Origin of the sequence: Micromonospora lupini, assembly GCF_026342015.1 — a bacterium.
Classification (GTDB): Bacteria; Actinomycetota; Actinomycetes; order Mycobacteriales; family Micromonosporaceae; genus Micromonospora; species Micromonospora lupini_B.
Window position 1 is genome coordinate 287,673 of the sequence record NZ_JAPENL010000001.1, and the last position, 225,508, is coordinate 513,180.

A 225,508-nucleotide genomic window follows, 5' to 3' on the forward strand; every position below is an offset into this window, starting at 1 on the left:
GCCCGGCCTGTCGGCCCGGGCCGCGTACCGCTACTACGACCTCCGGACCAGACCGTGAGGAATTCGAGTGCCCAGAGGAGAACCCTTGTGATCCAGCGTAGGAGAGTCCTGACCGCAGCCGTGGTCGCCGCGGTCCTGGCAGCGGTCGCGGTGCCGGGCCCGTCCGCAGCCGCCCGGCCCGCCACCGCCACCGGTGTCGACGTCGGCATCGCGGCCGCCGCGGGCCCGGCGAGCCGGGCCGACGTCACCGGCGACGGGATTCCGGACATCGTTGTGGCGAGCGGCGCCCGCTCCGTCGGGTTCCCGGACCCCACCGCGCCGAACGAGGTGGGCGGGTCGGTCTACGTGATTCCCGGCGGCAGCACGGTCCCCGGGCAACCCGTGGCGCTCCTGCACCAGAACGACCCGTCGGTGCTCGACTCGCCGGAGACGACAGACAACTTCGGCGCGCAGGTCGTCACCGGCGACTTCAACGGTGACCGGCGCGCGGACGTGGCCATTGGCAACCCGAAGGAGTCCATCGGCACGGTCACCAACGCCGGCGCGGTGACAGTCCTGTACGGGCAGACGGCGCCGCCGTACCTCGGCCTGATCGCCAACGGCACCGCCTTCATCACCCAGAACAGCGGCACCGTCCCGGGTGACGCCGAGACCAACGACTACTTCGGCGCCGGCCTCACCACCGGCGACTTCAACGGCGACGGGTACGCCGATCTCGCCGTGGGCACCCCGGGCGAGGCGATCGGCTCCGTCGGCGCGGCCGGCGGCGTCTGGGTGCTCTACGGCGGCAGCAGTGGCCTCCGGGTCGACAACGCGGCCGCATTCGGTCAGGAGACCAGCGGCATCGGGGGGACCGCGGAGAAGAACGACCACTTCGGATCGTCGGTAGCGGCCGGCGACCTCACCGGCGACGGCCGGGACGACCTCGTGATCAACGTCGAGGGCGAGGACGTCAGCGGCACGACAGGCGCGCAGGGCTGCGTGTACGCCCTGAAGGGTTCCGCAGGCGGTGTGACGGTGTCCGGCAGCACGTCGGTGTGTGTGGACAAGACGAAGACCGGCGGGAGCTACAGCAGCGTCGCGATCGGTCGTTTCCACGGCGGCAGCAACGCCGACGTCGTGGTCTACGCCGACCAGTACAAGGGCGGTCCCAGCAGGTCCGGCGCCCTTGTCGTGCTGCGCGGCGGCACCGACCTGATCAGCAGCGCGCGCAGCCTGGTCATCTCGCAGAGCTCGCCGGGCGTGGGTGGGAGCGCCGAGGCGGGTGACCAGTTCGGCGCCGCGCTCGCGGTCGGCGACCTCGACAACGACGGCGCGGACGATCTCGCGGTCGGCGTCCCCGGGGAGGACTCCGGCGCGGGCAGCGGGCAGGGCATGGTCCACGTCTTCCTCGGCGGCGCGTCGGGGCTCCAGTCGGGGCTGGACTCCACGTTCCAGGAGGGTCATCCGATGATCAACGCCAACCCGCAGCCCAGTGAGGCGTTCGGCAGCGCGGTACGCATCCTCGACGTGACAAATGACGGGACGCCGGAGCTGCTGGTGACCGCGCCGTTCGAGGACTTCTCCTACAACACCGGGGCGATGTTCGTGCTCGGCCTGCAACGGACCAGTGACACCGTCGCGCTCACCGGCTGCACCGCGCTGACCAGGGCAACCCTCGGCGGCGTCTCCGCGTACGGGACGGGTCTGCCGATCGCCAACGGTGTGATCCCGCCGACCGACCTGCCGAACGTCACGTGATCGTCGCCTCGCCCTGGGCGGAGAGGACGGGGGGTGCCCAGGGCGAGGCGGCACCGTGAGGTTGCTCCTGCAGACTTGAGAGACTACTTTCGAAACATGTCTCTCAAGAATCCGTACGGGGATTTCGAGATCACCGAGCCGCAGGCGCTGCGGGCGCTGGCGCATCCCGTCCGGTTGGCCATCCTCGACCGGCTCCAGCGTCACGGCCCGGCCACGGCCACCGGACTGTCGACGCACGTCGGCGCCACGCCGTCGGTGGTCAGCTGGCACCTGCGCCACCTCGCGACGTTCGGTCTGGTCACCGACGCCGACGGCGCCACCAGCAAGCGGGAACGCTGGTGGCAGGCAGCCGCCCGGGGGTTCCGCTTCACGCTGCCCGACGACGCCGAGGGGCAGGCAGCGGGACGGCAGCTCCGCGGCGAGATGTTCGCCCGGACCGCGGAGACGCCACAGCAGTGGCTGCTGCACGACGAGCCCCGCCTGGACGCCGAGTGGCGCGGGCTCGCGGGGGTGGCCGACACCCGCTTCGTCGCGACGCCCGACGAGCTGCGACACCTCGAAGAGGCGATCGAGGAGCTGATCGCCCCGTACGTGCGCCGCAAGGACGACGACACCAAGCCGGCCGGCGCGCAGATCGTCCGGATGCTGCGTTACCTGCTGCCCGAGCCGGCCGACGACACGTCCGCGTCATGACCGCCGTCGACGCCCCGCCCGCACCGGCGCTGCACCGCGACAGGCGGTTCCGCACCTTCTGGACCGGTCAGACGATCTCGGCGTTCGGTGACCGGATCAGCGAGCTGGCCCTGCCGCTGATCGCCGTCTCCCTGCTCGCCGCGACGCCCGTGCAGGTAAGCGTCCTCACCGCGCTGATCTGGCTGCCCAACCTGCTGGGCCTGTTCCTCGGCGCGTGGGTGGACCAGCGCACCCACAAGCGACGACTCCTGATCCTCGCCGACCTGGCCCGCGCGGCCGTGCTGCTCAGCCTGCCCGTGGCCTACCTGTTCGGCGCGATCACCCTCACCCAGCTCTACCTGGTGGCGCTGCTCAGCGGCGCCGGAGCCGTCCTGTTCACCCTGGGACAGCAGGCGTTCTTCGTCGCCCTGGTGCCACGATCGGCGTACGTGGACGCGAACAGCAAACTCAGCCTGAGCCGGTCCCTCTCGTTCATCGCCGGTCCGGCCGTGGGCGGTGGACTCGTCCAGGCGCTCAGCGCGCCGGTGGCGATCCTCGTCGACGCGGTGTCCTTCCTCGCCTCCGCGCTGCTGCTGCGTCGCATCCCGGTCACCGAGTCGCCCCCGCCGCCCCGGCGGACGTCCACTGTCGGGCTGGTCCGCGAGGGCCTGGTGCTGGTGCTGCGCCATCCGGTGCTGCGCGCCGCCCTCGGCTGCACCACCACAGTCAACTTCTTCACCTTCATCGCGGCCGCGCTGCTGGTGCTGTACGCCAACCGTGAACTCCACCTCTCGCCGGGCGCCATCGGCGTCGCGTTCGGCGTCGGCGCGCTCGGCGGCCTGGTCGGCGCGGCAGTGGCGCCCCGCATGTCGCGGGCCATCGGGCTGGGCCGGACCGCGATGATCGGCGTGGTGGTCTTTCCCGCGCCGCTGGCGCTGACGGCGCTGATCGCCGGCCCGACCTGGGCGAAGGTGGCCATGCTGGCGGCCATCGAGATGGTGTCCAGCCTCGGTGTGATGCTGATGGACGTCAACCTCAACGCCCTGCTCATGGCAGTGACGCCAGACGACGCACGCGGTCGTCGGGCCGGCGCGTACAGCGCCGTCAACTACGGCATCCGGCCGCTCGGCGCGCTGGTCGGCGGCGCGCTCGGCACCACCCTCGGGCTGCGGCCGGCCCTCGTCGTCGCCGGGGTGGGCGGCGTGCTCGCCGTGCTGTGGCTGCTCGCGTCCCCGGTGCGCCACATCAGGACCCTCGACGCCACGGCGCCCTGAGAGGCGGTCAGCCGATCTCCGCCACCAGCAACCGGGCCAGCTCGGCGGGCTGGGAGAACATCGGCCAGTGACCCGTGGCCATCGTGACCAGCCGCCACTGCTCGCTGGCCAGCAACGCGGCCACTGTGTCGTTGGGCTCCGGCCCGTCGAGCAGGCATTTGACGTACGTCGTCGGCAGCTCGCCCAGCGGGCGTGCCAGCACGGCCGGCTCGGTGAGCGTGGCCCCCGGGTGCGGCGTGCAGCCCCTGACCAGCCGGGCGATCTGCTCGTCGGTGAGCCCCTGGCCGTCGAACTCGGCCGCGTCGAGCGGCTGCCAGTCGCCGCCGTCGTCGGCGAGCACCGACTCGAACGCCGCCTGACCCTGCCACCAGCCGGACGCGAACGACAGGCCGTCGACAGGCACCTCCGCGTCGACGTAGACCACCCGGGTCAACCGGTCGCCGATCCGCGCGGCGGCCTGACCCACCGGGATGCCCGAGTAGCTGTGCCCGACCAGCACCACGTCGCGCAGGTCGCGTCGCTCGATCTCGCCGACGATGTCCTGCACGTGGGTCTGCTGCCCGGCGGGCACGCCCTGCCGCTCGGCGAGACCGGAAAGGGTGAGGGGAGAGGCCCGGTGCCCGGCGGCCCGCAGCCCCGGCACCACCTCGTCCCACGCCCACGACCCCAGCCACGCACCCGCCACCAGCACCACATCAGCCATGGCCGAAGACTAGGGCCGACCCCCGACAGCCTCGCGCGTCACGGCCAGGTGCGGGCCTGGGCGTCGAACACCTCGGGCGGGCTCTCCACAGGCAGCAAGCAGAGCAGGTGGCCGCCGGGCGCCCGCAGGATCCGACACTCCAACCACTGCGACACCTCGGTGGCGCCCAGACCGACAAGCCGAGCGGTCTCGGCAGCCACGTCGTCGCTCTCGATGTCGAGGTGGTAGCGCGGCGCGTCGTCAACGGACTGAACGGCGGTGACCAGGCCCGGCAACGCCTCGTGCAGGCCGACGAACTGCGGTTCGGCCGGATCGGACCGGGTGCCGACGCCGAGCGCCGCCGACCAGAACTCCGCCGCCCGCGCGGCCTCCGCCTCGGGCGCGTCGATCAGCAACGCGTACACACGGCTTCGATGCATGCGAGGCAGGATATCGAGGACACCTGTCCGCCGCCCGTCGTGCCGAGCGCGGGCAGGATGGCGGTGCGCGGTATCCCCAGGCCGGGCACGGTGAAACCCGGCCTCGCCGGGTGCGGTCAGGCGGGCCTGTCGACCAGGGCGGCGAGCCGCTTGGGCGCCTGCACGCAGTAGCTCTCGGTGAGCAGCTCGCCGACCTCGGCCCAGTCGGTGGCCTCGTCCAGGATCATGCCCAGCACGTTCGGGCTCCAGTCCGGTTTGTAGAACGGATGCCCGACGCTCAGGAGACCGGCGATCTCGTCGAGCGGCGACCGGAAGACCAGCAGGCAGGCCGGCCGGTCGAGCGCGGCGGCGCGGGCGAGCACCGCCTGCCGGTCGGGGTCGACGGTGAGCACATGGGCGAAGGTGCGCCTGCGGACCCGCCAACGGATGCCCACCCAGGCCGGCTCCTCGTAGGTCTCCGGCAGCCCGCGACAGATCGGGCGCAGCCTGTCGAGAACCTCGGGGTCGACGTCTCCGGGTGCGGTCACGGGCAGGGACGCTAGCCGACGGGTACGACAATGACGCCCGCCGACGGGCGGCGGTGGTGTGCTCCCGATCCATCGGTCAGGATGGTCGGGGCGACGCCGGGCCGCCGCCCCGAACCGACACACCCCAGCCCCGCCGAGGAGTTCCGTGCCGTCCACCCTGCTCTCGCGCCGTGACCTCGACTTCCTGCTGCACGACTGGTTGCGGGTGTCGCAGCTCGTCGAGCGTCCCCGCTACGCCGAGCACTCCCGGGAGACCTTCGACGACGCCCTGGACCTCGCCGAGCGGGTGGCCACCGAGCAGTTCGCTCCGCACAACCGGCCCGCCGACCTTGCCGAACCCACGTTCGACGGGCAGCGGGTGCGGCTGATCCCGCAGGTACGAGCAGCGTTGGACAGCTTCGCCGAGACGGGACTGCTCACCGCCGGGCTGGACGAATCGGTAGGCGGTCTACAACTGCCGCAGGCCGTCGCCGCCGCCTGCTTCGCCTGGTTCCAGGCTGCCAACGTGGCCACCTCGGCGTACCCGATGCTGACCCTGGGCAACGCGAAGCTGTTGCTGGCGCACGGCAGCGCCGAGCAGGTCGACACGTACGTCCGGCCCATGCTGGAGGGTCGGTTCTTCGGCACCATGTGCCTGTCCGAGCCGCACGCGGGCAGCTCACTTGCCGACATCACCACCCGGGCCGAGCCGCAGCCGGACGGCACGTACCGCCTGTTCGGCACCAAGATGTGGATCTCCGGCGGTGACCACGAGCTGGCCGAGAACATCGTCCACCTGGTGTTGGCGCGGATTCCCGGCGGGCCGCCCGGGGTGAAGGGCATCTCCCTGTTCGTCGTGCCCAAGGTGCTCGTCGGGCCGGACGGTTCGCTCGGCGACCGCAACGACGTGGTGCTCGTCGGGCTCAACCACAAGATGGGCTTCCGGGGGACCACAAACACCCTGCTCAGCTTCGGCGACGGCGGGCACACCCCCGACGGTCGCCCCGGCGCGGTGGGCCACCTGGTCGGTGCGCCGCACCAGGGGCTCGCCCAGATGTTCCACATGATGAACGGAGCCCGGATCGGTGTGGGCGCCGGCGCCATGGCGCTGGGCTACACCGGCTATCTCAAGAGCCTGGCGTACGCCCGTGAGCGGCCGCAGGGCCGGCCGGTCGACGCGAAGGACCCCGCGGCGCCGCAGGTGCCGATCATCGACCATCCGGACGTACGGCGGATGCTGCTCGCGCAGAAGAGCTACGTGGAGGGTGCCCTGGCCCTGGTGCTCTACTGCGCCCGGCTGCTCGACGAGGAGCAGACCGCGCCGGAGCAGACCGACCGGGAGCGGGCTCACCTGCTGCTGGACGTACTCACCCCGATCACCAAGAGCTGGCCGTCGCAGTGGTGCCTGGCCGCCAACGACCTGGCGATCCAGGTCCTCGGCGGTGCCGGTTACACCCGCGACCACGACGTCGAGCAGCACTACCGGGACAACCGGCTCAACCCGATCCACGAGGGCACCCACGGCATCCAGGCGCTGGACCTGCTGGGGCGCAAGATGACCATGCGCGACGGCGCCGGTCTGCTCCTGCTAACCGAGACGATGGGCGACACCGTCGCCCGGGGCCGTAAGGCCGGCGGGGAGGCCGTCGGGCTGGCCGACCGGCTGGCCGACGCGGTGGACCGGATCGCCACTGTCACCCGCCGACTCTGGGCCGGGGGAGACCCGACGCTCGCCCTGGCCAACGCCAGCGTCTACCTGGAGGCGGTCGGGCACGTGGTGATCGCGTGGATGTGGTTGGAACAGGTGCTGGCGCTGCCGCCGCAGGAGGCCGGCGACGCCTTTCACGCGGGCAAGCGGCACGCCGCCCGCTATTTCTTCAGTGTCGAGCTGCCCCGCACCGGCCCGCAGTTCGACCTGCTGGAAAGCCTCGACCGGACCACGCTCGACATGCGCGCGGACTGGTTCTGAGGGGCGTCACCGTCGGCGGGTCTGGTGGCGCATGGCCTGCCGACCCTTGACCACGCCCAGGATGATCACGATCACCAGCGCGATCAGCCCGATGATGATCAGCCAGCGGACCGCCTCGAGGATCAGCCCGAGCAGAATCAGCACGCCGGCGACCACGCCGACGACCCAGAGCATGGCGCGCATCTCGACCTCCCAGGATGGGCCGCGTGCGAGTACGCGAACCCGGCCCTCCCCTTCCCGATCCCGCCAACCGCAAACAAGCCGTCCGGCTGTCTCCGCGAACCGGGACCAGCGCGGGGAGGGGCGGGGTCAGCGGCGGGCTACGTAGACGGTGTTGGCGGACTGGCCGCCGGTCAGGGGGTTGGCGAAGGGCACGACGTGTGCCCGGACCGTCGCGAAGACCTCGGTGAGCGCCGCGGTGAACTCGTCGTCCGGCGGGTCGTCCGACCAGAGCGCGAAGACGCCCTCCGGACGCAGCAGCGCGGCGAGCCGGCGCAGCCCGTCCGGCGCGTAGAAGGGGGCGTGGCTCGGGTGCAGGACGTTGCGCGGCGAGTGGTCGACGTCGAGCAGGACGGCGTCGAACCGCCGCCCGGGCGACTCGGCGTCAAAGCCGTCGTCGCCGGCCACCGCGGCGAAGAAGTCGGCCCGCGCGAACCGGGTCCGCGGATCCTCGGCGAGCCCGGCCGCGAACGGCAGCAGCCCTCGCCGGTGCCAGTCGATGACGTCCTCGATGGCCTCCACCACCAGCAGTGACCGCACCCGCGGGTCGGCCAACGCGGTGCACGCGGTGTAGCCCAGCCCGAGCCCGCCGACCACCACGTCGAGAACGTCACCTGTCAACTCGGCCAGACCCAGCCGGGCCAGCTCGATCTCCGCGACGGGAAAGAGGCTGGACATCAGGTACTCGTCGTCGAGCTTGACCTCGTACACCTCGACCTGGAGCGCCGGGTCGCGGCGCCGCCGCAGGCTGATCGCGCCGATCGGGGTCTCCCGCCAGGCCAGCTCCTCGAAACGCGCGCCCACGGATGCCCTCTCGCCGCCGGATTCGTCCCCGGATGGTACCGGTCAGGGCCGGGGCCGCCACGCAGGGTCCACGGGACATCGACGCAGCGCATATCCTGTGGCCCGGTCGAACCAGCGGAAGGGACCTCATGCCGTCGCGGCAGGATCAGCTGCACTCCTACCAGTTCAGCGTCCAGCGGGCGGTCGCCGCTCTGGTGATGCGCGAGACCGATCCGGCCCAGTCGCCGTTTCGGCGGCTGGCGGGCGCGGGCCTGGCCAGCGTCCTCGTCGCGGCGATCGGGCTCGGGGGTTTCGCGCTCTACGGCCTGTTCGCCGGCGGCGGCACGGGATGGCGCGATCCGGGCGCGGTCATCGTGGAGAAGGAGTCCGGCGCCCGCTTCGTCTACCGGGAACAGAAGCTGCACCCGGTGCTCAACTACGCGTCGGCGTTGCTGATCGTCGGCGCGGACCGGTCGAAGACCGTGCTGGTCTCCCGGCGGTCGATCGACGGCGTGCCGCGCGGCCTGCCGCTGGGTATCGCCGACGCGCCGGACTCGCTGCCCGCCCCCGGCCGGTTGGCGACGGCTGCCTGGACGGTCTGCTCGACGGCCGGCGGCGAGGACCCCCGCTCCGCGCTGCTCATCGGCACCGAGCCCGACGGCGGTCGGCCGCTGGGCGACGACGCCCTGCTGCTGCGCCACCCGGACGGCAGCCTGCACCTCGTGTGGCACCAGCACCGGTACCTGGTCCGCGATCCCAACCGGGTGCTGGCCGCGCTGGCCACCACCCGGGCCCGGTCGGTGCCTGTCGCGCCCGCCCTGCTCAACGCGCTCCCCGCAGGCGTCGACCTGGCCCCGCCGGCGCTGCCCGGCGAGGGCCGGCCCTCCACCCGGGTGTCCGGCGCCACGATCGGTCAGGTCTACGTGGTGCGTAACTCCGGCGGCGGTCGGCAGTACGCGGTGGCGCTCGACGGCGGGCTGGCCGCGATCACCGAGTTGCAGGCCGGGCTGCTGCTCGCCCGCACCGGGCAGGGGGAGTCGGAACCGATGACGCTGGGCCGGTTCGCCGCCCTGCCCACGATGTCCGACCTCGCCCCGAGTGGCCCGACCGCGCCGCCGCCCGTGCCGCCCCGGCTCGCCAGTCCCGACGACGCGGCGGTCTGCGCCCGGGTCGGGGACGACGGTGGCACGGGCGAGGTGCTGCGGGGCGTACGACTGCCGGACCTGGCGGCCGTCCCACGGACCGCGCCGAGCGGTGGCGCGGCACTGGCCGACCACGTGGTGGTGCAGCCGGGTGGCGGCGCGGTGGTCGAGGCCGCCGCAGCGCCCGGTGCGTCCGGGGGCGCGGTGTCCGTGGTCACCGACCTGGGCCGGCGGTACGTGCTGGCCGACCGGGAGGTGCTGGCGATGCTCGGCTACCGCGACGTGCGACCGGTGCGGCTGCCCGCCGGCCTGGTCAGCCTCGTGCCGGCCGGCGCCACCCTGGACCCGGCCGCCGCCCGAGCCGTCGCCGCCCCGTCCTGACGCCTGTCGGCCTGGCGGCGGTCGGCCGGGCTGGCGGCGACGGGCCGCACTGGCGGCGGTCGGCGGGGCTGGCGGCGGTCGGCCGGGCTTTTCGCGGATCGGGGGTCAGGTGGTCGGGCGGCGCAGGAGGGTTACCGCGAACGGGGCGTCGTCGCGCCACGGCCGCAGGTCCCAGGTGGCGAAGCGGTGTTCCAGGCGCAGCCCGGCGGCGACCGCGTCGGCGTCGAACGCGGTCAGCGGGTAGCCGCGTTCGGTGCCGAAGCCCACCGCCAGCACCCCGTCGGGGCGCAGGTGCACGGCGAGTCGACGCAGCACCTCGGGCTCGGTGCCGGCGGCGACGAAGGCGAGCACGTTGCCGGCGAGGACTGCCGCGTCGAACGGCTCCGCCTCGCCGAGCGTCGGCAGGTCCAGGTCGGCCAGGTCGGCGACCAGCCAGCGCGGGCCGGGGTGGTCGGCGCGGGCGGCCTCCACCAGCGCGGGGTCGGCGTCGACCCCGACCACTGTGTGCCCTCGCTGGGCCAGCGCCGCGCCCACCCGGCCGGTGCCGCTGCCGGCGTCGAGAATCCGCGACCCGGGCGCGACGAGCGTGTCGACCAGCCGGGCCTCGCCGGCCAGGTCCGCTCCCTCGGCGGCGAGCTTGCGGAACCTGTCGATGTACCACTGCGAGTGCTCCGGACCGGTGTCGGTCGCCCAGCGGGTCGGGTTGGCCATACGGCCACCGTAACCGGGCCGGCGGGGAGGTGGCGGGCCGGTGCACCGATCGGTGGCAGCTCAGCAGGGCGGCGCTCGGCGTGTCGAGTCGCTCAGCTGCCAAGGATCAAGGGGCGGGGGCGCTGAGCGGCGTCACGCCGTTCAGCGCCCCCTACGCCTCTACTCAGCCCTTCTCCGCGCCGCTTGTCAGGCCCTCGGTGAGCAGCCGCTCGCTGGCGAAGAAGAGGATCACGATGGGCAGGGTGAGGACGACCGACCCGGCCATCAGCACCGTCTTGGGCACCTCCACGCCGTCGGCGAGCAGCGACAACCCCAGCGACACCGTCCACCGGTCCGGCTTGTCGACAAGGAACAGCAGGGCGAAGAGGAACTCGTTCCAGGCGATCATGAAGTCGTAGAGCGCGACCGCCATGATCGACGGCATGGCGAGGGGCAGGCTCACGCGGCGGATGATGCCGAGCCGACCGGCGCCGTCGATGGCCGCCGACTCCTCCAGACTGACCGGGATGGTCTCGAAGTAGTTCTTCAGCATGTAGACCGACACCGGCAGCGTCTGCGAGATGTAGACAAGCACCAGGCCGAACAGCGAGCCGCGCAGCCCGGCGAGGCTGAAGACCACGAACAGCGGGATCGCGATGACGATCGACGGGAACAGGTAGACGGCCAGGAACAGGAAGTCGACCTGCCGCCGGCCGAAAAATCGCAGCCGGGCCACCGCGTACGCGCCGGGGATCGCGACGAGCAGCGTGAGCACTGTCGCCGCGACAGCGACGAGGCCGCTGTTGCGGATGAAGGTGAGGAAGCCCTGACCGCCGTCGTCGGTGGCCTTGAGCACCTCGGCGTACGTGGCCACTGTCAACTCGCCGAAGCCGACGACAAGCGAGCCCGGGTCGAGCAGCAGCCGCTCGATGGGCCGCACCGAGAGCACGAGCATGTAGTAGAAGGGGAAGACGGTGACGACCAGGAACGCGGCGATCACCAGGCGGCGCAGCCAGCGCAGGCTCACCGTCTCGACCATGTCCCGGTCCATCAGCCGACCCTCCGTCCGAAGAAGCGCAGATAGATCAACACGAACACGATGAGCACCACGGCCAGCACGACCGCCTGCGCGGCCGCCGCGCCGATGTCGGTACGGGCGGTGAGGAACTCGTACACCCGGACGCTTACCACCTCGGTGCCGGCGGCCCCGCCGGTGAGCAGGTAGACGTCGTCGAACTTGTTGAACGTCATGATGAAGCGCAGCACCCCCAGCAGGGCGATCACCGGGAGCAGTTGCGGCAGCAGGATGTGCCGGAACCGCTGGGTGGGCGTGGCGCCGTCGACGCGGGCGGCCTCCTCCAACTCCCCGGGCACCGCCTGGAGCCGGGCCAGCAGGAAGAGGAACGCGAACGGAAAGTAGCGCCACGCCTCGAACACGATGACGGTGGCCAGCGCTGTCGACTCCTGGGTGAGGAACGGCACCGGCGCGTCCCAGCCCAGCAGGCGCTGACCCCAGTGGTTGACGATGCCGAGCTGCGGGTCGAGCATCACCTGCCAGACGAAGGTGACCGCGACCACAGGCGCCACGTACGGCAGCAGCATGGAGGCCCGTACCAGCGTGCGACCCCGGAACGGCCGGCGCACCACCAGGGCGGCGACCAGACCGAGCGCGATCGACCCGACGGTGCCGCCGATGCTGTAGAGCAGGGTCACCCACAGCGTGTCGGCGAAGCCGGGGGTGTGCAGCACCCGGTCGATGTTGTCCATGGTGAACTCGCCGAACAGCCCGGTCTTGCGCAGGGTGGCGAGCCGGACCCGCTGGAAGGCGAGCACCACGGTCCACACGATCGGGATGCCGATGACCGCGATGGTGACGAGCAGGGTCGGCGCGACGAGCGCGAGCCCGGCGCGGGACTCACGGCGGCGCAGGGTCAGTGGTCGGCGGCCCGGCGGCGCCGGCCGCTCCTCGGTGGGGGAGCGGCCGGTGTCGGGGGCGGTGGTGGTCAATTGACGCCCGCCTTGATCGCTTCGACGTCCTTCTTGGCCCGGCCGGCGGCGGCCGCCGCGTCGGACTTGCCGGAGACGAGGTCGCCAAGCACCTTGGGCACCGGCAGCTCGCCGAGCATGGCGCCGACGAGCTTGCCCTGGCCCTGGCTGAGCCCCCACCGCTGGAAGGTGTCCGGGCTGCTGCGCAGGGTGGCCAGCACCTCGTCGCCGTACACGTCGGCGAGCGGCTTCTTGGCGTCCACGCCGGCCTGGCTGCCGTTCCAGGCGGTGAGGAACGCCTCGGGCTCGGCCGGGGTGCCCTTGCGCACCGGGAATCGGCCCTCGGGCGACATGCCGAACCAGCGCGGGTAGCCGTCGCCGAGCATGTACTCCACGAAGGACTTCGCCGGGTCGGCCGCCGCCCCGTCAAGCACGGCCCACGAGCTGATCTCGCCGTACTGCGCGGGTTCGGTGCCGTTGGGGCCCTTGATCGCGGTGACGAACCCGCTGTTCTTGGCCAGGAACGTCGGGTCCGCCTGGCACTGCGGGCAGGTCGGCTTGGCGTCGTTGCGCAGCCCGGCCAGCTCGTCGAGGATGAACGGCGACCAGACCACCATCGCGGCCTTGCCCGCGAAGTAGGTGGCCCGCGTGGTGTCCACGTCCTGCGCGCCCTTCACCGAGCTGGTGCGGATCAGGTCGCCGTAGAAGCGGAACGCCTCGACGCACTGCGGCGAGTCGAGCGTGACCCCGCCGGAGTCGTCGGTGAGCTGGCAGCCGTTGGCAAGTGCCAGGTGCTCGAAGGTCTGCTGGGTGAACACGTCGCTGGGGGAGGTCGCCGCGGTGATGCCCGCGACGCCGCCGGTGTTCAGCCTCGCCGCCGCGGTGGTGATCCGTTCGTACGTGTCGGGGGCGGGCAGGCCGGCGGCGGCGAACAGGTCCTTGCGGTAGACGAGCAGCTGCCCCCATCCGTCGCTGGGCACGGAGAGCTGTTTGCCGTCGTCGGAGGTCAGCTCCAAGGCTCGGGGGGAGAACGTCTGCCGGCCCAGCTTGTCGACGACCTCCGCGTTCGCCGAGGCGTGCAGCAGCTCGTTGCCGGCGAGCGTACGGATGCCGGCCAGGGAGACCGAGCCGACCACGTCGGGCAGGTCGCCGGCGGCGGCGTTGGCGGCGATCAGGGAGGGGAACTGGTCCTCGTTGACTGTCACGAGGTCGACCTGGATCCCGGTTTTCGCGGTGAAGTCCGCGATGATCGCCTTGGTGGCGGTGACGCGGTCGGCGACGTCTTCCAGGCTCCAAACGGTGATCTTTTTGCTGTTGCTGTCGGATCCGTCATCTCCGCAGGCCAGCAGGGTGGACGCGGTCAGTGCCATGATCAGGGTGGTGGCGAGTATCCGCCTCGGAGGTGCTGACATCGGTGGCACTCCTCTCGAAGGGTACATGCCGGATTCAACACCTTCGATAGATCAATAACAAGACATATTGCGATTTTGTGTCTATCCTGGAGCCCAGCGCTACCGGGATGTGACACATGGGCAACTGGGTGGTCTCTCTCGCCGGGCCTCGACGGATCAGCCTCGAGCCCTGCCCGCCGGATCCGCTCGGCCCGGGCCAGGTCCGGGTCCGCACCTGCTACTCGGGCATCTCCGCCGGCACGGAGCTGACCCTCTACCGGGGCAGCAACCCGCGACTCCGCAAGGACTGGGACGACGCCGCCCGGATGTTCGTCCCCCGCCAGACCCCGGTGCCGTACCCGCTGATCGGCTTCGGCTACGAGGAGGTCGGCGAGGTCGTCGAGGTGGCGCCGGAGGTCGTCGACAGGCACCCGGGGCAGCTCGTGTGGGGCATCTGGGGGCACCGGGCCGAGGCCGTCCTCGCCGCCGAGGCGGTCTGGCCGCTCCCCGCCGACCTGGACCCGCTCGCCGCGGTCTTCGCCCGGCCGGGCGCCATCGCGCTGACCGCCGTTCTCGCCGGTGACCTGCACCTGGGCGACTGGGTAGGCGTCTTCGGGCAGGGCGTCATCGGGCTGCTCGCCACCCGGCTCGCCGCGCTCTCCGGCGCCCGGGTGGTGGCCGTGGACCGGGTGCCCGGCCGGCTGGCCCACGCCACCCGCTACGGGGCACGGTCCACGGTTGACGTCGCGACGCAGTCCGCCGCCGCCGTGCTGCGTGACCTCACCGGCGGCCGAGGCGCGGACGTCTGCCTGGAGCTGTCCGGGGCGTACCCGGCGCTGCACGAGGCGATCCGCTCCACCGCACACGCCGGCCGGGTCGTGGCCGCCGGCTTCTACCAGGGCCAGGCCGACGCGCTCGGCCTCGGCGAAGAGTTCCACCACAACCGCATCCAGTTGGTGGCCGCCCAGGTCTCCGGCCCCACGCCCGCGCCGAGCATGGCCGGCCGGTGGACCGGAGACCGGATCGCGCAGACCTTCATGGAGCTGGTGGCCGAACACAGCGTCGACCCGTTGCCGCTGGTCAGCCACATCGTCGACGCCAGCGCGGTCGCCGACGCCCTCGCGCTGCTCGACCGTGGCGCCGGTGACGTCCTCCAAGTGGTGTTGAGGTTCTAGATGACCACCATCGCGCTGGCCTGCCAGGAACAACTCCTGCCGGGCACCAACCTGATCCAGAAGTACGCCCTCGCCACCGCGCTCGGCTACCAGGGCATCGAACTGCGCGGCCGTGGAAACCTCGCATTCGCCGACCGACTGCCCGAGCTGCGCCGGGCCCGCGCCGCCGGGGTGGTGATGCCCACCGTCTGCGTCGAGATGGACCACTTCATCGGCGACTTCGACCCCGCCCGGTCCGCCGACGCCGTCCGGAACCTGCGCTCCCAGCTCTCGGTCATCGCCGAGCTGGGCGGCGTCGGGGCGATGACCCCGGCCGCGTGGGGCATGTTCTCCCGACGGCTGCCGCCGTTCGAGCCGCCACGCCCGCCCGCCGGCGACCGGCAGGTGCTCCTCGACGCCCTCGGCGAGTTGGGCCAACACGCCCGCGCCGAGGGGGTCACCCTCTTCATCGAACCCCTCAACAGGTACGAGGACCACATGGTCAACCGACTCGACGAGGCTGTCGCCCTCTGCGCCGCGCTCGGGCTGCCCTCGGTGCGGGTGGTCGCCGACACCTTCCACATGAACATCGAGGAGGACGACGTGCACCGGGCGCTGCGCGCCGCCGCTCCGTACCTCGGGCACGTGCAGGTCAGCGACTCCAACCGGTACCAGCCGGGCACCGGCCACCTGGACTGGCCGGCGCTCGTACGGACCCTGCTGGAGTTGGACTACCGCGGCTGGCTGGCTCTGGAGTGCCGGCTGCGCGGCGACCCGGTCCGGGCCCTGCAACAGGCCGCGGCGGTGCTGCGGCACGCGCTGCCCCGGCGGGCCGCCGCGTGACCGCCGGCGCCGTCCCCACCCGCACCGGCGGGCCCACCGACCTGGCCGGGCTGCGTCGGCTCGCCGCCGCCACCCTCGACGCCAACTGGGAACACGACCACACCGTGCCGTCGCGCACGCTCTACCCGCACCAGTGGAGCTGGGACTCCGCGTTCATCGCGGTCGGGTGGGCCCACGTGCGTCCCGAGCGGGCCTGGCAGGAGCTGACGAGCCTGTTCCGGGCCCAGTGGGCCGACGGGCGGGTGCCGCACATCGTGTTCAACCCGACGATGCGCGTCGGCGCGTACTTCCCCGGCCCGGAGCTGTGGCGCTTCGCCGACGTCGAGGGCACGCCGACGATGGACACCTCCGGCCTGGTCCAGCCGCCGGTGCACGCGCTCGCCGCGCTGCTGGCGTACCGGCGGGCGCCCGATCCGGCCGGGCTGGCCTCCCTGCGCCGGCTCTACCCGGCTCTGGTCGCCCAGCAGCGGTACCTGGCGAAGCGGCGGGACGTCGCCGGCGACGGGCTGGTGTGCGTCGTACACCCGTGGGAGTCCGGTCTGGACAACAGCCCCGCCTGGGACGAGCCGATGGCAGCGGTCGACGCCGACGCGGCGGTCATGCGCGCGTACCGCCGGCACGACACCGCGCACGCCGACGCCGCGCACCGCCCCACGGACCTGGACTACGCGCGCTACCTGGCGATCGTCGCGGCCTACCGCGACCACGGCTACGCCGACCGCGACCTGGCCGACGACCATCCGTTCCTGGTGGAATGCCCGCTGTTCAACGCGGCGTTCGGGGCGGCCGAGCACGCGCTTGCCGAGATCGCCGCGCTGACCGGCGCCGACCCGGCCCCGCACCGGGCCCGCGCGGACCGCGTCACCGAGGCGTTGGTACGCCGACTGTACGACCCCGGCACCGGCACCTTCCAGCCCCGCGACCTGCGCACCGATCGACTCGTCGGTGCGCGTACCGTGCTCGGGCTCGCGCCCCTGATCCTGCCCGGCCTGCCCGCCCGGCAGGTCGACGCGCTTGTCGCCGAGGCCAGGTCGCCGCGCTTCGGGGTGGCCCGGTGGATGGACCGGCCGCTGCCCACCTACGACCGCACCGCGCCCGACTTCGAACCGCTGCGCTACTGGCGCGGGCCGAGCTGGCTGAACATCGGCTGGCTGGTGCGGCGCGGCCTGCTGACCCACGGCCGCCCGGAGCTGGCGGCCGGCCTGCGCCGCTCGATGATCGACCTGGTCGCCGGGGCGGGCTGCCACGAGTACTTCCACCCCGACACGGGCGCCGGGCTGGGCTCACAGGCGTTCGGCTGGACCGCCGCGCTGCTGCTCGACCTGCTGGCCGACTGAGCGTCCCAGGGCCGGCGCCAGGTGGTAGCGTGCCCGCTCTCAGCGGGGCGGGAGGCGGCGTGCGCGAGATCGACAAGGTGGCCTGGATCCTCATCGAGGACTGGCGGGTGCTGAGCACCCGTTCGCAGGGCAAGGACGTCTGGTACCTGCCCGGCGGCAAGCGCGAGCCGGGGGAGAGCGACCTGGAGACGCTGCGCCGGGAGGTCGACGAGGAGTTGAGCGTCGAGGTGGACGCGCGAAGCGCGGTGCGCCTGGGCACGTTCAGCGCGCAGGCGCACGGGCACGCGACCGGGATCACCGTGCGGATGACCTGCTACCGAGCCGGCTACCGGGGGCGGTTGCGGCCGGCCAGCGAGATCGCCGAGATGGCCTGGCTCGGGTACGCCGACAGGCACCGCACCTCCCCTGTCGACCAGCTCATCTTCGACCACCTGCGGGATGCCGACCTGCTGCGCTGACGGATGTGCCGTCAGCGGTGCCGGTGGCCGCTCTGGTGCCGGTGCCTGGTCTGGCGTGCCGGCGGCCGGGTCTGGTGCCGGTGGCGGGTCTGGCGTGCTGGTGGCTGCTTCGCGGTGCTCCCGGCGCCGTTTGGCGTCAGCGGCCCGGGGTAAGCGCGCGGCGTGACGGACAGCGCGGACGGCGACGGGTTTCCGCACTTCATCGACGCGGTGTCCCGACGGTCCGGCCTGCCGAGCGAGCAGGCCGCCGCGCTCGCCCGCGCGGTGCTGCAGACGATTGCCGAACGAGTCACCGGCGGCTCGCCGGACGATCTCACCGGACACCTTCCGGACGAGGTCGACGGCTACCTGGACGACGCGGCGCCGAGCCCGCCCCCGCCCGCGAATCTGTCGAGCCCGCCCGCGGGTATGGCGGGTCCGTCCGCGGGCCCGGCTGGCCTGCCCGCGGGCCCGGCTGGCTCGTCCTCGGATCCGGCTGGCCTTCCTGCGGAGCTGACTGGCTCGTCCTCGGACCCGGCTGGCCTTCCTGCGGAGCTGACTGGCTCGTCCTCGGACCGGGTTCCCGACGGGGTCACGGACCCGGCCGGCGTTGACGGGCTGGACACCGGTGTGGGCCTCGACGTCGGTGGGCCTGTCGCGACGCCGTCGATGGACGCCGGGCCGGCGGAGTTCCTGCGCCGGGTGGGCCAGCGCGCCGGGGTGGACCCGGCCACGGCACGGGCCGGCACCGGAGCGGTCTTCGCGACCCTGCGGGAGGCGGTGACCGTACGGGAGTTCCGGGAGATGGTCGGGCGACTGCCCCGCGACGACGATGGCGGCACAACGACCGGTACGCCCATGTTGCCCGACCCGTCCACACCCTGATCCGCGCCCACGCGCCCGTCCGACCACGATCCACTCGACTTCCTGGACATCGGGGCATCCCGGGACCGGGGGACAGCCCGATTTCCAGGAAACGGGGGTCGATCGTGGGCCCGGACGGCGCAGCGCACGCTACGGGGGTTGCGGGCGCTCTGTCGCATTTGGGCAGTCGGTCCGCGTCGCGCCAATCCACGCCAGTCCGCTATTGACGCCGCCTCAGCGCGGGCACCGCGGGCATCGCTGCGACTTACGATGCTGAGGCGTCACCGCCGTCATGCGGCGGCGGGCAGAGCATCGGTGACGCTCCCCGCGAAACGGAGCGACATGAACATCTGGGACAAGCTCAAGAGGCTCGTCACGCGTAGGAGCGAGTCGAGTTGGGGGCCCGAGATCACCGTCCACCACCCGCCACCCGAGCACCTCGAACCGGGCGGTGGGGGCGTCGGGGGGTTCGACGCGTCAGCCGTGGACGCCGGCGTGACAAGCGGGGGCGAGGAGGAGACCGGCACCTACACGCCGCCCCCGCCTGGTTCGCGCCTGGCCTCGGGGCAGAACGTCGACAGGTACCTGGCGCTGACGATCGCGCAACAGACCGCCCGCGAGGCATGTGGCGTGGACGCTGGAGCACCGACCATCCACACCACCGAATTCCAGCGGACGACTGTCGATGACGGTCACGGTCACCTGGTCCCGGGCTGGGAGGCTCGCGTGTACTTCACCTGCCCGAGCCCACCCATCGCCTAGTCTCGAACGTGTGACTAGACGTCGGCGTCGGGCAGGTCGTCCGGCTCGGTGACCCACGCGGAGAAGACCGGCACCCCGTGCCACGGCCCCGTGCCGCCGTCGGCTCTCGTGTCGGTCGCGACGGCCACCACGGCGTACGGGTGGCCGAAGCGCAACTCGGCCGTGCGGGCGACGCCCTCCGGCGGCAGGCTGACAGTCCCGAACATGCCGGTCACCGCCGCCGCCTCGAAGCCGTACCGGCCGTACCGGGCCATCGCCACCTGCCGAGCCTCGAAGCCCTGCACCGGTTGGGCGAGCGCCCCGGCCAGCGCCGCCGTGGCCGCCGGAAAGCCCAGCGACTCGGCGGTCAGGTCGTGCTCACTGCGCGCCGACCAGCAGGGGAGCACCACGCTGTGTCGTTCCTCGCGGCCGCCGCGCGCGCGGGTCCGGACGCGCTCCTCCCGCAGCGTCCACAGCGCCGTGTCGCCGAGCGGCAGGTCGAACAGGGAACGCCGTCCGGCCGGTTGCGCGCCGTCTGCCGCGCCGGCACCGAGGTCGTACGCGACGGCCAGCACGTCGGCCGGCGGCACGTGCGGTGCGGCGGCCACCGAGAGCACCACAAGCCCCGCGCCGCCGGTCGCCTGGGCCCGGGCGGCGTGCACGATCACGTCACCGGCCCGATCGGTGGTGACGATCGCACCCTGGTGGCCGTGGCCCGGGCTGCGCAGCGCTCGCCGTAGGTCGCGCCCCCAGGCGCTGGCCGGGCCGAGCGCGCGGGCGTCGGTGACCTCGAACGGCTGCGCCCAGGAGATCCGGGTGGCCAGCGCGCTGGCCAGGGCGAAAACGACGTCGGGGTGGACCTGCAGGGGGAACGTCTCGATCAGGCCATCGGTGTGCTCGCGTGCCCACGCGTCCAACCCGGCCTGGTCGGGGAGCGTCCCGACCTCGGTCGCCGTGGGCAGCGCGGTCCGCCACCCGGCCGGCTCGTCGCTGAGTCGGCCGGGTCGGAGCCAGAGCGCGGTGGCCGACTCAACAAGCGGATGCGGCGCGTCGAGCAGGGTGCGGGCAACCTTCGCGGCGCGGGCCAGGTCCGTGCCCAGGGCGTCCGCCAGCCGCCCGGTCTCCGATTCCGGCCCGGTCACCGGGGCGGCTTCGGTCGTCGCCGCGCTGAGGGCGAGCAGCAGCCAGGCTCCGAGCGGGGAGGCGACGTGGTGCCGGTCGCCGATCGTGGCGTGCAGCCGCTCGGCGTACGCGGCCAGCGGCCCGTGCAGGTCGGTCGTCATGCCCCCCACTCTGCCCGCCGCGCACCGCTTCGGCATCCTCGCCGACGTGGCTCAGGACCACAGCTCGAACGGCTCGTCGATCTCCTCGCCGGCCAGGAAGGGTGTGACCAGCCGGGGGAGTTGCCCGGGGTAGAACCGTTGCCGGCTGGTCACCACCTCCGCCAGCGGCCACCAGCGGAAGCCGAAGTAGTCCTCGCGCTCGTAGTCGAGCCGCTCCGCCTCGTCGACGTCCGGGCCGGGCCGGGCCAGCCGTACCGCCACGATCACCTCGTCCTGGACGTGCCGCAGTTGCCGGTGCAGGAAACTCGCTCGTCGCCGCCAGGTCGGCGTGCCCACCTGGTCGGCGGTGACCACGATGCCGGTCTCCTCGCGCAGCTCCCGTACGGCCGTGTCGCGGTACGTCTCACCGGGGTCCATGCCGCCGCCGGGCAGCTCCCACCACGTGCCCAGCCGGGGATGGTCCGGGTCACGGGTGTGGAACAGCAGTACCCGGTCGGTGTCGTCGAGGACCACCACGCGCACCGCGCGCCGCTGGAGGATCGGCAGGTCGTCGGGCAGTTCGTCCATCGGGCCAGTCTGCCGCAGTGCGCCGACTCCGGCGTCCCACGCCGGGGCCGGTAGGCTGCCCGCCGTGGCTGGTCTGTTGAGGAACGTGGCACAACGCATCTCCCGGGTGGGCGCGGTCATCCCGTCGTCCCGGCGTACCGGGCCGGCCCCCGCGCGGGTGGCCCGCCCCCGCCAGGTGAGCGCGTTGCAGCGTCGAGAGCTGACCTACGCGCCCGAGCGGGACGGCCAGGCCGACCCCGGCGAGATCGTCTGGACCTGGGTGCCGTACGAGGATGACCCCCGCCAGGGCAAGGACCGCCCGGTACTTGTGGTCGGCCGGCACAGCCGGACGTTGTTCGGGTTGATGCTGTCCAGCCAGAGCGAGCGGGACGGGCAGCGGCACTGGTTCGCGCTCGGCCCCGGCGAGTGGGACCGCGACAAGCGGCCCAGCTGGGTCCGACTGGACCGCGTGCTCACCATGCGCGAGGACAGCATCCGCCGCGAGGGCGCCGTGCTGGACCGGCCCCGGTTCGACCGGGTCGGGCAGGCGCTGCGCGCCAACTACGGCTGGCGCTGACCGTACGCCGGGGTGCCGCCGCAGTCCGGCGCCAGAGGCTGGCGTGTGGTCGACGGTCAGGCGGGCTCGCGGCTCGGGCCGACGGCGGCGCCGCTCGCGTCCGGCGGTGGGTACGGCTGCTCGGCGAGCAGCCGGGCGAGGTGCGCGCTGTTGAGTGCCAGGGCTTTCGTGGTGCGGCCGGTGGTGTCCGGCTTGGCGCCGACGTCGCGGTAGTCCACCGTGTGCAGCGCCTCACCGACCCAGTAGGTGGCGCCGGCGGCGGCGCAGGTGAAACCGACCTCGTTGAGGGCCTGCTGCACCTGGCCGATGGTGTGGTGTGCGCCGTCCTCGTTGCCGACGACCGCGACCCCGGCCACCTTGCCGTAGGTCAGGAGTCGGCCCTCGGCGTCGGTCTCGGAGAGTTCGGCGTCGAGGCGTTCGAGGACCATCTTGCAGACGCTCGCCGGCTGGCCGAGCCAGATCGGTGTGGCGATGATGAGCACCTGGGCCGCCAGCAGCTTGGCACGGATCGTCGGCCAACCGTCGCCGTGCCCCTCGTCTGTCGACACCCCGAAACGCACGTCGTGGTCGACGACCCGGACCAGCTCGCCGTCCACCCCCTGCGCGGCCAGCTCGGCCAGCACCTCCCGGCCGAGCTGCTCCGAACTGGACGGAGCGGGTGACGGCTTGAGGGTGCAGTTGAGCACGAGGGCACGGATGCTTGCCACGTCTGATCCTTCCGGCCGTCGGGCAGGGTGACTGACCGCCACCCCATACCCGGGCACCGGCCCGAATCACGTCCTCGCGGCGTTGCTTTCGCGGGAGGGCCGACCGCGAGGCGCAGTGCGTCGGGTCGACCCATCGGTTGACAACCCGTTTGGGGTGAAAGCGGCGTTAGGACAGCAGACCCGGTCACTTTCGTGTTCCCCGCGCTCGCCGACCCCACCCGCCGAGCCATCCTGCCCGACTGCCGGCCGGCGACTGATAATCCGTGGCTGTGCGGGGCGTCCGGTGGCACGGTGTCGGCATGGCGCGGGACGTGTCGCGGCAGGTGGCCGGCTGGGTCCGTGCGGACTTCGGTCTCCACCTGTCCGTGCTTGACGAGGTCACTCAGGGCGCCGACGAGCACGCACGCCTGTGGCGGGCCCGGACATCCGGGGGTGCGAGGTACGCGGTCAAGCTCAGCGGTGGCGGCACCCCGGCCGGTCTGATCGTGACCGCGCACCTGGCCGCACAGGGCGTGCCGGGGATCGCGGCGCCGCTGCGTACCCTCGACGGGCGTCGGTACGGCGACCGCGACGGGCGGCGGCTCTCAGTGGTGCCCTGGGTCAGCGATCAGCGGGCGCTCGACGGCCCGATGGCCGAGGCGCACTGGCACGCGTACGGCGAGGTGCTGGCCGCCGTGCACGCGGTGCCGGTGACCGACGAACTGGCGCGGGCGCTGCCGGCGGGCGGCGACGCGTACCCCTCGATCGTGGCCGCGACCCGCGACGTGGCCGGGCGGCTCCGCGACCGGAGCGACCCCGGCGATCAGTTGGTCGCCGAGCTGGCGGCCACCTGGGCCTCCGTCGCCGACCCGGTGTCCACCCTGATCAGGGGTGTCGAGCGGCTGGAAGCCTGCCGGTCGGGGCCGGCGGTGGTCTGCCACGGCGACCCCCACCTGGGCAATCTGCTGCTCGGCCCGGATGGCCAGGTTTGGTTGGTCGACTGGGATGACGCGGTCCTCGCCCCGCCCGAGTGTGACCTGATGTTCGTCGTGGGCGGCGTGCTCGCCTTCGCGCCGATCACCCCCGCGCAGGGGAGGGCCGTGCGCGCCGGGTACGGCGATGTCGACATCGACGCGGCGCGGCTGGCCTGGTTCCTCGCCGTTCGCGCGCTCGACGACCTCAGCGACTGGACCCGCCAGGCGCTGGACCGGGCCGGCAGCCCGGACGATCGCGCGACGGCGGCCCGGATCGTGCGGGGCCTCGTGTCGCCGGTCGGCCTGGTCACCCTCGCCGACGCCGCGCTACGAGACCTCGACGGGCGGCGCTGAGCGGAAAACCGGGAGAAGAAACAGCAAAGGCAGGGAGATCGAACTCCCTGCCACCTCTAACGTATATCGCACCAGGGGTCTTGCGGCAAGACCCCTGTGCTGCCGCAGAATCTGCACCCGAAGCCCAAACGTGGGAAAATCGGGGGATTTCATGATCGACGTGATCATTGCCGGCGGTGGGCCGACAGGTCTCATGCTGGCAGGCGAGTTGCGGCTGCACGGCGTGCGCGCGCTGGTGCTGGAGAAGGACACCGAGCCGACCCGCTTCGTCCGTTCGCTGGGCCTGCACGCGCGCAGCATCGAGGTGATGGACCAGCGTGGCCTGCTGGGGCGTTTCCTCGCTCTGGGCACGCAGCATCCGCTCGGCGGCTACTTCGCCGCGATCCCCAAGCCGCCGCCGGGCGGTCTCGACACCGCGCACGGCTACGTCCTCGGCATCCCGCAGACCGTCACCGACCGCCTGCTGGCCGAACACGCCGTCGAGGTCGGCGCCGAGATCCGGCGCGGCGACGAGCTGGTCGGACTCGGCCAGGACGACGACGGGGTGACGGCGGAGCTGGCCGACGGCACGCGGCTGCGCTCGCGTTACCTCGTCGGCTGCGACGGCGGCCGGAGCACGGTGCGTCGGCTGCTCGGCGTCGGCTTTCCCGGCGAACCCAGCCGGGTCGAGTCGCTGCTCGGCGAGATGGAGGTGGGCGTACCCCCGCAGTCGGTGGCCGAGGTGGTGGCCGAGGTGCGCAGGACCCACCTGCGGTTCGGCCTCGGACCGCTCGGGGACGGCGTCTACCGGGTCCTCGTTCCCGCCGAGGGGGTGGCCGAGGACCGTTCGGTCCCGCCGACCATCGAGGAGTTTCAACACCAGCTGCGGGCGTACGCGGGCACCGACTTCGGTGTGCACTCGCCTCGCTGGCTCTCCCGCTTCGGTGACGCCACCCGGTTGGCCGAGCGCTACCGGGTCGGTCGGGTGCTGCTGGCCGGCGACGCCGCGCACATCCACCCGCCGACCGGCGGTCAGGGGCTCAACCTCGGCATCCAGGACGCGGTCAATCTCGGCTGGAAACTGGCCGCCGAGGTCGCCGGCTGGGCGCCCGAGGGGCTGCTGGACAGCTACCACACCGAGCGCCACCCGGTGGCTGCCGACGTGCTGGTCAACACCCGCGCGCAGATGTTTCTGCTGTCGCCCGAGCCAGGGCCGCAGGCGGTACGTCACCTGCTGGCGGAGCTGCTGGACTTCGAGGACGTGAACCGGCACCTCATCGAGAAGGTCACCGCGATCGGGGTCCGCTACGACTTCGGCGTGGGCCACGAGCTGCTCGGCCGGCACCTGCGGGACGTGCGGCTCAAGCAGGGACGCCTCTACGGGTTGATGCACGCCGGTCGGGGGCTGCTGCTCGACCAGCGCGGCCGGCTCTCGGTGTCCGGGTGGGCCGACCGGGTCGACCACGTCGTCGACGTCGCTGACGAACTGGACGTACCCGCCGTGCTGCTGCGCCCGGACGGCCACGTGGCGTGGGCCGGTGACGATCAGGCCGGTCTGGACGACCACCTGCCCCGGTGGTTCGGCCTACCTGCCACCTGAGCGGTCACCGCTCGGCGAGTCGGGTGCTGTCGACGAGTTCGCGGGGGGCCCGCGGGCCGGAGAGGCTCTTCGCCTGGTACATGGCCGCGTCGGCGCGGCTGAGCGCGTCGGTGAGCTGGGCCGGGCCGGTCACCGGGGAGAGCCCGACCGAGGCGGTCACCCGGACGCTGCACCCACTGAGCCGGATGGGCGCGGCGACTGTCTCGCTGAGACGTCGGGTGGCGTGCTCGATCCAGCGCCTGTCGACGGTGGGGCTGGCGAGCAGGCCCGCGAACTCGTCGCCGCCGAGGCGGGCGACGAGGTTGTCCCCGGCGAAACCGGCCAGCCGTTCGGCCACGCTGATCAGCACCTGGTCGCCGGCGGCGTGCCCGTACCGGTCGTTGATCTGCTTGAAGTCGTCGAGGTCGAGCACGATGGCGATCAGCGGCCGGCCGTCGGCGTTGGTGAGCAGGGCGGCCGCGAGGCGGTAGAAGGCGCGTCGGTTGGGCAGCCCGGTGAGCGGGTCGTGGCTGGCGGCGTGCCGTTCGGCGGCCAGCTCGGCCTGGAGGTGCCCGATCTCGGCCTCGGCCTGTAGGGCCCGCCGGCGCATCTGCCAGGAGGAGAGGAGCGCTCCCGCGGCACAGAGGCCGGAGGCGACGCTCATCGGATCCGGCACGAGACCTCCCATCGCCGCGACCGCCTCCAACCGTCGGTCTGCGCGGCGCGGTGCCGCGTCGGGCCAGTTTTCCCTGGTGGTTGCCCCAGTCGGGGTAACGCAAAGTGAACGGATAAGCACCGATCACGTGCGTTATCATGCTCGCCGTCCGGTGCAGATGCAATAGCAGATGCACGTGCATAACCGTCCGATGTCGATACCGCACCCTCGCCGTCACCGCTCCTCCCACGGGCACCGGCGGGCTCGTGAGCAGAAAGACGCCTCTCATGCAACAGCCACCCAATGGCGTTCCGATTCCTCAGTTGCCCCCGCTGACCTGGCAGAAGAGCCGCCGCAGCAACCCGAGCGGCAACTGTGTCGAACTCGCCGAGCTGCCCGGGGGAGCCGGCATCGCCGTTCGCAACTCGCGCCATCCGGAAGGACCCGCGCTGATCTACACGGTGGATGAGATCGCCGCGTTCGTGCTCGGCGCGCGCGACGGCGACTTCGATCACCTGATCAACTGACCGGCCGCCGAAGGCCGTCCCGGCGACGGGACTGAATCGCCGGTCCGGAGGAGTTCACCTCACTGTCGGTCCATGGCATGCTTACACGTCGGCCGGGCTGGGTGCCCGACCGCGTGGTCGGTATCCGGAGGTCCGCACGTGACGATGGTTCCCGCCGAGGGCGGCCCGACAACCGGGCCAACCGTGCTGCGCATGCTGCTCGGCGCCCAACTGCGCCGCCTGCGGGAGTCCAGCGGGGTGACCCGGGAGGGCGCCGGGTGGGAGATCCGCTCCTCCGAGTCGAAGATCAGTCGGATGGAGCTGGGACGGGTCGGCTTCAAGGAGCGCGACGTGTCCGACCTGCTCACCCTCTACGGCGTCAGCGACGAGGGCGAGCGCGAGGCGCTGCTGAAGCTCGCCCGAGACGCCAACAGCCCCGGCTGGTGGCACCGCTACGGCGACGTGCTGCCCAGCTGGTTCCAGTCGTACCTGGGCCTGGAGGCGGCCGCCGCGCTGATCCGCAGCTACGAGGTGCAGTTCGTCCCCGGCCTGTTGCAGACCCGGGAGTACGCTCGCGCGGTCGTGCTGCTCGGGCACGGCGCGGCCGGCGCCGCCGAGATCGATCGCCGCGTGGCGTTGCGGATGCAGCGCCAGCAACTGCTCCACCGGGACAACCCGCCGCAGCTCTGGGCCGTGGTGGACGAGGCGGCGCTACGCCGTCCGATCGGTGGCGCCGAGGTGATGCGTGGCCAGCTCACCGCGCTCATCGAGGCGACCAAGTCGCCCACCATCCGGCTCCAGGTCATTCCGTTCGCCGCCGGTGGCCACGCGGCAGCCGGCGGCGCCTTCACCATCCTGCGCTTCGGCGACCAGGAGTTGCCCGACATCGTCTACATCGAACAGCTCACCAGCGCCATCTACCTCGACAAGCGCGACGACCTCGACTATTACGCCGTGGCCATGGAACGGTTGTGCGTCGAGGCCGAGCCGCCGGAGCGTACGCCGGAGATCCTTTCTCGGCTGCTGGACGAGCTGTACGCCCAGTGACCTCGCGGCCGGGGCGACGGGCACACCCCGTACGGACCTAGCATGGTCGGCGACCGGCCATAGTGGACCGACGCTGGGAGGCGGCCTTGACCACTGATGCTCGCGACACGACTGGCGACTCGTCGAGCGACCGGATCGACACGTCGGTGGCCCACCCCGCCCGCCGCTACAACTACTGGCTGGGCGGCAAGGACAACTTCCAGGCCGACCGCGACTCCGGGGACGCCATCGCGGCGGCCTTCCCGACCATCCGCACCGCCGCGCTGGAGAACCGCCGGTTCCTGCGGCGGGCCGTGGGCTATCTGGCCCGCGAGGAGGGCATCCGGCAGTTCCTCGACATCGGCACGGGCATCCCGACCGCCGACAACACGCACGAGGTCGCCCAGGCCGTCGCGCCCGAGTCCCGCGTGGTCTACGTGGACAACGACCCGATCGTGCTCGCGCACGCCCGCGCGTTGTTGAGCAGCACCACCGAGGGCGCCACCGCGTACATCGACGCCGACCTGCGCGATCCCGAGCGGATCCTGCGCCATCCGGAGCTGCTGCGCGCCATCGACCTGGCACAGCCCGTCGCGCTGATGCTGGTGGCGGTGCTGCACTTCGTGCCGGACGACGACGACCCGTACGCGCTGGTGCGGCGGCTGCTCGACGCGCTTCCGGCCGGCAGTTACCTGGCCGCTTCGCACGCCACCCACGAATACCTGCCGCCGGCGATCGCCGAGGAGGCCAGGGCGGCGGCCAAGGGTGGCGGCCCGCACGGGCTGATCAACCTGCGCACGCGGGCCGAGTTCGCGGGTTTCTTCACCGGGCTGGACGTGATCGAGCCGGGCATCGCGTCGGTCGCCGAGTGGCGGGCCGAGAGCGAGCCGCAGCCGCGCCCGTCGGTGGTCGAGGTGAGCATGTACGGCGGTGTCGCCCGCCTGCCCTGAGACAGCCGGGCCGGGTCAGGCGCCGGCGGCGTCGTCGTACCGCTCGCGGGCGGAGTGCACCTCGCCGATGTGCGTCTCGGCCCACGCCTTGATGGCGCGCTGCACCGGCAGCAGGCTCTCGCCCAGCGGCGTCAGCCGGTAGTCGACCCGGACCGGCACGCTCGCGGTCACCGACCTGTCGACCAGGCCGTCGCGTTCCAGCTTGCGCAGCGTCTGGGTGAGCATCTTCTGACTGGCCCCGGCAACGGTACGGGCCAGTTCGCTGTGCCGCAGCGGCCCGTCGGCAAGCGCGCTCACCACGAGCGTCAGCCACTTGTCGCTGAGTGTCGCCAACAGCTCGTGGCCCGGGCACTCGGCCAGGAAGGCGTTGTAGCGGCGGCGTTCCCGCTCGCGGCGCTCGTCGGCGGTCATGGTGGCCATCGTGAACCTCCCGGGTGCCCAGGGCACCCGAAGGTGCCTCCTTCCCGCCGCAGACTAGCGCTCCTAGCGTCGCCGGTATGAGAGCTGTGATCGTCCGCCGGTTCGGCGGCCCCGAGGTCCTGGAGATCGCCGACCTGCCCGTGCCGGAGCCGGGAGTCGGACAACTGCGGGTACGCGTCGCCGCCGCCGCCGTCAACCGGATCGACCTGTCCACCCGCAGCGGCGCGTTGAGCGCGGCGGGTCTGCTGCCACCGCTGCCCGTGGTGGCGCTGGGCTGGGACGTCGCGGGGGAGGTGGACGCGGTCGGGCCTGACGTACGGCGGTTCGCGGTGGGCGAGAAGGTGATCGGGCTGCGGGACCTGCTCTCCGCGCCGGGCGCCCAGGCCGAGTGGGTAGTGCTGGACGAGGACGCCGTCGCGCCGGCGCCGCGTACCGTCGCCCCGGAGTTGGCGGCGACGTTGCCGCTGATCGGTCTCACCGCGGCCCGGTCGCTGGCCCTCACCGGCCTGGACGTCGGACGGACGCTGCTTGTCACGGGCGCGGCCGGCGGGGTCGGCGGTCTGCTGCTCGAACTGGCGGCGGCGCGCGGCATCCGGACCGTCGCGGTGGCCGACGCCCGGGACGAGGAGCTGGTGCGGGGGTGCGGGGCGGACTGGTTCGTGGCGCGTACCGACCGGCTCGGCGCGGCCGTGCGCGCGGTGGTTCCGGGTGGGGTGGACGCGGTAATCGACGCGGCGGTCGTCGGGGTCGACGCGCACGAGGCGCTGCGGGGCGGGGGCACCTTCGTCGCGCTTGTGGCGCCGTTCGCCCCGCCGCCGTTGCGGGCCACCCGGGTCGTCGTGCAGGAGGTCCGCGCCGACGGCGCACGACTGGCCGAGCTGTCCGCGCTTGTCGACGGCGGCCGGCTCAGTCTGCGTCTGGCCGACCGGCTGCCGCTGGCCGAGGTGGCGGCGGCGCACGAACGGTTGGCCGCCGGGGGCCTGCGGGGTCGCCTGGTGCTGGTGCCCTGACGGGCTGCGTATTGACCGTCGCCAACTCGTCGGGTTAGTCTCTGTATCGATCCAGACTGAATCGATACAGAGAGGTGCCGGGTGAAGCCAACACTGCAAGCCGTGGCGGACGCCGTCGGCGTCTCCCGCAGCACCGTGTCCAACGCCTACAGCCGCCCCGACCAGCTGTCCACGGCACTGCGCGAGCGGGTCCTCGACGCCGCACGCCAACTCGGCTACCCGGGGCCCAACCCCACCGCCCGATCGCTGCGCCGCGGCTTCGTCGGCTCGATCGGGGTCCTGTTCACGTCGCAACTGTCGTACGCCTTCACCGACCCCTTCGCGGTCCGCTTCCTCACCGGGGTGAGCGCCGCCGCCGAGCGGCACGGCACCAGCATGCTGCTGGTGCCGCTGCCGCCGACGCAGACCGACGCGCGCCGGGCGGTGGAGAACGCCGCAGTCGACGGCTTCTGCGTCTACTGCGTGGCCGACGAGGAATGGGCGTTGGACGTGATCCGCGCGCGCGGACTGCCGTACGTCAGCACGGCTCCCCGCGACGACGCCGACGCGGACGAGCGGTACGTCGGCATCGACGAGCGGGCCGCCGCCCGCGGCATCGCCGCGCACGTCGCCGGTCTCGGCCACCGCCGGGTGGCCCTGCTCGCCGACGCCGTGCTGCCCGACGCGCCGGCCGGCCCCCTCACCCTCTCCGGGGTGCACGAAGCGTGGCACCCGACCACCCGCGGCCGGCTCAGCGGCTTCGCCGACGCGTTCCGCGAGGTCGGCGTCGGCTGGGCGGACCTGACTGTGGTCAACGCCCTCGGCAACAGCCGCCAGGCCGCGGCCGCCGCCGTCGCCGGACTGTTCGACGGGCCCGCACCGCCGACCGCAGTGCTGGCCGGCTCCGACGTGCTCGCCCTCGGCGTGCTCGACGCGCTGGCCAAGCGACCGGGCCGCACCAACCCGCCGGTCTCGGTGACCGGCTTCGACGACGTCCCCGAGGCCGCCGCGGCCGGCCTCACCACCGTCCGGCAACCGGCCGAGGACAAGGGCCGCATCGCCGCCGAACTGCTGCTCGACCCGCCCGCGGACGCCGCGGCCGGTCATGTGCTGCTACCCACCGCACTCGTCGTCCGGGCCTCCACCGGACCTGTCCCGAGGAGTTGACCATGGAATTCCCGACTGGCTACGTCACCGCTCTCGACGCGATGAACCGGCACGTCAACTCGGCCCGGCCGGACGCCCCGGTCCAGGTCGAACGCGCCCGCCGGCCACTACTGGCCCCCACCCGGCAGGTGACCGCCGTCGCCCTGCGCCGCCTCGCCGACCGGATCCAGCCCCGACCGCTGCCTCGCTGCTCCTGACCACCGCCCATTTCGGCACGCGCGGGACGAACGGTGCCGGTCCGGGCACGCAGAGTGGTCGACTGCGCACTCGCCAGGCAGACTGGTGAAGCCATGTCACCCTTCGCGCCCACCCTCCGCCTCCACGACCGCTACGTGCTGCACGAGCGGATCGGTCTCGGTGGCATGTCCGAGGTGTGGCGGGCCGACGACGAGGTGCTCGGCCGGCCGGTCGCGATCAAGGTTCTCGCCGGGCAGTTGGCCGCCGACCCGCAACTGCGGGCCACCATCCAGCGCGAGGCCCGCGCGGCCGCCCGGCTGACCCACCCCCACGTCACCCAGGTGTACGACTACGCCGAGGCGACCCTGGCCGGCGGCGTCGTCGTCCCGTACCTGGTGATGGAGCTGGTCGAGGGTCACAACCTGGCCGACCGGCTGCGCGGCGGCCCACTGCCCTGGCCGGAGGCGGTCCGCGTGGCCGGGCACATCGCCGCCGCGCTGGCCGCCGCGCACCGCATCGGCGTGGTGCACCGCGACGTCAAGCCGGGCAACGTCATGCTCACCGACACCGGCGCGAAGGTCCTCGACTTCGGCATCGCCGCGCTCGGCGGCCTCGACAGCCAGTCCGGCGAGCCGCTGATGGGCACTCCCGCGTACTTCGCGCCGGAGCGCCTCGCTGCCGGTCCGCCCGACCCGGCCAGCGACGTGTACGCCCTCGGCGCGCTGCTCTACCGCACGCTCACCGGCCAGGCGCCCCTGCCCGTGCAGAGCTGGGAGGACGCCCTGGAGGTGCACCGGCGGGGCACTCCGGTGCCGCCGCTGCGGGTGGACGGCCTGCCCGGCGACATCGCGGAGCTGACCCTCGCGTGCCTCGCCGCCGATCCGGCCCGCCGGCCGAGCGCCGCGCAGTTGGCCCGCCGGTTCGGGGCCGGTCAACCGGTCGAGCCGCCCACCGAGCTGCTGCGCATCCTGCCGCCGGCCGCGACGGCCCACCCGCCGACCCTGATCGACCGCTCGGCCGTCGCCCGCCCGACGCCTGTCGTGCCCGTGCCGGCCCGCCGCCGCTCGCGCCGACCCCTGGCACTCCTCGTGGCTGCCGGTCTCGCGGTGCTGGTCGGCGCCGGCGCGCTGCTCACCCAGGGGCACGGCACCCCCGACACCTCCGGCGCCGCGCCGACCGCCGCCCCGCCGTCGGCCTCCGCGCCGACACCCGCGCCCAGCACACGGTCACCGAAGCCGTCGGCGTCGGCCTCCACGTCGCCGCCCGCCGCCACCAGTGCCGCGCCCTCGACGGTCGGCCAGCAGGTGCCGGTCAGCTTCCGCCAGGTGAGCGACGAGTTCGGCGAGGTGCTCTCGGCGGCGGTGGCCCGCGGCGACGTCGACCGGAGGACCGCCGAGGACCTCCGCGACGACCTCGCCGACGTGAACCGACGGTCCAAGGACCGCGACCGCCGCATCGCCGACCTGCGGGACACCATCGCCGAGTTGGTGGACCGTGGCCGGCTGCCGCAGCAGACGGGCGCCCACCTCGACGCCCTGCTCAGCCGGGCCGGTGACCTGTCCACCGGCCGCGCCGACGACTGAGCGCATGGCGCGCTCGCCCACGGGCCGCCGCCGGTCGTAGTCTCAGCCGATGACGACACCGCAGACGCACGCCCTCGCCCTCCCCGGCGTCGATCTGGTCTACGACGTGCACGGTCCGCTGCCCCCGTCCGGCGGCCACCGTCTGCTGCTCATGATCGCCCAACCGATGACGGCGGACGGCTTCCGAGCCCTCACCACGCACGTCACGGACCGCACCGTCGTCACCTACGACCCGCGCGGCCTCGGGCGCAGCACCCGCACCGACGGCAGGTCCGACAACACGCCCCAGCAGCAGGCGGCCGACCTGCACCTGTTGATCGATGCGCTCGACGTCGGCCCGGTGGACATCTTCGCCAGCAGCGGCGGCGCGGTGACGGCCCTCGAACTCGTCGCCACCCACCCCGATGACGTCGCCACGCTCGTGGCCCACGAACCGCCGATCAACGCGGTGCTCCCCGACGCCGCGGCCGCCGAACGCGCGCGGGCCGGCTTCTACGAGGCGTACGTGGCCAAGGGTTTCGGGGCCGGGATGGCAACGTTCATCGCGATGACGTCGTGGCAGGGCGAGTTCACCGACGCCTACTTCGCCCAGCCCGCGCCCGACCCGGCCTCGGTCGGCATGCCGATTGAGGACGACGGCAGCCGCGACGACCCGCTGCTGTCGAAGAACTCGTGGGCGGTCACCGACTACCGGCCCGACGCGAGCCTGCTCACCGCGGCGTCGACCCGGATCGTGATCGCGGTCGGGGAGGAGTCGACGGGGACGTACACCGCGCGTACGGCCCTCGGCACGGCGGCGCTGCTCGGCCAGGAAGCCGTGGTGTTCCCGAGTCACCACGGCGGCTTCCTCGGTGGCGAGTTCGGCTACGCGGGCAAGCCCGAGGAGTTCGCGGCACGACTGCGCGACGTCCTGGACGCCGACTGACGACGATCTTCAACACCGGCCGTCCGGACGGCTGATCCATCCGCCCGCGTCGCTGGCATGATGGGCCGATGCGAACACGGCTGATCTTCGTGCGGCACGGCGAGTCGGTCCACCAGGTCGACGGGGTCGTGGGCGGCCCGCACGGCTGCCGCGGCCTGACCGCGCTCGGCCACGACCAGGCACAGCACCTGGCCCGGCGGCTCGCCGACGACTACGCCGTCGACCGTCCGGCGGCGGTGTACTCGTCCGTGCTGCGCCGCACCATCGAGACCGCGCAGCCGATCGCCGCGGCGTTCGGCATCCGCCCCCTCGCCGACTGCGGCCTGTGCACCTGGCACACCCCGCCGTACGCGGACGGGCTGCCGGTCATCCGCTTCCGGACGGAACACGCGGTGGCCGGTGGGGGCGTGTTCCGGCCGTTCGAGGACGGCAACGAGAGCTGGGCCGAACTGGTGGTACGCGTCAGCCGCGCCATCATGGAGATCGCGCACCGGCACCGGGGCGAAACAGTGGTCCTGGTCGGCCACAGCGAGACCGTCGAGGGCGCGTTCCACGCCCTCGCGGCGCAGCCGATCTTCCGGGCGTTCGACCTGGACGTGCCGCCCGCCTCGATCACCGAATGGGTCACCGACCACGACCCCGGCGGCTGGCCGCCGGCCCGCTGGACCCTGCGCCGCTTCGCTGACACCGCCGGGGTGGCAACGGCGTGATCCAGTAACGCCGCGTAGCCGATCTGGCCGGCCCTCAGTCGCTCAGGATCTGCTCGCGCAGGATCTCCGCGTGCCCGCAGTGCTGGGCCAACTCACGCAGCACGTGCAGGTAGACCCAGCGCAGCGGCAACGGGCCACGCCGGTTGCCGCGCAGCACGTCGTCCACGCCCAGCGACGCCGTGGTGCGGCGGGACGTCTCGCACGCCTCCCGATGGGCCGACCGGATGCTGTCGATCGTGTCGCCGTCATCGAGGATGAACGACTCGTCAGGCGTCGCCGGGATGCCGATCTCGGTGCGCGACCGACACGTCACGGCCTCGTCGAACCACACCTTCTCGACGAACGTCGCGTGCTTGACCAGACCCAGCAGGGTCGTCCGCGACGGCACCAGCGAGCGGCGTGCCTGCTCCTCGGTCAGCCCGTCCAGGCAGCCGTTGAGGGCTTCGCGGTGCTCGTCGATGAACGCCTCGAACTGTGCCTGGGCCGGCCGATCGACGACATCGGCGGCGAACGTCGGCGGGAAAACGGTCATGGACCGAAGCATGGCAAACGCCCTCGCTCGGAGGCAACCACGGCACGCTCAGCCGAAGGACACGAGAGCGCCGCGCTCGTCGAAGACCGCCGTGCCCGCCCAGGCGATCTCCCAGCGGTTGCCCTCGGGGTCGGCGATGTACCCCGAGCGCCCACCCCAGGGCCTGTCGGTCGGCTCGGCCACCACAGTCGCCCCCGCCGCGACGGCCGCGGCGAAGGCCGTGTCGACCTCCGCACGGCTGTCGACGTTGCAGGCCAGGGTCACACCGGACCAGCCACCGGTCGGCTCAGGAACGCCAGGCGCCGCCTCGGCGGCCAACTCCGGCAGCGGAAAGAGGGCGAGCAGAACGCCACCGAGCAGGAACGCCGACCACTCGTCGTCGCTCGTCGGCAGCTCGGGCCAGCCCAAGGTGCGGTAGAACGACCGCAGCAGGCCCACGTCGCGGACGCCCAGGGTGACCACCGACAGCCGGGAAGGGATCGCGCTCATGGCCCGATCCTGCCGCAGTGGTACGACAAACCGGTGCTCGTCGGGGCCGGCCGTCCGGAGCGGCGCGCTCAGTGGATGGTCGTCGCGGTCACCTCGCCCGGCGCCGTGCCCACCCGGGCGGCCACGTCACCCCGTGGCGTCCAGATGGCCGACCGGCCCGCCGCCTCGGTGTAGCCGCCGCCTGTCGACCCGGCGAAGCTCGCCACCGCCACCCAGACCCCGTGCGTCGTGGCGATCCGCCGGGCCCGCTCGTCCGGCACGGCGGCGTCGCACGCCAACTCAAGCACCCCCGCCGCGTACACGTCGATGCCGAGCGCGGCCGTGCGCTGCGCGTGTGCGGTGACGCCGGTGTCCTTGCAGACCGCCAGCCCGATCCGCCACCCGTCCACATCGAGCACACTCGGCGTGTCACCCGGCCGGAACCGCTCGGCCTCCGCGCCACCCAGCCACATCTTCCGGTACGCCACCGCCACCCCCTCTCCGGTGACCGCCAGCACTCCGATGTGGTCACCGACCACCGGCGCGCCAACCAGCGCCAGCGTGCCCTCCTCGGCGCACGCCCGCACCAGCGGCGTCAACCGGCTGTCGTCCACCGGCACGGCCGGGCCGTCCCACTCGTACCCCGTCAGTGACAGCTCCGGGAAGACCACCACCCGGGCGCGCGCCGCGCGGACCGCGTCGGCGTGCGCCCGCGCGTTCTGCGCGACATCCAGGGGTACGCACGGCGGCTGCGCCACGGCGAGCCGCAGCGGGGCGCGGTTCTCCGCACCTCCGTCGGTGTGGGCGACCCGCGCGGTCGGTTGGTCCGTCTCATGGTCGATTCTCAGGATCGGTTCGTAGCGTGGGGACATGATTCGAACGTCGCACGCCGTCCTCGCCACCGGAACCCCCGCCGCCGCGGCCGAACCGCCGGAGGGCGGAATCGTCGGCTACGTCAGCGATCTGGTGGAACGGCTCGGCGGGCCGGGCGCGGGTCTGGCGGTGGCGCTGGAGAACCTGTTCCCGCCGATCCCCAGCGAGGTCATCCTGCCGCTGGCCGGGTTCGTGGCCGCGCAGGGTCGGATGAGCCTGGTCGGCGCGATCTTCTGGACCACGCTGGGTTCGGTGCTGGGCGCGCTGGCGCTCTACCTGATCGGCGCGTCCCTGGGCCGGGAGCGGATGCGCGGCATCGTCGCCCGACTGCCGCTGGTGAAGCTCAGCGACGTGGACCGCACCGAGGCGTGGTTCCTGCGGCACGGCGTGAAGGCGGTGTTCTTCGGCCGGATGATCCCGATCTTCCGGAGCCTGATCTCCATTCCGGCCGGGGTGGAGCGGATGCCGGTGCGGACCTTCCTGCTCTACACGACGCTGGGCAGCCTGATCTGGAACACCACATTCGTGCTCGCCGGCTACCTTCTCGGCGACAACTGGCACCTCGTCGAGGGTTACGTCGGCACACTCCAGAACGTCGTGATCGTCGCCTGCGTCGCGGCCGTCGCCTGGTTCGTCGGGTCGCGGGTGCTGCAGGCCCGCCGCGCGGCGCGAAGCCCCGAGTCGACCGATCCCGCCGGTCCCTCCCGGCACGGTGCGCAGACGTCGGGGATGCCCGATCCGGGCGGTCGGGGCACCCTCTACCGGGGCGGTTCCTGGGCCTCGGACGAGCACTGACGGTATCGGCGCTCACCGGGCGGATCGTCACCCGTCGGCCCGTCCGACCCAGAAACCGCGCGGTGATACCAGGCGCAATGTCCGTTTCTGGACGTGGTGGGGTGTGACCGGGTGCATCCCCGGGCCGGAATCGTGGCGGGCCCGGGGTCGTTACACACCCTGACGATCGCAGGACCACGGCCCCGACCCACCCGTTCAGCGGGGCGGGAACGGCCGGCCCGGCCGGGTCGTTGCAGACCCCCGAACGACTGTTCATCCGCCGGCAGGTCCCGCTGAGGGCCCCGGGAATGCCCCCGGACCGGCGGTCGTTACACACGGTCCCGGTGCGACGAGCTCGTCGCCCGCCGGCCCCCTGGCGCCGCGAGCCCCGCCTCGCAGGCCGCCACCCCCCGAAGACTTTCCCCTCGAATCTGCAGCGCCGGACGAGGTGCTCACACCCGCGCCACCGCCCCCGTGGTGAGGCGGGTGTTCCTACCCCCGAAGGAGCTACCCCTCATGAACACGATCTTCCGTAAGAGCATGCTCTCGGTTGCTGGTCTCGCGTTCGCCGGTGGTGTCTTCGCCGGCCCGATCGCCCACGTCGCCGCCCCGAGCACGGACGCCCGGCCGGTCGCCGTGGTGCAGGCCGACAAGCCCGACACGAGCAAGCTGATCCCGCACGGCACCCAGGGCGACCAGTCGCACATCGACCTGAACGACGAGCAGACCGGCAACGCCAAGGCGATCATCGCCGCGACCAAGAAGGCCGGCCTGCCCGAGCGGGCGGCGGTCATCTCGATCGCGACGAGCCTGCAGGAGTCGAAGCTGGAGAACCTGGGTCACCTCGGCGACATGAACGACCATGATTCGCTGGGCCTGTTCCAGCAGCGCCCGTCCAGTGGTTGGGGCACGCCGGAGCAGATCACCGACCCCGAGTACTCGACGACCGCGTTCCTCAAGGGCCTGCGTCAGGTCGACGGGTGGCAGGACATGCCGCTGACCGAGGCCGCGCAGACCGTGCAGGTGTCGGCGTTCCCGGACGCGTACGCCCAGTGGGAGCAGCAGGCCGCCGACCTGGTCGGCCAGTACTGGAACAGCTGACCCGCAGCATGATCCGATCGCTGGCCGGCATCCCGAACCCGGGGTGCCGGCCAGGACTTATCCGCCCACCGCACGCCCGGCCTGGCCCGCCCGGCCTGGCCCGGCGCGGCCCGAACGGAACGCCATCGCTTGAGATCTTGGACAGTTTCCGTTGGCGCGGAACGGAAACTGTCCAAGATCTGAGCGGGGCGGGAACACCGGGAGGGGTTGGTGGGTTGTGAAGCTGTGTCGGTGTGATCCAGTGTCCCCGGGCCTCACCTAAACAGCCCTCGCGGAATACCGTTCGGCTGGAGCCGCGTCGCGCCATTCGCCGAGAGGCGACCTGCACACCGACACCAGCGCCGCCCCGGCCCAACCGGCCGGGGGCGGCGCTGTCTGTACCCACCGCGCGCGATGGCGTGTGCGGCACAATGGTCCGGTGACTGCCGCTGGGACCTGGTCGGAGCAGTCGGGTGTGCTCGTACTGCCCAGCGGGGCGATGGTGCGCGGGCGCCGTGTCGCCGCGACCGCCTCGCCGGCCGACTTCGCGCTGCTGTTGGCGCCCGGCCCGGAGCCGGCCTGGCCACATCGGCGGATCAGGTGGCCCGACTTCTGGGTGCCGCTCGATCGGGCCGACGCACTCGACGCGCTGCGCGTGGCGCTGCGAAGGGCACGCGACGGCGAACGCGTCGAGGTGGCGTGCCGGGGCGGGATCGGCCGGACGGGAACGGCGTTGGCCGCGCTGGCGATCCTCGACGGCCTGCCGGCCGAGCGGGCGGTGCCCTGGGTCCGGGCGGGCTACCACCCGAAGGCGGTCGAGACGCCCTGGCAGCGGCGCTGGCTGCGCCACGTCACCTGACCACCGCCGCCGTGCCGCCGTGCCGCCGTGCTGCCGTGCTGCCGTGCCGCCGTGCCGCCGTGCGGCCGTGTCTCAGCGCCGCGACTACGTCGACGAGGGCGTGCCGCCACCGGTGCGGCGCACCGCGAGCGGCTACCGGATCTTCACGACCGCACACGTCCGCGCGCTGACCGTGGCCCGGGGGCTGGCCGAGGGCACGGCCGGGGCCGTACCCGGGAGATCATGGCTGCGGTGCGCCGCGGCGACGTGCCGGCGGCCCTGGCGGCGCTCGACGGCGGCCATGCCGAGCTGGACCCTGAACGCGCGGACATCCGCCGCCCGATGGTCGCGCGGCCAACCGCTCCCACCGGGCGATCTTGTTGACTAGGGTCGGGCACATGAGAGCTGCGCTGCTGGCGGTCACGGCGTCCGCCGTCCTGCTCGCTCCCGCGCCGGTCCCGGCCGCCGCGGCGACCCCCACACCTGCCGCCGCCACGCCCGCCGCCCCGGAGACCGCCGCCACGGAGGGTGCCACGGAGGGTGCTGTCGCGGCGCGGGCCGTGCGCTGCCCACGGGCGGTGGCACCGGCGGTGTCCCGCCCGCCACGGCCCTCACCCCCGCCCGCCGTGCCGCAGGCGCGGGTGGTCGGCGGCGCCGCGCTGGCCACCAGTGGCCTGGTCGTGCCGACCGGCGCGGGCGCGCCTCCGGCGATCACCGCCACCTCGTGGTTGGTCGCGGACCTGGACTCCGGCCAGGTGCTCGGCGGCTGCGGCCCCCACGAGTACGGCACTCCGGCCAGCGTCCAGAAGCTGTTGCTGGCGGCCACGATGATGCCCCGGCTCGATCCCGCCCAGACGGTGACCGTGACCGAGGCGGACATGAACATCGAGCCCGGCTCCTCCGCCGTCGGCCTGGTCGAGGACGGCCGCTACACGATCGAGACGATCTGGCTGGGGCTGCTGCTCAACTCCGGCAACGAGGCGGCGAACGCGCTGGCCCGGCTGGGCGGCGGGCCCGACGGCGCGGCCGGGGGAGTCCGCGCCATGAACGAGCAGGCGCATCACCTCGGCGCGCTCCAGACGCACGCGGTCACACCGTCCGGGCTGGACGGCAGGGGCCAGTTCACAAGCGCGTACGACCTGGCGTTGATCGCCCGGGCCTGCTTCGCCCAGCCGACGTTCCGGCGGTACGCGCTCACCCAGCAGGCGACGATTCCGGCCCAGCCGGCGCAGCGCACCAAGGGCTTTCAGATCCAGAACGAGAACCAGCTCATCTACCGGTACCCGGGCGCGTTGGGCGGCAAGACGGGCTTCACCGACCTGGCGCGGCACACCTACGTCGGCGCGGCGGAACGGGACGGGCGTCGACTGGTGGTGACGTTGCTGGGCGCCGAACCGGCGCCGATGCGCGGCTGGGAACAGGGGGCGGCCCTGTTGGACTGGGGGTTCTCGCTGCCGCGCGACGCCAGCGTCGGCCGCCTGGTCGAGCCGGGCGAGCTGACCGCCACGCCGTCGGCCGCGCCCTCCGCGCTGGCCGCGCCCGGTCCACCCCGCCCGGCGGCGGCCAGCGGCCCGGCGAGTACCGGCTCCGGATGGCTGTGGTCGGTGGTCGCGCTGAGTGGCGCGGGAGTGCTGGCGCTGCTGGGCGGGTTGCTGTGGCACCGCCGCCGCCGGTTGCCCGGTCAGATCGACAACGGGCCTCGGCATCCATAGACTCCGGTCTTTCTGGCCAGCACGAGCCCAGGAGGACCCCTGTGTCGAGTGAACGAGAAACGCCTGCCGGCGCGGCGGCACCCCGCCGGTCGGTGCGCGCGCTGACCCGCCTCGCGGGCGTGACGGCGTTCGCCGCAACGCTCGTCGTCGGCGCGTCGGCTGCCGCGGTGGCCGCGCCGGTCCCGGCCGACGACGCGGTGAGCGCCGCCGCCGATGCCCGACCGCCGCGCACCACCCACGGCCCGTGCGCGTACACCGAGACACCCGACGAGCCGGCCGCCCGTCCGGTGCCGCTGCCGCCCGACCCGCGCCGCACCCCGGACCGGGGCAGTGTCCGGGTGACCCTCTCCACCAACCAGGGGTCGATCGGGTTGACCCTGGACCGGGCCGCCGCGCCGTGCACGGTCCAGAGCTTCCTGCACCTGGTCGGCAAGCGCTTCTACGACCGCACCCCGTGCCACCGCCTCACCGCGTACCCGACGTTGAGCGTGTTGCAGTGCGGCGACCCGTCCGGCACCGGCGAGGGTGGCCCCGGCTACCGGTACCGCGACGAGCTGCCGACCGACCTGCCGCCGGCCCCCACCGACCCGACAGGCGAACGCCGGCTCTACGCCCGGGGCGTGCTGGCGATGGCCAACGCCGGGCCGGACACCAACGGCAGCCAGTTCTTCCTGGTGTACGCAGATTCGGCGCTGCGCCCCAACTACACGATCTTCGGCACTGTCGACGCCGCCGGACTCGCCACCCTGGACCGGATCGCCGCCCACGGAATCGCGCCGACGGCCGAGGACCCGGCGCCCGTCGACGGCGCGCCCGCGCAGCCGGTGACCATCAGGCATGCCGTCCGCACACACCACCACCACTGAGCCGCCCGGCGCGGTGGACGGCTCCCGGGTCGCCCACCGCGCCGCCAGGCGTCCACGCCCGTCGCCGTGACAGGCACGGCGAATGCCGGCAGGTACGACGGCCGGGCAGGTGCGGCGTGCCGGGCCGGCAGGTGGCGACGGCCGGCAGGTGGCAACGGGCCGGCGGGTGTGGCCGGCGGGCCGGAAGCCGGAATTTTCGCGGGTGGACCGGAACAGGTGGGACCGGAATCCGACCCGGTTCGGGCCGTCGGAACGGGAGGGGTCAGCCGGTCGGCGGGACGGCGGTGCTGTCCCGGACTACCAACTCGGTGGCCAGCTCCACCCGGGGCGAGTCGATGCCCTCGCCCTGGGCCAGTCGCAGCACCGTCCGCACCGCCAGCCGGCCCATCTCGACCAAGGGCTGCCGGACGGTGGTCAACGGCGGTGACGCCCAACGGGCCTCCGGCAGGTCGTCGAAACCGACCACGCTGACGTCGTCGGGGACCCGCAGGCCGCGGCGGCGGATGGCCTCGTAGACGCCGAACGCCATCTGGTCGCTGGCCGCGAAGATGCCTGTCGGCGGGTCGGCCAGGTCGAGCAGCGCCGTGCCGCCGGCGAAGCCGGAGGCGTGGTAGAAGTCGCCCGGGTAGATCAGCGCGTCGTCCACCGGAACGCCGGCGGCCTCCAGCCCGGCGCGGTAGCCGTCGAGGCGGGCCCGGCTGCACAGCAGGTGCGTCGGCCCGGCCACGAACCCGATCCGCCGGTGCCTGACCGCCAGCAGGTGCTCGGTCGCGGCGAGCCCGCCGGCCCAGTTGGTGGCGCCGATCGTCGGAACGTCCATCGCCGGCACGCCGGCCGGGTCGACGACCACCACAGGTACGTTGAGGCGGCGCAGTTGCGCGTGCAGCGGCGGGCTCAGGTGCGACGTCACGAAGATGACACCGTCGGTGGCGCGGGTGCGCAGGTTCTGCAGCCACTGTCGGGCCGCCGTGGGCTGCCGGTGGATCGCGGAGACCACGGTGCCCACCCCGGCGCCGTGCCCGACGTCCTCCACGCCCCGGATGATCTCCACGGCCCAGGGGCTGTCCAGGTCGTTGAAGACCAGGTCGACGAGGCCCGCGCGGCGGACGCTGCGGCTGCTGCGGCGCCGGTAGCCGTGGTGGCGCAGCAGCTCCTCGACGCGTTCCCGGGTGCCGGGGGCCACATCGGACCGGCCGTTGAGCACCCGTGACACGGTCGGCACCGAGACCCCGGCCTCCCGTGCGATCGCGGTGATGGTCACCCTGCGTCCGTCGTCCGCGTCCACCCGCGTCTCCTTCACCGCTCCGGAGGGACGACCACGAGCGTCGTCCATCCAGTGTCCCGGAACGGCACGCCCGCCCCTCGCGCCATCTTGCCTCACGGACGGGGGTTGACGACACGCCAGGTCGGTTCTAGCGTTCGGCTGAGTTGCGGAAATGTTCCGGTAATTTGTCGGATGCGTATCGGCGTACGGTCCCGTCTCCGCCGCCCGGCTGTCGGCGTCGGCCATGCCGTGGACGCACCCTGTTCAGTGCCACGCGACAGACAAGGGGCGCCATGCACACGGACCTGCCCGAGGCGCAGCTGCGCGAGTACCGCGGCGTGGTGCGGGACCCCGCCGACTTCGACGAGTTCTGGGCCGACACATTGGCGCAGGCCCGCGACGCCAACTGGCCGATCCGGCTCGAGCCCGTGGTGACCGGTCTGACCGCCATCGACGTGTACGACGTGACGTTCCCCGGGTTCGCCGGTCAGCCCGTACGGGCCTGGCTGCGGGTGCCGCACGGGGCCGGCACGGCGCTGCCGACAGTCGTGCAGTACGTGGGCTACGGGGGCGGGCGCGGGCACGCGTTGGAGAACCTGCTCTGGGCGTCGGCCGGGTTCGCCCACCTGCAGATGGACACCCGGGGGCAGGGCTCGGGCTGGAGCCGGGGCGTCACCGCGGACCCGGGCGCCGCCGGCCCGGAGGCGCCCGGTGTGGCCACGCGGGGCATCGCCGATCCCCGCACCTACTACTACCGACGGTTGATCACCGACGCGGTCCGGGCGGTGGACGCGGCCCGGACCCTGCCGATGGTCGACCCGACCCGGGTGGCGGTGCTCGGGCACAGCCAGGGTGGCGCCCTCGCTCTCGCGGCCGGCGCGTTGGCACGCGGTGTGCGGGCCGTGGTCGCCCTCGTACCGTTCCTCTGTGACATCCCGCGCGCCGTGGTGATCACCGACGCCCATCCGTACCGGGAGATCCGCGACTACCTGGCGATCCACCGGGACGCCGAGGAGCGGGTGCTGACCACCCTGTCGTACGTCGACGGCGTCAACTTCGCCCGACGCTGCCGCCGACCGGCGCGCTACTCGGTGGCGTTGATGGACGACATCGTGCCGCCGTCGGGGGTCTACGCCGCGCACAACGCCCACGCGGGGGCGACGGAGCTGTCGGTGTGGCGGTACAACGGCCACGAGGCCGGCGGAATCGACGACGACGAGGCGGCTCTGCGCTTCCTCGGCACGCACCTGGTCGACACCCGCGACGCGGCGTCGACCGTGCCGGCTCCGGCTGGCGGCCGGCTGTTGAACGGGCTCGCGGCGGCCGACGGCTGATCCGACGCGCGGCACCGACCGCTGCTGATAGACAGGACGGGTGCGCAGGTCAGGGCGGGTTGGTGGCGGCGTCGTGCTCGCGCTCGTCGCGGTGCTCGGCGGCTGCTCCCATCCGCAACCGCGTGCCCGCCCGGCGGCCCCGGTGCCCGCCTCGGCCCCGGTCGCCACCTCGGCGAGCCCTCGACCGGCGACCGCGACCCCGACGGCGACCGGCGGGTTGCCGGGCTTCGTGGTGCTGACCGCCCTCGACCCGCGCATCCACGCCGACATCCGCTACGCCACGGCGCACAACTTCGTGGGCCGGCCGATCGCCGGCTACCGCGAGCCGCTGTGCCTGCTCACCAGGCAGGCCGCCGAGGCGCTGCGCCGGGTCCAGGACGCCGCGCTGGCCGGCGGCCACAGCCTCAAGGTGTACGACTGCTACCGCCCACAGCCGGCGGTGGACGACTTCGTCGCCTGGTCGAAGCGCCCCGGCGAGCAGCAGACCAGGGCCGAGTTCTATCCGGACGTGGCCAAGGACCGGCTCTTCGCCGACGGCTACATCGGCGCGCCGACGGCGCACAGTCGGGGCAGTACGCTGGACCTGACCCTCGTCGACGAGCCGCCCGCGAGCCAACCCGCGTACGTGCCCGGGCAGCGTCTCGTCCCCTGCACCGCGTCGCCGGGGCGGCGCTTCGCCGACAACAGCATCGACATGGGTACCGGTTTCGACTGTTTCGACGCCCGGGCGCACACCGCCGACCCGAGCATCACCGGCACGGCCCGGGAGAACCGGCAGTTGCTGCGGCGGTTGATGACCGACGCCGGGTTCGTCAACTACGACCGCGAGTGGTGGCACTACAGCCTGCGCGAGGAGCCGTACCCGGACACCTTCTTCGCCGCCCCGGTGGCCCGCTCCTCGCTCGGCTGACGGTCAGGTCCAGTAGAGGATGCGGCAGGCAGGCACCCGGGCGGCCAGTTCGGCGGTGAACCAGCCGCGCAGCTCGGCCATCGTGTCGCGGGGGTAGACGTACTTCACCGCGCCGAACTTGCCGTGTTTGCGGCTGCGGGACTCCTCGTCCATCTCCAGCCGGGTGTGCGGGTACCAGCCGAGCAGCACCTCCTTGCTGCCCGGCGTGAACCGGTGCGTGATCAGCTCGGCGGTCAGGTCCACGTCGGGGACCCCGTCGACCGCCGCGCGGACCTGGTCGAGCAGCTCGCCGTAGCGTTCGCGCCAGTCCGGCAGGGGCATGATCGGGGCGATGGTCAGCCCGACCGGGTAGCCGTCGAGCGCGAGCCGGCGCAGCGCGGCGAGCCGGTCCGGAACCCGCGCGGTACCGCCCTCGAACCGTTCGCTCACCGGGGCGCAGTTGACGCTGAACCGGACCCGGGTGCGGCCGGCGTGCGGCAGCCCGACGAAGGTGTCCACGTCTGCGTACTTGGTGGTCCAGCGCAACTGCACGGGCGCGTCCCAGCCGGCGAAGTGCTCCACCGCCCGCCGCCAACTGCCGGTCAGGTGCTCCAGCGCGAGCGGGTCGGTGTAGCAGGACGCCTCGAATGTGGTGCCCTCGTCGGCGCGGCGCGCGTTGCGGCTGGTCACCGTTCCGCGCCCGGCGTAGGCGGCCAGCCCGGCCAGGATGTCGTCGAGGTCCGCGTACACCCGGGTCACCGGCGGGCCGGAGAGCGAACCGGCGAGGTAGCAGTACTGACAGTGCGCGGGGCAGCCCTCGGCGAGGTCGACGCGCCAGTCGGCGCTGGGGGAGATGGGTTGCAGGGCACGCCGCGACGGCGGGCTCACCACGATCGCCATTGTCGCCTTGGCGCGGGCGTACGTCTCCCGGTCGGTCTGCCCGCGTACGCCGGTGAGCCGGTTGGACCGCAGTCGTTCCACCTCGATGCCCAGCGCCCGCACCCGGTCGACGATCCGCTGCCCGTGGGGGTGTTCGAGGGCGGCCGGGGTGGCCACCACCCGGCCCGGGGTCCAGCGGCGTGCCGGTCTGGCCGCCGGGGCGAGCCCGGCGAGGTCGCGGGTCGGCACCCGCTCGCCGCTGGCGTCGTGCGGCGCGGCGGGCACGTCCACGGCGAGCGGCTGGTCGACGTCGACGGCGTCCGGGCTGGTCATCCGGCCGGGGTACCCGCTGTCGCAGGAATCCCACCCGATCGGCCGGCCCGCGATTGACGCACCGGTCGGCAGCGCATAACCTTTCGTCTATCTGTAAACCTTGTGAACAGATAGTTCACGTCGACGCGGCGGCGCGCGTCCCGACCGAAGGGACGATCAGGTGATCGCAGAACTTCCCTCCCGTACCCGAAGGATCCTGTCGGTGTTCGTCGCCCTCGTCGTCGCCGTGAGCGCCGGCCTCGGCCTCGGCGTCACGCGCAGCGCGCAGGCCGCGCCGACGTTCAAGGTCCTGGCCTTCTACAACGGCACCTGGGACGCCGCGCACATCGACTTCGACCGCGACGCCCGCGCCTGGTTCCCGCAGGCCGCCGCCCAGTACGGCTTCTCCTGGGAGGCCACCACCAACTGGGGTCTGCTGAACACCGCCAACCTGGCCCAGTACAAGGTCGTCATGTTCCTCGACGACGCGCCGCCCGCCGCGCAACGCCCCGCGTTCGAGCAGTACATGCGCAACGGCGGGGCGTGGATGGGCTTCCACGTCAGCGCGTTCACCACCGACCCGTCGAGCTGGAGCTGGTACTACAACACCTTCCTCGGCTCCGGCGCCTTCCAGACCAACACCTGGGAGCCGACCCGCGTCACGATGCGCGCCGACAACCGCACCCACCCGGCCACCCAGGCGCTCCCGGCGACCTTCGGGTCGTCGTTCAGCGAGTGGTACTCCTGGAGCAACGACCTGCGACAGAATCCGGACATCGACATCCTGGCCTCCGTCGACCCGTCCAGCTTCCCGGTCGGCACGGACCCCAACCAGTCCTGGTACGGCGGCTACTACCCGCTGGTGTGGAGCAACAAGCGCTACAAGATGCTGTACGCCAACTTCGGGCACAACCGCATGAACTACAGCACCAACACCGGCCTGTCCTCGACCTTCGACAGCCCGCAGCAGAACAAGCTGCTCATCGACGGTCTGCACTGGCTCGCCGGCGTCGGCACGGTGCCCACGTCGACGCCCACGCCCACCCCGACCGGCAGCGCCGGCCCGATCTCGCCGACCGCCTGGCACACGGTCGTCAACCGGGGCAGCGGCAAGTGCGTGGACGCCCGCGCCGCCGGCACCGCCAACGGCACCGCCATCCAGCAGTACGCCTGCAACAGCAGCGCCGCCCAGCAGTACCAGTTCGCGCCGACGAGCGGCGGCTACCTGCGGGTCAACAACCGGGGCAACAGCGCCCAGGTGCTCGACGTGACCGACCGGTCGACAGCCGACTCGGCGCCCATCCAGCTGTGGTCGTACAGCGGCGGCAACAACCAGCAGTGGCGGGCCGAGTCCGAGGGAGGCGGCTACTACCGGCTGGTGAACCGCAGCAGCGGCAAGTGCCTGGACGTGCCGGGAGCGTCCACGGCGGACAGCGTCCAGCTCATCCAGTACGCCTGCAACGGCACCGCGGCGCAGTCCTTCCGGCTGGTGCCGCAGTCGTAGATCGCGGGCGGTAGCGTCCGCGCATGGCCATCCCCGATCGCGTGCCCATCGCGTACGAGTCCGACTACCGCACCCGCCACATCGGCCGGTACGACAAGGGTCAGTTCTTCGGCTCCGTCACCGCGACACTCGCCGACGGTGCCGGAGCCGAAGACGACTGGTACCGACACAAGCGGTGGTACGCGGTGCTGCACCGTTTCGACGCCGACGGCGTGCACACGGACTCGGACATCTGGTTCGCCGGCACCAGCGAGGACGAGGAAGCCTCGATCACCCGTGCCGAGGCTCGCCTCCTCGAATGGCTCGACGGGCTGCCCGGCCGGACCTTCGGCGACATCGCCGTCGGGCTGTTCCAGGTCGAGGTCGACGGGCACGTCTTCGGGCTTGTCGACTGGTCCGCGGAGTACGACGGCGCGGACCACGCCGAGTTTCTCCCCGACGACCTGGGCTTCGACCCGCCCTGGGACGGCTGTTACGACACCTGAGCGGCGCGGCGCAGTTCGGCGGCCAGCCCCTGGTACGCGACCTGTCGAGCTGCCCCACGAACGGGGCGGGCAGGAGGCCCACGACCACCGCCGGCCGTGGGCGCGACGCAATATCCTTTGCGGACAGCTCCTGGCACGCCTACCGTCATGCGGAGTACGGCCGACCGCGCACACCCGGGGGGAGCACGCCATGTCGCAACGCACAGCCACCTGGCGTGTGCCAGGTGCCGGCGCCGCCTTGCCGTCCGGCGCGTCGTGCCGGTGTCTCGGCCGGCCCGCACAGGGCCGTAACCAGGACCGGTATCAGGACCGGTATCGGAGGCGGCGACCTCGCTGACGCCACGCGCGTCGAGCGCGGCCGCCCACCCCCGCCGGGGTCGGCGGCCCTTTTCGTATCCGACGAGCTTGGACGCCGGCTCCACCCAGCGCACGATCATTTACGGTCACCAGGTAGCGCTGGTGTCGGCACGACACGAGGAGACCACGATGGGATTCACCCCTCTCGCCGGTACCCGGGCACCGGTCCGGGTCTGGACCGACCCGTACGCCATCGAGCCGCAGGCCGCGAAGCAGCTGCGCAACATCGGCGCGCTGCCCTGGGTGCAGGGCGTCGCCGTCATGCCTGACGTGCACTTCGGCAAGGGCGCCACCGTCGGCTCGGTGATCGCCATGCGGCAGGCCGTATCGCCGGCAGCGGTCGGCGTCGACATCGGCTGCGGCATGTCAGCGGTGCGCACGTCGCTGACCGCCGCCGACCTGCCGGACGACCTGGCCGGGCTGCGCTCGGCGATCGAGGCCACCATCCCGGTCGGCTTCGCCCAGCGGCAGGAGGCGGTCAACCCGCGCCGGGTCCGTGGCCTGGAGCAGGCCGGCTGGGACGACTTCTGGAGCCGGTTCGCGGGCCTGGACCGGCGGGTGGCGCAGTTGGAGACCCGGGCCCAGCGGCAGCTCGGGACGCTCGGCGGCGGCAACCACTTCATCGAGGTCTGCCTGGAGCAGGGCGGCGCCGACGAGGGCCGGGTGTGGCTGATGCTGCACTCCGGGTCCCGCAACATCGGCAAGGAGTTGGCCGAACGGCACATCGGAGTGGCCCGGGGGCTGCCGCACAACGCCGACCTGCCCGACCGGGACCTGGCGGTGTTCCTCGCCGGAACGCCGGAGATGGACGCGTACCGGCGGGACCTGTGGTGGGCGCAGGAGTATGCGCGACGCAACCGGGCGGTCATGCTGGCGCTGCTCTGCGGCGTGGTGCGCGAGCACTTCCCGCAGGTCGGCTACGACGACCCGATCTCGTGCCACCACAACTACGTGTCGGAGGAGAGCTACGACGGGGTGGAGGTGCTTGTCACCCGCAAGGGCGCCATCCGGGCCGGGCGGGGTGACCTGGGCATCATCCCCGGGTCGATGGGCACCGGGTCGTACATCGTGCGGGGCCGCGGCAACCCGGACGCGTACTGCTCGGCCTCACACGGTGCCGGGCGGCGGATGTCGCGGGCGCAGGCCAAGCGGACGTTCAGCACCGACGACCTGGCCGCGCAGACCGCCGGCGTCGAGTGCCGCAAGGACGCCGGGGTGGTCGACGAGATCCCCGGCGCGTACAAGGACATCACCGAGGTGATGGCCCAGCAGGAGGACCTGGTCGAGGTGGTCGCGCACCTCAAGCAGGTCGTCTGCGTGAAGGGCTGACGGGGGGTACGCGCGGGCCGGGAGCACCGGCCCGCGCGGCACCCGTCAGAAGCCGACGAAGACCCGGCGCAGGTCGTCCAGGGCCAGCGGCCCGGTCACCTGCACGCCGTCCGGCGTGTACTGCGGCCCGAGCCGGCCGACCACCAGCCGCAGCCACGTCTCGGCCGGCAGGGACAGCTCACCGTCGGGCTGCTCAGGCGCGTCGGTCAGTTCGATCTGCTCGCCCAGCCGCAGCCCGAACGTCCGCTCCGGGTCCCGCAGCCGTACCAGCAGGGTGGCCTGTCGGCCGGCCAGCTCCTGCGGCCGGCTCGTCCAGCCCAGCATGCCGCCGATCTGCTCGATCAGCAGCGGCACCGCCTCCGGCGTCACCGCCGCGAACGAGTTGAACGCCACCTCGGCGTCCCACTGGTGCAGGGCGAACTCGCTGAGCCGGAACCGGGCGGCGGTGGCGACGTCGACCGGCTCCGGCAGGAAGCCGAGGTCGATCCGCAGTGTCGAGCGGGTGTCGGCGTCAAGCGCCTCGTACGCCTCGACCAGCCGCTGGTTGGACTCCAGGAAGCCGGCCGCGTGCTCCTCGGGGGACATGGCGTCCCAGCGCGCCCAGACGGTGCGGTTGAAGTCGCCGTCCGGTCCGGCCGTGCCCTCGCGGGCCGCGGTCAGCGCCGCGAGGCCGATCTCCGCGCCGCTGCCGAGGTGGCTGAGTACCTGGGAGACCTGCCACTCGCTGGCCCCGGAGGGGCGGCGCAGGTCGTCTTCCTTGAGGTCGCGCACGAGCGCGGCAAGCTCCTCGTGGCCGGAGCGTAGCGCGTGGATGATCTGGTCGGCAGCCGTGGACATGTGTCTCCTCAACGGATCTTCGACGATGGTGGGGACGCTACCGGACGGGTCGGCGGCCGGCCCGCTCCACTCGGAGCGGGTCGGCCGGCCGTGTCGCCCGGCTCAGCCCATGTGCACGGCGTTGCCGGCGGGGATGTCCTCCTTGCGCACCTTCACCAGGACCAGGGTCACCACTCCGGCGAGCACGATCAGGGCAGCGCCCCAGGCGAACGCCACGCGGTAGCCGTGCACGAGCGCCTCGACCTGGGTGACCGGGTTCGGCGCCCGTCCGACCAGGTACGCGGCGACAGCGCTTGTGTAGAAGGTGTTCAGCAGCGCGGTGCCCAGCGAGCCACCGATCTGCTGCGTCGCGTTAAGCGTCGCGCTCGCCGCTCCGGCGTCGTGCTCCGGCACCCCGACCAGCGCGAGGCTGGACAGCGGCACGAAGGTGAAGCCGAGGCCCATGCCGAGGACCACCTGGGCGGGCAGCAGGAGGGTGAGGAACGAGGTGTCCACGTCGATCTGGGTGAGCGTCAGCATGGCCACGGCGGCGAGCACGGCGCCGCCGACCATCAGCGGCTTGGCGCCCAGCTTCGGCATGAGCTGGCTGGCGCCACCCGCGGCGATCAGCACGCCCGCGGTGACCGGCAGCGACGCGAGGCCCGCCTCGAGCGGCTTGTACTGCAACACCACCTGGAAGTAGAAGGTGAGGAAGAGGAACGCCCCGAACAGGCCGGCGCCGATGAGCGTGGAGGCGAGGTACGCGCCGCCCCGGTTGCGGTCCAGGATGATCCGCAGCGGCAGCAACGGGTGGTTGGAGCGCAGCTCGATCACCACGAAGGCGGCGAGCAGCACCACACCGGCGGCGATGAAGCCGAGCGTCGCGGTGGCGTCCCAACCGTCCTCGGCGGCCTTGGTGAAGCCGTACACCAGGGAGACCAGGCCGGCGGTGACGACTACCGCGCCGGGCACGTCGTAGCGGGTGTTGCCGTGCGCCCGGCTCTCCGGCACCAACGGGATCGCGAAGGCGATCGCGATGGCGGCGACCGGGATGTTGACGAGCAGGCACCAGCGCCAGTCGGCGTACTCGGTCAGCACCCCGCCGAGCAGCAGCCCGACCGCGGACCCGCCGCCGGCGATCGCGCCGTACACGGCGAACGCCTTGGCCCGCTCCGTGGCCTCGGTGAACAGCACCGTGAGCAGCGCCAACGCGGCCGGGGCGAGCAGCGCGCCGAAGGCGCCCTGCAACGCGCGGGCGGCGAAGAGCATCTCGCCGCTGGTGGCCAGACCGCCCAGCGCGGACGCCAGCGCGAAGCCGACCATGCCGACGATGAACGTGCGCTTGCGGCCCCAGTAGTCGGCGATCCGGCCGCCGAGCAGGAGCAGTCCGCCGAAGGCAAGCGTGTAGGCGGTGATCACCCACTGCCGGTTCGCGTCGGTGATCCCCAGGTCGGTCTGGGCCTGCGGGAGCGCGATGTTCACGATGGTGGCGTCCAGGACGACCATCAGCTGTGAGACCGCGATCACCGCCAGCGCGATCCAGCGCCGCGGGTGCGGCGCGCCTGTCGACGTGCCGGCGCCGGGTGCGCCGGGGGCTGTCGAGGTGGTTCCGGACATGGTGAAGCCTTCCGTGGTGCGGATGTCGATGAATCAGGCCTGGGACGGGCGGTCGTGCTGGTAGCGGAGCACCGGGATCAGCACCTGGTCGACGACCTGGGTGAGGAACGCGTCGTCGGCGGGCAGCCCGTGCGCGACGACGCGGGACATGGTGAGCGCGGGCGCCAGGTCGTGGAACAACTCCCGTTCACCGGCATCCGGGGGGATCTCCCCACGGGCGGCGGCGCGGACGAGGATCGCGGTGCTGGCCACCCGACCGGCGGGCAGCACCTGGTGGCGCACCAGGCGTTCCAGCTCCGGGCTGGTCCGCATGGCGAAGGTCAGGGCCTGCATCAGGTCGCAGTCGGCGACGCAGATGGCGGCGGTGGCGCGCAGCAGCTCGATCAGGTCGCCCCGCAACGAGCCGGTGTCGGGCGGGTTGTGCACGCCTACCTGACGGTCGCGCAGGGCGGCGACGACAAGCTCGGCCTTGCCGTCGAAGCGCCGGTAGATGGTGGCCTTGCTGATGTGGGCCCGGGCGGCGACGGCGTCGATCGTCATCCGGTCGTAGCCGACCTCGCGCAGCAGGTCGATCACCACGGCGAACAGGTCGCCCGCGGTGCACCGCGCGGCCCGGGCGGCCGGCACCCCGACGCCCGCGCTCACCTGCTGACCATCCAACACCCGTTGACCCCCCGCGAAACGATGTCGTACTGACCCTAGTTCGCTGCTGGTCGTCTCCGCAGGCTTTTATGAGGTGCGTCGCACCGGGTGGACGAAACGGTTACGTTTCTGCCCGACGTCGAGCGGGTGAACCTCGCGGTCAGCTCCCGCTCGGCGTGAGGATCACCGGCACGGCGACCGTGTGGATCCGGGAGCCGTCGCGCGCGGACACCTCGTACACCTCGATCGTGCCGTGCTGCTCGCGGGCCGCGCGCCAGTCGATCACCAGGCGGTAGGCGCCCCGGCAGCCACTGCCGCAGCTGGCGGCGCCGAAGCCGGCGGCCACCTCCCGGCCGGCGGCGTCCAGCACCCGGATGCTCACCGTGGCCTCGAACACGTCGGCGGTGCCGGTGACGGTCAGCGGGGCGGTCACCCGGTCGCCGACGCTCGGGGCGGTGACCACGATCGGCGCGAGCAGGTCCGGATAGTCGGACCGGCCGACAGGTGCGCCGCCGGGGAAGCGGACCTGCCGGACGGTGGGGAACTGGGTGAGTGTGAACACCACCTGCGCCTCGCGCAGCCGCCGACGCTCCGCCGGGTCGTCGCCGGACGGGACGGGCCCGAGCGTCGCCACGCCGTCGGCGATCCGGGTGACCTCGACACCTGCCGGCAGCAGGGTGACCATGCCGGTGGCGGCCTCGGCCGGTGTGGGCCCGGCTGCCAGTTCGGCAAGCGCGAGCCGGGACGTCGCGACGGTGGCCGGCCGGGTACGCCGGGTGGGGACGAGCAGGCCGGACCGCACGTACCACAGCTCGATCGTCACCGGGTCCGGCCGTCGCGTGCCGGCGGCCGTCGGTGCCGGCGGACGCGGCGTCGTGGGAGTGACCGCCGCCGACGGCGGAGACCCGGTCGGTGGCCCGGTCGGCGGGGTGGGCGCGGGCGTCGGGCGTCCGGCGGGCGGGGCGCTCGGCGGCGGCGCGGTGGGCGCCGCGCCCAGGACGCCGGAGCGGGGGGTGCCGCACGCGCCGAGCAGGAGCGCCGCGACGAGCACCGGCACCGCCACCGCGCGCAACCCACCGCGCCGGCCCACGCTGACCGTGCCGCGCCGGCTCATCCCGGACGGCCCGACGGGCCGGTGTCGGCCGCCGCGGCGTCCTCGCCGGGGTGCGGCGCCGGGCGTGGCACGCCGCCGGGTTGCCCGCCCGGGCCGTGCGCGGGCAGCTCCAGGCGGAACCGGGTGCCGACGTCCGGCGCGCTGCGGACGCTCAGCACCCCGCCGAGCAGGGCGGTGTGCTCCCGGGCGATGGCCAGGCCCAGCCCGCTGCCCGGCGCGGAGCGCGACGCGTCGACCTTGTGGAACCGGTCGAACAGGTGCGGCAGGTGCTCGGCGGGAATGCCCGGTCCCCGGTCGGTGACCTCGAAGACGACGAGCGGGCCCGCCCCGGTCACGGTCGCCCGAATCTCGCCGCCGCCGTGCTCGACCGCGTTGACGACCAGGTTGGCCAGGACGCGCTCCAGGCGGCGAGGGTCCGTGCGCAGCGCCACCGGGTCGCCGGTGACAAGCACGCGGTCCGACCAGCCGCGCGCCGCGACGATCGCGCGCAGCAGCGCGGGCGCGTCCACCGGCTCGACGCTCGGCCGTTCCCGTCCGGCGTCCAGCCGTGAGATCTCCATCAGGTCCTCGACGAGGCGGCGCAGCCGGACCACGTCGCCCACAAGCAGCCGCGCGGCCGGCCGGGCGTCGTCGGGCAGCCGGTCCAGCTGCTCGCCCAGCAGCGAGGCCGCGGCCACCAGGGCGGTCACCGGGGTACGCAGCTCGTGCGCGACATCCGCGGTGAACCGCCGCTCCCGGGCCTGCGCGGCCGACAGAGCGGCGATCTTCGACTCCAGCGCCTCGGCCATCTCGTTGAACGACGACGCCCAGACGCTGAACTCGTCGCGCCCGCGTACCGGCAGACGGGTGGCGAGCAGTCCTTCGGTGAGTGACCGGGCGGCGCGACTGGCCCGGCCCACCGGCTCCAGGGTGCGCCGGGCCAGGAGGTGGCCCACCCCGGCGGCGACCAGCACGACGAGCACCCAGCCGGCCAGCAGCGTCGTGCGCACCTGACCCAGGTCGGCGGCGATGTCGTCCTCCACGGTGATCACGTACAGCTCCGCGGTCGAGCCGGGGATGCGTCCGCCGACAACAAGCAGTCGGGGCCGCTGTGCCGGCGCCGAGCGCTCATAGGCGAGCTGCCCGTCGGCGACCGACGCCCGCAGTCGCGTGCCCAGGGCGGGGGCGTACGCGGGGTGGGAGGGACGAACCGGGCCGTCGACCAGGACGACGTGCCGGCCGCTGCCCTCGAAGCTGGTGAGCAGCTCGGTGCCGCGCTGCTCGGTCAGGGGCAGGAACTCGCCGGCGAGCAGGAGCTGGTAGCGGGCGTCGGCGGCGGCCTGGTGCAGTGAGGCGTCCAACCAGGATTGGCGCAGCAGCAGCCCGGCCCCACCGGCGAGCAGGCCGGCGGAGACCCCGGCGACGAGCACGAACGCGATCGTCAGCCGGCGCCGCAGGCGGCCCGGCGCCACCGCTCGTCCGGCCATCGCCCGTCCGGCCATCGCCGACCTCCCGTCAGCCCGTGGACAGCTTGTAGCCGACGCCGCGCACCGTGCGGATGTGCCGCGGGTGCGCCGGGTCGTCCTCGACCTTGGCGCGCAGCCGCTGCACCGCCACGTCGACGAGTCGCGAGTCGCCCAGAAAACGGTGGTCCCAGACCAGGTCCAGCAGCAGCTCCCGGGTGAAGACCTGGCCGGGGCGTCGGGCCAGCTCCAGCAGCAGACGGAACTCGGTGGCGGTCACTGTCACCTCCCGGCCGTCGCGGCGTACCACGAAGCCGCCCGGATCGATCTCCAGGTCGCCCACGGCGATGGTGTGCGAACCGACAGGCGCGCTCGCCCGCCGCAGCACCGAGCGGACCCGGGCCACCAGCTCGGGCAGGTCGAAGGGTTTGCGCAGGTAGTCGTCGGCGCCGCACTCGAGGCCGACCACCACGTCGAGCGTGTCGGTGCGGGCGGTCAGCATGAGGATCGGGACCTGGCTCGTCCGCCGGATCTCCCGACAGACCTCCAGGCCGTCGAGGCCGGGCAGCATGACGTCGAGCACGATCGCGTCGACCGGGTGCGCTCGCCAGGTCAGGAGCGCCTGCCGCCCGTCGACGGCGGTGTCGACCCGGAAGCCGGCGCGACGCAGACCGAGGGCGGTGACCTCCCGGATGGAGGCGTCGTCCTCGACCACCAGCACGCGGCCCTCCACCACCTGAGGGTAGACCCGCAGTGACGCCGCGCAGCCCTGGCGAAACGGTCGGTGTCGGCGGCCGGTCGGGTCCGGGCACGGGGGCGGCGGGCCGCCGACCTCCAGCGGGTGATCCTCGATCTTGGCTACGGCTACCATCGGTTCGCCAACCGCACCAACACGATGGTCGTCGATGGTCGACCTGCCCCGGGCCGTCGCCACCGCGTGACCAGCTCACCTGAGAGGACACGACGTGCAACGTCATGGCTGCGTGATCCGGCTTCGCCCGGAGCACCGGGAGACCTACCTGCGCCTACACGCCGAGGTCTGGCCGAGCGTCGAGAAGACGCTGCGTGAGGCGAACTTCCGCAACTACACCATCTTCCTCCACGACGACCTGCTCGTCGGCTACTACGAGTACGTCGGCGACGACTACGAGGCCGACCTGCGGTACATCGCCGCCGACCCGCAGACGCAGGAGTGGTGGAAGCTGACCGACCCGTGCCAGGAATCGGTCGCCGAACCCGGTTCGGGGGACTGGTGGGCCCCGATGCGGGAGGTCTGGCACCTGGCCGACGACCCCGCCTGAGGCCGCCGTCGACAGATGCGCCGCGCCCGGCCGGGCGGCACGCCGTCCGACGGGGCGCGTCCGGCAGGCTCACGCCGTGATCACTCCTGCCACTGGTGGGCGACGTCCAGCACGACGCGGCTGTGTGCGCCGGGGCCGGCGAGCGTGAACGTGCGGAACGGCAACCGGGCCCGTACGCCCACCGCGAAGGTGCTATAGCCCTCGAAACTGCCGCCGAAGACGACATCGCGCAGCGTCGAACAGCGCAGCACGTTCGCGACGTGCTCGCCGACCGCGTAGGGCACCGTGCCCTGGTGGTCGGCGTCGTACGCCGGTGCCCGCAGCGAGACCCGCAGCAGCGCGTCCCCGGCGGTGTACGGCGACAGGGCCAGCCCTTCGCCCTCGGTCCACGTCTCGCCGTAGCCGACCGCGTAACCGTCGACCGGGCCGGCGAACTCGAACACCACCCGGTCGTAGCAGTCGTGCCGCCCGGTCCGCACGGCGACCAGCGGGGCGTCGCTGAGCGCGCCGGCCGCCTTCTCCGCGCTGCCCCAGACGATCCCGCAGTACGCCGATCCGGTCGTGGTGCCCGCCGCGGGGCTGCTGCCCGCGCTGGCGACCAGACCGGCGACGACGACGGCCAACGCGGTGAGTGTGCTCCTGATCCTCATGGTGATCTCTCCACTCGGTGCCGGGGTCACGTCGCGGCAGCCTTGCCGGTGACCCTCAGCCGTCACGGTCGTCCCCTCGCGGCACACGCGCTTCGCCGCCGCGTAACCGACGGGTAACAGTGGACGGTCCCCGGACGACCGCAGGGGAGGGGATGCCGGGCCTCGGCGTGGCCGGGTCACCCACGCCGTCCCACCACGCGGTACTGTGCCGGACAGTCGACACATTCGAGGTGGACCCGTGCCTACCGTCGTCGTCCTCGCGCTGACCCTCGCCCTCGCGCCCGCGCCGTCCCCGTCGCCCACCTCGGGCCCGGTCGGCGACATCCTCGGTGGCGTCGGCCGGACCGTCGACGATCTGCTCGGCGGCCACGGTGCGCCGAGTGCGACTCCGACGCCGAGCGCCACCCCGACCGCGACGTCCGCGCCGGGACAGCCACCAACGACCGGCCAGCCCAGCCCCGCCGCGCCTGGTGCGACAGCCGCGCCCGCCGGGTCGTCCGTCGGTGGCCGGGCCCCGGCCACCCCCGACCGCCCGGCCGGTGGCTCCGACGCCAACGCCCGGGAGGCCGCCGTGCCCCAGCGCACAGGTGACACCCCGGCACCCGAGGTCCCGCCGGCGCTCGCCACCCCCGCCCGCCGCGGCTGGCCGCCGGTGTCCTACCTGCTGGTCGCGGCCGTCCTGGCGGTGCTGGCACTGCTGCTTCTGCGTCGCCGCGCTTCCGACTCTCCCGCCGCTCCCGCGTCGGATCCCGGTGCCGCGCCGGATCCCGAGCCGCGGCCTCATCCCGAACCCGGGCCGGACAATGTCCGCCGCCTGCCGACCACCCTCAACGGCATCTACGAGCTGGGTCGGCTGGACGAGCGGCTCGACCAGGAACGCCGCCGCACCTGACGTACGGCCTCCCGGTCGTCAGTGCGCCGGATAGGCGCCCTCGCGCCGTGGGATGTCGTCGTCGTACGCCCCGACCGGCCCGCCGTAGCGGGTCGTGCCGTTCGGGTACGGCCAGGCCCCGGCGCGGCACCCGTGCAGGCCCAGCGTCTGCTGCTGCATCACCGGCGCCGGCCGGCCCCGCCCCGGGCAGCGTTCGTGACCGAACCCGAGCTTGTGACCCACCTCGTGGTTGACCATGTACTGCCGATAGGTGGCCAGGCTCGCGCCGTAGTCCGGCACCCCGGAGACCCAGCGCGCCACGTTGAGCACCACCCGGGCGCCGTTGCGGCACGACGTGTAGCCGTCCGGCACGTCCTGGCAGAGGGTGTCGCGGGTGCCGGGGGTCGCCACATAGATGGTGAAGTCGGTCGGTTCGTCGGCGCCGACCCGGCGTAGCCGCCACGTCCCGCCCGCCGTCCACCCGCGCCTGTCGTTCAACGTCGCGGAGATCGCCGTGGCGATGTCGCCCACCGGCAGGCCCCGGATGTCGCGCTCCACGGCGACCCGGTAGCGCAGCAGACGGCCGGCGCCCCCGCCCCCATCCGTCGTCTCGGCCGTCGCCACCGACCAGCGGTTGCTGCCGGTGGCGGGATAGCTGACCTTTGTGACCGTGGGCGTCGCCGGCGCGACACCGCCGCTCCCGGCCACTCCCGCCGGCCGTCCCGTCGCGACCGGTCCTGCCGCGGCCAGGCCTGTGGGGTCCGGTCCGGTCGCGGGGCCACCGGCCGGTCCGTTCCCGGCGGCGGGCAGGCCACATCCGGTGAGCAGCGCCACGGCCAGCAGCAACGCCGCCGGGGGCAGGCATCCCCGACGGGTAGCCTTCGTCGACATGTTTCTCTCCCCTCGCGTGCCGGTCTGCGGCACGCGGGAGAGAAGACGGGTGGGACCGCCAAAAGGTTGACGTCGCGAGGACTCAACTTTTGCGGCGTCTCGCCCGTCTGAAGCGGTGTGGCACGGGGGAGGGTTCGCGGTGGCGCGGGGTGACGCGGAGTTCGTCGAGTTCGCTCGGGCGGCGACCGCGCGACTGGTGCACGCCGCGTTCCTGATGACCGGCGACCACCACCAGGCCGAGGACGCCGCGCAGACCGCGCTTGTCCGCACCTACGCGTCGTGGTCGCGGATCCACGACGACGACGCCTACGGGTACGCCCGTCGCACCCTCGTCAACCACCTGGTGGATCGATGGCGGCGGCCGCTGCGGGAGTACCCGACCGACGAGGTGCCGGAACAGCGGCGAGGTGACGTGGCCGACGACGTGACCACCCGGCGCTGGCTGGTCACCATCCTCGGCGCGCTCAGCCCTCGGGAGCGGGCCATCGTCGTGCTGCGCTACTACTTCGACCTGCCGGAGGCGCAGGTGGCCCGGGAACTCGCCGTGTCCGTCGGCACCGTCAAGAGCACCAGCTCGCGCGCCCTGGAGAAGCTGCGCACCGCCGCGCCGCGTACGGTCGACGAGGAGGCACGCCGATGAGCGAGCTGGATCGGCTCCGCCACGCCATGCGGGCGACCGAGCGCCCCGACGCCGTGCTCGATCTGACCGCCGTCATGCGTGCGGGGCGGCGGCTGCGTATCCGTCGGCGGGTCGCCGGGGGAACAGCCGCGACACTCGTGGCGGGGCTGGCCGCCGTCGTCGTGGTGGCGGTCGGCGTGTCCGGGCCGGGCGCTCCGAAGCCCACCGGTTCCGCACCGCCGGTCGCCGTCGCTCCGCCCTCGGCCGCTCGCACGCCGTCGCCGTCGGCGTCGCCGTCGGGGTCGCCGTCGCCGTCGCGGGAGGCCACGCCACCGCCGACGATCGCCCGTGGTGTGCCGGGTCCGAAGCCCTTGGGTCAGGTGGTCGACACGGGGGTGCAGCACGGCACCGATCGGCGGGTCTACTACTTCGTGCGGGTCACCGTGCCTGGCCAGCCGAAGGTGACCATCGGGTTGGCCGCCGGTCGCCGCGCCCCCGACGGCAGGGTGGGCACGGACATCCTGGTCAACGACGTCGAGGGCGCCGACCGCAGCCCCGGCTTCCACCAGATCGGCTACGACGAGAGCTCGTCGGCCGCGCCGGCGCCCACCTTCGGCTACTTCGTCGGCCCCGCCGAGCGGATCATCGGCACGGTGGACGGTCGGCAGATCGATGCCCGGCTGGCGCGCTGGAGCGTGGACAAGCAGGTGGTGGTCTTCTGGTTCGACCCGGCCACGCTCACGCCGGGGGAGCGGCTGGACGGCATCGTCGCCCGTGACCGCGACGGCCGTCGACTCTGAGGCGTCGGCGGCGGTGACTCAGGTCGGGTCGGTCAGCCGGCGCTCGATGGTCACCGTCGTCCCCTCGCCGGTGGACACCAGTCGTACGTCGCCGTAGGCGTTCATCAACAGCGCGCCCCGGCCCCGGTCCATGGCCGGCCGACGGTCCCGCCAGGTGCCGAAGTCGCGCACCGAGATCCGGACCCGGTCGTCACCGACCTGGAGCCGGACCCGCACCTCGGGACGGCTGGGTCGTTGTGCGTGCTCGACGGCGTTGTTCATCGCCTCGGACGCGGCGAGCAGCAGATCCTCCAGCACGTCCGCGTGGACGTCCACCTCGTCCAACGCCAGCCGGACGTCCCGGCGCATGGAGGCCGCCGAGGTGGGCGCGGACGGGTACGTCCATTCGGTGGCCAGGGTGTCGCCCCGGCCGTCGACCGTATCGACCGTGGAGACGCCGGCCAGTTCGCCGCCGGCCGGTTCCGCGTTGGCCGGCGCGGCGGCCGGTTCGCCGCCTGTCGGTTCGGCGGCGGAGCGCGCGGCGGGCGCGCTCCCGGTGGGCTCCGCCAGCGGCGCAGCGGGCGCGACGGCGGTGACCCCGGCAGGTCGCGTCGACCTCGGGGTGTCGACCGCGCTCGAGCTGTCGTCGCCGGAGGATGCGGTGGCGTCGTCGCCGGAGGGGTCGGTGCGGGCACGGCGGATGGCGGTCCGGATGCGGGCGATCAGCTCCGCGGCGGCGAACGGCTTCACGAGGTAGTCGTCGGCGCCGAGGCTGAGGCCCACCACGCTGGCCTCCTCGCCGGCCCGGGCGGAGAGCACCAGCACCGGAAGCGCCCGGGTCGCCGGGTCCGCGCGCAGTCGACGGACCAGGTCGAAGCCGTCCAGCACCGGCATCATCACGTCGGTGAGCAGGAGGTCCGGCGGCTCCTCGTGGATCGCGTCGAGGGCCTGCCGCCCGTCGGTGACCGACCGCACCCGCCAGCCCTGACCGGCGAGCAGCCGACTCAGGTACGCGCGCATGTCGCTGTTGTCGTCGGCCACCAGGATCCGGGCGCCGGTCACCTCGTCGGCGTCCGGGCCGGGCGCCGCGGCGGGCTCGGCGACGCCCCCGGCCGGGTCGGTCAGCCAGCCCACCGCCTCGGAGACGCCGGCGCGGGCCACGTCGCCCCGCCCGTTGGGTGCTGGCCCGATCGCCGGCGCGCGCTGCGCAGCCGTCCACGGCAGGGCCACGGTGAAGGTGGTGCCGACGCCCACCTGGCTGGTCACCCGGACCTCGCCACCCTCCAGCCGGGCCAGCTCGTGGACCAGGGCAAGGCCGATGCCCGTGCCCTCGTGGCTGCGCGAGCGCGCGCCCTGCACCCGGTGGAAGCGCTCGAAGAGCTTCGGCAGGTCCGCCTCGGAGATCCCGATTCCGGTGTCGGCGACGGTGAGGCGGACCTCGTCGTGGTCGGCGTTCACGGCGATCCGGATGCGGCCGATGAACGTGTACTTCAGGGCGTTTGACAGCAGATTGGTGACGATGCGTTCCCAGTTGACCGGGTCGAGGGTGACCGGCCGGGGCAGCGGCGGGCAGTCGACCTCCAGAGCCAGGCCGGCACGTTCGACGGCGGCTCGGAAGACGCTTGCCAGCTCGGCGGTGAGCGCCGGGAGGTCGACCTCGCGGGCGTCGCTGTGGGCCCGGCCGGCCTCCAGGCTGGAGAAGGTGAGCAGGCTGTTGACCAGGGTCAACAGCCGGGTGGCGTTGCGCCAGGCGGTCTCCACCCGATCCCGTTGCCCGGGCGCCAGCGGCGCGGCGGTGTCGGCGAGCGCGTCGCCGAGCGGCCCGAGCATGAGGGTCAGCGGCGTACGGAACTCGTGGCTGACATTGGTGAAGAAGGTGGTCTTCACCCGGTCCAGCTCGGCCAGCGTCTCGGCCCGGCGCCGCTCCTGCTCGTACTCCTTCGCGTTGCGGACCGCCATGGAGACCTGTTGGGTCAGCAGTTGGTAGAAGGAGCGGTACGCCTCGTCCAACTCCCGGTTGGGGCTGACGCCGGCCAGCAGGACGCCGAGCGGCTGGTCCTCGGCGGCCGAGGGCAGCGGCAGCGCCAGCGCGGTGCGGGTGGGGTCGCCCCACGGGCCGGCGGGCAGGGGCAGGCGGTCCGCGACGCCTGTCACGTCGACGGGTCGGCCCTGCGCGGCGTCCGGCAGCCCCCAGGCGCGGGCCGCCGGGCTCGGGTCCGCCACGTCGACGACGTCCGGCAGCGTTCCGGCCACCGGGTGGTGACCCGGGCCACCGCCTGTGCAGGCCGTCCGGCGTAGCACCGCGCCGTCGCGCAGGTAGATCGCGGCGAACGGCACGTCCAGCGGGTGACCGCCGATCGCGTCGACCAGCCGGGCGCAGGTCGCGTCGACGTCGACGGTGCGCCCGTCGCCGCCCAGGCTCAGGTCGCGCAGCAGCCGCAGTCGCCGTTCGCCGACGACCTGCTCGGTGACCTCGCTGCACACCGTCAGCACGCCGACGGTGCGGCCGTCGTCGTCGCGGGCCGGGGCGTGCGAGACGCTGAAGTACGCCTCCTCGCGGTAGCCGGCGCGCTCCAGCAGGAGTTGCAGAGCGGGCACCCAACTGGCGACCCCGGTCGCCATGGCCTGCTGGATCAGGGGGGCGAGGACGTCCCAGCCCTCGGCCAGGGTCACCCGCACGTCGTCGCCGAGCGCGGCGGGGTGTTTGTCGCCGATCAGGGCGGAGTACGCGTCGTTGTAGAGCTGGGAGAGGCGGTCGCCCCAGAGCAGGAGCATGGGGTAACGGGAGGAGAGCACCACCCGCACGGCGGCGCGCAGGCTCTGCGGCCAGTTCGACACCGCGCTCAGCGGGGTGTCGGCCCAGTCCAGCTCGGCCATCAGCCGACCGGTGTCACCGCCGTCGTCGAACAGGTCGGTGCGGGGTCGTGTCACGCTCGACCCGGCCTCATCGCAAGCCCCCGTTCCGGGCCCGACGACCCCTGCTGGTGTTACCTACCCATCCTGGCACCTCTACTCACCTGTGCCGCCGTCGGTACCCATCGTCGAACCGGCGGGGGTTCGGGACGAACGTCCGATGCCGAAGACATAGATCTCTGTAAGTGTCTCGGTTATCTCTCCAACCCCCGAGGAGCCCCCATGAGAGGCAGAACGCTGAGCGCGGGAATCGCGCTCACCGTGTTCACCGGGATGACGGTGACGCTGGCCGCCCAGCCGGTGACCGCGTCACCCTCCGCCGCGACGACAGCGGCCCGGCCGATCGCCGCGTCCGCCGCCGCCCTGGCGGCGCCGGACATCTCCGTCACCAACGTCCAGGCGCACCTGACCCAGTTCAACTCCATCGCCAGCAGCAACGGCGGCAACCGGCGGGCCGGATCGGCCGGCTACACCGCCTCGGTCAGCTACGTGAAGAGCAAGCTCCAGGCCGCCGGCTACACCGTCAGCGAGCAGACCTGCTCCAGCTGCACGTACCCCTCGAACAACCTCATCGCCGAGTGGCCCGGCGGCCCGACCGACCAGGTGGTCATGTTCGGCGCCCACCTGGACAGCGTCTCGGCCGGTCCGGGCATCAACGACAACGCCTCCGGCTCGGCCACCCTGCTGGAGAACGCGCTGGTCCTCGCCGCGCAGAACCCGACCATGACGAAGAAGGTCCGGTTCGCCTGGTGGACAGACGAGGAGCAGGGTCTCAACGGCTCCCGGTTCTACGTGAACTCGCTCAGCACCACCCAGCGCGGCTACATCAAGGGCTACTACAACTTCGACATGGTCGGCTCGACGAACGGCGGCTACTTCATCAACCGGGTCAGCTCCACCACGGCGGCGCCGCTGAAGGCGTACTGGGACTCGCTGGGGCTGCAACCGGAGGAGAACGTCGAGGGTCAGGGCCGCTCCGACGACTACTACTTCCAGCAGGCCGGCATCCCCACCTCCGGATACGCCGCGGGCGCGAGCGCCCGTAAGACCAGCAGCCAGGCGGCCAAGTGGGGCGGCACGGCCAACTCCGCCTACGACTCCTGCTACCACCGCTCCTGCGACACCACCGCCAACGTCAGCGCCACAGTGCTGAACCGCGCGGCCGACGGCGTCGCGTACGCGCTGTGGCAGCTCGCCGTGGGCAGTGGCACCCCGACCAACGACTTCTCCGTGGCGGTCAGCCCCACCAGCCGTACCGTCGCGCAGGGCGCCAGCACCACCGCCACCGTCAGCACCGCGACCACCTCGGGCTCGGCACAGACGGTGAGCCTCAGCGCCTCCGGCGCGCCCAGCGGGGTCAGCGTCTCCTTCAGTCCGTCGTCGGTGACGTCCGGCGGGTCGGCCACGCTGACCCTGACCGCGTCGGCAAGCGCGGCGACGGGCACCGTCACCGTCACGGTCACCGGCACCGGGTCGGTGACCCGGACGGCGAGCCTCACCCTCACGGTGACCGGCACCGGCGGCTGCGCCGGCGGCCAGGTGGTCGGCAACGGTGGCTTCGAGAGCGGCAGCACGCCGTGGACAGCGTCCTCCGGCGTGATCACCAGTGACAGTGGCCAGCCGGCCCGGACCGGGTCGTACAAGGCGTGGCTCGACGGGTACGGCAGCACCCACACCGACACCCTGTCCCAGTCGGTGACCGTGCCGGCCGGCTGCGCCAGCTACACGCTGTCGTTCTGGCTGCACATCGACACCGCCGAGACCACCACCTCCACGGCGTACGACAAGCTCACCGTGCAGGTGGGCTCGACCACGCTGGCGACGTACTCGAACCTCAACGCCGCCGCCGGCTACGCCCAGCGCACGTTCACCGTGGCCGGGTTCGCCGGGCAGACGGTGACGCTGAAGTTCACCGGCACCGAGGACTCGTCGTTGCAGACCAGCTTCGTGATCGACGACGTGACGTTGCAGGCGAGCTGAGGGGACGTCGGGTGGGGGCGCGTGCCCCCACCCGACGTCTAGTCACGGGTGTCCATCTCTGGTAGAAATCTTTCAAGGCCCGGCCCCTGCTTCGCAGAATTCCGCCCCTCACGCGAACGGGAGTGCCATGTCATCCACCCGATCCACCGTGCGCCGCCGCGTGCTCACGCTGCTCGTGGCCACCCTCGCCACGGTCTGCGTCACCTTCGGCCTGGCCGCCCCGGCCTTCGCCATCAGCCACTCCAGCGCCACCTCGCAGCTGCGCGCCGCCGGCATCTCCTGGACCTCCAGCGGCAACTGCAGTGACCGCAACGTGGCCACCTGCACCTCGTTCGACGGGGTCCGGCAGGCCACCATCGACGGCATCATCACCTTCAAGCGGGCCAGCGGCTGCGCGGTCACCATCACCGCCGGCACCGAGGTCGGGCACGCCGGGGGCACGTACAGCCACTGGACCGGCTACAAGCTGGACATCGCCTTGAGCACCTGCATCCAGAACTACATCTCGGCGAACTACACCTATGTCGGTTACATCTCCGGCTTCGGCTATCAGTACCGGGCGGCCTCGGGCAACCTCTACACCAAGGAGGGCAGCCACTGGGACATCCTCTTCTACAGCTGCGGTGGCTGCTGAGCGAGGTGCCCCGGGCCGGGCGTGCGGAGGGAGCTGACCGCGTACCCGGGATCGGGCCGCCGCCGGGAACCAAGCGGCGGCCCGATCACGGCCGTGGTGTCGCTGCTCAGGGGAGCTGGGGGTAGAGCGCGGCCACGCCGCCGGCCAGGCCGGCCTGCACCTGCCGGCTGGTCTCGTCGGTGACGATCTCGTACGCGTCGGCCTCGATGCCGTCGATGCCGATCCGGGCGATCACGGCCGGGTCGGACTTCGGTGCGGTGACTGCGGCGGTCATGTCGGTGTCCATATAGCCGACGTGCAGGCCGGCGACCCGGACTCCCCGCTCGGCCAACTCGATGCGCAGCGCGTTTGTCATCGCCCACTCGGCCGACTTCGCGGCGCCGTACGCCCCGACGTTCGGGAAGTTGACCCAGGACAGGGCGGAGAGCACGTTGAGGATCGTCCCGCCGCCGTTGCCGGCGATGACCGGGGCGAACGCCCTGATCATCGACAGGTTGCCGAGGTAGTGGGTCTCCAGCTCCAGTCGGACCAGGTTCAGGTCGCCGTCGAGGAGGCTGGTGCCGGTCTCGATGCCGGCGTTGTTGATCAGCAGGTTCACGTCGCCGGCCAGCTGCGCGGCGGCGGCCACCGAGGCGGGGTCGGTGATGTCGAGGCGCACAGGCGTCACGCCGGGCAGGTCGACGCTGTCAGGGTTGCGGGCGCCGGCGTAGACCGTGGCGCCCCGGGCGACGAGTTCGGCGGCCAGGTGTCGGCCGAAGCCCCGGTTGGCGCCGGTGACGAGGGCGGTGCTTCCAGCGATCTTCATGGGAGTGCTCCAGGTTCGTGGTCGATGCGGCGCGACGACGCTTTGCTGACCGGAACGCTATCCGGCTGACTTCTGTTAGGCAAAGTCAGCTATGTCACGCCCGGTCACCAGGCGGATCGGGAATACGACCCGGACGCGGGCACGACCGGACGGGTGACGACTCGTATCCTTTGCGCGAACATCCGCACGAGCCGAGAAGGGAGACGGTGTGAGCAACCAGGCCGAGACGTTGGAGTTCCAGGCCGAGGCGCGTCAGCTCCTCCAGTTGGTGGTCCACTCGATCTATTCGAACAAGGACGTCTTCCTGCGGGAACTCATCTCGAACGCGTCCGACGCCCTGGACAAACTGCGGCTGGCGACGCTCGTCGACAAGGATCTCGTCGCCGAGACCGACGACCTGCACGTCGCCATCGAGGTCGACCGGGACGCCCGCACGCTTACCGTCCGGGACAACGGCATCGGCATGACCCGCGACGAGGTGGTCGCGCTGATCGGCACGATCGCCAAGTCCGGCACCGCCGAGCTGCTGCGCCAGCTGCGCGAGTCCGCCGACGCCCGCGCCTCGCAGGACCTGATCGGGCAGTTCGGCGTCGGCTTCTACGCCGCGTTCATGGTCGCCGACCGCGTCACCCTGCTGACCCGCAAGGCCGGGGAGACCGGCGGCACCCGTTGGGAGTCCACAGGCGAGGGCACCTACTCGATCGAGACCGTCGACGAGGCGCCGCAGGGCACAGCGGTGACCCTGCACCTCAAGCCGGCCGACACCGAGGACAACCTGCACGACTACACCACCGAGTGGACCGTCCGGGAGATCGTCAAGCGATACTCCGACTTCATCGCGTGGCCGATCCGGATGCGCGTGGAGCGTCCGGGCACCGACGGCGAGGCCGCCACAAGCGAGGTGCAGACCCTCAACTCGATGAAGGCGCTCTGGGCCCGGCCCCGCGACGAGGTCGACGCCGCCGAGTACAACGAGTTCTACAAGCACGTCAGCCACGACTGGGCCGACCCGCTCGAGGTCGTGCACATGAAGGGCGAGGGCACCTTCGAGTACGAGGCGCTGCTGTTCCTGCCCAGCCACGCCCCGCTGGACCTGTTCTCCCCGCAGGGCCGCCGCGGCGTCCAGCTCTACGTCAAGCGCGTGTTCATCATGGACGACTGCGAGGCGCTGGTCCCCACCTACCTGCGCTTCGTCAAGGGCGTCGTCGACGCGCACGACCTGTCGCTGAACATCTCCCGCGAGATCCTCCAGCAGGACCGGCAGATCCAGATCGTCCGTCGCCGCCTGGTCAGGAAGGTCCTCACCACGGTCAAGGACCTCAAGGCCAACCACCCCGAGCGCTACCGCACCTTCTGGACCGAGTTCGGCGCGGTGGTCAAGGAAGGGCTGATCGACGACGCCGACAACCGGGACTCCCTGCTGGAGATCCTGTCGGTGGCGTCCACCCACGACCAGGCGGAGCCCACCGACCTGGCCGGCTACGTCTCACGGATGAAGGACGGCCAGAGCGACATCTGGTACGCCACAGGCGACTCTCGCGCCACCATCGAGAACTCCCCGCACCTGGAGGCGTTCCGGGCCAAGGGCCACGAGGTGCTGTTGCTCACCGACCCGGTCGACGAGGTGTGGGTCGAGCGGGTCGGCGAGTACGACGGCCGGCCGCTGCGCTCGATCGCCAAGGGCCAGGTCGACCTGGACACCGACGAGGAGAAGCAACAGGCCGAGGCCGAGCGCGAGCAGCAGCGGCAGGATTTCGCCGCGCTTGTGGAGTGGCTGGGCACGACCCTCGCCGACAGTGTTCGGGAGGTCCGCCTGTCGTCGCGGTTGACCACCTCACCGGCCTGCGTCGTGGGCGACGCGCACGACCTCACGCCGACGTTGGAGAAGATGTACCGGGCGATGGGGCACGACGTACCCACGGCCAAGCGCATCCTGGAGATCAACCCCGGTCACCCGCTCGTCACCGGGCTGCGCAAGGCACACGAGCAGGGCGACTCCTCCGAAACCCTGACCGAGACCGCCGAGCTGCTGTACGGCCTGGCGGTTCTCGCCGAGGGCGGCGAGTTGGCCGATCCGGCCCGGTTCACCCGTACGCTCGCCGACCGGCTGGCGCGCACCCTGTAACCGGCGCCACCCCTGCGGCCGGCGGGTTCCGCACAGCGGACCCGCCGGCCGGTCACGTCACTGGCCCGGAATCACCAGACCGGACTCGTAGGCGACCATCACCGCCTGGGCGCGGTCGCGCAGGTTCAGTTTGGCGAGCAGGTTGCCGACGTGCGTCTTCACCGTGTGCTCGCTCAGGTGGTGGTGGGCGGCGATCTCGGCGTTCGACAGACCGGCCGCGATCAGGCGCAGCACGTCCGTCTCGCGAGCGGTCAGCGCGGTCACCGCGGCGGCCCGGCCCGGATCCGGGTGACCGCGCCTGTGCAGTTCGCCGATCACGCGTGCGGTGACGCCGGGGGCGAGCAACGCGTCGCCGGCGGCGACCACGCGGACGGCGTTCACCAGGTCGGCTCGGGGGGCGTCCTTGAGCAGGAAGCCGCTGGCCCCGGCGCGCAACGCCGCGTACAGGTAGTCGTCGGTGTCGAACATGGTCAGGGCGAGGACCCGGCTCGACGTACGGACGCAGACCTGCCGGGTGGCGGCGACGCCGTCGAGGACGGGCATCCGCATGTCCATCAGCACGACGTCGGGTCGGTGTTCGAGGGCGGCACGCACGGCGTTCGCGCCGTCGGCGGCCTCGGCGACCACCTCGATGTCCGGCTCGGCACCGAGGATCGTCGCGAATCCGGCCCGGAACAGGTCCTGATCATCGGCGAGCACGACGCGCAGCATCAGCACGACACCCCAGGCGTCGAAGGCCGCAGGGCGACGACGGCGACTCCCACCATCAGGCCACCGCCGGTGCCCGCAGGGGGAGGGTGGCGGTGACGGTGAAGCCATGCCCGTCCTGGGCGGGACCGGTGCGCAGGGTTCCACCGCAGGCCTGGGCTCGCTCGCGCATGCCGATGATCCCGTATCCGGGCCGGCCCGCGCCGGAGGCCCGATCGCCGTGGCCGTCATCGGTGATCGACACGGTAAGCGCCTCCGCGGTGTGGGCCAGCAGGACGCGGACCGACCCTGCCCCGGCATGGCGGACCACATTGGTCAGGGACTCCTGCACGATCCGGTAGGCGGCGACCCCGACGTCCGCGGGTGGTTCGACAAGCGCCCCGGCCGGCGGCGCGGACCGGACTCCGCCGACGGTCCCTGCCGGTGCGGGCGTGACTGTGAGAACGGCGTCCAGCCCGGTGGCGCGGACGCGTTCGACGAGGGCGGTGAGGTGAGCCAGGCCCGGCTGGTCGAGGGGATGGTCGGCGGGCTCGTGCAGGCTGCCGACCGCGCGGCGGAGCTGGACGACCGCGTCGCGGCCGGTGGCGGCGATCGTGGCGAACGTCGCGTCGGCACGGTCCGGGTGGGGGCGGACCAGGAGCGGCCCCGCCTCCGCTTGAACGATCATGACACCGACCGCGTGGGTGAGGATGTCGTGCAGGTCGTGGGCGATGCGGGTGCGCTCGCGTAACACGGCCGCCGCCCGCTCACCGGCGACGCGGCGGTCGCGTTCGGCGAGGGCTGTGGCCTGGGTACGGCGGGCGCGGGCGCTGGTGCCCAGGGCGTACGAGAAGATGTAGGCGACCGACAGGTAACGCAGCACCTCCACGTCGGGGTGCGGATGGAGCAGCGACACCACCAGGCCGGCCGCGGTGAGCACGATGCCGAGCAGGCGGATGGGCATACAGGACCGCGCGGCGAACGTGTAGAGGCAGACGAGCGGGCCGACCGGCAGCAGCGGGGGTGCGCCGAGCGTCGCCGAGACGGTCGTGGCGACGCCCACGACGACGGCGACGGGAACCAGCGCCCGGTCCCGCCACAGCACCGGCACCGACGACAGGACCGCGAGCGGCAGCACCCACCAGGAGCGTGGTCCGCCGACAAGCGCGGGCACCACCGTCGCGGCGACGGCCGCCACGGTGACGGTGAGATTGACGTACCGCTTCACCTCGGCAGTATCGTCCGGCCCGCTGCTCCCGCGCCTCCCGCCACGGGACCAGATCGAACCCGGTTCGTAGGGCGATCCGCCCCCGCCGCTCCGGCCGCACGATCGACGCATGATGACGATCGTCGCCACGCTCCTCAGCGGCCTGCTCTGGCTCGGTGGTTCCGGGCTGCATCCCGTCGCCGCGCTGACCTGGCTCGCCCCGGTTCCGCTGATCCTCGCCTCGGTGCGGATACGCCCGCGCACCGCACTCGGCGCGACGGTCCTCGCCTGGTCGATCGGTCAGCTCGGCATGGCGGGGTACTACCTCGACACCCTGCGCCTACCGGTCCCCGCGGTGGCCGGTGTGCTCGGGCTCGGCCTCGGCCTGGCGGGCGGCACGGTTCTGCTCGCCCGAGAGCTGTTGCTGCGCGGGCGCACCGTGACCGCCGTGCTCGCCGTGCCGTCCCTGTGGGTACTTGGCGAATACGCCGCGTCCCGCCTGTTCCCGAACGGCGCGTGGTGGAGCCTCGCCTACTCGCAGGCCGACGTCCGGCCGGTCATCCAGGTGACCGCCCTGACCGGCGTCTGGGGCGTCACCTACCTGCTGCTCGCCGTCCCGATCGCCCTCGCCGCCCTGCTCGGCGGCGTGCGGCGAACCCCAGTCAGTCGGCTCGGCAGCCAGCGAGCCGCCGTCGCCTGCCTGCTCGCCCTCCTGGTCGGCGCCGGCGCGTGGTCGGCCTGGTCGCTGAACCGTTCCCCGGAGACGGCCGCGCCGCTGACCGTCGGCCTGGTCGCCCTGAGGCAGCCCGAGGACGGGCTCCCGATCGACGAACCGGCCGGCCGTGACCTGCTCACCCGCTATGCTCCGCGGGTCGCGAGCCTGGCTGACCGCGGGGCGCGCGTCGTCGTGCTGCCGGAGAAGGTGTTCGCCGTGACGGATTCGACGCTTCCGCTGCTCGTGGACGCGCTCCGGCAGACCGAGGCCCGGGTGGTAGTCGGCGCGGTGCTCCGACGGGCCGGCACGGCGTACAACGTAGCGCTGGTGCTGGACCCGTCCGGGACGGTCACGACGTACACCAAACAGCACCTGGTCCCCGGCCTTGAGGACTGGCTGACGCCTGGTGACGAGGCGCTCGTGGACGGGCGGTTCGGCGTCGCGATCTGCAAGGACCTTGACTTTCCGGGCCTGGTCCGACGGTATCGGGCGCAGGGTGCCACCGTGCTGCTCGTCCCCGCCCTGGACTTCAGCTCGGACGGCTGGCTGCACGCTCGGATGACCCTTGTCCGTGGCGTGGAGAACGGGCTCACCGTGGTCCGCGCCGCCGGGCTCGGCCGGCTGACGGTCACCGACCCCAACGGCAGAGTGGTGGGTGAGGCCACCGCCGGTGACGCGGAGTTGCTGGTCACCGTCGCTTCGACGACCGGGTGGGGCACGGTCTACTCGCGTACCGGGGATTGGTTTCCGTTGTTCTCTGTGGCCCTGTTGGTCATCGCTGTGGGTGGCGTGCGGCGGCGGTCCGCTACCGGTGGTTCCGGTGGGCAACGGTCCACGATGGTCACAGCACACCGAGTACGTGCCCGCAACCGGTGCGGGTGACGCCCCGCGTGGGCCGGTGAACAAGTTCACAAGGGTTGGGCGACCGTCACCGACCGTGCCTACGGTCGGTCGAGTCCGCCACCGTGGACACCGCGACCGGCAACGCCAAATCCTGCCCCCGGTCGTCGGATACCAGAACCGGGCAGGAGCGGGGGACCCAACGTTCCTCGGTGCATGTCACCTCGGGGTGAAGCCGCCACCGCGCGGCCGGGCTCCTCGGCCCGAACCCGACAGCTCACCTCGCCGGCGTGGAGGAACCACACATGACGTCTGTCCACACGCCCCGTCATCGACGGGTCACCACCCGCCGCGTCGCCGTCGGCACGCTTGCCGTCGGCGCGGTCACCGGCGCGGTCGCCCTCTTCGGCCCTGCGGCCCCGGCCCAGGCCGGTGTCAACTGGGACGCGGTCGCCAAGTGCGAGTCCGGCGGCAACTGGAAGATCAACACCGGTAACGGTTACTACGGCGGCCTGCAGTTCTCCCAGGGAACCTGGGCCGGCTACGGCGGCAAGAAGTACGCCGCCCGTGCCGACCTGGCCAGCCGCGGCGAGCAGATCGCCATCGCCGAGAAGGTGCTCGACCGGCAGGGCATCGGCGCGTGGCCGACCTGCGGCCGCAAGGGCGGCTCGTCGGGCGGCTCCGCCACGAAGTCCTCGACGAAGTCGACCCCGAAGTCGTCGACGTCCACAGCCCCGAAGGACCGGTCCACAGCCCCGAAGGAGCGGTCGTCGCGCGGCGACCAGCCGGCGACCCGCAACCACGAGCGCACCGCGCCCGCGGCCGGCGGCGACACGTACGTCGTCAAGCCGGGGGACACCCTGTCGGAGATCGCCGACAGCCACCGCCAGGCGGGCGGCTGGCAGGCGCTGTACGAGCGCAACCGGCAGGTGATCGGCGCCGACCCGGGCCTGATCCTCCCCGGTCAGCGGCTCGCCCTCTGACGTACGACACTCGAACGCTCGGCCGGGTCACCGGCCGAGCGTTCGGTCGTTCGAGGGCGCTGGTCGGGGCGCGGATGACGGCGCGGTCACGCCGCGGCGGACGCCCTCGACCCTCGGCGCGACATCACCGCGGTGGCGTCACGGTCCCAGCGGGGGGCCGGTGCCGCCGTCTCGCCGGGCCAGCCCGTGCCGGCACCGTCGCCGTCGATGGCCGTCTCGACCGAGGCCTGCGTCCTGCGGGCCAGCCGCAGCGACTGCTCGGCACCCGCCCGGGCCGAGCACGGCCAGGACTGGCCGGCGCACTGCAGGTTGCGGCAGTGACCCTCGTCGTCGGGCTCGTGGGCACTCAGCACGTCGACCGCCAGCTGCCAGAGCAGGGGGTCGGTCACGTCGTGCGGACGTTCGGCGTGCCGGCTCGGTCGGTTGCTGGTGTCGTCGGACATGGTGGGCCCCCCTCGTCAGGCTGTTCCCCTCAAGGGTCACCCGTCAGCCGCCGGCTAAACCGCCGACCTGCTGTGATGTGTCGCCGGTCGCAGCCGAAGCGGCCCCACAACCCCCCTCAGTCCGGCAATAGCGGCATCTCGACGCCCGGATCCCGGCCGAGGAGCACCGCCCGGGTGAGCGCCGCCGAGCCGAACCGGTCGCGCACCGCGTCGACCGCGGCGTCCAGGTCGGCCCCGGTGTCGGCGTCGAACGGCAGTTCCGGCTGCACCGGGTTGTCGTCGAGGTTGCCCACCGAGACGCCGATCAGGGTGACGCCCCGCCTGTCGATCTCCGGCAGCGCGGCCCGCAGCAGCGCCCGCGCGGCGGCCAGCAGCGGCGTGGTGTCCGCGGTCGCCTTGCGGACGGTGTGCGAGCGGGTGGCCCGGGTGTAGTCGCCGAATCGCAGCCGCAGCACCACCGTGCGCCCGGACCGTCCGGCCGAGCGCATCCGTCGGGTGACCCGGTCGACCAGGCCGGCCAGGATGGCGTCCAACTCCGCAGGCGCGTGCGGGGTACGACTCAACGCGTGCTGCGCGCCCATCGAGCCCCGGCGGCGGCCCACCTGCACCGACCGGGGGTCGCTGTTGTGGGCCAGGGCGTGCAGGTGCCGGCCGGCGCCCGCCCCGAGCAGGGACACCAGCGCGGCCTCGCCGAGCCGCGCCACCTCCCCGACCGTACGGATCCGGCGTTCCCGCAGCTTGGCGGCGTTGACCGGCCCGACGCCCCAGAGCCGTTCCACCGGCAGCGGGTGCAGGAACGCCACCTCGGCATCGGGGGCGACGACAAGCAGCCCGTCCGGCTTCGCCACCCCGCTGGCCACCTTCGCCAGGAACTTCGTCCGAGCCACGCCCACGGTGATCGGCAGGTGGACCTGGTCGCGGACCTCCCGGCGCAGCCTCTCGGCGATGTCGGCCGGCGTGCCGACAAGCCGCCGCAGGCCGCCCACGTCGAGGAACGCCTCGTCGATGGAGAGCCCCTCGACCAGCGGGGTGGTCTGCCGGAAGATCTCGAACACCGCCCGGCTGGCCTGCGTGTACGCCGCCATCCGGGGCGGCACCACTATCGCGTCCGGGCACAGCCGGCGCGCCTGCTGGCCGCCCATCGCGCTGCGCACGCCCCGCGCCTTCGCCTCGTAACTGGCGGCGAGCACCACGCCACCGCCAACGATCACCGGGCGCCCCCGCAGGCGCGGATCGTCGCGTTGCTCGACCGACGCGTAGAAGGCGTCCAGGTCGGCGTGCAGGATGTGGGCGTCTGGCGACACGAACACATGTTCGCACGATGCCCGACCGTCGCGGCAGTGAGCTGGGCGAACACCCGGTCAGTCGAGGCAGAACTCGTTGCCCTCGGGGTCGGCCAGCACGAGGTGGCCGGCGCCGAGCGGAGGAGCGGGCTCGTGCCGTGCGAGGCGTGTGGCGCCGCGGGCGACGAGCCGTTCGGCCTCCGCCTCCAGGGCCGCCATCCGGTCGTCACCGGTGAGCCCGGGGGCGGCCCGCACGTCGAGGTGCACGCGATTCTTGGCCTGCTTGCCCTCCGGCACCCGCTGGAAGAACAGGCGCGGCCCGGCGCCCTTGGGGTCGACCACCGCCGACGCGTCGTTACGTCGCTCCGGCGGTACGCCCATCGCGTCCAGCGCGGCCTCCCACGAGTCGAAGTCCCCGGGTGGGCCCTGCAACTCGTAGTCGAGGACGTCGGCCCAGAACGCCGCCAGACTGGCCGGGTCGGCCGCGTCGAACGTTATCTGCACCTCGCGGGCCATGACGGCTCCCTCGTCTCTGGTCTGGTTGGTCATGCTGCCACCCTCTCGTGGCTGGCGGACAGGATCGTTCCGCTATTAGTGAAACGATCGGCGGGTGACTGTGGAGGCGACGACGGAGCGGGTGCTGCGGATGCTGGCCCTGTTGCAGCGGCGGTCGTCGTGGACGGCCGCCGAGCTGGCCGCCGAGCTGGGTGTCACCGACCGCTGCGTGCGCCGTGACGTGCAACGGCTGCGCGCACTCGGCTATCCCCTCCACGCGTCGGCGGGCGTCGGCGGCGGCTACCAGCTCGGCGCGGGCACCCGGCTGCCGCCGTTGCTGTTCGACGACGAGGAGGCGATCGCCACGGCGGTCTCGCTGCGACTGGCGGCGGGGGGCACGGTCGCCGGGGCGGGCGAGGCGGCCCTGCGGGCGCTCACGAAACTCGACCAGGTGATGCCGGCGCGGCTGCGCGCCGAGGTGCGAGCGGTGCACGGCTGGACGGAGACGCTCATCGGCCCGGTGGTCGAGATCGACCCTGAGCTGCTGGTGACGCTCGCCCGCGCCTGTCGTGACGCGGTGCGGGTGCGGTTCCGCTACGCCGGCCGCGACGGCGGCGAGCGGGAGCGGACGGTCGAGCCGGTCCGGATGGTCACCACCGGCCGCCGCTGGTATCTGATGGCCTGGGACGTCGATCGCGACGACTGGCGTACGTTCCGCCTGGACCGGATGCGGGCCACGGTGGCGACGACCTGGCGCTTTCCGGCGCGTGACCATCCGGATCCGATCGCCTTCGTGCAGCGGTCCGTGACCGACGCTCCCTACCGCTATCTGGCCCGGGTGCGGGTGCACGCTCCGCCCGAGCGCGTGCGGGAGGCGGTCCCGCCGCAGGTGGGGCGCGTCGAGGCCGGCAGCGACGGCTGGTGCCTGCTCGTCGTCGGCGGCGACAGCCTGGACTGGCTCGCCGCGCACATCGCCCGCCTGCGCTACGAGGTGGAGGTGGTGGAGCCCGCGGAGCTGCGGGAGGCCGCCGGACTGCTCGCCCGCCGTCTGGCGGCGATGGCCGGGGTGGCGTCGGAGCGCACGGTGTAACGCCGCAGCGACACCGGGCTGCCGTCCGGGGCGGTCCACGATGCCGTGCCGGTGCCCGTGCACCGCCATCCGGTGCGCTCGTACAGGGCGACGGCCGCGGGACTGTCGGCGACCACCTCGAGCACCAGACGCAGTCCGCGCCCATCCGCCCAGTGCCGCGCCCGGCCCAGCAGGGCGTCGCCAAGCGCCGATCCTCGGGCGGCCGGCGCCACGAAGAGCCGAGAGACCTCGGCGCTCGACCCGGTGAGCGGCCCGTCCGCCGGATCGGGCAGGCGACGCACCGCGACGTGTCCGACGATCGTCGCGGCGGGGTCGACGGCGACCCAGGCTCGCGTCGGGTGCGGCTCGCGCAGCCAGCGGTGCGGGTCGGCGGGCCAGTTCAGCGGATAGCGGTCGACCCGGTGAACCTCGGCGAGCGCCGCGACACAGCCGTCGAGGTCGGCGGCACGGCGGCGGCGGATGCGCGGTGGGCTCACAGGTCGTCGAAGGGGCGGGCGTAGCGGAACTCGCCCCGGATCGACTCGCGCCACGCGCTCAGCGGCCGGGCCATGAAGTACCGCGGACCCCACGGCTGCGGCGGTGTGACGCCCAGCTCGACGGCGGGCCGGAACCCGAAGCGCGGGTAGTACTCGGGATGCCCGAGCAGCACCACGAGGGGTTCGTCGCGGGCGTCGGCCGCGCCGAGCACCGCGTGCATCAACGCGGTGCCGACGCCGCGCCGCTGCCAGCCGGGCAGCACCCCGAGCGGACCCAGGCCCAACGCCACCGGCGCACCGCCCACCCGGCCGCGGGTGGCCACCACGTGCCCCACCACCTGGCCGTCCGAATCGGTCGCCACCAGGGAGTACGCGGGCAGCCAGCCCTCATCGGCCCGCAGCGCGTCGACAAGCGTCGCCTCGACGGGCGTTGCCTGGGTGGGCGTTGCCTGGACCGGCGTTGTGTCGACCGTCGCGCCCCCGCCCGTGGTCGTGGCGAAGGCGGCGGCGTGTACCGCCCGGATGGCGTCGACGTCGGCGGGCGTCTCGCGTCTGATCAGCACCGCGCCACGATACGGGTGTCTCCGGCAGCGGCTCTACGCGTTTATCGACGGCGATCGGCCGACGCGGCGTCGGCCCGGTCCTCGCTCTCGGTCGGCGTCATCGACTGTCGACTGCGGTTGCTGCCGTGTGACCCGATCCTCGCCCGAGCCGCACGAGGGGGCCGGGAGGGCATGTCGCGGCAACGGCATATACCTGTGAGTCATAAAGATGACTCACAGGTATACCGCTCGTCGGGGAGATGGCCCCGGGATCCGCTCGCGTCGGCCGAGCGCCGGGCCGGCAACGTGGAGCGCGGCGCCGGGCCGGCAACGTGGAATGCGGCACCGGGCCGGTAACGTGGAGCGCGGCGCCGGGCCGCCAACGTGGGGCGGCGGGCCGGGCCGCCACCGTGGGGCGGCGGGCCGCGTCGACCGCCGGGCGGCCAAGGTCGGGCGCCAGGCCGACCCCGAGGCCACGTCAGGGCGAGGTCACCTGTCAGAGCAGGCGGGCCAGGTAGGGGCCCTCAACCCGGACCGGCAGGGTGGCGCCGGGGCTCAGCCGACGGCGGTGGCCGACGGAGGGGCGCTGCTGCCCCGGGGCACCTCCGGGGTCATCAGCCGGATGATCTCCTTCTGGTCGGCCGGCGAGGGCAGACCCCAGTGCGGGCGGTAGCCGTACACCTGGTGCAGTGGGGTGGAGCCGGTGCGGCCGTCCAGGATCTCCACGGCGTCCGTGCCGATCAGGCCGGGGTGTTCCACGCCGCACGCCTCGGCGACCTTGGTCAGGTCCCGGCGTAGCGTCCCCAGGTAGTTGGCGGCCCGGACGGACTTGAGCGTCGGGTCGAGGCCCCGGGCCAGCCACGCGTTCTGCGTCGCCACTCCGGTGGGGCAGGAGTCGGTGTGGCACTTCTGCGCCTGGATGCAGCCGATCGACAGCATCGCCTCCCGGCCCACGTTCACCATGTCGCAGCCGAGCGCGAACGCCACGATGGCGTTGTCCGGCAGGCCGAGCTTGCCGCTGCCGACGAACACCACCTGCTCGTGCAGGTCGTGTTCGGCGAAGACCTTGTAGACCCGGGAGAAGCCCTGTTGGAACGGCAGCGACACCGAGTCGGTGAAGATCAGCGGTGCGGCTCCGGTGCCGCCCTCGCCGCCGTCGACGGTGACGAAGTCGACGCCCCGGCCGGTGTCCCGCATCAGGCTGGCCAGCTCCTGCCAGAAACTCAGGTCGCCGACCGCAGACTTGATGCCGACGGGCAGGCCCGTCTCGGCGGCCAGCAGCTCCACCCAGTCCAGCAGGCTGTCACAGTCGGAGAACTCGGCGTGCCGCGACGGGCTCACGCAGTCCTGACCGGCCGGGATGCCCCGGGTGGCGGCGATCTCGGCGGACACCTTCGCCCCGGGCAGCAGCCCGCCGAGGCTCGGTTTGGCACCCTGGCTCAGCTTGATCTCCAAGGCCCGGACGGGCGCGTCGGCGACCAGGTCCTTCAGTCGGTCGAGGCTGAAACGGCCGTGCTCGTCGCGGCAGCCGAAGTACGCCGTGCCGAGCTGGAAGACCAGCTCACCGCCGTTGCGGTGGTACGGCGACAGGCCACCCTCGCCGGTGTTCTGCAGGCAGCCGGCGAGCGCGGCCCCCTTGTTCAGGGCGGTGATGGCGTTGCCGGACAGCGAACCGAAGCTCATGCCGGAGATGTTGACCACCGACTCCGGACGGAACGCGCGTGCCCGCCCCCGCGCCGCGCCGAGCACCTTCGCGCACGGTAGCCGTACGTCGTGCCCGGCAGTCGGGGACGACGGCGGCACGGCCCGGCCGAACGTGCGGTGCTTGATGATCGGGTACCCGGGCGTGAACTCGATGTCGTTGTCCGTGCCGAAGCCGAAGTAGTTGTTCTCCTGCTTCGCCGAGGCGTACACCCAGCGGCGCTGGTCGCGGGTGAACGGGCGTTCCTCGTTGTTGCCGGCCACGATGTACTGCCGCAGCTCCGGCCCGACGGCCTCCAGCAGGTACCGGGCGCGGCCGAGCACCGGGAAGTTGCGCAGCAGCGCGTGGTCGCGCTGGATCAGATCCCGCGCGGCGAGTGCCGCGACGGCGGCGGCGACGGCGGGTACGGCTCGACGGGCCCATGTCATGCCGGGCAACCTTTCCGCCCGCGCCGTCGCCCAAACCGCCGAGCCGCCGACATTGTGCTGCTCAGGCCCCCGGGTGCGTGCTTGTGGCAAGCGTTCGACCACTGCGGAGGCGGCACGGGATCACCCCGCGCCGCCCCCGGCGGAGGATCAGTGGTGCGTGAACGACTGGCGGACCGTGCCGCCGACGACCGTGCACCACGTGCTCGTGCTGAGCTTGCCGTTGCGGGGCAGCCCGTGCAGCGCCTGAAGGTCCTGCACGGCCCTGCGGGTGGCGTGGTCGTACGCCCCGGTGACGGTGACCGCGTACCCCTTGGTGGCGAGGATCTCCTGGACGGCCGTGACCGGCGCGCCCGCGGCGTGCTGGTCCAACTCCGGCACCAGGGTCTCCCAGGTGGGCGTGGTGAGCGTGGCGTCCACGTCCACGGCGATGCCGTTGCGGGCCTGCCAGTCCTGCACGGCCGCCACGGTCGCGGCGTCGAACGTGCCGCTGACGGTCACGGCGTAGCCCCGGTAGGCCAGCAGGTGCTGCACCACCCGGACCGACGGCGAGTTGACGAACCGCCACAGGTCCGGCCAGCGGCGGGCCGGCACGTCACCCGGCTTCGTGCCGAGGGCCGCGTGGACCCGCCGCCGCAGCGCCGGGAACTGCCGATAGAAGGCCGCGCCCGGGCAGTCGGTGGTGCGGAAGTCCCAGTGGCCGAAGATGTCGAAGGCGTGCAGCCCGTACTGCCGACAGATCGTCACGCAGAGCTTGACCAGCGAGTCGGTAAGCGCCTCCGGCGGCGTCTCGGTGACGTAGGTGCCCTCGTTCTCGATGCCGATGGCCCGGCCGTTCTCGCCCGGGCAGTGCGCCGAGATCATCTGGCGGTCGCCCGCTTCGAGGCGTTCCAGGCTGCCCCGGCGGCCCTCCAGCACGTAGCCGCCACGGCTCACCGTGAAGTGCTGGCCGGTGTCCGACCAGCCGTTGCCGTCGATGTGCAGGTCCTGGCAGTCGTGGGCCAGCTTGACCGCCTGCTCGCGGGAGTAGTCGGTGACGTTCGGGAACGCCATGTGATGCACGATGATCTTGTTGGTGGCGATGGCGCTTACCGACAGCGGGTCCTTCGGCGGGCGGGCGGCCCACTCGTCGCAGCTGATGATCCAGTCCAGGTCGGTGCCGGGAGCGGCCTGCGCCGCGCCCGAAAAGGCGAGTTCGCTTCCGACGACGGCGACCGTGGCCGCGCCGAGACCGGCACGCAGCAGCGTTCGGCGGTCCACTTCGGAATGGTCGACGTGCATGACATCTCCTCCTGCGGCCGACGGCGGGGGATGAAAAGTAGCTCCAGTGGCCGCACGCACTCCGGAGAATATTGCCAAAACTCGCCCGCGCGCTAGACCCCTTCGAAGCCGCAGGAGCGCCCGGTTGCCACGACGCCATCCCTGATCGACGGGACAGTCGCGGACCGGTCGGCGTTTCCCCGTGAGCTGGTGGGGGTAGGTCGGTGGCCTATCATCCCGGCTGCTCCGCGTGGAGGAACGACCATATGAGTGACAACGTCAGCGACGCGGTGGGCGCCGCCCTTCGCTCGGTGATGCTCTTCCTGCCCAAGGCCGTCGCCTTCCTGGCGATCCTGGTGGCCGGTTGGCTTATCGCCAAGGCCGTACTGAAGATCGTGGAGAAGGTCCTCGAACGCGTGGGCTTCGACCGCGCCGTCGAGCGCGGCGGTATCCGCCGGGCTCTGAGCCGCTCCCGGTACGACGCCAGCGACATCGTCGCGAAGCTCGTCTACTACGGGGTGCTGCTGCTCACCCTGCAACTCGCCTTCGGCATCTGGGGGCCCAACCCGATCTCGGACCTGATCACCGCCGTGGTCGCGTGGTTGCCCCGCGCCTTCGTCGCGATCGTCATCGTCGTGGTCGCCGCCGCAATCGCCAACGCGGTCAAGGACATCATCAGCGGCGCGCTCGGCGGGCTGTCGTACGGTCGGGTGCTGGCCGGTATCGCCTCGGTGTTCATCCTCGGCCTGGGCGTCATCGCGGCGCTGAACCAGATCGGCGTGGCCACCGCGGTCACCACCCCGGTGCTGATCGCGGTGCTGGCCACCGTGGGCGGCATCCTCGTCGTCGGGGTGGGCGGTGGCCTCATCCGTCCGATGCAGAGTCGCTGGGAGGCGTGGCTGACCCGCGCCGAGCAGGAGTCGGCGCTCATCGCCACGCACGCCCGCGCCTACCAGGCCAGCCGCGAGGCCGAGGCGGAACTGGCGCGTTCGGCGGCCACCCGTCCCGACCCGGTGGCCACCCCCGCGCCGGCCCGCTCGACGGACCCCGAGGCCACGCAGATCGTGACCCGTCCGACCGACCCGAACCCCACCCAGGGGACGACCCGTCCGGTCGACGCCGACGCCACGCAGGTGACGACCCGTTCGTCCGAGCCGGACGTCACGCAGGTCACGACCCGTCCGTCCGACCCGGAGGCCACGCAGGTCGTGACCCGTCCGACCGACCCGGAGGCCACGCAGGTGGTGCGGGCGTCGACCGACGACACCACCCAGGTGGTCGCCGGCCACACGCCCGCCGTCAGCGTCCCGGCCCGGCAGAGCGCCGAGGACACCACCCAGGTGGTCGCCCGTCCGGCCGACGCGGACGCGACGCAGGTGGTGGGCCCCGGCCGGGAGGCGGACACGACCCAGGTGATCAGCGGTGGCACCGTTCCCGGGCAGCGCACCAGCGACGACAGCGAGGCTACGACCGTCATCCCGCCGGTGGACCCGAACCGGCGCTGAACCCGGCGCGACGACGGGGCGGGATCCAGACGGATCCCGCCCCGTCCCCGTCGCGCAAGCACGCCGAAAGCGCTGGCCGGCACGGTGACGCCGGTCTAGCATCGCCGACATGACCTGGCGACATTGATCCGACGCCGTAGGCCGCACCCGTGGGCCGCCACGGGCACCGCACGTCCGGTGTCCGTCTCCACTCCCACGGGAAGGCCCCATGACCCACCTCGCCTCGCGCGCGCCCGACCCGGCGATCCGCCGGCTGTCGGTCACCCTCTACGGGTACGCGTTCCTCAGTGACCTCGTCCTGCTCTATCCGCTGTACGTCGTCCTCTTCGCCGACACCGGCCTGTCGGTGGGGCAGATCTCGTCACTCTTCGTCATCTGGTCAGCGGCCGGCATCCTGTTCGAGGTGCCGTCCGGCGCGTGGGCCGACGTGGTGTCGCGCCGGCTGCTGCTGTGCCTCGCCCCGCTGGTGACGGCCGCCGGTTACGCGCTCTGGGTGCTGGTGCCGTCGTACCCGGCCTTCGCGGTGGGGTTCCTGCTGTGGGGCGCCGGCGGGGCACTGGTCTCCGGCGCTCTGGAGGCACTGGTCTGGACCGAGCTGGACCGGCTCGGCGCCGTCGGTCGGTACGCCCGGGTGCTCGGTCGAGCCCGGACGGCGGGTGTGCTCGGCGTGGTGGTCACCGGGGTGCTGGCCGGCCCGGTGCTCGCCGTCGGCGGGTACCCGGTGGTCGGCGTGGCAAGCGTGCTGGCCTGCCTGCTCGCCGCCGCCGTCGCGACCCGCTTCCCCGAACAGGCCCCGCCGGGCACGTCCGGCACGTCGGACGACGACGGCGACCTGACCTGGTGGGACACGCTCCGGGCCGGCGTGACGCAGGTACGCACGCGGCCTCCCGTACGAGCGGCCGTGCTGCTTGTCGCGGTGGTGGCCGCCGACTGGGGCGCGCTCGACGAGTACACGCCGCTGCTGGCCGTGGACACCGGCGTCGGCGCGCGGGCCGTGCCGCTGCTGCTCCTGCTGCTGTGGGCCGGCGTGACCGTCGGTGGGCTGCTCGCCCCGGCGGGGGAGCGGCTGGGCCGTCGGGGTTACGCCGCGCTGCTCGTTCTGGTCGCCGTCGCGCTGGCCGGGGGCGCCCTCGTCCGGAACCCGGCCGGCTTCGTGTTGCTCGCGGTGGCGTTCGGTGCCGCGCAACTGGCCACCGTGCTGGCCGACGCGCGGTTGCAGGCCCGGATCACCGGCAGCAGTCGGGCCACCGTCACCTCGCTTGCCGGGATGGCCACCGACCTGCTGATCATCGGGACGTACGCCGGCTACGGTCTCGTCGCCACGGCGGCCGGTAACGCGGTGGCGTTCGCGGCGGCGGCCGGGGCGTACCTCGTCGTGGCGCTGGTGCTGCTGGCCCGCCGCCGGCGCCGCCCGGCCACCAGTAGCGCTGTCGCTGTGGGCGGCGTGCGCGGTTCGGGCTGACCGGGTGCCCCGGCGGCGGTCCGTGCGGCCCGCCGTCGGGCTCGCTCAGCCGGCGAGGTGCAGGAACGACCACTGGTGGCCGTCCAGGTCGCGGAATCCGCGCATGTACATGGGCCCGTTGGTGCTCCCCGCCCCGAGCGACTCGCCGCCGGCCACCACCGCCCGGTCGACCAACTCGTCGACTCGTTCGCGGCTCTCCGCCGACAGGCCCACGATGACCTCCCGGCTGGTCGCCGGGTCCGTGGCGGGCACACCCGTGTACGCCTCGAAGGCCGAGCGGACGTGCAGCAGCAGTCGGGTGCTGTCGGACACGGTGAGCGCCATGGTGTCCCCGTCCGGCTCGGTGTGGCCGGTGGTGAAGCCCAGCGCCCGGTAGAACTCGGCGGCAATCAGCAGGTCGCGCACCGGCAGGTTGATGAACGTGATGGTCATCGGTGGTCTCCGTCCGACTCGAGCAGTGCCTTCAACGCGGCGAGCCGCTCCCGCCAGTACACCTTCAGCTCGGCGGCCTGCTCGGCCCCGACCAGCTTCTCGTGCAGGACGCTGACCCGGGCCTTCGACTCGCCGACCGCGTCGAAGCCGACGACCACCCGCGTGGGACCGCCGGCCCAGTCGGCCCGGAAGCTGCGCGGGGCGGTGGCGGTGCGGACGCGCACCTCGACGCCGGGGAGCCAACGGGCGCGTACCGTTTCGTCGGCGAAAGCCTCGAACAGCCGCGCCGCCGACACGGCCACCGTTCGGCTGGCGCTGGCCTCGAAGCCGCCTCCGCGTCGTTGACCGGGCGCGCGCAGGCCGCGTTCCTGCTCGTACCCGACGGTGATGGTCTGTGCCCACCAACCCGGCACCTCGTGCTCGACCACCAGGTGGCGGGCGATCTGGGTGTGGGTCCGCTCGGTGGCGGCCGCGGCGTCGAGCAGGGCGAACCACTCGGCCCAGCCGTGGCCGGTCCGGGCGCGGATCAGGTCGTCGGCGATCCGCTCGGTCTGCGCGGCGGTGGATCCGGCGGTCTGCGCGATGGCGGGATTCGCGGTCTGCGCGGCGGCGGGGCTCGCGGGCGGCGACGCGGTCTGCGGGCTGGCCCGATTGATGAGCTGTCGGCGGGCCGTGGTGTAGCTCTCGCCGGTCTTCGCCATCCGGGTCCGGATCCGGGCCTTGAACGGTCTCTGGTTGGTCATCACATGCTCCCGGTCAACGGCACGGTCACCGGGACTCACGCTCCCGTCGACCCCGCCGGAGTGGGGCACGTGGCATTACGTCCCGAGAGCTCCAGGCCCCCTTTGCCTCCGCGTGGCCGGCGGCGTGAGCGCCGGGAGGGAGGTGCGGCGTAGGACGACGCCAGGGTCATCCTACGGCAGACTCGGCCGCCGGCGCAGGAGTCAGGGCTGGTCGCCGTCGAGGTAGACCCAGCGGCCGTCCTCGCGGACGAACCGGCTGTGCTCGGTGAGCGTGCCCGGCCGACCCGCCTCCCGGTAGTGGGCGTGGAACGTCACAGAGCCGGTGGCGTCGAGCAGGCCGCCGCGCTCGGTCTCGACGATCTCCAGCCGGGTCCACCGCTGCCCCGGGGTGAGCTCCAGCCGAGCGGGCCGGGTCGACGAGTGCCAACTACGCAGCAGGTAGTCGGCGTCGCCGAGGGCGAAGGCGCTGAACCGGGAACGCATGAGCGCCTCGGCGGTCGACGCCTGGGCGGCGCCGTCGTGGACCGGGGAGCAGCAGCCCGCGTACGCCTGGCCGGAGCCGCACGGGCAGACCCGTCCGGTCGTCGCGTTCGCCCGCCGGCCACCCGTACCCCTGCCCATCCCGCCATCCTGCCGCACCGCCGGGTGGCCTCGGCGGCCGGCCGTCAGCCCTCCAGCGCCACCGGCAGCGGAACCGGTCGTTTCGCGACCCGGTCGTCCCCGGAGGACCGGCCCCGCAGGTGCCGGGCCACCCAGGGCAGCAGGTGCCGGCGGGCCCAGGCCAGCTCCGCGCCGAGCACCTCGGCGCGGCGCCGCAGCGGCGCCGGCGGCAGCGGCGCCGTCCAGGAGTCGTCGAACCCGGGCAGGCCAGCGGTGTACGCCAGGGCGGCGGCGATCCGCGCGTGCCCGGCGCTGTTGGCGTGCAGCCGGTCGTCGCTCCACAGCCGCGGATCCGAGGCGACGGGATGCGCCCCCAGGTCGAGCAGCGTGGCCCCGGTCTGCGCGGTGGCCGCCCGCAGGGCCTCGTTGAGCGCCAGCATCCGGCCCCGCAGCGGCCGGGCCAGCGGCATCACCGGTGCCGGGTCCGGCATGGTGAAGGTGAGGACTGTGGCGCCCTGCCCGACGAGCGCCCGCTGCATCGCCGCGACGTCCTCGGCGACCTGGTCGGCGTCGAAGGAGGGGCGCAGCACGTCGTTCATGCCGGCGACCACGGTGGCCAGGTCGGGGGCGAGATCGAGGGCCGGCTGGAGCTGCTCGGCGCGGATCAGCGCGGTGGTTCGTCCACGGATGGCCAGGTTCGCGTACTCCAGGCCGCCCTGGGCGCGCGCCACCGCCAGGGCGAACCGGTCGGCCCAGCCCCGGTAGCCGCCGGCGTCGTCCGGGTCGTCGAGCCCCTCGGTGGTGCTGTCCCCGATCGCCACGTACCGCTGCCACATCACCCGGGCGAGGTTAGCCGTTGCCCGACACGTGCCGACCGCTGACCCGGCAGACCTGCGCGCACGATCGCGGTGGAGGGGGTCAGAGCCAGCCGGAGCGGCGGAACAGGCGATACAGGGCGAGAGCGATCGCCGCCATCAGGGTCAGGGCACCGGCGTAGCCGTAGCGCCAGGCCAGCTCGGGCATGTGCTCGAAGTTCATGCCGTAGAGGCCGGCGATGCCGGTCTGGGTGGCCGCGATGGCCGCCCACGCGGCGATCTTGCGCATGTCGTTGTTCTGCTCGACGGCGAGCTGCGCCAACCGGGACTGCACGATCGAGGTGAGCAGGTCGTCGTACGCGGCCACCCGGTCCACGGCCCGCGCCAACCGGCCGTCCACGTCCACGAACCAGCGGTGCAGGGCACGCGGCGGTCCGTCGGTGCCCGGGTCGAGGAGCGTCCGCACGGGCGTCTGCAGGGGAAGCACGGCCCGCTTGAACTCCACCACCTCCCGCTTGAGCTGGTAGATGTGCTGGATGTCGGCCGAGCGGTCGCGGGCGAACACCGCCTCCTCGACCCGTTCCAGGTCCCGCTCCACGTGCCCGGCCACCTCCAGGTACGAGTCGACCATCCGGGCGCAGACCGCGTACGCCACCGCCCAGGGCCCTGCGGCCAGCAGCGCGGGGCGGCGTTCGATGTCGGCGCGGACGTCGCGCAGCGCCCCGGCGGCGCCGTGCCGCACGGTGATGGCGAACCGGTCGCCGAGCAGCACCATCACGTCACCGGTGTCGATCACCTCGGAGGTGTCGGTCAGCTCGGCGTGCTCCACGTACCCGGCCGTACGCAGCACCAGCAGCGTGACCGGCCCGTTCCGCTGCATCGTGGGCCGGTGCCCGTCGGCGAGCGCCTGCTCGACGGTCAGCTCGTCGAGGCCGAACGTGCGGCCCACGGCGGCGAGCACCGCCGGGCCGGGCTCGTGCAGCCCCAGCCAGACGAAGGAGTCGTGGCCACGTCGGGCGCGGGCGTACGCGTCGGCGTAGTGCGGACGTCCGGGCTCACGGCGGCCGTTGACGTAGACGGCGCAGTCGACGACGGCGTCCGGGTTGGACCGCCGGGGTGTGGGGGAGTCGCCGTCGGCCCGGCCGAGCAGTCGACGGGCCAGGGCGCGTACGCCACGACCGGCCCGTTCCCGTACCGCTCGCTGATCCACCGCGTGCCTCCCCGCCGCCGGCGCCCCCCGATCAGGGATGGTGCCACCGCATTCTGCCGAGCGGGGTCCAGCTCCCGACAGGGGGGCCGCCGGCTCAGGCGGTGCGGGTGGCGAAGACGACGATGTTGTCGACGTAGTTGCCCGTCGCGTCGTCGAACGGGCCGCCGCAGGTGATCAGGCGCAGTCCGGCGGCGTCCGCCGGCCCGTAGACCAGGCCGCTGGGGAAGCGGTCCTTGGGGTACGCGTGGACGCCGTCCACTGTGAACGTGGTGACTCGCGCGTCGGCGCGGGTGACCTCGATCTCCTGGCCGGCGCGTAGTCGACCCAGGTCGAAGAAGACCGCCGGGCCGGCCGGGGAGTCGACGTGTCCCACCAGGACGGCGTTGCCGGTCTCGCCGGGGCTGACCCCGTGCCGGTACCAGCCGGCGAGGGTCGGCTTGTCCAGTGGGGGGACCTCCAGCACCCCGGCGGCGTCCACGCCGACGGCGACGATCTCGGCGCGTACACCGATTGCGGGAATCCGCACCCGGACGGGCGCGGCGCGGGGCAGCGGCGCCAGGTCCGGCGCGGGCCGGGAGCGCGTCGGCGCGTCGGCAGGCGGACGTGGGGGGCGGGCCGGCTCGGCGGTGAGACCGACGGTGATCAGCCCGAGCCCGGACACGGCGAGCAGCGCGACCGCCGCCGGCAGGGTCCGCCGCCACCACACGTGCTGACCTCCGTAGGGATCGTCGGGTGCCCGTACCGGTGTCACCGGCACGGGCACCCGTTCTCAGGGATGGAGCGCGTCGCCGGTCAGGCGACGGTGGACACCGGACGACGCCGGCGGAACAGGACCACCGCGCCCGCGGCGGCGGTGCCGAGCAGGGTGCCTCCGGCGGCGAGGGCACCCGCGTCGCGCCCGTCGCGGTTGTCGCCGCCCGAGCCGGCCGGGGCGCCGCCGATCGGGGTGACGGTGAACGTGGCGCTGCCCGCCGAGCTGCCGTCGCCGCAGCTCGCGGCCACCGTGTACGTGCCGAGGGTGAACCCGGCGGTGAACAGTTCGGCGCTGAGCCCGCCGCCGGCGGCGGCAGTGGTGGATCGGACGTTCTGGTCGCGGTTGGGTCCGGTGACGCGGAAGAGGGCGTCACCCGACTTCGGGTTGCAGGTCGTCGCGGTGAGCACGACGGTTCCTCCGACCGGGGTGGTGGCCGGTGACACGACGGTGTCGGCAAGTGCGGCGCCCGGCAGCAGGAGCGTGCCGAGACCCACGCCGAGCGCCGCCGTGCAGAGTGCTGTTGAGAGCTTCATACGCGTCTTCCCTCACTTTTCGTCCGCTGACTGCGTGGGACGTCGTTCGGGTGGCCAACTCCGTGACTAGCACCGGTGTGCCCAACACTAGGTGGGTTGGCACCACGATCAGGTGAAAATGAGAAACCTTCGTTGCCGTCACGTGTCCACCCGAAGGCGGGGGTGAGCAGCCCTTAGGCCCGGACGGCCCGACCGGTGCCGGGGCTCCGGTCGATGTCGGCTCCGGTCGGGCTGTCGCCCCTGGGTCGATGGCGAGGTATCGGGCGACCACGACGTGATTGCGGTGTCGGCAGGCTTCTGCCCAAGGGAAATCCGGCGGTGGCGGCGGGAGATGCGCTGGTAGGTTCCCTGGCCGTGACACGGGACATGGGCGGTGGGTTGGGGGCGCGGTTCGCCCGACTGTGGGCGGCCAGCACCCTCTCGGCCCTGGGCAGCGGGCTGGCCACGGTGGCCGCGCCGTTGTTCGTCGCCTCGCGTACCGACGACCCGCTCGTGGTGGCCGCGGCGTCCGCCGTGGCCTGGCTGCCCTGGCTGCTCTTCGCCCTGCCCGGCGGGGTGCTGGCGGACCGGATGGACCGCCGCCGCCTGATGATCGTCATCGACCTGGTCCGGGTGGTCGCGCTTGCCGTCCTGGCCACGGCGATCATGACCGGCCGGGCCGGCGTCGCACTGCTGTACGTGGTGCTGTTCGTGATCAATACCGGCGAGATCGTGTTCCGCGCGGCAAGCCAGGCCATGCTGCCGACAGTGGTGCCCCGGCACCGCCTGGAGCGCGCCAACGGCTGGCTCGGCGGCGGCGCCACACTCATGAACAGCATGCTCGCCGGCCCGCTGGGCGGCTTCCTCTTCGCCCTGGCGGCGGGCAGCCCGTTCCTCGTCAACGCCGCCACCTACGCCCTCAGCGCGGTGCTTGTGGCGTTGATCGGCGGCGACTTCCGGGCCGCCGGCGGCGACCAGCCCGGTCCCCGGACCCGCTCCATGCGCGGGGAGATCGTCGAAGCGCTGCGCTGGCTGGCCCACCAGCGGTTGCTGCGCACGATGGCCGTGCTGATCGGCCTGCTCAACGTGACCCTCACGGCAGCCCTCGCGGTGCTGGTTCTGCTGGCCGACGAGCGGCTGGGGCTCGGCTCGGTCGGCTACGGGCTGCTGTTCACCTGCATGGCCTGCGGTGGGGTGCTCGGCGCGCTGCTCGGCGACCGGATCGTCGCCTGGATCAGCGCCACCTGGACGGTGCGGATCGGCCTGCTGATCGAGGCGGGGCTGCACCTGGCGTTGGCAGCGTCCCGCAGCACAGTCGTGGTGGGGGTCGCGCTCTTCGCCTTCGGCGTGCACGGCGGACTGTGGAACCTCGTGGCGAACTCACTGCGCCAACGACTCACCCCGCCGAATCTGCAGGGACGCGTGGCCAGCACCACCATGTTCGTGGCGGCGGGCGGCAACTGCGTGGGCGCACTGCTCGGCGGGCTGCTGGCCGCCCGGTTCGGCATCACCGCCCCGTACTGGGTCGGTCTGGTCGTGGCGATCGGCGTCTCCGCCGCCACCTGGCGGGTCTTCAACCGGGACGCCGTGGCGCGCGCCTACGCCGACGAGCCCCCGGTCGAGCAGCGACCCGCCCCGGTGCCCTGAGGGACGCGACGCGCGGCCCGGCCGGGCGGTGTGACAGCGTGGTGCGGGTGACCGCATCCGCGCCGCTCGACGTCGATCTCGCGCTGCTCGGCGGCGGCGGCGCCGCGTCGCTGCTGCTCGCCGCGCTGGACCGCCACGGCGTCCACGACCTGCGGATCGCCGTCGTCGACCCGGTGCGCCGCCGTGGCCAGGACCGCACCTGGGCGTTCTGGGGCCACCCGAGCGCCGACCTGGACCCGCTGCTCAGCGCGAGCTGGCGGCAGGTCGAGGTGGCGACGCCCGCGCGGCGCCGCGTCCTCGACCTGACCCCGCTGCGGTACGCCATGCTGCGCTCCGGCCCGGTCTACGACCGGGCTGCCGAGGCCGAGCGTCGGCTGGACGCCATCCGGATCGTGGCCCCGGCCGAGACGGTGACCGACGACGGCGCCCGAGTGGTCGTCCGCACCGGCGATGGACCCACCGTGCGGGCCGGCTGGGTGCTCGACTCCCGCCCCCGACCCCCGGCGCGAGCGGGGCGGACGACCTGGTTGCAGCACTTCCGCGGCTGGTGGCTGGAGGCCGACAGGCCGGCGTTCGACACGGCACGGGCGGTGCTCATGGACTTCCGCACCCCACAGCCGGCCCGGGGCGTCTCCTTCGGGTACGTGCTGCCGGTCAGTGACCGCTACGCCCTGGTCGAGTACACCGAGTTCTCGCCCGGCCTGCGCACCGACGCCGGGTACGACACGGCGCTGGCCGGTTACCGCGACCTGCTCGGGCTGGACCCGGCCGGCCTGCGCGTCCGCGAGGTCGAGAACGGGGTGATCCCGATGACCGACGCGCCCTTCCCGGCCCGGCCCTCGCCCCGCGTCGTACGCCTCGGCACGGCCGGCGGCGCGACCCGTCCCTCCACCGGTTTCACCTTCTCCGCCATGTACCGGCAGGCCGACCAGGTGGCCCGCGCCCTCGCCGCCGGCCGCCCGCCGGTGCCCGCGCCCGCGTACCCGGCGCGGCACCGCTGGATGGACGCGGTGGCGCTGCGCGCGCTGGACCGCGGCGGCGTCGGCGGCCCGGAGTTCTTCGACAGGCTCTTCGACCGCAACCCGCCCGAGCGGGTCCTGCGCTTCCTCGACGGTGTCACCAGCCCGGCCGAGGAGATCGCGATCATGAACTCCACCCGACTGCTGCCGATGATCGCCGCCACGGCCGGCGACGCGGCGCACCGCGTCCGCGACCGGCTGCGGCCCGCCCGGCCCGTACCGGCCATCCCGGCGGCCGTGGTGGGCAAACCGCTCCGGCCCGTCGCCGACTCGGAGACCTGATCCGGGCCGGTCAGCGCCGGGCCGCGACCGCGTGCCCGATTCCGCGGCAGACACGGCCGTACTCGTGCGGGTTCAGTCGGTGAGCAGCCGTTCGCGCAGCCGGGCGGTCAGCGCGTCGTCCACGCCGAGCCGGTCGGTGGCGTAGCCGACCACCGACCCGTACGCGGCGCTCAGGTCGGCCAGGAAGTGCCGGATGATCGCCTCCGGGGCGCGCCCGTACCCCGGCCACACCAGCGCACGGTCCGGGTTGAGGGCCTGCCAGTCGGCGACCAGGCGTGCGGTGGCCAGTTCGGTGAGCGCGAAGTCGGCGGCGATCTGCTCCTCGTCCACTCCGAGCAGGGTCAGCAGCAGCGCGGCGAGCAGCCCGGTGCGGTCCTTGCCGGACGCGCAGTGAAAGACCAGCGGAGCGTCGGCGGCGGCGATCACCTCCAGCGCCTCGCGCAGTTCGGCGACGCCGTCCTCGGCGACCTCGGCGTACCGGTCGGCCAGGTGGCGCCACGGGTCCACCGCCGGGTCGATGACCGCCTGGTCGTAGGGGCGGTGCTCGATGCTCAGGTTGTGCCAGGCCAGCCCGTCGAGCTCCGGTGCCCGGCCGCGTGCGGCGATCTCCCACGGGTACCGCAGGTCGATCACCGTGCGAACGCCGAGGGCCTGGAAGCGGTCCAGATCGGCGCCGGACAGCTTGCCGAGCGAATCCGACCGGTAGAGCAGGCCCCAGCGCACCGAGCGTCCGCCGTCGGTGCGGTAACCACCGAGGTCACGGAAGTTGTGCAGGCGGTCGAACGCGACGTGCCGATCCATCCGGCCGACCCTAGTGGTTCCGGCCCGGCGCGGCTGCCCCCGATCGGGGAGGACGACGACAGCGCCCGGTAGGTTGCCTGCCATGGTGGATGCGGCGGCCGGCAGGGGCGTACAGATCTGGACCGACGGGGCGTGCAGCGGCAACCCCGGGCCGGGCGGCTGGGGCGCCCTGCTGCGCTACGGCGACCACGAGCGGGAGCTGTGCGGCGGCGAGGCCACGCCGACGACAAACAACCGGATGGAGCTGATGGCGGCCATCCAGGCACTGGAGAGCCTGAACCGGCCGGTCACCGTCGAGCTGCACACCGACAGCACCTACGTGCGCAACGGCATCACGAGCTGGCTGGCGTCGTGGAAGCGCAACGGCTGGCGGACCGCCGCGAAGCAGCCGGTCAAGAACGCCGACCTGTGGCAGCGGCTGGAGGCGGCCTGCGAGCGCCACGAGGTCACCTGGCTGTGGGTGAAGGGGCACAACGGTCACCCGGAGAACGAGCGCGCCGACGGTCTGGCCAACAAGGGCATGACCGAGGCGCGGGCGGCGCTGGCGAGCCGCTAGGGCTGTGTCGAAGTCCTCGGTCGAGTCGAGGCGGAGTCCGGGCGGCTATCCGGCAGGGCCAAGGGCGCCGGCCATCGCCTCTGGCTGCCGCCGTGTCGATGTGCTGGTGAGCGGTATACCTCAGAGGTATGAATATGACTCTGAGGTATACCGCTCACACCAGCATCCGCCCCCACGGGGGTGACCGACGGTAACCGCTGACCGTCGGCTGCCCCCGCCGCCCCAGCCGGGGTCGGGACTTACTCGTCCAGGTCGTCCGCTTGGATCAGCGGGTCGCGTCGGGGTGCCCCGGCATGCTCGATCCGCCGCCGCTGCTGCCGGACGAGCCACCGGCGACACCCGAGTTGTCGCCCTCGGTCACGATGTCCGGCCGTTCGTCCGTGTCGGCCGGCGGCGGGACCTCGGTGTCCGCCTCGACCTGCACCAACGGCACCTGGCCGGCCTCGTCCTCGCTGTGCTGCGGGTCGCCCGGCAGCTCACCGTCGCGCTTTCGGTAGCCCACGCCGTGCCCCCCGTCGATGCCGGTCCGCGTCGGTCGTGGCTACCCGGCGTCGTCACCCACGAAACCTCACCCGTCAGCGGCGGCGGCCCCGGCGGCTCGGGGCGGCGGCCCGCGCGGGGTGGCGCACCGGAGTGAGCGCCAACGCCGTCCAGTGCGCCGGCCGGGTCACCGTCGCCGGCAGGCCGGTGCGGACGTCACCCCGGGCGGCGTCCAGCTGGGCCTGGTGCAGGAACAGGGTGGCCCGCAGGTCCGCGCCGCGCAGGTCGGCCCCGCGCAGGTCGGCGCCCGTGACGTCGGCCAGCGTCAGGTCGACGCCGCGCAGGTCGGCGCCGACCAGCAGCGCGCCGCGCAGGTTGGCCCGGCGCAGGTCCGTCCGGCGCAGATCCGCCCCGAGGAGCTGCGCGCCCCGCCGATCGATCCCTCCCGGGGAGCGGGCCGCGTCGCTGGCCTGCGTCAGCAGCGGGTTGACGCGGGCCCGGTGGGCGTCGGCGTCCACGGCGTGCAGCCGCGTCGGATCGCCCTCGGTGAGCGCGGCGATCTCGGTGCGGGCGCGGTCCAGTTCGGCGCGCAGCGCGGCCGGTGGGCGCAGCGTCACCGCCTCGGTGAGATACCAGAGCAGTTCGTGCAGCGGACGGAGCACCGTGAACGCCTCGGCCATCGCGGGCAGCGTCTCCGGGGCGTCCCGCCAGTCCCGCCCACCGAAGGTGACCTGGGCTACCTGCTGCCCGGCCCCGAAGCAGTCGAAGACCGTGCAGCCGGCGAACCCCCGCTCCCGCAGCTCGGTGTGGATGCCGCAGCGGTGGTCCGGGCGCAGGTTCGGGCAGGCCCGTCCGGCGGGCTTGTCGATGGCGAAGTCGGCCGACGCGGCGAAGGCGGGAACCACGCAGCACAACCCGAAACAGCGCGCGCAGTCGGCGCGTAGCTGCGCCGACCGCGAGGGCGGCGCGGGATGGGTCGACACGGGGAACGGTCCTCCTGGCGATCGGGACGGCGACCCCCATTGTCCCGCGCCGCATCCCGACCCGCCGGGCCGGGGGTCACCGTCCGTGTGCGTCGCCGGCCGCCGCGGAGCGGGGAACGGGGGTACGTGAACCCTCAGGTGGCGGCACCAGCCGGCGGATCTCTCGCTGACCGTCGCCGCCGTACTTCTGGTCGAAGTGCCTGCGCACGGTGGTGGCCGGCGTGCGGTCCCCGTCGGCGGGCTCGGCCAGCGCGAACACGACCGGGGCGCCGCCCGGCGCGCGCGGTGGCAGCACGGCCCGCACGGTCAGCGGCCCCCTCGCCTTGAACCCGCTGCAGTCGACGTAGTGCTGCCCCTCCACGCTCACGTAGGGCACCTGCATCTCGATGACGTCGGAGTCGTCGTGGCGCAGCATGACGGCGACCGACCAGTACCGTTCCAGGTTGACTGTCGCCTGCTCGTGCTCCCACAGCTCCTCGAAACGGGCGTGCACGAACCCGCCCCACGGGCTGTCCATGTCGACCTCGAGCTGGGGCACGTTGAACGACAGCTTCCCGATCGGGAAGAACGAGATCAGCGCCCGGCTGTCCCACTGGTAGAGCTGGATCGACGGGGACGCGTCGTAGAGCCGAACCTGCAACCGGTGCCGCAGTCGGGCGTCGAGGGTGTCCTGGAACAGCGCCAGGTGGCGCAGGTTGGTGCGGATCTGGCGCGGCACGTCCACCCGCTGCCGCTCCAACTCCTCCGAGCGCTGCTGCGCGGCAGTGCAGTCCGGGTCCAGCAGGAGCAACTGCACCTGCGCGCCGTTGGCGAGCGCCGCCCGCACACCCCGCAGCGCCTCCTCGCGTTGCGTGTCCTCCAGCAGGATCGTCCAGGTGTCGAGGATTCGCACCCGGCGTCCGGAGCGGTGCAACCGGGTCACGAAGGCGTGCTGGTCGAAGCTCAGATGCTCCTGTACCCGAGCCCTACGGGCCTCTTCGAACAGCGGATCGAAGATGACGTACGAGATGGCCGCGAGGACGACGCTGGAGCCGATGTTGAGCAGCAGGTCGCTGAGGAAGCCGCTGCTGCGCCACGCGGCCAGCAGCATCACCAGGGCGATCCCGAGCAGAGCCCCACCGACGCCGAAGGCGCGTCGTTGCCGGCCGCCACGGTCGCCCCGCCCCGCCCACTCGGGCATCCGTGCCCCTTCCGTCCTGGCCACCGATCATCGAGATGCGGAGGATACGTGCCGGCTTTGCCGCTCGCTGTCCCGTTCGCGAAGGGCAGGTTCCTCGGTCTGGCCCTCCGTACCGCTCGTAGGGTGACGGTATCGGAGTCGCGCGAGCGCGGAAGGTGACGGTGTGGACGACGCGGAACGCGAGAAGGCGCTGTTGAGCGTCCTCAGCACCGAGCACTACGCCCTACAGACGTCCCGCTCCGGCACGATCGACGAGGCCACCGGCCGCGCCACCATCTTCCTGTCCCTGCTGTCGGCGGCCCTGATCGGCCTCGGCTTCGCCGCCGGCAACGAGAAGGTGGTCCGGCCCTACCTGGGCGCGGTGTTGCCGATCCTGGTGATCATCGGGATCCTGACCTTCCTGCGGCTGGTGGAGACCACTGTGGAGAACTCCCTGGACCTGAGGCGGATCCAGCGCATCCGCGCCTACTACCACAATCGTCTGGCCAGCGAGCACGACTTCTTCGCCGACGCGGTGGTCTCCGAGGACACTGCGGAGGCAGCCTGGACGCTTGTGGGCACCCGGCCGGGGCGCTGGGAGTTCCTGCTGACCACGGCGGCGCTCGTGGGCGCGGTCAACGCGGCGCTGGTCGGGTCGGGCGTCGCCCTGCTGCTCGGCATGGTCGGGCACTGGCACTGGCTGATGGTCGTGGCGGGGGTGGCGGTCGCGCTGGCGGCGTTCGCCGCCCAGTTCGTGTACATCCTCCGGATGTCGGCGGGACCCACGGCCCGAGGGCCCCTCAGACCCGACGCCAGTCGTCGCTGGTGAGCGCGGGGCCTGCGGCCCCATCAGCAGCATGCCGCCGTCGACGGGCCAGGACGCACCTGTGAGCGCTGGCCTTGCCGATGCCGGAGTCCGCGCCGGTGACCACGGCGATTCTCGGGTAGGTGTCGTATCGCTGGGGCATGTGATGCGCAGTACCCCGGGCCGTCGCGGCGTACCGTCGCCGGATGCGGATCACCCGATTCACCCACTCCTGCGTCCGGGTCGAGCACGACGGTGGGGTGCTTGTCGTCGACCCGGGCACCTGGAGCGAGCCGCGCGCGCTCGTCGGCGCGGACGCCGTCCTGGTCACCCACGAACACACCGACCACGTGGACGTGCTCCGCCTGGCCGGGCTGGGCGTCCCGGTGTACGCCCCGGAGGGTGCCCGGCTGCCCGACCTCGCCCCGCTGCCGGTGACGCCGGTGCGCGCGGGGCAGCGCTTCACCGCCGCCGGCATCACGGTCAGCGCGCACGGTGGCCGGCACGCAGTCATCCACCAGGGGCAGCCGGACTGCCCCAACCTCGGCTACCTGATCGGCGACGGGCTCTACCACCCGGGCGACTCGGTGCACGTGCCGGACGAGCCGGTGCGCACAGTGCTCGTACCCGCCCAGGGGTCGTGGCTGCGCCTGGACGAGGCGATCGGATTCGCCCGCGCGGTGGGCGCCGCCGCCGCGTACCCCATCCACGACGCGCAGCTCAACGAGCGCGGCCTGGCCAGTGTCGCCGGCTGGTTCGCCGAGACCATCCCCGGCTACCGCCATCTCACCCCCGGCGACACCGCCTGACCGGGTGCGTCGTCGGTCGCCGGCACGTGGAAACGGGGCCTGGCGGCGGTGAGCACGGCGGATGCCGCCGGTGCGCCCCACCCGTCGGTCAGCTCCGCCACCAGCGCGGCGACGAGGCGTGTCACGTCGGCTTCGGCGTCGGGGTGCAGCGCCTCGGCGACGATCAGCACGGACGAGGTGCCCGCCCGCACGGCGGAGTGGCCGCTCTGCCGGTTGACCCAGCGCCGCGCGTGAGCCCGTCCGGCGGCGTCGGCGTAGATCACCTCGCCCGGCTCGGGATGCTCGGTGTCGCCGGCGAAGGTGAGGTACTCCTCGTCGCCGCGCGCCGGCCGGACCACCAGGTCGCCGTCGACCCGGTCGAGGTCGAGCACCGCGACCGGGATGGCGTACGCGGCGGAGACGGCGTTGCACAGGTCGACAAGCGGGTGCAGCCGGGGCAGTTCGCCGTCCAGGCGTAACCGGCGCAGCAGCGCCTCCGCGGCGCACCGGTACTGGGTGGGTCGCAACCCCATGGCGGTGTACGCCCGCCGCCACGCCTGGATCTCGCTGAAGGTGCTCTCGGCGCCGTCGGCCAACCGCTGCCGGGCGCGGGCGAGGTGACCGGCGGTACGCTGCGCCACGTCGGCCGTGGCGGTGATCCCGGTCGCGTACACCACGCCGGCGGCCAGGTCGGGATGTGCGGCGCGAAGCTGCGCCGAGTGCTCGAAGTGCATCGGACTCCCTATCGTTCGGTGAGGGCGAGCGTCACGCCGAGCGCGACGAACGTGCCGGCGACGGACCGGCGCAGCCAGTCGGTGACGCGGGGGCGGGTCAGCACCCGGTCCCGCAGGTGGGCGGCGAAGACGCCGTAGCCGCTGAACACCACGAAGGTGAGCAGCATGAACACCACGCCACAGGCGAGCATCGCCCGGGTCGAGCCCGGGGCTGTGGTGTCCACGAACTGCGGCAGGAACGCGACGAAGAACAGCGTCGGCTTCGGGTTGAGCAGGTTGACGAGCACTCCGGAGACGATCACCCGGGCCGCCGAGCGGGGTGGGCTGTCGTTCGTCGCCGCGAAGGCGCTGCGGTCGCGGATCGTCGACCAGCCCAGGTAGAGCAGGTAGCCGACGCCCAGGTACCGGACGGCCTCGAACGCCGTGGCGCTCGTCTGCAACAGCGCCGCCAAACCGGTCAGCGCCGCCAGCAGGTGGGGGACCACGCCAAGCGTGCAGGCGAACGCGGCGAGCACGCCGGCCCGGGCGCCCCGGGACAGTCCGGCGGAGAGGGTGAAGAACACCCCGGTGCCGGGGGTGATCACCACGATCAGGGCGGTGATCAGAAAGGGAATGCTCACGGTCGTCCTCCGTTTTGGAGTCGGGCGGGGTGTCTCCGACCCACTCTGCTGCCAAGATGGTCCGGTGAGCAGGGCCAAAGCGAACGACTCCGAGAGGTCCATAACGGCCGGATCGGATTTTCTGCACCTCACCGTCGCCGACGCGCCCCCCGGAGGACGTGCCGACTGGCTCGCCGGCCGGCTGCGCCAGGCGATCACCGACGGGCGGGTGCCGATCGGCGCCCGGCTCCCCGCCAGCCGGGTGCTCGCCGCCGACCTCGGCGTCTCCCGGGGCGTGGTCACCGAGGCGTACCAGCGGCTCACCGAGGAGGGGCATCTCACCGGCCGGGGCCGGGCCGGCACCGTGGTCGTCGGCGCCCCGGGGGCGCCGCCCACGCCGCCGCCCGCCCCGGCCGCGCCTGCCGAACCGGCCGCGCTCTTCCCACCGGCCCCCGGCAGCGACATCTTCGACGCGGTACGGGCGGCCCGCGCGACGGTCGACCTGACCCCCGGCGTACCCGACCTGACCGCCTTTCCCCGCGCGGACTGGCTGCGGTCGGAACGGACGGTGCTCCGCCGCCTCGCCGCCGCGGACCTCGGCTACGGCGACCCCTGCGGCGCGCCCGTGCTGCGTGGGGCCGTCGCCGCCTGGCTGGCCCGTAACCGGGGCATCACCGTCGACCCCGTCGACGTGATCATCGTGGCCGGGGTGTCGCAGGCCGTCGGCCTCCTCGCCCAGGCGCTACGACCGATCGGCATCGACCGCATCGCGGTCGAGGAGCCGGGCTCGCTCGGCGTACGGCAGCACCTGAACAACTGGCAGGTCGTCACCCCGCCGGTAAGCGTGGACGACGCCGGGCTGCGCGTCGACGAGCTGGTCGCCAGCGGCCTGCCCGCGGTGTTGCTCACGCCCGCGCACCAGTTCCCGACAGGCGTGGTGCTCGACGGTGACCGTCGCCGCCAACTCCTCGACTGGGCACGGGCCGGCGGTCTGATCATCGAGGACGACTACGACGCCGAGCACCGCTACGACCGGCCCCCGGTGCCCGCGCTGCGGGGCCTGCTGCCCGAGCAGGTCTGCTACGCCGGAAGCATGTCCAAGCTGCTCGCCCCGGCGCTGCGGGTCGGCTGGCTGCTCGTGCCGCCGCGACTGCGGGCGGCGGTGGTGGCCGCCAAACGCAACGCCGACCTGGGCAACGCGGTGCTGCCGCAGTTGGTCCTGGCGGAGCTGATGACCTCCGGCGCGCTGGAGCGGCACCTGCGGCTGCTGCGTGGCCGGCACACCCGCCGCCGGGACGCGATGGTCGCCGCCCTGGCCCGGCACCTGCCGACCGCCACTGTGCACGGCGCCGCGGCCGGGCTGCACCTGACGATCACCCTGAACGACGCCGTGGCGGACACGGAGGTGGCGGCGGCGGCGTTGGCGCGTGGGGTGAAGGTGCAGCCCCTGTCCTGGCACTGCCAGCGGCCACACCGGCCCGGCCTGGTGCTCGGCTACGCGGCCCGGACGGCGACGGAGATCGACGAGGGCGTCGCCGCCATCGCCGCGGTGCTGCGGCCGACCGGTCGGCGGGCGCGCTCAGCCCAGGAAGAGCTGGACGAGCACCAGCACGGCCAGCAGGGCCGGCCCGCGTGAGCCCTGGCGCAGCAGGTCGACAGGGATCATCCCGAACGGCGTGTTGACAGTCGCGCCGCCGTAGTTGATCGGCGGACGGGTGCCGGCCCGCCACGCGGCGGCCACCACCCCGACCGCCAGCGTCGGCGCCAGCCAGGTCGGACCGGCGTCGAGGGTCGGCAGGCTCGGCAGGGTCAGCAGCCACCACAGGCCCGCGCCGACCGCCGGCACCGCCACGTGGATTCCGCGTAGCGCCGCGTCGCTGCCACCGAGCGCCCGACGCAGCCCGGGTGACCGGCTGACCGCCCGCAGGCCGCCGGTGAGCCGGTCGGTGGCGACGTAGGCGAACACGACCTGCGTCGCCCCGGCGAGCCCCGGCAGAGCGAGCGCGGCGGCGTACTGGACGCCGATCAGCCCGGCCCAGATCAGCAGGGCGCTGGGGTGGCGGCGCAGCCGGCGTACGTCGGCCTGCAGCAGCGCCCACCACGCCGGACCGGGCCGGAAGCGGCGGCTGCGGACCCGGCCGATGCGCCGCCAGCGCCTGCTCTCCACCAGGCTGGTGAGCATGCTCGGGTCGAGCAGGATCGTGGCCGTCGCGGCGGCGTTGGCGAACTGCGCGCCTGTCGTCAGCGTGGCCCGGTCCACCCGGGGCAGCGACCGCACGGCGCGGATCGTGCCGAGGACCGCGAGGGGCACCCCGACGGCGACGAGCGCGCCGGTCGGCAGCGCCGCAGGCCGGGGCAGCGCCTCGCCGAGGCGACCGACGATCACCACAACTGTCGCGACGACGGCGGCCGCCGCCATCGGCGCCGCCCCGACCACGGTCGGCCAGCGGCGGCCCGACCTGCTGCTCTGGGCGACGACGCTCAGGGCGAGCGCGGCGGCGCCCCACCCGGCACCGGCCGCCGCGGCCCAGCCCACGGCGCCCAGGTCGGTGACGCCGCCCAGCACGGCCACGGCCACCGCGAGCAGCGCCGTACCGGCCGCCGCGCCCGCCAGCAGGACGCCGAGGCGCGGCGCCAGCCAGGCCCGCCTGTCGACCGGGGCGCTTGTCACCCAGCTCTGGGTGGCCGGCGTGACAAGCAGCGGGCCGAGCGCGCGCAGACCCCGCCAGGCGAGCCCCGCGCCGGCCAGCAGCGCGGCCACCGCCAGCCACCAGCGCACCCCCTCGTCGGCCCGGCCGACGGTGGGGGAGACCAGCACGTCGCGGCTGGCGCTGACCGCGAACCAGCCGTACATGCCCACGAAGAGCACGACGACGTACGCGTCGCCAAGCACGTCGCCGAGGGAGTGCTCGTGGTGGCGGCGGCGGGCCCGGCGCAGGTGTGTGCGCACCTGCCGGGCGGTGGGTAGCCCGGCGGGCGTCTCGGCGATCGTGGCCGGCGCGGCGCTCACCGACCGATCTCGATCCGCTCGTCGACCACCGCGTCGATCAGCTCCGGGTCGTGCGAGGCGAGCAGCACTGCGGTGCCGGCGTCCCGTTCCCGGCGCAGCCGGTCGGCCAGCCACTGCCGGCCGCGGACGTCCAACCGCTGCTCGGGCTCGTCCAGGATCAGCACCCGTCGTGGGCGCACGAAGCACGACGCCAGCGCCAGCCGGCGGCGTTGGCCACTGGACAGGGTCACCGGAAGTTGGTCGCGGGCCGGTTCCAGGCCCAGCTCGGCGAGGACCTCCTCGACCGGCTCGGCGTCGCCCCCGTGGGCGTACGCGACAAGCTCCAGGTGCTCGACCACCGACAGGTCGGGGAAGAAGTCGATGTCGTCCAGGGCGGCCGCGACAAGCGCCCGTACCTGCGGATCGGTCTCGTCGGCCCGGCGGCCCTGCACCAGCACCTCACCGGCGTCCGGGCGGTCGGCGCCGACCACGCACCGCAGCAGGGTGGTCTTGCCGCTGCCGTTGGGGCCCAGCACCACAGCGATCCGGCCGGCCGCCAGCGTGAAGCTCACGTCGTCGAGCACGACCAGGTTGCCGAAGTTGCGGCTGAGTCCCCGCACCGAGAGAGCGTCCACGGTCACACACTCTCCCAGACCCGCGCCACCGGCCAACGTGAGCGATGGACATCACGCCGGCTCGGCGGGGCCTGCCGCTCGGGGGCCGGCCGGCGGCGGGTCGGCGTCGTGCTCCAGGCGGTCGTCCGCGGCGGCCAGCGCCCGGTCGTCGTCGACCTCCTCGGCCACCGTCGCCGCGTCCGCCCAGAGCCGCCGCGCCTCGGCCCCGTCGCCGAGCGCGGCGGCGGCGTCGCCCAGGTACAGCAGTGTGCGGCCCAGCCCCGCAGTGGGCCGGGTCTCGGCCCGCAGCCGCCGGCTCTCGGCCAGCAGCTCGTACGCCGCCCGCGCCTGCCCCGGCGTGCTGGTCAGCAGCGTCGCGCCGGCGTTGAGCAGCGCGGCGGCGCGGCTGGTCGGGTCGTTCACCGACTCGTACTCGCGCAGGGCGGCCCGCCACGCCTGCGCCGCGTCCAGGTGCTCGCCGAGGGTCGCGTGCACGAGCACCAGGTTGGTAAGCGCCGCCGCGTAGCCGCGCGCGTCACCTACCGAGCGGAACGTGTTCGCCGCCCGCACCAGGTGGTGGTGGGCGGTGTCCAGCTCGCCCCGGGCCAGTTGCGCCGCGCCCAGGCCCAGGTCGGTGAGGGCGTGCCCGGACCGGTCCGCGGACGAGCGGTGCCGGCGGGACAGCTCCAGATGCTCCACCGCGTCGTCGAGCTGCCCGAGGTCGAGCAGGGCCAGGCCGAGGTTCATCCGCGCCTGGGCGGTGCCGCGTCGCCCGCGTTCGGCCACCGCGAGGGTGAGCGCCGCCGCCGCGCCCTGCGGGTCGTGCCGACGCCGGCGCAGCACACCCAGCTCGTTGTGCGCCCACCCGGCGATCTCCGGCCGGTCGTCGGCGGTCGGGGTGGCCAGGACCGTGCGGCAGACCTGCTCCCACTCGTCGAGCCGCTCGACGTGCGCGAGCCACCCGCACAGCGCCACGGCCAACCGGAACCACCACCGGCGGACCCGCCGGGGCAGCGTCTCGGCCGCGCCGGCCGGCACCCGGACCACCGCCAGCAGCAACTCCTGGTGCAGGTCGAACCAGCCGTACGGGTCGTCGTCGAGCGGCAGTGACCATTCCCGGTCCGGTGGGGAGCCGAGCACGGCCAGGTTGGCCGCGTGTCGTTCGGCCCGGCGGGCCAGGTGCCGGGTCAGCCGGGCCTGCGCGGCGACCCGGGAGCGGGCCGGCTCGGCGTCGCGCAGGTGCAGCCGGGCGTTCGCGGCGAGCAGCGGACGGACCTCGTACCTGTCGCCCGGCGCCCCGATGACGAACGCGGCGGCGGCCAACTGGTCGAGGAGCGCTGTCACCCGCTCGGGGTGGCGGCGAGCCAGCGCGGCGATTGTCGGCCGGTCCACCGGGGCGGGCGCCAGCGACATCAGTCGGTACAACCGGCGGGCCTCGCGGGTCAACGCCCGATAGGCGGTGTCCCGTTCGGTGACGAGCTGGGCCGCCGGCGAGACGGCGACGCGCTGGTGCGGCGGGGTACGCACCGCACGGCGCAGCGCGTCCAGCACGTCGGAGTGCCGCCAGCCGTGCTGGGCGGTGCGGTAGCCGAGCGCCCGCACGGTGCGGGGCTGTCGCCCGCACAGGTCGACGATCTCGCGTACCGCCGGGTCGGTGCGCGGGTCCGCGCGGCGGATCCGGGCGGCCGGCGCGGCCCCACCGGCCGCCGCGAACAGCTCGACCGCCTCGTCCGGGCCGGGCTCGGCGAGCCAGTGCTCCACGACCCCGTTGAGACCGCTGAGCGCGGGGCCGCCGGCCAGCAGCAGTCGGCAGGTGCGGGCGGTCGGCGGCAGCAGCGCGCGGACCTGCTCGGGACGGTCGACGTTGTCCAGCACCAGCAGGATCTTGCGACCGTCGAGCTTGCGGCGCAGCGCGGCGGCTGCGGCCGCGAGGGCGTCCGGGCGGCCCGACGTCGGCGGCGCGGTGCCCAGGACGCCCGCCAGCGCGGTGAGCACCTGCCGCGCGGAGCGGGGACGACCGCCGCGGCGCAGGTCGAAGTGGTATTGCCCGTCCGGGAAGTCGTCCCGGAGCAGGTTCGCCGCCTGGACGGCGCAGGCGGACGTGCCCACCGCCCGCCGGCCCAGCACCGCCACGGCGTGCTCGCGGGCGAGCAGGTCGAGCACCGCCTGGACGTGCTCGTCCCGGCCGGCGAACCCGGCGGTGTACGGCAGGGTGGGCACGTCGGTCGGCGGTGCGGTGACGACGTCGGTGGGCTCCGGGGCGGTCTCCCGGACGGCACGACGTCGGCGCAGCTCGAACACCACGAAACCCAGGCCGCCGAGGACCGCCACCACGATGCTCGCCGGGCCGAGCACGCTTGCCGCGAACTCGGACAGCAGGTTGCTGGCCAGGTTGCCGAACACCCCGCTGAGCAGGGTGCCGATCGTCACGAGCACCGGCCAGCGCGGCAGCCGGCCGTTACCGGTGGGGCCCGTCACCGGACACCCCCGGAGACCAGCCCGGCGACGAGCTGCCGTCGGGCGAGCACCATCAGCAGCACCGGGAGCACCGAGGCGAGCACCGAGCTGGCGGCCAGGACCCCGCTGTTGGACACGAAGCCGCGGCCCTCGGCGGCCAGGAACGGCCCGATCGGGGTGGCCTCCGGCCCGCTGAACACCAGGCCCACCGCCAGGTCGTTCCAGACCTGGACGAACTCCAGCACGGAGACGGCGATCACGGCCGGCAGGTTGTGCCGGGCCAGCCGGTGCAGGGTGCCCCACCAGCGCCGCCCGCCCAGTCGGGCGCCCCGCACCTGCTCGGCAGGCAGGTCGGCGAACGCGTTGCGCAGCACCAGCACCGCGAACGGCACCCCCAGCGCCACGTGCACCAGGGCCAGCCCGCGGGAGGTGCCGGAGGAGAGCACCACGCCGAGCACCTCGTTGACCGGCCCGGCGATCACCTGCACCGGGACGACGGTGGCGGCCATCAGCAGCAGCCCGGTCGCCTGCGCGGCCGGCCCGGTAAGCCACGCCAGCGGGTACGCGGCCAGCAGCGCGACCACGAGCACCGTGGCGGTGACGACTGTCGCCAGCAGCAGCGTGAAGCCCAGCGCCCGCCACAGCTCGTCACCGCCGAGCAGCGCCGCGTAGGAGCCCGTACCGGGCGGGGCCGACCACCAGCCGCGCGCGGCGGCGTCCACCTGCCCGTGCGCGGAGGTCGCCACGAGCACCACCAGCGGGATCAGCCAGACCACCGCGCCGCCCGCGGCGAGCAGCCGGAACAGTCGTCGCGGCGGCGTCGTCGGTGCGGGCCCGGGTGTCGCCTCGACGCGGGGCGGCGGCCACGCCTGGCGGACGAAGAATGCCGCCACCAGCATCCCGGCGACCACCGCCACCAGCCAGACGACGCCGAGCGCGGCGCCCTGCCCGGTGGTGGTGCCGCCCGAGGTCTGCCAGACCCGCAGCGCGAGCACCGCCGCGTCGTCGCGGACCGACCCGGGCGTCATGACGAGGATCAGGTCGAAGGTCCGGCTGGTGCCGAGCGCCACCAGCGCGAACACCACCGCGACGGTCCGCAGCAGCAGCGGACGCCACTGCGCGTCCCACAGCACGTGTCGTCGTCCGCCGCCGTAGGCGCGGACCGCGTCGGCCAGGCTCGGCGGCAGCCGGTCCAGTGCGGCCCGGAAGACCAGCACGGCCAGACCCACCCACGCCCAGACGAACGCCGACATCAGCGCCACCGTGACCAGGCCCGGCCCGAGCAGTTGCGGCGCGTCGTCGGCCGAGCGGCCGGTCAGCCGCGTGGCGAGCAGGGTGGCCAGGCCCCGGGTCGGGTCGGGGTCGTACATGAGGCGAAAGGTCACCCCGGTGACGACAAGGGGCAACGCCACAGGCACCAGCAGGATCAGGCGGACCAGCCCACCCTCCTCGGAGCGGCGGGACGCCACGGCGAACAGGTAGCCCAGCGCCGTCACCACCGCCGGCACCAGGACCGCCCACAGCACTGTCCGGCCGACCACCGCGCCGGTGCCGGGCGCGGCGAGCGCGGCGCGGAAGTGCTCCGCGCCGACCCAGCGACCGTCGGTGGTGACGCTGGCGTGCAGCGTGCGCAGCACCGGCCACAGCACCAGCGCGCCGAGCAGCAGCACGGCCGGCAGCAGCAGCGCGGAGGTCGCGCCGGCCGCCGGGTAGGCCCGACCGCGCCGTGGCGGGCCTACGTCGTCGAGCACCGCCAGCTCACCGAGCACCTTGACCTGGCTCATCGGCCACCGCCCGCGTCGCGGGCCGCCGCCGCGAGCTGCCCGGTGGCCCGGCGAACCGCCGCACCGGCGGACACACCGTCGGTGACGTCGGAGAAGAAGTCCTGCATGATCCGCCAGATGCCGACCCCGTCGGAGCCGGTGAACGCCCCGGGCAGTTGGTCGGAGAGGTCGAAGTGCAGGGTGTCGGGGCCGCGCATCTCGCGGGCCAGTTGGCGACGGACCGGGTCGGCGTAGTCGGTGAGCGCGATTGTGGTGTTCGGCGACAGGTAGCCGCCGGCGCGCAGCCAGGGCCGGAACGAGTCGGCCCTGGTCAGCCACTCGACCAGCTCCACCCCACCCCGGGCGTCGGCGAACACCACCGCCACGTCCCCGCCCACGATCAGCGCGCCGGCACCGGTGCCGGCGCTCGGGAACCGGAAGGTGACCGGCTCCTCCGGGCCGCTCCGGAACCGGCCGACCACCTCGGCGGTGAAGTCGGCCTCGAAGACCATCACCGCCCGTCGGGAGCGCACCACCTGGATCACCGACTCCTCGTACTGGGTGAGCAGGGCACGCCGGCCGCCGCCGGGGAAGGCGCCGTCGACGCTCCACAGCTCGGCGAGCCGGTCCAGGGTGTCGCGCACCGGCCGGCCCTGCCAGTCGGCGTCCGGCCCGGCGAGGGCGTCGTAGGCGCTCGGCGCGAGGTCGGCAAGCACGTTCTCGAACCAGTCGGTGAGCACCCACCCGTCGGCCGCGCCGATCGCCAGCGGCGCCGGGCCGTCGCCGCGTCGGGCGAGCGCGCCGAGGCGGCGGGTCAACGAGACCAGCTCGTCCCAGCTGGTCGGCTGCTCGGGCAGCATCGAGGGCAGGTGCCAGACCAGTGACTTGTGCGCGGCCTTCACCCAGACGCCGTAGCGCTGACCGCCGGTCAGCAGCAGGTCGCTGAGCCCGATGGGCACCGCGTACTCCGTCGAGGGGCGCACCGGGCGCAGCCAACCCCGCGCGGCGTACTCCGTCACCAGGCCGGGACGCGACAGGATCGCCACGTCCGGCGAGGTGCCCGCGAGGTGTCGGGCGCGCAGGAACGCGTCGATGTCGTTGCCGGCGCTGACCACGCGTACCGGGTCGGGATAGGTGGCCACGACCTCGCGGAAGCGGTCCAGCTCGCTGCCGCTCCACACCACCGCCACCTGCACCGAGCGGCCGCCGCCGGCACACCCGGCCGCGGTCGCCGTCGCGCCGGCCGCGGCGGCGCGCAGCAGCGTACGCCGGGTGACCCGGCCTGCGGGCGTCACCGCAGCGCCTCGTCGGGCTCGGTGACCAGCTCGTGGTGGCGGGGGATCTCGGCGAGCGTGGCCGGGTCGGCGGTGCAGACGAGCACGGCCACCCCGGGCGCGTCCGGCGGCGCGAGTCGGGGCAGCAGGTCACCGAGGCGACTGCCGCCGGACGGGTCGACGGGCAGGTCGACCACGAGCACCTCGGGCAGGCAGACCGCCGCCCGGGCCAGCGCCACCCGGAACCGTTGGGCGTCGGAGAGCAGGTGTGGCAGTAGGGCCAGCGTCGGGGCCAGCTCCAGCCGGTCCACCACTGTCGCCGTCCAGTCGTCGGCCACCTCGTGCACCCGTTCGCGTTTGCGCTGGCCGTACTCGATGTTGCGGCGCACGGTGAGCTGCGGCAGCAGCGCGCCGCCGGCGGGCACGTAGCCGATCTGCCGGCGCGGCGGGGCGAGGGCCGTCACGTCCCGGTCACCCACCATGATCCGCCCGGTGACCGGTGCGGCGAGCCCGGCGAGGACCCGCGCCACGGCCGTGCCGACCCGGGGCGGCGCGACCAGGGCGACAGTCGCGCCGGACGGGACGTCGAGGGTCACCGGCCCGGTGCCGGGGACGGCGACCAGTGCGCGTAGTCGTAACGTGGCCCTCACCTCCGGTGACCGCTGGTGCCCGCCCCAGAGTGGCACACCCTGCCGACAGTCGATGTCCCGCGATCTTCCACTGTGGAAGCGGCGGTGGCTACCGCGTCGGCGGGCCGGAGGGGGCGTGCGGCGTCTGCTGGTCGCCGGTGGCGTAGAGGGCTGCCAGTCCGGCGGCGGTGGCGGCCAGCCGGTCGCGGAGCGCCACAGGGGTCAACACCTCCACGTCGGCGCCCAGGCGTAGCAGGTCGCCGTGGGCGTGGGTGAGCGACTCGATCGGCAGGACCGCCGTCACCCAGCCGCGCGCGTCGGGCGGCCCGGCGCTGGCGTCCACCGCGGACACCACCGGGTCGCTGCCGATCTCCCGCAGCCGCTCCCGGCCGGCGGGGGACAGCCGTACGGTGGCCTCGTCGCGGTGCAGCCGGGCCCGGAACCGCACCACGTGCTCCCGCCACCAGGTCGGCAGGTCGAAGTCGGCCGGTCGGTCGAACTCCTGCGCCAGCGGGGTCAGCGCGAGGATCTGGTTGACCCGGTAGGTCGCCGGCTCGACTCGGCCCGGTCGGGTGGCCACCACGTACCACCGGCCGCCCTTGAGCACCAGGCCGTACGGCTCCAGCACCCGTGTCACCTCGCCGCGCCAGCCGCGGTAGCGCACCTCGACGCGCTGCTGCCGCCAGACGGCCTCCGCCGTGCGGGCCAGCTCGGGGGAGGCGTCGCCGTCGGCGTACCAACCGGGTGTGTCCAGGTGGAAGCGTTGCGACAGCTGGGTCGCCCGGTCGCGCAGCGGCTCGGGGAGCGCGGCGTGCAGCTTGCGTCGCAGCGCGGCCACCACGTCGCCGTCGCCCAGCTCGTCGGCGGGGCCGGGCAGCCCGGCCAGGAAGAGTCGGTCGGCCTCGTCGGCGGTCAGGCCGGTCAGCCGGGTCCGCCAGCCGTCGACGAGCTGGTAGCCGCCGGCGTGCCCGGCCTCCCCGTAGAGCGGGATGCCGGCGGCGTGCAGCGACTCCACGTCCCGGTAGATGGTGCGCGGCGAGACCGACAGCCGGTCGGCGAGTTGCGCGGCGGTCAGCCGGCCGTGCGACTGGAGCAGCAGCAGGACGGAGAGAAGTCGACTGGCCCGCACTTCACTGACACTAGCTGTCAGGGGACCGGTTCTACCGTCCCGGCATGGCTTTTCGCGACAAGGATCTCCGAACGCCCGGACCGATCACGGTGGACGGTTGGCAGCTCAAGCGTTACCACATCGACCAGCCGGAGCGGCCCATCGAACCGGAGGTAGAGAAGGCTGCCTACGAGGTGCTGCCGGCGCTGCTGGCCCGCGCGGTGAGTGACGGCACCCCGGCCACCGGATGGGTGGTGCTGCACCGGGGCGCGGACACCGGCGCCTACCTCTTGGCGTACACCTGGGTGTGGGACAACGCGCTGCAGGTGCACATCGCGGTGGCCGGGCAGCCGGTGCTGGACTGCCCGGACGACGACCCGAGCAACTTCGTCGAGCTGGGGCGGCGCGAGGTCGGCTGCGTGTGGGAGCTGGCGGTGCTGGAGCACGAACGGGCCGCCTGGGTCCGGCACATGCTGACGCCGGAGGCTGCCGACCTGACCGGTTATCTGGACGACACGCGAGCGGAAGGGCCGGTGGGCCGCTGATGGGCGACTTCGACTTCTACGTGGGCACCTGGAACGTGGTCAACCGACGGCTGCGCGAGCGGCTGACCGGCTGCGACGAGTGGGACGAGTTCCCCGGCGTGTCGGTCGCGCACAGCTTCTTCGGCGGCGGCGGCAACTTCGACGAGATCACCTTTCCGACCAAGGGTTTCTCCGGGGCAACGATCAGGATCTTCGACCCGGTGAGCGAGCAGTGGTCGATCTACTGGATGAACAGCGGTCGCGGCGAGGTGGAGCAGCCGCCGATGGTGGGCCGTTTCGTCGACGGGGTGGGCCGCTTCTACGCCGACGACAGGCACGAGGGGCGTCCGGTGCGGTGCCGGTTCATCTGGTCGGGGATCACCGCGACCACGGCCCGCTGGGAGCAGGCGTTCTCGGTCGACGGCGAACGCACCTGGGAGACGAACTGGATCATGGAATCGACGCGAGCGTCCACCGACTAGCCTGCGGGGCATGTGGAGATGGCGGCGGATCAGCCCCTGGGGCGCGGCGCAGGCGCTCACCGGATTCATGGCGCTGGTCGGGTCGACGATGGCCGTCGCCGTGGTGGTCGCTGCCAGCCGCGGACTCGCCGAGGGCAGGATCGACGCACTGGCGGCCCTCGGTCTGACCGGCGCGTTGCTGTTCCTCGGGCTGTGGCTGACCTTCGTCCTCCGGATGTACCTGGCCGGAATCTACGTCAACGACCGGGGCGTACGGCTGCGGCACGTGTTCCGCACGCGGACGTTCTCGTGGTCGGAGGTGACCGGGTTCGAGGCGCGGCCCGCGCTGCTCCTCGGCGGACCGACCGTGCGGGACGCCTGCTGGGTGCGCACGACCGACGGGGCGTTCGAGTCGGCGGTGCAGCGGCGTTCCCGCACGGGAGGCTGGCGCAAGAACAACGGCCCGGTGCTCTCCGCCGACGACTTCGACCGGATGCTCGCCCGGCTCGACGCCGAGCGGGCCTCCCACCAATACGGTCAGCTCGGCGGCCCGGCGGTGGTCTCGCGCTAGGTGCCGGGCTTCCGGGGCGGTGTTAGTGTCCGTCCACCGCCCCGGACGGGAGAAACGCGATGCCCTCCGACCACGTCGACGTGCTCATCATCGGCGCCGGCCTGTCCGGCATCGGCGCCGCCTGTCACCTGCGCCGCGACTGCCCCGACAAGACGTACGCGGTGCTTGAGGCGCGCGACGCCGTCGGCGGCACCTGGGACCTGTTCCGCTACCCGGGCGTCCGGTCCGACTCGGACATGTTCACCCTCGGCTACTCGTTCAGGCCGTGGACCGACGCCACCGCCATCGCCGACGGCGCGGCGATCCGCACCTACGTGCGGGAGACCGCCCGGGAGTACGACGTGCAGCGGCACATCCGCTTCTCCCACCGGGTGACGCGCGCCGAGTGGGACAGCGGCACCGCCCGCTGGACCGTGCACGCCCGGCGCACCGACACGCCCGCGAGCGACACCGCCGAAACCGTGGTGCTGACCTGCTCGTTCCTGTTCGCCTGCACCGGCTACTACCGCTACGACGAGGGCTACACGCCGACGCTGCCCGGCGTCGACGCGTACGCCGGGCGGCTGGTGCACCCGCAGCACTGGCCCGACGACCTCGACCACGCCGGCAGGCGGGTGGTGGTGATCGGCAGCGGCGCCACCGCAGTGACCCTGGTGCCGGCCCTGGCGCAGCGGGCCGCGCACGTGACGATGCTGCAACGCTCACCCACGTACGTCATCGCCCTGCCCTCGCGCGACCGGCTGGCCGGCGCGCTGCGGCGCTGGCTTCCGGCGAACGCCGCGTATCCCGTGGTGCGGTGGAAGAACGTGCTGCTCTCCACTGTCAACTTCCAGCTCAGCCGGCGCGCTCCCGGCCTGGTCAGGCGGCTGCTGCGGCGGGGCGCGAAGCGTCGGCTGCCGGTGGGCTACGAGGTGGACCGGCACTTCTCGCCCCGCTACGACCCCTGGGACCAGCGGCTCTGCGTGGTGCCCGACGGCGACCTGTTCACCGCCGTGCAGGAGGGCCGGGCCTCGGTGGTGACCGACACCATCGACACGTTCACCGCGCACGGCGTCCGGCTCGCCTCCGGCGAGGAGCTGGCCGCCGACGTCGTGGTCACCGCGACCGGGCTCAACCTGCTCGCCCTCGGTGGCCTGACGCTGCGCGTGGACGGCGTCGACGTCGACCTGCCCGGCACCGTGGCCTACAAGGGCATGATGCTGTCCGGTGTGCCGAACTTCGCGCTGACCATCGGCTACACCAACGCGTCGTGGACCCTCAAGGCCGACCTGGTCGCCGGCTACGTCTGCCGGCTGCTGCGCCACCTGGACCGCACCCGCCAGCAGGTCGTCACCCCGCTGCCGCCGCCCGACGCGCGGCGGGTGCCGCTCATCGACCTGCGCTCGGGCTACGTGCTGCGCAGCGTCGACGCGTTGCCCCGACAGGGGGCGCGGGCGCCCTGGCGGCTGCACCAGAACTACGCCCGGGACGTGCTGCTGATGCGGCACGGCCAGCTCGCCGACGAGGGTGTGCGGTTTTCCCACGCCACCCGGGAGAGGAGCACCGATCATGCGCAGGTTTGAGTTCGCCGGAGCGACGGCCGTGGTGACCGGCGCGGCAAGTGGCATCGGCGCGGCGTTGGCGCACGGCCTGGCCCGCCGGGGCAGTGACCTGGTCCTGCTGGACCGCGACGCCGAACGTCTGGACGGCGTCGCCGCCGCGATCCGCGCCGAGCACCCGGACCGGCAGGTGCACACGTACCTGGTGGACCTCGCCGACGCGGCGGCCACCGCACGGGTCGCGGTGGAGATCGGCGAGCGGCATCCGCGCGTCCGGCTGCTGGTGAACAACGCCGGCGTCGGCCTCGGCGGCCGGTTCGACCAGGTCACGTTCGACGAGTTCAGCTGGGTGATCGACATCAACTTCCGGGCCGTGGCGCAGCTGACCCACGCGCTGCTGCCCGCCCTGAAGGCCGAGCCGGGCGCGCACCTGGTAAACGTCTCCAGCCTGTTCGGGCTGATCGCGCCGGCAGGGCAGACCGCCTACGCGGCGAGCAAGTTCGCCGTTCGGGGCCTGACCGAGGCGCTGCGCCACGAACTCGTCGACGACGGCATCGGCGTGACGTCTGTGCACCCCGGCGGGATCCGCACCCGGATCACCGAGAACGCCCGGGTCGGCAGTGGCGTGTCGATCGCGGAGTACACCGCCGGCCGGGCCCAGTTCGAGAAGCTGCTCACCATCGCGCCGGAGCGTGCCGCCGAGGTGATCCTTCAAGGCGTCGAGCGGCGTCGGGGCCGGGTGCTGATCGGCTGGTCGGCGAAGCTGCCCGACCTGCTGGCCCGGATCATGCCGGCCTCGTACAACAGGCTGCTTGTCGTCGGCCTCAACCGGGGCGTCGCCCGGCCCGCGCAGCCGACCCCGGCACCCGCCCACGACCCCGCCTGATCACGGCGCGGTGCTGCCCCGCTTCTCCTCCTGCGCCAGCACCGCCTCGCGGTGCTCCGGCTCGTCGCGGCGGACCAGCTCCGCGGCGAGCCGCGGGTCGGCCACCAGCCGCTCCCGGTTGCGGTGCAGGAAACTCTCGAAACCCCCGGTGTACGGGCAGGCCAGCTCGCCGAGCGCCCGCTCCGGCGTGTAGCGGCAGCCGCCGCAGTAGTCGCTGATCTCGTCGATGTCGGTGCCGTCCACCGCGTACGGGCGGGTGTCCACCCTGGCCAGGTCGGCGTACTGGCTCATGCCGATGACAGTCGCGTTCATCACCCAGTCGGTGCCGTCGACGAAGCAGCGCTTGAACCAGTCCGCCACCTCGACGGGACGCCAGCCGCGCTGCAACGCGTAGTTGCCCAGCACCAGCAGCCGGGGGCTGTGGTGTGTCCACGCCCGGTCCCGGACGGCGGCGAGCACGTCGGCCAGGCAGCGCGCCTCCACCGCGTCGGCGTCCAGCTCGGCGAACCACTGCGGCATCGGCTCTGTCGCGGCCAACCAGTTCGCGCCCCGGAACTGTGGCTCGTAATACCAGTACAAGTGCCAGAGGAACTCCCGCCAACCGAGCAGCCCCCGGATGAACGGCTCCACCGCCGTGCGGGGAGCGGCGCCGGACCGCCACGCCTGCTCGGCGGCGCGTACGGCCGGCTCGGGGTGCAGCAACCCCAGGTTGAACGACGACGACAGCGCCGAGTGCGCGAACAGCGGGTCGTCGGCGCTCATCACGTCGGCGTAGCGGCCGTACCCGGGCAGCCGGTGCGTCAGGAAGTGCGCCAGCCGGGCCTGCGCCTCGGCGTGCGTGGCAGGGTACTGCCGGGGGCCGTCGCGGCCGACGAACCGCACCCCGTCGGCCTCCCACCGGTCCAGATCGTGGCGGACCTGCGCGTCGATGTCGTCCTCGACGATCGGCGGTGGGGGCGGCGGCGTCGCCGGCACGGCCGGGGCCTCCGCGCGGGGCCGACGCGGCGACGGGGCTCCGCCGGTGCCCCGGGCCGGCCCGCTCAGCACGTCGTGCCAGCGACGGGCCTGCCGGTAGAAGTCGGCCATCCGCAGCGGCCCCCGACGGGTGCGGTCCGCCCAGGCCACGAAGTCGGCCTGGCTGGTGACGAAGCCGCGCGGCGGCAGCACAGTCAACCCGGGCACCGAGCGGGCGAAACCCAGCGCGGCCCGGGAGTGCGGGTGGCACACCTCCACCGGCTCGGGAACCTGCGCGAGGGCCTCGCGGAACGTGCCGGTACGCAGCAGCAGCGCCCGGTCGCCCAACTCGGCGGCGCGGTGGCGCACGGCCGAGAGGATCAGGTGCGCCTTCTGCCGGTGCATCGGCCGACGGCGAAACAGCTCCCGGACCTCTACCAGCAGGGCCGGTTGATCGGGGTCGTCGAGGAAATGTGGCCCGAGTTGATCGGCCAGCAACCATCGGCGGCGAAGCATGCCGCAATTCTGCCCACTTCCGGGCCGTATCGCGCGCCGGCAGGCCGGTTGGTCGATGCCTGATCCAGATCGGGGTCAGGTGGTGGGTGTCGCGGACGCCCCGGCGTCGCGTCCGCGCAGCAGCACCGTCAGCGTCACGAGGGCGACAAGCACCAGCGCGAGCACCTGCACCGGGGCCGGACCCAGCGGCACGAGCAGCGCCAGTCCGGCGACGACCGGGTACGCGACGACCACCGCGCCGTGCTGTCGGCGGCGGACGAGCAACACCCAGACCGTCAGCAGGTAGACTGCGATCGGCACGGCCACCGCGTAGGCGGCTGTCGTCGCGGAGATGTGCGCGAGGTGCCGCTCGTGGTCCACCGCCACGGGCAGGCCGGCTCCGACCGCGGCGATCGCCCCGAAGATCAGGTAGTGGCCGTAGCCCCAGATGAGCGAGTACGGCAACCGGTCCGGCGCCTCGACCGGACGGTCGAAGTAGAGCCACCACAGCGCGAACACGATGATCGCGCCGGCCGCCGCGAGCGCCCAGAGGCCGCTGTCGCCCGCGTCGAGCCCGGTCTGGATCGCCACCGAGATCGCCAGCACCGCCTCGCCGAGCACGATCAGCGTGAACAGCCCGTACCGCTCGCCGATGTGCCCGGGGTGCCACGGCGTCATCCCGGGACGCTCGGCCACCGCCGGCACCAGCAGATCGGCGAGCGCCAGCAGCACGAACGTCGCGACGCCCCAGCCGTCGGGCAGCGCCAGCCGCAGCAGCCAGCCGAGCTGCACCACCGTCACGCCGACCGCGTAGCGGTGTGCCGCCGCGCGGTGCGCCGGATCGCCTGCGGCTGCCCGGATCCACTGCGCGACGGCGGCCAGTCGCATCACTACGTACCCGTAGGTGATGACTCTGAAGTCGCCGTCGGTGAAGGCGCGCGGCACACCGGCCGCCAGGATCAACGCCCCGGTGATCTGCACAAGCGTGGTGATCCGGTAGACGTCGTCGTCGGTGTCGTACGCCGAGGCGAACCAGGTGAAGTTCATCCACGACCACCAGATCGCGAAGAACACCATCAGGTAGCTGGGCAGCGCGTGGGCGAGGTGGCCCTCGGCCACGTCGTGGTGCAGGCTGGACGCCGCCTGCGCCACGGCCACCACGAAACACAGGTCGAAGAAGAGCTCCAGCGGGGTGGCCGCGCGGTGCGGCTCGTCGCGACGGCGGGGCCGCATCGGCCGGTAGAACGGCCGCACCGAACGAGTGTGGGTCACCGCAGCTCCTCAGGCCGACCGCCGGGTCGCCCACACGATAACGGGCGCCGCCGACGCGATTCGCCCAGGTCAGCCGCGCCGACGGCCGTGGCAGAACCCCTCCAGCACCAGGGTGAGGCCGGCGCCGACCAGCCAGACGTCCTTGGCCAGCCCCGCGCCCTGCTGGGTCGGCCGGATGCTGCCCGGCTCGCGCATCCCCGGCGTCTTCAGGTACAGCTGCACGAGGCCCGCGCCGAACGCGGTCAGGCCCAGCCCCGCCAGGGGCGCCGGGACGAACGGCGCGAGCAGCGCCGCCCCCAGGGCGATCTCGGAGTACGACAGCAGCTTGGCGAACCGCGGCGGCTCCAACTGACCGAGCTGCGGCATGGCCGCCACCGCCATCCCGTGCATGGCCTGCGCGGCCTCGCCCTCCAGGTTCCGCTTGCCCAGACCCGAGTTGAGGAAGTACGCGCCGATGCTGACCCGCAGCGGCAGGTGCGCGAATTTCATGATCACTCCTGGTGGCCGTGGTCCGAATTGTGGCCCGCGTACCCCGCGTGACAGCCGATAACCGCACCGCCCGGCCGACTGGGCCGGCCGTGATGATCGCGGTAGGTTCGCCGGGGGCCCACCGCCGAGCCCGGTTCACCCGCCTGCCCGGCGTCCGGTCCCACCGCACACCACAAGCAGGAGGCGAAGTGAGCCAGGAAGTCCGGGGAGTCATCTCCCGCAGCAAGGGCGCACCGGTCGAGGTCACCACCATCGTGGTACCCGATCCCGGCCCCGGTGAGGCGATCGTCCGGATCCAGTCCTGCGGGGTCTGCCACACCGACCTGCACTACCGCGAGGGTGGCATCAACGACGACTACCCGTTCCTGCTCGGACACGAGGCGGCGGGCGTCGTCGAGCAGGTGGGGGAGGGCGTCACCGACGTGGCCCCGGGCGATTTCGTGGTGCTCAACTGGCGGGCCGTCTGTGGCGTCTGCCGGGCCTGCCGCCGGGGTCGGCCCTGGTACTGCTTCAACACCCACAACGCCGCGCAGCGGATGACCCTCACCGACGGGACGGAACTCGCCCCGGCGCTTGGCATCGGCGCGTTCGCCGAGAAGACGCTCGTGCACGCCGGCCAGTGCACGAAGGTGAACCCGGCCGCCCGTCCGGCCGCCGTGGGCCTGCTCGGCTGCGGCGTGATGGCCGGGCTGGGCGCGGCGATGAACACCGGCAACGTGACCCGCGGCGACTCGGTCGCGGTGATCGGCTGCGGCGGTGTCGGGGACGCGGCGGTCGTCGGCGCGGCCCTCGCCGGCGCCACCACGATCGTCGCGGTGGACACCGACAGCCGCAAGCTGGACTGGGCCCGGACGTTCGGCGCCACCCACACCGTGAACGCCTCCGAGACCGACCCGGTCGAGGCGATCCGTGCCGCCACCGGCGGGTTCGGCGCCGACGTGGTGATCGACGCGGTGGGCCGACCGGAGACCTGGAAGCAGGCGTTCTACGCCCGGGACCTGGCCGGCACGGTCGTGCTGGTAGGCGTGCCGACCCCGCAGATGCAGATCGAGCTGCCGCTGCTGGACGTCTTCGGTCGCGGCGGCGCCCTCAAGTCCAGTTGGTACGGCGACTGCCTGCCCAGCCGGGACTTCCCGATGCTCACCGAGCTGTACCTGCAGGGTCGTCTCGACCTGGACGCCTTCGTCACCGAGGAGATCGCCCTCGACCAGGTCGAGAACGCCTTCGACCGGATGCACCACGGCGACGTGCTCCGCTCGGTGGTGGTGTTCTGATGACCGCCCGGATCGACCACGCGGTCACCTCCGGCACGTTCTCCCTGGACGGGCAGACGTTCGAGGTCGACAACAACGTCTGGGTGATCGGCGACGACGACGAGTGCGTCATCCTCGACGCGCCCCACGACGTCGCCGCGATCCTCGCGCTTGTGGGCGACCGTCGGGTCCGCGCCATCCTGGCCACCCACGCCCACGACGACCACGTACGGGTGGCTCCCGAACTGGCCGAGGCGACCGGCGCTCCGGTGCTGCTGCACGCCGCCGACCGGGTGCTCTGGGACCTGGTCCACCCCCACCTGCCGCCGCACGGGGAGGTGCAGGACGGGCAGAGCATCGAGGTGGCCGGCACCGCGCTGCGGGTGCTGCACACCCCCGGGCACAGTCCCGGCGCGTGCAGCTTCCACGCCCCCGACCTTGAGGCGGTGTTCACCGGCGACACCCTGTTCCAGGGTGGGCCGGGCGCGACCGGGCGCTCGTACAGCGACTTCGACACCATCGTGCGATCGATCCGTACCCGGCTACTGACCCTGCCTCCGGAGACGGTCGTGCACACCGGGCACGGCGACGACACCACTATCGGCGGGGAGGCCCCGCACCTGCCGGAGTGGCTGGCACGCGGGCACTGACGGCGACAGGTCGGCCGGCCTGTCGCCGCGGTCGGCTGTGCGTTGCGGGCGGGGCTTGTCGTCGCGGTCGGGCTGCGTGTCGCGGCCTGCGTGGTGGCGCAGCGTTCGTCGACGGCGCCCAGCACCGGCTTGACGTCCAGCTACCTTTCGACCGTCGTCGCTTTCTTCCGGACGGTGCCACGCTGGTTCGTTGTTAGGATCCGGCGCATGGCCGCCGAGCACCCCGTACCCGTCGTCCGTCAGCTGCGCCTCGTGGTGGAGGCAGCGGACCACGAGGCTGCTGTGGCGTTCTACCGGGACGCCCTCGGCCTACCCGAGGAGGCGGCGTTCACCGGCGACGGGGACGCCCGGGTGGTGATCCTGGACGCCGGTCGGGCCACACTGGAGATCGCCAACCCGGCACAGAAGCGGATGATCGACGAGGTCGAGGTGGGCCGGCAGGTCGCGCCGCGCATCCGGGTGGCCTTCGAGGTGGACGACGCACGGGCGACCACGGCCCGACTCGTCGCCGCCGGGGCGAGCGAGATCGCGCCGCCGACGCGTACACCGTGGCAGTCGCTGAACTCCCGCCTGGACGCCCCGGCGGACCTCCAGATCACCGTCTTCGAGGAGCTTGCCGGGACCGCGGCGGTGGACCCCGGACATGACGGCGACGTCTGAGCGGGGTGGGCTCCGCGCCGCCGCTCTCACCTCGGCGCAGGTGGCTGCCCTCGCGTACGTGCGGGCGTCGGCCGTGGCCGAGCGTCGGACGGCGCTCGCCGCGATCGAACGGGAACTCGCCGCCGCCGACGTCGGCCACCTGCCGGAGCGGCTGCTCGCCGCGGCAGCCGACCGTGGGCGGCTCACAGTCAACTTCCACCCCGATCGCCTGTGCGCCGGCGGGCGGGCCGTCGCGTCCGCGCTCGCCGAGGACGGGGTGTACCGCAGTCAGTTCGTCACGGGGATCTCCAACGGCGGGCTCACCGCGTACCCAGGTGGCGACCGCGACCGGTGGGAGCACCGGATGTTCGGCGGCGCGTACCAGCGGCCCGGGGCGGCGCCGGCGGATCGACCCACGTACGGCGGACTGAACCTGCTCGACCACGCGGACGGCGCCTGTCCCCGCTTCGGCTCCTGTCACCTGCGGCTGCGCCCGGCGGTGCTGGCCCGGGCGACCTTCTGCCTCGGCGACAGCCACCTCGACCCCGCCGTGGTGGGAACTGCCGACGCCTTCGAGGCGGTGCTCGCCGGGCTGCTGGTGGGTGTCGCCGGCACGGGCGAGTGCCTGGGCCGGGCCGGGACTGACGTCGCCACCCTGACTCGGACGCTGCTGGAGACGCCGAGCGCGCAGGCCACGCTCGGGCGCGCGCTCGACGACTACGTGGAGGCCCAGATCCACGGCCCTCTCGACCTCGCACGCGACGTCGAGGAACTGGTGGTGGATCCGTCCTTCGCCGGCACCCCGACCGGGGCGACGCTGGAATCGATCGCCCGGCGGTACGGTTTTCCGCTGCGGTGGCACCCCGGTTTCGCGCTGGCCGTCGACCGTGTGGATGCGGAGTTTCGAGGCCCCGCGATCCCGGTGTTGGCCGCTCGACTGCACCGCGAATTCGCCCGACCGGGCGCCCCGGTGGACGCGGCGCTGATCGGTCGGGGCGCGGTGTCGGTGGTCACCGAACCGGGGCGGTGGGCGGACCGGGGCCCGATCGCGGACACCCTGCAGCACCTCAAGCAGCTCTGGCACGTTCTGGTGCGGTTCGGCGAGCCGTCTCACTGACAGTCCGCCTCGTCGCCGAAAGGCCGGTCTGTCCCGTTTCCCGAGGTGACCAGGACCGCCCCGCGCCGACAGCCTGGCATTTCCGGAATGACCGACACGTCAACCCGGTTGTGTCCCCCGTACCGCCGGAGCCCAAACCCCTTTCCGCGGTCATCTCCCGAGGAGCGTTCACCCCGGAGCGCTCCGCACGATCGAAAGGAACCATCGTGAAGGTCGACTTCACTCGATGGCTCCCCGCCATCGCTAAGGACTCGTACCGCAAGACCGCGCTGAGCGTGGTGGGTGTGGCTGCCCTCGGCGGTCTGGCGCTCGCGCCGACCGCGGCCGCCGCCCCGGTCACCTCCGGGCCGCACCAGGGCGCGGTGGCCGCCATCGACCTCGCCACCGGTAAAGCCACCACGGGTAAGGCCGTCACGGCGGCGCACCAGGAGGAGCAGCCCGTCGAGTCCGGGCTGACCACCGGTTCCGCCACCGGCAAGCCGCCGGCCGGCAAGCCGAGCCGCGACGAGTTGATCCCGCACGGCATCGAGGGCGCCCAGTCGCGCGTCCCGCTCGACGACGCGCAGCTCGACAACGCCCGCAAGATCGTGGACGCGGCCAAGAAGACAGGCGTCGGCGACCGTGGCGCGGTGATCGGCGTCGCCACCTCGTTGCAGGAGTCGAAGCTCTACAACCTCGGCCACCTCGGCGCGTACAACGACCACGACTCGCAGGGCCTGTTCCAGCAGCGTCCGTCGTCCGGTTGGGGCACGCCCGAGCAGATCACCGACCCGGAGTACGCCGCCACGGCGTTCTTCAGCGCACTGAAGAACGTGGGCGGCTGGCAGGACCTGCCGCTGACCGCCGCCGCGCAGACCGTGCAGGTCTCCGCCTTCCCGTACGCGTACGCGCAGTGGGAGGAGCAGGCGGCCGACGTCGTCCAGCAGCTCTGGTGACACCACACGCACACACACGCCGGCCGGCCCCCACCTCGGGAGCCGGCCGGCGTCGTCGTGGCCGCGGGCGCTGCCTCAGCAGGCCGCGTACAGGCGACGGGTGCCCACCCCGGAGGCGTACGCGGCCCGGTCGCTGAACCGGCAGCCGTACTCGGGCCGGGCCACCACCGCCGGGTCGGTCACCGTGTCGCCGGCCGGGCGCTTGCCGGCGCGTACCCAGGACACCAGATCGTCCCAGGCGGCGCCGGCCTCGGCCGGACTGAACTCGCAGTGCTGCGCGGCCCGGATGGCCCGCTGCACCACCAGCCGGCTGCGACCGTTGCGTGCCACATCTGTGGCGTACGCCTGCTCCATGCTGAACGGCACGAACATGTCGCCCAGGTCGTGCAGGCTGACCACGGGCGCGCTCGGACGACCGGCGATCTTCGGCACCTCGGTAAGCGTCGGCAGGAGCCGCTGCACGATGTTCTCCGGGGCCACCCGCCGCACTGTCGAGTTGACGTCGACGGGGCTGTTCGGGGTGTAGCGGGTCAGCAGGTTCGTGGAGATCTGGCTGGGCCGCTGGGCGGGGGAGTCGCCGCCGTCGGTCACCGCGATGGAGAAGAGGAAGTCCTTCCAGACCGCGAATGCCGCTTCCGCGCCGGGCCGTGGCCCGCCCGACCGGTTCACGGTGATGGCCCGCAACTGCTTGCCCCGGTCGGTCGTGGTGTCCGGCCCGGTCGGCGTGAGCCCGGCCAGCCCGAGCGCCACCTGGATGCGGGGCACCGCGTTGCTCAGGTAGTCGGCAGGCGTCGGGTAGGCCGGCACTCCGGCGAGGGCCTGCGCTACCAGGTTGTAGTCGAGGTAGAAGTCCAGCAGCGTCTGGTCACCGAGTACGCCGCACATGGGGAGCGCCCCGTCGTAGTAGCCGGGGTACTGCTCCAGCGAGCGGCCGATGACGTACCCGCCCATCGACACCCCGGCCAGGTAGGTGCGGTGGGGTCTGCGTACGGTCCGTCCGAAGTGGTCGGCGAGGTCCTTCGTGCTCAGCACGCCGGAGCGGATGTCGAAGCCGTTGCGGTCGTACGACGACGACGCCCACGCGTACCCCTGGGCCAGCAGCCGCTGACGCAGCTCGAACGCCGGCGGCTCCGGCGAGAGCACGGTGCCCTGGCCGCGGTAGCCGTGCGCCCACACCACCAGGTCACCGTTCCACCGGGCGGGAACCTCGATGATGTACGCGGCGTGCCGGTGCGCGCCCTGGCGTACCGTCGTCGGTCTGCCGCCCACCACCAGCGGCGCCAGCGGCGGATTCTCGAAGGTGTAGCCGGGCAGCGGCTGGTCGCCGGAGGGGTCGTGGCCGGCGGTGCTGGCTGCGGCGGTGGATCCGGTGGCAGTGGATCCGGTGGCGGTGGATGTGGCGGCGGTGCTTGGCGCGGCGCCGAGCAGCCCGACGCTGAGGGTCAGTGTCGCGGTGGTGGCGACCAGGCGGCGCAGGGTACGAATGGGCACGGACAGCATCGATGCTCCCCATCGGACGGATGTCGCCTGCGGGGCGACCAGGCGGGACGGTTGCCTACCGGCCGGTAGCGTCCTGAACCTAGGACTGCCGTCGACCGGAGTCAATGGCTGAGCTGACCGGCCGGTCAGAGCTGACTGTCCGGCCGATCAGACCGGCCCGAGGTGTCCGTGGTCGGCCTGGCCGATGCCCGTCAGCGCGGTGCCCGCCTCGACCGTGCGGGCCGGGTGCGTGGTCGGTCGGGGTCGTCGGGTTGACTGGTCGCCGTGGACGAATCGATCTGGGCGGCGGCCCGGGCTGCGCGGAGCTGGCTGGACGCGGCGAACGGCACCGGGCAGACGGAACTGACCTGCCGCATCCTCAAGCTCACCGAGGAGGCGGGGGAGGCATCGGCCGCCTGGATCGGGCTGCTCGGGCAGAATCCGCGCAAGGGTGTCACCCACACCCGCGAGGACGTGGCAGCCGAGTTGGCCGACGTGGTGTTCAGCGCGCTCGTGGCCATCGAGAGTCTCGGACTCGACGCGCAGACCGTTGTGGGGGCCTGCGCCGGAAAGGTCCGCTCTCGCCTGGAGGGGTGACACCGCTCCGCCCCACTCGCCTTCACTGAAATCGGGGTGTCAGCCCGTCCCGGATACCCCGGTTTCGGCGAACCCGAGTCGATCATCCCGTCGGCGTGCCGTACGGCCTGCGCCGGATGGGCGCGATGTCCGTTTCTCGGCGGTCGTTGGGTGTGACCGGGTGCATCCGTGGGCCGGAATCGTGGCGGGCCGGGGGTCGTTACACACCCTGACGATCGCAGGACCACGGCCCGCCGGCGCGATGGGCGGCCCCGGGAATCACCCCGGCCCGACGGTCGTTACATCCGGTCCCGGCGCCACGAGCCCCCGCTCGCAGGCCGCCGACCCTGAGACTTCCCCCCTCTGAATCTGCAGCGCCGGACGAGGTGCTCACACCCCCGCCGTGCCGACCCCCATCGGTCGCGTGGGTGTTCCTACCCCCGAAGGAGCTACCCCTGATGAACACGATCTTCCGTAAGAGCATGCTGTCGGTTGCTGGTCTCGCGTTCGCCGGTGGTGTCTTCGCCGGCCCGATCGCCGCCCACGCCAACCCCGTCGACGCCAAGCCGGTAGCGGTCGCCGTGCAGACCAGCGCGCCGAAGCCGCAGGGCGACCAGTCGCACATCGACCTCAACGGTGAGCAGACGGCCAACGCCAAGGCGATCATCGCCGCCACGAAGAAGGCCGGCCTGCCCGAACGCGCCGCGGTCATCTCCATCGCGACGAGCCTGCAGGAGTCGAAGCTGGACAACCTGGGCCACCTCGGCGACGCCAACGACCACGACTCGCTGGGCCTGTTCCAGCAGCGCCCCTCCAGTGGTTGGGGCACCCCGGAGCAGATCACCAACCCCGAGTACTCCACGACCGCGTTCCTCAAGGGCCTGCGTCAGGTCGACGGCTGGCAGGACATGCCCCTGACCGACGCCGCGCAGACCGTCCAGGTCTCCGCCTACCCCGACGCCTACGCCCAGTGGGAGCAGCAGGCCACCGACCTCGTCACCCAGCACTGGAACAGCTGACCCACCGCACGACCCGACCGACTGGCCGGCACCCCGAACCCGGGATGCCGGCCAGCGGGCATTGTCGGTCCGCCCGAGGTGGAACTTGGACGCTCGACCGACCGTCTCTTCCTTGACCTGGTGGCGGGCGCCGGCAGCCGTCACGGTGACCGAGTCCCGGTGAGCGCCCCACGGATGCCGACCGGGCTGCCCGTGACGTGCTGCGCTGGCGGTCACCCGTGCCGGGAAGCGCCGCAGCCCGGGGTGGGCGCGAGCGTACAGTCGGGCGGTGGAGCGTACCGAATCGATGCTGGCACAGACCCGACCGCCAGGCGTGGCCGACGTCGATCCCGGCAGCGTGCTGCTGCCGGGCCACGACGTGCCGCTGGGGCGGTACACGACGGTCCGGCGGTTGTTGCCGCAGCGGCCTCGGCGGATGGTCGGCGCGTGGTGCTTCGTGGACCATTTTGGCCCCGACGACGTGGCGCAGCGGCCGGGCATGGAGGTCCCGCCGCACCCGCACACGGGCCTGCAGACGGTGACCTGGCTGCTCGACGGCGAGATCATTCACCGCGACAGCCTCGGCAACGTCCAGGCGATCCGGCCCGGCCAGTTGAACGTGATGACCTCCGGGCACGGCATCGCCCACTCGGAGCGGTCGCCGGCCACGCACCCGCCGGTCATGCACGGCGTGCAGCTCTGGGTGGCGTTGCCGGACCCGGCGCGGGCCGGCGCCGCGGACTTCGCCCACCACGCCGACCTGCCACGCTGGCGGGACGGCGACGTCGACGCGACGCTGCTGGTCGGCGAGTTCGCCGGCCAGCGGTCCCCGGCGGTGGTGCACACCCCGCTGGTGGGCGTGCAACTCGAGCTGGGTGGGTCGGCGCCGACGACGCTGCCGTTGCGGCCCGATTTCGAGTACGCGCTGCTGGCCATGTCCGGCTCCGCCGAGGCCGCCGGGGTGAGTTTCGAGCCGGGCGCGTTGCTGTACCTGGGTTCTGGTCGACGCGAGGTGACCGTGCGCGGCGGGGCGGGGGCCCGGCTGTTGTTGCTGGGCGGTACGCCGTTCGAGGAGCCGCTGGTCATGTGGTGGAACTTCGTGGGCCGCTCGCACGAGGAGGTCGCCGCCGCCCGGGAGGACTGGATGGCCGGCCGGCGCTTCGGAGTGGTGGCCGACGATGCGGCGTCGCCGCTGCCGGCGCCCGCCCTGCCCACCACCCGGCTCAAGGCCCGCGACCGCACCGGCAGCCTGCACGGCTGACCGGACCGAGAGGGCCCCGGGCCAACAGCGCGCCGGGCCGAGAGCTGGTGGGGGCCCTTGGCCGGGTGGATCTGGAGCGCCGGTACGCGGAGCTGACAGGCCACTCCTGACGTGCCCTGGCCCACACTTCGGCAAAAACTGACCGTACGGGGGATGGTCTGTCGTATGGTTGTACCCGGCAGTGCTGGCCGCTCGGTTCGAGTGGCCATCCACCGCCTGGTGACCGCGACCGGTTCGGGCGCGGTTCACCGCCTGGGCAGGTTTGCGTGGCGCCCCCGGTCGCGGTTCGTGGCCACGGGGCGCCCGCCTGTCCCGGCGAACAGCCGCCCGTGACGCAGCCGGGCTGAGCGCTCAGTGGGCCAGCCCCGCCAGCAGGTTCACCGTGACGGCGATGATGAACGCGCCGAACAGGTACGACACCATCGAGTGCCGCAGCACCGTGCGACGCATCTCGTTGCTGGTCAGGTTGGTGTCGGAGACCTGGAACGTCGCCCCGATGGTGAACGCCACGTAGGCGAAGTCCGTGTACCGGGGCGGTTCGGGCTGGTTGAAGTTCACCCCGCCGTCGGGGCCGGTGTAGTAGATCCGGGCGTAGCGGGCGGCGAACACGGTGTGCACCACCAGCCAGGACAGCAGCACGCTGAAGACGCCCAGCCCGCCGTACAGGTCCCGGTGCAGGCCGGGTGGCGCCGAGTGGGCGCTGGCCACCACGAGGCCGACGGCCAGCAGGCTGGCGAGGCAGGCGATCAGCAGCACCACGTCCCGGGTGGCCCGGTTCGGGTCCTCGTGCACGGCGAGTCGGGCGGTGCGGGCGGCGTCCATCGGCCAGAGTTTGCGCCACACCAGCACCAGCCAGCTCAGCGCGGCGGCGTCCCAGCCGGCCAGTGGCGCGAGCGACGGCGTCAGTGTCAGGGCGAAGACGCAGCCGGCGATGACGCCTGCCACCGCCACGACGACGAGTTGCGTCGCCGCCGGGGTGTGCCCGTCCGGGGGGCGGGACAGCGGACCCGTGCTGGTCATCGGCGGCTCACTGCGGGGTCCGCCACCGCCTGGTCAGATGCCGCGCAGATGCTGCGACACCCGGTTGTGCTTCTTGTCCCGGGCCTGCGCGGCCCGTTGCGCGGGGCCCACCTCGGGGGCGGCCTCGATGCCTGCGGACCGGGCCACCTCGTTGCCGTTGGCGTAGTCGACGGGCGGCAGGGCGCGCAGCGCCTTGAGCACGTCCGGAGGGGCGCCCTCCCGTTCGGCCTCGCGGACCACGTCGTCCTTCTCGGCCGGGTAGTCCAGGCTCGACAGGTACTGCAGGACGTCCGCGTAGCTCGCCATGTCTGGGGCTCCCTCGGGGCATCGATGTGGTCACGACCGGCGGCGGTTACCCACCCGCCGCCCGCTCACGCCGACCCGAGCGAGGAAATCGGCGTCGTTTCCCGCGCACGGCCGCGGGTACCCGCAGGCGCCGTCGACAAGCCCGAGGGAGTACGCGATGAACTACGACACCTTCGTCGATCAGGTTTCCCAGCGCACCCGGACGTCGTCCGAGCAGGCGGTCGAGCTGACCCGGGCGGTGTTGGAGACGTTCGCCGAGCGGCTGACCGGTGGCGAGGTGCTGGACCTGGCCGCGCAGCTTCCGCAGCCGCTGCAACTGGTGCTCAAGCCGAGCCCGAGCACCGAGCAGGCGGACCGGTTCGGGGCGGCCGAGTTCGTGGCGCGCGTCGCGCTGCGTGCCCGGGTGCAGGAGCCGGCCGCGCGCGACGCCGTACGGGCGGTGTTCACCACCCTGCGGGAGGCGATCACGGGCGGGGAGTTCGACGACGTGGCGACCCAGTTGCCGCGCGACTATCGGGATCTCGTGGAGCAGGCGATGGCGCCGGGCGCGACGTTGCGCCGATCCTGAGCGGTGACACCTCCGGCCGGGCGCACACAGCGGTTGGCCAGGGCAACCATCGACGTCCGGCTTGGCGTGTCGAACGGACCTGGCCTAACCTTGTGGTGCGAGGGGAGTACTTCCCACGAACCATTCCGGTCAGTACGGCACGCCCGGCGTGCCTCGGGTGGTTGCCCATCTTCGATGGGTGAAGGAGACCTCGAACATGACACGGTGTTCGAGGAGACCCCATGACCGAATCGTCATACCTGGCTGCGGCGAGTGACCTGTCGTCGGTGGGTACGCCCACGCTCTGGGCGCTGACCATCGCCGGCGTGATTCTCCTGCTGGTGCTGGACTTCCTGGTGACGCGCAAGCCGCACGAGGTGTCCATGCGGGAGGCGATCGGCTGGTCGGCGTTCTACGTCGCGCTGCCGCTGGCGTTCGGCGGTTGGGTCTGGTCCCGCTACGGCTCCGAGCAGGGCGTGCAGTACCTGACCGGTTACCTCGTGGAGAAGTCCCTCTCGGTCGACAACCTCTTCGTCTTCATGCTGCTGCTTGCCGCGTTCGCGGTGCCGGCCGTGCTCGCCCAGCGGGTGCTGCTCTACGGCATCGCCGGCGCGCTGGTGCTGCGGGCGGTCTTCATCGCCCTGGGCGCGGCGGCGTTGCAGACCCTCGACTTCGCGTTCCTGCTCTTCGCGATCATCCTCATCGCCACCGCGGTGAAGCTGCTGCGCGACGCCCTCGCCGGGCACCAGCAGGAGGTCGACATCAACAAGATGCGCTCGGTGAAGCTGCTGCGCAAGATCATGCCGGTGGTCGACGAGTACCACGGCGCGCGGATGACCGTGCGGCAGGGCGCGAAGCGGGCACTCACCCCGTTCGCCCTGGTGGTGGTGGCGGTGCTGGCCACCGACATCGTCTTCGCCGTCGACTCGGTGCCGGCCGTCTACGGCATCACCGAGGACCCGTACCTCGTCTTCGCCACCAACGCGTTCGCCCTGCTCGGCCTGCGGGCGCTCTACTTCGTCCTGCACGCGGCGCTGAGCCGGCTGGTGCACCTCAGCTACGGCCTGGCGATCATCCTGGCGTTCATCGGCCTCAAACTGGGTCTGCACTGGGCCCACGGCATCTGGGCGAGCGTGCCGCAGATCCCCACCCTGGCCTCACTCGGCGTGATCATCGGCGTGCTGGTCGTGGTGACCCTGACCAGCCTGCGCGCCACCCGGGGGGACACACCCGAGCAGCGCGAGGTCGTCACGGAGCGGCACTGACCGCGCCGCGCCGGGCCGACGAGGGGGTACGCGGGAAACCTCCCGCCCGGCCGGCGCGGGTGGTACGACTGTGCCATGGGAATCGTGTCACCGGGCTTCTCGGGTCGGCCCCGAACGCAGGAGCCGGCGCTGCCACCCGGTCAGTACCTGACCGAGGACTTTCCGGTGCTGTCGGCCGGCCCGACACCCCGGGTCTCCCTGGACACCTGGGAGTTCGTCATCTCCGCCGAGAACGGCACCGAGTACCGGTGGTCGTGGCAGGAGCTGATGGCTCTCCCGCAGGAGACGCCGATGGTCGACATCCACTGCGTCACCCACTGGTCGAAGCTCGGCACCACCTGGCAGGGCGTATCCCTGGACACCCTGCTCGACGGCGTGGACACCGGCGCGCACTTCGCGCTCGCCCACTCGTACGGCGGATACACCACGAACCTTCCGCTTGACGACCTGCGCGGCGGCCGGGCCTGGGTGGCGCACACGTTCGACGGGGCGCCCCTGCCGGCCGAGCACGGCGGCCCGGCGCGGCTGCTGGTGCCGCACCTGTACTTCTGGAAGTCCGCCAAGTGGGTGCGCGGCATCCGGCTCAAGACGATGGACGAGCCGGGTTTCTGGGAGACGGCCGGCTACCACGACTACGGCGACCCGTGGCGTGAGCAGCGGTACCAGGGTGACTGAGCGGGCCGTGGCGACGGGCACCCCGGCCCGCGCGCCGATCAAGTGGCAGGTGGCACGGCTGGTGGAGCGCCGGGTGGAGACGGCAACCGCGCAGACGCTGGTCCTGGAGGTGCCGGACTGGCCGGGGCACCTGCCCGGGCAGCACGTCGACGTGCGGTTGACCGCTCCGGACGGCTACCAGGCCGCCCGGTCGTACTCGATCGCCGGACCGGCCGTGGACGGCCCCGGCGGCCCGCGCATCGAGGTGACAGTCCAGCGGGTGCCCGACGGCGAGGTGTCCCCGTACCTCATCGATGTCTTCGGTGCCGGCGACCCGGTGGAGGTCCGCGGACCGCTCGGCGGCTGGTTCATCTGGCGGTCGGAGGACACCGCGCCGGTGCAGCTGGTCGCGGGTGGCTCCGGCATCGTGCCGCTGATGGCGATGATCCGGGCGCGGCGGGCGGTCGGCAGCAAGGTGCCGTTCCGGCTGATCTACTCGGTGCGCACGGCGCAGGACGTGATCTACGCCGACGAGCTGCGCCGCCGGGGCCGCGACGACTTCGGCCTCGATGTGGCGTACGTGTACACCCGCGAGGCCCCCGACGGCTGGCGCGGCGAGCCGCACCGGGTCGGGCTGGCCGACGTGAACACCCATGGCTGGCCGCCGGACCTGGAACCGCTCACCTACGTGTGCGGCCCCACCGGGTTCGTGGAGGCCGTGGCCGATCTGCTGGTGGGCCTGGGCCACGCGTCGCGGCGGATCAGGACCGAACGCTTCGGCCCCACCGGCTGAGCGCCCTGGCGGCCTGCCCGCCGCCTGTCCCGTCCGCCGTCTGTCCCGCCCGCCGACCGCAACGTCGAGGAGACCCGATGACCGAGATGTCGTACCTGGACGGCAACATGCTCGACGGCCCGATGCGCGAGCTGTTCACCGTCGACCTCAGCACCGCGATGGGCCGCTGCGAGAACTGCGGGATGACCGGCTCGATGGCCAGCCTGCACGTCTACTCGCACGCACCGGGCCTGGTCGCGCGCTGCCCGTCCTGCGAGTCGGTGATGGTGCGGCTGGTCCGCGCGCCGGACCGGGCCTGGCTGGACATGCGCGGCGTCACCTACCTCCAGGTGCCGATGCCGATGGAGCAGACGCTTCCCGAGCCGCTCTGACCGCTCGCTCGGTGCTCGCGCCGCTGCGACAGACTGGCCGGATGAGCACCGGTCGCTGGCAGGGCGTACCACTGCGGGTCCGGCTGGTCGTGTCGGCGGCCGTGCTGGTCTTTGCCTACGGCGCCGTCGTGCACGTCCTTCAGTTGCTGGTCCCCGGGCTGCGCTCACCCCGTGGCTGGCCCGGTGGTACGCCCGCTGAGCCGGTGCGACGGACTCCCGCGCGCCGCTACGGCGTGTCCCGATCCGCCTCGGCGCGGACGGCGCGGACGGCGTCCACCACGGCGGCGGGCTGTTCCTTGTGGATGTAGTGGCCGCTGTCGGGCACCTCGCGGTGGACGCCGCGTGCGAAGAGCGCGGCGGTCCGCTCGGCGAGGTCGCGGGAGCGCTGTTGCAGCGCGGCGGGCTTGCCGCGGGTCGCCGTGAGGACTCTCATCGGCACGTCGGGGACCGCCGATACCGCGCGGGCGGCACGGACCTCGCCGGTGCAGGCGTTGGCGAGGCGGTTCTCCGCGCGGATGGTCGCGACCTGCGCGTACGTGCCGTAGCTGGCCACGTACGCCGCCGTGACCACTGCCTGGGTCGTCGGGTCGTCGGTGCAGCGCCGTGCGAGTTCGCGGCCCACGTTCGCGGCGATCCGGTTGAAGAGCCCGATCGCCTTGAGCACGGGAAGGGCGCCGAGCACGAGACTCGACGAAACCCGCAGCGCCAGTGGCACCTGCGCCGTGGTGTCCTCGTGGAACGGGTCGACGAGGACCACGCCACGTGTGCGGTCGGGCCGGGCGAGGGCGGTCAGCTCGGCGAGCAGTCCGCCCCAGCTGTGACCGACCAGCACGGCGGGACCGACGTGGTCGAGCAGCGCCACCAGGTCGCGTACCTGAGAGTCCAGTGTCAGCCGCGAGACGGGGTCGCTGGCACCCAGGCCGGCGCGGTCGTAGGCGATGACGCGGGACGTCTCGGCAAGCGTGGGCAGGACGACGGCCCAGTCCAGCGCCACTTCGCCGGCCCCCGAGATCAGGACGACGGCTGGCTCGGCCCCGCCGGCCTCCACCCACCGCAATCGCCGGCCCGACTCACGGGTCAGCTGGTGTCGGACGACGCCATCCGGCACCAGGCGTGACAGGGCGGTGACGACCGGATCCTGCGCCCCCGTGTCCACCAGACCTCCTCGTCGCCGTCCCCGTTGGTCTACGTCAGGCTCTGGACACTACAAACCCGCCACAACGTCGGCGGTCCCGCTGCGGGTGACCCGCCGGGTCAGTCCGGGGCGATGAGCGGTCGCCGGTACAGGGTCCAGCCGACGAACCGCGCGAACAGCGCCTGCGGGGCGGGCGCCTCGTCGGGGTTGAGCCGGCGAGGGTAGGGGTAACTCCCAACCCGATTGGGAGGTGGCAGGATCGAGCAAGATCTAGAAACCGTGGAAGCTCATTTCCATGACCACGCAGAAGATCTCCCGGTTCCATCGGGCAGCCCTGGCGCTCGTCCTTCCCGTCGCCGTGATAGCGGCAGCCGCGGGGTGTGATGACTCGGCGGCGCCGAAGGCCGCGCCCGCGGCCAGTTCGGCAGCCGCGGTTCCCTCGACCTCGACAAGCGCGGCCGGCCCGGCACGTGCGGCCCCCGCAGCGGGCTTGCACATGATCGCCAACAACGGGCATCAGCTTGCCTTCCACGTCACGCCCGGAAGTTCTCCCACCATCGTGCTGGACGCCGGCGGTGGCGAGGACTCCTCGTACTGGGATGCGCTGGTGCCGCAGCTGTCGCAGGCCACCGGATCGCAGATCATCACCTACGACCGGGCCGGTCTGGGCGCCAGCGAGGAGGTGAAGGGCCCATGGGACCCCGAGGCCGCCGCCTCCGACCTGCAGGCCGGTCTGCGTGAACTCGGCGTCACCCAGAACGTGGTCCTCGCGGGCCACTCGCAGGCAGGAGAGGTGGCCCACTACTTCGTCCTCGCGAACCCCGGCGTTGTCTCCGGGGCGGTGCTCATCGATGCCAACGTGCCGCAGTTCTTCACCGACACCCAGACCCAACGCCTCGTGGCGCTAACCGCGCCGCAGATCGAATCGCTCAAGAAGGCGCCGTCGACGAAGGCGAACCGCCAGCTCATCGCCACGGCCGACAACTTCGGTCCCACGCACCAGGCGTACCACAAGGTTTCCTGGCCCGACGGCGTTCCCGTCATCTATATCGTGTCGGAGAAGACGCCCTTCGATGGATCTCCGCAGGACGCTCAGGCCTGGCGCGACGCGGGGGCGGCGTTCACCAAGGCGGGGCCCGACCGCACACTCGTCATCGCCGAGGGAAGCTCGCACGACGTTCCCCAGGACGCGCCCGCCCTGGTGCTCAAGGAAATCGAACAGATGACCGCCACCGTCAAGTGAAGGCCATCGGGCCGACGGCTGACAGGACCGGCGAGCCTGGTTGACAGTGGTCGAGATTCGGGGAGCGGGCCGGAACTGCTTACGCGATGGGTAGCGTGTGTGCGGGTGTCGATCGATCGAGCCGTCGATCGGCGATGCGAGCCTCCGTGGACCACGGACGGACACCATGGTCGCTGGATCCCACGCGACGTGAGGACACCGACCGTGGGGACGTGCGGATCGCCGGCCAACATGAATCACCAGGCCGGCGGTTCGGCACGATGCGCACTGATGGAGTGAGATGACCGATAACAGCGGAATCGCCATGTCCGGCGGCTCCTCGCCCTCGCGGGAGGGCTCCGGGCCGGGTCGCGTCGCTCGCAGTGGTCCGATGACGCGCTCCGCGCTGGCCCAGCGGATGAGCCTGTTGGGCTGGTCACTGGTGCTGCTGCCGGGCGCGGTCCTGGGTGCCGTGCTGGCCACACTCTGGATCACCTCGATATCGATCGCCGCGCTTGGCGCCGGAATCCCACTGACCCTGCTCGCGACCGTACTGGTGCGCTGGTTTGCCGACCTGCATCGCCAGTGGGCCGCCGCCCGGCTCGGCGAGCCGGTGCCCGCCCGGCCCTATCAGCCGACGCCGGACGCCGGGTGGCCGGTGCGGCTCTGGACGATCCTGCGCGACCCGGCGACGTGGCGGGACTGGATCTGGTTGGTGGTCAACTCGATCACCATCTGGTTGAGTTGCGGACTGTCGCTGCTGTTCTTCGTCTGCGGAGTCGTATACCTGACCTATCCGCTCATCTATCAGCTGACGCCATCTCAGGTATTCCGCACCCCGATGGGGGAGGGCTTCCGGCTGCACAGCGTCGCGCAGTCGTTCGGGCTGGTACCGCTCGGTCCGGTTTTCCTTCTGCTCTGGTACGTCACTGCGGTGCGCCTCGCGAACCTCAACGCTCGGGTGATCCGCGCTCTGCTCGGCCCCACCGAACAGGCGCGCCTGCGGGCCCGTGTCCGACAGTTGGCGACCTCGCGAGCTGAGACCGTCGACACCCAGGCCGGTGAACTACGCCGAATCGAACGCGACCTGCACGACGGCGCGCAGGCCCGGCTGGTGTCGCTGGGTATGAGCCTGGGCTTGGCCGAACAGTTACTGCCCAACGATCCGCAGGCCGTCAAGCAGTTGCTGGCCGAGGCCCGCGAGTCGACCTCCAGCGCCCTCACCGAGCTGCGCGACCTGGTGCGAGGCATCCATCCGCCGGTATTGGCCGACCGTGGCCTGGACGGCGCACTCAACGCCTTGGCCCTGGTCAATCCGATCCCGGTCACGGTGGTGACCCGCCTACCCGGACGGCTGCCGGCCCCGATCGAGTCCGCGGCCTACTTTGCCGTCGCCGAGGCATTGTCGAACGCCATCAAGCACGCCCAGGCCCAGCAGATCCGGATCACCGTGGAGTTCGCACCCCACCACCGGGGCGGCGCTGCCGGGGAACTGACGATGCTGGTGTCCGACGACGGCCGTGGGGGTGCTTCGATCGATTCCGGCACGGGCCTGCGTGGCATCGTCCGTCGCCTGGCGGCCTTCGACGGCACGCTGACCGTTGACAGCCCGCCGGGCGGACCTACCGAGGTGAGGATGTCGCTGCCGTGCGTATCGTGATAGCCGAGGACCTCGCCCTGCTCCGCGAGGGCCTGATCAGGATCCTGCGGGCCAATTCATTCGAGGTCGTGGAAGCCGTTGACAACGGCCCCGCGCTGATCCGGTCGCTGACGACGCACCGCCCCGACGTCGCCATCGTCGACGTGCGGTTGCCGCCGACCTTCACCGACGAGGGGCTGCGTTCCGCGATCGAGGCCCGCCGCCAGATTCCAGGGCTGCCCATCATGGTGCTGTCGCAGTATGTCGAGCAGATCTACGCCAGGGAACTGATGTCAGATCGCGCGGGCGCGGTCGGCTACCTGTTGAAGGACCGGGTTACGGACGTCGACCAATTCGTCGCCAGTGTCCGGCAGGTCGCTACCGGCAGCACCGTTATGGACCCTGATGTGGTGAGTGCGCTACTCACCCACCGCTCCGCCGACCCTAAGCTCCTGGAGCTGAGCCCACGCGAGCACGAGGTCCTCACCCTGATGGCCGAGGGCCGCTCGAACGCCGCGATCGCCGCCCGGATGTTCGTCACCGAGAAAACCGTCAGCAACCACAGCAACAACATCTTCACCAAGCTTGGTCTCAAGCCCTCCGAGGACGACAACCGCCGCATCCTGGCGGTCCTCGCCTACCTGGAAGGCTGAGTCCTTGGCCTCTGCCCCCGGTGTTGTCGTCGCCCCGGCCGCCTGGCGTGCCTTCGTCACCTTCGCCGAGCGTCACTGACCGACCGGGGCCGCCGCGTCGACGCAACACGCGCTGCCTCGACGCGGCGGCCCCGATCCGGTGTCCCGGACTCAGCGCACGATCTCCGCCAGCAGGTCCACCTGCCGGGGGTCAGCGCCGTAGCAGTACAACACCAGTTCGTCCGCGCCGAACTCCCGGTACGCGGCGACGGTGTCGGCGATCTGCGCCGGGTCGCTCAACGGCTCACCCCAACCGGGCCGGCCGGTGAACGCGTAGTAGGCGGCGATGGCGGCGCGCGCCTCGTCGATCGTGGCGGGCGAGCCGACCGCGACGTTCACCTGGCACACCAGGCGCGGCCGGCCCGGACGGCCCGCCGCCTCCCACCCCTCCTGGACGGTACGGACCAGGGGGCCGGCCCAGGTCAGGGGTGCTGCGCAAACGAACCCGTCGGCGTAGCGGCCGACGCGTCGCAGCGCCGGCGCGGCGAACCCTCCGATCAGCATCGGTGGCCCTCCGAGCGCGGTGGGGCGGGGCCCGATCGTCGTGCCGCGGTACGGCTGGCCCCGCCAGATCTCGCGCAGGGCGGCGAGTTGCTCGTCGAACAGCCGACCCCGCTGACCGATCGGGGTGCCGGCGGCGGCGTGGTCGTCGTCGCGACCGCCGACGCCGATACCGAGGACGAACCGGCCCGCGGACATGCGGTCGAGGGTGGCGACCTGCTTGGCCAGCAGGGCGGTCTCGCGCAGCGGGCCCAGCAGGACCTCCGTCTGAAGACGGATGCGCGTCGTGGCGCCGGCGAGGACCGCCAGGGCGGTCAACGGTTCGGGATTGTCGAACGTGAGGCGGTCCAGCAGAGCGAGGCTGTCGAAGCCGTGTGCTTCGGCGGCGGTGGCCCAGTCGAGCAGGCGGGCCGGTGCGCTGATGGGCAGGCCGAGGCCGATGTCCATGTCGATCTCCGTACGGTAGGCAGCGTGAACCGAAGCCGCCACCTTCTCCTCGCTCGCGGCGAGGTCCCGAGTTCATCTGCGACGTGTTTCTCGAACCAGGGATACGAAGTTCCGCGGCAATGATACGCGGCTCACCGGAGCGTCGCGGCTCACCCGGCGTAGCGGCGATCAACTGCCGTCGCGTCGATAACTCGGGTGCGGGTGGCACGTCCGGATCCGTAGGCTCCGATCTCCGGCCCGTCCGGGCTGTCCCCTCCACTGATCGGAGATGAGCGCAGCAATGGCAAGTCACCTCTTCGCGGTGTGTTTCGGCGCGAACGAACCCCTGCGTGTCGCACGGTTCTGGTCCGAGGTCCTGGGTCGGGAGCTGGTCGACGACCCCCGTGACGGCGTCCTCGTGCTGCCCGACGACAAGACCGGCTTCCGGCTGCGCTTTCCGCAGATCCCGGAGCCGAAGGTCCTGCAGAACCGGGCACACCTCGAACTGACGAGCGACTCGCCTGACCACCAGCGGCAGACGGTGGCCAGGGCGCTGGAGCTGGGCGCGCGGCACACCGACGTCGGCCAGCTCCCGGAGGAGAGCCACGTCGTGCTCGCCGACCCCGAGGGCAACGAGTTCTGCGTCCTCGGCCCGGGCAACACGTTCCTCGCCGGCTGCGGCTTCCTCGGTGATCTGGCCTGCGACGGAACGCGGGCCGTCGGCTACTTCTGGAGCGAGGCGCTCGGGTGGCCGCTGGTCTGGGACCAGGACGAGGAGACCGCCATCCAGTCACCCCTGGGCGGGCCGAAGATCGCCTGGGGTGGTCCGCCGTTGATGCCCAAGGGGAGCAGGGACCGGGTGACGTTCGACCTCGCGGTCGACGACGGCGACGACCCGCAGGCCGAGGTCGACCGCCTGCTCTCCCTCGGCGCGACAGTGGTCGCCGCCGACGGGGAGGACGCTGTGGTGCTGGCCGACCCCGATGCCACCGAGTTCCGGTTGCTGTTGACGCCCCGCTAGGCGGGTAACTCCTGACCCGGGCTGGGGCGGTGGGCGCAGCCGGCGGCCGGCGGTGACTGTCGGTGACCTCCGTGGGGGCGGATGCGGTCGTCGGCGGTATACCTCAGAGTCATATTCATACCTCTGAGGTATACCGCTCACCAGCACACTCCCACGGCGGGCAGCCACAGCGGATGGCCAGCGCCCTTCGCCGCAAGCCAAGTGCCGTTGCTATATATACCGTGGCGCGATATATATAGTGCATGGACATCAGTGAACAGACGTTCCTGATCCTCTCCGCGCTCGCCGACCAACCCCGCCACGGCTACGCAGTGGTGACAGAGGTCGACGAGATGACCGGCGGCAGGATCCGGTTACGCGCCGGCACCCTCTACGGGGCCCTCGACCGCCTTGTCGGCCAGGGCCTCATCGCCCCCGACCACGACGAGGTGGAGAAGGGCCGGCTCCGCCGTTTCTACAAGCTGACCGACGCGGGTGCGGACGCCATCCGCGCGGAGAGCCGGCGGATGGCCACGGCGGTTCGGCTCGCCGAGGAGCGCCTCAACAAGCGTGCCGCCCGCGGCGCCCCGCGCCTGGGGACCAACGGATGAACGCCGGCATGAGCCCCCTGGAGCGGCGATACCGACGGCTGCTGCGCCTGCTGCCCGCCACGCACCGCGACGCCCGTGGCGAGGAACTGCTCGGCCTGCTGCTGGACCTCGACCACGGCCGCCGACACCCGAGCCGCCACGAGACCCTGCACCTCATCGCTCTGGCGGTCCGGCTGCGACTCACGACGCCCGTCACCACCGCGGCCCTCACCACCGCGCTCAGCGCCCTGCTCGTCGCCGCCGGCACCCAGCCCGCAGGTAGCACCCTGGACCTGTTCACCGGCGCCGTCCTCGCCAGCGACATGCCGGCCGTCATCTCCGGTTGGCCACAGACAGTCGCTCTGGGGCTGGTGCCCCTCGCACCGCTGATCGCCTGGCTGTGCGGCGCGACGCGGACCGCCCTCACCCTGCAGGCGATACTGCTGACGGCCACCGTTGGCTGGTTCGTCATCGACGCGCTCAGCGGCGCCGGCATGGGGATCGACCCCGGCCAGCTAGTCTTCGCGTACGCCATCCCAGTTTTGATCTTTGTTCTGCTTGTGATCGCCGGCCGCGAGCGGTGGACCGCGCCCCGGCCGCGCCTGTTCTGGTGGGCCCTCGTCCCGCTCGGGGTCCTCGCCTGGAAGGGCACCGGAGAATGGGGACGCCACGGCGTGTACGTTCACGACGCCGTGCCGGCGGTCATCGGGATTCTCGCCGCCGCCGTCGTCGCTGTCGGAGCCGCCTTCGCGGTCCGCCGCCACCGGCCCGCCGTCATCCTCGGTGTCGGCCTCACCGGCCTCGTCGCCGGCTGGCTCATCCCCGACCCGCTGCTCGTCACCACGGCGATGCGGCACTTCGACGGTCAGCCGCTACCGTTGGCCATCCTCATCACGGTGCTCGCTGCCACAGTGGCCGGCGTCAGTCACCTCGCCCGTCGTCACCGGTCCGAGTCACGGTCGCTGCCACCCGACGAACCCGTGCTGGGCTGAGCCCCGGCTTCGGGGCGCACGACCGTGCACGAGATGGCGTGACACAGGCCCTGGCTAGGCTGGACGAGTGACCGACGCGGCAGGACCGATCGAGCCAACCGGGGTGTGGGCCACCGCCGTGGGCGTGGCCCGGGTGCGGGCGATGGAGACGGCACGCGAGCAGCCGCTGTTCCGGGACCCGCTGGCGCTGGCCTTCGCCACCGCCGGCGGGAGAGGCCCCGGGACGCCGCCGCCCCCGCACGCGAATGAGGCGGCGCGACGCCGCCGGCTCGGTGTGGCCTTCTCGATCGTCATCCGGACGAAGTTCCTGGACGACCTGCTGGATCGGGCGGTCGCGTCCGGCGTCCGGCAGGTCGTGCTGCTCGGAGCCGGGATGGACAGCAGGGCCTTCCGGATGGACTGGCCCGCGGGCACCCGGTTGTTCGAGGTCGACACGGCCGAACCGCTCGGCTTCAAGGCCGCGGTGCTGCGTCAGGAGCGTGCCGTTGCGCGCTGCGAGCGGATCACCGTCCCGGTCGACCTCCGCGAGGACTGGCCCGGCGCCCTGGCCGCGGCCGGGCACGACCCGGCGCAGCCGACCGTGTGGATCGCCGAGGGACTGCTGATCTACCTACCCCAGGACGCGGTGGAGTCGCTTCTCGAACGGGTCGGCGCGCTGTCCGCACCAGGCAGCAGGATGGGCCTCACCCTGGGCTCGCGCGGTGTGGTCGAGCGCTTCCGCGAGGACGCCGCCCAGGGATCGGCGGCGTCGATGTGGGTCTCGGAGATGCCGGAGGACCCGGTGGGCTGGTTGGACGGCCTCGGCTGGGAGGCGGAGACCTTCACGCTGCGCGAGCGCGCCGCGGCCTACGGGCGTCCGGTGCCCACCCCGCCGCAGCAGGACGAGGGCGTGGGCGGGCTCGTCTCGGCGGTTCGCGCCCCGCGTTGAGCACCACGAAGGCCGGGGTGTGGGTCAGGCCGGCGTGAGGAGGCAGAACTCGTTGCCCTCCGGGTCGGCCAGGACTGTCCACGGAACGGTGCCCCCGCCCAGGTCGACGTCCGTGGCGCCGAGAGACCGCAGGCGGGCCGCCTCGGCCTCCAGGTCGTCGCCCGGGTAGGGGCGGACGTCGAGATGGACGCGGTTCCACACCGTCTTCGCGTCGGGCGTGCGAAGAAACTGCAGGTACGGGCCGACTCCCTGAGCCGAGCGCAGCACCGCGCTGCGGTCGGTCACCTTGTGCACTGTCCAGTCCGTGGCCTCGCCCCAGAAGCGGGCCATGAGACGCGGATCGGCGCAGTCGACCACCACCGAGGCGATCGGTCCGGTGTCCTCGTAGAGCGAGTCCAGCACGCAGAACTCGTTGCCCTCCGGGTCGGCCATCACCGTCCACGGCACGTCGCCCTGACCCACGTCCGCGAGGGTCGCGCCGAGACCCTTCAGCCGCGCCACCACCTCCTCCTGATGTGCCGCCGAGGTGGTCGCCAGGTCGAGGTGCACGCGGTTCTTCACCGTCTTGGGCTCCGCGGAGACGACGAGGTCGACGCAGACGGCGACGGGATCGGGGTAGACGAAGCCCTCGGGTTCGAGATTGGTGACACCCGGTCCCTCGCTGGAGATTCCCCAGCCGAGCACCTCCGCCCAGAAACCGCCCAGGGCGGCGTCGTCAAGAGCCTTCATGTTGATCTGCACAAGCCGCGTTGCCATGCCGACGATGGTAGGGCGCACGCCCGGTGCGAACGGCCCCGGCCATCGGGCAGCGGCGGCGGGCCGGTTGGACAACGGCCGGGCCGGTCGGTCAGAGTGGTCGGCCGTGAGATACCTGCGCAGCGATGGTCGCGCCGCGATCCGGCGACCCCGGCCCACCGACGTCGACGAGTTCGTGGCGGCCGCGCGGCGCAGCCGGGACCTGCACCATCCGTGGCTGGCCGCGCCGACGAGCCCGCAGGAGTACGACAACTACCTGCGCCGCATCCGCCGCCGGGACAGCGCCGGCTACCTGATCTGCGACCGTGCCAGCGGCGCCGTCGCCGGCTACGTGAACATCAGCGGCATCGTCCTGGGCGCGCTGCGCGGCGGCTACCTGGGGTACGCGGCGTTCGAGCCGTACAGCGGCACCGGGCACGCCTCGGCGGGCATCGCGCTGGTGATCGACCACGCGTTCACGACTGCCGGGCTGCACCGCCTGGAGGCGAACATCCAGCCGGGCAACGAACCGTCGCGGCGGGTGGCCCGCAAGCTCGGCTTCCGCCTGGAAGGCTTCTCCCCGGACTACCTGTTCATCGACGGCGAGTGGCGCGACCACGAACGCTGGGCCATAACGGCCACCACCACCCCACCGCCCACCCCACCGCCCACCCCACCTCCCGCGTGACCTCCGCGTGATCAAGAGGTTTGCGTCACGGGCATCGGCGTGTCGTGACGCAAACCTCTTGATCAACGCGGGGTCAGGCGCCGGGGCGGGGGAAGGCTACCGGGCTTCTGCGGCCTTCCCGGTCCACGGCGCGGATGCCGAAGAAGACGTTGTCCTTGGACAGGTCGATGCTGACCTCTGTGACGTCACCGACTCCGATCACCCGCTGCCACTCGGCGGCAGTGGTCTCCCGCCACACCACCTCGTAGCCGGCCAGGCCCGGCTCGTCGCCGCGCTGCCAGCGCAGCGTCGTGTTGTTGGTCAGGTCGGTGGTCACGATGACGGCGCCCTTGGGCGTGCCGGGCGCCTGGGCCAGCGACCACAGCGCCGCGCCGTTGACCCGGGCCACCCGGGCGATGTACGGGAAGTCGCAGAACTCGGGCAGGTCACCGAACTGCTGGCCGTCCTGTACGCGGACGTCCTGGTGCTGGTGGGCGAAGTCCTCGTTCGGCTCGGTGAACCGCGCCGCCGGCCAGCCCTCGCGCAGGAACGAGATGTGGTCGCTGCCGCGCAGATAGCGGTCCCGCCGGTAGATCACCCGCACCCGCATGCCTGTCGCGTCGTTCTCCGCCACGTCCCGGACGAACCGGGCGAGCTGCCGCGACGGTGAGTCGTTCTCACCGCCGACGGACTGGCGGGTGGTGGCCTCCGCCGGTGTCTCGGCGGTCGGCACCCCCTCGGCGAAGAGGCGCACCGCGTACGGGTCGCGGGTGCCGTCGTCGGCGGTGCTGCTGCCCACGATGTCGTCGCTGAACATGCCCTGCACGTCCGCGCCTGCCGCCTTGAGCTGTGCGGCCAGGTAGGTCGAGCCGTACAGGCCCTGCTCCTCGGCGGCGACCGCGGCGAACACCACAGTGGCGGCGGTGGGGCGGGTGGCCATCAGTCGGGCCAGCTCCAGCACCACGGCCACCCCGGACGCGTCGTCGTCGGCGCCGGGCGCGTCGCTGACGGCGTCCATCACGTCGGTGACCCGGGAGTCGTAGTGGCCGGTCACCACGTAGGTGCGGTTCGGCGCGCTCTGGCCGCGCAGGGTGGCCACCACATTGGTGATCCGGGTGGCGGTGGGGATCCGCGACGCCGGCTCCTGGACGTACGACTGGAGTTCGACTGTCATCCGGCCGCCGGAGGTGGCCGCGTACTCCTGCAGGCGCGCGTGGATCCAGTCCCGGGCGGCGCCGATGCCCCGCTGGGGGTCGTCCTGGCTGGAGAGGGTGTGCCGGGTGCCGAACGCGGCCAGCCGGCGCACGATCGCCTCGATCCGGCGGGGGTCGACCTGGCGCAGCAGTTCACGCAGCTCACGGTCGGGCCGCTGGGGGCGGGCCGGGTGGCCGGGGCCGGCCGGAACGGCGTCTGTGGCGGCGGCGGGTGCGGCGAGCGCGGGCACCGCGACGGTGGCGGCGGTCGCCGCGGTGGCGGCGGCCGAGGCGGACAGGAAGGTGCGGCGGGTGGACCTCGTGGGCCCCGCGCCTGTGTCGTCTGATCCCATTCCGGCATCCTGCCCATCGATGATGGTGTCTGTCCACATCGTGCGACGTCGATGGTGGCGGAGTTTTCACCCGGACCGGGTGATGACGCCCCGTCACGGTATTCCTACGGTGGGTGTCATGGCTGTCGTACGCGCGACCCCCGCCGACCCCACGCCCGGACTGGTGGGCGAGGTCGGGCAGAGCGGCGACCAGCGGGCGATACCGCCGGAGCTGGGCCCCGACTCCCTCGCCGTGCTCAGCGGCCCCACGTTCATGTACTCGAATTCGAGCGGCGACGTCCCGGCGGGCAGCATCGGCGGGCTCGTGCACCTGGACACCCGGCTGATCAGCGGCTGGACCCTGACCGTCAACGGCGGTGAGCTGCTGGTGTTGCGGGCCCAGACGATCGAGCACTACTCCGCGCAGTACGTGCTCACCAACCCCGAGCTGCCCGGCCTGCCGCCGAACAGTCTCGGCATCCGGCGGCTGCGCTACGTCGGCGACGGCTTCCACGAGCGGGTGGAGTTGCTGTCGTTCCGACCGGAACCGGTGCGGGTGCAGCTACGGCTCGCCGTCGCCGTCGACTTCGCCGACCTGTTCGAGGTCAAGTCGGTGGTCCGGGAGCGCTCGGCGCAGATCAGTCGCGACCACGCCGCCGACGGCTCCGAGCTGCGCTTCTCCTACCGCAACGGGGACTTCTCCGCCCAGACCCGGGTGTGCTGCGCGACGCCGGCCGACCGGATCGAGGGCGACGAGCTGGTCTGGGACCTGTACCTCACCCCGCGTGAGAGTTGGCACATGGATCTGGACGTGCCGCTGCCGCCCGGGATGGGCGTGGTCGAGCCGGTGCGGGGCGACATCGCGGACGTCATCCACGGCCGGGTCGACGACCCCCTGCGCCGGTGGACCGCGGACCGCGCCGTGCTGCGCAGCGACAACGAGTCGTTGGAGCGCACCATCCGCCAGTCCCGCGACGACCTGTCGGCCCTGCGGCTCGACCTGGAGGTCAAGGGTCAGCGGATCCTGCTGCCCGGCGCGGGGCTGCCCTGGTTCCTCACCGTCTTCGGACGGGACACGCTGATCACCGCTTACCAGACGCTTGTCGCCGGGCCGACGCTGGCCAAGGGTGCGTTGCTCGCGCTGGCCCGACTCCAGGGTGACGCCTTCGACGACTTCACCGACGAGGAGCCCGGCAAGATCCTGCACGAGGTCCGCAGCGGCGAGCTGACCCGCAGCGGTCAGAAGCCGTACGGGCCGTACTACGGCACCGCCGATGCCACCCAGCTCTGGCTGATCCTGCTGTCCGAGTACTGGCGCTGGACCGGCGACGACGAGACCGTCCGGCACCTGCACGACAACGCGCTTGCCGCGCTGCGCTGGATCGACGACTACGGCGACCGCGACGGTGACGGCTACGTCGAGTACGCCACCCGCTCCCCGGAGGGCCTGGGCAACCAGTGCTGGCGGGACTCGCCCGACGGGATCTGCTTCGCCGACGGGCGCATCCCCGTGCTGCCGCTGGCCACCGCCGACATCCAGGGCTACACCTACGACGCGAAGCTGCGACTGGCCGAGCTGTTCGACGGTCCGCTGGCCAACCCCGTCCTGGCCCGTCGGCTGCGCGACGAGGCCGGCACCCTCCACGAACGGTTCAACCGGGACTTCTGGATCGACGAGCGCGGCGGTTACTACGCGGTCGCCCTCGACGGCGACAAGAACCAGGTGGACTCCAAGACCTCCGCCATGGGCCACCTGCTGTGGAGCGGGATCGTGCCGCGGGCGCGGGCCGACGCGGTGGTGCGGCAGCTCATGTCGCCGGACATGTTCTCCGGTTGGGGCATCCGCACGCTGTCGCGGGAGGAACCGCTCTACAACGCCCTCGGCTACCACCTCGGCACGGTCTGGCCGCACGACAACTCAATCGCCGCGCTCGGCCTGGCCCGCTACGGCTACCGGGCGGAGGCGAACCGGATCAGCCTGGCCATGTTCGACGCGGCCGAGCAGTTCGACCACCGGCTGCCCGAGGCGCTCAGCGGATACGACCGCGAACGGCTGTTGTTCGCCGTGCCCTATCCGACGGCGTGCAGCCCGCAGGCGTGGGCCGCCGGCACGCCGCTGGCGCTGATCCGCGCGCTGCTGGGCCTCAACCCGGTCGAGGGCCGACTGATGCTCGACCCGGACATCCCGGAGGAGTTCGGCCGCATCACCGCCCACCGGGTGCGCGCCTTCGGGCGGGAGTGGGGCGTGGAGGCGGTGGGCGGCACGGGCCACGTCTGGCTCCAGGCGAGCTGACCGTACGCGGGCGGTTCGACGTTTGTCCCGGGCTGCGACGGGAAACGGCCCGCAATGACGAAACCTCGTGTGGTGATCGTGGGGGCCGGGTTCGCCGGTTACCACGCGGCGAAGACGTTGAGCCGGATCGCCCGGGACCGGGCCGAGATCGTGGTGCTGAACTCCACCGACTACTTCCTGTACCTGCCGCTGCTGCCCGAGGTCGCGGCCGGGGTGGTCGAGCCCAAGCGGATCGCGGTGCCGCTGACCGGCACCCTCAAGGGCGTCCGGGTGGTGATCGGCGAGGCGGACCACGTCGACCTGCAGAACCGCTGGGTCGGCTTCACCCAGGCCGAGGGGGAGAAGAACCGCCTGGCGTACGACCGGCTGGTGCTCGCCGTGGGCAGCGTCAACAAGCTGCTGCCCATCCCGGGTGTCACCGAGTACGCGCACGGCTTCCGTGGCCTGCCCGAGGCCGTCTACCTGCACGACCACATCGTCCGCCAGATCGAGCTGGCCGAGCAGGCCGAGGACCCGGCGGAGCAGCAGGCGCGCTCCACCTTCGTGGTCGTCGGGGCGGGCTACACAGGCACCGAGGTCGCCGCGCACGGGCAGTTGTTCACCGACGCGCTGCACGCGCAGCGACCCCGGCTCACCGTCCGGCCCCGCTGGATGCTGCTCGACGTCGCCCCCCGGGTGCTGCCCGAGCTGGACAAGCGGATGTCCGACACCTCGCACAAGGTGCTCAACCGGCGTGGCGTGGACGTACGGATGGGCACGTCGGTGGCCGAGGCGACCTGCGACGGGGTCAAGCTCACCGACGGCGAGTACATCCCGACCTGCACGCTCGTGTGGTGTGTGGGCGTGCGGCCCGACCCGTTCGTCAACGAGCTGGGCCTGCGTACCGACCGGGGCCGGCTGGTCACCGACGAGTTCCTCAACGTCCCCGGCTACCCGGAGGTCTTCGCCTGCGGTGACGCCGCCGCCGTGCCCGACCTGGTCAACCCGGGGCAGATCTGCGGCATGACGGCCCAGCACGCGCAGCGGCAGGGCAAGCGCGCGGCGCACAACATCGCCGCGTCGTACGGGTTCGGCCAGCGCAAGCCGTACAAGCACCACGATCTGGGTTGGGTGGTCGACCTGGGTGGCAAGGACGCTGCCGCGAACCCGCTGCACGTCAACCTGGGCGGGCTGCCGGCCAAGGCTGTCACCCGGGCGTACCACCTGATGGCGATGCCCGGCAACCGCACCCGCGTGGGCGCCGACTGGGTGCTCGACGCCGCGCTGACCCGCTCGGCCGTGCAGTTGGGGCTGGTCCCGGCGAACGCGGTTCCGTTGGAGAGCACCTCACCGGAGGTGGCGGTGCGGGGCCGCTGAGCGGAACCCGTCGACCCGGCCGGTCAGCCCCGCGAGGGGGCGGGACCGGCCGGTCCGTGCTCGGCCGGGGGGCGAGGTCCGCCGGGGTCGGCCGGTGGGGGTGGGTTCAGCCGTCGCGGCCCGTACTCGCGCAGCAGCGTCTGGACGATGCCTGCGGCGGGGATGGCCAGCAGCGCGCCGAGCAGCCCGGCCAGCTCCGCCGCGAGCAGCACGCTCAGCAGCACTGTCAGCGGGTTGAGCCGCACCGCGCGCGCCAGGATCAGCGGCTGGAGCAGATGGTTCTCGACCTGCTGGTAGACCACGAAGAAGACGAGCACGACGACCCCGGCGGTGGGGGAGTGCAGGAACCCGGCCCCGGCGGCGATCACCGCGCCGATCGTCGCGCCGACAAGCGGTATCAGGTCGGCCACCGCCACCAACAGCGCGATCACGCCCGCGAACGGCACCCCGGTCAGGACCAGCACCAGGAACGTCAACGCCCCGCAGATCACGCTGATCAGTAGGTTGCCGGTGAGATAGCCGGTCACCGTCCGCGACACCTCCCGGCCGACCCGGCGCAGGCGCTCGCCCTGACCGTCCCCGGCCGCCGCGAGCACGCCGCGGGTGATCCGCGGCGATTCCAACACCATGAGGTACGCCAGCACGACGACTGTGACCAGCCCCGCGACCGTCTCCAGGACGCCGCGCAGCACGCCGACGGCGGGTTGTCGCAGCCGGCTGCCGAAGTCGCGCAGCTGGTCGGAGTGCTCGGCGACGTAGCGACGTATCCCGGTGCGGTCCACGAGCTGGCCCAGCGGACCGCGGCCGGCGCGCGCGTCGCGCAGCAGGTCGGGCCCCCGGTCGGCGAACCGGCCCAGCTCGTCCAGCAGCGGCACCAGGATGACGGTGGCGAGGACCGCCACCACGACGAACGCGGCGAGGAACACGAGCAGCGTGGCCACGGCCCGCCGCCGGACGAACCGGCGTTGCAGCCAGTCCACTGACGGCTTGAGCGCGACCGCGAAGAAGGCGGCCACCACTGCCCAGACCAGCACCCGGCGTGTCGCGTACACGAAGGCGAGCGCGAGCGCGGTCGCCAGCACCAGACCGATCACGACCAGGGCCCGGCGGGCGGTGGCCCGATCGTCGGCGTTGCTCACCCACCGGGCCTTCCCCGCCCACACCACCGGAAACCCGGCAATGCGGACGAGTCGACCCGCCCTACGCGGCGGCGTCGGCGAGTGGGTGGGCGCCGGCCACGAACGTGTCGAGCGCGGCCGCGTGCAGCAGCCCGCCGGGGATCGGGTCGCGCAGGGCCGCCGCCGCGAGCCGGCCCACCGGCAGCCCGCCGGGCCGATGCGTCGCGGCGAGCACCACGTTGCCGTAGCGCCGGCCCCGCAGCATCCGGCGGTCCCCGAACACGCAGACGTCTCCGAAGACGGCCCGCAGCGTCGCCACCTGTACGCGGGTGCCGACAAGCGGCGGCAGGTCCGTCACGTTGATCAGACAGAGTCCGCCGGGGCGCAGGGCGCGGGCCACCTCGGCCGCGAACTCCACGGTGCGCACGTGCGCGGGCATCCGGGCCGCCCGGTAGATGTCGGCGATCACCAGGTCGTACGCGTCGGCGGGGGCGGCAGTGACCGCGTCCCGGGCGTCGGCGACCTCCACGCGCACCTCGGGCGGCAGCGGCGGCAACTCCCGGGCGACAAGCTCGACCACCGCCGGGTCCCGCTCGATGACCCGCTGCGCGGAGCCCGGCCGCGTCGCGGCGAGCCAGCGCGGCAGCGTCAACGCGCCGCCGCCGAGGTGCAGCACGCTCAGCGGTACGCCCGCCGGGGCCGCCAGCTCCACTGCCGAGGCGATCCGCCTGACGTACTCGAAGTGCAGGTGTCGCGGATCCTCGACATCCACGTACGACTGCTCGACGCCCGCGGAAAGCAGCGTCCGTCCGGTTCGGCGGACCGGATCGGCGACCAGCTCCAACCGGTCGGCGGCACGGTTCATGACGGCACGCTAACCGAGCCGGTGCCGGTGCCCGCCGACGGGCCGCGCCGGATCGTCCGAGGTGCGCGGGCCGACGGGCCGACGGCGCGGGTCGTACCCCGCGTCCGTCGGCCCGCGCGTGCCGTCGCGGCGGGTCAGCCGCCGGCCATCCCGGCACCCATCTCGTCGATGGCGTCGTCGATCGAGTGGGCGAGGTCCACGTCGAGCGCGGTCACCCCGTCCGCCTGACCGGTGCGGACGGTGAGCACGGCGGCCGTGCCGCCCGGTCGCCCGATGCTCGGGCCGCGTCCGGTGTCCGCGCGCAGCCGGTCCAGCCGGGCGAGCACCCGGTCCAGGTTGTCCGGCGGCAGCGCGATCACGCGGTACAGGCCGGTGCTGTCCCCGGCCCAGTACGGCAGGTCGTCGAGCGCCGCCCGGAGCTGGGCCTCGTCCAGGGTGGGCGTGGTGGTGGAGGCGCCCACGATGCCGCCACCGGCCGCCGGCGGGTTCAGTAGCTCCCGCAGACCGTCGGGGACGTGCAGGGACTCGACCAGGTCGCCGTCCTGCTCGGCGAGCGCGGCGAGCGTCGCCTCGACCTGGTAGCGGGCCTGCTCGGGCGTACGCCCGCTGATCCGGCCCACCTCGGCCAGGAAGCCGGGCAGGTCCCGGTGCCGCTCGATGCCGTCGACGGGGACGACGTCGTGCAGTGAGTTCGGTACGGCGGCGAGCAGTCGTTGCCGCTCCGCCGCCTCCAGTGCGAAGGCCAGCACCAGCACTGTCGCCTCGGCGCCCACCTTGGCCGTCCGGAAGTCGACGCCGGAGCGGCGTCGGACGTCGTCGACCAGGTCGTGGTAGCCCACGCTGTTCACCCCGGCACTTCCCCCGGGCGGAGGCTGCGGTCGCGGGTTGTCCGCGGTGCCCCGCGACGGCGGCGCCGGTCCACCTCGCGTGGTGTCCGACTTGTGCCGTCCGGCCGGTGGTGGGCCGGCTCGTTTGCCCTGATCCAGGCTGGTGAGCTGCTTGGAGGCGCTCAGGCTGGCGCCGAACTGACTGGGCTGGCTGCCCTGTTCGCGGGCCTGCCGGGCCAGCGCCCGGCGCCGCTGGTTGTCGCCCTCCATCTGCTTGCGCATGGTGACGCCCCTTTCGCTGGGGATCGATCCTGCGCCCGTCGCCTTCCCGCCGTCGTGGGAGCCGAAACGGACGCTGCCGGCCGGGTAGCGCCGAGCGCGGAGCACGCTTCATCCGGCGCGGGTGAGGGGCGCTCACCCGTGCGGCCCGCAGGATCGGTGCAGGACCACAGTTCTTCCGAGGTACGCGGAAGGAAGGTCGCCATGAAACAGATCGTCGAGATCGTTCCCGCTCGACCCGGCTGGTACGCCCGCTGGCAGCTCACGCCCGACGCCACCAGGTGCTATCCGGTGAGCCTGTGGGCCCTGCTTGAGGAGGCCGACGGAACCGGCCGGGAAGTCATCGGAATGGACTGCATCGGCCAGTGGCCGGGTGCGGACGACAACGAGGCGGGTGGGAAGTTTGTCCGCTACCTGTACCAGACACCCGACTCGGGGAAACCCGACGACATCGAACCCCCGACGACCGTCGAGCTGCGCGACAGCGCGCCCCGGCTCCAGCCGATGACCGCGCCCTAGACATTTCTCCGGCCCCCGACCCCAGGTCCCAGGGTCGGGGGCCACCCCCCTTTTCCTCAGGTGGGCGGCCCGGCGGTGCGGCGATGCGGCCGTCAGCCCAGGGCGCGGACGTTGTCACCGGCGACGGCGGTCTCCACGGCCAGCAGCTCGGTGAGCCCGGTGCGGTCAAGCATCTGCTGGAGTCGGGCGCTGACCCCGGTCAGCCGGATCGCGCCGACGCGCCGGTGCACCACGAGCAGGGCGCTGAGCCCGGACGAGTCGCAGAGGCCGACCCCGGCCAGGTCGATCGTCACGTGCTGCTCGCCGTGCAGCTCAGCAGCGGCGGCGACCAGGTCGGGCGCGGTGTCGTAGTCCAGCTCGCCGGTCAGCCGCAGCCGGACGTGACAGGCGTCGAGCCGGGTCACCTCGATGGTCAACAGCTTGTGGGACATCCCACCATGTTCCCAGTCCGGCGGCGGAACGCAAACCCCGGGGCGGCGAGCCGCCGGGTCAGGCGGTAGCGGCGGACTGCGGTGAGCCGGGGCCGACCGCGCGATTGGCCGGCATCGGTCGGCCGAGCAGCGCCGCCACCCCGGTGATGTCCAGGATCGCCGTCAGGAAGCGGGGGACCGCCCGCAGTCGCAGGGTCGTGCCGACCGACTGGCCCTCCCGCCAGGCGTGCACGATCACGGCCAGACCGCTGCTGTCGATGAAGGTCAGGTCGGCGAAGTCAAGCACGAGGGCGCGCGGCGCGTCGGCGAGGACCCGGTCCACCTCGGCGCGCAGGGGCGCCGCCGTGGTGTACGCCAGCTCGCCACCCACGTGGATCAGGTGCGTGTCGGGATCGGACCGATCGACTGACACGCTCAGCGGTGACGCCTCCGGGGCCCGCCCAACAGATGGCACGATCACGCCTTTCCGCACGCCGCCGTTCTGGCCGGTGCGAGGGGATCGTAACAACCGTCGAGCAGGTCCGCCCGGCACGCGAGCGAGGGCCCGCGACCTGCCGTGGGATGCCGGTCGGGGCGTACCGGCGTAGGGTGGTCGGAGAGATTTGACCACAGACGCCGGTTCCGGTGCGGACTCGGGTGGACGACAAGGAGTGAGGCTCAGCTGGTGACTGCTTCCGACGTCAGGGACACCGACCCGGGCGACGGACGGATCTCCACGCCGAGTACCACACGGGCGCTGGCGTGGTCCGCCGACGCACCGTCCTGGCCTTCGTCCGTGCTGCCGCCGCTGGCCCCCGACCGCGATCAGGCCACACCGGACTGGTCCGAGGTCGTCGAACACTTCCGCGAGGGCCTGGTGGTCTGCGACGCCGACGGCGTCGTCCGACACGTCAGTCCGGTGGCCGAGCGGCTGCTGCCCGAGGCCGTCCCCGGTGTGCCGCTGGCCGCCGCGGGCGTGCCGGGTCTGCGCGAGGGGAGCCCCGGAGGCTTCACCCACCACGGGCGACGTCTCACCGCCCGCCAGGTGCCGCTCTCCGCAGGCCGCTGCTGCTGGTACGTGGAGGACGTGACCGAGAGCGTCAGCCGTGCCGACGCGCTGCTCGCCGAGCGGGCCCGCTCCGCCTTCCTGGCCGTCGTGGGCGACAAGCTGGGCAACCCGCTGCACCCCGACCGGGCCGCCGCGGCTGTCGTCCGGCTTGCCGTGCCGACCCTGGCCGAGGTGGCAGTGCTGGTGCTGGCCCCGCGCGCGGGGCGGGCGCGGTGGTGGCGGGCCTCCCGGGTCGACGACGAGGCCCCGATTGTCGACAGTGGCGTCCTGGCCGGCCCCGCTCTGCCGGCCGCGATCGCCGAGGGGCTGACCGGGGTCGAGCCGCACGCTCTCGACTGGTTGGTGGAGCAGGCGGTCGACGCCGGCTGGCTGCCCGGCCTCTCGGGCGCCGACAGCGCCGCCCGGGTTGTTCCGCTGCCCGGCCAGGACGCCCCCGCCGGGGTGCTGCTCGTCGCCCGGCGTTCCCGCCGGTGGTACGACGAGGACGACGTCGGGTTGATCCGTGCCTTCGCGGCTCGGGCGGGCGCGGCGCTGACCACCGCTCTGCTCTACCGCGACCAGGCCGAGGTCGCCGACACCCTGCAGGCCAGCCTGCTGCCGGTCGAGCCGGCCGAGACCGCCGGGGTGCAGTGGGGCACGGCGTACCGCCCGGCGCAGGCGGGGCTGCGGATCGGCGGCGACTTCTACGGTTCGCACCGGCTCGCCGACGGCGGTTCCGTGTTCTTCCTCGGCGACGTCTCCGGCAAGGGCGTCGAGGCGGCCGTGTTCACCGGCCAGCTCCGCCAGTGCCTTCAGGCCCTGCACCGGGTGGAGTCGCACCCCGGCCGGCTGCTGCGACTGCTCAACGACGCGCTGCTGGAGACGACCCAGGCGCACGGCCAGGGCCGCTTCGCCACCATCGTGCTCGGTGTGGCCCGTCCGCAGCGCGACGGGGGCGTCACGCTCACGTTGGCTGGGGGCGGGCACCTGCCGCCGCTGGTGCTGCGGACGTCGGGCGAGGTCGAGTCGGTGCCGCTGCGCGGCATGCTGATCGGGGTGGTGCCCGACCCGCGCGTCGGTGAGGTGACAGTGCGGTTGGCGCCGGGCGAGACCTGCCTGCTCTACAGCGACGGCGTGACCGAGGCCCGTGGGGGCCGCCGCGGTGACGAGCTGTTCGGCGCGGAGCGGTTGGTCACGGCGGTGACCGGGTGTCAGCGGATGCCGGCGCCGGCACTTGCCGAACGCGTCGAGCAGGTGACAGGTGACTGGCTGGGGCACGGCGACCACGACGACATCGCGGTGCTGGCGCTGCGCGCGGTCAGCCCGGGTGGGCGAGCCGCGCGGCACCTGCACTCGGTGCCCACGTCGACAGGCGCCGACGGGCAGCCGGAGAGCGCGTGACCGCCGCCGCCACGACCACGGGCCCGACCGACGCCTACCCCGGCTACCTGGCCTGCCTCGCCGACGCCGACGAGTACGCCGCCATCGACGTGGCGCTCGGCCTGCTCGACGCGGGTGTGCCGCCGGAGCGGGTGTTGCTCGACCTGGTCGCGCCGGCCCAGGCCGAGGTGGGTGAGCGGTGGGCACGCAACGAGTGGAGCGTGGCCCAGGAGCACGCGGCGACCCACATCAGCGAGCGGGTGGTGGCCGCGGTGGCGGCGTACGTCGACACGCGTCCGACCGGCGGGCGGATCGTGGTGGCCTGCATGGACGGTGAGTGGCACGCGCTGCCGCCCCGGCTGGTGGCCGAGGTGCTGCGGCTGCGCGGCTGGCAGGTGACCTTCCTGGGCGCCAGCGTGCCGGCGGCGCACCTGGTGTCGTACCTGCACCGGCACGACGCGCAGGCTGTCGCGTTGGCCTGCGCGCTGCCGATGCGGCTGCCGCACGCCCACCGGATGATCGAGGCGTGCCGGCGTTCGGACGTGCCAGTCGTCGTCGGCGGGCGTGGCTTCGGCGCGGACGGCCGGTGGGCGGCCCGGCTCGGTGCGGCCTGGGCGCCGAACGCGCCGGCGGCGGCCGAGTTGATCGCCGACGAGCGGGCGCTGCGGCGGGTGCCGGCGGCGCAGCTCGGGCACCTGGCCGACGACGAGTACGCGAGTCTCGTCCGCCGCCGGGGTGAGCTGATCGACAGCGCGCTGACCGACCTGCGCGAGCGGGTGCCGGCGACCCGGGAGTACACGGCCGCCCAGCTCGACTCGACGGTGAGCGACCTGGGGCACGTCGTGGACTCGCTGGCCGCCTCGCTCTACGTCGACGACGCCTCGCTGTTCACCGAGTTCGTCGGCTGGCTGGTGGAGATCCTGACGAGTCGGGGGGTGCCGGCCCGCGCCGTCGCCCTGACCCTTGAGCACTACGCCGCCGTCCTGCGCGACTTTCCCCGCGCGTCGTACGCGCTGACCCGCAGCCGCGCCGAACTGCCTGCCACGTCCCCTTCCGGGGGCTGAGGCCCGCTTCCGGGCGATCACCACGCGCTGCGGAACGTCGTACCCTCCTGCGTATACTTGCCGGACTGCAAACGTCCCACCCACCGGTGGAGCGAGGGGGAGAACGGTGACGTTCAGCGTCAGCGACGCCGAGCGCGACGGCGGTGCGGCCTGCCTGCGGCTCGCCGGTGAGCTGGACCTGAGCACCGCCGGTGAGCTGGCTGCCGCCATCGACAAGCTCACCGCGGCCGGCGAGCGGCGGGTGCTGCTCGACCTCACCGACCTGACCTTCTGTGACTCCACCGGGATGGCCGTGTTCGTTCGGGGCGACAACCAGGTCGCCGCCGACGGGGGTTGGTTGCGGATCACGGGCGCCAACGGGCGGGTGGAGCGCGTGTTGCGCGTCACCGGCCTGGCCGAGGTGCTGCGATACCTTCCGGACACGGCGGACCCGGCGTCCCAGAGCGCCTCCTGATGGGCTAGATTTCCCCGCCAGCACGGTGACCGTTACGGTCTCCTCTCCGCCGACCCGAGGCAGGTAGTGATGGGCGACAGCCCGCAGCCGGTACGCATCCTGGTGGTCGACGACGACCCGGGTGACGTGCTGATGATCGAGGAGGCGTTGGCCGACTCCGACGTCGACAAGATCATCGACGTGGTCAGCGACGGCGAGGAGGCGATGGAGTTCCTGCGCGCCGAGGGCCGGCACGTGCAGGCCCGCCGACCGGACGTCATCCTGCTGGACCTGAACATGCCGCGGATGGACGGGCGTCAGGTGCTCGGCGCGGTCAAGCAGGACGAGGACCTGCGGACCATTCCGATCGTGGTGCTGACCACCTCGAACGCCGACACCGACATCGTGGGCAGCTACACGTTGCAGGCCAACGCGTACGTCACCAAGCCGATCGACCTGGACGACTTCAACGACGTGGTGCGCCGCATCGACGAGTTCTTCGGCCGCGTGGTCGTGCTGCCCAAGCGCCCCTGATCCCATCGCGCGCGGGCAGTAGGCATTGTCGCCGCCGTCGGTCCGACGTGGCCCGTCGCCGCGCCGCGCCGACCGACGCGCTCGCATGCTGAACAATTTTCCCGAACCGCCTCGGCCGCTGTCGCCGCGTCCGAGGATCCAGGTGGGGAAGTAACAGCGGCTGCCTGGGGGCGACAGTATGAGGTTCTCCGTCGTGAAGACCGGCTACGACAGGCGGCAGGTGGATTCCTGCCTCGATGAGCTGGGGATCCGGCTGTCCCGGCTCGCGGCGCGGGCGGAGGGCGCCGCCGGGGCGACCCGCGAGTGGGACGAGATCCGCCAGGAGGCGACCTGGCTCAGCGGCCTGCTCCAGCGGCTCGACCTGGGCGACGCCGCGACGGCGCGGCAGGCCGGCGACGCGGTGCGGCGGGAGGCGGCCGAGATCCTGGCGCAGGCCCGCTCCGAGCTGGACGAGGCCCGCGAGGAGGCCCGGCGCGTCCGCGAGCAGGCGTACACGGACGCCGTGCAGGCCCGGCGGGACTTCGAGGAGGCGTTGCTCGCGCGGCGACGCCGCGAGGCGCTCGTCGACGAGATCCTCACCGGCGTGACTGTCGAGCCGGTGCCTGCCGACACGCCCACCGCCGCGGCCGGAACGGGCGTACCGGCGACCCGGGTGGCGGCCGGCGGCCGGGACGCGGACGCCCCGCCACCCAGCGGGCGTACGGCCCGCTGAGCGCCGGCTCAGACGGTGAGCGCCGCCGCCACGGTGCTCGCGCGCTCCTCGTGCTGGGCGTACGCGTCGGGGAAGGCGGAGATCTGCACGGCCTGGGCGGCGGAGGTGACGCTCATGTCCTCCCAGCCGGGGATCTCGGCCAGCGCCGTGTAGAAGGCCCGGGCGGCGTACGACGGGCGCATCAGTTCCGCCACAGTGCCCCAGCCGCTGCTGGGCCGTTGCTGGAACAGCCCGAGCGAGTCGTGGTCGGCGCCGCTGCCCTGGTGCGGGTACTGGGTCGACTCCGGCAGCACGTCGCTGGCCAGGTTGTAGAGGTTGCTCTCCTGCATCGCGGTCGCCAGCGCCACCACCAGGGCGCGGCGTGGCATCTTCAGCTCCCGGCCGACGTCCACGATGATCTTGGCGTTGTCCATCTGGGTCTGGTCGAGCCCGGCGACCGGGCGGGGTCGGCGGGGCTTGACAGGCTTCCTGGGCGCCGCCTTGCGGGCGACGGTGGGGGTCGGCGACGCCGTCGGTGTGGGGATGACCCGGGCGGGGGCGGCGTCGCGGTCCAGCGACCGGGAGGCGCGCTCGTCGGCGACGGAGGCACGGTCGGCAAGCGCGTCGGCGATCGGTCGTACCGGCTGCGGGGTGTCCTCGGCGCCCCGGGCCGCGGCGAACGCGCCCAGACCGAGGCAGCAGGTGACGCCGGTGGCCAGGGCGACCCGGACGGGCGTGGAGCCCAGCCGGGTGCGGCGCGGCGGCAGCTCGGGGGCCCGGTGACGGCCGATCGTCCGTTCGGTTGATACGGCGTCGCCCGAACGGGTGGTCGGGAGCGCGTCGGTCAGCTTCTGGGCGGCGGGGTCGACGGGATGCACCCGCCGAGGCTAGATAGTCGATCGTCCGCTGCCATCGGCCCGTACGGTGGCATGCGCCACAATTTGCCCGGATCATGGCTGCCATATCGGGCGAAAGCCCAGTTGAACCCGCGAAACCGTGCCGATCAGGCGAGACGGTTATTCCCGATTAGCCCGGCGAACTCGGTCACCGCTGCGGACCCGCCACTCGACTCCTGCCGATTCCCGTAGATCCTCCGTTCGGAGGGTGCTCGCTCCACCGAACGACGGAGGCCCGAGGTGGCCGGCCAGCGGAGGTGGCACCCGAAAAGCCGCTCACCGGCCACGAGCGCGTGCCGGGATCAGTGCCGCCCGTTCTCCGCCGGGGTGACGGTCAGACGGTGTCGGGTGTTGTCGCCGCTGGAGAACGGCCAGAGCCGGTCGGCGTACTCGACCAGATCGGCCAACTGCGCACGACTCAGACCGGCGGAGGAGATCGAGGCGTGCACGTCGGCCCGGTACCGCCCGTCGTCGTCGCGGCCCAGCTTCGCCTCGGCGCGCACCTGGACCGTGTGCGCCTCGTTGGTGATCTCCCCGGCCGCCTCCACCGCCGCGTGGTGCAGGCAGGACGCGAAGGCCGCCGCCAACAACTGCTCGGGTCTCAGGCCTGTGCAGTGCGCCGCCAGTGGCGACGCCAACGGCGTGGAGAGCCCGCCGTCGTCGGTGCGTACGTGGCCGCCCTCGGCCGTCGCGGTGGCCTCATGCAGCCAGGAACTCGGACTCGGCATCGCGTTCCTCCCGTCGCTCACCCGCCCGGCTACCCGGCCGAGGGCTGGCGAAACGCCGTGCGACCCCGCCTTCAGGGCCCGTCGACGACCGACAACGCCTCGGTGGCCTCCGCGGCGGCCCGCTCGGTCCACGGCGACGTCGCCGTCGGGCGGCGCGGCGTCGGGATCGTCATCGGCACGTACACCCGGGCGTCCACGGCCTCGGCCAGCAGCAGCGCGGCGACCAGGCTGGTCGGACGCTCCGCCGGGTCGTCGGCCAGGCAGGAGCGGCACAACTCGGACACCTCCGGCGGCAGCCCGTCGATCTCGGGCAGCGGCTCCGGAGGCCGGGCCCGACGCTCCGTCAGCAGCTCGGCGGAATTGTTCGCCCGGTACGGCAGCCGGCTGGTGAGGCAGTAGTAGAGCAGCACGCCGAGGGCGTACATGTCGGCCGCCGGGGTGGCCGGCGTGCCGTCGAGCTGCTCGGGCGCCAGATAGGCGGGGGTGCCCAGCACCATGCCGTCAGGCATCGGGTCCGCCGTACCGGTCGCGGTGGCGATGCCGAAGTCGAGGACCTTCACGCCGACCGGGGTGAGCATGACGTTTGCCGGCTTGACGTCGCGGTGCACGATGCCGCTCGCGTGCGCGGCGGACAGCGCGGCGGCGACCTCGGCGCAGACCCGCACCGAGATGCGCCAGTCCAGGGGGCCCGCCCGCAGGTGCGCGGCGAGCGTCTCGCCCTCGGCCAGCTCCATCACGATGTACGGCGACCGGCGACCGGGCAGCGTCGAGGAGGTGCCGAAGTCGTGCACGCTCGCCACGTTCGGGTGCACCAGCCGGGCCGCGGAGCGGGCCTCCGTGCGGATCCGGTCGACCGTGTCGTGCTGGCCGTCCGGGCCGGGCGAGATCAGCTTCACCGCGACCGGCCGGTCCAGCACACGGTCGTGGGCCCGCCACACCTCGGACATCCCGCCCACGCCGATCCGCTGTTCGAGCTGGTACCGCCCGTCCAGCGTGCGCATCGACCGCTCCTCGTCCTCGCCCGCCGGCGGCGGGTGCCTCCGATCGCGGTACCCGGGGTCCGAGCTGGGCAAACCGCCAGGTGATCGGGCGTGGCCGATCCCGGCGTACCTCGGCGCGATCCGGTGGCGGGTGCGGTAGCTTGCGAGCCAGGGCTGGGCGTACCGAGCGTGCCGGCACGGTCACCGGGGAGCCACCGCGATGAGCGAGGTCACCGTACGCTTCGTGGGCGGTCCCGCGGACGGCCTGGTCCGCGCGGTGCCGGCCGGCCCCGACGGTGCCCCGCCCCGGCGTTGGATCATGCGGCACCCGGACGGCACCGGCCCGACCCAGCCGGGCCCCGACCACCTCTACGAACGCGACCAGCCCGACGGCCTGGGCGGGTGGAGCATGCGTTTCGTGCGCACCGACGCGTACGGGGTGTCCGAGTGACCACGGGCGAGGGCTGACACGGTGGTCCGGCGGCCCGGCCGCACAGCTGGCACACAGGTGGGGCAGAGGCGTGACACAGCGGACCCGCCCACGATGGGGGGCATGGTCATCCAGGGGCAGACCGCGCCGGGCCGGATCGAGTTGCGTCGCCCCGACGGCGAACCGGTCCGGGTGCTTGTGGTCGACGACGAGGCGACACTCACCGACCTGCTGGCGATGGCGCTGCGCTACGAGGGTTGGCAGGTGCGCAGCGCCGGCAACGGCATGGCGGCGCTGAGCACCGCGCGGCAGTTCCAGCCGGACGCCGTCGTGCTCGACGTCATGCTGCCCGACCTGGACGGCTTCCAGGTGCTGCGCCGGCTGCGCGAGCACGCCCCCACCGTGCCTGTGCTGTTCCTGACCGCCCGCGACGCCGTCGAGGAGCGCATCGCCGGGCTGACCGTGGGCGGCGACGACTACGTGACCAAGCCGTTCAGCCTGGAGGAGGTGATCGCCCGGCTGCGCGCCCTGCTGCGCCGCTCCGGCTTCGCGGTCGCCGCCCAGGAGGAGGCGGTGCTGACAGTCGGCGACCTCAGCCTCGACGAGGACAGCCACGAGGTTCGCCGCGCCGGCCAGCTCGTCACGCTGACCGCTACCGAGTTCGAGCTGCTGCGCTACCTGATGCGCAACCCGCGCCGGGTCCTCAGCAAGGCGCAGATCCTCGACCGGGTGTGGAACTACGACTTCGGCGGCCAGGCCAACGTGGTGGAGCTGTACATCTCGTACCTGCGCAAGAAGATCGACGCCGGCCGTCCGCCGATGATCCACACGCTGCGCGGCGCGGGCTATGTCCTCAAACCCGCCGACTGACGTACGGCCGCGCCGCCGACCGCTGCGCACGGCCCGGCGGTGGCTGGCCGGCCGGTCGCTGCGGACCCGGCTGGTGCTCGCCCTGGTGACGCTGCTCGCCCTGGTCAGCGTCGCGATCGGCGGGCTCACCACTGTCGCCCTGCGGCACTTCCTCGTCGGCCAGGTCGACAGCCAGTTGACGATGGGCGACCGGCCGCGCGCCGACGTGCCGCCGTGGTTCCGCCAGGGCGGCGACCCCGGGTGGCCCGCCTCGCGACCGGGCGGCGTCGACCCGCCCCCGCCGGAGCCTCCGCGTGGCTTCCCGCCGGGCTCGCTCGCCGTACGCCTCGCCGACGGCGTCACCACGGCGACGAGGAGCACCGAGAGCGGCAGCCTCGCGGACGTCCCCGCCGCTGACGCCGCGCGGCTGGCCGCGCTGCCCACCGACGGCCGGCCGCGCACCGTCGCGCTCGACGACGGCGGTGACGTGCGGGCCGTGGCGCGGCGTCTCCCCGACGGGATGGTGCTGGCCGTGGCGATCCCGCTGTCGGGCGTGCAGGACACCGTCTGGGCGCTTGTCGCCGCGCAGGCCGGGGTGGCCGGCCTCGGGCTGCTCCTCGCCGGCGCGGCCGGCGCGCTCATCGTGCGCGCCACGCTGCGACCGCTGAACCGGGTGGCCGCCACCGCCACCCGGGTCACCGAGCTGCCGCTGGACCGCGGCGAGGTCGCGCTCGCCGTCCGGGTGCCGGCGGGCGACACCGACCCGCGCACCGAGGTCGGCCAGGTCGGCGCGGCGCTCAACCGCATGCTCGGCCACGTCGCGGACGCGCTGGCCGCACGGCAGGCAAGCGAGACACGGGTACGCCAGTTCGTCGCCGACGCCAGCCACGAGCTGCGCACCCCCCTCGCGGCGATCCGGGGGTACGCCGAGGTGGCCCGGCGCGGCCGCGACGAGGTCCCCGCCGACGTGGCACACGCGCTGCGCCGCGTCGAGTCGGAGAGCACCCGGATGACGAGCCTCGTCGACGACCTGCTGCTGCTGGCCCGGCTCGACGCCGGCCGGCCGCTCGCGGCGGACCCGGTCGACCTGTCCGCCCTCGTGGTGGACGCGGTGAGCGACGCCCACGTGGCCGGCCCCGAGCACCGCTGGCAGCTCGACCTGCCCGAGGTGGTCATCCGGGTCCCCGGCGACACCGCCCGCCTGCACCAGGTGGTGGCGAACCTCCTGGGCAACGCCCGCGTGCACACCCCGCCCGGCACGACCGTCACCACCACGCTCGCCGTCGAGGCGGACACCGCCGTGCTCACCGTCGCCGACGACGGGCCGGGGGTGCCGGCGGAGCTGCGACCCGAGATGTTCGAGCGGTTCGCCCGGGGCGACAGCTCCCGCTCCCGGGCACACGGCAGCACCGGCCTCGGCCTGGCGATCGTGGCGGCCGTGGTGGAGGCCCACCACGGCACTGTCGCCGTCGACAGCCGGCCGGGGCGGACCGTCTTCGTCGTCCGCCTGCCGAATCCCACAGCTGACGCATAGTCGGCGCACGGGGTCCCGCCAGCCCGGCCTCCGAGGCTGGCCGCATGGACACCACAGACACCCTGCCGACGACGCCCACACCCGAACCGCCGGCACCACCCGGGACCACCACGCGCCAGGCGGAACACTCGCCGCCGCAGGCCCGTCCACCGGCCTGGACCCGTCCCGCAGTGGTGGCGCTGCTCCTGGGCACCGGCCTGCTCTACCTCTGGGACCTGGGGGCCTCCGGCTGGGCCAACTCGTTCTACGCGGCCGCCGTGCAGGCCGGCTCGGTGAGCGGAAAGGCGTTCTTCTACGGCTCGTCGGACGCGGCCAACTCGATCACCGTCGACAAGACGCCCGCCTCGCTGTGGCTGATGGCCCTGTCGGTACGCGTCTTCGGGCTGAACAGCTGGGCGATGCTCGTCCCGCAGGCGCTCTGCGGGGTCGCGTCCGTCGGCGTGCTCTACGCGAGCGTCAAACGCTGGTACGGCCCGGTGGCCGGCCTGATCGCGGGCGCCGTCCTCGCCGTCACCCCGGTCGCGACGCTCATGTTCCGCTTCAACAACCCCGACGCGCTGCTCGTGCTGCTGCTGGTCGCCGGCGCGTACGCCACAGTGCGCGCGCTGGAGACGGCCAGCACCCGGTGGATCGTGCTGGCCGGCACGCTCGTCGGCCTCGGGTTCCTGACCAAGATGCTCCAGGCGTTCCTGCTGGTGCCGGTGTTCGCGGGCGTCTACCTGCTGGCCGCGCCCACCGGGCTGTGGCGGCGGGTGCGGCAACTGCTGCTGGCCGGCGTGGCGGTGGTGGTGTCCGCCGGCTGGTGGGTGGCAGTCGTCGAACTCGTCCCGGCCGGCGCCCGGCCGTACATCGGCGGGTCGCAGGGCAACAGCATCCTGGAACTGACCCTCGGCTACAACGGCCTCGGCCGGATCACCGGCGACGAGGTGGGCAGCGTCGGCGGCGGCGGGCGGATGGGCGGCGGCGGTGGTGGTGGCCCGTTCTCCGGGCAGACCGGGCTGTCGCGGATGTTCGACGGCGAGGTCGGCGGTCAGATCTCCTGGCTACTGCCGGCCGCGCTGATCCTGCTGGTCGCGGGTCTGCTGGTGGCCGGACGCGCCCCGCGTACCGACCGCACCCGGGCCGGCCTGCTGCTGTGGGGCGGCTGGCTGCTGGTCACCGGGCTGATCTTCAGCTTCATGTCCGGGATCTTCCACGCGTACTACACAGTGGCGCTCGCGCCGGCCGTGGGGGCGCTTGTCGGCATCGGCGGCACGCTGCTCTGGCGACAGCGCCACCTCGTCCCCGTGGCCGCGGCGTCGCTGCCGGCGAACGCGGCGTCGCCGCCGGCGGGTGCCGTTCCGCCGGACACGGCGTCGCCGCCGGCGGGTGCCGTTCCGCCGGACACGGCGTCGCTGCCGGCGGGTGCTGACGCTGTCGACGGGGCAGTGGTGGAATCGACGCCCGGCCGGTCCGACAAACCGGTCGTGGCGTCCCGGTGGCGGCGGTGGCGTCCGCTGGCCGCCACCGTGACGCTCGCCGCCACCCTCGCGGTCACCGTCTGGTGGGCGTGGGTGCTGCTCGGGCGCAGCCCCGACTGGTACCCGTGGCTGCGTACCGCCGTGCTTGTCGCCGGCCTGCTCGGCGCGGCCCTGCTCCTGCTGGCCGCCCGACTGCCCCGCTGGCTGGCGCCTGTGGCGCTTGGCGTCGGCGCGGCGGCGGCCCTCGCCGGGCCTGCGGCGTACGCCGCGCAGACCGCCGCGACCCCACACACCGGCTCGATCCCGAGCGCCGGCCCGGCAGTGGCGGGCGGTTTCGGCCGCGGTGGCTTCCCGGGCGGCCGCCCACCCGGCGGCATGGCATTCCCCGGCGGGGGCCAGTTCCCGGGCGGTGGCGGTCAGTTCCCGGGCGGTGGCCAGTTCCGCGGCGGGGGCCAGTTCCCCAGCGGGGGCCAGAATGGCGGTCAGGTGCAGGGCGGCACCGGCGACGGCCGCAACGGCGGTCAGGTTCCCGGCGGTCAGACCCCAGGCGGTCAGGTCCCCGGCTTCCCCGGTGGCGGCCAGAACAGCGGCCAGGCACCCGGCTTCCCCGGTGGCGGGCAGTTCCCCGGCTTTCCCGGTCGCGGGCAGGGCCGCGAGGCCGGCGGCGGCATGGGCGGGCTGCTCGACGCCCGGGAGCCCAGCGCGGCGCTGCGCGAGCTGCTGGAGCGCGACGCCGACCGCTACACCTGGGTCGCGGCCACCATCGGCTCGAACAACGCCTCCGGCTACCAGTTGGCCACCGGCGACCCGGTGATGCCGATCGGCGGGTTCAACGGCAGCGACCCGTCGCCGACGCTCGCGCAGTTCAAGCGCTACGTCGCCGACGCGAAGATCCACTACTTCGTGGGCGGTGGTGGCTTCCGCGCCAACGGCGGCAGCTCCGCATCGCAGGAGATCTCCGCCTGGGTCACGGAGACCTTTCCGGCGCAGACGGTGGACGGGGTCACCGTCTACGACCTGAGCACCGGCGCGGACGCGTCGTGACCGCGCTCAGCGGCCCCCGCGCCGCCGTGCGGACCCGGTCCAGCGGCGCGGGCGCGGTGCTGGACGTGGTGATCCCGGTCTACAACGAGGAGACCGACCTCGGGCCGTGCGTACGCCGGTTGCACGCGCATCTCACCGCGCACTTCCCGTACCCGTTCCGGATCACCGTGGCCGACAACGCCAGTGTGGACGGCACCCTGGCCGTGGCCGAGGCGCTCGCCGCCGAGCTGCCGGAGGTCGGCGTGCGGCACCTGGACGCCAAGGGGCGGGGGCGCGCGCTGTCCGCCGCGTGGTCCGCCTCGTCCGCGCCGGTGCTGGCGTACATGGATGTGGACCTGTCCACCGATCTGGCGGCGCTGCTGCCGCTCGTCGCGCCGCTGATCTCCGGCCACTCCGACCTGGCGATAGGAACCCGGCTGGCTCGTACGTCGCGGGTGGTGCGCGGCGCCAAGCGGGAGGTGATCTCCCGCGCGTACAACCTGCTGCTGCGCGGGGCGCTGGCAGCGCGCTTCTCCGACGCGCAGTGCGGGTTCAAGGCGATCCGCGCGGACGTTGCCGCCGGGCTCCTTCCGCACGTGCGCGACACCGGCTGGTTCTTCGACACCGAGCTGCTGGTGCTCGCCCAGCGGGCCGGGCTGCGCATCCACGAGGTGCCCGTGGACTGGGTCGACGACCCGGACAGCCGCGTCGACATCGTCGCCACCGCCCTGGCCGACCTGCGGGGGATGGGACGGCTCGGTCGGGCGCTGGTGACCGGCACACTCCCGCTGGCCGAGCTGCGCGCGCAACTCGGCCGCGCACCCCTGACCGCCGCGCCCGGGCAGTTCGGCACGGCGCGTCAGCTCGGCGGCGTGCAGCAGCTCGGCGAGGGGCCGCAGCTCGCCGGCGCGCGACAGCCTGGCGGGGTGCAGCTCGCCGCCCTGCCGGCGCAGGTGCCGGTCGGGCTGCCCCGGCAGCTCGTCCGGTTCGCGGCCGTCGGGGTGGCCAGCACGCTGGCGTACCTGCTGCTGTTCGTGGCCACCCGGGGCGTGCTCGGCGCACAGCCGGCGAACCTGCTGGCCCTGCTGGTGACGGCGGTGGCGAACACGGCCGCGAACCGGCGGTTGACGTTCGGCATCACCGGCAGCCGGCACGCCGGTCGGCATCATGCGCAGGGGTTGCTGGCGTTCGCGCTCGGCCTGGCGCTGACGAGCGGGGCGCTGGCGGTCCTGCACGCCGTCACCGCCGCCCCCGCCCGGCCGGTGGAGCTGGCGGTGCTGGTGGCCGCGAACCTGACCGCGACGGTGCTGCGCTTCGTGCTGCTGCGCCTCGGCATGCACCACCGACGCGGCTGACGACCCGGGTCAGCCGGCCAGTACGTCCGCGAGGACCTCGACGACGCGCCGCGCGTGGCGCCCGTCGGGGTCCTCGTCGGCGTTGAGGTCGGTCACGCTCATGCCGAGCAGCCGGTCGGCGCGCACCAGAGGGGTGACCAGCGCGCTCAGGTCGGGCCAGCGCAGCCCGTCCGGCTCGGGGTAGGTCACCGCCGGCAGGTCGCGCGGATCCACCGCGTCCAGGTCGAGGTGCAGCCAGGCCGGCCCGTCGCCGTCGGCAGCCAGGCCCGCCCCGACCGCACCCGCGCCCCGGCGTAGCAGCTCGGCGGCGGGCACCTGGTGGATCGCCGGGTCGATCCGGGCCACCTCGACCCGACCGTCGTCGTCGGACGACGGGCGGTGCCCGAGCAGGTGGACCCGGCCGGGGTCGAGCAGGGCCTCGTCGACGCCGATCGCGGCGGCCGGGCCGTGCCCGGTGACCACCGAGAGGTCCATGTCGGCGGCCTCACCGGTCGGCGAGGTCGCGCCGTCGAGGAAGTCGGGATGGGCGTCGACGAACCACAGGTCGGTCGTGCGCGGCAGGCCCCGGCAGATGCCGGGCAGGATCGCGCAGTCCCCGCCCAGCACGAGCGGCCGACGGCCGACGGCGATCAGCGCCGCGACCCGGTTGGTGATTGCCGCGCCGGCCCGGACCAGCCCGGCCGCGCCGATCACCCCGCTCGCCGGGTCGCGGGCCGGGTCGCGCAACAGCGCCTCGTCCACCTGCCCGTCGTCGTCCGCGCCGAGCGCGTCGAGCAGGCCGGCGCGGCGCAGGGCAGCCGGGGCCCGCTCCTCGCCGCGGCCGGCGCCGGAGGAGTCCAGTGGCGCGTCCACGACTGTCCACCGCACCTTCGCAGCGTACCGACGCCTACCGCTTTCTGTGGCGAGGCTGGGAGTCCACGGATGTGGCCGCGACACCGCTGACGAGCAGCGTACGGTGATGGACAAGTCCGGCTTTCTGGGTTAAAAGCCTCACCGCTACCTTCCCGGGACGCCGGTGTCGAGACGGGCGAGGGGAAGGAGCGGTCGGTGATCCATCTGGCCTACCTGGACGCGGGATCCGGCAGCCTGATCGTGCAGGCCGTCGTCGGCGGGGTGGCCGGCGCCGCGGTCGCCGCCAAGCTCTACTGGCGGCGGCTCGTCGACCGGTTCCGCAGGCAACCCACCGACCAGCGGTAGCGGACGCCGCGACCATGACGACCTCACCCACCGGCGTACGCCCCGAACCCGCCTCCTTCCGCGACCCCGCCAACCGGGTGTTCCACGTCGGCGACGAGGTGCTGCGCGGGTTGAACGCCCAGGCCGCCGAGCACTGGCGGACCCTCGCGGCCAGCCCGTTCTTTCCCACGCTCGTCTCGGCCGGCAAGGTCTGCGCCACCGAGGACGCCCCGCCCACGTTGGTGCCCGCCACGGCCGGCACGCCGTGGGCGGCGGTGCTGCGCCACGAGCGCATCCCGTTCGTCTCCCATCCGTACGAGTGGTCCTTCGGCATGCTGCGCGACGCCGCGCTGCTGCACCTGGAGATCCTGCGTACCGCCCTCGCCGACGGCTTCACCACCAAGGACGGCTCCGCCTACAACCTGCAGTGGCGTGGCGCGAAGCCGGTCTTCATCGACATCGGCTCCTTCGAGCCGATCCGCGACGGCGAACCGTGGGCCGGCTACCGGCAGTTCTGCCAGACCGTGCTCTATCCGTTGCTGCTCACCGCCCACCTGGGCGTGGACTTCCAGCCCTGGCTGCGCGCCCAGGTCGACGGCATCGAGGCCGACCAGCTGCGCCCCCTCTTCGGCGGCACCCGGCGACTGCGTCCCGGCGTCCTGACCCACCTGCACCTGCACGGCGCGATGCAGCAGCGTAACGCCGCCGCCAGCACCAGCGACGTGAAGGCCCAACTGCGCGCCGCCGGCTACTCCCGGGACCTGCAGGCGGCCACCGTACGCGGCATCGAGAAGCTCGTCCGCCGGCTGGAGCACCGCCCGTCGGGCAGCCACTGGTCGGACTACCAGCGCACCTGCGGCTACTCGGCGCGCGACCGGGTCGCCAAGGAGCAGTTCGTGGTCACCGCGGTGGCCGCCGCCGCCCGTCCGCGCCTGGTGCTCGACCTGGGCGCCAACGACGGCAGGTACGCCCGACTGGCCGCCGGGCACGCCGACTACGTGGTCGCCGTCGAGCAGGACCCGGCAGTGGTCGACGAGCTGTACCGGGCGCTGCGCTCCGAGGGGCAGCAGCGGATCCTGCCGCTCGTCGTCGACCTGGCCGACCCGTCGCCCGGTGGCGGCTGGCGCGGCGTCGAGCGCGCCGGCTTCGCGCAGCGGGCGTCGGCGGACGTCGTGCTCGCCCTGGCCCTGGTGCACCACCTCGCGATCGGCCGCAACGTGCCACTGCCGGAGGTCGTCGACTGGCTGGCCGGGCTGACCGCGCCCGGCGGCGCCGTGGTGGTGGAGTTCGTGCACCCGGACGACCCGATGGCCACCCGACTGCTGGCCAACAAGCCCGAGGGCCTCTTCCCGGACTACCGGCGTGACACCTTCGAACGGATCATCGAGGCCCGGGGCCGCATCACCGACCGGCTGGAACTGCCCTCGGGCACCCGCACGCTCTACCGGGCGGTGATGGGTGGCTGAACCGCCCGTCACCTGTCGTTGGGAGCGGGGCTGGCGCGGCGAGGTGGGCCGGCTGCTGGAGGTCGTGGCGCTTGTCGGGCTTGTCGTCACCCAGCCGCTGCTGGACGTGCTCGGCCGCAGCCCCGACTTCTTCCTCTTCCACCGCGCCGACCGCGGGCAGATCCTGCTGCTGCTCGCCCTGGTGGCCCTCGCGCCGACCGTGCCCGTGGCGCTGCTCGGCGCGCTCAGTCGACTTGCCGGCCGCACCGCCCGCGCGCTCACCCACACGGCGCTTGTCGGGCTGCTGCTCGCCGCCCTCGCCGTGCAGGTGGGCCGGCACACGACGCCGCTTCGGGGCGTACCCCTGCTGGTGCTTGCCGGTCTGGCCGGGCTGGGCGGCGCGGCCGCGCACCGGCGGTGGCGGTCGCCGGGCCGGGCGCTGCGACTGGCCGCCGCCGGCCCGGTGGCCTTCGTGGCGCTGTTCCTGTTCGTGTCGCCCACCTCGGCGGTCGTGCTGCCACGCGGCGACGGCGGAGCGGTCGGCACCGCGCAGGGCACGGCCGTGCACCCGCCGGTGGTCATGCTGATCCTCGACGAGCTGCCGCTTGTCAGCCTGCTCGGCGGCGACGGCCAGATCGACGCGGCCCGGTTCCCGCACTTCGCCGAGCTGGCCGGCGGCTCGACCTGGTACCGCAACGCCACAGGGGTCAGCGGCTGGACGCCCAACGCGCTGCCGGCGATGCTCACCGGCCGCTACCCGGCGCGGTCGGTCGCGCCGCACTACTCGCAGTACCCGGACAACCTGTTCACGGCCTTCGGCGGCCTCTACGACATCCAGGCCCAGGAGAGCATCACCCGGCTCTGCCCACCCAGCCGGTGCGAGCAGCCGGTCGCGCCGGAGCGGGGCCTCGGCGTGCTGGTCCGGCAGACCGGCAAGCTGCTCGGGCAGGTCGCCGGGCCGACGAACACCCGCGTCGACCCGGAGGACTCCTACCGGGAGCAGACCCGCGTCGAGGCCGGCCTGGACGCCGCCGAGCCGGTCCCGGCCGACCCGAAGTTCCGCTGGGACAGCCTCGACGACAACCAGCCGGCCCGGTTCACCAGCTTCCTGGCCGGGCTGAAGCCGCAACCCCGACCCACCCTGCACTTCCTGCACCTGCTGATGCCGCACTCCCCGTGGGCGTACCTGCCGTCCGGCGCCCGCTACGACGCCCCCGAGGACCTGCCCAACGACGGCGCCGGCTGGGTCGAGCTGGCCCGCCAGCGGCACCTCGCCCAACTCGGCTACACCGACCGGCTGATCGGCGAGACCCTGCGGACGCTGCGGGCCAGCGGCCTCTACGACCAGGCCCTCGTCGTCGTCACCGCCGACCACGGGGTGAGCTTCCACCCGGGCGCGCAGGGCCGGGGCATGGACGCCATCACGGCAGCCGCCGGCGAGGTCGCCTGGGTGCCGATGTTCGTCAAGGAGCCGGGGCAACAGACCGGCCGGGTGGACGACCGCAACTGGGAACACGTCGACCTGCTGCCCACCGTCGCCGACTCCGCGGGCATCCGCCTGCCCTGGCACGTCGACGGCCGCTCCGCCCGGCAGGCCCCCCGCACCGACGCCACGAAACACTTCTACGACACCCCCGGGCAGGCGGTGACCTTCCCCGGCGGCGTGCCCACCCCGCCGCCACTGCCGACACCGCACCCGCTGGTGGGCACCGAGGTCCGCGCCGGCCCGACCGGGGGCAGCGCCCAGGTCGCCGACCTGGCCGCCTTCCGGTCGACCGACCCGGACACCGGCACCCTCCCGGCGCTGGTCTGGGGTGACGTGCCGGACGCCGTACCGGACGGCACGCTGCTCGCCGTCGCCGTCAACGGTCGGATCGGCGCGGTGGTCCCGGTGGTGCCGAGCGATCCGGGCGGGCGCCGCTTCGCCGCGCTGCTCACCGACGACCGGCTGTTCCGCGCCGGGACGAACCAGCTCGACGTCTACCAGGTCGCGGCGGACGGTACGCTACGACGCCTCACGTTGTCCTGATCTTCCGGCCTCCCGGCGGGGTTTCTTCGGCTCCCGCCTGGCGGGACGGCGGGTTTCCCGGCTTCCCGGTCGGGAATCGGGTGACGCATACCTCACCGCCGAACCACGGCGGGCGGTGTCCCCCGAGCCGCAATTACGGTAGAAGCGAAGGCAATTCAACGTAGATCTGCCGGCGAAGCGAGGAACCACATGACGGAAGTCAAGCTCGATCACCCCGGTGGGCAGCTGTCGATGCCGGTCCATTCCGCGGTCGAGGGCCCCGCTGGCATCGGGGTGAGCAAGCTGCTGAAGGAAACCGGGATGACGACGTACGACCCCGGTTTCGTCAACACCGCGGCTGCCTCATCCGCGATCACCTACATCGACGGCGACGCGGGGATCCTGCGTTACCGGGGATACCCGATCGAGCAGCTGGCCGAGAAGTCCTCCTTCCTGGAGGTCTCCTACCTGCTCATCTACGGTGAGCTGCCCACCGAGCAGCAGCTGACCGAGTTCACCGAGTGGATCCGGCGGCACTCGCTGCTGCACGAGGAGATGCGCCGCTTCTTCGAGGGCTTCCCCCGGGACGCCCACCCGATGGCGGTGCTGTCGTCTGCGGTGAGCGCCCTGTCGACCTTCTACCAGGACAGCCTGGACCCGTTCGACTCCGAGCACGTGGAGATCTCCACGGTCCGGCTCATGGCGAAGGTCCCCACCATCGCCTCGTACGCGTACAAGAAGTCCATCGGGCAGCCGCTGCTCTACCCGGACAACTCCCTCGGGTACGTGGACAACCTGCTGCGCATGACGTTCGGTGTGCCGGCGGAGCCGTACGAGGTCGACCCGGTGATGTCGAAGGTGCTGGACATGCTCTTCGTCCTGCACGCCGACCACGAGCAGAACTGCTCCACGTCGACCGTCCGGCTCGTCGGCTCCAGCAACGCCAACCTGTTCGCCTCGGTCTCCGCAGGCGTGAACGCCCTGTTCGGCCCGCTGCACGGCGGCGCCAACCAGGCGGTGCTGGAGATGCTCCAGAAGATCCACGCCGGCGACGGCGACGTCCGCTCCTTCGTCCGCAAGGTCAAGGACAAGGAGGACGGCGTCAAGCTGATGGGCTTCGGCCACCGGGTCTACAAGAACTACGACCCGCGGGCGGCGATCGTCAAGAAGGCCGCGCAGGACGTGCTGGGCCGCATGGCCAAGCCGGACCCGCTGCTGGACATCGCCATGGAGCTGGAGGAGATCGCGCTCGCCGACGACTTCTTCGTCTCCCGCCGGCTCTACCCGAACGTGGACTTCTACACCGGCCTGATCTACAAGGCCATGGGCTTCCCCACGAAGATGTTCACGGTGCTGTTCGCGCTCGGCCGGCTGCCCGGCTGGATCGCCCAGTGGCGCGAGATGATCAGCGACCCGGAGACCAAGATCGGCCGTCCGCGGCAGGTCTACGTCGGTGCCCCCGAGCGGGACTACGTCCCCTTCGCCGAGCGCTGACCTCGCTCGTCCGCTCGTCCGCTCGACCCGCAGGCCGCCGACCCGATCCGGGCCGGCGGCCTGCGGCGTTTCAGCGGCGGGGCGGCGGGGTCGGGTGGGCTGATCGGGCGATGATCGACTCGACATCGCCGATGTCGCGGTATCCGCGCCGCCGGGACACCGCGACATCGGCGACATTGTGTCGATCAAGGGGGCATCCCAGTGCGTGGACTGATCCGGCCCGGCCCGCGCGGCGTCGGGGCTTTTAGAAGGCGGAGATGTCCTGGGCTCGTTCGCTGCGGCTCAACGCGCTGATCAACGCCGCCTGGCCGTGCCGGCGGACGGCCAGGCGGACCAGCAGGTCGCGTACGGGGTCGAAGACCTCCGGCGGGAACACAGGCGTGGGCACGCCGACGCTCACCGCGAGGTCGTCGGAGTGCACGACGATCTCCAGTTGGCGCGTGAGCAGGAAGTCGGCGCGGCGCAGGGACCAGCCCTGCCACGGGATCGGCACGACGTCGAGGGCGGCGCTCCGCGACAGCAGGTCGGTGACCTGCGCGAGCGCGTCGGCCGAGCGGGCGTGCAGGTCGGCCGGCCCGTGTGCGGCGTCGGCCTCGTCCGGGCCGTCGGCGACCGCCTCGGCGGCCGGGGTGCCCTCGGTGACCCAGGCGGCCCGCTCGTAGTGGCTGTCCGCCGACTCCAACGTGGGCAGGTCGGCGGGTGTCGGCAGCAGCTCCGCCGCCCGTACGGCCTGCCGCCCGAGGTGGCACGCCAGCGCGCCCACGGACAGGTGCGGCAGGGCGCTCGGGTTCGACCACTGCGCGGACACCTCGGGGCGCCGGATCAGGTCCAGCGCGATGGAGGCGGCGAGCGGAAACGCGGAGTCGAGGGCATCGACAGGACGAGACATCAGCACATTCTGACAGGCCCGACCGGCCCACGCCGGATCCGCTCGGCCTGGCGGCCGGCGCTGGGCGCAGGCCCGGCCGGCCCGCGCCGGACGCGCTCGGCCTGGCGGCCGGCGCTGGGCGCAGGCCCGGCCGGCCCGCGCCGGACGCGCTCGGCCTGGCGGCCGGCGCTGGGCGGCGAAGCGCGGTCACCGCTGCGCGTGATCGACTCGGCTTCCAGGAAGTTGCGGTATCCCCGGCACCGGGACACCCCGACTTCAAGGAACCCCGAGTCGATCAAGCGCAAGCGGGCCGGAACGGCCCGACCGTCAGCGCAGTCCGGCGGCGGCGAGCAGGTTGCCCTCGGGCAGCGCCGGGAGGACCCGGCCCTGGGACATGCGCTGCTCGGCGCGCTCGGCGGTGAACGCGGCGTCGTTGGCGATGGCGGCGGCGTAGCTGGCGGCGGTGCGCTGGGCGATGGCCGTCCAGCCGTACTGGTCGTTGACCATCCGACGGGCGCGGCGGGCCATGGCGCGGGCGCGCTCGCGGTCGGACAGCAGCGCGTCGACGGCGTCGGCGAGCCCGTCCGGGTCGTGCGGGCGGAACGTCATCCCGGTGGCTTCCGGCTCGACGATCTCGGCGAGGCCACCGGTGGCGGCGACGGCGAGGGGCGCTCCGGCGGCGGCGCCCTCCAGGGCGACCATGCCGAACGGCTCGTAGATGCTCGGCACCGCGAAGCAGTCGGACGCCGCCATCAGCGCCGGCAGGTCGTTGCCGCCGAGGAAGCCGGGCATGCTGACCATCCCGCCGAGGCCGCGGCGGTGCACCTCGGCCTCCAGTTCGGCGCGGTACGGGCCGTCGCCGGCGATCACGGCGCGCAGCCCGGGGTGCCGCTCGCGCAGCCGGGGGAGGGCGGCGATGAGGTGCTGCACGCCCTTCTCGTAGACGAGTCGACCGGCGAAGGTGACCAGGGGGCCGTCTCCGGCGAACCGGGCCCGCGCCGCGGCCACGTCCCGGGCCGGCACCTTCCAGCGGTGCGACTCGACGCCGTTGGCGACCACGTCGACGCGGCCGGCCGGTACGCCGAACAGCGCGCCCACCTCGTCGCGCATGTAGCCGGAGCAGACGATGACCCGACCGGACTCGCTGCTGAGCCACTGCTCGACGCCGTGGATGGTGCGGTTCATCTCCTCGGGCAGCCAGCCCTGGTGCCGGCCCGCCTCGGTCGCGTGGATGGTGCTGACGAGGGGGATGTCCAGGTGGTCGCGCAACGTCATCGCGGTGTGCGCGACGAGCCAGTCGTGGGCGTGGATGACGTCGTAGCTGCCGGCCTGGGTGGCGCGCAGGGCGGTGCGGGTGAGGGTGTGGTTGAAGGCCATCGTCCAGGCGAGGAGGGAGCCGGTGGCGAGGGGGAAGGCGACGGGGTCTTCGGGTGCGCGCAGGATGCGCACGCCGTCGGCGTACTCCTCAAGGGGTGCGCCCTCGGCGTGGCGGGTGACGACCGTGACGTCGTGGCCGGCGGCGGCGAGGGCGACGGAGAGGGCGTGCACGTGGCGGCCGAGGCCGCCGACGAGTACCGGCGGGTACTCCCACGAGAGCATCAGGATGCGACGGGTCTGCGGCGGCACACCGGGGCCGGGCTGCGCGGGCACGACAGTGCCGGGCTGCGCGGAGGGACCGGGCTGCGGGGGTAGCGGATGCCGGGAGGTCAGGGTGGGCCGGTGGGCCCGGTCCTTGGTGGCAGCGAGCTGCTCATCGACCCGCAGGGTCGTCACATCAATCTCCGTCCATGCATGGTGGTGCGTGCCGGCGTCAGTGGCGGCGGAGTGAGGGTGAGAAGGGTGGCCGAAGGCCGAGTGAGGCACGCGCGGACGCGTGTCCCCCGACAAGCAAAGGGCATCGCGCCCCGGAACGCATCTTCAAAACGCCCATGGTGACGGAGGACACCTGAGGGTGTAGCGCGCATCAGACAGGTGGTTTTCGGTCATCGCCTGAAAGGATGGATTGGCGCGTGGGGGCGCAGGGCAATACCGGCGTGCGCGCGGGCGGGTTCCGACCTCCCGCGCGTTCACGACGCGGTTCGCTCGTGATCAAGTGCTGAAGGAGCGACATGCAGGTCTGGCCGGGCGAGCGGTATCCCCTGGGCGCCACCTACGACGGGATGGGCACCAACTTCGCCATCTTTTCCGAGGTTGCCGAGCGGATCGAGCTGTGCCTCTTCGACGAGTGGGACACCGGCGCCGAGCGCCGCGTCGAGCTGCGCGAGGTGGACGCCTACGTCTGGCACGCGTACCTGCCGGGCATCGAGCCGGGGCAGCGCTACGGCTACCGGGTGTACGGCCCGTACGACCCGGCGAACGGGTTGCGCTGCAACCCGCACAAGCTGCTGCTCGACCCGTACGCCAAGGCCGTCGACGGTGACGTCCAGTGGGACCCGGCGGTGTACGACTACGTGCTTGGCGAGCCGGAGAAGATGAACGAGACCGACTCGGCGCCGTTCATGCCGAAGTCGGTGGTGGTCAACCCGTACTTCGACTGGGGCAACGACAAGCCGCCGCGTACGCCGTACCACCACTCGGTGATCTACGAGGCGCACGTGCGCGGGCTGACCATGCGGCACCCGGACATCCCGGAGGAGCTGCGCGGCACGTACGCGGGAATCGCCTCCCCGCCGATGATCGAGCACCTGACCCGGCTCGGGGTGACCGCGATCGAGCTGATGCCGGTGCACGAGTTCGTGCACGACCACCGGCTCGTCGACCTGGGCCTGCGCAACTACTGGGGTTACAACACGATCGGCTTCTTCGCGCCGCACCACGGCTACTCGGCGCTGGGTCACCTCGGGCAGCAGGTGCAGGAGTTCCGGGGCATGGTCAAGGCGCTGCACGCGGCGGGCATCGAGGTCATCCTCGACGTGGTCTACAACCACACCGCCGAGGGCAACCATCTCGGGCCGACGCTGAGCTTCAAGGGCGTGGACGCGCCGAGCTACTACCGGCTCAGCGAGGAGGACCGCCGCTACTTCGTCGACTACACGGGCACCGGCAACAGCCTCAACGTGCGCAGCCCGCACTCGCTGCAACTGATCATGGATTCGTTGCGGTACTGGGTGACCGAGATGCACGTCGACGGCTTCCGCTTCGACCTGGCGGCCACCCTGGCCCGCGAGTTCTACGAGGTGGACAGGCTCTCCACGTTCTTCGAGGTGGTCCAGCAGGACCCGGTGGTCAGCCAGGTCAAGTTGATCGCCGAGCCGTGGGACGTCGGCCCCGGCGGCTACCAGGTGGGCAACTTCCCGCCGCTGTGGACGGAGTGGAACGGCAAGTACCGCGACACGGTCAGGGACTTCTGGCGCGGCGAGCCGGCCACCCTCGCGGAGTTCGCGTCGCGGATCTCCGGCTCCGCCGACCTCTACCAGGACGACGGCCGCCGCCCGTTCCACAGCATCAACTTCGTCACCGTGCACGACGGGTTCACGCTTAACGACCTGGTGTCGTACAACGACAAGCACAACGAGGCCAACGGCGAGGAGAACCGGGACGGCGAGAGCCACAACAGGTCCTGGAACTGCGGCGTGGAGGGCGACACCGACGACGACGCGGTGCTCGCCCTGCGGGCCAAGCAGCGGCGCAACTTCCTGGCCACCCTGATGCTCTCGCAGGGCGTGCCGATGATCGGGCACGGCGACGAGCTGGGCCGCACCCAGCACGGCAACAACAACGCCTACTGCCAGGACAGCGAGCTGGCCTGGATCGACTGGGACAACGTCGACGAGCACCTGCTTGACTTCGTCCGTACGCTCACCGACTTCCGCAAACGGCACCAGGTGTTCCGCCGCCGCCGGTTCTTCACAGGGCTGCCGGTGGGTGGGCGCGGCATCGACGAGCCGCTGCCGGACCTGGCCTGGCACACCCCCGACGGGCGGGAGATGACAGGGGACGACTGGGGCAACGACTTCGGTCGTTCGGTGGCGCTGTTCGTCAACGGCGAGGGCATCCGGGAGCGCGGCCAGTACGGCCAGAAGCACCACGACGCCTCGTTCCTGCTCTGCTTCAACGCCCATGACGCGCCGCTGGACTTCACGATGCCGGGCTCCGAGTACGGGCAGAAGTGGGAACGGGTCATCAGCACCGCCGAACCCGAGCCGGACGACGCCACGGTGATCAGCGCGGGCGGCACCATCCGGGTGCCGGACCGGTCCCTCGTCGTGCTGGAGAGGACGATCTGACATGGCCGCCACCCCTCCCAAGGCCACCTACCGCGTCCAGGTCCGCCCCGGCTTCGACCTGGACGCCACCGCCGGCATCGCCGACTACCTCACCGAGCTGGGCGTCAGCCACCTCTACACCGCCCCGCTGCTGGCGGCGACGCCCGGCTCCCAGCACGGCTACGACGTTGTCGACCACCGGAGCGTCAACCCGGAGCTGGGTGGCGAGGCCGCCCGGCAGCGGCTGCTGCGGGCACTGCGCGACACGCAGCTCGGACTGGTCGTCGACATCGTGCCCAACCACGCCGGGGTCGCCGTGCCGCCGGCCAACCCGGCCTGGTGGGACGTGCTGCGCCGGGGGCGCGACTCGTCGTACGCCGACTGGTTCGACATCGACTGGGACCGGGGCCGGCTGCTGCTGCCGGTGCTTGCCGACGACCCGGCCGCCCTGGACGACCTCAAGCTGGTCGACGGTGAGCTGCGCTACCACGAGCACCGCTTCCCGGTCGCCGACGGCACCGGCGACGGCACCGCGCGGGAGGTGCACGACAGGCAGCACTACGAGCTGATCTCCTGGCGGCGCGGTGACGCCGAGCTGACGTACCGCCGGTTCTTCGCCATCGCGGGCCTTGCGGGCCTGCGCGTGGAGGACCCGGCGGTGTTCGCCGCCACCCACGAGCTGATCCTGCGGTGGGCCGCCGACGGGGAGGTCGACGGCATCCGCGTCGACCACCCGGACGGCCTGCGCGACCCCGCCGGCTACCTCGCCCGGCTGCGCGAGGCCGCGCCGGACGCCTGGCTCGTGGTGGAGAAGATCCTGGAGTACGGCGAGGAGCTGCCGGACTGGCCGGTGGACGGCACGACCGGCTACGACGCCCTCGCCGCGGTCAACGGCCTGTTCGTCGACGCGGACGCCGAGGGCGACTTCACGGCGCTGGACACCCGCCTCGCCGGGCACCACACGTCGTGGCAGGACCTGACCCACGCCACGAAGCTGGCCGCCGCCACCCAGCTCCTCGGCGCCGAGCTGACCCGGCTTGCCGCCCTCGCTCCCGAGGTGCCCACCGAGCAGGCCCGCGCCGCGCTCGCCGAACTGGCCGCTGTGTTCCCGGTCTACCGGGGCTACCCGCCGGAGGGTGCCCGGTACCTCGCCGCCGCCCGCTCCGAGGCCGGCCGCCGCCGCCCCGACCTGACCGGCGCCCTGGACGCGATCACCCGCCGGCTGCGCGACCCCGACGACGAACTTGCCTGCCGTTTCCCGCAGCTCACCGGCGCGGTCATGGCCAAGGGCGTGGAGGACACCGCGTTCTACCGCTGGACCCGCTTCGTGGCACTCAACGAGGTCGGCGGCAGCCCCGCCCACTTCGGGGTGCCGCCGGCGGAGTTCCACCGCTTCGCCAGCGCCCGCCAGGTCCGCTGGCCCGCAAGCATGACAACCCTCTCCACCCACGACACGAAGCGCGGCGAGGACGTGCGCGCCCGCCTCGCCGTGCTCAGCGAGCTGCCGGGCCGCTGGGCCGAGCAGGTCCAAAGATGGATGGAGTACGCCCCGCTGCCCGACCCGGCGTTCGCCCACCTGCTCTGGCAGACCGCCGTCGGGGCGTGGCCGATCGAGCGGGAGCGGCTGCACGCGTACGCCGAGAAGGCCGCCCGGGAGGCCGCGGCCTCGACCAGTTGGGCGGACCCGGACCCGGTCTTCGAGCAGGCCATGCACGCGGTCATCGACCGGATGTACGACGACGAGCAACTGCACGCGGAGCTGACCGAACTCGCCGCCGCCCTCGCGCCGGCCGGCTGGTGCAACTCGCTCGGGCAGAAGCTGATCCAACTCACGATGCCCGGTGTGCCGGACACCTACCAGGGCACCGAGTTGTGGGACAACTCCCTCGTCGACCCGGACAATCGGCGGCCTGTCGACTTCGACGTACGCCGGGAGATGCTGGCGCGGCTCGACGGCGGCTGGCGTCCCTCGATCGACACCGACGGAGCGGCGAAGCTGCTCGTCGTGTCGCGGACGCTGCGGTTGCGGCGGGCGCACCCGGAGCTGTTCACCGGCTACCGGCCGGTGCCGGCGCACGGGCCGGCGAGCCGCCACGTGCTGGCGTTCGACAGGGGCGGCGCGATCACCGTGGCGACCCGCCTGCCGCTGGGCCTGGCACGCGGCGGTGGGTGGCGCGACACAGTTCTGTCGCTTGGTGTTAACGAGGTGAAGGACCTGTTCACCGGGCGGGTCTACAGTGGCGGGGAGACCTCTCTGGCCGACCTGTTGGCCGACTATCCCGTCGCTCTGCTGGCCCCTTCCACCGCTTCCGTGGAGGCTGCGTGATGACCGAATTCTCCGTCTGGGCGCCGGACGCGCAGCGGGTCCGACTGCACCTGCCGGGCGACGCCGACCACGAGATGCGCGCCGCAGCAGACGGTTGGTGGAGGGTCGAGGTGCCCGGCGGCGGCCCCGACTACGCGTTCCTGCTCGACGACGACGACACCCCGCTGCCCGACCCACGCTCCGCCTGGCAGCCCGACGGCGTCCACGGACCGAGCCGCCTGTACGACCAGGCCGCGTTCGACTGGTCCGACAGCTCGTGGACCGGGCGGCAACTGCCCGGCAGCATCCTCTACGAACTGCACATCGGCACGTTCACCCCGGAAGGCACCTTCGACGCGGCCATCGAGCGCCTCGACCACCTGGTGTCGTTGGGCGTCGACCTGATCGAACTGCTCCCGGTCAACGCCTTCAACGGCGAACACAACTGGGGGTACGACGGTGTCTGCTGGTTTGCCCCGCACCAGCCCTACGGCGGCCCCGACGGCCTGAAACGGTTCGTCGACGCCGCTCATGCTCGCGGCCTGGGGGTGATCCTCGACGTCGTCTACAACCATTTCGGGCCCTCCGGGGCCTACGCGCCGCGGTTCGGGCCCTACCTCGCCGAGCAGAGCAACAGTTGGGGCCGCTCGGTGAACCTGGACGGCCCGCACTCCGACGAGGTACGCCGCTACATCATCGACAGCGTGCTGATGTGGCTGCGCGACTACCACGTCGACGGGCTGCGTCTGGACGCCGTGCACGCGCTGCCGGACTCGCGGGCGGTGCCGATCCTGGAAGAGCTGGCCGTTGCCGTCGAGTCGCTGTCGACGCACCTGGGGCGGCCGCTGTCGCTCATCGCCGAGTCCGACCTCAACGATCCACGGCTCATCACGCCTCGCGAGGCGGGCGGGTTCGGGCTGCACGCGCAGTGGAACGACGACGCCCACCACGCGCTGCACACGTTGCTGACGGGGGAGCGGCAGGGCTACTACGGAGACTTCGGGTCCCTGGAGACGCTGTCGGACGTGCTGACGGGTGGGTTCTTCCACGCGGGGACCTGGTCGAGTTTCCGTAACCGGCACCATGGGCGGCCTCTCGACTCGCGTGTTCCTGGGCATCGGTTGGTGGCGTACCTGCAGAACCACGACCAGATCGGGAACCGGGCCACCGGGGATCGGATCTCAGCTTCGCTGTCGCCTTCGCTGCTCCGCGTCGGGGCTACGTTGCTGTTGACCGCGCCGTTCACTCCCATGCTGTTCATGGGGGAGGAGTGGGCCGCGTCCACGCCTTGGCAGTTCTTCACGTCGCATCCGGAGCCGGAGTTGGCTACCGCTGTGGCTCTGGGGCGGCGGCGGGAGTTCGCGTCGCACGGGTGGGCTGAGGGGGACGTGCCCGATCCGCAGGACCCGCAGACCTTTGTGCGGTCGCGGTTGGACTGGGCGGAGCTGGACAAGCCCGAGCATGCCTCGATGCTGGCGTTTTACCAGCGGTTGATTGGGCTGCGGCGGTCTTGTTCTGATCTCTCGGATCCTCGGTTGCACGCTGTTTCTGTGCAGCATGGGGACCAGTTCCTGCTGATGCGGCGGGGGGACACGCTTGTTGTCGCGAACCTGGCTGGGCGGGGGCAGGGTGTGTCGCTGCCTGGGGTGGCTCGGCGGGTGCTGCTGGCCACCGGCGAGGGGGTCACGGTGATGCGGGACCGGATCGAGCTGCCGGCGGAGACAGCGGCGATCGTGGCGTTATAACCATCGCGTTGCCGCTCATGTCGCGACGGCAATTTGGGAGGCAGGGCGGACATAGACCTGCCTCTGGCGGAGGCGGACGACTTCCGTATGGAGTCGCCAAACAGGTTCGGTGGGTGGATCGTAGAGGTTCGACATCCTTTCTAAATCGACCTGGCATGCCGAGTCGAGTACGGACACGGGTGTCAAGGCTGCACGACCAGTAGGCGCTCCATCTTGTCACCCTGGCCTGGCGCACTCCACCGAGGTCTGGGTTAGATGCAGACCGAGTGGCGGCACCAATGGAACCAATTGGTACCCTTACTTCCATGGAACGGACACCACCTCGTGGGCGCTTCCTGTCAGTCGGCTCAAATCGCGAGTGCTACCACGATAGTTGAGCGTCTGAAGAATCAGCAGTGTTAGGAGATGTCGAGTCAGCGCCCACGATTCAGTGATTAGATCGTTGATGTGGTACACCAACTTCGGTAAGTCCGTAGGATGTACTATTCGGTTGCGGATCTGAGTAACGACATGGGCGGCATCTAATGCTCGGCCCTGTCTGGCTCCTTCCACCCTGGCAAATTCGACCAAGGCAGGCGAGACGGCCGGATCGAGTCCGGTTGGGATGCTCGCCATCTTCAAGACTTCGCGCAGACGCTCGTGCCCATCCAGCTTCTGATAGGCCGACTTGCTCAAATGGCCGTCTACCACGAGCCTATGCCAAGTGAAGTGCTCGATGCCTGCAAACCCGACCATGATTCGCTGTTCTACGAACCCGCTCGGTATGGTTGACGATATCGCGAACATGAGTTGGAATCGCAGCCTCTCGCTGAGTGGCGAATCCATCAGTGCCGGCACGGCCAGTTGCACGTACGAATCGAAATCCGCTGTCTGGAACTCTGCCCTCCATCCCGGACTAATGCTACGTGCTGGGTCGCAGTGGGGGACCGTCCACTGCTTCCACGCGACGCGCCCGAACCTGTCGAACCCTACTGGGAGTGCTGGCGCGACATGGCATCCTGTGGCGAATGAAAAGGACATGTGCAGGGCTAGGAGGAGCGATTTCAGCTCATCCACGCCGTAGTCGCTTCCATCAACCCTCGTGACTTCCATGACATGGGTCATCAGGAATTTCTCGGAGTCGTGTAGTTTCACCCACGTCGCGTCGTAGTCGGGCCGGCAGTCCATTCGCAGTGCCCAACCCGCAATGTTGATCTCCCATCTGTGGACATGGGTAGTGTTGCTATTGTCCGAATGGAGCCTCCGGGCTGAGCGCAACCGGGGCAGATTAAACCAATGGAGCTTAGCTTTTGCTAGCCTGGTGTCTTTAGACCCCAATTCGGCTTCATTGATCCAGCCCTCATCCCACGTGCGCATGTAGGCTTCGATTGAGTTGGACTTGAATGGGCCGTTGAGGTTGAGCCTTAGAAGGCGTGACCCGAAAGCCATGATGCCGGCAGATTCCGCCTGCCATACAATGCTCAGCTTCGATGACGTGTTCATCCGGATTTCGCCCGGCAGTGGGCAATGTGCTATCCCCGCAATCTGTCCTTTATAAAGCCGGACTGGCCTTGCTGTGGCGTTATAACGGTAAAATGGGGTAATTGGTTCGAGGTTGGTTGCAGTCGTCACGCCTACGAGGATATAGACCGCAGGCAGAGTTGCCTAGATAGTTCCGTGCAGGTCAGGTTTCGCAATCTGCTGGGTGCGGCGGACGGTACCCAGTCGACTAATAGCAGATCGCCCACCACCAGAGCCGCCCCAACTCTTCTTCGGCTCCCTGGACGCTGTCGGACGTGCTGACAGGTGGGTTCTTCCACGCGGGGACCTGGTCGAGCTTCCGTAACCGGCACCACGGGCGGCCTGTGGATCCGCGGATTCCTGGGCATCGGATGGTGGCCTACCTGCAGAACCATTACCAGATCGGGAACCGGGCCACTGGGGACCGGATCTCGGCTTCGCTGTCGCCGTCGCTGCTCCGCGTTGGAGCCACGTTGCTGTTGACCGCGCCCTTGACGCCCGATGTTGTTCATGGGGGAGGAGTGGGCGGCTTCTACGCCTTGACAGTTCTTCACCTCGCACCCGCAGCCGGAGTTGGCCTCTGCGGTGCGGACCGGACGACGACGGGAGTTCGCCTCGCACGGGTGGCCGGAGGGTGACGTGCCCGATCCGTAGGACCCGCAGACATTCGTGCGGTCGCGGCTGGACTGGGCCGAGCCGGACAAGCCCGAGCATGCTTCGATGCTGGGCGTTCCACCACCGGTTGATTGCGTTGCGGCGGTCGGTGGCTGACCTGTCGGATCCTCGGTTGAACGCTGTTTCTGTGCAGCACGGGGACCAAGTTCCTGCTGATGCGGCGGGGCGATACGTTGGTTGTCGCGAACCTGGCTGGGAGGGGGCAGGGGGCCAGCCTGCCTGGGGTGGCGCGGCGGTGTTGCTGGCTACGGGGGAGGGCGTCACGGTGATGCGGGACCGGATCGAGCTGCCGACGGAGACGGCGGCGATCGTGGCCGCTCTAAGTGCGTGTTTGAGATGTTGATCAGTTCCAAGTGAAGGTGCGACGGAGTTGCCGTTGGGCCGGTTGGCCACGGGTGATCCGACGCAGCATGCCGATGATTGCGGCCCAGCGGATGATTGCTTCGGAGACCTCGGGGTGACGTTCGTAGTCGCGGGCCAGCCGACGATGAGCCGTGAGCCACGCCAGGGTTCTCTCCACCACCCAACGGCGCGGATGCACGGCGAAGCCTCGCTGCCCAGCGGGCTTACGCACGATCTCAACGGTGGTCCTGAGCGTGTCGCGGGCCCAGTCCACGAACCGACCCGCGAAGCCCTGATCAGCGAAAACGTGCCGGACCGGACTGGTCAGATACATGCCCAGCAGGGCGGTCTTGCCGCCGTCGCGGTCCTGCCACGAGGCGGCCAGGACGGCAACGGTGATCAGCATGCCGGCGGTATCGGTGACGATGAACCGTTTACGGCCGTTGACCTTCTTGCCTGCGTCGTAGCCGCGCGAGCCCTTCCCCACGGTGTCGGCGCCCTTGACGCTCTGCGAGTCGAGGACCCCCGCCGAAGGATCAGGCTCACGTCCCTGCGCTACCCGGGCCTTGACCCGCAGCGCCGCGAGGAGCTTCTCCGTGACGCCGGCCTCCTCCCACCGCACGAAGTACCAGTACACCGTCTGCCACGGCGGCAGATCCGCGGGCAGGTACCGCCACGGGCAACCCGAGCGCAGCAAGTACAAGATCGCGTTGACGATCTCCCGCCGTTGGTGCTTCTCCGGTCGGCCGCCCCCGCTGGGCTCCGGTAGCAGGCCCTTGACCAAATCCCATTGGGCGTCAGTCAGATCGGACGGGTACCCACGGCGTGACGACACCCGGACACCCTGACCGGGACGGGACCACCAGTCATGCCACCACACCGTCTACATGAGGACTTCTCAAACGCTCATGAAGGGCCGCGTCACAAGTATGGGATGCCCGCGTCCGCCAAGGACACCGTGATTAGACTCGTTGACTCACCACGCCAGAGCCAGTGCTGGACGTTGGCGATCGTCGCAGCCACCTCGCGGGCTGGGATCGGCACGGCGTCATCCGAATCGCCGGGCCACCGGACAAGATCGTAAACATCGATCATACTACGCAGGCTCAAGCCCACGACCGCATCACGCAGGAGTGGCATCGCAGTCCGCCGGTCCTCATCGGGTCCGTTGTCCGTCCACGCCGCCGCCAACTCCCATAGCTGGCAGTGGCCGTCGGACTCGTGAAGCACGAAGTGCTCCACCGGGCTGACGCCCTCAACCTCAGCCATAGCCTCAACTCTCTGTCGCCAGAAGTCTATGCGGCGGCCCGGTTCAGCATGGGTGCACGCGCCTGCGCCCGGACCCAGGATCCGGGAGGGCGGTTCATCCCTTCTCAAACACGCTCTAAGGCATTTGCAGATTCTTGCCGAGGTCTGATGGCACCGCTACTTGCGTTCTACAGGCGCGAAGCGAGTATTTTCTCTGCAGTACGTCGCAAGTCCGGTGTCGCAAGGGACGGCAAGGCATTCATGAATTGGGTGGCCCATTCGATGGCTTTGTGGGGGAAACTGCCCCCTCGGCCAATTCCGGAAATATACGTTGAAGGGGCTGCCGAAGTAGCCTCCGCAGCCTGTTGCTCGCGGCGGACTTGACTGTCTCTGTTCGCTTGATATTGGGCAGCGGTTGAAATACGAAGATCGGTTCTCCGAAGGGGGTTTCTTGAGTCATTGCCACCGTCCTATCTCGGACCGCCGCGTAGAGTAGCCGAGTGGCCTTGTCGGCCTGCGATGCCCCTGCTGCGTGGACTACGAGCCAGACGACGATCGCACTCGCCAGTAGTCCCCATAGCAATATCTTGGGACCGGACGCGTTAAATGTAAGGTGCCATTTGTAGCAAAGGATGGCCGCGAGAGCTCCAAGGGGAAGTGATATTCCTTTCCTGAACTCTCCTTCAGCGCGAATTCTGTCGTATTCCATATAGAGCTCGGCCTTCGATCGTAGGTCGTGATCGGCTCGGTTCAGCCTCCGCCGTAGCCAGTCGTGGTACGAGTTCAGCTCAAGAACCTGGGAGAGTCCGGCCCTTGCTTGTCTTTCTCGTTTCAGCTTTTTGATTAGTGCCTTCCGTACGCTTTCGTCATACTTCTCGACGTCTTGAAGGTGCAGCCGTAAATCTGCCAGCGTCTTCACTCTCGACGGCAACTCCTCGTCCTGCATTCCTTCTGCGTGGGCTTCTTCGAGGGTTAGGCTGGCTCCGAGCGCGGCTTGATGCAATGAAGAGTGGGTCAGTTCGTTAACTCGATCTTCGAGGAAGCTGGGATTTGATACATAGTAATCTTCGAGAGATTCGGCGCACAGCTCATTGAAAAGCGAATCGCTCGTAGCGCGGGCTGTTCGATAACGGATCCAGTGCTCTTCCACGTAGACGAGTAAATTCGACCATGCGCTCGACAGTGTGTCCTCAACAGTGGCCCAGTAGGTGCCAGAACGGAGCCGGTGATGGCGCAAGGCGGCAACCGCTAACAATGTCACGACGCCAGTCGGTAACAAGACAACTGCAAGCCTGAATATCGCTGAGGCCAATACGAGAGTTATGACAATTCCTACCCCTGCAAAAATCAGAGGTATAGAAAATCGCGAAATCGCCTCGCCCATCGACTGCAAGAACACGCCAACAAGGTAAATAAGTAGTGCGGCTATGCCAATGAGCGCCTCTGGGGGCACCTTGCTGATTTGGTCCGCTGCTGTTGAGAAGATTTCTTGTTGCCAGACCTCTTTGGGCGCGAGCGAGCAGCCGACCCATGCGGCGATTGACCAAATAGATCCAATTGCGAGCGGTGTGCGCGCCTCACGTATTCCTGGGATTATCTGGCTTAAGACGTTCATCGGTCGATATTAGTGCTTGGGCCATCCGGGGGCAGCCTGAATGTCATGTAAGCGACAGTTCGGTTGGTCGGATGAGATGCAGGGGTGATGCGAATCCGGGTAAACGGTCCTGCCGAGCTGGAAGGGTCGCGGCCTTCGACTAAATCCTTGTTCTCCACACGTTATGGAAACCCGATTATGCTCCGCTATTGGAGGCCCTTCCCGCAATCTATCGGGCCGCCGGAGAGTGGCGGGGTGGGGCAACCGCCAGCGAGGTATATAGGCTTGTATTGACGTCGCGCTTGGTGTGCTAGGTGAACTCTGGGAGAGACATTGTCGGGCAATCGTTTCACAGCCGCTTCTAAGGAAAAGAAAGTGGCTTCCTCGATTTCTTTCTCGGATAGCTGGAAGTCGCCGCTATTCGTGATGATACCGCAGTCGAACATAAAGCTGATGATTGCTCTTGGGCGCTCCCCAGCAGGCGGCGCCCAGTCCACGACGAGGAGATCGCCCACTACTACGTCGATCCCTAACTCCTCGCGGATCTCGCGGCCGCATGCATCCTGGGGGTATTCACCGTCATCCACGTAGCCACCCGGGAAGGCCCAATGGTCGCGGTACGTGGGCTTGACGAGCAGCACGTTGCCGCTCGGGTCGGTGATGAAGGCCGCGGCGGCAGCGTAGAAGGAAGCCAGGTTGGCGTACCAGGTGGCGGGCTGCGTCCAGGTCACCTCGTTGACGCTAGCGGAAATATTTACCTGTGCTACCGCGCTACCTGGCTGCTGACGTAGGCGGGAGGCTGCGTAGCACTTCGTTGACCTGTGGTGATGCTTGCTGCGAGCTGAGCGTGTTAGCGAGTTCGCGGGCGCGCTGTTGAACGCGCGCCGACTGGATGCCCACAGCGTGCTGCCCCAGCTTCAAGGCCCAATTGCAGGCGGCGTCGGTTTCCCCAGCACGGGCATGAGTCATAGCGATGAGGGCGGTGTGTAGGGCGCGCGTCCGGGTGTTTTGTCTGCTCAGGTTCAGCGCCTCGGGCGCGTGTCGAAGGGCCTGCGTGTACAGATGCAGGTCGCCCAGGCACCTCAGTGCGGCTCCGGCTAGGTGGGCAGGGCTGAAGTAGCCCACCCAGCGCGGCCCCGGATCTTCGCTCGTCCGGTCGAGAGCACGCTCAGCCTTAGTTAAAGCGAGCTGGCAGGCACGTCGCTCGCCTGACTGTCCGTAGGCGGTCGCGGCGGTGGCGTGCAGCCGCGCGAGGACAGCGGCGGGTGCACGGCCGGCACCGTCGATGGCTGCTTCGACGAGCCTGGTCGCCTCCCGACCGTGGCCCAGGAACACCGCCTGGGTGGCAAGGTTGGCTAGAAGGTGAGCGCCGTAGAGGCGGTCGTCAGCGGCCTTGGTGAGCCGCAGTCCGAGGGTCACATGATGCTGCGCCACGGCATGCTCGCCCGCGTCGTACGACATGAAGGCGAGTTGCCCGGAGAGCGTCGCCGCCGCTCGCATAAGATCGCGCCCCACGGCATCCGTGTAGGTACCCCGCAGCATGGGCGCGACCTGACGTAAGAGGAAGTCGGCCATGATCACACGGGTGTGCGGAGAGCCGCTGCCGTGACGCCGGTCGAGATCGGTGAAGTGGTCCGCCAGCGCGTACAGCGACTGAACATCGGTCGAGGTGACCTGTTGCCGGCCGTTCCGCCTGACCGCCTCGTCGGGTAAGTCATACCGCCATCCGAGCGCCGCCTCTAGCGCCTTGCCGCTATCGAACACCCCGCTGGCCTGTTGGTTGAGCTGCTTGGCCAACCTCTTCCAGATCTGCTCGGCGGTATCGATCGCACCATCGACAGACGCGGGGTAGACACACGTTCCTATGCTGTCGGCCGCGCCGAACCCCAGCTCCGTGGCGGCGACTGGACGACCGAGCTTGCGGGCAAGTGTTTCGGCCATCGCGGCCTGTGTGTGCTCGCCAGGCCGGCGACCGCGCAGCCACCAGTAGACGCTGGCAGCGTCGTAGCGCCAGGAGCCCTCGTGGCGGCCGGCGTGATTGAGCTGGCGAGCAAAGGCGGCGTGAGCGTTGCCGTAGCCGGCGGCAAGTAGTAGTCCTTCGAACGCCGAGTTCGTCACCGGTCGCGCCATGGTTCCGCCTCCAGGCATCAGCCAACTACTAATAGTTACGACCCTATGGGCTGCTGCGGTCCGATGGGGACCCGCGCAACCCTGCGCAACCCACGTCCTGAGCAGCGCAACTGAGCGCATCGCTTGCCATCTGGTCCGTCGACTGGCCGCCCGCTTCGCTGATCGCAGGAGTCGTGGGTGATGGCGAGCTGATCGTCGCGCCCCGGGTTGACGGAGGTGGGCATGCAAGGTGACGAGTCCCCGAGCAAAGGCGAGCAGTCGGAGACCGCTGAGCGGGAGGCTGCCAAGCAGCGCCTCCTGGCGCAGGCCGAGGCGGAGCGCGTACCCGTAGACGACACGACCCGCGCGGTCCCGGACCGGCGGTGGAAGCGTGACCAGCGATGACCTCCCGATCGGCCGCCGGGTGGCGAGCTGGCGGGTACGGCGGCAGATGACCCAGCAGATGCTCGCCGACCGGGTGCGCAGGTCGAAGAGCTGGGTCGACAAGATCGAGCGGGGCGCCCGCACCCTGGACCGGTACTCGGTGATCCAGGAACTGGCCCACGTCCTGCGGGTCGATCCGGAGGTGCTGCTCGGCCAGCCGCGCAGCACCCCGGCGGGCACGCCGGACGGGATGGACGACATCCGGGCCGCGCTCGCCCGCTACGACCTCCCACAGGCTCCGGCCCAGCCAACGGAAGAAGTAAGAAGGCAGGTCGGGCACGCCTGGTTGACCTATCAGCACGCGCACTACGGGCAGTTGGTGCGGGTGTTGCCGGGTCTGCTCGACGCCGCCCAGGGTGCGCGGTCGGCGGAGCTGCTGGTGCAGGCGTACCGGATCACCTCGTCGCTGCTGGTCAAGCTCGGCGAGCCCGACCTCGCCTGGCTGGCCGCCGACCGCGCGATAACCACCGCCGCCGACAACCGGCTCCTCGCAGCAACAGCAACCATCGCGGTGGCCCAAGCGCTCCGCGCCGCCAACCGCCCCCACCTGGCCCTAACGGCAGCCCAAACGACGGCCAACCGCGTCCTCCCGCCCCCACTCCACCGCGGTGATCATGAGGTTGGCGGGCTGAGTGGAGATCAAATCGCCCGTCAACCTCATGATCACCGGGGTGAGGGGGCGGCGGGGGAGTGGGCCGTGGGTGGGACGTTGCTGGTGCAGGCCGCGCTTGCCGCCGCCGGGTGCGGGGAGCACCGCCGTGCCGGCGAGCTGGTCGACCGGGCCGCAGGTGTCGCTGCCAGCCTGAGGGGGTACGACGATCCGCACCGCACCAGCTTCGGGCCGATCGTCGTCGAGCTGGCGCGTGTGTTGGTGGCCGCGCAGCGGGGTGACGCTGTCGAGGCGCTGCACAGGCACTCGACTGTGGTGCGGCGGGAGGCGTGGCGGCGATTGCCGGCCGAGTATCGAGGTGCGTACCTGGTGGACGTCGCTCGGGCGTACCTCCAGGTGGGTGACCTGCGCGGTGCCGCCCGCGCCCTCGTGGACGCGGACAGCGTCGCGCCGGCCGAGGTTCGGTGCCGGCCTCTGGCGCGTACCGTCATCGCCGACGTCGCCCGTGCGCAGCCGGCGCCGGCCGGCGTGGCGCGACTGGCCACGCTGGTCGGCCTCACCCGCTGACTGGCCGGCTGCTCCGCAACCACCGGTACAGGCCTCGGCGGGGTCAATCCCGCCGCGGACTCACAGAATCGTCGTCAGCACACCTCCATCGACGCGTACCGCCGATCCGTTGATCGCGGACGCGGCCGGACTGGCGAGGAAGGTCACGGTGTTTGCGATCTCGCTCGGTTCGATGAAGCGCCCCAGGAGGGAGGTCTGGTTGGCGCCGATGATCGCCACTTTCAGGTCGTCCTCGAGGAGGGACTGGGCATCGGCCAGCGACCTGACCGTTTCGGCGACGCCGGTGGAATACGTGGGGCCGCCCAGCACCGAGTTGACGGTCACCGCAGTGCCCTTCGTCAGCTTCGCCAGGCCGTTGCCCACTGCGAGCATCGCCGTCTTGGACGTGCCGTAGTGGATCATGTCGGCGGGAATGTTGACGCCCGACTCGCTGCTCACGAACACGATCCGGCCCCACCCTCGATCGAGCATTGCCGGCATGAGGTGCCGCGCGAGCCGCACCCCGCTGAGCACGTTCACCTCGAAGTAGCGCCGCCACTCCTCGTCGGAAATGAGGTCGAAGGGCTTGAGCTCGAAGAGCCCGACGTTGTTGATGAGAATGTCAACGCTTGGCAGTTCGTCGCACAGCCTGTCGACGTCATCGACAACCGAGAAGTCGGCTTGGATGCCAGTGACGGACACGCCGGGGGCCTCCCGACGCAACACGTCGACAGCCTCGGCCAGCTTTGCCGGGTCGCGGCCGTTGAGGACCACGTTGACACCCTCACCGGCCAGGGCCTTCGCGGTCGCGTAACCGATGCCTTGACTGGATCCGCTGATGAATGCGGTCTTTCCGCTGAGCTGCAGGTCCACGTGCTGTACTCCTCGTGAGTGGTAGCCGACTGGTGCCAGAACGGCGCACCTGCCGGACGTCGGCAGGCGTTCCTCACGACCTTGCCGCAGACCGATGAGCATCTGATGAGCACCGCGTCAGTGGCTGACGCTGGCGTGGTCGGACCGTTGGTGCCTGCGGCCGATTGATCTGACTGCGCGGAAAGTCCCGCCTCGGGATTCCTGGGTCTGCCGTACCGGTCTGACCCGTCCCAAGCGGGCGCGCTCCGCACGGCGGCCACTCCACATTCTGGGTCGGAGCCGTTGTGCACGACGCCGGTTTGGCCGGATCGATCGTCGCTGGCCGTCGACCGGGCGACAGCCGCTGCGGCGACGGAATCAGCCAGGGTCGATAGTCTGCTCTCCGTGACGGGTCGTGAGGTCGTCGACACCGTGGGAGGTGTGCGCAGTGGGCAGATGGTTCAACCGCGGCCGTAAACGCGACGACGAGCCACCGCGCGAGTCCAAGCCCCCATCGGGCCCGGTCGTCGAGATCACCGTCAGCGGGGGCGGTCGGTCGAGCACCACCACGATCGGCGGTCCGACCGCCTTCGGGCTGCAGTACCACGCCTACCACGAGCAGTACGGCGTGGCCGACCCGCGGACGTTGGAGGCCGGGACCCGTTACGCGCAGGAGCTGATGCGCACCAACGACGTCGCCGAGGCCGTGGCCATCTATCAGGAGGTCGTCGGGTTGCGCAGCTCGGCGCTCGGGCCGGAGCATCCGGACACCCTGCGCAGCAAGCACAGCCTGGCCTTCGCGCTCTGGCAGCGCGGCGCCCACGCCGAGGCCGAACGGGTGCAACGAGACGTCTACGAGGTGCGGCGTCGGGTGCTCGGCGACGCCGACGCCGAGACGTTGCGCAGCGGCAACAACCTGGGCTGGTTGCTGATCGAGCTGCGTCGGATGGACGAGGCCGAACCGCTGCTGCGCGAGGTCGCCGACGGCATGGCGCGGACGCTCGGCCGCGACAACGCGGACACCCTGGCCTGCCAGATGAAGCTGGCCGGGCTTCAGCACCTGCAGGGGCGCAGCCAGCAGGCCGAGCGGGGCATGCGGGACGTGGTCCAGCGGCTGACGCGGACGGCTGGCCCCACCAGCCCGGTGACGCTCCAGGCCCGCAGCAACCTGCTTGTCGTCCTGCTCGACAACGGCCGCGCGGCCGAGGCGGTCGAGGCCGCCCGGGCGCTCGCCGACGACGCCGGTCGCGCTCTGAGCAACACCGACGGTGTACGCCTGCATGCCCGGCACTCCCTCGCCAGAGCCCTCGCTGGGGTGGACCGGCGGGCCGAGGCGATCCGGTTGCTTGCCGACACGCTTCCGGACAGCGAACGGGGCCGAGGCGTCGACCATCCCGGAACCCTGGAGATGCGGACGCTCTTCGCCCAACTGCTCGTCGAGGCGGGTGACAGGCGGGCGGGTGCGGAGGCGCGCGCCGCGCTGGCCGGGTGCGAACGCGTGCACGGCCCGGGTCATCCCGACACGGAGAGGGCACGGGCGCTGGTCCGGCGCACCCGCTGACACCTGTCAGCCGCCGGTGTGGATGTGCGCCGCCCACAGCGTCGGCGTCAGCGGGTAGCGGTCCCGCAGCCCCCGCACGGCCGAGTGCAGGGCGTACGCCGCCGACCCGGTCGCGTCGCCGTGCGCGTAGAACGCGGTGGTCAGGGCGAGGGAGACCGCGTCGTCGACCTCCCACAGGGTGCCGATGACATGCCGGAACCCGGCGAGCTGGAAGGCGCCGGTGATGTGCAGCGCCTCGTCGACGAGGGTCGGCGGGGCCTGGGCTGTCGCGCAGGCCGACAGGAAGGCGAACTCCGCGTCCAGATCGAGCCGGGACACGTCGGCCACGGTGAGTGGGCTCTCCCGGTGGTCGTGCACGAGCAACCGGCCCTGCGCCGGGTCGTGCGGATCGGCCACCGCGTGGCACGCGAAGTGCGCGTACGCCGAGTCGGCCAACCGGTCCAGGATCTGCTCCCGGGTGGCCGCCGCGTCCAGCCCGATCCACGCTCCGGGCAGCGCCCGCGCCGCCGACGCGGCCTCGCGTTCGGCGCTGGGCAGCGCCCCCGGGCCGCCTGGGGTGGCGCGCATCGCCACGACGCAGGACCGGGCGTCGGGCCGGGACTGGCGCGGCCCGGTGCGTTTGCGGGCGAGCGCGGTCACCGTCGGGGTGTAGGAGGAGACCACCCGGTCGAGCGCCGACCGGCCGGCGCCGGCCTGCGCGGCGTGCAGGGGAAAGAACGCCAGCGGACCGACCGGGCACCACCAGACGCGCGGCAGCTCGCCGGCCGCCTCGGGCGCGTCGATCTGGTCCAGCACCGGCCCGACCAGGGCAGACCACAACCATTCGAGTACGCCGCCGAGCGCCGACTGGGCGCGCAGCCGACTCCCTGCGTCCGCCGCCGGGTCGTACGCCGTGGTGGTGGCCTCCTGGAGCAGCCGTAGCTGCGTCACCGCGTCGGTGAGCGACAGATCCGGCAGCGGCAGCACCGTCACGCGGTGCCCCCGCAGGAGGAGCGCGTCGCAGCGCAACTCGCTCGCGATCGGCACGACCACAGTGCCGTCGACCTGGTCGAGCAGTTGCCGGGCGCTGGGCGCGAGCAGGAAGTCACCCAGGCCGGGCAGCTCCCGGATCGTCGCCAGCAGCACGTTCCACTCGGTCTCCCGGTCCCGGCCGAAGGTCGTGGGCCGCGACGTTTCGGGGGCGGGCGCTTCGAAGTCCCGGCGCATCCGCTGGAAGTCGGCCGCCAGACGCCCGTCGACGCGTTGCAGCGCCGCCCACTCGCCGTCGGCCGTCAACCGCTGGTGCAGCAGCAGGCCCCGGCCCCGTTCCAGCAGCTCCAGGGCCCGTTCCGGCTGCCCGGCACCGATCGCGCAGGAGGCGGCGGTCGCCGCCACCCCGGCCGTCGAGCCGAGGTCGGCGTACTGGTCGTGTCGTGTACGCCCCCGCGACGCCAGCCGGGGCAGCAACGTGATGGCCTCGTCGAAGGCATCCGTCGCCTCCTCCCACCGGCCCAGCGCGGTAAGCGTGTAGGCCGCCTTGTCGAACGCCTGGATCCGGACCGGCACGGCCCCGGAGTCGACGCGGCCGGCGACGCGCGCCCGCTCGGCGGCCTCGGTGAGCAGCGCCTTCGCACCGGTACGCAGGTAGGTCGCCCGCAACGCCTGGGCGATGGACAACCCGGTCTCGGCGCGGTGCGGATGACGTGCGGGCAGGGCGTCCAGCGCCTGGCGCAGCAGGACGAGCGACTCCTGGAGATAGGCGAGCTCCCCGGTGGCGTCGTAGAGCAGCCGGAGGCTGTAGCCCAACTGGTCCAGGTACAACGCGTGGTTGGGCTCCCCGCGTACGGACAACGCGAGCGCCCGGCGCAGCAGACCGATCGCCGTCTCCAGGGCCGAGATGTCACCCGTCAACTGGTGCGTCTTCATGCCGACCGTGGAGAGGCTGGCGAGCGCCGTCCGGTGCTGCGGATGCCGCTCTCCGACAGTGTGCAGCGCGGCGGCGAACTCCTCCCAGGCCTGGCCGAGCAGCTCGGCGCGGCCGGTGCGGTCGACAAGCGTGAGCAGCGTCTGCCCGGCCAGGAAACGTGCGTCGACGCTCTGCGGGCTGTGCTCCCGCAGCACCGCGACGGCCCGTTCGACATCGGCCGTGTGGGTGGTCCCGGACGCCCTGGCCAGCAGGCACCGGGCTCGCAGCAGAACGATCTGGTCCTGGTTGGGCCCGGTGGCGTCCACCGAGGACACCAGCTCCAACGCCTCGTCGACGTAGTCCTCCACACCGGTGAGCTGGTGGGCGCGCAACAGCGCCTCCGCGTGAATGCCCCGCAACGCGGGCAGATGCTCCGCGCCGATCCACTGCTCGGCCATGTTAGCGATGGCCGTGAGCCGGTAGAGCGTGTCGACCGAGCCGTCGAAGTCGTGCCGCACCCGATGGACCTGGCAGGTCTTCAGCATCAGCACCGCGCTGTTGCCCAGGTCGGCCGAGGCGTCCTCGGCGAACCGCAGATACTGCTCGGCGATGTCCAGGAGCTGCGGTTCACTCTCGATCCGGGCTCGGGTCAGCAGCACATCGGTGTACGTGGCAAGCGCGCGCACGCCGTGCGGCGTACCCAACTCCTGCGCCAGAAAGGAGTCCGCCATCGTGCGGATCGCGGCCTCCAGCACGACGGTGGCCTCGATCAGGTCCTGCCGCCCCTGGTCCGCGTGGTACCTGTCGAGCAGCGCGGCTCCCAGCTCCACCTGGGCCTCGGCCCACCGCCCGTCGCCGCGCGGCCGTCCGGCCGCGGCCCGACGCCAGTGGTCCACGGCGTCCCTCGCAGAGCGACCCACAGGCGCACCTCCCCGTCGCGGTTGCCCCCCAGCCTGCCAGCCGTACGCCACATCGACGGGAGATAATCAGTCGATGAGTCAATCGGCGCCGGACAGGCAGCTCGACGACGACCGGGCCACCCGGCTGGCGCGGGTCTGCGCCGACATCGCGCAGGTGGGCGACCTGCTCGGCCCGGAACCGGCCCAGGCCCTGGCGCGGCTGCGGGACCTGTCGCTGTCCGATGAGGGTGTGGACGCGGTGCTCGCCGAGGTGACCGAGTTGATGCGCCTCGGCGGGCTGGTCGGCGGCGACACGATCGTCCGGGGCGACCGCTACCTGCCGCTGGCCGGCATCCACGGCCGCCGTCCGGAAGTCGTGCGGGTGTGCCCAGGTGACCTGTGCGACCGGGTCGAGATCCCCCGGCCGGACGCCGGCCCGCCGCCGCGCTGCGCCGTGTGGGACTGCCCGCTGCCGACCTTCCGGATGGACAGGTGAACGCGGTCATCGCCTCGCTCGGCGGCAAGCTGGCCGAGCGGTGGCTCTCCGGCCTGGCGCTGCCCGGTCTGGTGTTCGTGGCGATGGCAGCCGCGGCGGTGCGCCTCGGCCACGCCCACTGGTGGGACCTGCGGCTGCTGCGGCAGGAGGTGGACCGGCTCGCCCTCGGGCCACCGTCGCGCAGCACCGGGTCCGCGCTGCTGATCGTCCTCGGCGTCGTGCTGGGCAGCGTCGTCGCCGCGCTGGCCGCCCAGAGCCTGGAACGACTGGTCGTGGCCCTGTGGACGCAGGACTGGGGCCGGGCCGGCGAGGCCCTGAGCCGCCGGCGGCGACGCCTGTGGAACGCCGCCATGGACCACTACGAGAACGCCCTGCGGGACAAGGCACGCCTGTTGCGGTCCGCAGACGCCACCGGAGCGCTGCCGGACACCCAGGCGCTCGCCCGCGCCTGCGACCGGATCGCGGTGACCGAGCCGGAGCGGCCGACGTGGATCGGGGACCGCATGCTCGCCACGGCCGTACGGGTGCGGGCCTGCTACGGCCTGGACCTGGCCGCCGCCTGGCCCCGACTGTGGTTGCTGCTGCCCGAGGAGACCCGGGCCCCGCTCGCCGTCGCGCAGGCCGACTTCGCCGCCGCCGCCCGACGGGTGGGCTGGGGGTTGCTCTATCTGGCGCTCGGCCTGCTGTGGTGGCCAGCGGCGGTCGTCGGCCTCGGCCTGGCCGTGGCGGGCTGGCGACAGGGCCGGGGCGCGGTGTCCGTGCTGGCGGACCTGGTGGAGGCGGTGGTCGACCTGCACGTACGCGCCCTCGGCGCCGCGCTGGGACATCCCACCGACGGCACCTTCGGTGCGGCCGACGGAGAGGCCGTGACAGCCCTGCTGCGCAAGGACCGGTGACCCCGGGGCTCGGTGCCGGCCGGGCGGGGTTTCCGGGAACGTGAGATCCGGGCATGTACCTCGGCACTGCTGGAGGGGAGAGACGGCAATGCTGGTAACCGGTTATCTCGGCGCGGTGCTCATCGGTGCTCTCGTCGGCCTGCTCGGCCGACTCATCCTGCCGGGGAGGCAGCGGATCGGTCTCTTCGCGACGTTCGTCATCGGCGTCGGCTCGGCGGTGCTGGGCACCGTGGTCGCCAGGGCGCTCGACATCGACGACGGCGCCAACGTGCGGGTGTGGGTGCTGCGCTGGGACTGGGTGGTGCTCGCCATCCAGGTCGGCCTCGCGATCATCGCCGTGGCGCTGGCGAACATGCTCACCTTCACCCGGCTCGCCGGCGGCGACGACACCCCCCGTCGGCGGACCCGCCGCAGCCAGGCCAAGGGCTGACGAGCGGAGGGACCACGCCCGTGAGTGGTCCCTCCGCTGGTCTGCTGCTGAGTGGCTAAACTTCAGGTTGGCAGTTCACCTGTGCTCTGCTGCGGCGGACGCAGACCTCGGGAGGGTGTTCCCGCACCCTCTCGAGGGGCCCGTCCCACTGGACGGGCGCCTACTCGCAGAAGACCCGCACTGTGGCATCGGGGGAGTCCACCTCCACTGTCACGTCGTCGAGGTGCTCCACGAGCGCCTCCAACTGCTCGGGCTTGAGCTGCGTCAGGTCGATCGGCACGCCCGAGTCGCTGAGTGACGCGTTGGCCTTGACAAGCGCCTGCGGCGGGACCAGCGCCGCCAGCCGTACGCCGGCCCGCAGCAGTTGCAGTGGCACCCGCACGTTGACCCGCGACGGCTCGCCGTTGTCGGTGGCGTCCACCACCACCCGCAGGTACTTCACCTTGCCCTTCGGCCGGGCGTCGAGACCTGCCGCCGCCGGCGCCTGATCCCGTTCGAGCGCGGCGATGAGCTGCTCCGCCTCCTCCGCGGTGATCTTGCCGGCGGCAAGCATGTCGAGGATGTCCTTGCGTTGTTCGGTCATTCGAACCTCTCCTATCGGATGGCCACGAGCACGGCCGTGCGGCCCTGCTCGATGTCGAAACGGGCGCCGGGCAGCGCGGCGATGACGCGCCAACCGGCGCCGAGCGCCCGCACCGCACCGATGCGGAACACCAGGCAGGCCACGATCGCCGCGAGCACGACCAGGACCACGACCGGAAAGAGCAGGAGCGCCACCGGGAGCACCGGAACCCAGAAGCGGACGGGTCGGCGGTCCGGGCGGTTGACAGTGACGGTCACCAGCTGCGGCATCACGGCCGGCCTTCCAACTCGGCCAGCGCCTGCTGGGCGGTGATCTCACCGCGGCGCAACCGGTCGATGACGTCGGTCCGCGACGGCGCCGGGTCGGTCTCGACGAAGTCGAGCATCTGCGTGATCCGGTTGAGTCGTGACTTGATCGTCGGGTAGCTCACCCCGAAGATGCGTTCCATCTCTTTGATCGAACCGTGGCAGCGTACGAACGCCGTGACGAAGACCTGGTCCTCGACGTTGAGTTGAGCCAGTTGCGGTAGCTCGAACTCGCCCTCGATCGCGACGCCGTTGCCGGCCAGGCGCACCCGCTCGACGACGAACGGCTGCCCCCGCGTCAGGCTGGTGAGTTCCTGCCAGTCCATCGCCTGTTCTGTCATACCTAAATTTGTAGCTTAAGATTCTTGAAGTTCCAAGAGTCAGACCTTAACTTTCTCAATCTCATCCGGCCGACACGGCAGGCCCCGGGACGGAAGTCTGACTTTCTGTGCTCGTTGCCTCACGGACGGTCCAATCTGGAATCGGCTCGCCGTGGGGCGGTCGTACACAGCGGACAGTGGAGGTTTCGGATGCTGATCATCGCGGAGGATCGGGACACCTACCCACCGAACGGTCAGATCCCCAACCTGGAGACCGACGAGAAGGCGTGCGACGACATCCTGACCCGGATCAAGCCGCTCCTGCCCGGCGACCTCACGGGAGAGGTGGTCGGGGCGTTGGTGAACTGGTCGGCGAGCATGCTGCTGCCCCACCAGAGCTTCCGTACCTGGGCCGAAGCCGTCACCGCCGCGACCAGCTTCGCGCGCAACGACATGGCCCATGCCACCGACGACAGCCAACGGCAACGTGGCGAGGCTGTCGGCGGCGACGACCTGGCGAAGCTCAACGCGGCGGTGGCGAGCACGGGACGGACCGGCGACCGGCAGATCACCGTGCGCGACGAGAGCCGCAGGTGGGCGAACTGCGGAATGGCCGCGATCTCGTCCGGCTGGCAGGAGACCGCGAACCAGTGGCGGACGTTGCCGTTCAACCCTGACCGGCAGGAGGTCGACGGGATTCGCCGCCGGTCCGAAACGCCGACGATCCTCGTCGAGGTGTTCGAGCTGCGCAAACCGGCCGTGGTTCGGGCGGCCCTCGGCGGTGACCGCGACGCGTCGCTCAGCGAGCTGGCGACCCGAGGACTGACCACCGCCTGACGCAGTGTTCCCGGTCGGCACCCGACCGGCCGGGAGACGGGGGAACCGCGGCGGGACCCGGAGAGGTCCCGCCGCGCGGCCTATGCGCCCGAGATGGCCTTGAGTGCCGCGTCGAGTGCCTGGTCGGCCGGGACGGGTACGTCGGGGACCACTCCGACGCCCTCCCAGTTGGTGCCGGTGACGCTGTTGATGGTCCGGGCGGTCGGCACGGTCACGAGGATGTGTTCGGTGACCGGGTGACGGGCCGTCGGATGCGCACCACCACGTGTCGTCTCGCCGACGACGACGGCCCGGCCGTGCGCCTGAAGGGTGTACGCCACGTCCTCGCCCCCGGAGAACGTCATGGCGCTGGTGAGCACCTGCACCGGGCGGTCCACGTAGCGCGGCGCGGGCAGGTGCGCGGTCGTCCAGAACTGACGTGTGGCGCCGGTGGACCGCTCGTAGAAGTCGTTGAGGTGCACCTGGTCGTCGCGGAAGAAGTAGCTGCACCACATCGCGGCGCCCTCAGGTGTCCCGCCCGTGCACGCGCGCAGGTCGAGGATGAGCGCGGAGCTGAGGGCGACCAGTTGCATGGCGGCGCCGATCGCGGTGGCCCCTTCGTCGGCGTACGCGATGCGCCGCACGTCGATGAGCCCGACGTTCCCGTCCCTCTGCTCGACCCGGCGGATCCCCTGGTTCTCCGCCCGGAGCAGCGCGCGGAACGCGGCCTGCCCCCCGTCCTCGTCCGCCGGATCGAGCGACTGCGGCTGGTCCGTCCACAGCAGCCGCAGATGCCTGTCCGGGCAGACCTGCTGCAGGTGGGCGGTCACCGTCTCACAGAGCGCCGGCCCGTCCAGGTCGTCGTAGTCACCTGCCGCCAGTCGGCGCCGGATCGCGGCGTCGATGTCCGCGACCTTTGCTGGAAAGACGTACCCTGCCTCGATCCGGTCGAGGGCCTGTTCGATTATCTGTTCGGTGGAGAGCATGGCGGGCCACGGTAGACCGCGGACGGGCTCCTGACCATCGAATTTCGCGCACTCCCCGGCACGGGACGTCCGGAGCGCGTCGGAGTCACGAGCGCGGCAGGAAGCCCACGAGCGACGTGATGATCGCGAGCCGCAGGGCTGTCCGCAGGTCGATGTGGTGGACCGCGAGCGCCGGCTCGGACTCGTAGACGGCGAGCAGGCTCGGCGGCGGTGCGGTGTACGCCGACAGCGCGCCCGCCACGAGCAGGGCTTGCAGGCAGAACAGTTCGGCGCGCTCGCCGACCTCGGGCAGGTGCCGCCGGATGAGGTCGGCCATCACCGCGAGGTTGGCCAGTGCGGCCCGCTTGTGCCGGCGGACCACCTCGACCGAGACGTTGTGCTCAAGCACCCCGCCCTGCGCACCGAAGAGATCACACAGCACCGTCTGGGCGGCGAGCGATCGACTGAGCACGTCCGCCGTCTGCTCGGCCCGTTCCCGCGCGGAGCCGCTCGGGTCGACGCCCTCGCCCAGCTCCTGCTCCAGCTCGCCCAGCCAGGTCGTCGTCCGGTCGTCCAACAGGTCGAGCAGCACCGCTTCGCGCGACTCGAAGTAGCGCAGCACCGCCGTCTTGGCCAGGCCCACCCGCCGGCTCAGCTCGTTGAGGGTCACCTCGGCCACCGGCATCTCGTCGAGCATCGCCGAGGTCGTTTCCAGGATCGCCTGGCGCCGGACCGCACGCTGCTCCTCGCTGCGCGCCCGCTGGAAGGTCATAACGCCAACCCTAACTTAGGTACCACCAGTCCCTTGACAGCGTACCGGCGGTACTTTACCGTTCAGGCATAACTTACCGGCGGTACATTGGGAGCCTGAGATGAACTGGACCGAGCAGCAGATCCCGCGCCAGCACGGCCGGGTGGCAGTGGTCACCGGCGCCAACACCGGGCTGGGCTTCGAGACCGCCCGGCGACTCGCCGAGCGCGGGGCGTCGGTCGTGCTGGCCGTGCGCAACATCGAGAAGGGCAAGCAGGCCGCCGCCCGGATCAACGGCGACGTCTCCGTACAGGAACTGGATCTGACCTCGCTGGATTCCGTGCGCGCCGCCGCGGCCGACCTGCGCGCCGCCCACCCGCGGATCGACCTCCTGATCAACAACGCCGGCGTGATGTACAACCCGAAGCAGACCACCCGCGACGGCTTCGAGATGCAGTTCGGCACCAACCACCTGGGCCACTTCGCGCTCACCGGCCTGCTGCTCGACCTGCTGTTGCCCGTGCCCGGCTCCCGGGTGGTCACGGTCAGCAGCGTCGGGCACCGCATCCGCGCCGCCATCCATCTCGACGACCTGCAGTGGGAGCGGTCGTACAGCCGGGTTGGCGCCTACGGCCAGTCGAAGCTCGCCAACCTGATGTTCACCTACGAGTTGCAGCGCCGGCTCGCCCCGCACGGCACCACGGTCGCCGTGGCCGCACATCCGGGCGTCTCCAACACCGAACTGGTCCGCAACTCTCCGGCTGTCGTCCGCGCACCGATCACCTGGCTCGCCCCGGTGATCACGCAGCCCGCGATTGCAGGCGCGCTGCCCACCCTGCGGGCCGCCACCGACCCGTCCGTCCTCGGCGGGCAGTACTACGGCCCCGACGGTCTGGGCGAGACGCGCGGCTACCCGAAGCTGGTCACCTCCAGCCCCGAGTCCTACGACCTGACCGTGCAACAACGCCTCTGGGCCGTCTCGGAAGACCTCACCGGCGTGCGGTTCCCGGTCGGGCAGGCAGCCTTCGCGGCGTGACCGTGCCGCGAGGCGGGTGATCGGTCGCGGCGAGACCCGTCCGGGTCCCGCCGCGACCGTCAGCGTTGTCGGCCGACCTGCCAGGAGGCGGCGGGCCAGGCCGCGATGAAGCCAGCGATCAGCCCGATCTGACCGGCGAACCAGAACGTGGGGCTGTCAGGTCGCAGGGGTGGATCCGGAAAGACCATGTGGTGCGCCAACGTCAGCCACGCGAACAGCGCCACCTCGAACGCGGTGATGGTCACCAGTTCAACCTTCACGACTGTCGTCAGCGCGTGCCAGATCTGTCCGACGCTGCGGCCGGGCCCGTCGAAGAACCGGAAGAGAACAGCGATCGTCACCGCCGCCAGATAGTCACCGGCGTAGTCGATCCAGAGCGCGTGCTGGGCCCTGTCGGATCTGGCGACGGACAGGGCGACCTCGGCGACGACGAAGCCGAGCGCGCAGTGCGCGCCACAACGGGACACCTGGGTCACGATGATGCCCCGGCGAGGCCGTCGCGGCTGGTCATCCCGCCGTGGTGGCGACAGTGCCTCGGGTCTGCCCCAGTTCCAGTAGAGGCGGACGGCCGCCGGACCGACGTAGAGGCCGGTCACCAGCCAGACGATCTCCATGACCTTGACCGGCTGACGGTGCCCGTAGAGGTAGGTGTCGCCGAGGACGATCGCGAAGCTGACGACGCCGACCGCGAGCGAGGCCCAGGCGAGCGCCACGAGCCAGGTTGGCTGCATCCCCGCCCCTTCCACACGCCGGGCGCCGGTGCTCGCCGCGGCCGAGGACGCCCCCTATTCTTTCATGTCGTACTCGTGCGCACCGACGGATCGGGCGTACGTCGTGCTGGCATCCTCTAGCCGCCGAAGTTGACGCTGGCGAGCGTCACGTCGCGGTGCGCGGCGAGGTGTTCGGCCTGTGCGGTGATGGCGTCCCGCGTGCCGGCCGACAGCCGCTGCCAGGGCTGGACCGCGACCGTGAGCTTCCGGCCGGACTTGCGGGGACGCCAGGTGCCGACGAGGTCACCGTCGACCAGGACGGCGCCGGGGCGACCCAGCACCGGCCACAACTCCTTGGCGCGGGCGCTGTCCGGCACCAGCGTCGCCCGGTCCTTGGCCTGCAGGAACAGGTCGAACGGGCCGAGGAGGCGGGTGCCAGTGGTGTCGGCCGACTCCAGCGCCTCCGCGTCGGCGGCCAGCAGCGAGCGCGCCTCCCCGTCGACGGTCACCTCGATCACGTCCTCGGGCCAGCGCGCCTTCACGTCCTTCGACGGGGCGTCGAGATAGTCGGCGACCTGTTTCGGGGTGGCCGGGCCGAGCAGGCGAAGATAGGCGCGGATCAGGTCGAAGCGGTCACCAGGCGTGGCCGCCCTCCGGAACCCGACGATGCGCCGCAGGACCGGTGGTGACGTGTCCAGCTCCAGCTCGAGCCCAGCCCGCGCGGCGGCGAGCCGGAACGGCATCTCGTAGATGTGGGTGGCGTCGCACGGCCGGCAGAACCGCTGGTACGGCTCGGGCAGCACCGTGGCCAGGCGGCCGGAGACGTCTCCCTTGACGGTTGGCCTGGTGACGATGGCCCGCATGCGGATGGCCACCTCGTCGAGGGCGGTGAGGTTGGCGATACCGGCCGCCTTCAACGGCTTCGCGGCGTCGTAGATGCGCTTGCCCGCGTCGGCGTCGGAGAAGGGTTCGACAGCGGCCACCACGCGCCCCACGTCGGCCCGTCGGTAGAGGTGCGGGGCGCCGCGCACCGTCCACAGCAGGACCACCTGCTCATCGGACAAGGCGGTCACGTCGACCCCGCGGATGGCCAGCGCCCACCGGGCGCCGTCGGGGCCGGTGTTCTGCACGCCGATGTCCAGGACGACGGTGTCGGCGAGCGTGCCCTCATCCCGGTCGAGCTGCTGGGCCCGGACTCGGAAGCTCAGCACCTGATGACGGTCGACCATGCCTGCACCCTAGGGCCTGTTGCGGTGGCGTCCAGGCGCGCGTCCGTTCGCCGGCACCACCGACGACCGCCTCGCGCCATCGCCCGCACGGTGACCTGACCGGACCTGTCGCCACCCGGACACCAGCGGGCCCGCTCGCCCGCCACCTGCGTGGACGGTCACCGTCGAACCCGACATGCCGGCGCGGGAGGCCGGCGTGGGTACCCGTACGCGGTGCCCGGATGGTCCAATAGGGGCACTGTGCTGGCGTCGCTGACGGAGGTTTCCGTGGATGGTGTGGAACTGCTCGTCGCCGCCCTGACGCTCGGCGTGTCGAACGGCGTCACCGACGCGACAAGCGCTGTGGTCCGCGACGCCGCCGACAGTTTCCGGGGCCTGGTCCGCCGCCGGCTGACCGGTGCCGGCCAGGAGGCGCTACGGTCGTTGGAGACCGAGAGCACCGAATCGGGCGTCTGGCAGGTACGCCTCACCGCCGATCTCATCCGCGCCGGCATCGACCGGGACGAGCAGCTCCTCAGCCTCGCGCGGGACCTGCTGGCGCGGGCCGAGGCGCCAGGTGTCCGCACCGAGATCGGGCCGGTCGACGTGCGCGGGGCGCAGGGCGTTCAGTTCGGCAGCTCCAGCATCCAGCACAACACCTTCAACTGAGGCAGCCGGCCGGATGGGCGACAGCGGGCAGCCGGAGGACGACCGGTCGCGCGGCATCGACGCCCGCCAGGCCCGGGGCGTGCAGTTCGGCGACAACAGCCTCCAGTACAACACCTTCGCCCCGATCGTACGGTCGGCGTACCTGGCCGAGGTGCACCGGATCGCCCCGGCCGACCTGCTCGAGCGGGATGGCGAGCTGGCGCGGCTCGCGGCCTTCTGCGCCGGTGACGGGCAGCGCGCGTACCAGCGGTGGGAGGCCGCCCCGAAAGCCGGGATGACCGCGCTGCTGTCCTGGTTCGTGCTTCACCCGCCCCCGGGCGTACGCGTCGTGTCGTACTTCGCCGTCGCCGGCCGCACCGAGCGGGACACCCGCGACGCCTTCGTCAACGTGGTGCTGGAGCAGTTGGTCGAGCTGACCGACGGGTCCATGCCGGGTCACCTCACCAGGGCCACCCAGGAGGCGCACCTGCTGTCCCGGTACACCGATGCGGCCCAGGCATGCGAACGGCAGGGCGAGCGGCTGGTGCTTGTCGTCGACGGCCTCGACGCCCGGCGCAACGCCTCGGGTGTCGCGACGCTCCTGCCCGACCGGCTGGTCGGTGGGATGCGGGTGGTGCTCGGCACCGACCCCGGGTGGCGGGCCCCCGCCGACCTGCCACCGCGGCACCCGCTACGGGAACGGACCCGGCCGCACCTGCTGCCGCCGTTCGTCGGTCCCGCCGAGCGCGCCCGGCGAAAGGCCGAGGCCGCCCGACGGGCCCGGCGGGAGGCGGAGGCGGCGCGGTTGGCTGACGAGCGGGCCCGGCGGGAGGCGGAGGTCGCCCGGCGGAAAGCCGACGAGTCAGCGCGGTGGGAGGCGGAGCGCGAGCAGGCCGCCGCCGAGGAACGCCGCAACCTGCAGCGGCAGATAGACGAGTGGCAGGCCGCCGAGGCGCAACGGGTCAGCCTGGCAGCCCGGGCGGCAGCCGTGCGGCGGGCGCTGACGTTCGTCGTCGGGTGGACGGGTCTGTTCGTCCTCCTCACCTGGCTGACCCAGGGCCGGTCCGATCCGACTGTCGCGGGCATCCTGAGCGCCCAGCTCGGGGCGGGCGGGCTCGCCGCCGCGATCGTGCTCGTGCCGGCCGCGTTCCGGCTCGGTGCGGCGTACGAGGCGCGGCCGGCCTCGCCCGCCGCCTGGATCGATCGATCCCGGTACGGCCTGCTGCTGCAGTTGATCGCCTTCCCGGTGCTCGTCGTCGTGGGCGGAGGTATCGCGGCCGACTACCTCGACTTCCGCCACACCCGGCAACTGGAGCGTTCCCTCGGCATTGCCGGGGCCCTGCCCTCGTTCGACGAGGTGGTGGCCGTGTTCTTCCTGCTGCTCGTCGCGGCCGGCTGCGTCGGGGCCGGCCTGTGCCTCGCCGCGAGGGCCGCCAGGCCCTGGCACGAACGGCACCGGGAGCGGGAACGCGCGCACCGGGCAGCCGTCGGCGGCCGAAGCACCCGCCCGCGTCCCTGACGCCGACCCGGACCGTCCGTCAGGGAGCTGTCGTCCGCCCCCCGCGTCGGGCGAGCGCGTCGCGGACGGCGAAGACGACGAGCGAGAGCGGCACGAACACCCACAACTGAAGCACGGTGTAGCGGCGCAGCTCCCGGTCCGTGTCGACGCCGGCCAGCTCGGCGTCGAGGCCGCCGGGCCGCGTCAGCATGATGGCGTACGCGGACAGCGGAGCGTAGTTGAGGCCCGCCCCGACGAGCCACAGGCCGAACGCCCGGCCGCCGAGGTCGCTCGATGACGCCAACAGCCAGCTGCCCCACGCCACCATGGCGACCACGCCGACGAGGAACTCGGCCAGGATGATCCGCCGTCGACGGGTGGTGCCCCGGCTGCCGTACATGTCGATGGCCGCCAGGCGACGAACGTTCATGCGGTGATGGTGCCACCGGCCGGCAACCGTCGGCGTCGGCCGCGTCCGCTCGGTCAGCCCGTTCCCCGGGTGCGGGGACGCGGGCTCCCTCGGAGCGGGGATCCGCTGGTCGTGCCGTTCGGGCAGCGTCATTCGGGAAGGAACCCGACGCTCCCCACCGATACGGAGTACCGACAGTGACGCAGACCCGGACCGCCGACGCCGCACCGCCGTCCCGTACGCCACCGCCGCCACGATGGGCCCGCCGCGCCGGTCACGTGGCGTGGATAGCGCCCGTGGTGGGATTCATCCCGCTGCACGTGCCGTGGATCCTCGGCATCCCGCTGTTCGCCCACGCCGACCCGTTCGACGAGTGGTACCACGGTCGCGGCCCCGGCGTCGGGGATCACCCGGTCGACGGTTTCCTGGGTCTGCCGGCCGGCGCGTTCTACCTGGGTCTGCTGTGCGTCCTCGCCGGGCTGGGCGGAGTCCTGGCGCTCGGCCTGATCAGCGACTGGGGACTGACCTTCCCCCGCTGGGTGCCGTTGCTGCGCGGTCGCCGGGTGCCGCCCTGGGTGCCGCTGACGCCCACGGTGCTGGGATCGGCCCTGATGATCGGCTACTCGGTGACCCTGCCCTGGCAGTTCGCCGCCGACCTGGCACAGTCCAGCGCGGACGACATCTTCACCCCGACCGGTGTCCTGATCGGCTTGCCCCTCCTGCTGGCCTGGGCGGTCGCGTTGCCCGTGGCCGGCTGGTCCTACTACCGCCGTACCCGCGTGCGGCCCTGAAGCGGACCGCGGGCCGGGGCATGTCCCTGGTGTCGCGCCCGGATCACCCGAAGATCGTGCTGTGGGCGCCGGACTACAGTTCGAGGGTGATCAGTGCACCCCGGGAGGCGGAGGCGCGTGTCGGTCCGATCGGCGCGTTGCTCTTCCGACTGGTGTTCCTGGCCATCTGCGTGCCTGGCCCGCTCCTGCTCGCGGTCGCCGTGACGCTGGCCCCACCGCGGTCGTCCGCGGAGTTCTGGGGCCTCCTCGCCGGCGGCATCCTCGCGACGATCATCGGTGTCGGCTTCGGCGTCCTCGGGTTACGGCTGGTCAGCCGTTCACGCCGCGACGCCCGTCGGCTGTCCAGCGGTGGTGTCGCGGCGACGGCGGAGATTCTCGCGGTGACGAACCAGTCGGGCGGTGAGGAGCCCGCGCTGGCACTGCACCTGCGGATCAGCGGACCCGGGTTCGCCACGTTCGAGGCGGAAACGATCCGACCGGTCGATCCGGCTCTCGTGCCGGGCGCGGCGCTGGCTGCTGTCGTGCATCCGGTTGACCGCCTTCTTACGATCGTCTAGCGGCCACCCGGGGATGGGGTGTGCCTTCCGTCGGTGCAACCGGCGGTCGACGTGGGGAGACTGGAGGTGGCGTGCGCGTTCGGATCGAGGGCAGCGACCTCCCGGGTCGGCGCGGTGGCGCGGACGCCGACGCGCTGCGGCTCGGCAACGTGCACGTCGGGGTCCAGCGCAGGACCGAGGTGATCGACCGTGTACCGGCCGACGCGGTCGCGGCGACCTGGACGGTCGAGGTGTCCAGCCGGGAGATCGACGGGGTGCTGGACGTCGGCGGTCCGTTCGTGCACGGCCGCCCCGGCGCACGCTTTCTCTATCTGAGCTGGGGCGCGGTGACCGAGGAGGGGTTCGCGATGTTCCGGCGGGCAAAGCTGATGTTCACCGACATCCCGACGGCGCTGCTGCGGTCCGCGCACGATGGCGGCGGGCTCCTGGTCGGCAGGCTGGGGCTGACGGACGCGACCGGCGGGCCGCTGTGCGCCCGCGTTAAGCCTCCGGACGTCGTGTGGGTGGTGGAGTGACCGTCGGTCGCGGCAGCTGCCACCGGGCTGTCGCCGACCCGGTTGCCCCCGGCCGTCCGTAGCACGGACGACCGGGGAGGGGACTCGGTCAGGCGACCAGCGAGACCCGCCCGTTGTCCAGGTCGTACCGGGCGCCCACGACGCGCAGGGTGCCCTGGCGTACCTTCTCGGCGATGATCGGGCTGCGCGCGGGGAGCGCCCGCACCTGCGCCGCGATGTTGGCCCGGACGGCGTTCTCCACCGGGTCGCCGGGCTGGTCCAGCACCGGCTCGACCACGGGACGCAGGCTGTCGACGATGGTGCCGATGTGCCCGGGAGCCGTGCCGCCGGTGTGGATGGCGTCGATGGTGGCGGTGATCGCGCCGCAGCGCTCGTGCCCGAGGACGACGATCAGCAGGCTGCCGAACTCCTCCACCGCGAACTCGACACTGCCCAGCAGCAGGTCGTCGACGATGTTGCCGGCGACCCGGTTGTCGAACAGGTCACCGAGCCCCTGGTCGAAGAGGACCTCGGGCGCCACCCGGGAGTCCGCGCAGCCCACCGTGACGGCGAACGGGTGCTGGCCGGCGGCGAGGCGATGCAGGTCGTTCAATCCCTGGTGCGGGTGCCGGCCGTGACCGGTCGTGAACCGGTGGTTGCCGGCGAGCAGCCGGCGCAGCGCCTCGGCCGGCGTACCGACCGGGTCGTCGGCCGGCGGCGCGGCGGCGGCGGACGGGCTCGCCGCCGCCGCGCCGATCGCGACGGCGCTCGCGCCACCGGCGGCCAGCAGGGAACGGCGGGACAGGTGGGAAGGTGCCACGATGATCTCCCGAAGGTGAGGCGGAAGCCTCCTTCCTACCAGTCGTCCCTCCACAATGGTGACGCGCCGTCGGCATTCACTGGCCGCTTCACCGGTCCTGGCGCGGGATTACCGGCCGTGGTGCGTCGGGCGACGCGGCAGTGTAGTTCGGCGGTGGCGACTGTGGCCGTGCCAAGCGGCGGTGGTGGTGATGTGGTGGTGGTGGTGCGGTGGTGGTGGTGCGGTGGTGGTGCGGTGGCGCTCGTGCTGAGGCTGGTCTGGCAGCGGCTGAGGGGGCGCGCGGCTCCTATGGACCTGATGTCGTGAACGAATCAACGCGCGTGCCGGCCGCCGCCTGTGGTCGCGACCCGCGCCGCGCCCCCGTGCGGCCCTTGATGTCGCAAACGAATCAGCTCCAAAGGACGCGACCAACACCTCGCCCACCCACCGAGGCCCCGCCCCGGCCGCCCGGATCGCCCCCGGCCATCCAGGCCGCTCCGGGCCGCTCCTGGCCGCCCGGGCCGCTCCTGGCCGCCCGGGCCGCTCCTGGCCGCCCGGGCCGCTCCTGGCCGCCCGGGCCGCTCCTGGCCGTCCGGGCCGCCCCCGGCCGCCCGGGCCGCCCCCGGCCGTCCGGGCCGCTCCTGGCCGCCCAGGCCGCTCCTGGTCGTTCCTGGCCGCCCGGGTCATCTTCCGCCCCCCGGGTCGCCTGGCCGCCCCCCGGTCGCCCTTGTGCGCAGGCGTGCACCTGGCCCGGCCCCGTCCCGGCCGCCCGGCCGCGCGAGGCGACAGGGCAGCCGGGACCGGGACCGGGCGGGCGGCGGGCGTCGTGGCGGTCAGCGCTCCGCACTGTCGAGGGCGGCGACCTCGCGTACGGCGGTGGCGACGGCCGCGAAGTCCTTCTTGAGGATCGCGCCGTGGTTGCTGGTGACCTTCGCGCCGATCCGGATGTTCGGGTTGCGGGCGGTCACCGCGTCGAGGCTGGTGCGGATGCGTTCCTGCTCGTCACCCTTGCTGCCGAAGGACGTCCCCGACGCGACCACGTACCGCACCGGGACGGTGATGGCGTCCAGCACCGGGCCCAGCTCGCGTTCGCCGGAGAGCCGTCCCAGCTCGATGTTGCTCTCCGCCTGCTCGTCGGCGTTCAGGCGCGGGGCCAGGCCCGTCGGGCGCAGCAGCGGCAGGAACCAGCGCATCCGTCGGAACAGCTTGCGGATGCGCTGCTCCATGGCCTCGTCCAGCCAGTCGTACGGGAAGGCGCCGTCGACAAGCACCGCGCCGACGGTGCGGTCCGGGTTCCGGTGGGCCCAGTGCGCGCCGACGACAGCCCCGTAGGACCAGCCCACGAGCACCGCCCGTTCGACACCCCGGGCGGCGAGGACGGCGTCGACGTCCCGGACGGCCGCCTCGAACGAATAGTCCGCCGAGCGGCCCGATTTTCTGCCCCGGCCTCGTTCGTCGTAGGTGATGTGCCGCCACCCGGTGCCCAGTTCGGCGATGACGTGCCGCCAGTACCCCTGGGTGGCGAACTGGCCGTTGAGGTAGACCACCGGGATACCGGGGCCGCCGGAGTCGGTGACGGCCAGGGCCGTGTCGTCGACCGGCACCATGCCGGTCCACGTCGAACTGGTGGAGGAGGAATTGTTCGTCGTCATTGTCGTACTCCTGAAGGGTTGGGGTTTCAGAGGCTGCGGGCGGTGATGTCGCCGCGCGCGGTGGTGGCGTGGATGTCGAGGTCGGCGCTGCCGGTGTTGGTGAGGGCGTTGCGGACGCGGCCGTGGCCGGTGCCGGCGTCCAGGGCGGCCGAGACGCCGCCGGCGGCGGCGACCGAGATGTCGCCGGACTGGGTACGGAGCACGACCGTGCCGCGCCGGGCCTCGGCGACGTGGATGTCGCCCCGCGTCGTGCTGATCTCGGCCGGACCGTTGAGCCGACCGACCTCGACGTCGCCGTCGATCGCGGTGAGACGCACGCTCGCGGCCTCGTCGATCTTGATGTGGCGGTACGCGCCGTCGACCGTGACGTCGCCGAGGCGTCCGACACCGCGCAGCTCGGCGCTTGCGGCCCGAACCTCGACGCGGGAGTCGGCGGGCAGTCGCACGGTGACCTCCACCGAGCCGGAGGGGCCGACGAGCTGGTTGGTGGGGGCCGCGGCCGTGACCCGCAGGATCCCGTCGGCGTACGCGATGGTGGTCTTCTCGGCGGCCCGGGTGTCGCGGCTGCGGCCGGGGTCGGTGGGCCGGACCTCGACTGTGGTGTCCGCGCGGTCGGCGGCGATGAACTGGACGCGCCCGGCGGGAATGTCCAGGACTGCGGAGATGGGGGCGGGGGTCGGGAAGCTCTGCATGGTGGTCTCCGGTGCTCGTTTCGGCGTTTCCGATGAGTGAAACGCTACGTTGCTTTCCACTTTGAGGCAACGGACTCGTTGCGTCAGTGCGCCGTTTGTGCAGCTAGACAGGGGGAAACTGTTGCAACAGGATGGGGGGTAACGCAACGCATTGCCGTCCCGCCATTGCAATCGAATGACGGTGAACGCTATGGTGGGAGCGCACGCGGGCCACTACGAATCACCAGGGAGGGAGATCGCGATGCCGGGAGGCAGACTCACCCAGCAGGAACGCCAGCAGATCGCGCTGGGGCTGGCCGACAGCCTGCCGTACGCCGAGATCGCCCGGCGGCTCGACCGTCCGACCTCGACTGTCACCCGCGAGGTGCTGCGCAACGGCGGCCCGAACGCCTACCGCGCCGACCTTGCCCACCGCGCCACGGAGCGCCGCGCCCGCCGACGCGCGCCCGCCACCGCCCGAGCGGCCGAGTCTGCCCCGCAGCCGCACGGCCGTGACGTCGAGGCCGTCGCCGAGTACGCGGAGACGTTCACGACAGTCCTCATGGCCTCGGGCCTGAACAAGATGTCGGCCCGGGTGCTGACCTGCCTGTTCACCACCGACACGGGCAGCCTCACCGCGTCGGAGCTCGCCCGACGCCTCCAGGTCAGCCCGGCGTCCATCTCCAAGGCGATAGCCTTCCTCGAGAGCCAGAGCCTCGTACGCCGAGAGCGCGACGAGCGCCGCCGCGACCGCTACGTCGTCGACAACGAGCTCTTCTACCAGGCGACGATCGCCAGCGCCCGCGCCAACGACCAGGTCGTCGCGACGGCTCGCCAGGGCGTCGCCGTCCTCGGCCCGCACACCCCCGCCGGCGCCCGCCTGGAGAACATCGCCCGGTTCCTGGACTTCATGAGCGAGAGCATCACCCGCGCCGCCGAACAGGCCCGCGACGTCCTGCACAGCGGCCCCATAGGACCGTCAGGCGATTCCGCCGGTTGACGCCGGCCGGTCGGGCCGATGGCGGGCGAACGCGTCGACGCGGCCCCAACGGCCGGGAATGTCCAGCAGAGCGACCCGGGCGAAGGCGGACGGCAACGCGGGATTCACGGCGAGGTGGTCGTCGTGCGGGTCGATTCCGAGCATCGTGCGCAGCAGCAGCATGGGCGCCCCGCTGGACCACGCCTGCGGGCTGCCGGCGGTCGGGTACCGCACCGGGTACCGGGTGGTGCCGCGGTCGAACCCACCGAACGCCTCGGGCAGCCGACCCTGGAAGTAGGTCGCGGCGGAGAGTATCCCCTCGGCGATGCGACCCGCCTCGGTGGTGAACCCGTACCGGCGCAGACCCCACGCGATGAACGAGTTGTCGAACGGCCAGACGGTGCCGTTGTGGTAGCCGAGCGGGTTGTAGCGGCCCTGCCCCTCGGCGAAGGTCCGGACCCCCCAACCCGAGAAGAGCGCCGGACCCATCAGGTGCTCGGCGACCCGCGCGGCCCGCTCGGGTGGCACGATGCCGCTCCAGAGCAGGTGCCCGATGTTTGAGGAGAGGCTGTCGACAGGGGTCCCGTCGTGGTCGAGCGCGAGGGCGTAGTAGCCCCGGTCGTCGAGCCAGAAATCGCTGTTGAAGCGCTCGAACAGCGCTGCCGCCTCGCGTTCCAGCCGGTCGGCGTAGTCGGGGTCGCCCCAGAAGGTACGCGCCAGCCGCGCTCCGCGGATCTTGGCGTCGTAGGCGTACCCCTGGGTCTCGCAGGTGGCCCTGGGGAATCCGGGCAGCCGGCCGTCGGCGTAGGAGATGCTGTCCCAGGAGTCCTTCCAGCACTGGTTGTCCAGGCCGGTGGCACGGTTGCGTTTCTGGTACCAGACGTAGCCGGTCGACGTCAGGTCGGCGTACGTGTCGATCCAGGTCAGGGCCGCCCGAGCCTCCTGCTCCAACTCCATCACCAACGCGGTGTCGCCGCTCCACCGTTCGTACTCGTCGAGCAGCACCACGAACAGCGGTGACGCGTCGACGGTGCCGTAGTAGGGGGAGTGCGGCTGCTCCTCGAACGCGGCCGACTCCCCGTAGCGCAGCTCGTGCAGGATCCGGCCGGGATCCTCCTCCAGGACGTCGTCGGTCCGGGCGCCCTGCAACGACCCGAGGATCCGCAGCGTCGGCGGGGCCAACGACGGCGTGACGGGCAGGGTTTGCAGGCAGGTCAACAGGCTGTCGCGGCCGAACAGGGTCATGAACCAGGGCAACCCGGCCGCGGGTACTGTCGCGCCGCCGAGCGAGAGCGGCGCGAAGCGCAGCGCCGCCAGGTCCACCAGGCTGCGGTGGTACACCTGCTGCAACGCCGGGCTCTCGGTGTCCAGTGTCGGGGCCTGCGCGACCCACTCCCGCACGCTGTCCGGCAGGGTGGAGTCGTTCGGCCGCTGCGCCCGCAGGGCGTCCCGCAGGTCCACGCCGTCCGGGCGCAGCGCCCGCATGCCGGCCTGCAACTGGGTGGTCCACTGCTGCCCGGGTTGCAGGCGCACCGCGAACCGCAGGCCGCCCGGGTCGACGGTGGCCCGCTCGCTCGCCGACACGACCACCTCCCGCCGGTACGTGCCGCGCCGGTAGCCCAACCGCAGCTCGTTCCCGTCGACCTGGGTGTAGTAGGTGCCCGCCTTGTCGTGGATGTCGAACTTGATCTCGAAGATGTCGGCGAAGTCTGCTGCCACCTCCAGGCGTACGTCCAGGTCGACGACCCCCTGGCCGTAGTTGAAGATCGTCAGCGACTCGGTCAGGTCCGGACCGATGCGGCGCCGCCGGATGCCTGACACGTCCGCCTCGACGTAGTCGACGGCCCCGCCCGGTGCCACGAAGAACGTGACCTCGTAGTACTGGCTGTCGTCCACCGACAGGGCGGCCATGCGTTCACCGTTGACGGTGAGCACCCAGCGGGACAGGAAGCGGGTGTCGGCGGCGAACAGCCCAACCGGCGCGGCCGAGGAGGACTCCACGTCCCCACTGGCGTCCGACACGATGAACGTGTTCCCGTCGATACACGACACGGTGCCCGGGATGTCCCTCACGACGTACTGCTCGACGTCGGCGATTCGGTCCGCTCCCCGCCGCCTTCCGTGCGGGGAAACAGCCGTCCGAGCCGCAACGCCAGACCGAGGTCACCGTCGACCAGAATCTCGCCGCGGGTGATCGCCGCCAGCCCGTTGACCTCCCCGCGCGCCATCGCGTCCGCGACCGGCACGGACACACGGATGACCGTGTCCGCGGGCTCGGCGCTCCTCTGCACCTCCATGTGGCCGTGGTCGATGATCAGGAGCCACTGCTCCAGGTCGTTTCCGTCACCGATGTCGAAGCGCACGCTTCCACACACCTTGCTGAAACGCGGATCCTGGCAGGCAGCAGCCAGCCGATCGAAGAAGGCGCTGGTGGCCGTCATCCCACCCTCCCGGGCGCGCGCTGGTAGAAGCGGATGCCGGCTACCCGCTGCGGGCCGCTGTTAACGCTTCCGGGCGGGCCTCGTTCAGGCCACCCAGACATTGGGGCTCGGCGGAATTCGAGTGTCGGCGTGGCACGAGCACCACACACAATGGCGGCCATGGCGCGACGGGGTGCCCTGCGTGGTGGCGGCCTTGATCGGCGTGCTCGTCCTGGCGCTGGCGACCCTCGGGCTGCTCACCGTCATCCGCTGGGCGCTGTGGACTGCCGTGGTGCAGTTGGAGATCTTGGAAGGAAACCGCCCCTGTGGGGGCCGAACACTTCCACGATCTCTCGGCCGGGTGCGGCCGGGCGGCCGATCGCGGCACGGATCGGACCTTCTGCCCTGAAGCGGGCGCATGGGGTGGGCGTACCGCATAGCGTCACGGGGGCGGAACGACCGCCGCTGCGTGGGCGGTCACGCCGACCGGAAGGGGACCGAGCATGAACCGTGTCGACGATGTGCTCCTGCCGGAGCTGGACGGGCCGGTGCCGGCGACCCTGCCGCGGGCGTTGGGCCTGGTGAGCCTGGCCCTGGGCGTGGGCGCCCTGGCCGCGCCCCGATCCCTCGCGCGGCTGACCGGGGTGGACGACTCCCCGGGAGCGCAGGAGGTCATTCCCGCCGTCGGCGCACGCGAGCTGGTGCACGCCGTCGGTCTGCTCACCGGCCGCCGCCCCGCCGGCTGGGCGTGGACGCGGGTGGCCGGTGACGCGCTCGACCTCACCCTGCTGAGCCGGGCGATGGCCGACAGTCGTGGTGAACGACGGCGGCGCGTGGCGCTGACGACCGCCGCGGTCGCCGGCATCGCCGCCCTGGACACTGCCGTCGCCATCGCCGCCGGCCGCGCCCGACGGGCCCGCGCCCGGGTGATCCGGATGGAGATCGCGGTGACAGTGAACCGGTCGCCCGCCGAGGCGTACCGGTTCTGGCGCGACATGGAGAACCTGCCGACGTTCATGGCGCACCTGGAGTCCGTACGCGCCGACGACCTGCGCCGCTCCCACTGGGTCGCCCGCGGCCCGGCCGGACGCCACGTCGAGTGGGACGCCGAGATCATCGACGATCAGCCGAACAGGTCGATCACCTGGCGCTCGCTGCCCGGCACGAGGGTGGCCAACTCCGGGCGGGTCCGGTTCGTGCCCGCCCCCGGCGACCGGGGCACCGAGGTGCGGGTGCACCTGCGCTACGCGCCCCCGGCCGGCGCGCTGGGCCGGGCGGTGGCAAAGCTCTTCGGCGAGGAGCCCGAGCAGCAGGTCCGCGACGACCTGCGCCGGTTCAAGCAGGTGCTGGAGGCCGGCGAGGTGGTCCGCTCCGAGGGCAGCCCGAACGGCATCTCCGTACGCCAGCAGGCCATGCAGCGGCCCGCCCAGCCGCTGCCGGCGTCCCGTCGCTGACCACCCACGCCGTCGAGAGGGATCCCGCAGATGAAGGCCACCGCCTGGATGGGCGCCGACAGCGTCAAGGTGATCGACGTGCCCGATCCGACGATCATGAACGCCCGCGACGCGATCGTGAAGATCAGCACCACCGCGATCTGCGGTTCCGACCTGCACCTCTACCACGGCTACATCCCCGCGATGCGCAGGGGAGACATCCTCGGCCACGAGTTCATGGGCGAGGTGGTGGAGGTGGGCCCGCAGGTACGCAACCTCAAACCAGGCGACCGGGTGGTGGTGCCGTTCCCGATCGCCTGCGGGCACTGCTCCTCCTGCCAGCGCGGCCTGTACTCGGTGTGCGAGAACTCCAACCCCAACGCCGGGATCGCCGAGAAGGTCATGGGCCACTCGCCGGCCGGCATCTTCGGCTACTCCCACCTCCTCGGCGGGTACGCGGGCGGCCAGGCCGAGTACGCCCGGGTGCCGTTCGCCGACGTCGGCCCGCTCAAGGTGCCCGACGACATCCCTGACGACCAGGCGGTCCTGCTCGCCGACGTCTTCCCGACCGGCTACATGGGCGCCGAGATGTGCGACATCAGGCCGGGGCAGGTCATCGCCGTCTGGGGCGCCGGACCGGTCGGGCTGCTCGCCGCCGCCAGCGCCCGGCTGCTCGGCGCGGAGCGGGTGATCGTCATCGACCGGTTCCCGTACCGGCTGCGGCTCGCCGAGGAGCACGCCGGCGCCGAGACGATCAACTACGACGAGGCCGACGTGTTGGACACCCTCAACGAGATGACCGCCGGCCGCGGACCGGACGCGTGCATCGACGCGGTCGGCCTTGAGGGTCACCACGGCAACGCGGCCCTGTACGCGTACGACCGGGCCAAGCAGGCCACGCGGACCGAGACGGAACGGCCCTTCGCGCTGCGCGAGGCGATCCTGGCCTGCCGCTCCGGCGGGGTGGTGTCGGTCGTCGGCGCGTACGGGGGTGTCGTCGACAAGTTCCCGATGGGCGCGTTCATGAACCGGTCACTGATCATGCGGACCGGTCAGTGTCACGTGCAGCGCTACACGCGGCCGCTGCTGGAGCGCATCCAACGCGGCGAGATCGATCCGAGCTTCATCGTCAGCCACCGCCTGCCGCTGCGGGACGCCCCGAAGGGCTACAAGATCTTCCAGAAGAAGCAGGACGACTGCACGAAGGTGCTCCTCACGGTCTGACCTGCCGCGCTCGGAGGCGCCGACTCCCTCCCGAGGTGTCCGGAACGAAACCCCGATCGAACGGTTAGCGTTCCCGGGATGGACAGTGTGGACGGTGGCGCGCCGGCGCCCGGGGACGACGTCGACGTTCGGCTGCGACCGGTCGCCCAGCCGGACCTGGCGATGTTTCGGCGATTCTGTACCGAGCCCGGCCTGATCGGGTTGGACTGGGCCGGTTTCCGTGATGCCGGCGCCCCGGCCCGACGGTTCGCCGTCGACGGCTGGCTCGGCGCCGACGACGGGCGGCTCGTCGTCGAGGTCGAACAGGCTCAGGCCGCGGTCGGCATCGTCAGTTACACCTCCGGGCGCTACGCCGGGCTGGCGTCGTACTGGGAGATCGGCATCGTGCTGCTCCCGGAGTGGCGCGGCAGGGGCATCGGGTGGCGAGCCCAGGCCATGCTCTGCGACTACCTGTTCCACCACACACCGGCGCAGCGCGTCCAGGCCGGCACCCACCCGGAGAACATCGCCGAGCAGCGGGCGCTGGAGAAGGCAGGCTTCCAGCTCGAAGGTGTTGTCCGGGCCTGCGAGTTTCGGGCCGGCGCATGGCGCGACGGGTATCTCTACAGCCGGCTGCGCGACGATCCACCGCCCGCGACGCCCGTCCAGGGGTGATTCCGCTCCCGTCTGCCGCCACTCCGGCTTGTTCAGCACCGATCACCGCTTCCCGGCGACCCTGTTTGTGCTCGGCGACCCGGGGAAACCGCCCCGTTCGCCCGGCGGGCCACACGGCCGGTCGAGGAGACGAAGGGAGCGGTTCATGGAGTACGAGCAGATGATCGCCACGGTCCGGCAGCGCGCCGACCTCGGAGAGAACGAGGCCGTACGTTCCGTGCAGGCCGTCCTGTCGGTGCTCGGCGAACGGCTGGCCGGACAGGAGGCCGACAACCTCGCGGCCCAGTTGCCGGAGCGACTGAACGGGTCGGTGACCCGCAATCCGCAGGGCCGCCGGTGGGACATCGGCGACTTCCTGAAGCACGTCGGCGACCGGGAGCAGGTCGCGAACGCGGACCAGGTGCGTCAACACGCTCAGGCGGTGCTGCGTACCGTCGCCGAGGCCCTCGACGACGACGAGCGACACGACCTGCTCGCCCAGCTTCCCGGCGGCATCACCGACCTCTTCGGTGTGCCCACGCCGCGCGGCTGACCGCGGCCTCGCGTCAGGGGATCGGCCACTCGTGCACCGGGCGGTTGCTGTGCATCAGCGTCACGTAGTGCCGGACCACCTCGCGCAGCGCCTCCGGCCGGTCCAGGTGGTCGGCGGACTCCAATCGGTGCAGCGTCTCCACCTGCCAGGTCGCGCCGTTGCGGCTGGTCAGGCAGCGCTGCTCGATGACGCCGAGCAGCCGGTCGCGCTCACCCGGGTCGAGGCCCCACCGGTCCAGGCCGTGGTGCGCCATCGGCAACAGCCGACGCAGCACCAGTTCGGTGACCGGCAGATAACCGAGGCCGGGCCAGAAGACCTGCGCGTCGATGCCGTGCCGGGCGCAACTGGTGAAGTTCTCCTCGGCGGCGCTGAACGACATCTGTGACCACAGTGGCCGGTCCGACTCAGCCAGGGCGCGGACCAGTCCGAAGTAGAAGGCGCCGTTGGCGATGGTGTCCAGCACTGTCGGCCCGGCCGGCAGCACCCGATTCTCCACGCGCAGGTGCGGCCGGCCGCGCGACACGTCGTACACGGGGCGGTTCCAGCGGTAGATCGTGCCGTTGTGCAGCCGCAGCTCGGCCAGGTTGGGCACCTCGCCCGCGGCGAGGGTCTGCGCAGGGTCCTGCGGGTCGCACACCGGCAGCAGCGCCGGGAAGTAGCGGACGTTCTCCTCGAACAGGTCGAACACGCTGGTGATCCACCGTTCGCCGAACCAGACTCTGGGGCGTACACCCTGGGCTTTGATCTCTTCCGACCGGGTGTCGGTGGCCTGCTGGAACAGCGGGATGCGGGTCTCGCGCCACAGCTCCCGGCCGAAGAACAGCGGCGCGTTCGCGCCCAACGCCACCTGGATGCCGGCGACCGCCTGCGCGGCGTTCCAGTAGTCGGCGAACTGCGCCGGGCTGACCTGCAGGTGGAACTGGGTGCTGGTGCAGGCCGCCTCCGGCGTGATCGTGTCGGCGGTGACCGCCAGGCGCTCCACGCCGCTGATGGCGATGGGCAGGTCCTCGCCCCGCGCGGCGAAGATCTGCTCGTTGAGCAGTTTGTAGCGGGGGTTCGCCGAGAGCGTCTCGGCGGTCAGGTGCTCCGGGCGCAGCGTCGGCAGGATGCCGATCATGACCATGTGCGCGCCGAGCGTCCGCGCCTTCTCCTCGGCGGCGTTGAGGCTGGCCCGCACGTACTCCTCGAACTCGGCGGTGCCGGTGCCCGTCAACCGGCGCGGGGGCACGTTGATCTCGACGTTGAACTGACCCAGCTCCGTCTGGAAGCTCGGGTCCTCGATGGCCGCCAGCACGTCGGCGTTGCGCATCGCCGGGTTCGACGCCTCGTCGACGAGGTTCAGCTCGATCTCCACACCGGTCATCGGCCGGTCGATGTCGAACCGCGACTCGCGCAACATCTCGGCGAAGACGTCCAGGCAGTTGCGCACCTTCTCGCGATAGCGGGCCCGGTCCTCCCGACTGAACGTCCGTACGCCGACATCTTCGCCCATGGTCACCACCCTGTCACCGCTGGTATCCCCCAAACCTCGCACGCGGCCGGCGGGAGGGGGAAGACCCGAGGGTTCTTTCCTACCCAGTGGTGGGCCCGGTGACCCCTGTCGCGCCGGCTCAGGTCAGCGCGGAGCAGGCCACCACGCCGGCGAGCAGCAGCGCGCCCAGCACCGCCTGCAACAGCAGCGGCGGGCCGAGGTGCGACCAGAGCGTCGCGGTACGCGGGGTGAGCAACTGCCCGGTGGTGAGGTTGACGATCTTCTCGATGCGGGGCGGCAACTCCGGATCGCGCTGGGGGCGCAGGGTGAGCTGCACCTGATCCGCCGGGTGCAGGGCGCTCTGCGGCAGGTGCCCGTGCATCTCCACCTCGCAGAGCTGACCGGCGGTGTTGCGGACGCGGACCGGCGTCACCAGATATTCCGGCCCCTGCTTCAGCTCCTTCCAGCGCCGACGTGTGCCACCGCCGCCGAACGAGAAGAGCGCGCGGAGCAGCAGGGCCGGCAGCCTGGCGAACGCCGCCGCGGCGAGCACCGCGACAAGCACCGGTTGGCCCACGCGTATCTCCCGCGTGTAGCCGTCGAGCAGGCGGATCAGCCGCCCGGTGACGATCCGCTCCGTCGGGTGCACGATCCGTCGGGTATCGAGTCCGCTGTCCATCCCCACCACCGAGAGTCCGCTTGTGTTCACTGATCGTATCGATGTCCCCGGTTGAACGACGTGAATGAAACCTGGTCACGGGCTCACGGCCACGAGGTGACATCCCGGGCGAGCAGGGTAAGCGGGGGGCCGAGCTGGAAAGGGGTCGAGCATGCAGCTGTCCTTCCTGCGCCCGCTCTACGACCGACCCGGGCCGTGGTGCTCGGTGTACCTGGACGCCTCCGCCGACACGGAGGACGCCAAACCGGCGCTGGACCTGCGCTGGCGTGCCCTGGAACGTCGCCTGGCCGACCAGGGGGCGGACGAGGCGAGCATCGCCGCGCTGGACCGGGTGATCCGGGGTCACGACCCGATGGTCGGGGACTACGGCCTGGCCGTCTTCGCCAGCCACGGGCGGGTGGTGCTCTCCGAGTACCTGTCCGCGCCGCCGGCGCGCGACCTGGCCAGTTTCGACCCGTTGCCGCACGTGATGCCGCTGCTCGCCCAGCGCGGCGAGCAGGTGGCCTGGGTCCGGGTGGTGGCCGACCGTACCGGCGGCGACGCGATGGCGGTGAGCGCGGGCGGGGTGCCCCGGCGGGCGCACGTCGCCGGCCGGGACAGCTTCCCGCTGAGTCGCGTGCAGCCCGGCGGATGGTCCCAGTCGCGCTATCAGCGCGCCGCCATGGAGGCGTGGCACCAGAACGCCGGCGACGTGACCGCCGCGACAGTTCAGCTGGCCGACCGGGTCGGCGCGGACGTGGTGGTGGTGGCCGGTGACGTCCGCGCCACCGGGATGATCGCCGCCCAGATGCCGGAGCGCTGGCAGGACCTGGTGGTGCGGACCGACGCCGGTTCCCGGGCCGGCGGCGCCGACCAGACCATGCTGGACGACCTCACCGTGCAGACCATCGCGGAGGTCGCCGACCAGCGGATCACCGCCGCGCTGGACCGGTTCGGCGTGCAGGAGGACGTCGGCGCCGGCCTCGACGCGGTCGTCTCGGCCCTGCAACGCAACCAGGTCGACACCATGCTCATCGTCGACGACCCGTCGGCGAACGGGCAGCTGTGGATCGGCCCGGAGCCGACCGAGATCGCCGTCGACCCCGGGCAGCTCTCCGCGATGTCTGTCGACGACCCACTTCGGGTACGCGCCGACGCGGCGCTTGTCCGCGCGCTGGTCGGCACCGACGCGGCGTTGACAGTGCTCGGCGCGGACGAGGCGCCCGAGCTCACCGACGGCGTCGGCGCGGTGCTGCGCTACGTCGACGAAGGCACCCCGGGGCGCGGCAATGGCTGAGCGCCGCGTCGCGGACCTGGTGGTGGAGCGGCTGCGGGCGTGGCGGGTTCCGCGCGCCTTCGGCTACCCCGGTGCGGCGATCGCCCCGCTGGTCGAGGCGCTGGACCGCTCCGGAGGTGACCCGGCGTTCGTCCCGGCCCGGCACGAGGAGACCGCCTCGTTCATGGCCACCGGGCACGCCAAGTTCACCGGCGGCATCGGCGTCTGCCTGGCCACCCAGGGGCCCAGCGCTGTGCAACTGCTCAACGGCCTGTACGACGCGAAGCTGGACAGCAAACCGGTCGTGGCGATCGTCGGCGAGGACGTCACAGGCCCGCTGGGCGGCGCGCACCAGCAGATCGGGCTGAGCCGGCTCTTCGGCGACGTGTGCAACCAGTTCGTCCAGTACGGCCGCAGCCCGCAGAGCGTACCGGCGCTGCTGGACCAGGCGTTCCGCACCGCGGCGGCGACCCGCAGCCCGACCTGCGTGGTGCTGCCCCGGCACCTGCAGGAGGCCCTGGTGCCCGACCTGGGGACGCACGCGGTCGGCGTGATCACGGCGACCCCCGGCGAGCCGTTGGCCCGGGTGCTGCCGCACGAGGCGGACCTCGACGCCGCCGCGCAGGTGCTCGGCAACGGCCAGCGCACCGCGATCCTGGTGGGTCACGGAGGCCGAGGGGCGGCCGCCGAGATCATCGAGCTGGCCGACCGGCTCGGCGCCGGGGTGGCCACCTCGCTGCTGGGCAAGCCGGTCCTCGACGAGCGACTGTCCTTCCACGCCGGGGTGCTCGGCGAGGTCGGCACGCCGGCCGCCGCCGAGCTGATGGGCGGCTGTGACACGCTGCTGCTGGTCGGCACCAACGACCCGTGGACCGACTACTTCCCCATGCCCGACCAGGCGCGCACCGTGCAGATCGACATCGACGGCACCCGCATCGGCAGCCGGTACCCGGCCGACGTGCCACTTGTCGGAGACGCCGCCGAGACGCTGCGCGCGCTGCTGGCCCGGGTGCCCTCCCGACCGCATCAGCAGTGGCGTGACACGGTGGAGAGCGCTGTCGACAGGTGGCGTGCGACTGCCGCCGACCGGGCCGCCGCGCCCGCCGAGCCGATCAACCCGCAGCTCGTGCTCCAGGAACTCTCCACCCGGATCCCGCAGACCGGCTCGGTAGCGGTCGACGTCGGCTCGGTCCTCTACTGGTACGCCCGGCACCTCGTCCTGCCGCCCGGGGTGAACGCGCAACTGTGCGGCACCCTCGGCTCGATGGGCTGCGCCCTGCCGTACGCGGTGGCCGCCAAGCTCGCCGCACCCGACCGGCCGGTGATCGCGCTGCTCGGCGACGGGGCCATGCAGCTCAACGGCCTCGCCGAGCTGATCACGGTGTCGCACCACTGGCAGCGGTGGGCCGACCCACGGTTGGTGGTGCTCGTGCTCAACAACCGCGACCAGAACGGCATGGGCGGTGGCCGGGAGCCGTCGTCGGATCCCACCCACCGTCGCCCGGACGTGCCGTACGCCGGTTGGGCCCGCCTGCTCGGGCTGCACGGTGTCCGGGTGGACCGCCCGGAACTGGTAGGCGCCGCCTGGGACGAGGCGCTCGCCGCCGACCGCCCCTGCGTCCTGGAAGCGGTCGTCGACCCGGCGGTGTCGTTGGCGCCGCCGGAGCCGGCCTTCGCCGACCTGCGCGGGCTGTACGCCGAGGGGGAGCCCGCCCGGCGGGTCCGCGAGCAGGTGGAGCAGGCCGTGGCAGTGGACGATCTCGTTTAGGCGTATCCGCCCGGGGCATCAGTAGCGGCCCGACGACGCTGGAGGTCACATGCCGGAGCCCGCCGACCGCCTTTACGGTCCCGCGCCCCTGCCGCAGCCGCGCGGTCCGCTGTCCGCCGCGGTGACCGACGCGCTGCGCCGGCCGCCGCACGACCTGCCGCCCGGCCTGGGCGTCGACCTCGACCCTGCCGACCCGTTCGGCGACGAGGACCTGCAACTGACCCTGTTCCTCTGCTACGAGCTGCACTACCGGGGCTGGGCCGGGGTGGACGAGGGTTGGGAGTGGCAGCCCACGCTGCTGGCGCTGCGGGCCCGCGCCGAGCGGCCGTTCGAGGCGGCGCTGCGCCGGCTTGCCGGCGCTCCGGCGGTGCCGGCCGGCGGTGTCGCGGCCGGGTTGGGAGAGCTGGTCGCTGCCGACGACGGGCCGTCGCTGGCCGCCACGCTCCAGCGGCACGCCGACCTCACCCAGTTCCGCGAGTTCGTCGCCCACCGCTCCGTCTACCACCTGCGCGAGGCGGACCCGCACAGTTGGGCGCTGCCCCGCCTCGGCGGTCCCGCCAAGGCCGCCCTCGTCGAGATCCAGACCGACGAGTACGGCAACGGCCGGCTGGACCGGATGCACGCCGAGCTGTTCCGGCGCACCCTCGACCGGTTGGGTATGGACACCGGCTACGGCGCCCACCTGGACGCGGTGCCCGCGGTGACGCTGGCGACAAACAACCTGATGTCGCTGTTCGGGCTGCACCGACGGCTGCGCGGCGCGCTGCTCGGGCACCTGGCGGCCTTCGAGATGACCTCGTCCCTGCCGAACCGCCGCTACGGCAACGGCCTGCGTCGGCTCGGCCTCGACGAGGTGGCCACCCGCTTCTACGACGAGCACGTGGAGGCCGACGCGGTGCACGAGCAGATCGCCGCGCACGACCTGTGCGGCGGCCTGGTCCGTGCCGAGCCGGCGCTCGCCCCCGACGTGCTCTTCGGCGCGGCGGCGGCGCTCGCCGTGGACCGGCTGTTCGCGGCACACCTGCTGGGCAGTTGGGCGGCCGGCCGCACCTCACTGCGGTCGCCACTGCCGCCAACCGTGCCGCCGACCGTCTCGCTCGCCGTGGGAGCGTCCACCGCTGTGACTTCGCCGGCTGCCCGGCCTGTCGTCGTCTGACGGCCTCGGCGGGCTCGCCCGTCGCGTCACGCCTGGCGACTCGTTCCCGCGCGGAAGTTGACCGCCTTGTGGGTGCCGTCGCAGAACGGCTTGAGCGCCGACTTGCCGCACCGGCACAGGGCGACAGTGCCCCGGCGCGCGTCGATCCGCTCACCGTCCGGCGTGACCAGGGCGAAGTCACCCCGGACCAGCAGCGGACCGTCCTCGTACGGGGTGATCGTGGCGGCGTACTCGCCGGTGTCCTCGGTGCGCATGGCCCCGGAAGTGCCCGCCCCGGCCGCGACGAAACCCCGTGCGGACGTCGTGGGTCCCTGCGGTCCGATCGTCCCCGCCGGCCCGCTCCCGCCGCCCGGAGCCGATCGTCGCCGAACGCCGCTGACCTGTGGATTGTTGCCGCCGGGTGGGTGATGCCCCGTTTGAACCCCATCGGGACGGGAAGCCGGGCCGCGTGGTGAGCGAACGAGGCAAGGTGGGCCCGGTGCACAAGGTGCACAAGGGGCTGACGGCCGACGGCGCCGGCCTGGCCGGCGACCGGGTCGTGGCTCAGGGCAGCGCCGCCCGGGTGCTGGTCGCCGCCACCGCCCGGGCGCTGCGCGGCGAGGACTGCGCCGACCTCGGGCACACCGGGCCCGCCTCACGGTTTCCGGGCGCCCCCGAGCCGGTACGCCGCGCCGCGGTGAGCCGGGCCGCCGGGCGGGTCGCCCTCACCGTCGACCAGGTCGGCGAGGTGGACGCGGCCCGGGTCGCCCGCTGGTTCGTCGACCAGTACCCGCGCCGCAGCTACCCCGGTGTGCTCATCGGCTCTCCGCACGGCGCGGCGGCCCACCTCGCGGTGGCCCTCGGCGTGCCGTGGCTGCCCGCCGGCTTCGAGATGACCGCGCACTGGAGCGACGGCGCGGTGGACCGCCCGGGGGCGGCGCTGGAGCACGGCGGCGCGCTCGCCGATCGGCTGCTCGCCGGCAACCCCGACGTGCACCTGCGTCAGGTGCACTGCCCGGCCAGCCGGGGACCGCTGACCGGTGTCACCGTGTCGCTGGCCGCCCGCTGGCGGGTGCTGCCGGCCGCGTACGCGCAGTTCCTGACCGAGCGGCTGAGCGCGGGCGCGCCGGTGCTGCTGGTGCGCGACGGGCGCACGTGGCCGGTGTCGGAGCGCGGTCCCGGGCACAGCTTCCAGGTCGGCTGCCCGGCCAGCGGGCTGGACCCGGTGGACTTCCACCCCGACAGCCACGCCCTGCGGCAGGTCCTGCGCGCCGTGGGCGGGAACGTCGCCCAGTGGGCGCCGCCGGAGGTGTCGGCGCCGTCGGGCGACGCCG

The 225,508-nt window shown here is 72.4% G+C and carries 222 protein-coding genes, 2 pseudogenes and 1 riboswitch (2 of these 225 only partly in view); of the genes and pseudogenes, 121 read left to right on the forward strand and 103 right to left on the reverse strand.

Annotation, left to right across the window (positions count from 1 at the left end):
* The 4 genes from OOJ91_RS01205 to OOJ91_RS01220 all read left to right on the forward strand — a co-directional run.
* Positions 1-58: the end of an RHS repeat domain-containing protein gene (locus tag OOJ91_RS01205; protein WP_266241472.1), read on the forward strand. Its footprint begins 5,954 nt before the window's first position; the window shows 58 of its 6,012 coding nt (coding positions 5,955-6,012); its start codon lies beyond the left edge, outside the window; it ends in the stop codon at positions 56-58.
* 29 nt (positions 59-87) lie between these two features.
* Positions 88-1,740 carry an FG-GAP repeat protein gene (locus OOJ91_RS01210; RefSeq protein ID WP_266241474.1) on the forward strand — a complete coding sequence of 551 codons (1,653 nt, stop codon included), beginning with the start codon at positions 88-90 and terminating at the stop codon, positions 1,738-1,740.
* A gap of 96 nt (positions 1,741-1,836) precedes the next feature.
* The gene (locus tag OOJ91_RS01215; protein ID WP_266241476.1) at positions 1,837-2,433 is read left to right on the forward strand and encodes an ArsR/SmtB family transcription factor; all 597 of its coding nucleotides are present in this window, start codon (positions 1,837-1,839) and stop codon (positions 2,431-2,433) included.
* Complete coding sequence (locus OOJ91_RS01220; RefSeq protein WP_266241478.1) at positions 2,430-3,686, forward strand: MFS transporter; 1,257 nt, start codon at positions 2,430-2,432, stop codon at positions 3,684-3,686. The genes OOJ91_RS01215 and OOJ91_RS01220 overlap by 4 nt, the downstream gene beginning before the upstream one ends.
* A 7-nt stretch (positions 3,687-3,693) precedes the next feature.
* Here OOJ91_RS01220 and OOJ91_RS01225 read toward each other — a convergent pair whose 3' ends face one another.
* The 3 genes from OOJ91_RS01225 to OOJ91_RS01235 form a co-directional block, all read right to left on the reverse strand.
* Positions 3,694-4,389, reverse strand: coding sequence for an alpha/beta fold hydrolase (locus OOJ91_RS01225; RefSeq protein ID WP_266241479.1), 696 nt, complete (start codon positions 4,387-4,389; stop codon positions 3,694-3,696).
* A 38-nt stretch (positions 4,390-4,427) separates the two neighbouring features.
* The gene (locus tag OOJ91_RS01230) at positions 4,428-4,808 is read right to left on the reverse strand and encodes a VOC family protein (RefSeq protein ID WP_266241481.1); all 381 of its coding nucleotides are present in this window, start codon (positions 4,806-4,808) and stop codon (positions 4,428-4,430) included.
* Between the two features lie 116 nt (positions 4,809-4,924).
* Positions 4,925-5,335: an MmcQ/YjbR family DNA-binding protein gene (locus tag OOJ91_RS01235; protein WP_266241483.1), complete on the reverse strand. Its 411-nt coding sequence runs from the start codon at positions 5,333-5,335 to the stop codon at positions 4,925-4,927.
* A 145-nt stretch (positions 5,336-5,480) separates the two neighbouring features.
* On the opposite strand from OOJ91_RS01235, the gene OOJ91_RS01240 reads away from it, so the two are divergent.
* Positions 5,481-7,283 carry an acyl-CoA dehydrogenase gene (locus tag OOJ91_RS01240; protein WP_266241484.1) on the forward strand — a complete coding sequence of 601 codons (1,803 nt, stop codon included), beginning with the start codon at positions 5,481-5,483 and terminating at the stop codon, positions 7,281-7,283.
* A 6-nt stretch (positions 7,284-7,289) separates the two neighbouring features.
* Here the strand turns inward: OOJ91_RS01240 and OOJ91_RS01245 are convergent, their stop codons facing one another.
* Together OOJ91_RS01245 and OOJ91_RS01250 are read right to left on the reverse strand one after the other, a co-directional pair.
* The gene (locus tag OOJ91_RS01245) at positions 7,290-7,466 is read right to left on the reverse strand and encodes a hypothetical protein (protein ID WP_266241485.1); all 177 of its coding nucleotides are present in this window, start codon (positions 7,464-7,466) and stop codon (positions 7,290-7,292) included.
* A 126-nt stretch (positions 7,467-7,592) separates the two neighbouring features.
* Entirely contained in the window at positions 7,593-8,306 is a 714-nt protein-coding gene (locus tag OOJ91_RS01250; RefSeq protein WP_266241486.1) for a spermidine synthase, read from the reverse strand.
* A gap of 128 nt (positions 8,307-8,434) precedes the next feature.
* On the opposite strand from OOJ91_RS01250, the gene eccB reads away from it, so the two are divergent.
* On the forward strand, positions 8,435-9,808 hold the full coding sequence (gene eccB, locus OOJ91_RS01255; protein WP_266241487.1) for a type VII secretion protein EccB: 1,374 nt from the start codon (positions 8,435-8,437) through the stop codon (positions 9,806-9,808).
* Positions 9,809-9,913: 105 nt separating this feature from the next.
* Here the strand turns inward: eccB and OOJ91_RS01260 are convergent, their stop codons facing one another.
* The 4 genes from OOJ91_RS01260 to OOJ91_RS01275 all read right to left on the reverse strand — a co-directional run bounded on the left by OOJ91_RS01260 (position 9,914) and on the right by OOJ91_RS01275 (position 13,896).
* The gene (locus OOJ91_RS01260; protein ID WP_266241489.1) at positions 9,914-10,519 is read right to left on the reverse strand and encodes a class I SAM-dependent methyltransferase; all 606 of its coding nucleotides are present in this window, start codon (positions 10,517-10,519) and stop codon (positions 9,914-9,916) included.
* Between the two features lie 163 nt (positions 10,520-10,682).
* Positions 10,683-11,549: a carbohydrate ABC transporter permease gene (locus OOJ91_RS01265; RefSeq protein WP_266241491.1), complete on the reverse strand. Its 867-nt coding sequence runs from the start codon at positions 11,547-11,549 to the stop codon at positions 10,683-10,685.
* Entirely contained in the window at positions 11,549-12,505 is a 957-nt protein-coding gene (locus tag OOJ91_RS01270) for a carbohydrate ABC transporter permease (protein ID WP_266241493.1), read from the reverse strand. Before OOJ91_RS01270 ends, OOJ91_RS01265 begins: the two co-directional genes overlap by 1 nt.
* Positions 12,502-13,896: an ABC transporter substrate-binding protein gene (locus OOJ91_RS01275; protein WP_266241494.1), complete on the reverse strand. Its 1,395-nt coding sequence runs from the start codon at positions 13,894-13,896 to the stop codon at positions 12,502-12,504. Before OOJ91_RS01275 ends, OOJ91_RS01270 begins: the two co-directional genes overlap by 4 nt.
* A gap of 116 nt (positions 13,897-14,012) precedes the next feature.
* On the opposite strand from OOJ91_RS01275, the gene OOJ91_RS01280 reads away from it, so the two are divergent.
* The 6 genes from OOJ91_RS01280 to OOJ91_RS01305 all read left to right on the forward strand — a co-directional run bounded on the left by OOJ91_RS01280 (position 14,013) and on the right by OOJ91_RS01305 (position 19,272).
* A complete protein-coding gene (locus OOJ91_RS01280; protein ID WP_266241496.1) occupies positions 14,013-15,050 on the forward strand; it encodes a zinc-dependent alcohol dehydrogenase in 1,038 nt (345 codons plus the stop codon).
* Positions 15,051-15,872 carry a sugar phosphate isomerase/epimerase family protein gene (locus OOJ91_RS01285; protein WP_266241498.1) on the forward strand — a complete coding sequence of 274 codons (822 nt, stop codon included), beginning with the start codon at positions 15,051-15,053 and terminating at the stop codon, positions 15,870-15,872.
* Positions 15,869-17,209 (forward strand): MGH1-like glycoside hydrolase domain-containing protein, encoded by a 1,341-nt coding sequence (locus OOJ91_RS01290; protein WP_266241500.1) that lies wholly within the window; start codon positions 15,869-15,871, stop codon positions 17,207-17,209. The genes OOJ91_RS01285 and OOJ91_RS01290 overlap by 4 nt, the downstream gene beginning before the upstream one ends.
* A gap of 59 nt (positions 17,210-17,268) precedes the next feature.
* The gene (locus OOJ91_RS01295) at positions 17,269-17,667 is read left to right on the forward strand and encodes an NUDIX hydrolase (protein WP_266241502.1); all 399 of its coding nucleotides are present in this window, start codon (positions 17,269-17,271) and stop codon (positions 17,665-17,667) included.
* A 162-nt stretch (positions 17,668-17,829) separates the two neighbouring features.
* Positions 17,830-18,531, forward strand: coding sequence for a DUF2267 domain-containing protein (locus tag OOJ91_RS01300; RefSeq protein WP_266241504.1), 702 nt, complete (start codon positions 17,830-17,832; stop codon positions 18,529-18,531).
* Between the two features lie 321 nt (positions 18,532-18,852).
* Positions 18,853-19,272, forward strand: coding sequence for a hypothetical protein (locus OOJ91_RS01305; RefSeq protein ID WP_266241506.1), 420 nt, complete (start codon positions 18,853-18,855; stop codon positions 19,270-19,272).
* A gap of 14 nt (positions 19,273-19,286) precedes the next feature.
* On the opposite strand, the gene OOJ91_RS01310 is transcribed toward OOJ91_RS01305, so the two are convergent.
* Complete coding sequence (locus OOJ91_RS01310) at positions 19,287-20,534, reverse strand: hypothetical protein (protein ID WP_266241508.1); 1,248 nt, start codon at positions 20,532-20,534, stop codon at positions 19,287-19,289.
* 51 nt (positions 20,535-20,585) lie between these two features.
* Entirely contained in the window at positions 20,586-21,101 is a 516-nt protein-coding gene (locus OOJ91_RS01315; protein WP_266241510.1) for an NUDIX hydrolase, read from the reverse strand.
* A 64-nt stretch (positions 21,102-21,165) separates the two neighbouring features.
* Between OOJ91_RS01315 and OOJ91_RS01320 the strand changes: the two genes are divergently transcribed.
* Positions 21,166-21,657, forward strand: coding sequence for a type II toxin-antitoxin system PemK/MazF family toxin (locus OOJ91_RS01320; RefSeq protein ID WP_266241512.1), 492 nt, complete (start codon positions 21,166-21,168; stop codon positions 21,655-21,657).
* A 56-nt stretch (positions 21,658-21,713) separates the two neighbouring features.
* Here the strand turns inward: OOJ91_RS01320 and OOJ91_RS01325 are convergent, their stop codons facing one another.
* Entirely contained in the window at positions 21,714-22,364 is a 651-nt protein-coding gene (locus OOJ91_RS01325; protein ID WP_266241514.1) for a flavodoxin family protein, read from the reverse strand.
* A 299-nt stretch (positions 22,365-22,663) separates the two neighbouring features.
* On the opposite strand from OOJ91_RS01325, the gene OOJ91_RS01330 reads away from it, so the two are divergent.
* Both OOJ91_RS01330 and rox read left to right on the forward strand, forming a co-directional pair.
* Positions 22,664-23,671, forward strand: a complete 1,008-nt coding sequence (locus tag OOJ91_RS01330; RefSeq protein ID WP_266241516.1) for a phosphotransferase — start codon at positions 22,664-22,666, stop codon at positions 23,669-23,671.
* 151 nt (positions 23,672-23,822) lie between these two features.
* Positions 23,823-25,250: a rifampin monooxygenase gene (gene rox, locus OOJ91_RS01335; protein ID WP_266241518.1), complete on the forward strand. Its 1,428-nt coding sequence runs from the start codon at positions 23,823-23,825 to the stop codon at positions 25,248-25,250.
* A 4-nt stretch (positions 25,251-25,254) separates the two neighbouring features.
* Here rox and OOJ91_RS01340 read toward each other — a convergent pair whose 3' ends face one another.
* Positions 25,255-25,905 (reverse strand): GGDEF domain-containing protein, encoded by a 651-nt coding sequence (locus OOJ91_RS01340; protein WP_266241520.1) that lies wholly within the window; start codon positions 25,903-25,905, stop codon positions 25,255-25,257.
* Between the two features lie 266 nt (positions 25,906-26,171).
* On the opposite strand from OOJ91_RS01340, the gene OOJ91_RS01345 reads away from it, so the two are divergent.
* The 3 genes from OOJ91_RS01345 (at position 26,172) to OOJ91_RS01355 (ending at position 28,366) form a co-directional block, all read left to right on the forward strand.
* Complete coding sequence (locus OOJ91_RS01345) at positions 26,172-26,411, forward strand: DUF397 domain-containing protein (protein ID WP_266241522.1); 240 nt, start codon at positions 26,172-26,174, stop codon at positions 26,409-26,411.
* Between the two features lie 138 nt (positions 26,412-26,549).
* Positions 26,550-27,437, forward strand: a complete 888-nt coding sequence (locus OOJ91_RS01350) for a helix-turn-helix domain-containing protein (protein ID WP_266241524.1) — start codon at positions 26,550-26,552, stop codon at positions 27,435-27,437.
* 86 nt (positions 27,438-27,523) lie between these two features.
* Positions 27,524-28,366 carry an SAM-dependent methyltransferase gene (locus OOJ91_RS01355; RefSeq protein WP_266241526.1) on the forward strand — a complete coding sequence of 281 codons (843 nt, stop codon included), beginning with the start codon at positions 27,524-27,526 and terminating at the stop codon, positions 28,364-28,366.
* Between the two features lie 15 nt (positions 28,367-28,381).
* Here OOJ91_RS01355 and OOJ91_RS01360 read toward each other — a convergent pair whose 3' ends face one another.
* The gene (locus tag OOJ91_RS01360) at positions 28,382-28,786 is read right to left on the reverse strand and encodes a winged helix-turn-helix transcriptional regulator (protein WP_266241528.1); all 405 of its coding nucleotides are present in this window, start codon (positions 28,784-28,786) and stop codon (positions 28,382-28,384) included.
* A gap of 77 nt (positions 28,787-28,863) precedes the next feature.
* On the opposite strand from OOJ91_RS01360, the gene OOJ91_RS01365 reads away from it, so the two are divergent.
* The 6 genes from OOJ91_RS01365 (at position 28,864) to OOJ91_RS01390 (ending at position 34,337) form a co-directional block, all read left to right on the forward strand.
* Positions 28,864-29,796, forward strand: coding sequence for an NADP-dependent oxidoreductase (locus OOJ91_RS01365; RefSeq protein WP_266241530.1), 933 nt, complete (start codon positions 28,864-28,866; stop codon positions 29,794-29,796).
* 102 nt (positions 29,797-29,898) lie between these two features.
* On the forward strand, positions 29,899-30,942 hold the full coding sequence (locus OOJ91_RS01370) for a LacI family DNA-binding transcriptional regulator (protein ID WP_266241531.1): 1,044 nt from the start codon (positions 29,899-29,901) through the stop codon (positions 30,940-30,942).
* A gap of 2 nt (positions 30,943-30,944) precedes the next feature.
* Entirely contained in the window at positions 30,945-31,139 is a 195-nt protein-coding gene (locus tag OOJ91_RS01375; RefSeq protein ID WP_266241533.1) for a hypothetical protein, read from the forward strand.
* 93 nt (positions 31,140-31,232) lie between these two features.
* A complete protein-coding gene (locus tag OOJ91_RS01380; RefSeq protein WP_266241535.1) occupies positions 31,233-32,702 on the forward strand; it encodes a serine/threonine-protein kinase in 1,470 nt (489 codons plus the stop codon).
* Between the two features lie 49 nt (positions 32,703-32,751).
* Complete coding sequence (locus tag OOJ91_RS01385) at positions 32,752-33,627, forward strand: alpha/beta fold hydrolase (RefSeq protein ID WP_266241537.1); 876 nt, start codon at positions 32,752-32,754, stop codon at positions 33,625-33,627.
* Between the two features lie 68 nt (positions 33,628-33,695).
* Positions 33,696-34,337 carry a histidine phosphatase family protein gene (locus OOJ91_RS01390; protein WP_266241538.1) on the forward strand — a complete coding sequence of 214 codons (642 nt, stop codon included), beginning with the start codon at positions 33,696-33,698 and terminating at the stop codon, positions 34,335-34,337.
* 34 nt (positions 34,338-34,371) lie between these two features.
* On the opposite strand, the gene OOJ91_RS01395 is transcribed toward OOJ91_RS01390, so the two are convergent.
* From OOJ91_RS01395 to OOJ91_RS01405, 3 genes are all read right to left on the reverse strand, one after another.
* Positions 34,372-34,869 (reverse strand): DinB family protein, encoded by a 498-nt coding sequence (locus OOJ91_RS01395; RefSeq protein ID WP_266241540.1) that lies wholly within the window; start codon positions 34,867-34,869, stop codon positions 34,372-34,374.
* Between the two features lie 48 nt (positions 34,870-34,917).
* Positions 34,918-35,358: a VOC family protein gene (locus OOJ91_RS01400; protein ID WP_266241542.1), complete on the reverse strand. Its 441-nt coding sequence runs from the start codon at positions 35,356-35,358 to the stop codon at positions 34,918-34,920.
* A gap of 68 nt (positions 35,359-35,426) precedes the next feature.
* Positions 35,427-36,107 carry a carbon-nitrogen hydrolase family protein gene (locus tag OOJ91_RS01405; RefSeq protein ID WP_266245218.1) on the reverse strand — a complete coding sequence of 227 codons (681 nt, stop codon included), beginning with the start codon at positions 36,105-36,107 and terminating at the stop codon, positions 35,427-35,429.
* Positions 36,108-36,207: 100 nt separating this feature from the next.
* Between OOJ91_RS01405 and OOJ91_RS01410 the strand changes: the two genes are divergently transcribed.
* The 6 genes from OOJ91_RS01410 (at position 36,208) to OOJ91_RS01435 (ending at position 41,480) form a co-directional block, all read left to right on the forward strand.
* Positions 36,208-37,005, forward strand: coding sequence for a DedA family protein (locus OOJ91_RS01410; protein WP_266241544.1), 798 nt, complete (start codon positions 36,208-36,210; stop codon positions 37,003-37,005).
* Positions 37,006-37,500: 495 nt separating this feature from the next.
* Positions 37,501-38,085: a hypothetical protein gene (locus tag OOJ91_RS01415; RefSeq protein WP_266241546.1), complete on the forward strand. Its 585-nt coding sequence runs from the start codon at positions 37,501-37,503 to the stop codon at positions 38,083-38,085.
* Between the two features lie 418 nt (positions 38,086-38,503).
* Positions 38,504-38,923 carry a protein-tyrosine phosphatase family protein gene (locus tag OOJ91_RS01420; protein WP_439117005.1) on the forward strand — a complete coding sequence of 140 codons (420 nt, stop codon included), beginning with the start codon at positions 38,504-38,506 and terminating at the stop codon, positions 38,921-38,923.
* Positions 38,924-39,145: 222 nt separating this feature from the next.
* On the forward strand, positions 39,146-39,286 hold the full coding sequence (locus tag OOJ91_RS01425; RefSeq protein ID WP_266241548.1) for a hypothetical protein: 141 nt from the start codon (positions 39,146-39,148) through the stop codon (positions 39,284-39,286).
* Positions 39,287-39,300: 14 nt separating this feature from the next.
* Positions 39,301-40,614, forward strand: a complete 1,314-nt coding sequence (locus tag OOJ91_RS01430; RefSeq protein WP_266241551.1) for a D-alanyl-D-alanine carboxypeptidase family protein — start codon at positions 39,301-39,303, stop codon at positions 40,612-40,614.
* 41 nt (positions 40,615-40,655) lie between these two features.
* On the forward strand, positions 40,656-41,480 hold the full coding sequence (locus tag OOJ91_RS01435; RefSeq protein ID WP_266241553.1) for a peptidylprolyl isomerase: 825 nt from the start codon (positions 40,656-40,658) through the stop codon (positions 41,478-41,480).
* Between the two features lie 262 nt (positions 41,481-41,742).
* Here the strand turns inward: OOJ91_RS01435 and OOJ91_RS01440 are convergent, their stop codons facing one another.
* Positions 41,743-42,765 carry a LacI family DNA-binding transcriptional regulator gene (locus tag OOJ91_RS01440; protein ID WP_266245221.1) on the reverse strand — a complete coding sequence of 341 codons (1,023 nt, stop codon included), beginning with the start codon at positions 42,763-42,765 and terminating at the stop codon, positions 41,743-41,745.
* Positions 42,766-43,037: 272 nt separating this feature from the next.
* Between OOJ91_RS01440 and OOJ91_RS01445 the strand changes: the two genes are divergently transcribed.
* Together OOJ91_RS01445 and OOJ91_RS01450 are read left to right on the forward strand one after the other, a co-directional pair.
* Positions 43,038-44,078, forward strand: a complete 1,041-nt coding sequence (locus tag OOJ91_RS01445; protein ID WP_266241555.1) for an acetylxylan esterase — start codon at positions 43,038-43,040, stop codon at positions 44,076-44,078.
* 40 nt (positions 44,079-44,118) lie between these two features.
* Entirely contained in the window at positions 44,119-44,988 is an 870-nt protein-coding gene (locus OOJ91_RS01450) for a M15 family metallopeptidase (protein ID WP_266241557.1), read from the forward strand.
* Between the two features lie 3 nt (positions 44,989-44,991).
* On the opposite strand, the gene OOJ91_RS01455 is transcribed toward OOJ91_RS01450, so the two are convergent.
* On the reverse strand, positions 44,992-46,179 hold the full coding sequence (locus tag OOJ91_RS01455; protein ID WP_266241559.1) for a spore photoproduct lyase family protein: 1,188 nt from the start codon (positions 46,177-46,179) through the stop codon (positions 44,992-44,994).
* Between the two features lie 202 nt (positions 46,180-46,381).
* Here OOJ91_RS01455 and OOJ91_RS01460 point away from each other — a divergent pair, with 202 nt between their 5' ends.
* The 3 genes from OOJ91_RS01460 to OOJ91_RS01470 all read left to right on the forward strand — a co-directional run bounded on the left by OOJ91_RS01460 (position 46,382) and on the right by OOJ91_RS01470 (position 49,833).
* Positions 46,382-47,662 (forward strand): RICIN domain-containing protein, encoded by a 1,281-nt coding sequence (locus OOJ91_RS01460; protein WP_266241561.1) that lies wholly within the window; start codon positions 46,382-46,384, stop codon positions 47,660-47,662.
* Between the two features lie 23 nt (positions 47,663-47,685).
* Positions 47,686-48,147 carry a hypothetical protein gene (locus OOJ91_RS01465; protein ID WP_266241563.1) on the forward strand — a complete coding sequence of 154 codons (462 nt, stop codon included), beginning with the start codon at positions 47,686-47,688 and terminating at the stop codon, positions 48,145-48,147.
* A 486-nt stretch (positions 48,148-48,633) separates the two neighbouring features.
* Positions 48,634-49,833 (forward strand): RtcB family protein, encoded by a 1,200-nt coding sequence (locus OOJ91_RS01470; RefSeq protein ID WP_266241565.1) that lies wholly within the window; start codon positions 48,634-48,636, stop codon positions 49,831-49,833.
* Positions 49,834-49,878: 45 nt separating this feature from the next.
* Here OOJ91_RS01470 and OOJ91_RS01475 read toward each other — a convergent pair whose 3' ends face one another.
* From OOJ91_RS01475 to OOJ91_RS01500, 6 genes are all read right to left on the reverse strand, one after another.
* Positions 49,879-50,670 carry a maleylpyruvate isomerase family mycothiol-dependent enzyme gene (locus OOJ91_RS01475; RefSeq protein ID WP_266241567.1) on the reverse strand — a complete coding sequence of 264 codons (792 nt, stop codon included), beginning with the start codon at positions 50,668-50,670 and terminating at the stop codon, positions 49,879-49,881.
* Positions 50,671-50,772: 102 nt separating this feature from the next.
* A complete protein-coding gene (locus OOJ91_RS01480) occupies positions 50,773-52,266 on the reverse strand; it encodes an MFS transporter (protein WP_266241569.1) in 1,494 nt (497 codons plus the stop codon).
* Positions 52,267-52,299: 33 nt separating this feature from the next.
* Positions 52,300-52,911: a TetR/AcrR family transcriptional regulator gene (locus OOJ91_RS01485; protein ID WP_266241571.1), complete on the reverse strand. Its 612-nt coding sequence runs from the start codon at positions 52,909-52,911 to the stop codon at positions 52,300-52,302.
* A 157-nt stretch (positions 52,912-53,068) separates the two neighbouring features.
* Positions 53,069-54,022 (reverse strand): Gmad2 immunoglobulin-like domain-containing protein, encoded by a 954-nt coding sequence (locus OOJ91_RS01490; protein WP_266241573.1) that lies wholly within the window; start codon positions 54,020-54,022, stop codon positions 53,069-53,071.
* Entirely contained in the window at positions 54,019-55,503 is a 1,485-nt protein-coding gene (locus OOJ91_RS01495; protein ID WP_266241575.1) for a sensor histidine kinase, read from the reverse strand. Before OOJ91_RS01495 ends, OOJ91_RS01490 begins: the two co-directional genes overlap by 4 nt.
* Positions 55,504-55,516: 13 nt before the next feature.
* A complete protein-coding gene (locus OOJ91_RS01500; protein WP_266241577.1) occupies positions 55,517-56,197 on the reverse strand; it encodes a response regulator transcription factor in 681 nt (226 codons plus the stop codon).
* 250 nt (positions 56,198-56,447) lie between these two features.
* Between OOJ91_RS01500 and OOJ91_RS01505 the strand changes: the two genes are divergently transcribed.
* Positions 56,448-56,765, forward strand: coding sequence for an L-rhamnose mutarotase (locus OOJ91_RS01505; RefSeq protein ID WP_266241579.1), 318 nt, complete (start codon positions 56,448-56,450; stop codon positions 56,763-56,765).
* Positions 56,766-56,845: 80 nt separating this feature from the next.
* Here OOJ91_RS01505 and OOJ91_RS01510 read toward each other — a convergent pair whose 3' ends face one another.
* Positions 56,846-57,415 carry an AMIN-like domain-containing (lipo)protein gene (locus OOJ91_RS01510; protein WP_266241581.1) on the reverse strand — a complete coding sequence of 190 codons (570 nt, stop codon included), beginning with the start codon at positions 57,413-57,415 and terminating at the stop codon, positions 56,846-56,848.
* A gap of 238 nt (positions 57,416-57,653) precedes the next feature.
* On the opposite strand from OOJ91_RS01510, the gene OOJ91_RS01515 reads away from it, so the two are divergent.
* Entirely contained in the window at positions 57,654-58,307 is a 654-nt protein-coding gene (locus OOJ91_RS01515) for a hypothetical protein (RefSeq protein WP_266241583.1), read from the forward strand.
* An 18-nt stretch (positions 58,308-58,325) separates the two neighbouring features.
* Here OOJ91_RS01515 and OOJ91_RS01520 read toward each other — a convergent pair whose 3' ends face one another.
* On the reverse strand, positions 58,326-59,177 hold the full coding sequence (locus OOJ91_RS01520) for a DUF3152 domain-containing protein (protein WP_266241585.1): 852 nt from the start codon (positions 59,175-59,177) through the stop codon (positions 58,326-58,328).
* Between the two features lie 139 nt (positions 59,178-59,316).
* On the opposite strand from OOJ91_RS01520, the gene OOJ91_RS01525 reads away from it, so the two are divergent.
* Positions 59,317-59,817 carry a SigE family RNA polymerase sigma factor gene (locus tag OOJ91_RS01525; protein ID WP_266241586.1) on the forward strand — a complete coding sequence of 167 codons (501 nt, stop codon included), beginning with the start codon at positions 59,317-59,319 and terminating at the stop codon, positions 59,815-59,817.
* A complete protein-coding gene (locus tag OOJ91_RS01530) occupies positions 59,814-60,596 on the forward strand; it encodes a hypothetical protein (RefSeq protein WP_266241588.1) in 783 nt (260 codons plus the stop codon). The genes OOJ91_RS01525 and OOJ91_RS01530 overlap by 4 nt, the downstream gene beginning before the upstream one ends.
* An 18-nt stretch (positions 60,597-60,614) precedes the next feature.
* Here OOJ91_RS01530 and OOJ91_RS01535 read toward each other — a convergent pair whose 3' ends face one another.
* Positions 60,615-63,506 carry an ATP-binding protein gene (locus OOJ91_RS01535; protein ID WP_266241590.1) on the reverse strand — a complete coding sequence of 964 codons (2,892 nt, stop codon included), beginning with the start codon at positions 63,504-63,506 and terminating at the stop codon, positions 60,615-60,617.
* Positions 63,507-63,710: 204 nt separating this feature from the next.
* On the opposite strand from OOJ91_RS01535, the gene OOJ91_RS01540 reads away from it, so the two are divergent.
* On the forward strand, positions 63,711-65,468 hold the full coding sequence (locus tag OOJ91_RS01540) for a M28 family peptidase (protein WP_266241592.1): 1,758 nt from the start codon (positions 63,711-63,713) through the stop codon (positions 65,466-65,468).
* Positions 65,469-65,595: 127 nt separating this feature from the next.
* Positions 65,596-66,102, forward strand: coding sequence for a hypothetical protein (locus OOJ91_RS01545; RefSeq protein WP_266241594.1), 507 nt, complete (start codon positions 65,596-65,598; stop codon positions 66,100-66,102).
* A 106-nt stretch (positions 66,103-66,208) separates the two neighbouring features.
* Here the strand turns inward: OOJ91_RS01545 and OOJ91_RS01550 are convergent, their stop codons facing one another.
* Positions 66,209-66,907, reverse strand: a complete 699-nt coding sequence (locus tag OOJ91_RS01550; RefSeq protein ID WP_266241596.1) for an SDR family oxidoreductase — start codon at positions 66,905-66,907, stop codon at positions 66,209-66,211.
* Between the two features lie 208 nt (positions 66,908-67,115).
* Here OOJ91_RS01550 and htpG point away from each other — a divergent pair, with 208 nt between their 5' ends.
* A complete protein-coding gene (gene htpG, locus OOJ91_RS01555) occupies positions 67,116-69,032 on the forward strand; it encodes a molecular chaperone HtpG (RefSeq protein WP_266241599.1) in 1,917 nt (638 codons plus the stop codon).
* A gap of 57 nt (positions 69,033-69,089) precedes the next feature.
* Here the strand turns inward: htpG and OOJ91_RS01560 are convergent, their stop codons facing one another.
* Together OOJ91_RS01560 and OOJ91_RS01565 are read right to left on the reverse strand one after the other, a co-directional pair.
* Positions 69,090-69,743, reverse strand: coding sequence for a response regulator (locus OOJ91_RS01560; RefSeq protein ID WP_266241601.1), 654 nt, complete (start codon positions 69,741-69,743; stop codon positions 69,090-69,092).
* 55 nt (positions 69,744-69,798) lie between these two features.
* The gene (locus tag OOJ91_RS01565; protein WP_266241603.1) at positions 69,799-70,947 is read right to left on the reverse strand and encodes a sensor histidine kinase; all 1,149 of its coding nucleotides are present in this window, start codon (positions 70,945-70,947) and stop codon (positions 69,799-69,801) included.
* Positions 70,948-71,056: 109 nt separating this feature from the next.
* Here OOJ91_RS01565 and OOJ91_RS01570 point away from each other — a divergent pair, with 109 nt between their 5' ends.
* Together OOJ91_RS01570 and OOJ91_RS01575 are read left to right on the forward strand one after the other, a co-directional pair.
* Positions 71,057-72,523, forward strand: a complete 1,467-nt coding sequence (locus tag OOJ91_RS01570; protein ID WP_266241605.1) for a nitrilase-related carbon-nitrogen hydrolase — start codon at positions 71,057-71,059, stop codon at positions 72,521-72,523.
* 93 nt (positions 72,524-72,616) lie between these two features.
* Positions 72,617-72,787, forward strand: a riboswitch (cyclic di-AMP (ydaO/yuaA leader).
* On the forward strand, positions 72,787-73,464 hold the full coding sequence (locus OOJ91_RS01575) for a transglycosylase family protein (RefSeq protein ID WP_266241607.1): 678 nt from the start codon (positions 72,787-72,789) through the stop codon (positions 73,462-73,464). It overlaps the preceding riboswitch by 1 nt.
* Before the next feature lie 86 nt (positions 73,465-73,550).
* Here the strand turns inward: OOJ91_RS01575 and OOJ91_RS01580 are convergent, their stop codons facing one another.
* From OOJ91_RS01580 to OOJ91_RS01590, 3 genes are all read right to left on the reverse strand, one after another.
* Positions 73,551-73,907 carry a hypothetical protein gene (locus OOJ91_RS01580; RefSeq protein WP_266241609.1) on the reverse strand — a complete coding sequence of 119 codons (357 nt, stop codon included), beginning with the start codon at positions 73,905-73,907 and terminating at the stop codon, positions 73,551-73,553.
* Positions 73,908-74,023: 116 nt separating this feature from the next.
* On the reverse strand, positions 74,024-75,211 hold the full coding sequence (gene dinB / locus OOJ91_RS01585; protein WP_266241611.1) for a DNA polymerase IV: 1,188 nt from the start codon (positions 75,209-75,211) through the stop codon (positions 74,024-74,026).
* Positions 75,212-75,268: 57 nt separating this feature from the next.
* Positions 75,269-75,706, reverse strand: a complete 438-nt coding sequence (locus OOJ91_RS01590; protein ID WP_266245222.1) for a VOC family protein — start codon at positions 75,704-75,706, stop codon at positions 75,269-75,271.
* Positions 75,707-75,800: 94 nt separating this feature from the next.
* Here OOJ91_RS01590 and OOJ91_RS01595 point away from each other — a divergent pair, with 94 nt between their 5' ends.
* A complete protein-coding gene (locus OOJ91_RS01595) occupies positions 75,801-76,775 on the forward strand; it encodes a helix-turn-helix transcriptional regulator (RefSeq protein WP_266241613.1) in 975 nt (324 codons plus the stop codon).
* Here OOJ91_RS01595 and OOJ91_RS01600 read toward each other — a convergent pair.
* The 4 genes from OOJ91_RS01600 to OOJ91_RS01615 form a co-directional block, all read right to left on the reverse strand.
* A complete protein-coding gene (locus tag OOJ91_RS01600) occupies positions 76,670-77,251 on the reverse strand; it encodes a GNAT family N-acetyltransferase (protein ID WP_266241615.1) in 582 nt (193 codons plus the stop codon). The genes OOJ91_RS01595 and OOJ91_RS01600 overlap by 106 nt on opposite strands.
* Positions 77,248-77,814 carry a GNAT family N-acetyltransferase gene (locus OOJ91_RS01605; protein WP_266241617.1) on the reverse strand — a complete coding sequence of 189 codons (567 nt, stop codon included), beginning with the start codon at positions 77,812-77,814 and terminating at the stop codon, positions 77,248-77,250. The genes OOJ91_RS01600 and OOJ91_RS01605 overlap by 4 nt, the downstream gene beginning before the upstream one ends.
* Positions 77,815-78,348: 534 nt before the next feature.
* Positions 78,349-79,923: an FMN-binding glutamate synthase family protein gene (locus tag OOJ91_RS01610; protein WP_266241619.1), complete on the reverse strand. Its 1,575-nt coding sequence runs from the start codon at positions 79,921-79,923 to the stop codon at positions 78,349-78,351.
* A 147-nt stretch (positions 79,924-80,070) separates the two neighbouring features.
* Positions 80,071-81,201, reverse strand: a complete 1,131-nt coding sequence (locus OOJ91_RS01615; protein WP_266241621.1) for a peptidoglycan recognition protein family protein — start codon at positions 81,199-81,201, stop codon at positions 80,071-80,073.
* Positions 81,202-81,446: 245 nt separating this feature from the next.
* Between OOJ91_RS01615 and OOJ91_RS34525 the strand changes: the two are divergent.
* Positions 81,447-82,092, forward strand: a pseudogene (locus OOJ91_RS34525) (mechanosensitive ion channel family protein); the annotation flags it as partial.
* Positions 82,093-82,893: 801 nt separating this feature from the next.
* On the forward strand, positions 82,894-84,147 hold the full coding sequence (locus OOJ91_RS01625) for an MFS transporter (RefSeq protein ID WP_266241623.1): 1,254 nt from the start codon (positions 82,894-82,896) through the stop codon (positions 84,145-84,147).
* 45 nt (positions 84,148-84,192) lie between these two features.
* Here OOJ91_RS01625 and OOJ91_RS01630 read toward each other — a convergent pair whose 3' ends face one another.
* From OOJ91_RS01630 to OOJ91_RS01660, 7 genes are all read right to left on the reverse strand, one after another.
* Positions 84,193-84,579: a VOC family protein gene (locus OOJ91_RS01630; RefSeq protein ID WP_266241625.1), complete on the reverse strand. Its 387-nt coding sequence runs from the start codon at positions 84,577-84,579 to the stop codon at positions 84,193-84,195.
* On the reverse strand, positions 84,576-85,322 hold the full coding sequence (locus OOJ91_RS01635) for a hypothetical protein (protein ID WP_266241627.1): 747 nt from the start codon (positions 85,320-85,322) through the stop codon (positions 84,576-84,578). Before OOJ91_RS01635 ends, OOJ91_RS01630 begins: the two co-directional genes overlap by 4 nt.
* Before the next feature lie 201 nt (positions 85,323-85,523).
* Entirely contained in the window at positions 85,524-85,943 is a 420-nt protein-coding gene (locus OOJ91_RS01640) for a YchJ family protein (RefSeq protein WP_266241629.1), read from the reverse strand.
* Between the two features lie 44 nt (positions 85,944-85,987).
* Entirely contained in the window at positions 85,988-86,758 is a 771-nt protein-coding gene (locus OOJ91_RS01645) for an SGNH/GDSL hydrolase family protein (protein ID WP_266245223.1), read from the reverse strand.
* A gap of 82 nt (positions 86,759-86,840) precedes the next feature.
* Positions 86,841-87,947 (reverse strand): magnesium and cobalt transport protein CorA, encoded by a 1,107-nt coding sequence (locus OOJ91_RS01650; protein WP_266241631.1) that lies wholly within the window; start codon positions 87,945-87,947, stop codon positions 86,841-86,843.
* 94 nt (positions 87,948-88,041) lie between these two features.
* A complete protein-coding gene (locus OOJ91_RS01655; RefSeq protein ID WP_266241633.1) occupies positions 88,042-88,653 on the reverse strand; it encodes a class F sortase in 612 nt (203 codons plus the stop codon).
* A gap of 86 nt (positions 88,654-88,739) precedes the next feature.
* A complete protein-coding gene (locus OOJ91_RS01660) occupies positions 88,740-89,234 on the reverse strand; it encodes a hypothetical protein (RefSeq protein ID WP_266241635.1) in 495 nt (164 codons plus the stop codon).
* A gap of 354 nt (positions 89,235-89,588) precedes the next feature.
* On the opposite strand from OOJ91_RS01660, the gene OOJ91_RS01665 reads away from it, so the two are divergent.
* Both OOJ91_RS01665 and OOJ91_RS01670 read left to right on the forward strand, forming a co-directional pair.
* Positions 89,589-90,860: an MFS transporter gene (locus OOJ91_RS01665; RefSeq protein ID WP_266241637.1), complete on the forward strand. Its 1,272-nt coding sequence runs from the start codon at positions 89,589-89,591 to the stop codon at positions 90,858-90,860.
* A gap of 41 nt (positions 90,861-90,901) precedes the next feature.
* Positions 90,902-92,161 carry a lycopene cyclase family protein gene (locus OOJ91_RS01670; protein WP_439117043.1) on the forward strand — a complete coding sequence of 420 codons (1,260 nt, stop codon included), beginning with the start codon at positions 90,902-90,904 and terminating at the stop codon, positions 92,159-92,161.
* Positions 92,162-92,233: 72 nt separating this feature from the next.
* Here OOJ91_RS01670 and OOJ91_RS01675 read toward each other — a convergent pair whose 3' ends face one another.
* Positions 92,234-92,962 (reverse strand): tyrosine-protein phosphatase, encoded by a 729-nt coding sequence (locus OOJ91_RS01675; RefSeq protein WP_266241641.1) that lies wholly within the window; start codon positions 92,960-92,962, stop codon positions 92,234-92,236.
* An 82-nt stretch (positions 92,963-93,044) separates the two neighbouring features.
* On the opposite strand from OOJ91_RS01675, the gene rnhA reads away from it, so the two are divergent.
* Positions 93,045-93,518 carry a ribonuclease HI gene (rnhA, locus tag OOJ91_RS01680; RefSeq protein ID WP_007459445.1) on the forward strand — a complete coding sequence of 158 codons (474 nt, stop codon included), beginning with the start codon at positions 93,045-93,047 and terminating at the stop codon, positions 93,516-93,518.
* 265 nt (positions 93,519-93,783) lie between these two features.
* On the opposite strand, the gene OOJ91_RS01685 is transcribed toward rnhA, so the two are convergent.
* From OOJ91_RS01685 to OOJ91_RS01695, 3 genes are all read right to left on the reverse strand, one after another.
* Positions 93,784-94,020, reverse strand: a complete 237-nt coding sequence (locus OOJ91_RS01685) for a preprotein translocase YidC (RefSeq protein WP_266241643.1) — start codon at positions 94,018-94,020, stop codon at positions 93,784-93,786.
* A 73-nt stretch (positions 94,021-94,093) separates the two neighbouring features.
* Positions 94,094-94,981 carry a pentapeptide repeat-containing protein gene (locus OOJ91_RS01690; RefSeq protein WP_266241644.1) on the reverse strand — a complete coding sequence of 296 codons (888 nt, stop codon included), beginning with the start codon at positions 94,979-94,981 and terminating at the stop codon, positions 94,094-94,096.
* 76 nt (positions 94,982-95,057) lie between these two features.
* On the reverse strand, positions 95,058-96,161 hold the full coding sequence (locus OOJ91_RS01695; RefSeq protein ID WP_266241646.1) for a DUF5919 domain-containing protein: 1,104 nt from the start codon (positions 96,159-96,161) through the stop codon (positions 95,058-95,060).
* A gap of 163 nt (positions 96,162-96,324) precedes the next feature.
* Here OOJ91_RS01695 and OOJ91_RS01700 point away from each other — a divergent pair, with 163 nt between their 5' ends.
* Both OOJ91_RS01700 and OOJ91_RS01705 read left to right on the forward strand, forming a co-directional pair.
* Complete coding sequence (locus tag OOJ91_RS01700; RefSeq protein WP_266241647.1) at positions 96,325-96,969, forward strand: hypothetical protein; 645 nt, start codon at positions 96,325-96,327, stop codon at positions 96,967-96,969.
* 182 nt (positions 96,970-97,151) lie between these two features.
* The gene (locus tag OOJ91_RS01705; RefSeq protein ID WP_266241648.1) at positions 97,152-97,754 is read left to right on the forward strand and encodes an MBL fold metallo-hydrolase; all 603 of its coding nucleotides are present in this window, start codon (positions 97,152-97,154) and stop codon (positions 97,752-97,754) included.
* Here OOJ91_RS01705 and OOJ91_RS01710 read toward each other — a convergent pair.
* Together OOJ91_RS01710 and OOJ91_RS01715 are read right to left on the reverse strand one after the other, a co-directional pair.
* Entirely contained in the window at positions 97,721-98,467 is a 747-nt protein-coding gene (locus OOJ91_RS01710) for a B3/B4 domain-containing protein (protein WP_266241650.1), read from the reverse strand. The genes OOJ91_RS01705 and OOJ91_RS01710 overlap by 34 nt on opposite strands.
* 8 nt (positions 98,468-98,475) lie before the next feature.
* Positions 98,476-99,087 (reverse strand): LysE family translocator, encoded by a 612-nt coding sequence (locus OOJ91_RS01715; protein ID WP_266241651.1) that lies wholly within the window; start codon positions 99,085-99,087, stop codon positions 98,476-98,478.
* A 64-nt stretch (positions 99,088-99,151) separates the two neighbouring features.
* Between OOJ91_RS01715 and OOJ91_RS01720 the strand changes: the two genes are divergently transcribed.
* Positions 99,152-100,702: a PLP-dependent aminotransferase family protein gene (locus OOJ91_RS01720; protein WP_266241652.1), complete on the forward strand. Its 1,551-nt coding sequence runs from the start codon at positions 99,152-99,154 to the stop codon at positions 100,700-100,702.
* Here OOJ91_RS01720 and OOJ91_RS01725 read toward each other — a convergent pair.
* The 7 genes from OOJ91_RS01725 to OOJ91_RS01755 form a co-directional block, all read right to left on the reverse strand.
* Positions 100,646-102,076 carry a DUF6297 family protein gene (locus tag OOJ91_RS01725; protein WP_266241653.1) on the reverse strand — a complete coding sequence of 477 codons (1,431 nt, stop codon included), beginning with the start codon at positions 102,074-102,076 and terminating at the stop codon, positions 100,646-100,648. The genes OOJ91_RS01720 and OOJ91_RS01725 overlap by 57 nt on opposite strands.
* Complete coding sequence (locus tag OOJ91_RS01730; protein ID WP_007459467.1) at positions 102,073-102,696, reverse strand: ABC transporter ATP-binding protein; 624 nt, start codon at positions 102,694-102,696, stop codon at positions 102,073-102,075. Before OOJ91_RS01730 ends, OOJ91_RS01725 begins: the two co-directional genes overlap by 4 nt.
* 45 nt (positions 102,697-102,741) lie before the next feature.
* Positions 102,742-105,147, reverse strand: a complete 2,406-nt coding sequence (locus tag OOJ91_RS01735; protein ID WP_266241656.1) for a tetratricopeptide repeat protein — start codon at positions 105,145-105,147, stop codon at positions 102,742-102,744.
* Positions 105,144-106,910 (reverse strand): ABC transporter permease subunit, encoded by a 1,767-nt coding sequence (locus OOJ91_RS01740; RefSeq protein WP_266241657.1) that lies wholly within the window; start codon positions 106,908-106,910, stop codon positions 105,144-105,146. Before OOJ91_RS01740 ends, OOJ91_RS01735 begins: the two co-directional genes overlap by 4 nt.
* Positions 106,907-108,184, reverse strand: coding sequence for an extracellular solute-binding protein (locus OOJ91_RS01745; protein ID WP_266241659.1), 1,278 nt, complete (start codon positions 108,182-108,184; stop codon positions 106,907-106,909). The genes OOJ91_RS01740 and OOJ91_RS01745 overlap by 4 nt, the downstream gene beginning before the upstream one ends.
* Entirely contained in the window at positions 108,181-108,813 is a 633-nt protein-coding gene (locus tag OOJ91_RS01750; protein ID WP_266241660.1) for an ATP-binding cassette domain-containing protein, read from the reverse strand. Before OOJ91_RS01750 ends, OOJ91_RS01745 begins: the two co-directional genes overlap by 4 nt.
* 88 nt (positions 108,814-108,901) lie before the next feature.
* Positions 108,902-109,921, reverse strand: a complete 1,020-nt coding sequence (locus tag OOJ91_RS01755; RefSeq protein ID WP_266241662.1) for a helix-turn-helix transcriptional regulator — start codon at positions 109,919-109,921, stop codon at positions 108,902-108,904.
* Between the two features lie 44 nt (positions 109,922-109,965).
* Here OOJ91_RS01755 and OOJ91_RS01760 point away from each other — a divergent pair, with 44 nt between their 5' ends.
* From OOJ91_RS01760 to OOJ91_RS01780, 5 genes are read left to right on the forward strand one after another with little or no spacing between them, the layout of a single operon-like run.
* Positions 109,966-110,445 (forward strand): hypothetical protein, encoded by a 480-nt coding sequence (locus OOJ91_RS01760; RefSeq protein WP_266241663.1) that lies wholly within the window; start codon positions 109,966-109,968, stop codon positions 110,443-110,445.
* Positions 110,445-110,906 (forward strand): hypothetical protein, encoded by a 462-nt coding sequence (locus OOJ91_RS01765; protein ID WP_266241664.1) that lies wholly within the window; start codon positions 110,445-110,447, stop codon positions 110,904-110,906. Before OOJ91_RS01760 ends, OOJ91_RS01765 begins: the two co-directional genes overlap by 1 nt.
* Before the next feature lie 10 nt (positions 110,907-110,916).
* Positions 110,917-111,456: a PH domain-containing protein gene (locus tag OOJ91_RS01770; protein WP_266241665.1), complete on the forward strand. Its 540-nt coding sequence runs from the start codon at positions 110,917-110,919 to the stop codon at positions 111,454-111,456.
* A 59-nt stretch (positions 111,457-111,515) separates the two neighbouring features.
* Positions 111,516-113,018: a flavin-containing monooxygenase gene (locus tag OOJ91_RS01775; protein ID WP_266241666.1), complete on the forward strand. Its 1,503-nt coding sequence runs from the start codon at positions 111,516-111,518 to the stop codon at positions 113,016-113,018.
* Positions 113,005-113,880, forward strand: a complete 876-nt coding sequence (locus OOJ91_RS01780; RefSeq protein WP_266241667.1) for an SDR family NAD(P)-dependent oxidoreductase — start codon at positions 113,005-113,007, stop codon at positions 113,878-113,880. Before OOJ91_RS01775 ends, OOJ91_RS01780 begins: the two co-directional genes overlap by 14 nt.
* Here OOJ91_RS01780 and OOJ91_RS01785 read toward each other — a convergent pair whose 3' ends face one another.
* The 3 genes from OOJ91_RS01785 to OOJ91_RS01795 form a co-directional block, all read right to left on the reverse strand.
* Entirely contained in the window at positions 113,881-115,350 is a 1,470-nt protein-coding gene (locus OOJ91_RS01785) for a cryptochrome/photolyase family protein (RefSeq protein WP_266241668.1), read from the reverse strand.
* Positions 115,351-115,425: 75 nt separating this feature from the next.
* Positions 115,426-116,601, reverse strand: coding sequence for a low temperature requirement protein A (locus OOJ91_RS01790; protein ID WP_266241669.1), 1,176 nt, complete (start codon positions 116,599-116,601; stop codon positions 115,426-115,428).
* A gap of 69 nt (positions 116,602-116,670) precedes the next feature.
* Entirely contained in the window at positions 116,671-117,090 is a 420-nt protein-coding gene (locus tag OOJ91_RS01795; protein ID WP_266241670.1) for a hypothetical protein, read from the reverse strand.
* A gap of 188 nt (positions 117,091-117,278) precedes the next feature.
* On the opposite strand from OOJ91_RS01795, the gene OOJ91_RS01800 reads away from it, so the two are divergent.
* From OOJ91_RS01800 to OOJ91_RS01820, 5 genes are all read left to right on the forward strand, one after another.
* On the forward strand, positions 117,279-118,364 hold the full coding sequence (locus OOJ91_RS01800; RefSeq protein WP_266241671.1) for an S-(hydroxymethyl)mycothiol dehydrogenase: 1,086 nt from the start codon (positions 117,279-117,281) through the stop codon (positions 118,362-118,364).
* Positions 118,364-118,993, forward strand: coding sequence for an MBL fold metallo-hydrolase (locus tag OOJ91_RS01805; protein WP_266241672.1), 630 nt, complete (start codon positions 118,364-118,366; stop codon positions 118,991-118,993). Before OOJ91_RS01800 ends, OOJ91_RS01805 begins: the two co-directional genes overlap by 1 nt.
* Before the next feature lie 207 nt (positions 118,994-119,200).
* Positions 119,201-119,653 carry a VOC family protein gene (locus OOJ91_RS01810; protein ID WP_266241673.1) on the forward strand — a complete coding sequence of 151 codons (453 nt, stop codon included), beginning with the start codon at positions 119,201-119,203 and terminating at the stop codon, positions 119,651-119,653.
* The gene (locus OOJ91_RS01815; RefSeq protein ID WP_266241674.1) at positions 119,637-120,749 is read left to right on the forward strand and encodes a DUF3626 domain-containing protein; all 1,113 of its coding nucleotides are present in this window, start codon (positions 119,637-119,639) and stop codon (positions 120,747-120,749) included. The genes OOJ91_RS01810 and OOJ91_RS01815 overlap by 17 nt, the downstream gene beginning before the upstream one ends.
* Positions 120,750-120,955: 206 nt before the next feature.
* Positions 120,956-121,684 carry a hypothetical protein gene (locus tag OOJ91_RS01820; RefSeq protein WP_266241675.1) on the forward strand — a complete coding sequence of 243 codons (729 nt, stop codon included), beginning with the start codon at positions 120,956-120,958 and terminating at the stop codon, positions 121,682-121,684.
* A gap of 75 nt (positions 121,685-121,759) precedes the next feature.
* On the opposite strand, the gene OOJ91_RS01825 is transcribed toward OOJ91_RS01820, so the two are convergent.
* Positions 121,760-123,184 carry a hypothetical protein gene (locus OOJ91_RS01825; RefSeq protein ID WP_266241676.1) on the reverse strand — a complete coding sequence of 475 codons (1,425 nt, stop codon included), beginning with the start codon at positions 123,182-123,184 and terminating at the stop codon, positions 121,760-121,762.
* A 264-nt stretch (positions 123,185-123,448) separates the two neighbouring features.
* On the opposite strand from OOJ91_RS01825, the gene OOJ91_RS01830 reads away from it, so the two are divergent.
* The 3 genes from OOJ91_RS01830 (at position 123,449) to OOJ91_RS01840 (ending at position 125,998) form a co-directional block, all read left to right on the forward strand.
* On the forward strand, positions 123,449-123,760 hold the full coding sequence (locus tag OOJ91_RS01830; RefSeq protein ID WP_266241678.1) for a MazG-like family protein: 312 nt from the start codon (positions 123,449-123,451) through the stop codon (positions 123,758-123,760).
* A 437-nt stretch (positions 123,761-124,197) separates the two neighbouring features.
* Positions 124,198-124,758 (forward strand): hypothetical protein, encoded by a 561-nt coding sequence (locus OOJ91_RS01835; RefSeq protein ID WP_266241680.1) that lies wholly within the window; start codon positions 124,198-124,200, stop codon positions 124,756-124,758.
* A gap of 268 nt (positions 124,759-125,026) precedes the next feature.
* The gene (locus OOJ91_RS01840) at positions 125,027-125,998 is read left to right on the forward strand and encodes a pirin family protein (protein WP_266241681.1); all 972 of its coding nucleotides are present in this window, start codon (positions 125,027-125,029) and stop codon (positions 125,996-125,998) included.
* Positions 125,999-126,349: 351 nt separating this feature from the next.
* Here OOJ91_RS01840 and OOJ91_RS01845 read toward each other — a convergent pair whose 3' ends face one another.
* Positions 126,350-127,018: a DUF1345 domain-containing protein gene (locus OOJ91_RS01845; protein WP_266241683.1), complete on the reverse strand. Its 669-nt coding sequence runs from the start codon at positions 127,016-127,018 to the stop codon at positions 126,350-126,352.
* Between the two features lie 33 nt (positions 127,019-127,051).
* Positions 127,052-127,324 carry a DUF2795 domain-containing protein gene (locus OOJ91_RS01850; protein ID WP_007459513.1) on the reverse strand — a complete coding sequence of 91 codons (273 nt, stop codon included), beginning with the start codon at positions 127,322-127,324 and terminating at the stop codon, positions 127,052-127,054.
* A 157-nt stretch (positions 127,325-127,481) separates the two neighbouring features.
* Between OOJ91_RS01850 and OOJ91_RS01855 the strand changes: the two genes are divergently transcribed.
* The 5 genes from OOJ91_RS01855 (at position 127,482) to OOJ91_RS01875 (ending at position 130,954) form a co-directional block, all read left to right on the forward strand.
* Positions 127,482-127,892 (forward strand): DUF2267 domain-containing protein, encoded by a 411-nt coding sequence (locus OOJ91_RS01855; protein WP_266241686.1) that lies wholly within the window; start codon positions 127,482-127,484, stop codon positions 127,890-127,892.
* 221 nt (positions 127,893-128,113) lie between these two features.
* Positions 128,114-129,136, forward strand: coding sequence for a TerC/Alx family metal homeostasis membrane protein (locus OOJ91_RS01860; protein ID WP_266241688.1), 1,023 nt, complete (start codon positions 128,114-128,116; stop codon positions 129,134-129,136).
* A 75-nt stretch (positions 129,137-129,211) separates the two neighbouring features.
* Positions 129,212-129,811, forward strand: coding sequence for a sulfite oxidase-like oxidoreductase (locus OOJ91_RS01865; RefSeq protein ID WP_266241690.1), 600 nt, complete (start codon positions 129,212-129,214; stop codon positions 129,809-129,811).
* A 7-nt stretch (positions 129,812-129,818) separates the two neighbouring features.
* Positions 129,819-130,583 carry a ferredoxin reductase gene (locus OOJ91_RS01870; RefSeq protein WP_266245224.1) on the forward strand — a complete coding sequence of 255 codons (765 nt, stop codon included), beginning with the start codon at positions 129,819-129,821 and terminating at the stop codon, positions 130,581-130,583.
* A gap of 77 nt (positions 130,584-130,660) precedes the next feature.
* Positions 130,661-130,954 carry a DUF6510 family protein gene (locus OOJ91_RS01875; RefSeq protein WP_007459518.1) on the forward strand — a complete coding sequence of 98 codons (294 nt, stop codon included), beginning with the start codon at positions 130,661-130,663 and terminating at the stop codon, positions 130,952-130,954.
* A gap of 226 nt (positions 130,955-131,180) precedes the next feature.
* On the opposite strand, the gene OOJ91_RS01880 is transcribed toward OOJ91_RS01875, so the two are convergent.
* Positions 131,181-132,110: an alpha/beta hydrolase gene (locus tag OOJ91_RS01880; RefSeq protein ID WP_266241693.1), complete on the reverse strand. Its 930-nt coding sequence runs from the start codon at positions 132,108-132,110 to the stop codon at positions 131,181-131,183.
* Positions 132,111-132,384: 274 nt separating this feature from the next.
* Between OOJ91_RS01880 and OOJ91_RS01885 the strand changes: the two genes are divergently transcribed.
* From OOJ91_RS01885 to OOJ91_RS01895, 3 genes are all read left to right on the forward strand, one after another.
* Positions 132,385-133,332 (forward strand): alpha/beta fold hydrolase, encoded by a 948-nt coding sequence (locus tag OOJ91_RS01885; protein WP_266241695.1) that lies wholly within the window; start codon positions 132,385-132,387, stop codon positions 133,330-133,332.
* A gap of 370 nt (positions 133,333-133,702) precedes the next feature.
* Positions 133,703-134,971, forward strand: a complete 1,269-nt coding sequence (locus tag OOJ91_RS01890) for a sensor histidine kinase (protein ID WP_266241697.1) — start codon at positions 133,703-133,705, stop codon at positions 134,969-134,971.
* Positions 134,959-135,603: a LuxR C-terminal-related transcriptional regulator gene (locus OOJ91_RS01895; RefSeq protein ID WP_266241698.1), complete on the forward strand. Its 645-nt coding sequence runs from the start codon at positions 134,959-134,961 to the stop codon at positions 135,601-135,603. The genes OOJ91_RS01890 and OOJ91_RS01895 overlap by 13 nt, the downstream gene beginning before the upstream one ends.
* 150 nt (positions 135,604-135,753) lie before the next feature.
* Here the strand turns inward: OOJ91_RS01895 and OOJ91_RS01900 are convergent, their stop codons facing one another.
* The gene (locus tag OOJ91_RS01900; protein WP_266241700.1) at positions 135,754-136,590 is read right to left on the reverse strand and encodes an LLM class flavin-dependent oxidoreductase; all 837 of its coding nucleotides are present in this window, start codon (positions 136,588-136,590) and stop codon (positions 135,754-135,756) included.
* Between the two features lie 280 nt (positions 136,591-136,870).
* Between OOJ91_RS01900 and OOJ91_RS01905 the strand changes: the two genes are divergently transcribed.
* The 4 genes from OOJ91_RS01905 to OOJ91_RS01920 all read left to right on the forward strand — a co-directional run bounded on the left by OOJ91_RS01905 (position 136,871) and on the right by OOJ91_RS01920 (position 140,079).
* Positions 136,871-137,590: a VOC family protein gene (locus OOJ91_RS01905; RefSeq protein WP_266245226.1), complete on the forward strand. Its 720-nt coding sequence runs from the start codon at positions 136,871-136,873 to the stop codon at positions 137,588-137,590.
* 242 nt (positions 137,591-137,832) lie between these two features.
* Entirely contained in the window at positions 137,833-138,180 is a 348-nt protein-coding gene (locus OOJ91_RS01910; protein WP_266241702.1) for a PadR family transcriptional regulator, read from the forward strand.
* Positions 138,177-139,151 carry a hypothetical protein gene (locus OOJ91_RS01915; RefSeq protein WP_266241703.1) on the forward strand — a complete coding sequence of 325 codons (975 nt, stop codon included), beginning with the start codon at positions 138,177-138,179 and terminating at the stop codon, positions 139,149-139,151. The genes OOJ91_RS01910 and OOJ91_RS01915 overlap by 4 nt, the downstream gene beginning before the upstream one ends.
* Positions 139,152-139,218: 67 nt before the next feature.
* Positions 139,219-140,079, forward strand: a complete 861-nt coding sequence (locus tag OOJ91_RS01920) for a class I SAM-dependent methyltransferase (RefSeq protein WP_266241706.1) — start codon at positions 139,219-139,221, stop codon at positions 140,077-140,079.
* A 24-nt stretch (positions 140,080-140,103) separates the two neighbouring features.
* Here OOJ91_RS01920 and OOJ91_RS01925 read toward each other — a convergent pair whose 3' ends face one another.
* A complete protein-coding gene (locus OOJ91_RS01925) occupies positions 140,104-140,835 on the reverse strand; it encodes a VOC family protein (RefSeq protein WP_266241708.1) in 732 nt (243 codons plus the stop codon).
* 106 nt (positions 140,836-140,941) lie between these two features.
* Here OOJ91_RS01925 and OOJ91_RS01930 point away from each other — a divergent pair, with 106 nt between their 5' ends.
* Positions 140,942-141,502, forward strand: coding sequence for a GNAT family N-acetyltransferase (locus tag OOJ91_RS01930; protein WP_266241710.1), 561 nt, complete (start codon positions 140,942-140,944; stop codon positions 141,500-141,502).
* Positions 141,503-141,575: 73 nt separating this feature from the next.
* Here OOJ91_RS01930 and OOJ91_RS01935 read toward each other — a convergent pair whose 3' ends face one another.
* On the reverse strand, positions 141,576-143,027 hold the full coding sequence (locus tag OOJ91_RS01935; RefSeq protein ID WP_266241711.1) for a M20/M25/M40 family metallo-hydrolase: 1,452 nt from the start codon (positions 143,025-143,027) through the stop codon (positions 141,576-141,578).
* Positions 143,028-143,145: 118 nt separating this feature from the next.
* Between OOJ91_RS01935 and OOJ91_RS01940 the strand changes: the two genes are divergently transcribed.
* Entirely contained in the window at positions 143,146-145,299 is a 2,154-nt protein-coding gene (locus OOJ91_RS01940; protein ID WP_266241713.1) for an amylo-alpha-1,6-glucosidase, read from the forward strand.
* Between the two features lie 54 nt (positions 145,300-145,353).
* Positions 145,354-146,655, forward strand: coding sequence for an NAD(P)/FAD-dependent oxidoreductase (locus OOJ91_RS01945; protein WP_266241714.1), 1,302 nt, complete (start codon positions 145,354-145,356; stop codon positions 146,653-146,655).
* A gap of 23 nt (positions 146,656-146,678) precedes the next feature.
* Here OOJ91_RS01945 and OOJ91_RS01950 read toward each other — a convergent pair whose 3' ends face one another.
* From OOJ91_RS01950 to OOJ91_RS01960, 3 genes are all read right to left on the reverse strand, one after another.
* Positions 146,679-147,794, reverse strand: a complete 1,116-nt coding sequence (locus tag OOJ91_RS01950; protein WP_266241716.1) for an AI-2E family transporter — start codon at positions 147,792-147,794, stop codon at positions 146,679-146,681.
* A 61-nt stretch (positions 147,795-147,855) separates the two neighbouring features.
* The gene (locus OOJ91_RS01955) at positions 147,856-148,638 is read right to left on the reverse strand and encodes a spermidine synthase (RefSeq protein ID WP_266241718.1); all 783 of its coding nucleotides are present in this window, start codon (positions 148,636-148,638) and stop codon (positions 147,856-147,858) included.
* Positions 148,639-148,772: 134 nt separating this feature from the next.
* The gene (locus OOJ91_RS01960) at positions 148,773-149,747 is read right to left on the reverse strand and encodes a DUF2267 domain-containing protein (protein WP_266241720.1); all 975 of its coding nucleotides are present in this window, start codon (positions 149,745-149,747) and stop codon (positions 148,773-148,775) included.
* Positions 149,748-149,948: 201 nt separating this feature from the next.
* Here OOJ91_RS01960 and OOJ91_RS01965 point away from each other — a divergent pair, with 201 nt between their 5' ends.
* The gene (locus OOJ91_RS01965; RefSeq protein ID WP_266241722.1) at positions 149,949-150,263 is read left to right on the forward strand and encodes a hypothetical protein; all 315 of its coding nucleotides are present in this window, start codon (positions 149,949-149,951) and stop codon (positions 150,261-150,263) included.
* Positions 150,264-150,355: 92 nt separating this feature from the next.
* On the opposite strand, the gene OOJ91_RS01970 is transcribed toward OOJ91_RS01965, so the two are convergent.
* Both OOJ91_RS01970 and OOJ91_RS01975 read right to left on the reverse strand, forming a co-directional pair.
* Entirely contained in the window at positions 150,356-150,694 is a 339-nt protein-coding gene (locus tag OOJ91_RS01970) for an STAS domain-containing protein (protein ID WP_266241724.1), read from the reverse strand.
* Between the two features lie 58 nt (positions 150,695-150,752).
* Positions 150,753-151,106 (reverse strand): STAS domain-containing protein, encoded by a 354-nt coding sequence (locus tag OOJ91_RS01975; RefSeq protein WP_266241726.1) that lies wholly within the window; start codon positions 151,104-151,106, stop codon positions 150,753-150,755.
* A 252-nt stretch (positions 151,107-151,358) separates the two neighbouring features.
* On the opposite strand from OOJ91_RS01975, the gene OOJ91_RS01980 reads away from it, so the two are divergent.
* The 5 genes from OOJ91_RS01980 to OOJ91_RS02000 all read left to right on the forward strand — a co-directional run bounded on the left by OOJ91_RS01980 (position 151,359) and on the right by OOJ91_RS02000 (position 155,844).
* Positions 151,359-153,122, forward strand: coding sequence for a SpoIIE family protein phosphatase (locus OOJ91_RS01980; protein ID WP_266241728.1), 1,764 nt, complete (start codon positions 151,359-151,361; stop codon positions 153,120-153,122).
* Positions 153,119-154,165 carry a cobalamin B12-binding domain-containing protein gene (locus OOJ91_RS01985; RefSeq protein WP_266241730.1) on the forward strand — a complete coding sequence of 349 codons (1,047 nt, stop codon included), beginning with the start codon at positions 153,119-153,121 and terminating at the stop codon, positions 154,163-154,165. The genes OOJ91_RS01980 and OOJ91_RS01985 overlap by 4 nt, the downstream gene beginning before the upstream one ends.
* Before the next feature lie 106 nt (positions 154,166-154,271).
* Positions 154,272-154,619, forward strand: a complete 348-nt coding sequence (locus OOJ91_RS01990) for an STAS domain-containing protein (protein WP_266241732.1) — start codon at positions 154,272-154,274, stop codon at positions 154,617-154,619.
* A 69-nt stretch (positions 154,620-154,688) separates the two neighbouring features.
* Entirely contained in the window at positions 154,689-155,132 is a 444-nt protein-coding gene (locus tag OOJ91_RS01995; RefSeq protein ID WP_266241734.1) for a response regulator, read from the forward strand.
* Positions 155,133-155,310: 178 nt separating this feature from the next.
* Positions 155,311-155,844: an ATPase gene (locus tag OOJ91_RS02000; protein WP_266241736.1), complete on the forward strand. Its 534-nt coding sequence runs from the start codon at positions 155,311-155,313 to the stop codon at positions 155,842-155,844.
* A gap of 8 nt (positions 155,845-155,852) precedes the next feature.
* On the opposite strand, the gene OOJ91_RS02005 is transcribed toward OOJ91_RS02000, so the two are convergent.
* The 3 genes from OOJ91_RS02005 to OOJ91_RS02015 form a co-directional block, all read right to left on the reverse strand.
* Complete coding sequence (locus OOJ91_RS02005) at positions 155,853-156,701, reverse strand: hypothetical protein (RefSeq protein ID WP_266241738.1); 849 nt, start codon at positions 156,699-156,701, stop codon at positions 155,853-155,855.
* Between the two features lie 320 nt (positions 156,702-157,021).
* The gene (locus OOJ91_RS02010; protein WP_266241740.1) at positions 157,022-157,447 is read right to left on the reverse strand and encodes an OsmC family protein; all 426 of its coding nucleotides are present in this window, start codon (positions 157,445-157,447) and stop codon (positions 157,022-157,024) included.
* 71 nt (positions 157,448-157,518) lie between these two features.
* Positions 157,519-158,448 carry a serine/threonine-protein kinase gene (locus tag OOJ91_RS02015; RefSeq protein WP_266241743.1) on the reverse strand — a complete coding sequence of 310 codons (930 nt, stop codon included), beginning with the start codon at positions 158,446-158,448 and terminating at the stop codon, positions 157,519-157,521.
* 199 nt (positions 158,449-158,647) lie between these two features.
* Between OOJ91_RS02015 and OOJ91_RS02020 the strand changes: the two genes are divergently transcribed.
* The 6 genes and pseudogenes from OOJ91_RS02020 (at position 158,648) to OOJ91_RS34535 (ending at position 165,078) form a co-directional block, all read left to right on the forward strand.
* Positions 158,648-158,878 carry a hypothetical protein gene (locus OOJ91_RS02020; protein WP_007459573.1) on the forward strand — a complete coding sequence of 77 codons (231 nt, stop codon included), beginning with the start codon at positions 158,648-158,650 and terminating at the stop codon, positions 158,876-158,878.
* Positions 158,879-158,980: 102 nt separating this feature from the next.
* Positions 158,981-159,727 (forward strand): response regulator transcription factor, encoded by a 747-nt coding sequence (locus tag OOJ91_RS02025; RefSeq protein WP_266241747.1) that lies wholly within the window; start codon positions 158,981-158,983, stop codon positions 159,725-159,727.
* Positions 159,728-159,770: 43 nt separating this feature from the next.
* Complete coding sequence (locus tag OOJ91_RS02030) at positions 159,771-161,240, forward strand: sensor histidine kinase (protein WP_266245228.1); 1,470 nt, start codon at positions 159,771-159,773, stop codon at positions 161,238-161,240.
* A 44-nt stretch (positions 161,241-161,284) separates the two neighbouring features.
* Positions 161,285-163,744, forward strand: a complete 2,460-nt coding sequence (locus tag OOJ91_RS02035; protein WP_266241749.1) for a glycosyltransferase family 39 protein — start codon at positions 161,285-161,287, stop codon at positions 163,742-163,744.
* Positions 163,741-164,547: pseudogene (locus OOJ91_RS34530) on the forward strand (glycosyltransferase); the annotation flags it as partial. The gene OOJ91_RS02035 and the pseudogene OOJ91_RS34530, both read left to right, overlap by 4 nt.
* Before the next feature lie 129 nt (positions 164,548-164,676).
* On the forward strand, positions 164,677-165,078 hold the full coding sequence (locus tag OOJ91_RS34535; RefSeq protein WP_439117044.1) for a GtrA family protein: 402 nt from the start codon (positions 164,677-164,679) through the stop codon (positions 165,076-165,078).
* A gap of 9 nt (positions 165,079-165,087) precedes the next feature.
* Here the strand turns inward: OOJ91_RS34535 and OOJ91_RS02045 are convergent, their stop codons facing one another.
* Entirely contained in the window at positions 165,088-165,945 is an 858-nt protein-coding gene (locus OOJ91_RS02045; RefSeq protein WP_266241753.1) for an arginase family protein, read from the reverse strand.
* 180 nt (positions 165,946-166,125) lie between these two features.
* Between OOJ91_RS02045 and OOJ91_RS02050 the strand changes: the two genes are divergently transcribed.
* From OOJ91_RS02050 to OOJ91_RS02065, 4 genes are all read left to right on the forward strand, one after another.
* The gene (locus OOJ91_RS02050; protein ID WP_007459587.1) at positions 166,126-166,275 is read left to right on the forward strand and encodes a hypothetical protein; all 150 of its coding nucleotides are present in this window, start codon (positions 166,126-166,128) and stop codon (positions 166,273-166,275) included.
* A 14-nt stretch (positions 166,276-166,289) separates the two neighbouring features.
* Positions 166,290-167,720 carry a class I SAM-dependent methyltransferase gene (locus OOJ91_RS02055; protein ID WP_266241759.1) on the forward strand — a complete coding sequence of 477 codons (1,431 nt, stop codon included), beginning with the start codon at positions 166,290-166,292 and terminating at the stop codon, positions 167,718-167,720.
* Positions 167,713-169,728 carry a sulfatase-like hydrolase/transferase gene (locus tag OOJ91_RS02060; RefSeq protein ID WP_266241761.1) on the forward strand — a complete coding sequence of 672 codons (2,016 nt, stop codon included), beginning with the start codon at positions 167,713-167,715 and terminating at the stop codon, positions 169,726-169,728. The genes OOJ91_RS02055 and OOJ91_RS02060 overlap by 8 nt, the downstream gene beginning before the upstream one ends.
* A gap of 189 nt (positions 169,729-169,917) precedes the next feature.
* Entirely contained in the window at positions 169,918-171,201 is a 1,284-nt protein-coding gene (locus tag OOJ91_RS02065) for a citrate synthase (protein WP_266241763.1), read from the forward strand.
* Positions 171,202-171,445: 244 nt separating this feature from the next.
* On the opposite strand, the gene OOJ91_RS02070 is transcribed toward OOJ91_RS02065, so the two are convergent.
* Positions 171,446-172,090, reverse strand: coding sequence for a maleylpyruvate isomerase N-terminal domain-containing protein (locus OOJ91_RS02070; RefSeq protein WP_266241765.1), 645 nt, complete (start codon positions 172,088-172,090; stop codon positions 171,446-171,448).
* A 306-nt stretch (positions 172,091-172,396) separates the two neighbouring features.
* Positions 172,397-173,842, reverse strand: a complete 1,446-nt coding sequence (locus tag OOJ91_RS02075) for a glycosyltransferase family 4 protein (RefSeq protein ID WP_266241767.1) — start codon at positions 173,840-173,842, stop codon at positions 172,397-172,399.
* A gap of 335 nt (positions 173,843-174,177) precedes the next feature.
* On the opposite strand from OOJ91_RS02075, the gene glgX reads away from it, so the two are divergent.
* The 3 genes from glgX to treZ are packed head-to-tail and all read left to right on the forward strand — an operon-like array spanning position 174,178 to position 180,324.
* The gene (gene glgX, locus OOJ91_RS02080; protein ID WP_266241769.1) at positions 174,178-176,295 is read left to right on the forward strand and encodes a glycogen debranching protein GlgX; all 2,118 of its coding nucleotides are present in this window, start codon (positions 174,178-174,180) and stop codon (positions 176,293-176,295) included.
* A 1-nt stretch (position 176,296) separates the two neighbouring features.
* Entirely contained in the window at positions 176,297-178,600 is a 2,304-nt protein-coding gene (gene treY / locus OOJ91_RS02085) for a malto-oligosyltrehalose synthase (protein ID WP_266241771.1), read from the forward strand.
* Complete coding sequence (treZ, locus tag OOJ91_RS02090) at positions 178,600-180,324, forward strand: malto-oligosyltrehalose trehalohydrolase (protein WP_266241773.1); 1,725 nt, start codon at positions 178,600-178,602, stop codon at positions 180,322-180,324. Before treY ends, treZ begins: the two co-directional genes overlap by 1 nt.
* Before the next feature lie 297 nt (positions 180,325-180,621).
* Here treZ and OOJ91_RS02095 read toward each other — a convergent pair whose 3' ends face one another.
* The 6 genes from OOJ91_RS02095 to OOJ91_RS02120 all read right to left on the reverse strand — a co-directional run bounded on the left by OOJ91_RS02095 (position 180,622) and on the right by OOJ91_RS02120 (position 187,813).
* The gene (locus OOJ91_RS02095; protein WP_266241775.1) at positions 180,622-181,935 is read right to left on the reverse strand and encodes a hypothetical protein; all 1,314 of its coding nucleotides are present in this window, start codon (positions 181,933-181,935) and stop codon (positions 180,622-180,624) included.
* Positions 181,936-182,842: 907 nt separating this feature from the next.
* Positions 182,843-183,676: an IS5 family transposase gene (locus OOJ91_RS02100; protein WP_266241777.1), complete on the reverse strand. Its 834-nt coding sequence runs from the start codon at positions 183,674-183,676 to the stop codon at positions 182,843-182,845.
* Between the two features lie 86 nt (positions 183,677-183,762).
* Complete coding sequence (locus tag OOJ91_RS02105) at positions 183,763-184,110, reverse strand: hypothetical protein (protein ID WP_266241779.1); 348 nt, start codon at positions 184,108-184,110, stop codon at positions 183,763-183,765.
* Between the two features lie 238 nt (positions 184,111-184,348).
* Entirely contained in the window at positions 184,349-185,704 is a 1,356-nt protein-coding gene (locus tag OOJ91_RS02110; protein ID WP_266241782.1) for a hypothetical protein, read from the reverse strand.
* A 185-nt stretch (positions 185,705-185,889) separates the two neighbouring features.
* Entirely contained in the window at positions 185,890-186,414 is a 525-nt protein-coding gene (locus tag OOJ91_RS02115; RefSeq protein ID WP_266241784.1) for an NUDIX domain-containing protein, read from the reverse strand.
* Positions 186,415-186,454: 40 nt separating this feature from the next.
* Positions 186,455-187,813, reverse strand: a complete 1,359-nt coding sequence (locus OOJ91_RS02120) for a hypothetical protein (RefSeq protein ID WP_266241786.1) — start codon at positions 187,811-187,813, stop codon at positions 186,455-186,457.
* Positions 187,814-188,183: 370 nt separating this feature from the next.
* Here OOJ91_RS02120 and OOJ91_RS02125 point away from each other — a divergent pair, with 370 nt between their 5' ends.
* Entirely contained in the window at positions 188,184-189,413 is a 1,230-nt protein-coding gene (locus tag OOJ91_RS02125) for a helix-turn-helix domain-containing protein (RefSeq protein ID WP_266241788.1), read from the forward strand.
* 60 nt (positions 189,414-189,473) lie between these two features.
* Here the strand turns inward: OOJ91_RS02125 and OOJ91_RS02130 are convergent, their stop codons facing one another.
* The gene (locus tag OOJ91_RS02130) at positions 189,474-190,265 is read right to left on the reverse strand and encodes an SDR family NAD(P)-dependent oxidoreductase (RefSeq protein WP_266241790.1); all 792 of its coding nucleotides are present in this window, start codon (positions 190,263-190,265) and stop codon (positions 189,474-189,476) included.
* Between the two features lie 427 nt (positions 190,266-190,692).
* On the opposite strand from OOJ91_RS02130, the gene OOJ91_RS02135 reads away from it, so the two are divergent.
* The gene (locus OOJ91_RS02135; RefSeq protein WP_266241792.1) at positions 190,693-191,805 is read left to right on the forward strand and encodes a tetratricopeptide repeat protein; all 1,113 of its coding nucleotides are present in this window, start codon (positions 190,693-190,695) and stop codon (positions 191,803-191,805) included.
* Positions 191,806-191,811: 6 nt separating this feature from the next.
* Here OOJ91_RS02135 and OOJ91_RS02140 read toward each other — a convergent pair whose 3' ends face one another.
* A complete protein-coding gene (locus OOJ91_RS02140; RefSeq protein WP_266241794.1) occupies positions 191,812-194,610 on the reverse strand; it encodes a CHAT domain-containing protein in 2,799 nt (932 codons plus the stop codon).
* Positions 194,611-194,683: 73 nt separating this feature from the next.
* Between OOJ91_RS02140 and OOJ91_RS02145 the strand changes: the two genes are divergently transcribed.
* From OOJ91_RS02145 to OOJ91_RS02155, 3 genes are all read left to right on the forward strand, one after another.
* Entirely contained in the window at positions 194,684-195,085 is a 402-nt protein-coding gene (locus tag OOJ91_RS02145) for a hypothetical protein (RefSeq protein ID WP_266241796.1), read from the forward strand.
* Positions 195,082-195,981 carry a hypothetical protein gene (locus OOJ91_RS02150; protein WP_266241798.1) on the forward strand — a complete coding sequence of 300 codons (900 nt, stop codon included), beginning with the start codon at positions 195,082-195,084 and terminating at the stop codon, positions 195,979-195,981. The genes OOJ91_RS02145 and OOJ91_RS02150 overlap by 4 nt, the downstream gene beginning before the upstream one ends.
* An 88-nt stretch (positions 195,982-196,069) precedes the next feature.
* Positions 196,070-196,411, forward strand: a complete 342-nt coding sequence (locus tag OOJ91_RS02155) for a GlsB/YeaQ/YmgE family stress response membrane protein (RefSeq protein ID WP_266241800.1) — start codon at positions 196,070-196,072, stop codon at positions 196,409-196,411.
* 160 nt (positions 196,412-196,571) lie between these two features.
* Here the strand turns inward: OOJ91_RS02155 and OOJ91_RS02160 are convergent, their stop codons facing one another.
* Genes OOJ91_RS02160 through OOJ91_RS02170 form a run of 3 tightly spaced genes read right to left on the reverse strand, consistent with a single transcriptional unit; the run spans position 196,572 to position 197,640 of the window.
* Positions 196,572-196,994 carry an SHOCT-like domain-containing protein gene (locus OOJ91_RS02160; protein ID WP_007459636.1) on the reverse strand — a complete coding sequence of 141 codons (423 nt, stop codon included), beginning with the start codon at positions 196,992-196,994 and terminating at the stop codon, positions 196,572-196,574.
* A gap of 11 nt (positions 196,995-197,005) precedes the next feature.
* Positions 197,006-197,263: a hypothetical protein gene (locus OOJ91_RS02165; RefSeq protein WP_266241803.1), complete on the reverse strand. Its 258-nt coding sequence runs from the start codon at positions 197,261-197,263 to the stop codon at positions 197,006-197,008.
* Positions 197,263-197,640, reverse strand: coding sequence for a DUF2089 domain-containing protein (locus tag OOJ91_RS02170; protein WP_266241805.1), 378 nt, complete (start codon positions 197,638-197,640; stop codon positions 197,263-197,265). Before OOJ91_RS02170 ends, OOJ91_RS02165 begins: the two co-directional genes overlap by 1 nt.
* Positions 197,641-197,829: 189 nt before the next feature.
* On the opposite strand from OOJ91_RS02170, the gene OOJ91_RS02175 reads away from it, so the two are divergent.
* Positions 197,830-198,456, forward strand: a complete 627-nt coding sequence (locus tag OOJ91_RS02175; protein WP_266241807.1) for a hypothetical protein — start codon at positions 197,830-197,832, stop codon at positions 198,454-198,456.
* Positions 198,457-198,536: 80 nt separating this feature from the next.
* Here OOJ91_RS02175 and OOJ91_RS02180 read toward each other — a convergent pair whose 3' ends face one another.
* A complete protein-coding gene (locus OOJ91_RS02180; RefSeq protein ID WP_266241809.1) occupies positions 198,537-199,421 on the reverse strand; it encodes a S41 family peptidase in 885 nt (294 codons plus the stop codon).
* A gap of 85 nt (positions 199,422-199,506) precedes the next feature.
* A complete protein-coding gene (locus tag OOJ91_RS02185; RefSeq protein WP_266241811.1) occupies positions 199,507-200,172 on the reverse strand; it encodes a TetR/AcrR family transcriptional regulator in 666 nt (221 codons plus the stop codon).
* A gap of 100 nt (positions 200,173-200,272) precedes the next feature.
* On the opposite strand from OOJ91_RS02185, the gene OOJ91_RS02190 reads away from it, so the two are divergent.
* A complete protein-coding gene (locus OOJ91_RS02190; protein ID WP_266241813.1) occupies positions 200,273-201,187 on the forward strand; it encodes an SDR family NAD(P)-dependent oxidoreductase in 915 nt (304 codons plus the stop codon).
* A gap of 59 nt (positions 201,188-201,246) precedes the next feature.
* Here the strand turns inward: OOJ91_RS02190 and OOJ91_RS02195 are convergent, their stop codons facing one another.
* The gene (locus tag OOJ91_RS02195) at positions 201,247-201,918 is read right to left on the reverse strand and encodes a DUF4396 domain-containing protein (RefSeq protein ID WP_266241815.1); all 672 of its coding nucleotides are present in this window, start codon (positions 201,916-201,918) and stop codon (positions 201,247-201,249) included.
* A 116-nt stretch (positions 201,919-202,034) separates the two neighbouring features.
* Complete coding sequence (locus tag OOJ91_RS02200; RefSeq protein ID WP_266241817.1) at positions 202,035-203,126, reverse strand: winged helix DNA-binding domain-containing protein; 1,092 nt, start codon at positions 203,124-203,126, stop codon at positions 202,035-202,037.
* Positions 203,127-203,393: 267 nt separating this feature from the next.
* Between OOJ91_RS02200 and OOJ91_RS02205 the strand changes: the two genes are divergently transcribed.
* Together OOJ91_RS02205 and OOJ91_RS02210 are read left to right on the forward strand one after the other, a co-directional pair.
* Complete coding sequence (locus tag OOJ91_RS02205; protein ID WP_266241819.1) at positions 203,394-203,774, forward strand: hypothetical protein; 381 nt, start codon at positions 203,394-203,396, stop codon at positions 203,772-203,774.
* 13 nt (positions 203,775-203,787) lie between these two features.
* Positions 203,788-205,272, forward strand: coding sequence for a hypothetical protein (locus tag OOJ91_RS02210; protein WP_266241821.1), 1,485 nt, complete (start codon positions 203,788-203,790; stop codon positions 205,270-205,272).
* 19 nt (positions 205,273-205,291) lie between these two features.
* Here OOJ91_RS02210 and OOJ91_RS02215 read toward each other — a convergent pair whose 3' ends face one another.
* The gene (locus OOJ91_RS02215) at positions 205,292-205,681 is read right to left on the reverse strand and encodes a hypothetical protein (protein WP_266241823.1); all 390 of its coding nucleotides are present in this window, start codon (positions 205,679-205,681) and stop codon (positions 205,292-205,294) included.
* A gap of 176 nt (positions 205,682-205,857) precedes the next feature.
* Here OOJ91_RS02215 and OOJ91_RS02220 point away from each other — a divergent pair, with 176 nt between their 5' ends.
* From OOJ91_RS02220 to OOJ91_RS02230, 3 genes are all read left to right on the forward strand, one after another.
* Positions 205,858-206,451: a hypothetical protein gene (locus tag OOJ91_RS02220; protein ID WP_266241825.1), complete on the forward strand. Its 594-nt coding sequence runs from the start codon at positions 205,858-205,860 to the stop codon at positions 206,449-206,451.
* A gap of 20 nt (positions 206,452-206,471) precedes the next feature.
* Positions 206,472-207,008, forward strand: coding sequence for a hypothetical protein (locus OOJ91_RS02225; RefSeq protein WP_266241827.1), 537 nt, complete (start codon positions 206,472-206,474; stop codon positions 207,006-207,008).
* Positions 207,009-207,079: 71 nt separating this feature from the next.
* Complete coding sequence (locus OOJ91_RS02230) at positions 207,080-207,523, forward strand: DUF5990 family protein (RefSeq protein WP_266241829.1); 444 nt, start codon at positions 207,080-207,082, stop codon at positions 207,521-207,523.
* 88 nt (positions 207,524-207,611) lie between these two features.
* On the opposite strand, the gene OOJ91_RS02235 is transcribed toward OOJ91_RS02230, so the two are convergent.
* The 3 genes from OOJ91_RS02235 to OOJ91_RS02245 all read right to left on the reverse strand — a co-directional run bounded on the left by OOJ91_RS02235 (position 207,612) and on the right by OOJ91_RS02245 (position 210,645).
* Complete coding sequence (locus OOJ91_RS02235) at positions 207,612-208,322, reverse strand: carbonic anhydrase (RefSeq protein ID WP_266241831.1); 711 nt, start codon at positions 208,320-208,322, stop codon at positions 207,612-207,614.
* An 812-nt stretch (positions 208,323-209,134) separates the two neighbouring features.
* A complete protein-coding gene (locus OOJ91_RS02240) occupies positions 209,135-209,953 on the reverse strand; it encodes an alpha/beta fold hydrolase (protein WP_266241833.1) in 819 nt (272 codons plus the stop codon).
* A 26-nt stretch (positions 209,954-209,979) separates the two neighbouring features.
* Positions 209,980-210,645, reverse strand: coding sequence for a DUF4097 family beta strand repeat-containing protein (locus OOJ91_RS02245; protein WP_266241835.1), 666 nt, complete (start codon positions 210,643-210,645; stop codon positions 209,980-209,982).
* A gap of 241 nt (positions 210,646-210,886) precedes the next feature.
* On the opposite strand from OOJ91_RS02245, the gene OOJ91_RS02250 reads away from it, so the two are divergent.
* Entirely contained in the window at positions 210,887-211,624 is a 738-nt protein-coding gene (locus OOJ91_RS02250) for a helix-turn-helix domain-containing protein (RefSeq protein WP_266241837.1), read from the forward strand.
* Here the strand turns inward: OOJ91_RS02250 and OOJ91_RS02255 are convergent.
* Together OOJ91_RS02255 and OOJ91_RS02260 are read right to left on the reverse strand one after the other, a co-directional pair.
* Positions 211,604-213,667, reverse strand: a complete 2,064-nt coding sequence (locus OOJ91_RS02255; RefSeq protein WP_266245230.1) for an amylo-alpha-1,6-glucosidase — start codon at positions 213,665-213,667, stop codon at positions 211,604-211,606. The two genes, OOJ91_RS02250 and OOJ91_RS02255, sit on opposite strands and share 21 nt — an antisense overlap.
* Before the next feature lie 5 nt (positions 213,668-213,672).
* The gene (locus OOJ91_RS02260) at positions 213,673-214,044 is read right to left on the reverse strand and encodes an SCP2 sterol-binding domain-containing protein (protein ID WP_266241839.1); all 372 of its coding nucleotides are present in this window, start codon (positions 214,042-214,044) and stop codon (positions 213,673-213,675) included.
* 482 nt (positions 214,045-214,526) lie between these two features.
* Between OOJ91_RS02260 and OOJ91_RS02265 the strand changes: the two genes are divergently transcribed.
* The 4 genes from OOJ91_RS02265 (at position 214,527) to OOJ91_RS02280 (ending at position 217,866) form a co-directional block, all read left to right on the forward strand.
* Positions 214,527-215,477: an SRPBCC family protein gene (locus tag OOJ91_RS02265; protein WP_266241841.1), complete on the forward strand. Its 951-nt coding sequence runs from the start codon at positions 214,527-214,529 to the stop codon at positions 215,475-215,477.
* A 30-nt stretch (positions 215,478-215,507) separates the two neighbouring features.
* A complete protein-coding gene (locus OOJ91_RS02270; RefSeq protein ID WP_266241843.1) occupies positions 215,508-216,680 on the forward strand; it encodes a zinc-dependent alcohol dehydrogenase in 1,173 nt (390 codons plus the stop codon).
* A gap of 78 nt (positions 216,681-216,758) precedes the next feature.
* Entirely contained in the window at positions 216,759-217,334 is a 576-nt protein-coding gene (locus tag OOJ91_RS02275; protein WP_266241844.1) for a GNAT family N-acetyltransferase, read from the forward strand.
* A 145-nt stretch (positions 217,335-217,479) separates the two neighbouring features.
* On the forward strand, positions 217,480-217,866 hold the full coding sequence (locus tag OOJ91_RS02280; protein WP_266241846.1) for a DUF2267 domain-containing protein: 387 nt from the start codon (positions 217,480-217,482) through the stop codon (positions 217,864-217,866).
* Positions 217,867-217,879: 13 nt separating this feature from the next.
* Here OOJ91_RS02280 and OOJ91_RS02285 read toward each other — a convergent pair whose 3' ends face one another.
* Together OOJ91_RS02285 and OOJ91_RS02290 are read right to left on the reverse strand one after the other, a co-directional pair.
* The gene (locus tag OOJ91_RS02285; RefSeq protein ID WP_266241848.1) at positions 217,880-219,358 is read right to left on the reverse strand and encodes a glutamate--cysteine ligase; all 1,479 of its coding nucleotides are present in this window, start codon (positions 219,356-219,358) and stop codon (positions 217,880-217,882) included.
* Positions 219,359-219,476: 118 nt separating this feature from the next.
* Positions 219,477-220,025 carry a hypothetical protein gene (locus OOJ91_RS02290; RefSeq protein ID WP_266245232.1) on the reverse strand — a complete coding sequence of 183 codons (549 nt, stop codon included), beginning with the start codon at positions 220,023-220,025 and terminating at the stop codon, positions 219,477-219,479.
* A gap of 142 nt (positions 220,026-220,167) precedes the next feature.
* Here OOJ91_RS02290 and OOJ91_RS02295 point away from each other — a divergent pair, with 142 nt between their 5' ends.
* Genes OOJ91_RS02295 through OOJ91_RS02305 form a run of 3 tightly spaced genes read left to right on the forward strand, consistent with a single transcriptional unit; the run spans position 220,168 to position 224,195 of the window.
* On the forward strand, positions 220,168-221,292 hold the full coding sequence (locus OOJ91_RS02295) for a baeRF2 domain-containing protein (protein WP_266241850.1): 1,125 nt from the start codon (positions 220,168-220,170) through the stop codon (positions 221,290-221,292).
* On the forward strand, positions 221,285-223,039 hold the full coding sequence (locus OOJ91_RS02300; RefSeq protein ID WP_266241852.1) for a thiamine pyrophosphate-binding protein: 1,755 nt from the start codon (positions 221,285-221,287) through the stop codon (positions 223,037-223,039). Before OOJ91_RS02295 ends, OOJ91_RS02300 begins: the two co-directional genes overlap by 8 nt.
* Before the next feature lie 49 nt (positions 223,040-223,088).
* Positions 223,089-224,195, forward strand: coding sequence for an iron-containing redox enzyme family protein (locus OOJ91_RS02305; RefSeq protein WP_266241854.1), 1,107 nt, complete (start codon positions 223,089-223,091; stop codon positions 224,193-224,195).
* A 26-nt stretch (positions 224,196-224,221) separates the two neighbouring features.
* Here OOJ91_RS02305 and OOJ91_RS02310 read toward each other — a convergent pair whose 3' ends face one another.
* Positions 224,222-224,449, reverse strand: a complete 228-nt coding sequence (locus OOJ91_RS02310; RefSeq protein WP_266241856.1) for a CDGSH iron-sulfur domain-containing protein — start codon at positions 224,447-224,449, stop codon at positions 224,222-224,224.
* 224 nt (positions 224,450-224,673) lie between these two features.
* Here OOJ91_RS02310 and OOJ91_RS02315 point away from each other — a divergent pair, with 224 nt between their 5' ends.
* Positions 224,674-225,508, forward strand: partial view of a hypothetical protein gene (locus tag OOJ91_RS02315; RefSeq protein WP_439117006.1) — the 5' portion only. Its footprint extends 578 nt past the window's final position; the window shows 835 of its 1,413 coding nt (coding positions 1-835); it begins with the start codon at positions 224,674-224,676; the stop codon falls past the right edge of the window.

Coding starts and splice junctions, on each gene's coding strand:
- OOJ91_RS02105 (WP_266241779.1), bottom strand. CDS start 184,110: ATGGCTGAGGTTGAGGGCGTCAGCCCGGTGGAGCACTTCGTGCTTCAC.
- OOJ91_RS02305 (WP_266241854.1), top strand. CDS start 223,089: ATGCCGGAGCCCGCCGACCGCCTTTACGGTCCCGCGCCCCTGCCGCAG.
- OOJ91_RS01385 (WP_266241537.1), top strand. CDS start 32,752: ATGACGACACCGCAGACGCACGCCCTCGCCCTCCCCGGCGTCGATCTG.
- OOJ91_RS01490 (WP_266241573.1), bottom strand. CDS start 54,022: ATGAGCCGGCGCGGCACGGTCAGCGTGGGCCGGCGCGGTGGGTTGCGC.
- OOJ91_RS01900 (WP_266241700.1), bottom strand. CDS start 136,590: ATGGACATCGGCCTCGGCCTGCCCATCAGCGCACCGGCCCGCCTGCTC.
- OOJ91_RS02200 (WP_266241817.1), bottom strand. CDS start 203,126: ATGGTCGACCGTCATCAGGTGCTGAGCTTCCGAGTCCGGGCCCAGCAG.
- OOJ91_RS02070 (WP_266241765.1), bottom strand. CDS start 172,090: ATGTCTCGTCCTGTCGATGCCCTCGACTCCGCGTTTCCGCTCGCCGCC.
- OOJ91_RS02035 (WP_266241749.1), top strand. CDS start 161,285: ATGGACACCACAGACACCCTGCCGACGACGCCCACACCCGAACCGCCG.
- OOJ91_RS02165 (WP_266241803.1), bottom strand. CDS start 197,263: ATGCCGCAGCTGGTGACCGTCACTGTCAACCGCCCGGACCGCCGACCC.
- OOJ91_RS01285 (WP_266241498.1), top strand. CDS start 15,051: ATGACCACCATCGCGCTGGCCTGCCAGGAACAACTCCTGCCGGGCACC.
- OOJ91_RS01390 (WP_266241538.1), top strand. CDS start 33,696: ATGCGAACACGGCTGATCTTCGTGCGGCACGGCGAGTCGGTCCACCAG.
- OOJ91_RS02010 (WP_266241740.1), bottom strand. CDS start 157,447: ATGCCGAGTCCGAGTTCCTGGCTGCATGAGGCCACCGCGACGGCCGAG.
- OOJ91_RS01640 (WP_266241629.1), bottom strand. CDS start 85,943: ATGGGCAGGGGTACGGGTGGCCGGCGGGCGAACGCGACGACCGGACGG.
- OOJ91_RS02190 (WP_266241813.1), top strand. CDS start 200,273: ATGAACTGGACCGAGCAGCAGATCCCGCGCCAGCACGGCCGGGTGGCA.
- OOJ91_RS01760 (WP_266241663.1), top strand. CDS start 109,966: ATGGCTTTTCGCGACAAGGATCTCCGAACGCCCGGACCGATCACGGTG.
- OOJ91_RS01705 (WP_266241648.1), top strand. CDS start 97,152: ATGCGGATCACCCGATTCACCCACTCCTGCGTCCGGGTCGAGCACGAC.
- OOJ91_RS01965 (WP_266241722.1), top strand. CDS start 149,949: ATGAAACAGATCGTCGAGATCGTTCCCGCTCGACCCGGCTGGTACGCC.
- OOJ91_RS01815 (WP_266241674.1), top strand. CDS start 119,637: ATGACGGCGACGTCTGAGCGGGGTGGGCTCCGCGCCGCCGCTCTCACC.
- OOJ91_RS01940 (WP_266241713.1), top strand. CDS start 143,146: ATGGCTGTCGTACGCGCGACCCCCGCCGACCCCACGCCCGGACTGGTG.
- OOJ91_RS02065 (WP_266241763.1), top strand. CDS start 169,918: ATGACGGAAGTCAAGCTCGATCACCCCGGTGGGCAGCTGTCGATGCCG.
- OOJ91_RS01415 (WP_266241546.1), top strand. CDS start 37,501: ATGAACACGATCTTCCGTAAGAGCATGCTCTCGGTTGCTGGTCTCGCG.
- OOJ91_RS02170 (WP_266241805.1), bottom strand. CDS start 197,640: ATGACAGAACAGGCGATGGACTGGCAGGAACTCACCAGCCTGACGCGG.
- OOJ91_RS01855 (WP_266241686.1), top strand. CDS start 127,482: ATGAACTACGACACCTTCGTCGATCAGGTTTCCCAGCGCACCCGGACG.
- OOJ91_RS02155 (WP_266241800.1), top strand. CDS start 196,070: ATGCTGGTAACCGGTTATCTCGGCGCGGTGCTCATCGGTGCTCTCGTC.
- OOJ91_RS01465 (WP_266241563.1), top strand. CDS start 47,686: ATGGCCATCCCCGATCGCGTGCCCATCGCGTACGAGTCCGACTACCGC.
- OOJ91_RS01260 (WP_266241489.1), bottom strand. CDS start 10,519: ATGGCCAACCCGACCCGCTGGGCGACCGACACCGGTCCGGAGCACTCG.
- OOJ91_RS02225 (WP_266241827.1), top strand. CDS start 206,472: ATGTCCCTGGTGTCGCGCCCGGATCACCCGAAGATCGTGCTGTGGGCG.
- OOJ91_RS01590 (WP_266245222.1), bottom strand. CDS start 75,706: ATGGCCCGCGAGGTGCAGATAACGTTCGACGCGGCCGACCCGGCCAGT.
- OOJ91_RS01675 (WP_266241641.1), bottom strand. CDS start 92,962: ATGGATCGGCACGTCGCGTTCGACCGCCTGCACAACTTCCGTGACCTC.
- OOJ91_RS01425 (WP_266241548.1), top strand. CDS start 39,146: ATGGCTGCGGTGCGCCGCGGCGACGTGCCGGCGGCCCTGGCGGCGCTC.
- OOJ91_RS01905 (WP_266245226.1), top strand. CDS start 136,871: ATGGCAAGTCACCTCTTCGCGGTGTGTTTCGGCGCGAACGAACCCCTG.
- OOJ91_RS01360 (WP_266241528.1), bottom strand. CDS start 28,786: ATGGCCACCATGACCGCCGACGAGCGCCGCGAGCGGGAACGCCGCCGC.
- OOJ91_RS01395 (WP_266241540.1), bottom strand. CDS start 34,869: ATGACCGTTTTCCCGCCGACGTTCGCCGCCGATGTCGTCGATCGGCCG.
- OOJ91_RS02285 (WP_266241848.1), bottom strand. CDS start 219,358: ATGGGCGAAGATGTCGGCGTACGGACGTTCAGTCGGGAGGACCGGGCC.
- treY (WP_266241771.1), top strand. CDS start 176,297: ATGGCCGCCACCCCTCCCAAGGCCACCTACCGCGTCCAGGTCCGCCCC.
- OOJ91_RS01480 (WP_266241569.1), bottom strand. CDS start 52,266: ATGTCCGGAACCACCTCGACAGCCCCCGGCGCACCCGGCGCCGGCACG.
- OOJ91_RS01455 (WP_266241559.1), bottom strand. CDS start 46,179: ATGACCAGCCCGGACGCCGTCGACGTCGACCAGCCGCTCGCCGTGGAC.
- OOJ91_RS01315 (WP_266241510.1), bottom strand. CDS start 21,101: ATGGACGAACTGCCCGACGACCTGCCGATCCTCCAGCGGCGCGCGGTG.
- OOJ91_RS01925 (WP_266241708.1), bottom strand. CDS start 140,835: ATGGCAACGCGGCTTGTGCAGATCAACATGAAGGCTCTTGACGACGCC.
- OOJ91_RS01835 (WP_266241680.1), top strand. CDS start 124,198: ATGAACACGATCTTCCGTAAGAGCATGCTGTCGGTTGCTGGTCTCGCG.
- OOJ91_RS01245 (WP_266241485.1), bottom strand. CDS start 7,466: ATGCGCGCCATGCTCTGGGTCGTCGGCGTGGTCGCCGGCGTGCTGATT.
- OOJ91_RS01380 (WP_266241535.1), top strand. CDS start 31,233: ATGTCACCCTTCGCGCCCACCCTCCGCCTCCACGACCGCTACGTGCTG.
- OOJ91_RS01430 (WP_266241551.1), top strand. CDS start 39,301: ATGAGAGCTGCGCTGCTGGCGGTCACGGCGTCCGCCGTCCTGCTCGCT.
- OOJ91_RS02245 (WP_266241835.1), bottom strand. CDS start 210,645: ATGCAGAGCTTCCCGACCCCCGCCCCCATCTCCGCAGTCCTGGACATT.
- OOJ91_RS01560 (WP_266241601.1), bottom strand. CDS start 69,743: ATGCTGCGCGTCGTGCTCGCCGATGATCAGGACCTGTTCCGGGCCGGA.
- OOJ91_RS01625 (WP_266241623.1), top strand. CDS start 82,894: ATGACCCACCTCGCCTCGCGCGCGCCCGACCCGGCGATCCGCCGGCTG.
- OOJ91_RS01310 (WP_266241508.1), bottom strand. CDS start 20,534: ATGACGACCGACCTGCACGGGCCGCTGGCCGCGTACGCCGAGCGGCTG.
- OOJ91_RS01995 (WP_266241734.1), top strand. CDS start 154,689: ATGGGCGACAGCCCGCAGCCGGTACGCATCCTGGTGGTCGACGACGAC.
- OOJ91_RS01580 (WP_266241609.1), bottom strand. CDS start 73,907: ATGTCCGACGACACCAGCAACCGACCGAGCCGGCACGCCGAACGTCCG.
- OOJ91_RS01545 (WP_266241594.1), top strand. CDS start 65,596: ATGTCATCCACCCGATCCACCGTGCGCCGCCGCGTGCTCACGCTGCTC.
- OOJ91_RS01630 (WP_266241625.1), bottom strand. CDS start 84,579: ATGACCATCACGTTCATCAACCTGCCGGTGCGCGACCTGCTGATTGCC.
- OOJ91_RS02015 (WP_266241743.1), bottom strand. CDS start 158,448: ATGCGCACGCTGGACGGGCGGTACCAGCTCGAACAGCGGATCGGCGTG.
- OOJ91_RS01215 (WP_266241476.1), top strand. CDS start 1,837: ATGTCTCTCAAGAATCCGTACGGGGATTTCGAGATCACCGAGCCGCAG.
- OOJ91_RS02180 (WP_266241809.1), bottom strand. CDS start 199,421: ATGCTCTCCACCGAACAGATAATCGAACAGGCCCTCGACCGGATCGAG.
- OOJ91_RS01775 (WP_266241666.1), top strand. CDS start 111,516: ATGCCCTCCGACCACGTCGACGTGCTCATCATCGGCGCCGGCCTGTCC.
- OOJ91_RS01615 (WP_266241621.1), bottom strand. CDS start 81,201: ATGCACGTCGACCATTCCGAAGTGGACCGCCGAACGCTGCTGCGTGCC.
- OOJ91_RS02120 (WP_266241786.1), bottom strand. CDS start 187,813: ATGGCGCGACCGGTGACGAACTCGGCGTTCGAAGGACTACTACTTGCC.
- OOJ91_RS01570 (WP_266241605.1), top strand. CDS start 71,057: ATGATGACGATCGTCGCCACGCTCCTCAGCGGCCTGCTCTGGCTCGGT.
- OOJ91_RS01410 (WP_266241544.1), top strand. CDS start 36,208: ATGATTCGAACGTCGCACGCCGTCCTCGCCACCGGAACCCCCGCCGCC.
- OOJ91_RS02260 (WP_266241839.1), bottom strand. CDS start 214,044: ATGACGGCCACCAGCGCCTTCTTCGATCGGCTGGCTGCTGCCTGCCAG.
- OOJ91_RS01865 (WP_266241690.1), top strand. CDS start 129,212: ATGGGAATCGTGTCACCGGGCTTCTCGGGTCGGCCCCGAACGCAGGAG.
- OOJ91_RS01265 (WP_266241491.1), bottom strand. CDS start 11,549: ATGGACCGGGACATGGTCGAGACGGTGAGCCTGCGCTGGCTGCGCCGC.
- OOJ91_RS01645 (WP_266245223.1), bottom strand. CDS start 86,758: ATGTGGCAGCGGTACGTGGCGATCGGGGACAGCACCACCGAGGGGCTC.
- OOJ91_RS02270 (WP_266241843.1), top strand. CDS start 215,508: ATGAAGGCCACCGCCTGGATGGGCGCCGACAGCGTCAAGGTGATCGAC.
- eccB (WP_266241487.1), top strand. CDS start 8,435: ATGCCGTCGCGGCAGGATCAGCTGCACTCCTACCAGTTCAGCGTCCAG.
- OOJ91_RS01520 (WP_266241585.1), bottom strand. CDS start 59,177: ATGTCGACGAAGGCTACCCGTCGGGGATGCCTGCCCCCGGCGGCGTTG.
- OOJ91_RS01635 (WP_266241627.1), bottom strand. CDS start 85,322: ATGACCAACCAGAGACCGTTCAAGGCCCGGATCCGGACCCGGATGGCG.
- OOJ91_RS01230 (WP_266241481.1), bottom strand. CDS start 4,808: ATGCATCGAAGCCGTGTGTACGCGTTGCTGATCGACGCGCCCGAGGCG.
- OOJ91_RS01780 (WP_266241667.1), top strand. CDS start 113,005: ATGCGCAGGTTTGAGTTCGCCGGAGCGACGGCCGTGGTGACCGGCGCG.
- OOJ91_RS02210 (WP_266241821.1), top strand. CDS start 203,788: ATGGGCGACAGCGGGCAGCCGGAGGACGACCGGTCGCGCGGCATCGAC.
- treZ (WP_266241773.1), top strand. CDS start 178,600: ATGACCGAATTCTCCGTCTGGGCGCCGGACGCGCAGCGGGTCCGACTG.
- OOJ91_RS01280 (WP_266241496.1), top strand. CDS start 14,013: ATGGGCAACTGGGTGGTCTCTCTCGCCGGGCCTCGACGGATCAGCCTC.
- OOJ91_RS01275 (WP_266241494.1), bottom strand. CDS start 13,896: ATGTCAGCACCTCCGAGGCGGATACTCGCCACCACCCTGATCATGGCA.
- OOJ91_RS01860 (WP_266241688.1), top strand. CDS start 128,114: ATGACCGAATCGTCATACCTGGCTGCGGCGAGTGACCTGTCGTCGGTG.
- OOJ91_RS01475 (WP_266241567.1), bottom strand. CDS start 50,670: ATGTCCACGGCTGCCGACCAGATCATCCACGCGCTACGCTCCGGCCAC.
- OOJ91_RS01495 (WP_266241575.1), bottom strand. CDS start 55,503: ATGGCCGGACGGGCGATGGCCGGACGAGCGGTGGCGCCGGGCCGCCTG.
- OOJ91_RS01510 (WP_266241581.1), bottom strand. CDS start 57,415: ATGAGGATCAGGAGCACACTCACCGCGTTGGCCGTCGTCGTCGCCGGT.
- OOJ91_RS01365 (WP_266241530.1), top strand. CDS start 28,864: ATGAGAGCTGTGATCGTCCGCCGGTTCGGCGGCCCCGAGGTCCTGGAG.
- OOJ91_RS01695 (WP_266241646.1), bottom strand. CDS start 96,161: ATGCCCGAGTGGGCGGGGCGGGGCGACCGTGGCGGCCGGCAACGACGC.
- OOJ91_RS01955 (WP_266241718.1), bottom strand. CDS start 148,638: ATGAACCGTGCCGCCGACCGGTTGGAGCTGGTCGCCGATCCGGTCCGC.
- OOJ91_RS01610 (WP_266241619.1), bottom strand. CDS start 79,923: ATGACATGGGCCCGTCGAGCCGTACCCGCCGTCGCCGCCGCCGTCGCG.
- OOJ91_RS02020 (WP_007459573.1), top strand. CDS start 158,648: ATGAGCGAGGTCACCGTACGCTTCGTGGGCGGTCCCGCGGACGGCCTG.
- OOJ91_RS02275 (WP_266241844.1), top strand. CDS start 216,759: ATGGACAGTGTGGACGGTGGCGCGCCGGCGCCCGGGGACGACGTCGAC.
- OOJ91_RS01875 (WP_007459518.1), top strand. CDS start 130,661: ATGACCGAGATGTCGTACCTGGACGGCAACATGCTCGACGGCCCGATG.
- OOJ91_RS01970 (WP_266241724.1), bottom strand. CDS start 150,694: ATGTCCCACAAGCTGTTGACCATCGAGGTGACCCGGCTCGACGCCTGT.
- OOJ91_RS01770 (WP_266241665.1), top strand. CDS start 110,917: ATGTGGAGATGGCGGCGGATCAGCCCCTGGGGCGCGGCGCAGGCGCTC.
- OOJ91_RS01345 (WP_266241522.1), top strand. CDS start 26,172: ATGCAACAGCCACCCAATGGCGTTCCGATTCCTCAGTTGCCCCCGCTG.
- OOJ91_RS02310 (WP_266241856.1), bottom strand. CDS start 224,449: ATGCGCACCGAGGACACCGGCGAGTACGCCGCCACGATCACCCCGTAC.
- OOJ91_RS01910 (WP_266241702.1), top strand. CDS start 137,833: ATGGACATCAGTGAACAGACGTTCCTGATCCTCTCCGCGCTCGCCGAC.
- OOJ91_RS02160 (WP_007459636.1), bottom strand. CDS start 196,994: ATGACCGAACAACGCAAGGACATCCTCGACATGCTTGCCGCCGGCAAG.
- OOJ91_RS02240 (WP_266241833.1), bottom strand. CDS start 209,953: ATGACGACGAACAATTCCTCCTCCACCAGTTCGACGTGGACCGGCATG.
- OOJ91_RS01935 (WP_266241711.1), bottom strand. CDS start 143,027: ATGGGATCAGACGACACAGGCGCGGGGCCCACGAGGTCCACCCGCCGC.
- OOJ91_RS01740 (WP_266241657.1), bottom strand. CDS start 106,910: ATGAGCCAGGTCAAGGTGCTCGGTGAGCTGGCGGTGCTCGACGACGTA.
- rox (WP_266241518.1), top strand. CDS start 23,823: ATGATCGACGTGATCATTGCCGGCGGTGGGCCGACAGGTCTCATGCTG.
- OOJ91_RS01765 (WP_266241664.1), top strand. CDS start 110,445: ATGGGCGACTTCGACTTCTACGTGGGCACCTGGAACGTGGTCAACCGA.
- OOJ91_RS01890 (WP_266241697.1), top strand. CDS start 133,703: ATGACGCGCTCCGCGCTGGCCCAGCGGATGAGCCTGTTGGGCTGGTCA.
- OOJ91_RS02280 (WP_266241846.1), top strand. CDS start 217,480: ATGGAGTACGAGCAGATGATCGCCACGGTCCGGCAGCGCGCCGACCTC.
- OOJ91_RS01810 (WP_266241673.1), top strand. CDS start 119,201: ATGGCCGCCGAGCACCCCGTACCCGTCGTCCGTCAGCTGCGCCTCGTG.
- OOJ91_RS01445 (WP_266241555.1), top strand. CDS start 43,038: ATGCACACGGACCTGCCCGAGGCGCAGCTGCGCGAGTACCGCGGCGTG.
- OOJ91_RS02000 (WP_266241736.1), top strand. CDS start 155,311: ATGAGGTTCTCCGTCGTGAAGACCGGCTACGACAGGCGGCAGGTGGAT.
- OOJ91_RS01960 (WP_266241720.1), bottom strand. CDS start 149,747: ATGCGCAAGCAGATGGAGGGCGACAACCAGCGGCGCCGGGCGCTGGCC.
- OOJ91_RS02295 (WP_266241850.1), top strand. CDS start 220,168: ATGCAGCTGTCCTTCCTGCGCCCGCTCTACGACCGACCCGGGCCGTGG.
- OOJ91_RS01375 (WP_266241533.1), top strand. CDS start 30,945: ATGGAATTCCCGACTGGCTACGTCACCGCTCTCGACGCGATGAACCGG.
- OOJ91_RS02025 (WP_266241747.1), top strand. CDS start 158,981: ATGGTCATCCAGGGGCAGACCGCGCCGGGCCGGATCGAGTTGCGTCGC.
- OOJ91_RS01825 (WP_266241676.1), bottom strand. CDS start 123,184: ATGCTGTCCGTGCCCATTCGTACCCTGCGCCGCCTGGTCGCCACCACC.
- OOJ91_RS01850 (WP_007459513.1), bottom strand. CDS start 127,324: ATGGCGAGCTACGCGGACGTCCTGCAGTACCTGTCGAGCCTGGACTAC.
- OOJ91_RS02110 (WP_266241782.1), bottom strand. CDS start 185,704: ATGAACGTCTTAAGCCAGATAATCCCAGGAATACGTGAGGCGCGCACA.
- OOJ91_RS02265 (WP_266241841.1), top strand. CDS start 214,527: ATGAACCGTGTCGACGATGTGCTCCTGCCGGAGCTGGACGGGCCGGTG.
- OOJ91_RS01470 (WP_266241565.1), top strand. CDS start 48,634: ATGGGATTCACCCCTCTCGCCGGTACCCGGGCACCGGTCCGGGTCTGG.
- OOJ91_RS02185 (WP_266241811.1), bottom strand. CDS start 200,172: ATGACCTTCCAGCGGGCGCGCAGCGAGGAGCAGCGTGCGGTCCGGCGC.
- OOJ91_RS01915 (WP_266241703.1), top strand. CDS start 138,177: ATGAACGCCGGCATGAGCCCCCTGGAGCGGCGATACCGACGGCTGCTG.
- OOJ91_RS01225 (WP_266241479.1), bottom strand. CDS start 4,389: ATGGCTGATGTGGTGCTGGTGGCGGGTGCGTGGCTGGGGTCGTGGGCG.
- OOJ91_RS02055 (WP_266241759.1), top strand. CDS start 166,290: ATGACGACCTCACCCACCGGCGTACGCCCCGAACCCGCCTCCTTCCGC.
- OOJ91_RS01845 (WP_266241683.1), bottom strand. CDS start 127,018: ATGACCAGCACGGGTCCGCTGTCCCGCCCCCCGGACGGGCACACCCCG.
- OOJ91_RS01305 (WP_266241506.1), top strand. CDS start 18,853: ATGAACATCTGGGACAAGCTCAAGAGGCTCGTCACGCGTAGGAGCGAG.
- glgX (WP_266241769.1), top strand. CDS start 174,178: ATGCAGGTCTGGCCGGGCGAGCGGTATCCCCTGGGCGCCACCTACGAC.
- OOJ91_RS02300 (WP_266241852.1), top strand. CDS start 221,285: ATGGCTGAGCGCCGCGTCGCGGACCTGGTGGTGGAGCGGCTGCGGGCG.
- OOJ91_RS01400 (WP_266241542.1), bottom strand. CDS start 35,358: ATGAGCGCGATCCCTTCCCGGCTGTCGGTGGTCACCCTGGGCGTCCGC.
- rnhA (WP_007459445.1), top strand. CDS start 93,045: ATGGTGGATGCGGCGGCCGGCAGGGGCGTACAGATCTGGACCGACGGG.
- OOJ91_RS02195 (WP_266241815.1), bottom strand. CDS start 201,918: ATGCAGCCAACCTGGCTCGTGGCGCTCGCCTGGGCCTCGCTCGCGGTC.
- OOJ91_RS01785 (WP_266241668.1), bottom strand. CDS start 115,350: ATGCTTCGCCGCCGATGGTTGCTGGCCGATCAACTCGGGCCACATTTC.
- OOJ91_RS01805 (WP_266241672.1), top strand. CDS start 118,364: ATGACCGCCCGGATCGACCACGCGGTCACCTCCGGCACGTTCTCCCTG.
- OOJ91_RS01660 (WP_266241635.1), bottom strand. CDS start 89,234: ATGAAGCTCTCAACAGCACTCTGCACGGCGGCGCTCGGCGTGGGTCTC.
- OOJ91_RS01795 (WP_266241670.1), bottom strand. CDS start 117,090: ATGAAATTCGCGCACCTGCCGCTGCGGGTCAGCATCGGCGCGTACTTC.
- OOJ91_RS01575 (WP_266241607.1), top strand. CDS start 72,787: ATGACGTCTGTCCACACGCCCCGTCATCGACGGGTCACCACCCGCCGC.
- OOJ91_RS01945 (WP_266241714.1), top strand. CDS start 145,354: ATGACGAAACCTCGTGTGGTGATCGTGGGGGCCGGGTTCGCCGGTTAC.
- OOJ91_RS01530 (WP_266241588.1), top strand. CDS start 59,814: ATGAGCGAGCTGGATCGGCTCCGCCACGCCATGCGGGCGACCGAGCGC.
- OOJ91_RS01710 (WP_266241650.1), bottom strand. CDS start 98,467: ATGCACTTCGAGCACTCGGCGCAGCTTCGCGCCGCACATCCCGACCTG.
- OOJ91_RS01550 (WP_266241596.1), bottom strand. CDS start 66,907: ATGAAGATCGCTGGAAGCACCGCCCTCGTCACCGGCGCCAACCGGGGC.
- OOJ91_RS01220 (WP_266241478.1), top strand. CDS start 2,430: ATGACCGCCGTCGACGCCCCGCCCGCACCGGCGCTGCACCGCGACAGG.
- OOJ91_RS02175 (WP_266241807.1), top strand. CDS start 197,830: ATGCTGATCATCGCGGAGGATCGGGACACCTACCCACCGAACGGTCAG.
- OOJ91_RS02250 (WP_266241837.1), top strand. CDS start 210,887: ATGCCGGGAGGCAGACTCACCCAGCAGGAACGCCAGCAGATCGCGCTG.
- OOJ91_RS01330 (WP_266241516.1), top strand. CDS start 22,664: ATGGCGCGGGACGTGTCGCGGCAGGTGGCCGGCTGGGTCCGTGCGGAC.
- OOJ91_RS02215 (WP_266241823.1), bottom strand. CDS start 205,681: ATGAACGTTCGTCGCCTGGCGGCCATCGACATGTACGGCAGCCGGGGC.
- OOJ91_RS01885 (WP_266241695.1), top strand. CDS start 132,385: ATGACCACGCAGAAGATCTCCCGGTTCCATCGGGCAGCCCTGGCGCTC.
- OOJ91_RS01540 (WP_266241592.1), top strand. CDS start 63,711: ATGAGAGGCAGAACGCTGAGCGCGGGAATCGCGCTCACCGTGTTCACC.
- OOJ91_RS02145 (WP_266241796.1), top strand. CDS start 194,684: ATGAGTCAATCGGCGCCGGACAGGCAGCTCGACGACGACCGGGCCACC.